The organism is Cupriavidus sp. a3, from assembly GCF_051015765.1.
GTDB classification, from domain to species: domain Bacteria; phylum Pseudomonadota; class Gammaproteobacteria; order Burkholderiales; family Burkholderiaceae; genus Cupriavidus; species Cupriavidus oxalaticus_A.
This window is the reverse complement of record NZ_CP170644.1, coordinates 1,574,669-1,798,095: the sequence shown is the minus strand read 5'-3', so window position 1 is coordinate 1,798,095 and position 223,427 is coordinate 1,574,669. Positions and strand designations below refer to the sequence as shown.

Sequence of the window (223,427 nt, the reverse complement as noted above, 5' to 3'; positions counted from 1 at the left end):
GCGCGCGCATCTTGTCCGCCACCGCGGGGCCCTCGACGGTCTTGGCGGCTTCCACGGCCTTCAGGTAGTGCAGCACGCCGGAATAGACGCCGATCTGGCCGTGCGTGGGATACGCCTTGTGGCGCTTGTAGTAGCGCTCGACGAAGTCCTTCGACTTCGCGTCGAGGTCGAGCCTGAACGGATCGACATAGGTCAGGCCCTGCGCGGCGGGCAGGCCCAGGCTCTTGATATCGGTGATGAAGGTGGACGGCGTGATGACCGTCTGGCCCGCCTTGATCAGGCCGAACTCGCCGGCGGCCTTGACGCCGTTGATCATGTCATTGCCGGCATTGGCCAGCACCACTACCTTGGCCCTGGACGCCGAGGCCGCGACCACCGGGCTGCTGAAGTCGCTGGCATTGAGCGGATGGCGCGTGCTGCCCACGTTCTTGCCGCCGCCGGCATCCACCGCCTTGCGGAAATCGGCTTCCAGCGACTGGCCAAAGGCGTAGTCCACCGTGATGTAGTACCAGCTGTTGCGGCCCTGGTCGATCAGGCGCCGGACCAGCGGATACGACACCGAGTAAGTGTCCCAGGCCCAGTGGAACCCCGTGGGCGAGCAGTTCTGGTTGGTCAGCGCCATGGCGCCGCCGGTGGAGACGATGTCGATCTTCTGCTTCTGGCGCGCGACTTCCTGCACCGCCAGCGCCGTCGATGAGTTGGGGAAGTCGATCACCATGTCGACGCCGTCGGTATCGAACCATCGACGCGCCAGCGACGAGGCGATATCGGCCTTGTTCTGGTGATCGGCGGACAGCACCGTGACGGGCTTGCCCAGCGCCTTGCCGCCGAACTCCTCGACGGCCATCTGGGCGGCGACGACCGAGCCCTTGCCGGACAGGTCGGCATAGGAGCCGGACATATCGGTGATGACGCCGATCTTCACGCCGCTGGCGTCGGCCAGGGCGGGCGTGGCCTGCGCCAGGCCGAGCAGGGCGGATGACGCGGCAAGGGTGCGGAGGATGCGAGAGGTGGACATGGGGGCTCCAGGTTGTCTGCGCGAAGGGATGGAAGTTGGCGACGGCTGCATTCGCCCGACGCGGGCGCCATCGCCGTGCTCGCTCGGGAAACAAGTCAGCATGCTGAATATGTGCCGATGAAAAGGGCGGATTTCTCCGCCCTGCAATTGCGCCGGGAAGCAGCTCAGGTGGACAGGTCACGGCCTCGCGTCTCTGGCACGAACACCATGCCGATGACGAAGGCGAGTCCGGCGATGACCACCGGATACCACAGGCCAAAGTACACGTCGCCGCTGGACACGTTCATCGCCGTGACCACGAACGACAGCATGCCGCCGACCCAGCCCGCACCAAGGTGGAAGGGCAGCGACAGCGAGGTGTAGCGCACCCTGGCCGGGAACAGCTCGACCATGAAGGCGGCCATCGGACCATAGACCATGGCCAGGAACAGGATCGGCACCAGCAGCAGCATGAACACCATCGGCGTATTCATGCTGGCGGGATCGGCGCGCTCCGGCCAGCCGGCCTCGATCAGCGCGCCCTTGATGCCGGCGCGGTCGAAGCCCTGCAGCGTGCGCTCGCCGATCCGCACTTCCGCCTGTGCCGGATCGCTGGCAGGCACGAAGGTGTAGCCCACGCCCAGGTCGGTCAGGTAGCCGCGGATCTTGTCGCAGGCCGACACCGGCTCGCCGAACAGGCGCGCCTTGCAGTCGCCGGCGGTCACCTGCACCGTGCCTTGCCGCTGGAACTGCTCCAGCGCCGGATTGGCGTAGTGAGTCAGTCCCTTGAACACCGGCTGGGTGCACAGCGCAGCCAGCAGGCATGCCGCCATCATGATGTACTTGCGGCCGATGCGGTCCGACAGCCAGCCGAAGAACAGGTAGCAGGGCGTGGCCACCACCAGTGCGATCGCGATCAGCTTGTGCACGGTTTCGATGGGCACGTGCAGCGTCTTGTTGAGGAAGAACATGCTGTAGAAGTGGCCGGTGCCGAAGATCGCGCCGAGCCCGGCGGCTACCACGAACAGCAGCAGCACCGACTTCAGGTTCTGCCACTGTGTGAAACTTTCGCGGATCGGTGACTTCGAGGTGGCGTTGCCCGCCTTCATGCGCGCGAACACAGGCGATTCATGCAGCTTGCCGCGGATATAGACCGAGATCACCAGCATCACCAGCGACACGATAAACGGGATACGCCAGCCCCATGCGCGGAACTCCGCCTCGGTCAGGAAGGTCTTGAGCAGGTAGACCACGAAAAGCGAGGACAGCAGCCCCAGCGTGGCGGTGGTCTGCAGCGAGCTGGTGTAGAGGCCCCGCTTGCTTGTTGGCGAGTGCTCGGCGACGTAGGTGACCGCTCCGCCCACTTCCCCGCCAAGCGCCAGGCCCTGCAGCAAGCGCAGCAGTACCAGCAGCACCGTGGCAGTGATGCCGATCTGCCCGTACGTCGGCAGCACGCCCACGCCCACCGTGGCCACGCCCATCAGCAGGATGGTGACCAGGAAGGTGTACTTGCGGCCGATCAGGTCGCCCAGGCGGCCGAACAGCAGCGCCCCCACCGGCCGGATCAGGAAGCCGGCGCCGAAGGTGGCCAGGCTGGCCAGGAAGGCGGCCGTTTCATTGCCCGGCGGAAAGAACAGTGCGCCGAAGTACACCGCCAGCGCCGCGTAGATGTAAAAGTCGTACCACTCCATCAGGGCGCCGAAGGATGAGGCAAGGATGACCTTGCGTTCTTCGGCGGTCATGCCGGAGGCGGGGGCGCGCGTTTCGGCGCGTGTTTTGGCGCGGGTCAGGCTGATCGTCATGGCGGGGGCTCCTTGGTCAGGCCGTTGTCTCTATTGTTTGTTTGCTTCCCGGAGGTGCCGGCGCCGGTGGTGAGGGTCATCCATGACCCGCCAATGTGCAGCGCCGCATCCTGCCGGTGCATCAGTCAGTATGCTGATGAGATACGCAGTATGCTGAGCAAAATGCGGGCCAACACCGGCGCCGCGTGGTGTCTAGCGAAGGCGCCGGAAAGCCCGAATTAAATGGCTATTTCATATTGTCAGCATACTGAGCATCTGGAATCAGTGTACTGAGCGCCCCCGGCCATCGTTATAGGTGTTAACCCTCCGCGCGGCGTCTGGACTTTTGAAAATCCGCTGACTAGAATCCGAAACTAATCAGTGTACTGAGCAATTAACGAGGCAACGCGTTTGCGCACGTGGGACAAGCTCGGCACGCAGCGATTCCACTCATCAGGAGCCCCCACCAGCATGACCAACGTGAAGAAGATCGCCCTGGAAGAGCATTTCATGACCCCCGGCTTCCAGGCTTATTCCAAAGGGTTCACACAGCATATCGATCCGGCGGTGTTCGCCGGGCTTGGCCGCCGCCTTGCCGATTTCGACGAGGAGCGGCTTGCCGAGATGGACCGGTGCGGCATCGACATCACCGTGCTGTCGCAAACCGGACCCGGCGTGCAGGGCGAAGCCGATACCGGACTGGCGCTGGCACGGGCGCGCGAAAGCAATGACTTCCTGGCGGCGCAGATCGCCCGCCATCCGACGCGCTATGCCGGCTTTGCCGCGCTGCCGATGCAGGATCCCGGACAGGCAGCGGCCGAGCTGGAGCGCGCCGTGCTGCAGCTCGGCTTCAAGGGCTCGCTGGTGAACGGCCATACGCATGGCCGCTATTACGACGACCCGGCGTATGACGCGTTCTGGGAACGCATGCAGGCGCTGGACGTGCCGATGTACCTGCATCCGACCGATGCCTTCGTGTCGCCGCAAGTGCTCGCCGGCCATCCGGAGCTGGCCGGGGCCGCGTGGGGGTGGGGTGTGGAAACCGCCTCGCACGCGCTGCGGCTGTTGTTCAGCGGCGTGTTCGACCGGTTCCCGCGCCTCAAGCTGATCCTCGGCCATATGGGCGAGGGCCTGCCTTACCAGCGCTGGCGTTTCGACAGCCGCTTCGCGGTCTATTCACACGGCGTCAAGCTGGAGCGCGCGCCGTCCGAGTACATCGGCCGCAATATCGTCATCACCACCTCGGGTGTGTGCTCGCACGGCGCGCTGATGGGCGCCATCGCCGAACTGGGACCCGAGGCGGTGATGTTCTCGGTCGACTATCCCTATGAATCCACCGAAGTGGCTGCGCGGTTCATCGACAGCGCGCCGCTCGACGGCACCACGCGCGCACTGGTCTGCCACGGCAACGCGCAACGCCTGCTCAAGCTCTGATCGCACAACCTGGAAACCCCATGCAAAAAGTCTTTCGTATCGGCCAGATCGTCCCCAGCTCGAACACGACGATGGAAACCGAAATCCCCGCCATGCTGATGGCGCGCCAGCAGATCCGCCCGGAACGCTTCACCTTCCATTCAAGCCGCATGCGGATGAAGAAGGTGGTCAAGGAAGAACTGGCGGCAATGGATGCCGAATCCGACCGCTGCGCGGTGGAACTGAGCGATGCCCGCGTTGACGTGCTCGGCTACGCCTGCCTGGTCGCGATCATGGCGATGGGCCGTGGCTACCACCGGCAATCCGAACAGCGACTGAAGGCACATACCACCGCGAACGGCGGCGACGCGCCAGTCATCACCAGTGCCGGCGCGCTGGTGGATGCGCTGAAGGTGATGGGCGCGAAGCGCATTGCGGTGGTCGCGCCCTACATGAAGCCGCTGACCGAACTGGTCGTGGACTACATCCGCAACGAGGGTTATGAAGTCGTGGACTATCGCGCGCTGGAAATCCCCGACAACCTGGAAGTCGCCCGGCACGATCCCGCGCGGCTGCCGGGCATCGTCGCGCAGATGAACGCGCGGGATGCCGACGTGATCGTGCTGTCTGCCTGCGTGCAGATGCCGTCGCTGCCGGCCGTGGCGAAGGTCGAGGCGATGACCGGCAAGCCGGTGCTGACCGCCGCCATTGCCACCACCTACGCGATGCTGCGTGCGCTCGACCTCGAGCCGGTCGTGCCGGGCGCGGGTGCGCTGCTGTCCGGCGCATACTGAGGAGCGGCCATGAGTACCTTCCAGTACGGAGGCCAGGTTCATGCCAATGGCATCCGCCAGCATTACCTGCGCTACGGCGGCAATGAGGGCGGGCGTGCCGAGCGCGACGCGGTCGTTATCGTGCCGGGGATCACCAGCCCCGCGATCACGTGGGGCTTTGTCGGCGAGCAGTTCGGCACGCGCTTTGACACCTACATCCTCGACGTGCGCGGCCGCGGGCTGTCGTCGGCGGAGCCGGGGCTCGACTATGGCCTCGATGCGCAGGCGCGCGACGTCGTCGCCTTTGCCGAAGCGCTGGGCCTGCGACGCTACAGCGTGGTCGGCCATTCGATGGGCGCTCGGATCGGCCTGCGTGCCGCGGCGGGAAAGCCGCACGGGCTGGCGCGGCTGGTGATGGTCGACCCGCCTGTCTCGGGCCCCGGGCGTCGCCCATATCCTTCGCAACTGCCGTGGTACGTCGATTCGATCCGGCTGTCCCGGGAAGGCACCGATCTGGAAGGCATGCGCCGCTTCTGCCCGACCTGGACCGACGCGCAACTGCGCCTGCGCGCCGAATGGCTGCACACCTGCAACGCAGACGCGGTGGTGCGCAGCTTCGAGGACTTCCACCGTGACGACATCCACGCCGACATGCCGCGGGTCGGGGTGCCCACGCTGTTGATGACCGCGGGCCGTGGCGACGTGGTGCGGCCCGAAGACGTCGCGGAAATCCGCACCCTGCTGCCCGGCGTGCTGGTGAGCCACGTCGCCAATGCCGGCCACATGATCCCGTGGGACGACGAAGCGGGCTTTTACGCGGCGCTAGATGATTTTCTCGGCGCGCCGCTGGCGCAATCAGCGAGCAAGGAGCCGACATGCCGGTAAGTGACCACCAGATGATCGAGGCCTGGCGCAAGGTGCTGCGGCTGTCCCGGCTGGAGCCGGGACAGACCGTCACCATCCTGACCAGCGCCGCCACCTACCCGCAGACGCTGTCCACGGCGCTTACCGCCACGCAGTCGATGGGCGCCATCGTCAACCGGCTTGACTTGCCGCCCGTCAACGGCGAAAAGGCGCTGAGCCGCGATGCGCTCGCCTACCTCGGCACCACGCCTTTGACCGGCAACCCGGCCGCCATCGCCGCGCTGAAGGCGAGCGACCTGGTGCTGGACCTGATGACGCTGCTGTTCTCGCCCGAGCAGCACGAGATCCTGCAGGGCGGCACCAAAATCCTGCTGGCCGTCGAGCCGCCCGAGGTGCTGGCCCGCATGGTGCCCTGCGAGGCCGATCGCGAACGGGTGAAGGCGGCCTCGCAGCGGCTGGCAAGCGCGCAGGAAATGCACGTCGTCTCGCCCGCCGGCACCGACCTGCGCTGCCCGCTGGGTGAATTCCCTGCCATCAGCGAGTACGGCTTTGTCGACGAGCCCGGACGCTGGGACCATTGGCCCAGCGGCTTCGCGCTCACCTGGCCGAACGAAGGCGCCGCCCACGGCACCATCGTGCTGGACAAAGGCGACATCCTGCTGCCGCAGAAGACCTACGTCACCGAACCGATCCGCCTGACGGTCGAAGCGGGCTTTGCGACGCGCATCGAAGGCGGGCTCCATGCCGAGCTGCTGAGCGAGTACATGGCGTCGTTCAATGACCCGGAAGCGTACGCGATCTCGCATATCGGCTGGGGGCTGCAGCCGCGCGCGCACTGGTCGACGCTGGGCCTCTACGACCGCGAGGCCACCATCGGCATGGATGCGCGCGCGTTCGAGGGCAACTTCCTGTTCTCGCTCGGCCCGAACAACGAGGCCGGCGGCCATCGCACCACGGCCTGCCATATCGACATCCCGGTGCGGCGCTGCACCGTGCGCCTGGACGGCGTCGACGTGGTGACGGCGGGCAAGGTGACCGACGGTTTCCGCTACCCGGAGGACAAGTCGTGATGCACAAGGAAATCGGCGCGTACCAGCGCCAGGGCTTCGGCAATGCGCTGGAGATGGATGGGCCCTTCGGGCTGCTGATCGTGGACTTCGTCAATGGCTTTGCCGATCCGGCGGTCTTCGGCGGCGGCAATATCCGCGACGCCATCGCCAGCACCGTGCCGCTGCTCGCGGTGGCGCGGCGCGAAGGCTGGCCGGTCGCGCACAGCCGCATCGTCTATGCCGACGATGGTGCCGACCACAACGTCTTCTCGATGAAGGTGCCGAACATGCTGACGCTGAAGGAGCGTGCCTTCAACAGCGCCATCGTGGCGGAACTGGCGCCGCAGCCGGGCGAACTGGTGGTGCGCAAGACTGTGCCGTCGGCGTTCTTCGGCACGTCGCTGGCGGCGTGGCTGACGCAGCGCGGCGTGCGCACGCTGGTGGTGGCCGGCGCCGTGACCAGCGGGTGCGTGCGCGCCAGCGTGGTCGATGCGATGCAGTACGGCTTCCGCCCGCTCGTGCTGTCCGACTGCGTGGGCGACCGCGCGCTGGGGCCGCATGAGGCCAACCTGTTCGACATGGCGCAGAAGTACGCAACCGTCGCCACGCGTGCCGAGGGGCTTGCCGCCATCGGCGTGCGGGAATAGCCGCCTGAATGGCGCTGGGCGGCCGCCGGGATGCGGTAAAGCCGCAATTGACAGGGCCGCCCGCATTTCCATAGGATTTTGGTCAGTATGCTGAATAAACCACGCTTATCATCGGAACGGACAGGGCAATGACATCGTCGATGGAACCGGATTACCCGGAAAGCCCGCGCGGCCAGGGGGTCGGCGCCCGCGTGGCGCGCAAGGAGGACGCGCGGCACCTGCACGGCAAGGGCCGCTTCGTCGCGGATATCGCCATGCCGGACCTGCAGGAAGTGGCGTTCCTGCGCAGCCCGGTGGCGCACGCCCGGCTGCTGTCGGTGACCAAGCCGTCCAATCACGCCGCCGCGGTGATCGTGCGTGAAGACATGGCGGCGGCCAGCGACATCGTTGCCGACTCGGCCTTTCCGTCCTACCAGCCCTCGGCGCAGCCACCGCTGGCCAGCGGCAAGGTGCGCTTCGTCGGCGAGCCGGTGGCGATGGCGTTCGCACCTACGCGCGCCGAGGCCGAAGACATTGCCGAGCAGGTTGCCGTGTCGTTCGACGAACTGCCCGCGCTGGCCGACGTGACCCAGGCGCGCCAGCTCGCCGGCGAGGTGCGCGTGCACGAGCACTGGCGCGACAACACCTTCCTGACGCTGACCGCCGACAAGAACTTCGAGGCGCGCCAGCACGAGGCCACGGTCGTGGTGCGCCGCAAGATCGACCTGGCGCGCCAGTGCATGGTGCCGATGGAAGGCAAGGCGGTGCTGGCCTACTGGGACCACCAGTTCGACCAGTTGGTGGTCTATAGCGCGACGCAGGTGCCGCACATGATCCGCACGATCCTGGCGCATTGCCTGGGACTGGAGCAGGAGCGCGTGCGGGTGATCTCGCCCGACGTGGGCGGCGCCTTCGGCTACAAGTGCGTGCTGCAGCAGGAAGAGCTGTGCGTCGCGTGGCTGGCGCTGACGTACAAGCGCCCGTTCCGCTTTATCGAGGACCGGCGCGAGCACCTGACCGCCGGCGCGAACTCGCGCGAGCATCACTACGACCTGACCGCGTATGCCGATGCGAGCGGCCGCCTGCTGGCCCTCGATGCGAAGATCGTGATCGATGGCGGCGCCTATTCGGTGTGGCCGTTCACCATCGGGCTGGAGCCCGGGCAGGCGATTGGCAACCTGCCGGGGCCGTACGCCTTTGACGGCTACCGTTGCGAGACCACTTGCGTGGCGACGAACAAGCCGGGCTTCGTGCCCTATCGCGGCGTGGCGCGCACCGGCGTCTGCTTTGCGATGGAACTGATGATCGACGCCATCGCCCGCGAAGTGGGACGCGAACCGTGGGAGGTGCGCTGCGAAAACCTGGTGCCGCCCGAAGCGATGCCCTATGTCAACGTCACCAACAAGCATTTCGACGGCGGCGATTACCCGGCCAGCGTACGCAAGGCCATGGAGATGATCGGCCTGCCCGCGATCCGCGCGCGCAAGCAGGCGGGGCCGCAGGGCAGCACCTATGTCGGCGTGGGTTTTGGCACCTACACCGAGCAATCGGCGCACGGCACCTCGGTGTTTGCCGCGTGGGGCACGCCGGTGATCCCGGGCTTCGATTCGGCGACGGTACGCATCACGCCGGACGGCGGGCTGGAGGTGCGCGTGGGCGTGCATTCGCACGGGCAGGGCATGGAGACCACCTTCGCGCAGATCGCCAACGAGATCCTTGGCATCGATATCGCGCGGATCAAGGTGGTGCACGGCGATACCGGCCTGACGCCATTCTCGACGGGCACATATGCGTCGCGCTCGCTGGTGATGTCGGGCGGTGCGGTGTCGCGCGCATGCAAGGCGCTGCTGCCCCGCCTGCTGAAGATCGGCGCGCACATGCTCGGCCAGCCGCAGGATGCCGTGGCGTTCCGTGATGGCGCCGTGGCGTCCGGGAACGCGGGCACCGCAGCCGATATCGCGCGCATCGCCAACGCCTGGTACATCAACCCGCATTTGCTGCCGCCGGACGTCGACGCACAAGGTCTTGAAGTGACGATGGGCTTCAAGCCGGCCGTCGATACCGGCAGCTTCACCTACGCCACGCATGCCGTGGCGGTAGAGGTCGATATCGATTCCGGCCATGTCGGGATCCTCGACTACGTCGTGGTGGAGGACTGCGGCACCATGATCAACCCGATGGTGGTGGAAGGGCAGACCTACGGCGGCGTGGCGCAGGGCATCGGCACCGCGATGTTCGAAGCCATGCACTACGACGGCAACGGCCAGCCGCTGGCATCGACGCTGGCCGACTACATGCTGCCGGGGCCGACCGAGATCCCGTCGATCCGCATCCATCATTTCGAGACGCCGTCGCCGCATACGGAGTTCGGCGCCAAGGGCATGGGCGAGGGCGGGGCGATCGCGCCGCCGGCGGCCATCTTCAATGCCGTCAACGACGCGCTGCGCGATTTCGGCGTCGAGCTGAAGGAGACGCCGCTGACGCCGCGCAAGATCCTGGAAGCGCTGGAAGCGGCCGAGGCCGATGCGCATAACCGGAAGGCAGCCTGACCGATGAAAGCCGTTGCATTCTCCTACCACGCACCCGGCTCGCTGCCGGAGGCGCTGTCCCGGCTGGGCGCGGGCACCGATGTATCCAAGGCCATGGGCGGCGGGCAATCGCTCGGGCCGATGCTGAACCTGCGCCTGACCCGGCCCGATACGGTGGTCGACGTGTCGGCGCTGCGCGAACTCCGCGACGTGACCGCAACCGCCGACGGCATCCGCATCGGCGCCTGCGTGACCCACGCGCAGATCGAGGACGGCGTGTTCGAGCCGCTGCGCGGCACCATGCTGCAGGCCGTTGCCGGCGGCATCGCCTATCGGGCGATCCGCAACCGCGGCACCGTTGGCGGCAGCCTCGCGCATGCGGACCCTGCAGCCGACTGGGTCGTGGCCATGACCGCGCTGGGCGCGCATATCGAGATCGCGTCCGCCGCCGGCACGCGCGAAGTGCCGATGGAGTCGTTCATGCTCGGCGCCTACACCACGGTGCTGGCCGACGGCGAACTGATCGCCGCGGTGCGGGTGCCGCCGAAGACCGCGCACAGCCGCTGGGGCTACCAGAAGCTGTGCCGCAAGACCGGCGAATTCGCCGAGGCCAGCTGCGCCGCGTACTTCGACGCCAGCCGCCGCTTTGCCCGCATCGTGCTCGGCGCGCTGGACGGCCCGCCCATGGTGCTGCCCGGCCTGACGCGCGCCGTTGCGGCGCAGGGCGCGGCCGCCCTGACGGCTGACGCCGTGGCCGAAGCCGTCGCGCAAGCCGCGCCGGGCAAGGACGCCATCGACCGCAAGCTGTACCGAACCGTCGTGACGCGCTGCGTCGCGCAACTGCTGAACTGAGGAGCACCCCGTGCAGACCATCGAATTCACCGTCAACGGCCGCCGGGTGTCCGGCGCGTGCGCGGACCGGACGCACCTGGGCGACTACCTGCGCGACACGCATCGTCTGACCGGCACGCACCTTGGCTGCGAGCATGGCGTGTGCGGCGCCTGCACCGTGCTGGTGGATGGCAAGCCGGTGCGCTCGTGCATCACCTTTGCCGCCGCCTGCCAGGGCGCCGACATCGTCACGGTGGAGGGCTACGAGGACGACGCGGTCATGGCCGACCTGCGCGCCGCCTTCAACCGGCACCACGCCCTGCAATGCGGCTACTGCACGCCCGGCATGCTGGCCACCGCACGCGATATCGTGCTGCGCCTGCCCGATGCCGACGAAGCCACCATCCGGCATGAGTTGTCGGGCAACCTGTGCCGCTGCACCGGCTATATGGGCATCGTCGCCGCGATCCGTTCGGTGCTGGACGCGCGCCGCGCGGCCGCCGGCGTGATCGCGCGGCATGCAGGCGCGGCCGCCGCACCGCTGGCGTTTGCGGGCTTCACGGTCGCGGACGAGGCGCTCGGCACGCAGCCGCACCTGGCTGCGGCGGGCAGCGCCGAGCCCGAGCGCTCGGCCGACCGCAAGGGCTGGTCGCGCATCGAAGGCGGCTTTAACGTGCCCTATGCGCTGGACGAGGTATGGACCTTCATGGCGGATTTGCCGGCCGTGGCCGGCTGCCTGCCCGGCGCGGTGCTGACGGAAGTGGCCGGGGAGAAGGTAAGGGGCCATATCGCGATCAAGTTCGGCCCTATGTCGGCAAGGTTCGAGGGGGCCGCGCGCCTGCAGCGCGATGATGCGAACAAGCGCGGCGTGCTGAAGGGTGCGGGACAGGACTCGCTCAGCAATTCCAAGGCCGCGGGCGATATCGCTTACCAGCTCAGGGCCTTGTCCGCCGGCGGGACCGAAGTCGCGGTCGATCTGCAGTATTCGCTGCAAGGGCCGCTGGCCCAGTTCTCGCGCTCGGGGCTGGTGCGGGACTTCGTGCGGCGGATGATCGCCGACTTCGGCAAATCGGTATCGCGCAGGATGGACCCGACGCTCTCCGACGCCGAACGGAACCAGGCCGTGCGCCTGAATCCGGTGGCAGTGTTCTTCGGCGTACTGTGGGAGCGTGTGAAGCGCTTGTTCGGCGCCCGCTGAACAACGCTGGCCGGGTTGGGGGAAGGTAGGGGCGTGGCCTCCCTTGCCCGCCTTACCCCGGATGCACTACAACCAGTAGTGCGGTGGCAGTGGTCTTGCCGCCATTGGAGATCGCATGTGCGACATCAGCCGCATAGCGCGCGGTCTCGCCGTGCCGCAGCTTCTTCTCGTCGGCGCCGGCGCGCACCGTCATCGACCCGCCCAATACCGTCAGGTGTTCCTGCGTGCCGGCCTCGTGCGGCTCGGAGGCCAGCACGCCGCCGGCCTGGATGGTCAGTTCATACCACTCGAAGCGCCCGGCCAGTTCGATCGGGCCAAGGATGCGCAGGTCGCAGCGGGTATCGGGGCTTTTCAGCGACGGGATCGCGTGCGGCTGCAGCACGGTGATACCGGCGCCGGGACGCTCGGCGGCGCCGCCAGCGAGGAAGTCGGCCAGGCTCACGCCCAGCGCATTGGCCAGCCGCCACAGCACCGCAACGGTCGGGTTGGCCAGGTTGCGTTCGATCTGCGACAGCATCGACTTGGATACGCCGGCGCGGCGGGACAGTTCGTCGAGCGACAGCCGCTGCTGCTGGCGCAATGCCTGCAGCGCCAGGCCGACTGCCGGCGGGCCTTCGACTTGCGGAGTCTGGACCGGGGCTTGCGTCATGGATGAATGTTCGTTATATTGCGCAAAATGTTCGATATACAGAACACGTTCGATTTATCGATCGAATCGTAGCATATCCCCAGCACACCACTGCACCTCACCGGGAGCCAGCCATGTCGAATGCCGAGGCATTCTACGCATCCATCCGCACCGAACTCGACGCGATCCGCGAGGCCGGGCTGTTCAAGCAGGAGCGCGTGATCGCCACGCCGCAGGGCGCGCGGGTGCGCACCACCGACGGCCGCGAGGTGATCAATTTGTGCGCCAACAACTACCTTGGGTTGTCGTCGCACCCTCGCGTGATCGAGGCCGCGCACGAGGCGCTGCGCACGCATGGCTTCGGGCTGAGTTCGGTGCGCTTTATCTGCGGCACGCAAGACCTGCACAAGACGCTGGAAGCGCGGCTGTCGGCGTTCCTGGGCACCGAGGACACCATCCTTTATGGTTCGGCGTTCGATGCCAACGGCGGGCTGTTCGAGACGCTGCTGGGAGCCGAGGATGCAGTCATCAGCGATGCGCTCAACCATGCCTCGATCATCGACGGCATCCGCCTGAGCAAGGCGCGCCGCTACCGCTACCAGCACAACGACCTCGACGACCTGCGCGTGCAGCTGGCGCAGGCGCGCGCGGACGGCGCGCGCTTCGTGCTGGTATTTACCGACGGCGCGTTTTCGATGGACGGCACCATCGCGCGGCTGGACGAGATGCGCGCGATCTGCGACGAGCATGGCGCGCTGCTTGGCATCGACGAATGCCACGCCACTGGCTTCCTGGGCGCGCGCGGGCGCGGCACGCATGAGTTGCGCGGCGTGTTCGGCAAGATCGACATCATCACCGGCACGCTGGGCAAGGCGCTGGGCGGCGCGTCCGGCGGCTTTACCAGCGCGCGCCAGGAAGTGGTGGCGCTGCTGCGCCAGCGCTCGCGGCCGTACCTGTTCTCCAATACCGTGGCGCCGGCCATCGTCGGGGCATCGATCGCGGTGCTCGATATCCTGGAAGGCAGCACCGAGCTGCGCGACCGGCTGGAGCGCAACACGAAGTTCTTCCGCGCGGGGCTGGACAAGCTGGGCTTCGACGTCAAGGCGGGCGAGCATCCCATCATTCCGATCATGGTCTACGACGCGGAGAAGGCGCAGCAGCTCGCGCAGCGGCTGCTGGAACTGGGCGTGTACGTGGTGGGCTTCTTCTACCCCGTGGTGCCCAAGGGCCAGGCCCGCATCCGCGTGCAGATGAGCGCGCTGCATGACGAGGCCGCGCTGCAGGCGGCGCTGGATGCGTTCGGCGCGGCCGGCCGCGAACTGGGGCTGATCTGATGGCCGACAGCACTCCCAGGATCCTGATCGTCGGCGCCAACGGCCAGATCGGCTCCGAGCTGGCACTGGCGCTGGCCGAGCGCTACGGCCGTACCAGCGTCATCACCTCCGACGTAGTGCCGACCGGCCGCCACGTGCACATCACGCACGAGATGCTCAACGCCACCGACCGCGGCGAACTCGCGACCGTGGTCGAGCGCCATGGCATCACGCAGGTCTACCTGCTGGCGGCGGCGCTGTCGGCCACCGGCGAAAAGGCGCCGCAGTGGGCATGGAACCTGAACATGACGAGCCTGCTCAACGTGCTGGAGCTGGCGCGGCAGACCGGGCTGGAGCGCGTGTTCTGGCCCAGCTCGATCGCTGCGTTCGGACCGACCACGCCAGCCGTGGATACGCCGCAGAAGACCGTGATGGAGCCGACCACCGTCTATGGCATTTCCAAGCAGGCGGGCGAGGGCTGGTGCCGCTGGTACCACGCCAACCACGGCGTCGACGTGCGCAGCGTGCGCTATCCGGGACTGATCTCGCACAAGACGCCGCCGGGCGGCGGCACCACGGACTATGCGGTCGACATCTTCCATGCAGCCGTGAAGGGCGAGCCCTACACGTGCTTCCTGAAGGAAGACGAGGCCCTGCCGATGATGTACATGCCCGACGCGCTGCGCGCGACCATCGAACTAATGGAGGCGCCGGCGGAACGGCTGGGCGAGCGCGGCAGCTACAACATCGCCGGCACCACCTTCACGCCCGCGCAGATCGCCGCGGCGATCCGCAAGCATGTGCCGGACTTCGAGATCCGCTACGAACCCGACTACCGCCAGGCGATCGCGCAAGGCTGGCCGGATTCGATCGACGATTCGGTGGCGCGCGCTGACTGGGGGTGGAAGGCGCAGTACGGCCTGGAGGAAATGGTCGCGGACATGCTGGCCAACCTGAGGACGGCGCTGGCCGCCTGAGTGCTATGGCACGGCGGCGTCGATGGCGATCCGCACGCCTTCGCTGCCGACTGCCAGCGGAACGCTGCGCCCGACCAGGTCGCCCGACTGCGGCATGGCATTCCCGCTCGCGGAAATGCGCGCCTCCACCACCACCTGCGTGTGTGCCGACAGCTTGCGGTCGGGCCGCATCGCCATCGCGTCGTCCAGCGTGAACGTCAGCGGCAGGTCGCGCGCCTGCCGGCGCAGCACCGCCAGAGGCATGCGCGAGCCGTCGGCGGGCAGGGCGTAGACGAAGAGGGTGTCGCCTGGCTGCGGCGTGCGCCCGGCCTTTTCGCTGAGCGTGACCATGCCGGTAATCTGCGCCGGCTGCGCGGCGGACGTGCCGCGCGCCGCGGCGAGGTTGGCGGCCACGCGCGCCGCGGTCTGCGAGTCCGGGGGCAGCAGCCGGTGCAGGTGCTCCCAGTAGCCGATCGCCGCCTGCTTGTCGCCGCGCTCCACCGCAGCGCTGGCCGCCAGCGCCAGGGCCTTGGGGTCATCCGGATCCAGCGCCAGTGCCCGGCTGATCTCCGCCATGGGCGCGCCTTGCAGCGAGCCGTTGTTGAGGCTGGCCAGCACGTCGGCGTAATCGGCGCGCAGCGATGCCACCTCGGGCGCCAGCTCGACTGCGCGGGCGTAGGCCGCGGCCGCGTCGGCATACCGCTCCAGCACGCTGTAGGAGCGCGCCAGCATGGCCCAGCCTGCGGGATCGGCCGGCGCTTCGTGAAGCCGCTGCGCCAGCTGGTTGACCATGCCTTCTACCTGCGCGCCGCTGAGCTGGTGCTGGCTGCCGCCGGCCTCAGGCATGTCGCCGGCGCGCCAGAGAGCGACGGGGTTGCCCAGGTGCAGATAGAGCAGGATGGCGGCACTCGGCAACGCCGCCAGCAACGCCGCGGCGAGCAGTGCAGACGTGCTCGCGCGGGGTGTGCCGGTGGCGGTGTCCGCGGCTTCATCCAGCAGCCGGCGGCCGAGTTCGTCGCGGGCTTCGGCATGCCGGGCCGCGCTCAGCGTGCCGGTGCGCAGGTCGGCGTCGAGTTCGCGCAACTGGTCGCGGTACAGGTCGACCAGCAGCGTGCGCTCCGGTGTGCCAGGGTCGGTAATGGCGTGGCGGCGCAGCAGCGGCCACAGCAGTCCGGCCATGGCGGCGGCGATCAGCGCGGCGGCGAGCAGCCAGAAGGTCGTCATGGTTGTCTGGGGCGGGCAGGATCGGCGGAGGCGTTGAGCAGGCTTTCGAGGTCGCGCCGCGCGCTGTCGTCAAGTGCAGCGCCCGTGCCGCAGTGACGCGCGCGAGCCCGCACGATTGCCCATGCGACGCCGGCAACCAGCAGCAGCGGACCAAACCACAACAGCCACGTCAGCGGCCGCAGCGGCGGCTTGTACAGCACGAAGTCGCCATAGCGCTGCACCAGGTAGTCCTTGACCGCCTGGTCGCTGGCGCCGCCGCGCAGCTGCTCGCGGATCTGGCGGCGCAGGTCGACGGCCAGGTCGGCGTTGGAATCGGCCAGCGTCTGGTTCTGGCACACCAGGCAGCGCAGTTCATTGGACAGCGCATGCACGCGCGCATCGAGCTCGGCCTCGGTCGGCGCGGCAGCCGCCAGCAGCGGCAGGCAGCATAGCCACAGGGCAAGCGCAGCGCGCAGCCTACGCATGGCCGCCTCCCTGGCGCTGCAGCCGCTCGATCAGCGGGATCAGCTTCTGCTCCAGCACCTCGCGGGTGACCGGGCCGACCTGGCGGTAGCGCACCACGCCCTGCTGGTCGATGACAAAGGTCTCGGGCACGCCATAGACGCCGTAGTCGATGCCCACGCGCCCGTCGGCGTCGACCAGCGATGCGGTGTAGGGGTTGCCGAGCCGCTGCAGCCAGTCGCGTGCGGCGCCGGCCTCGTCCTTGTAGTTCAGGCCGTACAGCGGCACCGGCGCGTGCGCGGCGAAGTCGACCAGCACCGGATGTTCGGTGCGGCAGGCCGCGCACCACGAGGCCCACACGTTCAGCAGCCACACCTTGCCGCGCATGTCGGCGGACGCCAGCGTGCGGCCTTCCGGTTCCAGCAGCGGCAGCGTGAAGGCCGGCGCGGCCTTGCCTACCAGCGGCGAGGGCAGCTCGCGCGGATCGTGGCGCAGCCCCGCCGCCAGCGCAACGGCGAGCGCGAGGAAGGCGGCGAGCGGCAGCAGGAAGCGGGTCATGCCGGCGTCTCCTCGCGCGTGGAGGCCAGTGCGGGCGCGGCAGGTTCAGTCACCGGTGCGGGCGCGGCTTCGGCCGCGACGCGGCGGCGCAGCCGGTAGCGCTTGTCGCACGCGGCCACCAATCCGCCCAGCGCCATCAGCACGCAGCCGGCCCAGATCCAGTCGACAAAGGGCTTGACGTGGATGCGCACGGCCCAGGCGCTGCCATCGACGCTGTTGGCCACGTTCTCGCCCAGCGCCACATACAGGTCGCGCGTCAGGCCGCTGTCGATCGCGGCCTCGGTGGTCGGCATGTCCTGGCTGCGGTAGATGCGGCGCTCGGGATGGAGCACCGCCACGCGCTTGCCGTCGCGCGATGCGGACAGCGTGCCGCGCAGCGCGTCGTAGTTGGGACCGGCGACCTGCCTCACGCCGGCGAAGCGGAAGTCGTAGCCGCCGACGCTGACGGTATCGCCCGCGCGCATCGGCAGTTCGCGCAGGCTTTCCTGCCCGGTGACCAGCGTCACGCCCGCGATGAAGATGCCGACGCCGGCATGCGCCAGCAGCATGCCCCAGTAGCTGGGCGCGAGCTGGCGCAGCGCGCTGAACCTGCGCCCCTGCTGGTGGCGCAGCCGGGCCGCCAGGCTCGCCACCGCGCTCAGCACGCACCATGCCGCCAGCAGCAGCCCCAGCCCGGTCATGGCGGAGGCGTTGCGCAGCACCAGCAGCAGCCCCAGGCCGATGGCCACGCTGGCGATGCCGGCCCAGCGCAGCCGCCGTGCCATGTCGGGCAGGCTGCCATGGCGCCAGCGCGCCAGCGGCGCCGCGCCCATCAGCAGCACCGCCGGAGCCATCAGCGGCACGAACACCTGTTCGAAGTAGGCAGGGCCGACCGAGATCTTGCCCAGTCCCAGCACATCGACCAGCAACGGGTAGAGCGTGCCGAGCAGCACCGTCGCCGCCGCCACCGCCAGCAGCACGTTGTTGGCCAGCAGCAGCGATTCGCGCGAGACCGCGGCAAACTCGGCCCGCCGCGACACGCACGACAAGCGCGGGGCGCGCCATGCGTACAGCGCCAGCGCGATGCCGGTGAGCAGGCCGAGCAGCGCCAGGATGAAGATGCCGCGCCTGGGATCGACCGCGAACGCATGCACCGAGGTCAGCACGCCGGAGCGGACCAGGAAGGTGCCGAGCAGGCTCAGCGAGAACGTGAAGATGGCGAGCAGCACGGTCCACGCGCGGAACGCGCCGCGCTTCTCCGTGACCGCCAGCGAATGCATCAGTGCGGTCCCCGCCAGCCATGGCATGAACGAGGCGTTCTCGACCGGATCCCAGAACCACCAGCCGCCCCAGCCCAGCTCGTAATATGCCCACGCGCTGCCCAGCATGATGCCCAGCGTCAGGAACGCCCACGCCACCGTGGTCCACGGCCGCGACCAGCGCGCCCAGGCGGCGTCGACGCGCCCGGCCAGCAGCGCCGCCACGGCAAAGGCAAAGGTCACCGAGAAACCGACATAGCCCATGTAGAGCAGCGGCGGGTGGAAGACCATGCCGGGATCCTGCAGCAATGGATTGAGGTCGCGCCCCGCCATCGCCGGCGGCAGCAACCGTATGAAGGGGTTGGAGGCAAACAGCAGGAACAGCAGGAAGCCCGCGCTGATCGCCCCCATCACGCCCAGCACGCGCGCCACCGCCGCAAGTGGCAGTTGCCGGCTGTAGCGCGCCACCGCCAGCGACCACAGCGCCAGCATCAGCGTCCACAGCAGCATCGAGCCTTCATGCCCGCCCCATACCGCTGCAATGCGGTAGGCAAGCGGCAGGGCGCTGTTGGAGTTGGCGGCGACATAGCGCACGCTGAAGTCGCTGGCGGCGAAGCTCCATGCCAGCGCCGCGAACGACAATGCCACCAGCACGCATTGCACGCGCGCCGCCGGCCGCGCCACCGCCATCCACGCCAGCCTGCCGCTTGCCGCGCCGGCCAGCGGCACTGCCGCCTGCACCAGTGCGACCAGCAGCGCGACGATCAGCGCGAAGTGCCCCAGTTCGGCAATCATTGACGCGCTCCCTGCGTCGGCGCCCCGGCCATGCGGCGGTTCACCTGTTCAGCCTGCCTGAGAGCATCGGCGGCTTCGGGCGGCATGTAGTTCTCGTCGTGCTTGGCCAGCACCTCGCTGGCGACGAAGGTGCCGTCGGCTTCCAGCTTGCCGCGCGCGACCACGCCCTTGCCCTCGCGGAACAGGTCGGGCAGCAGGCCGCGGTAGCGCACCGGCACCTGCCGCGCGGTGTCGGTGACGACGAAGCGCACGGTCATGCCGTCGCCTTCGCGCCGGATCGAGCCGGGTTCGACCAGTCCGCCAAGCCGGAAGCTGCGCGCCACCGGCGCTTCCTGCGCGGCCACCTGGCTGGGGCTGAAGAAGAACACCAGGTTGGAGCGGAAGGCATTGAGCACCAGCGCCAGCGCGATGCCGCCGCAGGCCAGGGCCGCGGCGAGCATGCCGAAGCGGCGCTGGCGCGGCGTCATTGGCGCGTGCTGGCCTGTCGCGCGCTGGCGCGGCAGCGGCGCGCCAGCAGCACCAGTTCCAGCGCCAGCAGCAGCGCGCTCATGCCGAACGCGCCGGCGATGAAAAGGCCATGGTGCCCGTATGGCAGCACCTGCGGGAGCAGCGAATGGGTCATGATGTCTCTCCGGTAACCGGCACTTCGCCGCGCTCGCGCAGGATGCAGCGCACGCGCACCAGCGCCACGGCGATGGTGTACATCCAGCACGCCAGCGTCATCAGCAGCATGCCCGCCAGCATGGTGGCCGCCATCGACGGCGCCGCCGTCAGGCTGACCGAAGCGCCCTGGTGCAGCGTGTTCCACCACTGCACCGAGAAGTAGATCACCGGGATATTGGCCACGCCCACCAGCGCCAGCACCGCGCAGGCGCGCTCGGCGCGGCGCGGCTCGTCGATGGCAGATTCCAGTGCGATAAAGCCGAGGTACAGGAACAGCAGGATCAGCTCGGAGGTCAGCCGCGCATCCCAGACCCACCACGTGCCCCAGGTCGGCTGGCCCCACAGCGCACCGGTCCAGAGCGCCAGCGCCGTGAACAGCGCGCCGGTGGGCGCCAGCGCCGAGGCCATCATCGACGACAGCCGTGTGCGCAGCACCAGCGCCAGCGCGCAGTAGCCGGCCATGACCAGGTAGATGAACATCGACATCCATGCCGCCGGCACGTGGATGAAGATGATGCGGTAGACCTCGCCCTGCTGCGCGTCGGTGGGCGCCAGGGCAAAGCCGACATACAAGCCGGCGAGGGCGAACACCGCCGCCGCGGCGAAGAACCACGGCGCCATGCGTCCGGCCAGCGGATAGAACCGTACTGGCGCCGCGTATGCCGTCCAGGCAAAACGCGCCCGCGGCGCCCCGGCAGTGGGCAGCGATGGCAGCGGCTGGCTCATGCCGGTGTCTCCATGGCGATGCGTAGCCCCGCGGCAGTGGCCAGCGGGCACAGGAACAGCGACAGCGCCAGGCACGCGCCCAGCAACGAGAACTGCGGCACCACGTCGAGCCCGGCGTCGGCCGCGGCCGCGGCGCTGGCGCCGAACACCAGCACCGGCACGCACAGCGGCAGCACCAGGATGCACAGCAGCACCGCGCCGCCGCGCACGCCCAGCGTCAGCGCGGCGCCCACCGCGCCGATCAGGGAGAGCGCCGGCGTGCCAACCAGCAGCGAGGCCGACAGCAGCAGCGATGCACCCCATGGCAGCCCGTACTGCTGCGCCAGCAACGGTGTCAGCAGCAACAGCGGCAGCCCGCTGGTCAGCCAGTGCGCCGCGATCTTCGCCAGCACCAGCAGCGCCAGCGGATGCGGCGACAGCAGCAGCTGGTCGAGGCTGCCATCGGCGTGCTCCTGCGCGAACAGCCGCGACAGCGACAGCATCGACGCCAGCAGCGCCGTGACCCACAGGATCCCGGGCGCCAGCGCGCGCAGCTGCTGCGGCTCGGGACCGATCGCCAGCGGGAACAGGCTCGCCGCGATGACAAAGAACACCACGCTGCCGAACAGGCTGGCGCGCCGGCGCCAGGACAGCGACACGTCGTGCGCGACGATGGCGGCCAGGGTGCGGGTCATGCCATCGCCTCCAGCCGCAGCACCGTGCCGCCGGCGCGCAGCAGCTGGTGGGTGGCGATCACGGCCATGCCGCCCGCTGCCAGGTGCGCGTCGAGCTGCGCGTCGAAGCGCGCGCAGGCGTCGGCATCCAGCGCTGCCACCGGTTCGTCGAGCAGCCACAGCGCGCGCCGCGCCAGCGACAGGCGCGCCAGCGCCACGCGCCGCCGCTGCCCTTGCGACAGCGCGCGCACCGGCGTGTGCGCGACACGCTCCAGCGCCTGCGCGGCCAGGGCACTCGCGACCGTGCCGGCCGCGTCGGTGCCGGCCATGCGCGCGGCAAAGCGCAGGTTTTCAGCCGGGCTCAGGTCCGGGTCGATGCCATTGGCATGGCCGACATAGGCCAGCGCCTGCAGGTAGGCAGGATCGCCGGCGCGCAGCGGCCGGCCGTGCCAGTGCAGCGTGCCTTGGTCCGGCACGGCGAGGCCGCACAGCACGCGCAGCAGGCTGGTCTTGCCGCTGCCATTGGCGCCCAGTACCTGCAGCAGGCAGCCGGGCGACAGCGCCAGGTCGATGCCGCGCAGCACCGGGCGGCCGGCGCGCGACAGCCCGAGCCCTTCACCGCTCAGCGCGGGAGGGATCGAACCGGGCCGGGCGGCGGGTGGCAGCACGCGTCATTTCTCCTCGGCCTTGGATACGTCCGGCAGGTGGTGCGCGATCCCCTTGTGGCAGTCGATGCAGGTCTTTTCCTTGTTGGCCAGGTAGGTCGAGTGCATGGCTTGCGCGCGCGGGCTCTGCCGCGTGAAATCCATCGACTGGTAGTCATGGCAGTTGCGGCATTCCAGCGAATCGTTGGCCTTGAAGCGGGCCCATTCGTGCTGCGCCAGCGTGAGACGGTGCGCCTGGAACTTCTCGCGCGTGTCGACGGTGCCGAAGATCTTGGCCCAGACCTCCTTGGACGCCTGCATCTTGCGCGCCATCTTGTCGGTCCAGTTGTGCGGCACGTGGCAGTCCGAGCATTTGGCGCGCACGCCGCTGCGGTTGGTGAAGTGGATGGTGCCCTGCAGCTCCTGGTAGACGTTATCGCGCATCTCGTGGCAGCCGGTGCAGAACTGCTCGGTGTTGGTCAGTTCCAGCGCGGTATTGAACGCGCCCCAGAACACCAGGCCGGCAATAAAGCCGCCCAGCGTCAGGAAGCCCAGGCTGAAATACGCGCTGGGCCGGTTGATGGTCCGCCAGTAGCGCTTGAGCAGGTCGAGCATGGCGCGCATCCGCAATGAGGTTGAGGTCGGGGCCGGGCGCTGCTATCTGGTTGCTCCCTTATTTGGCCGCTCCCTTGGTGTCGGCTGCTCCTTTGGCGCCGAGCTTGCGCTTGAGCATCTGCTCGACATCGATGAAGCTATTGCCCACCAGCGGCTTGGCGTCCGCCTGCGGCACGTGGCACTGCGTGCAGAAATAGCGGCGTGGCGACACCTCGGCCAGCACGTTGTTGTCGCGGTCCATGTAGTGCGTGATGCTGACCGGGATCGCCTGGGTTTCTTCGGTGCGGGTGCGCGCGTGGCAGAACATGCAGCGGTTGAAGTCCTTGTCGAGCTGGTAGCCGTCGATCTTGTGCGGGATCGTCGGCGGCTGCATGGTGTAGTTGCGGTTGCGGCGGATGTCCTTGTTCTCGGTCGGGTACAGGATCGGCGCCTTGCTTTCGTTGGCGATGGGGGTGGGCCCGCGCATGGCATCGACCACCCCCTGCTGCTGTTGCTGCTGCGCGCGCGCCGGCAGCGGCAACGCCGCCAGCACCGCCAGCAGCAGCGTGAGCAAGGCCAGCAGTGGCAGCCAGGATCGACTCGGTTTCATGGCGTCTCCCTGTGGTATCGGCCGCGCTAGACCTTGACGATCTTGACCGCGCACTTCTTGAAGTCGGTCTGCAGCGAGATCGGACAGGTCGCATCCAGCGTTACCTTGTTGATCAGCTGGCTGGCGTCGAACCACGGCACGAACACCAGCCCGCGCGGCGGCGCGTCGCGCCCGCGGGTCTCCAGGCGCGAGCGCATGCGCCCGCGCCGCGACACCACTTCCACTTCCACGCCGCGGCGCAGGCCCATGGCCTTGGCGTCCTCGGGATGCATGAACACCACCGCGTTGGGGAAGGCGCGATACAGCTCGGGCACGCGGCGCGTCATCGAGCCGGAATGCCAGTGCTCCAGCACGCGCCCCGTGACCAGCCAGTACGGATACTCCTGATCGGGCGATTCGGCGGGCGGCTCGTAGGGCAGGGCGAAGATCACCGCCTTGCCGTCGGGGTTGCCATAGAACTGGTAGCCGGTGCCGGCCTTCACGTAGGGATCGCTGCCTTCGCGGTAGCGCCAGCGCGTTTCCTTGCCGTTGACCACCGGCCAGCGCAGGCCGCGCGCCTCATGGTAGGCGTCGAACGGCGCCAGGTCGTGGCCATGGCCGCGGCCAAAGGTGGCGTATTCCTCGAACAGCCCCTTCTGCACGTAGAAGCCGAAGGCCTTGGCCTCGGCGTTGTGGTACTCGGTGCTGACTTCCTTGAGCGGGAACTTGTCGACCTGCCCGTTGCGGTAGAGCACGTCGAACAGGGTCTTGCCACGGTATTCCGGCTTCTTAGCGATCAGGTCGGCGGGCCAGACGTCCTCGACCTTGAAGCGCTTGGAAAACTCCATCAGCTGCCACAGGTCGGAGCGCGCCTCGCCCGGCGCATCGACCAGCTGGTGCCAGAACTGCGTGCGGCGTTCGGCATTGCCGTAGGCGCCTTCCTTCTCGACCCACATCGCGCTGGGCAGGATCAGGTCCGCCGCCAGCGCGGTGACGGTGGGATAGGCGTCAGACACCACGATGAAGTTGGCGGGATTGCGGTAGCCCGGCAAGCCCTCTTCCATCAGGTTTGCCGCCGCCTGCATGTTGTTGTTGACCTGCACCCAGTACGCATTGAGCTTGCCGTCCTTGAGCATGCGGTTCTGCAGCACGGCGTGGTAGCCCGGCTTGTCGGGAATGGTGCCCGCCGGCAGCTTCCAGATGCGCTCGGCTTCTTCGCGGTGCTTGGGATTGGTCACCACCATGTCCGCCGGCAGCCGGTGCGAGAAGGTGCCCACCTCGCGCGCGGTGCCGCACGCGGACGGCTGTCCGGTCAGCGAGAACGGGCTGTTGCCCGGCGTGGCGATCTTGCCGGTCAGCAGGTGCAGGTTGTAGACCATGTTGTTGGCCCAGCTGCCGCGCGTATGCTGGTTGAAGCCCATGGTCCACAGCGACATCACCTTGATGTTGGGATCGGCATAGAGCTCGGCCAGCTGGTCGAGCTTGGCCTTGGGCACGCCCGACAGCTTGCTGACGGTATCGGCGTCGTACTTGGCCACGAAGCGCGCGAAGTCGTCGAACGTGATCGGGCGCGAGGCGCCGGGATCGGCCGCGTTCTTGGCCGCCTTCTGCAGCGGATGCTCGGGACGCAGCCCATAGCCGATGTTGGTCACGCCTTCCTTGAACACCGTGTGCTTGTTGACGAAGTCCTTGTTGACCTTGTTGTTCTTGATGATGTAGTGGGCGATGTAGTTCATCATCGCCAGGTCGGTCTGAGGCTTGAAGATGACCGGGATGTCGGCCAGGTCGAACGAACGGTGGGTGAAGGTCGACAGTACCGCCACGCGGGTCTTGGGATGGCTCAGGCGCCGGTCGGTGATGCGGGTCCACAGGATGGGATGCATCTCGGCCATGTTCGAGCCCCACAGCACGAAGGCATCGGCCGCCTCGAAATCGTCATAGCAGCCCATCGGCTCGTCCATGCCGAAGGTGCGCATGAAGCCCTGCACCGCAGATGCCATGCAGTGGCGTGCATTGGGATCGATATTGTTGGAGCGGAAGCCGGCCTTGTACAGCTTGGACGCAGCATAGCCTTCCCATACGGTCCACTGGCCCGAGCCGAACATGCCCACCGCGGTCGGGCCTTTCTCTTTCAGCACGCGCTTGAACTGGCGCTCCATCTCGTCGAAGGCGCGTTCCCAAGTGACCGGCGCGAATTCGCCGTTCTTGTCGTACTGGCCGTTCTTCATGCGCAGCAGCGGCCTGGTCAGCCGGTCCTGGCCGTACATGATCTTCGACAGGAAATAGCCCTTGACGCAGTTCAGCCCCTTGTTGACCTCGGCCTGCGGGTCGCCGTTCGTGGCAACCACCTTGTTGTCCTTGACCGCCACCGTGACCCCGCAGCCGGTGCCGCAGAAGCGGCACGGCGCCTTGGACCATTTCAGCTTTGTCACCTCGCTGTCCGTGACAAAGTTGGCGGCTCCGGCCGGCAGCGTGACGCCGGCCACCGATGCCGTTGCGGCGACGGCGGTCTGCCTGATGAAATCGCGGCGGGAGATGTTCATCTGGCGCCCTCCTCGTAGATGGTCTCGCTCATGGCATCGGCGTCTTCGTTGTGCTGGTAGACAAGCGCGGCCGACAGCACGCCGGGGAGCTGGTGGAGGTAGGTGAGGTGCGCGGCAATGGCGCGCGAAGTGGGCGCTTCGATGGTGACCACGAGCTTGCCGGCATCGCTGGCGGCGTGGACCTCTGCGCCGGTGAGGGATTCGATGGCGCTGCGCACTTGCGCCACGCTGGCCGGATGCGCATGCACGACGATACCGGCAATATGCCACTCGTCGCTGGCTGGCAGCGGCTGGATGGGGATCGCACATCTGGCTGCGGGCATGCGGAAGCTCCGGTTCAATGCCGTTTCAGTCTGTGCTGCAGCTTGTTCTTATCTAACATCAATGGCGCCAAAGGCGCGCCACGCGTTCAGTGCGTTGGGGGGCCGCTGACCAGCTGGGTCATCCAGACAATGAACCCATAGCCTGCCACGACGATGACGGAAAGCACCGGCACCATCACGGCGGTCAGGAACAGGAAGCTGCGCAGTTCTTCTTTCTTGCGCTGCGGATCGTGGACTTCCCCGGTTTCCATCATGACTTGAAGTAATCGGTGAAAGTGGTCAGGCAATGCACCTGATGCGTAACACCATTAAAGGAAGCGCGGTCGAAGGTGTCAAGACTGCACTCGTGCGGCGTTCTGGCGGCTTTTGCAAGATTTGGTGCGATGGCTCACGCAAGCAGCCCGCGCGCCCGCGCCAGCGCGACGGCCTCGGTGCGGCTCTGCGCGCCCAGCTTGGCATGGATGCGGCGCAGATGCGACTTGACCGTCAGTTCCGAGACAAACAGTTTCTGCGCGATAACCCGATTGCGGTATCCGGCCGACAGCATATGCAGGACTTCGAGTTCGCGCGCGGTCAGCGGATCGGCCGATCCAGCCCTGGCCGTGGGCGATTCAACCGCGGGCGGGCTTGCCTGCGTGCCGGCATCACGGCCTTGCTGCAGCCGTGCCAGCAGCCCGGCCACGAACGGCGCCGCCACACCCAGCGCCGCAGCCTGCGGCAGGTGCGTGGCAGCCCAGCCGCATAGCAGCGCGGCCACGCGCTCGCCTTCGTCCAGGAAGCTGCGCACAAAGCCTTCATGGCTCGCCAGCCGCAATGCCTCGGTGATATCCTGCAGTGCCGCATCGCGCTGGCCCAGGCCGTCGAGCGCGGCGGCGCGCAGCAGGCGCAGGCGGATCAGGCGCCAGTAGCGCTGGTGTGCCAGCGCGGTGGCGATGGCAGGTTCGAGCAGGTCGCGAGCGTGGGCGAATTCGCCTTGCGCGATGGCGAGGCGGCAACGCGCCACGCTCGGCCGCTCGATATCGTTGGCGTGGCCGGCGGCGTCGCCGGCTTCCCAGGCGCCGTACAGCTGCGCGGCGCGCACGGCTTGGGCGGCGGCTTCGAGCCGGCCTTCCAGCGTGGCGACGCGCGCGCGCTCCAGCCACGCCGAGCACACCGCGCGCGCGGCACCGGCCTGCTGGCCGAGCTGCTCGAGTTCGGCAAGGCGCTGCAGCCACTGGCCGCGGTCGCCGCGCAACAGCGCCACGCGGGCGCTCAGCACGTGGCAGGCGATCAGTGCGTCGGGCGGGCCATTGCCCTTGCTGTAGGGCAGCGCGCCGGCGAGAAGCCGCTCGGCATGGTCGATGGCATCGTGCTCGTACAGTGCCTGCGCCCAGCAGATGTCGCTGGAAGGCTTGCCGCCGGTGACTTCGCCGGGCGTCGCGCTCCAGCCGCCCCAGCTGCCGCCGGAGGCCGCGCGCAAGCGTGCCAGCGCATTGCCGAGCCGGCCCTGTACCAGATCGATCACGCCTTCCAGGCTGTCGGTGATGCCGCGCATCGGCAGCGGGCGCGGCGCGCGCTGCATGGCGCGCGACAGCACGCTGCGGGCCTCGTCGTAGCGGTGCGTGCAGATCAGCGCATAGGCCAGCGAATTGGCGAGGATGCAGTACTGGAAGCTGTCGTCCGGCGCGAGCCGGTGCAGGTGGGCCGTGGCGGCGTCGCGGCAGGCCTGGACCCGGTCGGCCATGGCCAGCACCACGCAGTGCAGCGTCTGCGCCTCCACGGCCACGCTGGTGTCGGCAACCGCTGCCTGCGCCAGGAAGGGCTCGACCGCGGCCATGGCCTCGCCGTGGCGGCGGTTGAGCAGCAGCGCCCAGGCGCGCGTCAGCGCAAGCGTGGGCAACCGGCCCAGCGCCGCCGGTGCAACCTGGTCGAACCAGCGCAGCAGCAGCCGCACGCGGCCGGTGGCCAGCAGCGCGCCCGATTCGCTGGCGATTGCGGCCAGCGCTTCGTCGTGGCGGCCTGCCTGCAGCAGGTGGTCAACAGCCGGTACCGGGTAGCCGTTGGCCAGGTACCAGCGCGCGGCGGCAAGATGCAGCTGCGGCGCGCGGCCCGGTGCCTGCGCGGCCAGCCGGTGCTGCAGGAAGCTGGCGAAGAGGCGGTGGTAGCGGAACCAGTTGCGCTCGGCGTCGAGCGGGAACAGCAGCAGGTTGGCGCGCTCGAGGTGGTCGAGCATCTGGCGCGCGTCGTCGCGGCCGGTGAGGGCATCGCACAGCGGTGCGCTGAGCTGGCCGAGCACGCTGGTGTCTAGCAGGAAGGCGCGGCAGGCGTCGGACTGCCGCGCGAGGATGTCTTCGGCAAGGAACTCGCCCAGTTCCAGGTGTGTGCCGGAGAACGACGCGACAAAGGCCGCGTGGTCGCTGCGCTGCTGCAGCGACAGCGCCGCGAGGTAGATCGCCGTGGCCCAGCCCTCGGTGCCGCGGTGCAGCGTGGCGATGTCGGGGTCGCGCAGCGGCAGGGCGCAGCGGCCGCGCAGCAGCTCGGAGGTCTCCTGCAGAGAAAAGCGCAGCGCCGCCGGCGCGATCTCCAGCAGCTGGCCGCGCGCGCGCAGGCGCCCCAGGCCCAGTTCCGGCGTGGCCCTGGACCCGGCCACCAGCGTGCCGCACTGTGGCAGAGCCGCGATCAGCTGCTGCAGGAAGTCGAGCGCTGGTGCGCCATGCAGCGTTTCGAGATCGTCCAGCACGATCGCGAACGGCTGTGACGCGCTGCCCACCCGCTCGAGCAGGGCGTGCGCCAGCCGCGGGCCGCTGTCACCTGTCTCGGCCGACGCCCCACGTTTGCCGCGCAATGGCGCCAGGCCCGCTTCCAGGTGCACCAGCAGGCGCTCCAGGTCGTTGTCGCCGGCGTCCAGGCGCAGCCAGGCGACCGCATGGTGCTGCGCCAGGCAATGCGCGGCGTATTGCTGCATCAGCGTGGTCTTGCCGAAGCCGGCGGCGGCGCGCAGCACGATCACGCGTGCCGCGCGCGCTTCGGCCATCTGCGCCACCAGGTGCGGGCGGTGCAACATGGCCGCATGCGCCACCGGCGGGGCGAGCTTGGAGGCAAGGACGGCGGGCCGGGGCCGGACGGCCCCGGCGGTGGCGTGAAGGGCAGGCGGGTGCAAGACGTTCCTGGGGCGCCATGGCGCGGGCGGGGCTTGAGTGCGGCCGATTCTTCCACGTGCCTCAGGGTTGCGTCCTAGTTCGTTTGGACGATTTTGGCGGCCGGTGGGATATTGCTCCTTTCGATGGACGACACCGCCGCGTGCCGCGCCTAAAGTGGCCCGCACGCGCCGCTGGGCGCGCAGCAGGGAGCCATACCGGCACCTGCCCGGAACGGCACGCAGAGGCCGGCCGGCAGCGTGGCGCAGTACAGGCCGGCACGGGCGCTGCCCGGATGCCACCGGCCCCATGACAGGAAACCAAGGAGACAAGCAATGCAGCAAGGCAGGCGCAGGGTACTGCGGCAACTGGGTCTTGGCGCCGCGGGCGCGGCCCTGGCGGGCACCGGCTGGACGGCACGAGCGCAAGGCGCGGCCTATCCGGCACGCACGGTGCGCATCGTGATGCCGTACGCGGCGGGCGGCACCGGCGACGTGGTCGCGCGCGCCATCGCCGACGGCCTGGCCAAGGCCTGGGGCAAGGCCGTGGTGGTCGGCAACCGGCCCGGCGCCGGCGGCATGATCGGTGCCGACATGGTGGCCAAGGCCGAGCCCGACGGCTATACGCTGCTGTTCGCGCTGACCGGGCTGGTGCAGGCGCCCAGCCTCTATACCAAGGCGACCTTCAACCCGGTGCGGGACTTTGCGCCGATCTCCGAACTGGCAACGTCGCACCTCGCGCTGGTGGTGCAGCCCGACGTGCCCGCCGCCAGCATCAGGCAGCTGGTCGACTACATTCGCAAGCTCGGCAAGCCGCTGCCGTACGGTTCGTACGGGCTGGGCTCGAGCGGACACCTTTACATGGAGATCTTCGGCCGCAACGCGGGCGTGCCGCTGACCCACGTGCCGTACAAGGGCGAGGGCCCGATGCTCAATGACCTGCTCGGCGGCCAGCTGCCTGCCGCCATGGTGGCCGCGGTGTCGGCGCGCCAGCATGCGCGTACCGGCAAGCTCAAGGTGATCGCCGTTGCCGGGCAGGCACGCTCGCCGCTGCTGCCCGACGTGCCGACGTTCCAGGAGGGCGGCGTGCCGGGATTGGAGCGGCAGGGATGGATCGGCCTGTTCGCGCCAACGGGAACGCCACGCGCCATCGTCGACAAGGTGTCGGTCGACGTCAATCGCGTGCTGACCAACGCCGACCTGCGCGCGCGCATGGTTGACCTCGGCATCTTGCTGAAGGGTTCATCGCCGGCGGCGTTCACCGACGTAGTGAAGCAGGAGCAGGCCTATTGGGCCGAGGCGATCCGCGCCTCGGATATCCGGCTCGATTGAACGAAAGCACGGGCGGCCGCGCCGCCCGTGTGCCACGCCTACTGGTAAGTCACTACCATCATGTAGCCGTCCGGCCTGCCGCGCCGCCCGCCGAGCAGGCTGCGGAACACCGGCTCCACGCGCATCGTCGCCGTGGCGACACGCGCGTGCGCGCCGGCGCGCACCGGCGGCATCGGCACTGGTGCCGAGACCGTCCGTCCCGTAGCATCGACGCAGCGCGCGTGCACTTGTACCGCCGTGGGCGTGAAGCCGCATGACGGATTGACGATGGCCCCGCGAAACGTGATCGTGCCCGTTTGCGCCACCGCGATGCCGGCCAGGGCCAGCGCCAGGACTCCACCCACTATCAGCTGCCCGGTGATGCCGGGAACTGCCCCGCTTCGTTTCATTGATCTCATGTCATCACTCCGCTGTCGGTGTGGTGCGGATGCAAGCCCCGAGCGATGCGGTGCTGCCACTGCGCGAACGGTAGGGGCAGAACATGCGCCACTTGATGATAGTGGCCGCAATAGTGATTTCTTGGGACTTGGAACAATGCTGTGACCATTGCTCCGGCAAGCGGGGCGCAGGGCGCCCTGCAACAGCATCAGCCAGCCTGGCCAGTGCCTTCCCGCAGGATCAGGCGCGAGCGCGCGAAACCGGCGTGCGTGCGCAGCGCCTGCATCAGCTGGTCCGACGGCACGCGGTCGAGATCGGTCACCACATAACCGGTGGTGCCGCGCGTCTGCAGGTGCTGGCCGGTGATGTTGACCCCTTCCTGCGCCAGCAGCGTATTGAGCGCTGCCAGCGCACCCGGCGCGTTGCCATGCACGTTGAGCAGCCGCGCCGGTGCCTGCAGGGGACCTGGATCGACCTCGGGAAAGTTCACCGCGCCGATGGTGCCGCCGGTCGCCAGGAAGTGCGCCAGCTTGGCCGCGACCTCGGCGCCGATATTCTCCTGCGCCTCTTCGGTGCTGCCGCCGACGTGCGGGGTCAGCAGCACGTTGGACAGGTTCTGCAGTTCGCTGATGAACGGATCGTTGTTGGTCTTGGGCTCTTGCGGAAACACGTCGATGGCGGCGCCGCCCAGGCGTTTTTCGCGCAGCGCCGCGGCCAGCGCGCCAATGTCGACCACGCTGCCGCGCGAGGCATTGATCAGGATCGCGCCAGGCTTGAACGCGGCCAGCACGCTCGCATCGATCATGTTCCTGGTGCGCGGCGTGGCCGGGACATGCAGCGTCACCACCTCGGCCTGCGACACCGCTTCTTCGAGCGAGCCCGCGGCACGCGCCGAGCCGTGCGACAGCCGCGCCAGCACGTCGTAGTAGACCACGCGCATGCCCATCGATTCAGCCAGCACGCCGACCTGCGAGCCGATATTGCCGTAGCCGACGATGGCGATGGTCTTGCCGCGCGCCTCGAAGGCGCCGCTGGCCCCCTTGGCCCACTTGCCGGCATGCGCGAGCGTGTTTTTCTCGGGGATCCGGCGCAGCAGCATCACCGCTTCGGACACGACCAGTTCGGCCACCGAGCGCGTGTTGGAAAAGGGCGCGTTGAATACCGGAATGCCCGCATGCGTGGCGGCCTCCAGGTCGACCTGCGAGGTGCCGATGCAAAAGCAGCCGATCGACAGCAGCCCCGGGGCGCTGCGGATATCGTCGCCGCGCAGGTGCGTGGCCGAGCGGATGCCGACTATGTCATGGCTGGCCAGTACTTCGCGCAATTCAGGACCGGCCAGTGCACCGGTCCGGCGTTCGACCTGCAAGCCGGCTTCGGCCAGCCGTGCGGTGGCGCTCTGGTGAATGTTCTCGAGCAGGATCGCAGTGGTCACGTTCGTTTTCCGCGTGGAGGGATGGGTCTACCCTCCATTCTGCGCGCAAAACGGCACGGGACCCCGGGAGTCCCTGCTGCCGGCAATGACACCGGCATGCCTGGGACAACGCGCCCGTGCGTTGCCCCGTGCCGGTTCAGCGCGAGCGGCGCGAGTCGCCGCCGAGCGGGTCGACGATGATCATGGTCTGGCGCAGCACTCCGCCGTCATCGAAGTAAGCGCTGAAATGCGCGCTCTGCAGGCCGTCCTTGTACATCCGCCACGACCACGCCTCGCGCTTCATCAGGGGATAGTACTGGATGGGTTCGCGGGGCAGGCCGAAATGCTCCTGCATGTCTTTCTTGGTCCAGACATTGACCTGGGCACGATAGACCTCCATTTCGGTCAGCATCTGGCGGTAGCTGGTGAGCCTGCCGCCGGCATCGAAATCGGCGGCGTAGACCTCATGGCCGAAGGGCTGGCGCGACCACAGCCAGCGCGTGGTGCCGTCAGCCAGGCGGAAAGTCTCGGTGGGTGGCCCGAAGGTCTGGCGCACGGCACTTTCCGGGCTGCCGATCAACTTCTGTCCGGTCTGTACGGGCTGCAGCGTGGCGCAGCCCCCGAGCGTGCCGGCCAGCCATGCGGCCGCGCACAGGCGGCCGGCGAGCCGAAGTTGCATGCGAAGCTGCATGGCGTTCTCCTGCGGGCGTCATGCCCGCATCCGCCATTCTCTGACCAGTGCGATGCCCGGCGCAACAGGTGCCCGACGTGCCGGGGCGCCGGGCGCCGCCGGGACGATCAGCAGCGGCCCTTCTTGGCCTGGCCCGGCGGACAGAAGGATTCGTTGCCGTACGGGTCGACGCGGCAATTGCCCTTCTTGGCCTGGCCCGGGGGGCAGCCGGGACCCCCGCCGCCATACGTGTCATACGGGGCAACCACGCAGCCGCCGAGCAGGGCGCTACAGGCAACGAGCAATGCCAGGACGGATTTCATCGATTTCTCCTTGTTGTGGGGGATCCGAATGCGCAGCAGGATAGTGCGTCGGCCTGTCGTCAATTGTAAGGAATAGTGAATAGACGAGCCGCGCCCGGCGCCGGGGATGGCGCCCCGGATGCGTGCTGGAATATTCGAGCCGCGACGTTACGGCAGGTGCCGGCCGGGCAGCCGGGATGCCGGTGCGCCGGTGGGGCGGGCGGCGTGGCCCGCGGTGCCTTGCCGGCGTGCCGGGCCGGCCTTGGCCTGCCCGGTACCGCGAGGCGCCGTCAGCCGGCGGTCGCCGTCGATGCGCTCCGCCGGCGCGGAAAATGCCCCGATCCTGACGGGCTCGCCCATGCCGCCGGTAACGTGCTGCGCATGGGCGATGCCGGAAGCCGCGGCCAGCAGCGCGGCGGCAACAAGGGGAGGGCAGGAAGTCGAGGCATGGAAGGTTCCGGTCGTCGGTGCCGTACGGCACGTGGCAGACGGATATGTCGCGGCTTCGTGCGGGCGACGGGAGCATAGCCGAGCTTGCTAGCCGTGGGTGTAATAGATTGTTACTCGGTCGCCACCTAGCCATCATCAGTCATCATATAACATTGAGCAATTCGACGCCTTGGCGGATTCTGGCGGACTCAAAGTTTTAAACCGCCGAAATTTGCAACTTTATAGGCCAATATATGGCACATTGTTCCGACTGAAGTACCAAGTATACCGGGTAATCCCCAGCACAATCTTTGTCGTATCCTCATAAAATGTTGTACGACAACGTATTACGAATGCCAAGGGAGACCCAGATGCGCGAGAACCGGATCCGGAAGATGTGGGCGGCGGGCCAGGCCGTGGTGAATGGCTGGCTGTCCATCCCCAGCGCCTTTGCCGCCGAGACCATGGCCCACCAGGGCTGGGACTCGCTCACGATCGACCTGCAGCATGGCGCGCTTGACTACGCCGATGCACTGGCGCTGCTGACAGCGATCTCGACCACGGACACCGTGCCGGTCGTGCGCGTGCCGTGGAACGAGCCCGGCATCCTGATGAAGGTGCTCGATGCCGGCGCGTATGGCGTGATCTGCCCGATGGTCAATACCCGCGCCGACGCCGAGCGCCTGGTGGCCGCCACGCGCTACCCGCCGCTGGGCGCGCGCAGCTTCGGTCCGATCCGCGGGCTGCTGTACGGCGGCGCCGACTACGCCCAGCACGCCAACGACACCGTGGTGGTGCTGGCGATGATCGAGACCCGGCAAGGGCTGGAGAACCTGGACGAGATCCTGTCGGTCGACGGGCTCGACGGCGTCTATATCGGCCCGTCCGACCTGTCGCTCGCGCTGGGCTGCCGGCCGACCTTCGACGACGTCGACCCGCCCGTGGCACAGGCCATCGAGCACGTGGTTGCCCGAGCCAGGGCGCACGGGCGTCTCGCGGGCGTCCATAACGGCGCGCCGGCGGCCGCGTTGCGCCGCATCGGGCAAGGCTTCGGCTTCGTCACGGTCAGTTCCGATGCGCGGCTGATGGCTGCAGGCGCGCAGCAGGTCATGGCCGAGATGCGCGCCGGACAGCCACGGCAGACCGCGGCCCCGGCGCCCGGCAGCAGCGGCTACTAGGCCCGCCTGGCCACAAACAACACCGAACCGTACCGAACGCAAGGAGAGCAAAACGTGAAACTCGGATTCATTGGCCTTGGCATCATGGGCAGCCCGATGGCGCAGAACCTGATCGCCGGCGGGCATGAAGTCAGGCTGTCGAGCCGCAGCGGTGCGCCGCGGGCGCTGGTCGACCTGGGCGGCATCGCCTGCGCGTCGGGCCGCGAAGTGGCGCAGGGCGCCGACATCATCTTCCTGATGGTGCCCGACACCCCGCACGTCGAAGCGGCGCTGTTCGGTGAAGACGGCGTGGCCGCCGGCCTGAGCGAGGGCAAGATCGTGGTCGACATGAGCTCGATCTCGCCGATCGCCACCAAGGGCTTCGCCAGCCGCATCAACGCGCTGGGCTGCCGGTACCTCGATGCGCCGGTGTCCGGCGGCGAGGTCGGCGCGCGCAACGGCACGCTTTCGATCATGGTGGGCGGGCCCGAAGCAACCTTCGCGACCGTGCGGCCCCTGTTCGAGCTGATGGGCAAGAACATCACGCTGGTCGGCGACAACGGCGCCGGCCAGACCGCCAAGGTCGCCAACCAGATCATCGTCGCGCTGAACATCGAGGCCGTGGCCGAGGCGCTGCTGTTCGCCGCCAAGGCCGGCGCCGACCCCGCGCGCGTGCGCCAGGCGCTGATGGGCGGCTTTGCCTCGTCCAAGGTGCTGGAGGTGCATGGCGAGCGCATGATCAAGCGCACCTTCGAGCCCGGCTTCCGCATCGGGCTGCACCAGAAAGACCTGAACCTCGCGCTGTCCAACGCGCGCGAAATGGGCGTGTCGCTGCCCAGCACGGCGACCTGCCAGGAGCTGTTCAACGCCTGCGTGAGCCACGGCGGTGCTGGCTGGGACCATTCCGCGCTGGTGCGCGCGCTGGAGCTGCTGGCCAACCACGAAATCGGATCCTGAACATGACTGCAACCACATCGTCCACCCAACCCGCCGACAGCATCGCCTGGATCCGGCTGTCTTCCAGCTACCTGCCGCTGGCCACGCCGATCAGCGACGCCAAGGTGCTGACCGGCCGGCAGAAGCCGATGACCGAGGTGGCGATCCTGTTTGCCGAGATCCGCACCGCCAACGGCCATGAGGGGCTGGGCTTCAGCTACAGCAAGCGCGCGGGCGGCCCCGGCCAATTCGCGCACGCGGCCGAGATCGCGCCGGCGCTGATCGGCGAAGACCCGAGCGATATCGCGCGCCTGTGGGACAAGCTGTGCTGGGCGGGCGCGTCGGTCGGCCGCAGCGGCCTGTCGACGCAGGCCATCGGCGCCTTCGACGTGGCGCTGTGGGACCTCAAGGCCCGCCGCGCCGGCCTGTCGCTGGCCAAGCTGCTGGGCGCGCATCGCGACGCGGTGCGCTGCTACAACACCTCGGGCGGTTTCCTGCATACGCCGCTGGACCAGCTGAAGGTCAATGCCGCGGCTTCGGTCGAGCGCGGCATCGGCGGCATCAAGCTCAAGGTGGGCCAGCCCGACGGCGCGCTCGACATCAAGCGCGTGGCCGCGGTGCGCGAGCACCTGGGCGACGCGGTGCCGATCATGGTCGACGCCAACCAGCAATGGGACCGCCCGACCGCGCAGCGCATGTGCCGCACCTTCGAGTCGTTCAACCTGGTGTGGATCGAAGAGCCGCTCGACGCCTACGATCACGAAGGCCACGCCGCGCTGGCGACGCAGTTCGACACCCCGATCGCCACCGGCGAAATGCTGACCAGCGCCGCCGAGCACTGGGACCTGATCCGCCACCGCGCCGCGGACTACCTGATGCCCGATGCGCCGCGCGTCGGTGGCATCACGCCTTTCCTCAAGGTGGCGGCACTGGCCGAGCATGCGGGGCTGATGCTCGCGCCGCATTTTGCGATGGAACTGCACGTGCACCTTGCCGCCGCGTATCCGCGCGAGCCGTGGGTCGAGCATTTCGACTGGCTCGAGCCACTCTTCAACGAGCGCCTGCAGATCCGCAACGGCCGCATCCAGGTGCCGACCGCGCCGGGATTGGGCCTGAGCCTGAGCGAGCAGGCAAGGGCCTGGACGCGCCAGCAGGCGGAATTCGGCCAGCAGCCGTAACCCCGAACAACCCATATACAAGACACACAGCAAACAGGAGACAACCCATGAAAAAGCTGATCGCATCCCTGCTGCTCGGCGCAGCCATGGCCACCGCGCACGCCGCCTGGCCGGAAAAGCCCGTCACGCTGCTGGTGCCGTTCCCCGCGGGCGGCTCCAGCGACAACGTCGCCCGCATCCTGGGCGCCAAGATGCAGTCGCAGTTCGGCGGCAGCTTCGTGGTCGACAACAAGCCGGGCGCGGCCGGCATGATCGGCGCCGCCATGGTCAAGCGTGCGCCGGCCGACGGCTACACGGTGTTCGTGTCGTCGCTGGGCCCGTTCGTGATCGGGCCGCACCTGACCCGGAACGCCGGCTACGATCCTCTCAAGGACTTCGACTACATCAGCGTGGCGGTGCAGGCGCCCAATGTGCTGGCCGTTCCCGCTAACTCGCCGCACAAGAGCCTGCAGGACGTGATTGCCTACGAGAAGGCCCATCCCAGCAAGATGACCTTCGCCTCTGCCGGCAACGGCACCAGCGACCACCTGACCGCCGAGCTGTTCTGGCAGCAGACCGGCACCGCCGGCCTGCACGTGCCGTACAAGGGCGGCGCGCCCGCGCTGAACGATCTGCTGGGCGGGCAGGTTGATGCCACCTTCATGAACATCAACACCGCGATCCCGCATATCAAGGCGGGCAAGCTGCGCGCGCTGGCCATCACCGGCAGCAAGCGCTCGCCGATCCTGCCTGACGTGCCGACCATGGATGAAGCCGGGGTGAAGGGCGTGACGGTCTACTCGTGGCAGGCCGTGGCGGCGCCGAAGGGGCTGGCGCCGGAGATCAAGGCGAAGCTGCATTCGGCCGTGGTGGCGGCGCTCAACGATCCCGCGGTCAAGCCCAAGCTGCTCGACCTGGGCTTCGAGATCGTCGCCAATACGCCGGAGCAGTTCACGGCGTTCCAGGCGTCGGAGTATGCGCGCTGGAAGAAGGTGATCGAGGTGGGCAAGATCACGGCCGACTGAGCTGAGCTATCCCGGGGCGTGCTCAGCGCCGCGCCAGCCGCTTGAGCGCGCCCGGCTCCAGCAATTCGATCTGCCGGTACTGGCGCCGGATCCAGCCGGCGTCTTCCCATGCCTGCAGGTACTTGGCTACCGTCTGGCGCGAGCGGTTGACCATGTCGCCCAGGTCTTCGGCGCTGATCTGCACGACATGGTCGGTGCGGTCGGCCAGTTCCAGCAGCCGCGCCGCCATGCGCGCATCGACCGGCGCCTGCGCCGCGCTCTCGGCGTGGTCGAAGGCCACGCGCAGCCGCGCGCAGATCTGCTGCACGATCAGGTGCATCCCCTCCGGATGCTGCGCCAGGATCCGGTCGAATGCGCGCCGGTCCAGCACCAGCAACTCGGTATTGCCGACCGCGAAGGCGTCATGCGTGCGCGGCTTGCCGTCGAGCAGCGAGATCTCGCCGAACCAGCGTCCGCGCCCGATCACCGAATACACCGACTCGCGCCCGCCGCTGCTGACGCGGCTCATGCGCACGCGCCCCGACACCACCATGCAGAAGTAAGTCGGCGGATCGCCGCGCGCGAACACCATCTCGCCATCGGCAAAGCGCAGCCGGCGTGCGGCGCCGGCCACGGCGTCGAGCACGCGGGGCGGCGCATTGCGCAGCCAGCCGCTGGCCAGCACGCTGCGCGGCAGCGCCCGCACGGGTTCGATGCGCTTCACTTTGCTGGCCACCTGCTTTCTCATTGCCGTTCCGGTTGAGCCGAGATTGTCCAATACTTAACAGACTTTGGCACGGTGCGCCGCGACAATGCCTGCGTCCAGTCACACACCTCACCCCCGGGAGACCATGCAGATGGCGCAGATCCAGCTCGTCGATTCAGTAAGAGACCGCGTTTCCGACGCGGAATGGCAAATGCGCGTCGACCTTGCCGCGGCCTACCGGCTGGTGGCCCACTTCGGCTGGGACGACCTGATCTTCACGCATATCTCGGCGCGCGTGCCCGATGCGCCGGACCAGTTCCTGATCAATCCGTACGGCATGATGTTCGACGAGATCACGGCGTCGAGCCTGGTCAAGGTCGACCACGAGGGCCAGCCCGTGCTGGAGACGCCGTACGACGTCAACCCGGCCGGCTTCATCATCCACAGCGCCGTTCACGAAGCACGCCCCGAGGTCGGCTGCGTGATGCACACGCATACCTCGCACGGCGTCGCCGTCTCGGCGCAGCAGGCGGGCCTGCTGCCGATCTCGCAGCAATCGATGTTCGCGCTGACCGGGCTGGCCTACCACGACTATGAAGGCGTGGCGCTGCGCGAGGACGAGAAGGCGCGGCTGGTGGCCGACCTCGGCCGCTGCAAGCAGATGATCCTGCGCAACCACGGACTGCTGACGTGCGGGCGCACCGTGTCCGATGCCTTCCTGACCATGTACACGCTGGAGTCGGCCTGCCGCATCCAGATCCTGGCGCAGAGCGGCGGCACGCCGCTGACCATGGTGCCCGAAGCCGCCAGCGCCAACATGGGCCAGCAGGCGCGCCAGGCGACCAAGGGCAAGGGCTCTAACCTGGCCTGGCCCGGCTTGCTGCGCCGCCTGGATCGCATCAACCCCGACTATCGCAACTGAGCCGGCAACTGAGCCGCAACTGAGCCACACCTGACCATGGCCATTCTTGTTCACCTGCCGTCGTTCATGGCGGTCCCCATCACGGCCTTGCTGCGCGAGCAAGCGCCGGACATCACCATCTGGAACGGCCGCGAAGCCGCCGTGCCGGAAGAGGTCGAGGCCATCATCGCCTGGGGCCTGAAGCCGGGCGTGCTGCCCGCCTACCCGAAGCTGCGGCTGGTCTGCGCCGCCACCGCCGGCGTCGACAAGCTGCTGGCCGCGCCGGACCTGCCGCAGGACATGCCGGTCACGCGCATCGTCGATCCCGGCCAGCAGACCGGCATCGCCCACTTCGTGCTGGCCATGGCGCTGCGCCATACCCGCGAACTGGGAGTGTATGCCGAGCAGCGGGGCCGCGGCGAATGGAAACGCCATCGCGGGCGCGCGCTGTCGCGCTGCCGCGTGGGCGTGCTTGGGCTGGGCGAGATCGGCAGCGAGGTGGCGCGCATGTTCGCGGCCATCGGCTTCCCGGTGGCGGGCTGGAGCCGCAGCCCCAAGCACCTGCCCGGCGTGGCGGACTTTACCGGCGACGACGGGCTGGACGCCATGCTGGCGCAGACCGATATCCTGGTCTGCACGCTGCCACTGACGCCGCAGACCAACGGCATGCTCGACCGCAAGACGCTGTCGCGGCTGCCGCAGGGCGCTTACTTCATCAACGTGGGGCGCGGCGAGCATGTGGTCGAAGCCGACCTGCTCGCGCTGATCGACGAAGGCCACCTTACCGGCGCGGCGCTGGATGTGTTCGCCAAGGAGCCGCCGGCGGCCGACGACCCGATCTGGACCCACCCGCGCATCGAGGCGACGCCGCATATCGCCGCCGATCCGTCGTACGAGCTGGTCGCGCAGCAGTGCATCGAAAACCTGCGCCGCGCGCGCGACGGGCGGCCGCTGCTGAACCAGGTCGACCGGCGGGCCGGCTACTGAGCGGAGCGCCCGCGTTGCATTACAGCGGCGCGGGCTGCGGCGCTGCCGGCGCTGCCGGTGCAGCCGCAGCGGCCGCAGCGGCCGGCTTGCTGCCGGCACCGCTGTAGGAGAAGTACTTTGCCTTGGCGTTGCGGGCCCAGTAGGCCACGGTGAAGTGCTTGCCGTCACGGCCGTACAGCAGTTCCAGGCTGCCATTGGCCGCGGCCCACTCCGCATAGCCGTTCTCCGCCGAGGCTTCGGTCTTGCGCAGCGACGCGTAGCGCGCATCGAGCTTGCCCCGCACGTCTTCCAGCGCCGCACGGTCGAAGGTCATCGTGATCAGCGCCACCGTATCCTGCGCGTCGCAGTTCAGCGTCACGCGTGTCAGGCCGGCGAGGTGGAAGCGCTCCAGGCGCTTGAGCTCAACCGTATCGCCGCCGGCCCATTCGGACTTGCCGGTGCGGGCATGGTTTTCCGCCGGGGCGAGCCGTGCGCATTTCGACTTACCAAGCTCCAAGCCCAGTGGTGCCGCGGTATTGGAGGCGGCAGCGGTGGTGGTGACGGTAGTCGTGGGGGCGGTGGCCGCTGCCTGCGGGGCGGCATGCGCGGCCAATGCTGCAAACGCGGCCATCAGGGCGGCGCAGTGGGGGAAAGCTTTCTTCATCTTCAGGGTGCTGGACGGATTTGCGTGGCGGGATCGATAGGTCACCGCGGATTCTACGGCTTTCCCGAGCGCGCCTGTAGGCCGGCGGCCTGCAATTAATAGCGCTGTGCGCCCGCCGGCTCGGGCCGCGACAGGCGATGGCGGTGACGGGTATCGATGTGAGGCCCTGGGCAAGCCGCCAGGGCAATCTTCACGCAGCCGCCTACCGCCGCTGCGCCAGCCAGATCCCCGCCCCGATCGCCGCCAGCCCCACCCCGTGATACCAGCGCGGCCAGTCGCCCAGCAGCAGCGTGGACAGCAGCGCCGCGAACACCGGTGTCAGCGTGATGAAAAACACCGGCAGTTGCGCGCCAGCCCGGGCAATGGCGCGGTCCCAGGCGAAGTAGGCGAGCAGCGAAGGAATCGTCGCCACGTAGAGCAGGATCGCGGCGACCTTGCCGTTCCAGGGCAGGGGCTGGTCCTGGGCCATCAGTTCCCATGCCGTCACCGGCGCGCTCGCCAGTACGCCGGCGACGATCTGGGCAAACAGCAGGACCGGCAGCGGTACGTCGGGCCGTTGCTTGCGCAGCAGCCAGGTATAGGCGCTCCAGGCAATGGTGGCGGCCAGCATGTAGAGGTCGCCGGGCACGAGGTCGAGCTGGGCCAACCGTGCCGGCTCGCCGCGCACCAGCACGAAGGACACGCCGACCAGGCACAGCAGCGCGCCCGCCACTTGCAGTGGCTTGACCCGCTCGCGGAAGCACAGGGCGCCAATCACGATCAGGAACAGCGGCGTGGACGCACCGATCAGCGTCACGTTGATCGGCGTCGACGTGGTCAGTGCCAGGTACTGCAGCGCGTTATAGCTGCCGATGGACAGCACGCCCATGGCCATGATGACGCCGGCGTGCCGGCGCAGCGCCGCGCGATGCTCCAGCACACCGCGCCAGGCGAATGGCGCGAGCAGCAGGCCGGCCAGCACCCAGCGTACGGAATTCAGCGTGATCGGCGGCACCGTGCCCGCTGCAAGGCGGCCGACGATGGCGTTGCCCGCCCAGCTTAGCGGCGGGAAAGTCAGCAGGAACAGGGTGGTCCAGTCGATGCGTCCGGAGCCGGCGCGGCTTGCTTGCATGGCGAAGGCGGTGTTGGCGAATCGCGCATTATCCGCCAACACCGGCATGGTCCGCAGCGGCGGGACCGCAAATCAGGCGTTGGTCTTGCGCCCCACGCTGCGGATCAGCTGCGTGACCCGCGTCATGTACTGGTCGAACGCCTGGTTCGCCTGCGCCTGGCTGTCGATGGGCTTGGCGACGGTGCGACCTTCCGCCTCCAGCTTGCCCAGGATATCCGGCTTGACCAGCGCTTCGCCGATCGCCTTGCGCAGCACCGTGACGCGGTCCGCCGGCGTGCGGGCCTTGACGAAATAGCCGCCGCCGATGGTGTATTCGAAGTCGGGGATCTGCTTGCTTTGCGAAATCAGCGGGACGTGCTTCAGCGCCGGCGGCAGCGCCCTGGAGAAGCTGGTCAGGATCCGCAGCCGGCCCTGCTGCTGCATCGCGTCGAAGCTCGACTGGTAGGGCAGGATGGCGAAGTCGACTTCGCCGCCCGCCAGGCCCTGCAGCGCCGGCGCGCCGCCCTTGTACGGCACGTGTAGCAGCGGTGCGCCGAGCCTGGCGGCGAGCGCGTCGCCCATCAGGTGATAGATCGAGTCGATGCCGACGGTCGCATAGGTCAGCGGCTTGGCCTTGCTCTGCTTCGCCAGGTCGAGGAACTTGTCCAGGCTGTCGGCGGCCAGGCCGTTCCTGGCCATCAGCACGATATTGGCATCGCTGATCGGCGCGACCAGCATGAAGTCCTGCGGCTTGTAGCGCGCGGCCGGGTTCAGCAGCGGGGCCAGGAACACTTCATTGATCGAACCGTGGAAGAAGGTGTAGCCATCGGCCGGTGCGGCCAGTACCTTGTTGGCGCCGATCAGGCCGGTGCCGCCGCCGTAGTTCTCGACCACGACCTGCTGTTTGACGCTCTTGCCGATCGATTCGCCGAAGATCCGGGCCGAGGTATCGCTGGCCCCGCCGGCCGGATACGGCACCACCAGCGCCAGCGGTCGGGCGGGAAAGCTTTCAGCGGCAAGCGCGGGTAGTGTGCCCAGTGCCGAGCTGCCGGCGGCACAGCCGGCCAGTTGCAGGAAGCGGCGGCGGTTCAGTGAATGCATGAAGACTCCCGAAAATAGCGATGCTCAAACCAGGTAGCCCTGCGCCAGGTGCGCCCAGAATGCGGCGCCCACGGGCAGGGCCTTGTCATTGAAGTCGTACAGGGGGTTGTGAACCATGCAGCCGCCGTCCTCGCCCAGGCCGTTGCCGAGCCTGATATAGGCGCCGGGCCGCTGTTCCAGCATGTAGGCGAAGTCTTCGCTGCCCATGACCGGCGGGCGCTCGACCACGTTGTCAGCGCCCACCAGCCGGATGGCGGCCTCGCGCGCGTATTCAGTCTGCGCGGCATGGTTGACCAGCACCGGGTACTTGCGTTCGTAGACCACATCGGACTGGAGCTGGTAGCTTTGCGCCTGGGTCGTGACGAATTCGCGGATGCGCGTTTCCACCAGCGTGCGTACCTTGGGATCGAGCGTGCGCACGCCGATCTTGATCGTCGCGCTTTCCGGCACGACGTTGTAGGTGCTGCCGGCCTGGATCGAGCCCACTGTGATGACCGCCGACTTCAGCGCATCGATCTCGCGGCTGACAATCGACTGCAGGCCCAGCACGATGCTGGCCGCGCATTGCATCGGGTCGATGCCGTAGTGCGGCATGGCGCCATGCGCGCCGCGGCCGCGCAGCGTGACCGTGGTGCGGTCGAACGATGCCATCGCCGGGCCGGCGATCACGCCGATCTGGCCGACCGGCATTCCCGGCGAGTTATGCAGCGCATAGACCTCGTCGCACGGGAAGCGCTCGAACAGGCCATCCTCCAGCATGCGCAGCGCGCCGCCTTCGTTTTCCTCGGCCGGCTGGAAGATCAGGTTCAGCGTGCCGTTGAAATCGACCGACTCGGCCAGGTATTTCGCCGCGCACAGCAGGATCGCCGTATGCCCGTCATGGCCGCACGCGTGCATCTTGCCGGCGATGGTGCTGGCGTAGGCCAGGCCGGTCTGCTCCTGGATCGGCAGTGCGTCCATGTCGGCGCGGATACCGATGGCCTTGCTGCCGTCGCCCTTGCGCAGGGTGCCGACCACCCCGGTCGTACCCAGGCCCCGATGCACCGCGTAGCCCCACGCCGCCAGTTGTTCAGCGACCAGGTCGCTGGTGCGTCGCTCCTCGAAGGCGAGTTCGGGATGGGCGTGGATCTGGTGGCGGATCCGGACAAACTCGGGCGCGATGGCCTGGACGGCCTGCCGCAGGCTGGCGGTGGGGGACTGGGTCATGGTTGTCGGCGTACGTGGTCTTTGGCCTATTCTCTCCGCCCTTGGCCGCGGCATCCATGACAATGCTGTGGCAGAAACGTTGTATAAATAGCAACAATCCAAAAACGGCCCGGCATGACCGGGCATGACCACGCAAAGGGGAGCAAAGATGGATGACGTGCTGGACCGCAAGCGGGCGATGTGCCTGCTGCAGATCATTGAAACCGGCACGGTGCGCGGCGCGGCCGAGGTCCTCGAGCTGGACCCCTCGGTGGTAAGCCGCGCCGTGGCCAAGCTGGAGCAGGACACCGGCCTGACGCTGCTGGAGCGGCGCGGGCGCGGCGTGGTCGCCACCGACGCGGGGCGCCTGCTGGCGCTGTTCGCGCGGCGCCAGCAGGATCTGAACGATACCTTCCTGGCCGAGGTCAACAACCTGAAGAACGCCCAGCGCGGCCATGTCGAGCTGGTATTCGGCGAGGGCTTCGTGGACCTCGTGCTGGAGCCGGTGCTGCAAGGCTTCCTGAGCAAGCACCCGGACGTCACCTGCAGCATCCAGGTGGCTGGCACCGACGAAACCGTCCGCCATATTCTGGAAGACCTGGCGCATATCGGCTTCGCCTTCCAACCGCCCGACGACGTGCGGCTGCGCTCGCACTATTCGCGGCTGTCGCCGATCCGCGTGCATGTGCGCAAGGACCATCCGCTCGCGCGGCGCCGGCGCGCGCTGACCCTGGCGGACCTGGCCGCGCACCAGGGCGCGGCGCTGGCGGAATCGTTTGGCGTGCGCAAGCACGTGCAGGCGGCCGAGTTGGACGAGCACATCACGCTGAAGCCGATGCTGGTGACCAACTCATTCAAGGTGCTTTGGGAGTTTGCCGCGATGGGGCTCGGCTACATCCTGACGCCGCGCTCGGTGCCGCTGAAGGGCGCGCAGTTCAGGCAACTGGTGTCGCTGCCGCTGGCCAACCCGATTTTGAACAATAGCCGCATCCATATCATCACGCGGGCGGGCAGGCATCTTTCGCCGGTGGCCGGCAGCATGCTGCGGCACGTGATGAAGGCGTTCCCGCAGATCTGAAGGGGCAGGGCAGGCATCGTTGCATCGGATGCAACGGATAGCCTGCCCTCAGTCATGCACTGGATGTGCGCGCGGCGCATGCCGCGCCCTCACGCGTGCGCACCGTCCAGGTAGGGATCGATCGAGCGCGCCGGATCGGCGGACGGACCGGTGCGGTCCAGGCCAGCAAGGGTGCGTGCGCCGTCGCTGTACGGATCGACGATGCGTGCCCCATCGGCAAACGGGCTGCGAGCGTCTTGCACGCCGCGTGCGCCATCGGTGAACGGGCTGCGAGCGTCCTGCACGCTGCGCGCGCCATCGGCAAACGGGCTGCGTGCATCCTGGACGGCGCGTGCGCCTTCGCTGAACGGGTCGCGTGCGCCCGGTGCGGCTTGTGCGCCGGCGGCGGCAGCGGCCAGGGCGATGGCGAAGATGATGCGTTGGGTGAATTGGGTAGCCATGATCGGTTTCCTTTATGTCAGTGGATCTGCCTGGGTTTGCGTATCTGCGCGGCCGGGGCTTTGTCTTTGCCGCCGGCCACGAGAAGCATTAAAGAAGACCGGTGTATCTGCCCTGTAGCGGGTCAAAGGCGATTCTGTCAGGACTCGTATCGATGCTGGCGGCGGATACAAAGCGGTACAAACACGTGCCCGGGATGCCGTTTGCGGGCGGCATTCAGCCGCGTCCACGCCACGCGAGAGTCCGCCGGAAGTGCGCTGCGCGCGGCTTCGAATGGCTGGCAGTCCTGAATTCAGTCGAGAGCGGCGGACCGCCGCGCGCCATCCCGTGATCCGGGGCACAATGGCGTGGCATCAAAACTGAATGTGCCACCTTTCCTGCCACTCAAGGACGCCGATCATGCATCACGTAGCGCTCGCCCTGTACCCTGGTTTCCAGGCGATGAACCTGGCAGTGACAACGGTGCTGGAGTTCACCAACCGGACCCTCGGCACCCCGCTGTACCAGGTCCATCTGCTCTCGGAGCAGGGCGGAGCGGTGATGTGCTCCGGAGGCTTCGCCGTCAGCACCGAGCCATTCGGCAGGCGCCGCTTCGACACCGTGCTGGTGGTCGGCGACAACGACATCACGCCCACGCCGCCGGCGCTGGTCAGGTTCCTGCAGCGTGCGGCGCGTACCTCGCGGCGCATCGGCGCCACCTGCACCGGTGCCTTCAACCTGGCGGAGGCCGGGCTGCTGGATGGCCGCCGTGCCACCACGCACTGGTACTACGCGGAACAGCTGCGGCGGCGCTTTCCCAACGTGGGCGTGGAAGAGGACCGGATCTTCATCATCGACGGCCCGGTGTGGACGTCGGCCGGCATGTCGGCCTGCATCGACCTGGCGCTGGCGCTGGTGGAAAAAGACGCCGGCGGCGCGGTCGCGCGCGACGTGGCGAAAAAGCTGGTTGTGTACCACCGCCGTGCCGGCGGGCAATCGCAATTCTCGGCATTGCTCGACCTCGAGCCGCGCTCCGACCGCATCCGTGCCGCACTGGACTTTGCGCGGCAGAACCTGCAAAGCGAACTCTCAGTGGAGCAACTGGCGGAGGCGGCGCACCTGAGCCCGCGGCAGTTCGCGCGCGCTTTCCGGGACGAGACCGGCCAGACGCCGGCGAAGGCGGTCGAGCACCTGCGCGTCGAGGCAGCAAGGCTGATGATGGAGAGCGGGCGCCATGCCATCGATGTGGTGGCGCGGGATACCGGATTCAACGACCGCGAGCGCATGCGGCGAGCCTTCCTGCGGGCCTATGGCCAGCCGCCGCAGGCGATCCGGCGCCTGGCGCGCGGCGTCGAGCCGCAGGCGGCATAGCGCTCGGGCCAGTCAGGCCGGGCGCGTTGACAACTGCGGCCACGGGTGGCTCATGAGCCCGCGCCGCATCCGTCACGCCGGTTGAAACGATTTTGTAATAAGCGCCTCACGCCATTGCACTGGCCCCTGGCGCGCTGGCGGCGCGTCCCCCACGCCGGGGCAGCATACTGCCCGCGCAACGTGAAATAGTGCTTGCGCAGCTACGGCACGCTTGTTGCTGGACAAGGGCAGGTGAGCCATCCGGCCCGTCACCTCGTCCACGTCCCTACGGACATCACCAAGGAGCCGCCATGAATATCGTCTGGCTAGTTGGCGCGGTTGTCATCATCCTCGCGGTGCTCAGCTTCTTCGGCCTGCGCTGATCCAGAGCTGGCAATCGCATGGCGCTGCCGCGGTTAGTTTCACCGCGTGCGCAGCGCCAACGTCTTCATTTCTTTTTCTTCCTTTTGTCCAGATGGGCGCGTACCGGGCGCGTTCCCTTACAGCTCCGGCGTCCCCAGCGCCCGGCTGATGCGCAGTGCCGCAAGCGTGCTGATCACGCCAGACAGCAGGTACAGGCTGACCGCCACCAGCCCGAACAGCGACGACAGCCCCAGCGCCACCAGCGGCGCAAACGCCGCGCCGAACAACCAGCCGAAATCCGTGGTCAGAGCGGCCCCCGTGTAGCGGAAGCGGGGTTCGAAGTTGGAAGTCACCACGCCCGCCGCCTGCCCGTACGACAGCCCCAGCAGGCCGAATCCGACCAGGATGAAAATATTCTGGCCAGTGGCGCCGCCACCCAGCAGCCACGGCGTGACCAGGCTGAAAACACCGATCAGCACCGCCATCGTCGCCAGCGTCGTGCGGCGGCCGATGCGGTCCGCCAGCCAGCCCGAGATCAGCGTGCCGATAAACGCGATAAAGCCGCCCGCGATCTGCACCGCCAGCACCGCGGAAATCGTCTGCTCCTGGTGCAGCACCGCCCACGACAGCGGGAACACCGTGACCAGGTGGAACAGCGCATAGCTGGCCAGCGCCGCGAACGCGCCCAGGAAGATGTTGAAGCCCTGGGCATTGACCATCTGCAGCGTGCTGATCGGCTCCAGTTCGTCTTCTTCCAGCAAACGCGTGTATTCGTGCGTGACCACCAGCCGCAGCCGCGCGAACAGCGCCACCACATTGATGGCGAAGGCCACGTAGAACGGATAGCGCCAGCCCCATTCGATAAACTCCTGCGGGGTCAGGCTGGTATGCAGGAACAGGAACAGCGCGCCGGCGATGATAAAGCCGGAGGGCGCGCCAAGCTGGCCCACCATTGCATACCAGCCGCGCTTGTCTTCCGGCGCGTTCAGCGCCAGCAGCGACGGCAGGCCGTCCCATGAACCGCCGAAGGCGATGCCCTGCAGGAAGCGGAACAGTGCCAGCAGGTAGATCGACGCGGCCCCGATCGATGCGTACGACGGCAGGAACGCAATGCCCACCGTGGCGGTGCCAAGCAGGAACAGCGATGCGGTCAGCTTGATGCCGCGCCCCCAGCGCCGCTGGATGCGCATGAACAGGGCAGTGCCGAACGGCCGCCCGATGAACGCGAAGGAAAAGATCGTGAAGCTGTACAGCAGCCCGGCCAGCTCGCTCGCGAACGGAAAGTAGACCGCCGGGAAGACAAGCACGGAAGCAATGCCGTAGACGAAGAAATCGAAGTACTCCGACGCCCGCCCGATCACCACGCCAGTGGCGATTTCGGCAGGTGCCACATCATGGTGGCCGGGGGCCGGAGGTGCAGTCGGCGACGCTCGGTGCTGGTGGGTCAGGCTGGCCATCGTCAGTCTCCTCTCGACAGGAGTGCTTCGATACTGCACTTAAACTCGCACAGTCACAAGAATAGCGCCTAAACTGCCATAGAAAATCGAAAGGTGGATTCATCGGTGCATGCCGATATTCCTCAGACGCCACTTCTGTGACTATGGGCCACTTCGACACTGCAGTCCCGCATTCCCGTGTACCGAGAAGACTACTGCAAGGATGTGGCGCGGTAGTCATCATGGCGTGCTTGTCCGGCTGTGATGCAGTGCTGCTTTCGCCATCCGGCGACATGGCCTTGCGGCAGCGCGACCTGATCATCATCGCCACCTGCCTGATGCTGCTGATCATCGTGCCGGTGATCATCCTCACGCTGGCATTCGCGTGGCGCTACCGTGAAAGCGCGACCGACGCGCCCTACAACCCGGACTGGGACCATTCCACGGTATTGGAACTGGCGATCTGGGCCGCGCCGCTGCTGATCATCATCGCGCTCGGCGCGGTGACCTGGGTCAGCACCCACCAGCTCGATCCCTACCGACCGCTCACGCGCATCGACGCCAACCGGCCCGTGACCGCAGACGTCAAGCCGCTGCCGGTGCAGGTGGTGGCGATGGACTGGAAATGGCTGTTCCTGTATCCGGAGCAGGGCATCGCCACGGTCAACGAGGTCGCGGCACCGGTGGACCGGCCCATTGCCTTCCACATCACCGCCACCTCGGTGATGAATGCATTCTTCGTGCCGTCGCTGGCCGGCATGGTCTACGCCATGCCCGGCATGGAAACCAAGCTGCACGCCGTGATCAACAAGCCCGGCGAATACGAGGGCATGTCGGCCAACTACAGCGGCGAGGGTTTCACCAACATGCGCTTCAAGTTCCACGGGCTGTCGAACGAAGATTTCGACCGCTGGATCCAGCAGGTCAAGTCCTCGGGCCAGGGCTTGTCGACAGATGCCTACCTGCAGCTCGCGCAGCCCAGCGAGCGCGTGCCAGTGCAGCGCTACGCCAGCGTGGCGCCCGGCCTCTATGACCTGATCCTGAACCGCTGCGTGAGCGGCGGCCGGTGCTTGGCCGACACCATGGCACTCGACCGCAGCCGCGGCAAGTTCGACCCGTCACGCGAGATCTGCACCGCGAGCAACACCCAGGCGGTTGCGCCTGCGTTCGCGGACGGCACTGCACGCAACGAGGGCCGGCTGCTGCTGCAGTAAGGCGCGGATCCCCTTTTCTCCCAGCGGTACTGGCCAGCTACCATCGGCCACGGTTGGTTACTTCAGGCCCCAGGTGACAAACATGCCCGAGCGCTCGGAACTCGCCAATTTGATCTTCGGACGGCTGACGTGGGAAGCCATCCCGCTGCATGAGCCCATCCTGATCGGCACCTTTGCTGTGGTGGTGCTGGGCGGGCTGGTGCTGGTCGGCGCGGTGACCAAGTACGGCCTGTGGGGCTATCTCTGGCGCGAGTGGTTCACCAGCATCGACCACAAGAAGATCGGGATCATGTACGTGATCCTGGGCATCATCATGCTGCTGCGGGGGTTTGCCGACGCGGTCATGATGCGCATCCAGCAGGCCATCGCCTTCGGCGACAACGCGGGCTACCTGCCGCCGCACCACTACGACCAGATCTTTACCGCGCACGGCGTGATCATGATCTTCTTCGTGGCCATGCCGCTGGTCACGGGGCTGATGAATTTTGTCATGCCGCTGCAGATCGGCGCGCGCGACGTCGCGTTTCCGTTCCTCAACAACTTCAGCTTCTGGATGACCACGGGCGGCGCCATCCTGGTGATGATGTCGCTGTTCCTCGGCGAGTTCGCGCGCACCGGCTGGCTGGCGTATCCGCCGCTGTCCGGCATCATCCACAGTCCGGATGTCGGCGTCGACTACTACATATGGTCGTTGCAGGTGGCCGGGGTCGGGACATTGCTATCCGGCATCAACCTGCTGGTGACTATCGTCAAGATGCGCGCGCCAGGCATGACGCTGATGCGCATGCCGATCTTCACCTGGACCGCGCTGTGCACCAACGTGCTGATCATCGCCGCTTTCCCGGTGCTGACCGCCGCGCTGGCGCTGCTGTCGCTCGACCGCTACGTCGGCACCAACTTCTTCACCGCCGACCAGGGCGGCAGCGCGATGCTGTACGTCAACCTGATCTGGATCTGGGGCCACCCCGAGGTCTACATCCTGGTGCTGCCGGTGTTCGGCATCTTCTCCGAAGTGGTCGCCACGTTCTGCCGCAAGCGCCTGTTCGGCTATGCGTCGATGGTCTACGCCACGGTGGTGATCACGGTGCTGTCCTACCTGGTGTGGCTGCACCACTTCTTTACCATGGGGTCGGGCGCGAGCGTCAATTCGTTCTTCGGGATCACGACGATGATCATCTCGATCCCGACCGGCGCCAAGATCTTCAACTGGCTGTTCACGATGTACCACGGCAAGATCCGCTTCGAGGCGCCGATGCTGTGGACCATCGGCTTCATGGTCACCTTTGTCATTGGCGGCATGACCGGGGTCTTGCTGGCGGTGCCGCCGGCGGACTTCTCGCTGCACAACAGCCTGTTCCTGATCGCCCACTTTCACAACGTGATCATCGGCGGCGTGGTGTTCGGGCTGATGGCCGGCATCCACTACTGGTTCCCCAAGGCATTCGGCTATCGCCTGGTCTCGTCCTGGGGCAAGGCCTCGTTCTGGTTCTGGCTGACCGGCTTCTACTTTGCCTTCATGCCGCTGTACTGGCTGGGGCTGCTTGGCGTGACGCGCCGGATGAACCGTTTCGACGATCCGTCGCTGCAGATCTGGTTCCAGATCGCCGCCTTCGGCGCCGCGCTGGTTGCCATCGGCATCGCCTGCTTCATCATCCAGCTGGTGGTCAGCTTCGTGCGCCGCGAGGAGCTGCGCGACCTGACCGGCGACCCGTGGAACGGCCGCACGCTGGAGTGGTCCACCTCGTCGCCGCCGCCGCAATACAACTTTGCCTTCACGCCGGTGGTGCACGATACCGATGCCTGGTGGCACATGAAGCAGAACGGCTACCAGCGGCCGCTGCAGGGCTTCAATCCCATCCACATGCCGAAGAACACCGCGGCCGGCATCGTGCTGGCGGGGCTGTCCACGCTGTGCGGCTTCGCGCTGATCTGGCACATCTGGTGGCTGGTGGTGGCGTCGTTCGCGGCGATCATCATCGGCGCGATCATCCATACCTTCAACTACAAGCGCGACTACTACATTCCGGCCGAGCAGGTGGTCGGGACCGAATCGGCGCGCACACAACTGATGGCTGGCCATGGCTGAGACCACCTATCCCCAGTACGTGAGCGGCACCTCCGCGGCGGATGACATGCCACCGGGGGGCTTCACCTTCCACCTGACCGAAGAGCACCACCCGCAGAACGGCACGCTGCTCGGGTTCTGGCTCTACCTGATGAGCGACTGCCTGGTCTTTGCGTGCCTGTTCGCGGGGTATGGCGTGCTGGGCCGCGAATACGCGGGCGGGCCGACCGGGGCCGAGCTGTTCGAGCTGCCGCTGGTGGCGCTGAACACCACCTTCCTGCTGTTGTCGTCGATCACCTATGGCTTTGCCATGCTGCAGGTGCAGCAGAACCGGATCGCCGGCACGCAGATCTGGCTGGCGATCACCGGCGTCTTCGGCGCGGCCTTCCTGGCGGTCGAGCTGTATGAGTTCGCGCACCTGATCCACCAGGGCGCCGGCCCGCAGCGCAGTGCGTTCCTGACCTCGTTCTTCGCGCTGGTCGGCACGCACGGGCTGCACGTGACCTTCGGCATCATCTGGCTGGTCGTGCTGATGACGCAGGTGGCGCGGCACGGGCTGATCACCGCCAACAAGCGCAGGCTGATGTGCCTGTCGATGTTCTGGCACTTCCTGGACGTCGTGTGGATCGGCGTCTTTACCTTCGTCTACCTGATGGGGGCCCTGCCATGAGCGCGCATGACGAGACGCTGGACGGCCACGGGCATGGCCACGAGCACGAGGAAGACGTGGGGCCGCACGCCACGCTGGGCGGCTACCTGACCGGCTTCGTGCTGTCGGTTTTCCTGACCGCGATACCGTTCTGGCTGGTGATGGGCGGGGTGTTCGAAAAATCCCGCACCACGGCCATCGTCATCCTGTTGATCGGTGCGGTGCAGATCGTGGTCCACATGATCTACTTCCTGCACATGAACGCCAAATCGGAAGGCGGATGGAACATGCTGTCGCTGATGTTCACGCTGACGCTGGTGGTGATCACGCTGACCGGGTCACTGTGGGTGATGTTCCACCTGAACAGCAACATGATGCCAAAGATGCATCACGAGCGCACCGTGGAGCCCGGTGCGACCATCGTGCCGCCCAAGACCCCGTAGCCCCGTAGTCCCGCTTGCAAGCTAATGGGCCGCTGCCTTCTGTGCGCGGCCTTGCGTACGCGGCTTCGCCGCGTGGGCTCCCGCTGCCCCGACCAGCAGCCAGCAGCACAGCTGCACCGAACGCTCCATCAGCCGGCGGCGCCCGGCGCTGTCGGCTTCGATGTAGTCGACGCACTGGTGGAACAGGTGGGGCACGACATAGGCGCAGAATTCATCGACGAGCGGTCGCGAGAGCTGCGGACAGAGTTCGAGCCGCTCGATGTCGTCGGCCATCTCGGCGGCGATGTCGTGCAGCACCGCGCGGATTGCCGCACGTAGCGCCGGCTGCGGGCCGGTGATGCCGCAGACGCCAACCACGAACGCATCGGGGTGACGCCGGGCATACAGGAACAGCGCCTCGCACGCGCGGCTGGCCACCTCGTTGGGGTTGTCGCGCGCAGCGGCCCAGCGCACCGAGCGCAGCATCGGGCGCAACTCGGCGCTGGCCTCGGCCACTGCAGTCAGCGCCAGGTCTTCCATGTCGTGGAAATGCCGGTAGAAGGTATTGGGGTTGAGGTCGGCTTCGCGCGCGATTTCGCGCAGCTTCATGGCCGCGAAGCTGCGCTTGGCGGCGGCCAGCTTCAGCGCGGCGTCGATCAGGCGGCGTTTGCCGTCGGCAATGGCTTCCATGCGGATTAGTAGTGATGCTCGGTTTTTGGTCGACACGCTGCGTTGACACGGTGTCTACGCTTGTCTACCCTTCGCCGGGTGTAGACAGTTGTCTACGTTAGACGAAGTGGCGGCAGATGGCAATCGCCCCGCCGGCCCCCGGACCTCACTACAAATAGCGCAGATCGCCCCCGAGTCATGCCGCAGCCTACCGTGTCACCGGGCACCGAAGCCCTTGCCCAGCCAGCGCATCCCGCCGCCCCGACCGCGCCCGAGCCGATCCCGCGCGATCCCGGCTGGCCCCTGGTCGGCAACCTGCTGCAGATCAAGCCGGGCACGGTGGGGCAGCACCTGCTGGCGCGCAGCCGCCACCATGACGGCATCTTCGAACTGGACTTCGCCGGACGGTGCGTGCCGTTCGTGACGTCGGTCGCGCTGGCGGCCGAGGTGTGCGATGCGGCGCGTTTCCGCAAATACATCGGCCCGCCGCTGTCCTACCTGCGCGGCATGGCCGGCGACGGCCTGTTCACCGCGCACACCGACGAGGCCAACTGGGGCAAGGCGCACCGCATCCTGATGCCGGCGTTCAGCCAGCGCGCGATGAAGGGGTATTTCGAGGTGATGCTGCGCGTGGCCAACCGGCTGGTCGACAAATGGGACCGGCAGGGTCCCGACGCTGATATCGCCGTGGCCGACGACATGACGCGGCTGACGCTCGACACCATCGCGCTGTCCGGCTTCGGCTATGACTTCGACTCGTTCGCCAGTGCGCAGCTGCACCCGTTTATCGAGGCCATGGTCGGCGCGCTGGGAGAGGCGATGTCCAGGCTCACGCGCCTTGGCCTGCAGGACCGCTTCATGCACGCGGCGCACCGCAAGTTCGACGAAGACACGCGCTTCATGCGCGAACTGGTCGACGACGTGATCAGGCGCCGCCGCGCCGCCGACGAAGGCGGGCGGCAGGGCACCGCCATGGACCTGCTCGGGCTGATGCTCGAAGCACGCGATCCCGACACCGACCAGCGCCTGGACGACGAGAACATCCGCAACCAGGTCATCACCTTCCTGATCGCCGGCCATGAGACCACCAGCGGGCTGCTGACTTTCGCGCTGTACGAGCTGCTGCGCAATCCCGGCGTGATGGCGCAGGCGTATGCCGAGGTGGATGCGGTATTGCCCGGCGACGCTGCGCCGGTGTATGCCGACCTGGCGCGGTTGCCGGTGCTCGACCGCGTGCTCAAGGAAACGCTGCGCCTGTGGCCCACCGCGCCCGCCTTCGCCGTCGCGCCGTACGCGGACACGCTGCTCGGCGGCCGCTACCTGATCCGCAAGGACCGCCGCGTGTCCGTCGTGCTGACCGCGCTGCACCGCGACCCCAGGGTCTGGGCCGATCCCGAACGCTTCGACATCGACCGCTTCCTGCCCGATAACGAAGCCAGGCTGCCGCGCCACGCCTACATGCCGTTCGGCAATGGCGAGCGCGCCTGCATCGGCCGCCAGTTCGCGCTGACCGAGGCCAAGCTGGCGCTGGCGCTGATGCTGCGCAATTTCCAGTTCACCGATGCGCACGACTACCAGTTCCGCATCAAGGAAACGCTGACGATCAAGCCTGACGGCTTCACCGTGCGCGCGCGACGGCGCCGGCCGCACGAGCGCATCGTCGGGATGCCGGTCGCCGGGGCAGAGCAGGCGCCGCCGGCTGGCGCGGAAGTGCGAGGCGCGGGACGGGCGCTTGCGGTGCTGTGCGGATCCAGCCTGGGCACCGCGCGCGAACTGGCCGAGCAGGTCCACGCCGGCGCGCTTGCAGCGGGCTTCGACGCCACCTTGCGCGACCTCGACGAGATTGCCGATGCGTTGCCGGCCAGCGGCCTGGCCGTCATCGTTGCCGCCACCTACAACGGCCGTGCGCCGGACTCGGCGCGCCGCTTCGAGGACCTGCTCAACAGCGGCGCAGCCAGCGACTACCGCGCACCGGACCTGCGCGTTGCGGTGCTGGGCTGCGGCAATTCGCAATGGCCTACGTACCAGGCCTTCCCGCGCCGGGTATTCGAATTCTTCGCCAGCGCCGGCGCCACGCCACTGCTGCCGCGTGGCGAGGCCGATGGCAACGGCGACTTCGATCAGGCCGCGGAACGCTGGCTGGCGTTGCTGTGGCAGGCGCTGCAGGGCGGCGACGCCGCCAGCGCCTTGCCGCAAGTGCCAGCAGTGCAGGTACAGCTGCGCGGCGTGGCTGAGATCCGCGCGACGACGCTGCCGCCCAATGCGCAGGGCTTCACTGTGCTATCGAACACCGAACTGGTGAACGATCCCGACGGCCTGTGGGACTTCGCGCGCGAGGCGCCGCGGACATCCACGCGCGACATCCGGCTGCGCTTGCCGGAAGGCGTGCGCTACCACACCGGCGACCACCTGGCCGTCTATCCGCAGAACCAGCCTGAAACTGTCACGGCGATTTGCGAGCGGATCGATGTCGACCCGGACGCCATCGTCACCTTGTCCGCCGCGCCAGGGGCGGCGCGCGGGCTGCCGGTTGGCGAGGCGCTCTCCGCGCGGCAGCTGCTGACGCATTTCGTGGAGCTGCAGGACGTGGTGTCGCGCCAGACGCTGCGCAGCCTCGCCCAGGCAACGCCTTGCCCGTTCACGCGGCAGTCGCTGCAGCAGCTTGCCTCGGACGATGAAGCGGCTGGCTATGCCGCACAGGTGGTGCAGCGCAGGCTGGGCCTGGGCGACATCCTCGACCGGTTCCCTGCGATCGGACTGGACTTGGCCGGCCTGCTCGCCTGCACGGTGCCGATGCGGCCACGGTTCTACTCCATCGCGTCGTCGCCGCTGGTCTCGCCGGATGTGGCCACCATCACCGTCGGCACGGTCTGCGCGCCGGCGCTGTCTGGCCGTGGCCTGTTCCGTGGCGTCGCGTCCACCTGGTTGCAGGGCCTGGCGCCGGGCGCGGTGGTAGCGGGCGCGATCCGCACGCCCCATCCGCCGTTCGCACCCGAAGCGCCGGACGTACCGATGATCCTGGTCGGGCCCGGGACGGGCATCGCGCCGTTCCGTGGCTTCCTGGAGGAACGCGCGGCGCAGCAGGCCGCGGGGGAGGCGGTGAGGCCGGTGCAGCTGTACTACGGCTGCCGGCACCCTGCGCACGACTGGCTGTACCGTGACGACGTCGCGCGCTGGCAAGAGCAGGGCGTGGCCGAAGTCCATGCGGCGTATTCGGTCGTCGATGGCGCACCGTGCTTCGTGCAGGATTTGCTCTGGCAGCGGCAGGCGGACGTCTGGGCGCAGCTGAACGCAGGCGCTGTGTTCTATGTTTGCGGCGACGGCCGGCACATGGCGCCGGCGGTCAGGCAAACGCTGATCCGGATCGCCGCGGAGCAGGGCGGGATGACGGAAGCGGCGGCTTCGGACTGGCTCGCGGCGCTGGTTGCGGCGGGGCGTTATCGGCAGGACGTGTTCAACTGACCAGCGTACGTACCCGCCCCCGGGCGAAAGCCGTCAGATCACAGGGACATGCAACTGGCCATCGGTGCCAAGCACACGGCCATCCGGCGTCGCCGGCAGATGGGTGAGCTCGAACGCCAGGATCTGCGGCGGCGTGCGATAGATGCCGCCGTGAATCGAAGACATGGCGCTGGTGTCGAGGGTGCGGTAACCGGCAAGGTCGCGGATGATCAGGGTACTCATGGCAGTTCTCCCAAGGATTGGCGAGCGGGGCGCTCTGACCGGGAATCGCAATCATCGTGCCTGTCGGGGGTTGGCGCAGCTTTCAACATGCCAGCGGCTCGGGGGTGATGCTGACGGCGCGCGCATCCCATGCGGTGTTGGGTGGCGCCGTACACTGGTGCGATCAGGGATGGGCGGAGTACCAACACCGGCGTGTTCGCTCCCCGTCTCCGGCACGGCCAGCAAGCGGGCGCCCTGGCCGGCACTGAGTCCCTGGATGGAAGGGTTAGAATCCTCGCGCAGGCCTACAGACCTCAGGAGAACTCATGTTTGACCACGTCAAGTTCGGCGTCAGCGACTATGCAGCGAGCAAGGCGTTCTTCCTCAAGGCACTAGAACCGCTCGGTGTTGCTGTGGTCTCGGAGGGGGTGCCAACGTATGGTGTCGAGCTTAGCTCGAAGCGCAAGGCCTCATTGTGCCTGTTCCAGACCGAGGAGAAGCCCGCGCATCTTCACCTGGCATTCACGGCCGAGAATCGCCAGCAGGTCGATGCTTTCTATCGCGCGGCGCTGGAGGCGGGCGGCAAGGACAATGGAGCGCCTGGTCTGCGCCCGCACTACCACGCGAACTACTATGCAGCGTTTGTCATTGGCCCGGACGGGCACAACATCGAAGTGGTTTGCCAGGAGCCCGGAGCGCTGACGTAGCTTATCCCGCAGAGCCCGCGGGATGAGCAGGACTGCGATGGGTGAGAAGCCCGCTTCCGCTCTGTCGAAACTTCTGCCCGATCACCCGCGCATCCGCAACAGGTCGCCGTAGGAGACCAGCTTGCGTTTCTCATTGGAAAGCGTCTTTCGCTTGTTCGTCGGGCGGGCTGGCTGGCCGCGCTCGAACTTGGCGGCGGCACGCGCGTCCTCGCGCGCGAACGCCTGCGCGGTCCTGGTTTCCGCCTTCAGGCGTTCGGCTTCCAGCCGCGCGGCTGCGCGCTCTTCGCGGGCAATATCCTGCACGGCCGACATGATTTCGGCTCTCAGCAGTTCGCGCCTCTTCCTTGCGGCGGCGCGGGCAGCCTGCAATTGCTCTTTCCTCTGGCGCAGCCAGTCCCTCCGGTTGACCGGCGCGGGCCTGGCCTCTGGCGGCACGCTCAGGCGCAAGGCCCTGCTGGTTGAAACCTTCTCGGCCAGCGTGCGTTGCGTTTCCCGCTTCGCATCACTCACGCTGCATCACTCTCCCGGCACCAAACAAATGCGCCCCATACATCACCAGTCGAAGTCCGTGAAATCATGCTGCCAACCTTACCATAGGACTCCATCCCGGGCCTGATGGCTGCCAGAAGCCAGTCCGTGCCGGGACAGTCACAGGCTGCATAAATGCAGTACAGGACCAGTTCACGACACGGCCTATCCCGATCTATTGGGCTGTCTGGCGCAACGGCCGGAATGCCGACCTGACCTCCGCACTGAACAACTCCGGCTCTTCCCAGGCCGCAAAGTGACCGCCCCTGGCGACCTGGTTGTAATAGACCAGGTTGGGATACGCCCGCGCCAGCCAGGCCTTCGGTGGCCGGTAGACCTCGCCGGGAAAGACTGTCACTGCCGCCGGAACGGTAACGGGGCCGGTCCTTGCCGGTGTGTTGCTCGTTTCCCAGTAGATCCGTGCGCTGGATTCGCCGGTGTTCGTCAGCCAGTAGAGCGAGATATTGTCGAGGATCGCGTCACGGCCCAGCGCCCGTTCGGGATCGCCGCGCGTGTAGACCCAGTCGGCCAGCTTGTCATAGATCCAGGCCGCCAGCCCCACCGGCGAATCGGCCAGGCCAATGCCGATGGTCTGCGGACGCGTCTGCATCAGGGCGGCGTAGCCGAATCCCTTGTTCAGGAAATCCCTGGCCTCGTCGAACACCTGCTTTTCCCCGGCGCTCAGGTTAGAGGGTGCGGGCTCGCCGGTCTTCAGCGCCATGGCGAGCGCGGGCGGCAGCGTCGTGCCGCGTTCGATTCGGTTGACGTGGATGCCGAGCAGCCCTTCGGGCGCGGCGCGGCCAAGTGCGTCGGAGATGATCGCGCCCCAGTCGCCGCCTTGCGACAAGTAACGCGCATAGCCAAGCCGCTTCATCAGCACGTCCCACGCGCGGGCGATGCGGTCCGCATTCCAGCCGGTGTCCTTGGGCTTCTGTGAAAAGCCGAAGCCCGGCAGCGATGGGATCACGAGATGGAACGCATCGGCCGCGCTGCCGCCGTAAGCGGTCGGATCCGTCAACGGGCGGATGCTGTCGAGCAGTTCGAACACGGAGCCGGGCCAGCCGTGCGTCATGACCAGAGGCAGCGCGTTCTCATGGCGCGAGCGAACATGGATGAAGTGGATGTCCACACCGTCTATGTTCGTCACGAACTGGGGCCAGGCATTCAGCCTTGCCTCGGCCTTGCGCCAGTCATGCCCCGTGGCCCAGTAGCGCACGAGCGGCCGCAGCTTGTCGACTTGCACGCCCTGGGACCGGTCCGCGACGGTTTCCGGATCGGACCACCGCGTCGCCATCAGGCGGCGGCGCAGATCGTCCAGCGCCGGCTGCGGAATGCGTGCGCGGAACGGGCGGATCGCATCCGACGCCACGGCGCGCGCTGGCGCGGGCTGCGCGGCGAAAGCCAGGCGTGACGAAAACAGCGAGAGCGCCGCACTTGCCACGCCGCCCAGCAATAGGGACCGGCGCGACAGGTCGGTGGCGTTATTCGACGATTTGGCGTTCATGGAATGCTCTTTCATTGCGCGTTCGTCGGGCGGGACGGCTTGGCGGGTACCAGCAGCGCTCGATATCGGTATGGGGCTGCGTGTTCAGCATGGGCAGGCTGCCGCCGGCAATTGGCAGGGCGGAAAAGTCGGGACATGTTCATGAGGCAGGTTTGGAACAGGATGGTCCAGAGTGAGAGTTGGTTTGCCACGCGGAGTCGAGCGTCGCCGGGGTGGCCGTACCGGCGGCGCGATGCAGGCGGACTGGATCGGACTGCTGACGTGTGCCGCCTGCTGATGCGATTCAACGAAATGCGGCGCGAACGTCTGCCTCGGTTCGACGGGGATCCTGCAGATGCGGGTAGTGCCCGATGCCTGGCAGAACGGTGAATTCCGCATGCGCCTTCTGCGCGAATTCGATGCCCATTTCTTTCCGGATATAGAGGTCCTTCTCGCCCCAGACCACCTTGACCGGTGTCTTGAGCCGGTGCAGGTTCGCCTCCAGGTACGCCTGGTCCCGCGTGAAGTGCGAGTAGTAGTAATAGAAGGCGTCGGCAGACGTCATCGCGCCGTGGCTCCATCCGCGCGCCATGTCGTCCTGGAGCTCTGGCGGGATGTCGAACTGCTCGTGTGCCGGCAGGCCGCGCCGGTAGGCGTTCCTGAGGACATCGTCGCGGTTCTTGTTCAGCTGGACGCGAGCCAGTTCGGCCGACGGCTGCGATTTCAGGCTTTGCAGGCTTTCGTACATGTACTGCGGCCTGTCGAACGGGGCGAAGTCGCCGACGATGATCGCTCTTGCAATGTCCGGCGCCTCGAGCGCGAGCAGCAATGCCGGCAGCGCGCCGATATCGGTGGCGTAGATGACCAGCTGCGACGTGTCGATGCCAGCCTTGCGGATGTATGCCTGCAGGACACGGGCATAGTCCCGGGGCGCATAGGAGAACCTGTCGGCAGTTGGACGCGATGAGAGCCCGTAGCCAGGCCAGTCGATGGCATGCACTTCGAATTCGTCGCCCAGCGACTGGGCGATGTCCTTCCATGCGTACAGCGTTTCCGGGAATCCATGCAGGAACAGGACGGTTCCCTTGGCGCCGGGCTGGTGCACGACCATCCGTCTCAGCGAAATGTCCGCGTCAATTTCGATCCATCCGATTTCGGGCTGTGGTGCAGGCATCCTGGCACCGGGGGCGGCATGGGCGATGGCCGACGCCATGGCAGCGCCAAGGATGAACACGAAGGCAAGCAGCCGCTGCAGCAGGGGTCTGGGCATGTCAGTAGTTCGTGGAAACGGCATGCGGCATCAATGGACCCAGCGCTCGACCTGCGCTTGCAGGCGCGGCCCGACCAGCAGGATCGCGGGGATCACGATCACATAGCCGATGCCCCACGAGCGCAGCCAGGTCAGCGCAAAGCCTTCCGAGAATCCCATGTTGAGGGCAAGCAGGGCGAACGAGATGATCCCCGTCGTCACGACACCCATCGACAGCGCGAAGGCGACTTTCCGTTTCAGTTGCACGTTCATGGCTACTTCCTTTCCGTAAAAAATACCGATTGGTATATTTTTGCTCAAAAAAATCAGGTGAGATCGATGACGGTCTTCTTCACCGCCGACATGACGGCCAGGTTGTAGGCCGGGTTGTCGGTGAGCCGGGAGATCATGATCGCGCCTTCGATCAATGCGATCAGCGTGATGGCAGTCTCCTCGGGGTTGACGTCCTTCCGGAACTCGCTGGAGGCAATGCCCGCCTTGATGACCGAGACGAGATTCGCCTTCCAGCCCCGGAACGCTTCCATGGCTTTGTCGCGCAGGGCAGGGTGGGTGTCGTCGGCTTCAATCGCAGTGTTGAGCAGCGGGCATCCTCCCTTCGGGAAGCACGCAGGAAGATTCCCCAACACGCCAGTCAGGGCAAGCAGCTTTTCCTTGCTGGTGCTTTTGGTGGCCATCTGGTCCCGAACCGCGGCTTGCGCCTGCTTCCAATTGTGGTCGAATGCCGCCAGCGCTACCTCTTCCTTGTTGGCAAAGTTGCCATAGACACTGCCCTTGGTCAGGCCGGTGGCCGCGGTCATGTCTGCCAGCGATGTTCCGGCATAGCCCTTCGTGTTGAAAATGGGCGCTGTCTTCTCGACGATCAGCTGGCGGGTGCGTTCGGCTTTGTTCATGCAGGCCAGAATATACCAATCGGTATTTTTGTCAAGGACAGGCGCCAATGTGAAGGCGGGTACATGCCGCATGAGGCTTTTCCGACACACGCGCAGTCCAGTCTCATTTCCCGCTCCCTTCCTCCTTCGCCGTTTCAGTGGATCGTTCGCAAAAGCGCAAGCCCGGCGCGCGGGTTCGCTTTGCGTCACCGGCGAAAAAAGATCTTGCGCATTTAAACTACGACTCATATGATCGTAGTTAAGGGTCGTCGCTTCTCGCACCGGCCCTGTTACATGAAACCGAGGTTTGATTCAGGAGCTTGAGGATGTCGAAACGTATTCTTGTCATTGGCGCCGGCTTTGCCGGCATGTGGAGCGCACTGGCTTCGGCCCGTCTGCTTGACCAGGTCGGGCGCACCGACGTGGAAATCGCGCTGGTCGCACCGGAACCCGAACTGCACGTCCGCCCGCGTCTCTATGAGCAGAACCCGAACGGGATGAAGGCGCCGCTGCAGGAGATCTTCAAGGCCGTGGGCGTGCGGTTTATCCGGGGCAAGGTGGAACACATCGACGTCGCGAGCCGCGAAGTGAGCATTGCGGCCGCCGGTGGGGATGGCTCGTGCCAGCGCGTCGGCTATGACCGCCTGGTGCTCGCTGCGGGAAGCCGGTTGTTCCGTCCGCAGATTCCCGGCCTGGACCAGCATGCGTTCAATGTCGACCAGATCGCCGACGCCGCGGAGCTCGAATCGCATCTGCATGGGCTGGCCAGCCGCCCGGAGCGCGCCGGTCGCAATACCGTGGTGATCGCGGGTGCCGGCTTCACCGGCATCGAGACTGCCGCGGAAATGCCGGCCCGCCTGCGTGAAGTCCTGGGCAAGGACGCTGCCGTGAACGTGATCATGGTGGAGCGCAATGCCGAGGTCGGACCTGACCTGGGCGCGGGGCCGCGGCCGGTGATCACGCAGGCGCTGACCGAACTGGGCGTGACCTGGAAGCTCGGCTCCGGCGTCGCGGCCGTCGATGCGACCGGCGTCACCCTCGAGAACGGCGAGCGCATCGAGGCGGATACGGTGATCTGGACCGCCGGCGCCCGCGCCAGCGAGCTCACCGCGCAGATTCCGGCCGAGCGCGATGGCCTTGGCCGGCTGCACGTCGACCGCGATCTCAGGGTAAAGGGTGTCGAGTCGGTGTTCGCCACCGGCGATTGCGCCTACGCCGCGACCGATGACGAAGGCAACTTTGCAGCAATGTCCTGCCAGCATGCGATGAACCTCGGCCGTTCGGCAGGGCATAACGTGGCGGCGGACCTCGTGGGTGAGACGCTGATCCCGTATAGCCAGCCGAAGTATGTGACCTGCCTGGACCTGGGGCCGTGGGGTGCTGTCTACACGGAAGGCTGGAACCGGCAAGTCAAGCTGACCGGAGGCGTCGCCAAGGCGCTGAAGACGCGGATCAATTCCGAGTGGATCTACCCGCCGAGCGCGGACCGCGCCGAAGCGCTGGCGCTGGCTGACCCGCGCCGGATCGTTGTCGCCTGACGGGGCGCAGGAAGAGAAGAGGGCGATCCGGTGGGTCGCCCTCTTTGCATTGGTTCAGCCCTTGTTCGACCGGCTGGACTGAGCGGTGACACCGGCCAGGACAGCCGCGTGTGCCGCCGGGCGCATAGCGGAACGCGATCCGGCGAGCGCCGTCCGGCCTATACTTCGCCGTGGATGATGTAATACGTATCCAAGCCGTTACCTCGCGCAAAGGTCGGCCTGTGCCCGACTTGCAGCGGGGAACCACGACACGACGCGGGCTATCGCCCCGTCATCTCCTCGGGAGGGGAATGTGGAACAACTGCTGGTTGACGCGGTAATCTTCCTCGCCGCGGCGCTGATCGCCGTGCCGCTGTCGGTGCGCTTCGGCTTTGGCTCCGTGCTGGGCTACCTGGTTGCGGGCGCGGTGATCGGCCCCTGGGGGCTGAGGCTGGTCACGGACGTCAACTCGATCCTGGACGTGTCCGAGCTGGGCATCGTGCTGATGATGTTCATCATCGGCATTGAAATGGACTTCGAGAAGCTGTGGGCAATGCGCCGCTCCATCTTCGGCTACGGCGGGATCCAGGTTGCGCTGTGCGCGGCGCTGCTGGCGGTAATCTTCATTGTCTTCGGCGTGCAGTGGCGCGTGGGCGTGGCGGCCGGCTTCGCGCTGTCGCTGTCTTCCACGGCGATGGTGATCGCGATCCTGGAGCAGAACCGGCTGATGGAGGCGCCGGTCGGGCAATCCAGCTTCGGCATCCTGCTGTTCCAGGACATCGCCGCGATCCCGATGATCGCGCTGTTGCCACTGCTTGCGCCGGTTGCGGCGGGCGACGGCATGTCGGGCGGGTGGGTTTCGGCGGCAAAGGCGCTGGCCATGATCGCGGCGGTCGTCCTCGTTGGGCGCTTCGTGCTCAAGTACGTGTTGCGCATGATCCAGCGCAGCGGCACCCGCGAGATCTTTACCATCTTTGCGTTGGCGTGGGTCATCGGCATCGCGCTGCTGATGCATGTGGTCCACCTGTCGATGTCGCTTGGCGCCTTCCTGGCCGGCCTGTTGCTGGCCGGGTCCGAATGCCGCCACGAGATCGAATCAGACATGGCCCCGTTCAAGGGCATCCTGCTCGGCCTGTTCTTTATCGCAGTCGGCATGTCGATCGATTTCTCGGTGCTGGCCAACAGGCCCCTCCTGGTGGCGGTGCTGGTAGTCGCGCTGGTAGTGGGCAAGTTCCTCGCGCTGATGTACCTGGCGAACCAGATCGGCATGCCGCGCCAGCATCGCGTCTACTTCGCCATCCTGCTGTCGCAGGGCGGTGAGTTCGCCTTTGTCGTGATGGGCGCCGCGCAGGCGGCGAACCTGATCGATGCCGAGCAGCTCTCCGTCGTCACGGTCGTCGTGGCGCTGTCGATGGCGACGACACCGCTGCTGTTGCTCGCCCACCGCAAGCTGCCGCGCACTCGCGCGGCACCGCGGCAGGCCGAAGCGGATGGCCAGTAGCCTGCCGGGCTTGCCTGCGCCGCAAGCCAACCGATCGCGCCATGGAGGTGCCATGCGATGACTGTCCTCAACTGGCTGCGCCGTCGCGGCAAGCATTCTGACGGAGCGCGCGATGCGGAGCGCGCCGCGCTGGCGGAGCGCGTGACCCGGCTCTGTCCTTACGTGCGGCTGGTCGGCGGCTATCGCAAGCGGCTTGCCCCGGCGCTGGCCATCGCAGACCGGTACGTGCGCGATGTCGTGGCGGGTTTGCCGCCGGCTTCGCCAGCAAGCGAAGCCACCTGGAACAGCGATCCGTACATTCATGCCTTCTTTGCCACGGCCCAGGAGGTCATGCCGGTATTCAGCCGGTCATCGGACCTGCGCGACTATTTCAGCGGCTCGGCGTCCGCCACCGAGGCCTATTGCGTGCTCGGGATGGAAAAGCAGGAACGCCGCACGCTGGGCGTGGCGCTGGAAGGCGATGTGATGCGCACGGAGGTGCCCCAGACCACGGTCAGCTTCGTCGATCACCGGGTCAGGATCTGCGCAGCGACCGAAGCGGCGCTGCGCGAGGAAATCGCCTGCCGCATGCTGGACCAGTTCGCGCTGCAGGCACTGGCCGAGGTCGCCGGCGGCACGACCCGCCGCGACCGCATCGAGCGCGAACAGGCGTTGCTGACCACGCGGCTGCACCTGCTGGAGAAGCAGGGCGTCGGCATGCGCAGCGTGCTTGGCGAAAGCGCCGACACGCAAGCCGACGAGTCGGAGCGGCTGCGCGAGCAGGTGGCACAGAACGAGGCCGCGCTCGCCGCCCTTAGTGAAACTGAAGCGCCTGACGCACCGGGCGGCCGGGCCGGCATGCCGGACAGGCAGCTGCAGGCGCTGGTCGACGTGCTGACGCATGCCGAAGCCAGCTTCGTGGTGGAGCGGGAGGCGGTGCGGCTGAGCCCCATGAACATCGTCGTGCCGCCGGGCAGTGCCGGGCCCGGCGCGGACCTCCAGTTGATGACCGCGCGGGTTCCGGGGAATCCGCCGCTGGTTCGCACTTTCTCGCTGGTGTGCGTGGCCCGCGCCGGGATGCTGTCGCCGATGCAGCTGCTCGATGAGGCTGCGCGCATGCTGTGACGCTAAAATCGCCTCGATCATGGTTTCATCACAGAAGGCCTAAGCGTGGCACTCCAGCAGGGTTTCATCCTTACCCGGCATTGGCGCGATACCCCGGCCGGCACCGAGGTCGAGGTCTGGCTGGCCACCGACGAGGGGCCGCGCCGGCTGCGCCTGCCGTATCAGCCGTCGATCGCATTCATCCCCGAGGCACAGCGCGAACGTGCCGAGGCGCTGCTACGCCGCGAGCGCGAGGTCGAGTTGCGCCCGCTGAAGCTGCAGGACTTTCGGGGCAGGACGGTCATGGGCCTGTATTGCCAGCAGCACCGGCAACTGATCCAGCTCGGCCGTTCGCTGCGCGACGCCGGCATCGACGTTTATGAAGCCGATATCCGCCCGCCCGAGCGCTACCTGATGGAGCGCTTCATCACGGCGCCGGTTTGGTTCGAGGGCGAACCGGACAGCGACGGCGTGCTGTGCAGCGCCCAGCTGAAACCCGCGGCGGACTACCGGCCCACGCTGCGGCTGGTGTCGCTCGATATCGAAACCAATGCATTTGGCGAGCTTTATTCGATTGCGCTCGAAGGCTGCGGCCAGCGCGAGGTCTACATGCTGGGCGCTGCGCCGCAGGAGCCGGCCGCTGCCGGTTTCTCCCTTGAATACTGCGCGACACGGCCAGAGTTGCTGGAGAAGCTAAACCAGTGGCTGGCCCGGCACGACCCCGACGCGATCATCGGCTGGAACCTGGTCCAGTTCGACCTGCGCGTGCTGGTCGAGCATGCGCGGCGGTTCCAGCTACCGCTGCGCCTCGGCCGCGGCGGCGCGGAGATGGAATGGCGCGAGCACAACGCGCAGCAGCACTATTTCGCCAGCGCGCCGGGCCGGCTGATCATCGATGGCATCGAGGCGCTGCGGTCGGCCACGTGGAGCTTCCCGTCGTTCAGCCTGGAATCGGTGGCGCAGGCCCTGCTCGGCGAGGGTAAGGCGATCGACAATCCGTACGACCGCATGGATGCCATCGACCGCATGTTCGAGCAGGACAAGCCGGCGCTGGCGCGCTATAACCTGCGCGATTGCGAGCTGGTGACGCGCATCTTCGAGAAGACGGAGCTGTTGTCGTTCCTGCTGGAGCGCGCCACGGTCACGGGGCTGGCGGCGGACCGCAGTGGCGGTTCGGTGGCGGCCTTCACGCATCTCTACATGCCGCTGATGCACCGCCAGGGCTATGTCGCGCCCAACCTCGGCGAGCTGGCGCCGGAGGCAAGCCCCGGCGGCTTCGTCATGGATTCGCGCCCCGGACTCTATGAATCGGTGCTGGTGCTGGACTACAAGAGCCTCTATCCGTCGATCATCCGCACCTTTCTGATCGATCCCATCGGCCTGGTCGAGGGACTGGCGCATCCGGACGATGCCGACTCGGTGCCCGGCTTTCGCGGCGCCCGCTTCTCGCGCACGAAGCACTGCCTGCCGGCGATCGTCGCGCGGGTCTGGCAGGGACGCGAGGCGGCCAAGCGCGACCGCAACAAGCCGCTGGCGCAGGCGCTCAAGATCATCATGAATGCGTTCTACGGCGTGCTGGGGTCAAGCGGGTGCCGTTTCTTCGATCCGCGACTGGCCTCGTCGATCACCATGCGCGGGCACGAGATCATGCGGCAGACGCGCGCGCTGGTCGAGGCACGCGGCTACGAGGTGATCTATGGCGACACCGATTCCACGTTCGTGTGGCTGCGCCGCGCGCGCACCGAAGCCGATGCGCAGCAGATCGGCCGCAGCCTGGTGGCCTACGTCAACGACTGGTGGCGCGACCACCTGTGGCAGACCTATGGCCTGGAAAGCGCGCTTGAACTGCAGTTCGAGACCCACTTCCGCCGCTTCCTGATGCCGACCATCCGCGGCACCGACCTTGGCAGCAAGAAGCGCTACGCCGGCCAGGTGGAGCGGCCAGACGGCACGGTCGAGATGGTGTTCAAGGGGCTCGAGACGGTGCGCACCGACTGGTCGCCGCTCGCGCAGCAGTTCCAGCAGACGCTTTATGAAAAGGTCTTCAACCGCGAGCCGTACCAGGACTATGTGCGCGACATCGTGCGCCGCACGCTGGCGGGGGAGCTCGACGCGCAGCTGGTCTATCGCAAGCGGCTGCGGCGCAAGCTGGAGGAGTACCAGCGCAACGTGCCGCCGCACGTGCGGGCCGCCCGCATCGCCGATGATTACAACCAGCGCCACGGGCGCCCGCGCCAGTACCAGCAGGGCGGCTGGATCAGCTATGTGATGACCATGGCAGGGCCGGAGCCGCTCGAGTGCCGTTCGGCCCCGATTGACTACGACCACTACGTCGGCAAGCAGCTGCAGCCGATTGCCGACGCGATCCTGCCGTTCCTGGACGATGATTTCGAGCGGCTGCTGACGGGGCAGATGACGTTGTTTGCGCAGTAGGGCAGCGTTGCCGCCCCGGGCACGTCAGTCGCGGATACTGTTTATCGCGGCCATCAGGTCATCAGGATGGACCATCAGTTCGCGCACTTGCCACAGCGTGGGATACTGGTTGAGCACGCTGTGCCAGCGGGGCGATTCCAATAGCTGGTGCCAGACCGGCTCAAGTACGGCCATATCCGCGGTATCCGCGGTATCCGAGGTTTGCGCCGTTTGCGCGAGCGCCAGCGCGCTGGCGAATTCAAGGCTGGCGTGCGCCGACAGCAGCTGCATCCGGCTGGCGGCGCCGAGCAGGCGCGGTCCGGCTTCGGCTGGCGCATCGCAGCAATACAGCACCGTGCCGGCAACGCCGGCCGCGTCGGCGCGCAGCGCGCTCAGCGAGGCACCATGGAGGCGTACCGTTCCTTGCCGCGTCTCGAACGCATAGACCGCGTCCTTGTCGGCATGCGCCAGCAAGCGCAAGCCGCGCAGCAGCTTGGGCAGGTCGGTAGTGGCGGCATCGACGGAGGCCTTGGCCTCCGCGAGCAGGCAGATCTCCCAAACCGGTATTTCCTCGATCGGCGGCAGCTGCCTGAGCAGGACCGCATCCCATTCGGTCTTGGCGCGTTCATGCTCGGCGGGGATCGAAGCCGGTACGCGCATCGAGGTCACGACGCGGTATGACGCGCTCGCTCGCTCGGCCTCATTGAGTCGCTGCGCCAGTGCCTCCAGTGCCTGTGCGGTCTGTGCTTCGGTGGCAGCGCCCCGCTGGCGGGCGGCGACGCCTTGCGCACTGGCGCCGGCGCTGCCGGAGCGGGGGCCATGCCGTTCCCACAGCAGCTGGTACTGGCGCACCTGGTCATCGGACGCCAGCGCATCAAGACGCTGCAAGCGCTTCAGCGCGGGACTGTCGAGCAGCCTGGCGAGGCCCGGGGCCCCGTTCGCGATCTCCGGCAGATCGGCCAGGCTGCGCACGGCATCGTGCAGCGCGGACCACGATGACGCGGCGGCGCAGGCGTGGAGCCGGGCCAATGCCTCGCGCCACGGACCTGGCACGAGGCGTTGCTGCCGGCCCGGATGGGCGATCGCATTGACGGCGGCCCGGATTTCGCGGCGGTCCTGGTCGGCGCCCGCGGACAGCGAGGCGTACTCGCGCACGTGCGGCGCCCGGTGCCGCATGACCATGGCCAGGAACACCGGGTCGCCCGCATCCGCGCGCAGCGCTTCGCGGATCAGTTGCGCGAGCGCGTCGATGAAGCGTTCCTTCAGTGCCGCAGCGGGTGCTTCGCCTCGTGCCACGGTGGCGCGCGCCTGTTCGATCGCGAGCGCGAGCGTGGTGGCCGGGCTGGGTGACTGCAGTCCGGAAATTGCAGCGGCACTGGCCGGCAGGCGGTAGCGGCGCGCGACGGTGCGAAGCGTTGCATCGAGTAGGGAAGGTGCGGGCAACGGTGGCATGGCAGAGGACGGCACAGGGGTAATCAAGGGCGACGCACGCGGACCTGGTCAAGTCTCGGCAATCCACAACGGTTTGTCCATCGCCGGGACGGCTCACTGTACGTTAGATCCGGTTTTTCGGCATACGGCGCGTTGCCGGCAATCCGGCCGCGAGCGCCGCTGGCCGCATGGGCGTCGCGGCGTTTCCACAGCCCGGCTCGTGTGCTTCCTTATTCGCCTTGCGCCGTAATAGAATCGGGCCTTCACAAAATACCGTGCGGGGTACCGACAGGCTTGACGCGCCCTGTCGTCAAGGTCCCGGCATGACAACGATTCCCGGCGACAGCGTGGCCGGGCAGGGCGGGTCGATTCACCGTATGCACGCATTCACGTATGACGCCGTCCTGGCGAATGACGAAGCGGAATGGGCCCGCGACGACGAGGCGGATCGCGCGCCGCCATCCCCCGCCGGGCGGCACGGTTGGGCCTTGCTGGAAGCGTCGGAAGGACTGGCCCTGCATGTCAGCGCGACCGGCCAGATCCTGCACGCCACGCGTGCGTCGGGGGCGCTGCTGGGCCTTCCGTACGAGTACCTGGCCCGTGCGGCCATGCGCGACATTCTTCCCCTGGGCGAATACGAACGCACCGCCGCGCTGTGGCAGGCCTGCCTGCTGGATGGCCAGGCCCGCCGGACCACCGTCCGGTTCACGGATGCCTCGGCGGGAAGCCGCTATTTCGATATGCGGATCCGCCGCGACACCGACGAGGCGGGGCAGGCGTCGCTGCTGCTGTTCGGGACCGATGTCACGGCGTGGACGCAGAAGCTGCAGCAGCTGACGGAACAGTCGCAGAACGATCCGTTGACCGGGATCGGCAACCGCGACCTCATTCGCGGCCGGATTGAACAGTACCTGGACGGGCAGCATCCGGCGGGACACCGGCTCGCTGTCGCGCTGATGGACCTGGACGGGTTCAAGAAGATCAACGATTCCCTCGGGCATGGCGCCGGCGATGCCTTGCTGAAGGAAATGGCGGCCCGTTTGCGCGGCGTGCTGCGCGGGACGGACACCGTGGCGCGGCTGGGCGGCGATGAATTCGTCCTGCTGCTGGAAGACATCGCAACCGACGAGGCCGCCGCAGACATCCTGGACCAGGTCATGCGGATTTGCCGGCAGCCCTTCCAGCTATCGGCGCGCCAGATCCGCGTCACCACCAGCATCGGGCTGGCCTTCGCCACCGGCGGCGAGGATTCCGACGCCGAGTTGCTGCGACGCGCCGACCGGGCCATGTACGAGGCGAAGGCGCTGGGCGGCAATCGCTGTTTCCGCTATTCGCCGGAGTTCGACGAGAAGCTGAACGAGCAGTTCCGCATCGAGCAAGACCTGTTCGAGGCCGTGCATCACGGCGAATTGTCGCTGCAGTACCAGCCCATCGTCAGCCTCGACGGCAGCAACCTGTGCGCGGTCGAGGCGCTGATGCGATGGGAGCGGGCCGGCCGCGCCGTGTCTCCCGAGGTTTTCGTGCCGGTCGCGGAAAACAACGGCCTGATCCATCATCTCGGCGCCTGGGTGCTGCGTTGCGCCTGCGCCCAGCTTGCCATGTGGGATGCGAAGGGTGCGCAGGTCGGCTACGTGTCGGTCAACGTGTCGCCGGTACAGTTCAGCCATCCCGGCTTCGCCGACCAGGTGCGCAGCGCGATCCGCGATACCGGTGTCAGCGCCGGCCGGCTGGTGCTGGAAATTACCGAAGGCGCGCTGATGATCGATCCCGAAGCGGCGGGCAGCGTGCTGACCGAATTGCGGGCGCTGGGCATCCGCTTTGCCGTGGACGATTTCGGCACCGGCTACTCCAGCCTGTCGTATCTGCGCCGGTTTCCGTTGTCGGCACTGAAGATCGACCGCAGCTTCGTCGCCGACATGGCCGACTCGCCGCACGCGCAGACCATCGTCTATGCGGTGCTCTCGCTGGCGCGCGAGCTTGGGCTGGCGGCAATCGCCGAAGGCGTCGAGACGGCATGCCAGCGCGAGTTGCTGGCCGCGCAGGGCTGCGAGATGGCGCAAGGCTGGCACTATGGGCGCGCGATGAGTCCCGCCGACCTCGAGGCGGCTTTCGCCGCGGGCAGGTGGCGCCTGGACGCCCCGACCTTGCTGCCGCGGTGAGGCATGGCCATGGATAAGCAGGCATTCCTCGACCAGCTATGGGCCAGGCTCGCCGAGCAGGGCGATTTCCCGACGCTGCAGTATTGCATCGATCATGTCTTCAGTTCGCTCGATGCGGAGCGGAACGTCGGCGAAATGGCCAGCAGCATCCTGTCGGACTTCAGCCTGTCGCAGAAGATCATCCGGCTGTCCAATTCCGCCATGTACCGGTCGTTCGGCGGCGAGGTCACCACCGTTTCGCGCGCGATCATGGTGCTGGGGGTGGATACGGTCATCCACCTGACGCTGGGCGTGCGCGTGCTCGACTTTTTCCAGACCATGCCGGAAAACCGGCCACGGGCCGCGCAAGCGCTCAAGCAGGCCATGGTGGCGGCGGAATTCACCCGGACACTGGCCGAAGCGCGCGGCATCGCCGACGGGGAAGAGGCCGTGGTCTGCACGCTGATGCACCATGTGAGCCGGCTGCTGCTGGTCCTGTATGTGCCGGAGGCGTGGGACCGCATTGCCGCCGTGTGCGAGGCCGGCGAGCAGATCGGCGAGGACGATGCCTGCCGCGAAGTCCTGGGCGTGTCGCTGGGCGAGATCGCCCGGGCGGCTGCCGTCAAATGGCGCCTACCCCCGCTGATCGCCGGCGCCATGAGCGCGCCCCCGTTACCGGAAGGCGCCATGCCGGAGACGCATGCCGGCTGGCTGGGCGCCGTTGCCCGGCTGTCGTCGCAGGCGGCCGCTTCGATCCTGGCGGGGCAGGATGATCCATTGGCCGAAAGCCCTGTTCGGGCCAACAGTTCCCTACGCGCCGACAGTCCGCTGCAGGCCGCCAATCCGTTGTTGGCCGCGGCGCAACGGCTCGGCCTGGAGCCGGCGCATCTCGGGCAGGCGCTGGCACAGGCCAGGGCGCTGACGACCTCGATGGCAGCCACGGACGCCGCCAGCCAGGCCGGCGACGACGCCGGCCAGCAAGGCAGCAAGCCCGCCGATGCGCTGGCCAGGCTGCAGCGCGCCGTCGCGGAAGTCCGGCAGGAGGGCGGGGCGATGTCCATTGCCGAGCTGGCGCCCTTTGCGCTGGAGTCGGCAATGCGCGCGCTGAACTTCTCGCGCTGCTTCCTGATGCTGCTCAACCCATCGGCCAGGCGCTTCGGCGCGCGGCTCGGCTTTGGCGAGGGCATGCGCGAGAAGCTCGACCAGCTGTCCTTCGAAGAGGGCTTCGTTCCGGACGTGTTCCACTTCGCCACGCTGGCGGACCGGCCTTTGCTGATCGAGGACACCTTTGACAGGGAGGCCGCGCACCGCGTGCCGCGCTGGTATCGCGAAGCCATGCCCGATGCCCGCGCGCTGCTGCTGATCCCGGTGCGGGTGCGCAATCGCTGCGTGGCCCTGATCTGCGGCGACTGGGGCGACGCGCGCTTCACCGGTGCGCTGAGCGCGGAGGAGGCCGACGCGATCGTCCAGCTGGCGGCGGAGATTTCGGCCGGCTTCCTGCGGTCGGCGCCGGCGCGATAGGCGGGCAGGGCAGGCGCGGCTGGCGGCGCCGCGCTCACGCGGGAAATGGCATGGAACAGCCCGTTCCAGGCGGCGTCGCCCCACGGCGTGCCATAGACGGAATGCAGCCGCCACGCCAGCCAGGCGGCCAGGCCGCGGCGCCGGGTCCAGTGCCCTTGCCCTACGAAAACTTGCGGATCAGGTGTTGCAAGCGATCGCAGGCGGCCGGGACCTGGTGTTCAATCGCTGTCGCGACACCAAGAAGCAGGCCAGACCGCTGCGTGGAGGCAGAGCAGTACCAGCCCGATAACGGTGCGGGCGCCAGCCCGTAGGCATAGGCTTCCCGGGCGATCCTCTTGTCGTCGGCGCCGTCCGGCAGCCTCACCACTACGGCAAGGCCTGCCGGATAGGCCTGGAATCCCCTGGCACTGAGCGCCGCCAGAAGCGCATCGCTGCGGGCTGCGTAAATGCGTTTCATACGACGCAGATGCCGCATATAGTGCCCATCGCGCATAAACTCGGCCGTCGCCATCTGCACCGCCGGCCCGGGCGCGGAAGCAAGGCAGGCGACGACTTCATCGAAGCGCGATACCAGGCCGGGCGGCACGACGACGAAGCCGAGCCGCAGCGTCGGGCTGAGCGTCTTGCTGAAAGACCCGATATGGATGACCCGTCCCGCCCGATCCTGCGATGCCAGTGCGGGAGCCGCCCGGCGCCTGAGCTGGAGTTCGCCAAGGTAGTCGTCCTCGATGATCCAGGCACCCGCGCGGCTTGCCCATTCGAGCAGTTGCACGCGACGACCGAGCGACAGTGTCGGGCCCAGAGGCGCCTGTTGCCCTGCGGTGACCAGGGCCACCGCGGCATCCGGTGCATGCTCTTCGCCATAGCTGACGTCGATGCCATCTTCGTCCACAGGAACGGGAACGGTCGTGAGCCGGGAAAGTGACATGGCCCTGCGACTGGGCATAAATCCGGGGTTCTCGACCCAGGCTTTTCGGCCCTCGGCCTGAATCACCCGCAGCGTTACACCGAGCGCCCCCGAAAAGCCTGTGGTAATGAAGATCTGCGAGAGCTGACATTCAATACCTCGCGACAAGGCCAGGTGTGCGGCGATTTCTCGCCGGAGTTCATGCTCGCCGCGCGGATCCGGGTAGGCCGCCGGCGCCTCCACCTCGTCACGTGCCGCACGCGATCGCAGCCGCGCGAACAAGGTGGCAGGGAAGCAATCCGATGCCGGCACGCCCATCTGAAAGACCGCGGGACCGGGCAGGAAGTGCTGGTACAGCTCCGAGCGCAGATCCGACTCGACCGAGCGCGCCTGTTCCGCGACAGGCCTTGCGACCGCGGTATGGTCGGAAACCCTGGTCCCGCCGGCGCGCGACGAGACCACCAGTTGCGCATCGGTCAGCCGCTCGTACGCTGTCTTGACGGTGCCTCGAGCCACTCCAAGCTGGGCAGCGAGGTCCATCCACGAAGGCAATCTGGCGCCCGGAACGAGTACGCCACTCTCGATGGCAGCGGTGATACCCAGCCGTATCTGTTCCGCCAGTGAAGTCCTGGACGCACGGTCCAGCTTCAGCGCCAGGATCTTCGTCATCGCTTCTGGTGCATTCAGAAATTGCGTTTTTGGTTCTTTTTTGTGAACCAGGTGGAGCGCATGATTCTAGCCTCCAAGGAGCCAAACATGAAACTGCAACGCTTTCTTCTCTCGCTGGTGGCGGCTACGGGCATGGCCTTTACCGGGGTCGCTTCGGCCCACGGCGCGGGCGACACGGTCAAGCCCAACTTCTCGAAAGAGATTCCCAATATCCCAGGCAAGTCGCTCATTGCCGTGGAGGTTTTCTATCCGCCCGGTGGCGCTTCGCTGCCGCATAGCCATGCCAAATCGTCGTTCATCTATGCATACGTCGTTTCGGGCAGCATCGCGAGCAAGGTGAATGACGAACCGGAACGTGTGTACAAGGCGGGGGAGAGCTTCTTCGAGGAGCCTGGCTCCCGCCATCCGGTGAGCCGCAACGCGAGCAAGACAAAGCCGGCAAAGCTGCTGGCCGTGTTCGTGGTCGACTCGGCCGACAAGGAACTGACGATCAACGACAACTAGGAGTTTGAAATGAGACTGGATTACACCAAAGCATCGCCGGGCGGTGTCAAGGCATTTGGCGGCGTGTACGGCTATGTCATGCAATCGGGCCTTGAAGACGTGCTAGTCGAACTGGTCTATCTGCGCGTGAGCCAGATCAACGGGTGCGCTTATTGCCTCGACATGCATACCCGTGACCTGATCAAGAAGGGCATCACCCCTGCAAAGCTCGCGCTCGTGCAAGCCTGGCATGAAGCAGGGCCGTTGTTCAGCGACCGCGAGAAGGCCGCACTCGCATGGGCTGAGTCGGTCACGCTGGTGGCGGACACACATGTGCCCGAGGAGGACTTCAAGGCCGCGGCCGCGGTGTTCAGCGAGAAAGAACTCGCTGACCTCACGATGGCGATCAGCCTGATGAATGCCTATAACCGGCTTGCCATCAGCTTTCGCCGCGCACCGGATTCCGCGCTGGCTGCGCAAGAGTGAGGCCTGTCGTCCCTCTGTATCGAGCGGAGCCGGTTGAGAGAAAACGCGCCTGTTCTGGCGCGTTTTTCCTGTTTGCGGCCAGTAGTTCCTTCGGCGACTTCTTGGTCAGCAGCAACAGCCCCGGCACACAAGAATTTCGCTTTTCTTGACCGCCTCCTCGTTCCTGGGGTGAATCCGAAATGACTTGCACGGCATTCCGGTCTGGCTCGGCTTCCATCCGCCCGCCGGTACGACCCACTGCACCCCCACTACAACACGGCTTACCGCTCCCACAAAAAGATTCACTTCACTTCCCACCTTCCGTCATAGAAGATTCCCCAGCATCTCCATCTCCGGCCTGAAGCCGCATGCGGCCGGGCGATTGTCCAGTCAATTGGGAGTTCACCATGGCACGCATACCGGCCCTGACCCTGCTTGTCATCGCGCTGGCGGCCTGCAGCAGTACGCCGCCCGCGCCGCCACCCGCAACGCCCGCGTCATCGGCCGCATCCGCCGCGGGACCGGCCGGTAACGTGCAGGCACAGGCGCAACCCCAGCCGAACGCAGTCGACCCTGCAGCGATCCAGGCGCTCAACGACATGGGCAAGTACCTGCAATCCCTGCGCCAGTTCGAGGTCTTTATCGACCTGTCTGGTGAACGGGTGCTGCAGGACGGCCAGAAACTGCAGCACACCGCCATGGCGGACCTGGATGTGCAGCGGCCGGACCGGCTGCGCGCGCTGATGCGCAGCGCGCGCTCGCAGCGCGACCTGATCTATGACGGCAAGCAGGTCACGCTGTATTCGCCCGCGCAGAAGTCGTACTCGCAGGTCAACTTCAGCGACAACCTGGGCGTGCTGGCGCAGCGGCTGCGCGAACGCTTCGGCGTGGAGATTCCGTCGGCCGACCTGTTCCTGTGGGGCACGCCCGCGGCGCCGCTGGACAGCATGGAATCGGCGATGAACGCCGGCCAGGACATCGTCGGCGGCGAGTTGTGCGACCACTATGCATTCCGCCAGGGGCAGCTCGACTGGCAGATATGGATCGCCAGCGGCAACCGTCCGCTGCCGCGCAAGCTCGTCATCACCAACCGGGCCGACGAGGCCAGGCCGCAATCGGTCACGCTGTACAAGTGGAACCTCAATCCGAAGTTCGGCAATTCGGCGTTCGCCTTCACGCCGCCCAAGGACGCCAGGAAGGCGGAGTTTGTTCCGCTGAAGGCCACCCGGTAACGGGACCATGGACAAAAGGAGCATTGCCATGACCTACACATTCGCAAAGCCGCTCGCAGTGTGCACGGCCGCGCTCGTGCTGGTGGCCTCCGGCTGGACACCGGTGGCCGAGGCCGCCCGCGGTGGCGGCGGGCATGGCGGCGGTGGCGGACCTGCCGCGGGCGGTGGACACGCTGCCGGCGGCCAGCGCGCCGCTGCCGGCGGCGCCAACCGCGAAGCGCGACAGGTGAACAACCAGCGTGCCGACGCGCGCACCAACAACGTCCGCAACACCAGCGTCAACAACGTCAACGCCAACCGCAACGTCAACGTCAATACGAGCCGTAACGTCAACGTGAACGTCGACAGTCATGGCGGCTGCTGCGGCTGGGACAACGATTACCACCCGGTGGCGACGGCCGCTGCGGTCACGGCCACTGTCGCCGTGACGTCGGCGGTGGTGGGTTCCATGGTGCGCTCGGTCCCGCCGAGCTGCGTGCCGGTCAACTACGGCGGCATGGTCTACCAGCAGTGCGGCAGTACCTGGTACATGCCGCAGGGCGCGCAGTACGTCGTGGTCAATCCGCCGTACTGACGACAGGCCTGGGCGCGCCGGCGGGCTACCTCGCCGGCCCGGCGGGCTTACCCATGGCGCCGCTGCAAGTCATGGAATGACACCAGCTCGCCGGCCATCGCACTGGCAGCCACGGTGGGCGGGCTGGCCAGCCACACCTGCCCGGGACCCGAGCGCCCGGGGAAATTCCGGTTGATCGAACTCACTGTCACTTGCCCGGCCCGTTCCGACGAACCCGGGCCGCAGTTGGCGCACGCCCCGCACGATGGCTGCAGGATGCGCGCGCCGACCGCATGGAACGTTTCCATGTAGCCCTGGCGGATGCAGTAGTCCCGGACGTCGGTGGTGCCGAACTGCAGGTAGAGCGTGACATGCGGCGGCAGCCGCAGGCCGCGCTGCACCGCCCAGTGCAGCACCTCGTGGTACAGGTCGAAGTCCTCGCGCTTGCCGGCAGTGCAGGAGCCGCCGTAGGCGATATCCACGCGCACGCGCCCGTCCAGCGCGGCCAGCGGCAAGCCGTTGCCGGGGTCGCCGGGGCGGGCCACCATCGGGCCGAGCGTGCTGCAGTCCAGTTCGATGGTGGCTGCGAAGGCGGCATCGTCATCGCTGCGCATCCACGGCTCGATCACGAAATCGATGCCCCGGCGCTCCCTGAGGAAGCGCACCGTCTGCGCATCCGGCGCGACGATGCCGGTGAAACCGCCCAACTCGGCGCACATATTGGTCAGCGTGGCGCGTTCGTCGATGGACATCGCGCGCACGACGGGACCGGTGAACTCGAACACCTTGCCGACCCCGGCGCCTGCCTTGATCCCGGCCTGCGCCAGCAGGTGCAGCACCACATCCTTGGCCGTGACGCCAGGCGCAAGTGCCCCGTGGAGCGCGACGCGGATGCCCTCGGGCATGGTCATGCGCACCGCACCCGTCACGAACGCATTGGCCATGTCGGTCGTGCCGACGCCGAAGGCCACGCAGCCCAGCGCGCCGCTATGGGGGGTGTGCGAGTCGGTGCCCACCACGACCTGTCCCGGCAGTGCATAGCGCTCGGCCATCATCGCGTGCGAGATGCCGGCGGCGTGGCTGCCGTCGTCGGTGCGGGACGCTTCCTCTGTGAGCGTGCGGTGGCAACGCAGCTGGTAGGCGTCGACGAACTCCCGCTGTGCCGCGCACATCCGGGCAATGTTGTCGACCAGCCCGCCACGCACATGCGCGGGGCTTTCATTGACGTAGGAGGTATGGTCCTCGAATACCACGATGCGCTCGGGATCCTCAAGCCGCAGCGGCCTGCCAAACGTGGCGTGCAGCATGTGGGCGCACATGCCGGTGTAGTACTCGTGGATAAAGCGCCAGTCCGCGCGCACGAAGATGCCGTCGCCCGGTTGCGGGCCCGCCAGGGATATCGGCATCACGGGCGTCGCCAGCAGGTGGCGGTGGACGATCTTCTCAAAGAGGGTTTGCGGTGCCGCGGGCGGCGTCGCGGCGGCCGGTTCGACCTTGCCCAGGTATTGCCGGCCGAACTTCAGCAGCCCGCCGCTCAGCAGGATGGCGGCGGCCAGCGCGTCGCGCCCGGCCACCAGCGCTTGCGCGGCGATCGGCTCGCCGGCCTGCAGGCGCGCTAGCAGGCCGAAGTCGGTCGAGGTGAACAGGCCGATGTTGTCGGCGTTCTGTCGGTAGATGCGCTCGAAGCTGCGCGCGATCACCAGCCGGATGCCGGCGAGCTTTTCTGCCGCCGGGCTATGCTCGCGCGACGATCCCTTGCCGTAGCGGTTGCCCGCGACCGTCACCGAGAAGCCGCCCTCGCGGATCGCGCCGGGCGCGACCGGGCAGGTGCCGCCGACCTTGTAGCCGGTATAGGGGTAGCGGCCGAGCTTGTCGTCATAGTGCGTCAGGATCGGCACCGGCGTGATCTCGTCGGTGGACACGTCGTCGCGCAGGGGCCCGGCTTGCTCAGGCGTGAGGGCCTCGCCTTGCAGCTGGCGCGCCATGGCGTCCGCCGAGTCGGCGAGGAACAGGATGCGGCCTGCGAAATCTTGGGCGCTCATGCGGGTCTCCAGTGGCATATTGGCGGCACTTTACTGGCTGCATCGCGCCGGCACGAAGCGCTGATCCGGCATGTCTGCTATCTGCGGGTGGCATATCAGGGTTAACCCATGTGTTCGGCGTGGTGCATGCGGCAGGCCTGTGCGCAGGCGTTAGTATTCGGCGACACGCGGCTCGCCGCCGGCATCCTGAAGACCATGCACCGCATCGACCCCGTCAATATCCAGCTGTTCCTGGCCGCGGCACGCGAAGGCTCGATCAAGCGCGCGGCGGAGACCGAACACATTGCGCAGTCGGCGCTAGCCGGCGCATCGCCGAACTGGAGCGCAGCCTTGGGGTGGTGCTGTTCGTGCGTTCGCCCGCCGGCGTGGTGCTGACCGATGCTGGCGCCCGCGCGCTCGAACTGGGCCGCAAGCTCAATGAGGACATCGCCAGCTTCGCGCGCGAAGTGCAGGATCTCGGCGACCAGGTGGCCGGCGTGGTGCGCGTGTCGGCCAGTCCGTCGGCCATCATCGGCTTCCTGCCGGAGCGGCTGCATGCGTTCAAGGCGGCGCATCCGCTGGTCGAGATCGCGCTGTACGAACGTTCCACTGCCGAATCGATCCGCGCCTGCCTCGATGACCGCGTCGACATCGGCATCGGCGTCGCGGCCAAGACGCCTGCTGGGCTGGAGTCGTGGCCGTTCGCCAGCGATCCGCTCAATGTCGTGCTGCCGTCGTCGCACCGGCTGGCGCGGCGCAAGCGCATCCGCTATGCCGAAGTGCTGGAGCATCCGCTGGTGGTGGTGCAGCCCGGCGGCGCGCTCGACCAGGAGCTGCGCGAACAGGCGGCGAACCTGCGCCTGCCGTTCAACCAGAGCGTGACGGTGTCAAGCTTCGAAGCCGCATGCCGCATGGTCGAGGCCGGCCTGGGCATCGCCGTGCTGCCGGCCAGTGCCGGCGCTGCCTATGCCGGCACGCGCGGCTTTGTGCGCGTGCCGCTCGACGAGCCGTGGCGCGAGCGGCAGCTGCTGATCTACGCGCCCTACAAGCAGCCGCGGCTGCGCGCGATCGCGGCCATGATCCGCGCGCTCCAGCCAGGCACCACGGAGGCTATGCCGGGCTGAGATAGCCGGTCCAGCGGATTAGCACTCTGCCGCGCAGCGACGCAGCCCTACACTCCGACCCAAGGCCACCGCCCACGGTGCGATTTCAATAAACGGAGACAAGGAATGCGGACAACGCTGTTTCGGCGGGCGTGCCATGCGCTTGCGGGTATCACCACACTGGCCATGCTGGGCGGCCTGCCTGGCGCGGTCAACGCCCAGGAAACCAGGCCGGTCAGGCTGATCGTGCCAACCCAGCCGGGATCGCAGGCCGACGCCGTGGCGCGTGCGCTGAGCCAGCCGCTGGGCAAGCACCTGGGCCAGTCGGTGGTGATCGAGAATATTGCCGGTGCCGGCGGCGTGCCGGGTACGCAGCAGATCGTCAGGGCGCCGAAAGACGGCTCGACGCTGGGCCTGATCTCGTCGAACCACGTGATCAACCCGTTTATCTACAAGAACCTGCCCTATGACTCGCTCAAGGACATCACGCCGATCACGGTGATCGGCACGCTGCCGCTGGTGCTGGTCGTCAATCCTGCCGTCAACGCGCAAACCACCCGCGAACTGGTCGCGCTGCTCAAGTCGAAGCCGGGCGAGCTCAACTATGGCTCGTCGGGCAACGGCACGGTGCTGCATCTGGCCGGGCAACTGTTTGCCAGCGAAGCGAAGGTCGATATCCGGCATGTACCTTACAAGGGCGCGGGTAACTACACTACGGACCTTGTCGGCGGCCAGGTGCAGGTCGGCTTCCTGACGGTGCAGGCGGTGCTGCCGCTGCTGAAGGCCGGCAAGCTGAAGGCCATCGCCGTGTCGACCGCCCAGCGCGTGCCGGCTCTGCCGGACGTGCCGACGCTGGCGGAGTCGGGCCTGCCGCGCTACAGCTTCGATGCCTGGCTGGCGATCGTGGGCCCGGCGGGCCTGTCGAAGGCGAACGTGTCGGCGTTGCAGTCGAAGATCCAGGCCACGCTGCAGGAGCGCGACGTGCAGGAGCATCTGGCGGGGCAGGGCGTGGTCGTGGCGGCCACCGGTGCCGACGCGGCCGTGCCGTTCTTTCGCAGCGAGCTGGACAAGCATGCGAGGATCGTCAGGCAGGCGGGCGCGACGCTGAACTAAGGCAACGTGCCTGACACCGGGGACCCGCCGCTTGCGGCGGGTCCTTTTCCTTTTGCACTCCCTACAGCGCGGCGCAGTCTTCCGGATCCGCGACAGCCGCACGCGGCACCGGCTTGGTTGTGCTTGCCACGGGCTTCGGTGCCGGTTGCCCAGGGCCGGGAGCCAGGGCCTGTCCCAGACGCGCACCGCGTTGCAGCGCCACATGGACGGCTTCGCCCTTGCTGCGGACGCCGAGCGCCTTGTAAAGGGCGTTGCAATGGCACTTGACCGTCGCCACTGAAACGTTCAGCTGCCGGCTGATGGTCTTGGCGGGATAGCCGCGTGCGAGCAGTACGAGGATTCCGTACTGGCGCGGCGTGAGGCCGAGCGCGTGGGCCTCGCCGGGCGAACGGACGTCGGCCACCGTGTCGTCGTTTGCAGTAAAGGCGCCTTTGGCGCGGCGCTCCGCGTTTCGTCCGGCGCTGCCTTGGCGCATGCCATCGTGCGATGCCGGCGCAGTATCCGGTGCCATATCCGGTTCCAGCGCCGCCCGCCGGCTGAACGGCCTCAGGCTGACCTGGTAGCCGCTGCCGACCAGCCGGATCGCTGCTTCCAGCACATCGGGCTGCACCGATTTCGGCAGGCAACCCACGACGCCCGCCGTGACCTTGTCATCGACCCAGTTCCGGGGCGCGATGTCGCAAAGTACCAGCAGCCGCGCCGCGGGCCACATCCTGCCGACCTGGCACAGCAGCTGCCATGCAGCCTCCGGATCGTCCGGCAGCCCCAGCACGACCAATGTGATGCCTTCGCCGGCAGCGCAGTGCCCCGCGAGTTCAGCCGGGTCGGCGGTAACGAGTTCGCCGACGGCGTCGACGTTTTCCAGTGTCCTGCGCAACGCCACCCGCAGCAAAGCGTGGGATTCAATCAACAGCACCTTCATTGCACATGTCTCTCTTGCGCGCGGACGCGGCGCCGCGGCCGCGGCAGGGAGCGGCATGCGGCATCGTACGTCCGGCGGCCGTGATTTATGCGGCGGCTCGCGTTGCGACTGGCGACATGGTGGCGTGGCTCAGCCTGGATTGCGCAAGCTCGACCGCTTGCTGGAAGCGGGCCTGCGCTAGCTGGGCAAGCCCGGCCTGCGTTTCGGACGCGATTTCATACAGCTGCCGCGTGTAGGCGCAGGCCTTGTCTGCGGCAACGGGCGTCAGGCCGTTCTGCATGTCGAGGACCTTGCGCAGGTCCCTGCTGGCCAGCAGCGCCTGCATCCGCTGCTGGCTTTCGTCGAAGGCTGCCTGCGCGGTCTGCAGGTTCAGCTCGGCGATCCGCTGGAAGCCGGCAAACAGGATGCTGGAGTAGGCGAAGCAGTCAGCGAAGCCGCTGCCGTGACTGGCAGGGAACTGATCGGGCGCGAAATCGGGCATGCAATGGTTTCCTTGGATCCGCCGGGGCATGGTGCCCGACGACAGGTTTGCGGGTGAACGCACGACCGGAGGAGTGCGTCGGAGGAGACGCCCGGCGTGCTGCGTTGCATCATTCGCGCCCAATTTTAGAGTAAGCACTCTAAACAATGTGATCCGCAGGCCTAGGGGGATTCCCCGATGGCTTCAGCGTTTCTGTACGATTTTGTTTTTTTCGTTTTCGTTTGGCATTTCGGCCGGCGCGTTCCGGAACACAGCCGCAATGCGCGACGAATGACGGAGGAGATCGGCATAGCGGCAAGTAGAATCGCTGCGACTCCATCCCCTCGACATGCCATGCGGATTCCCCCGGTAAAGGCCATCATCGCTTTCGAAAGCGTCGCCAGGACCAAGAGCGTCAGCCGCGCCGCTGATGAACTCGGCCTGACCGCTTCCGCCGTCAGCCACCAGCTCAGCAACCTGGAAGAGATCCTGGGCCAGCCGCTGTTCTTCCGGCAAGGGCGCGGGCTGGCGCTGACGTCGGTGGGCGAGCAGTACCTGCGCGATATCACCGGCGTGCTGGCCGATCTCAACCGCGCTACCGAACGCGCCTCGAGCCCGGCCAATATCGAGATCCTGCGCGTCCATTCGAGCCCGAGCTTCGGCCTGATGTGGCTGCTGCCACGGCTAGAATCGTTCCAGGCCGACAATGGCGATATCCAGCTCAACCTGTCGTGCTCGTATGAAGACGTATCGTTCACCAGCGGCTATTACGATGTCGATATCCGCCATGGCTACGCGCACTGGCGCGACCTGCAGGTGAAGACGCTGCGGCGCGAGACGATCGCGCCGCTGGCTTCTCCTGCCTATCTCGAAAAGCATCCGATCCGTACGCCCGAGGATCTGCTGGCGCAGCGGCTGATCTATTCCGAAACGCCGCTGGTGCAGTGGCAACAGTGGTTCGCGCGGTTCGGCGTGCGGGCTTCGCACAAGACCTTCGACTTCAGCTTCGACCGCTCCTACATGTCGCTGGAGACCGCCGCACTGGGCCTGGGCGTGGCGCTGGAAAGCACGCTGCTGGCATCGGTGCAGATCCGCAAGGGCGCACTGATGCCCGTGTTCGACGACAGCCACGCGCTGGAGGTGGGCAGCCACCACGTGGTCTGCCCGGCGCAGAACGCCGGCTTGCCGCGTGTGGCGCGCTTCCTGGCCTGGCTCGACCGCCAGTTGCCGGCGCCGCGCTGAACGCGCGATGCCACATGCGCGGCCGATGAAGTGAACGAGACGGCGCGCTTCGAGGCGACCGTCTGCCGATGTTTGAAAATTTCTCAGCAATAGCTGAGGCAGACCGCGTTGATCGTCAGGCCGCCAGCGACAAAACTCGACACATCCCAAGTCCAATTGCAAGGAGACAAAGATGCTGGTCGAGAACAACGTAGTCATCATCACCGGCGCCGCCTCGCCGCGCGGCATCGGCAGGGCCACCGCCAGGGCCTTCGCCGCGCAGGGTGCCACCGTGGTGATCCTGGACCTGCGCCTCGAAGACGCGCAGGCTGCCGCCGGTGAGCTGGGTGACCGCCACCTGGGCCTGGCCTGCGACGTGACCGACAAGGCCGCCTGCGAACGCGCGGCGCAGACCGTGCTGCAGCGCTACGGTCGCATCGACGCGCTCGTCAATAACGCCGGCATCACCCAGCCGGTGCGCACGCTCGATATCCAGGCGACCGACTACGACGCCGTGCTTGACGTGAACCTGCGCGGCACGCTGTACATGTCGCAGGCGGTGCTGCCGCAGATGCGCGAGCAGAAGCGCGGCAGCATCGTGTGCATGTCGTCAGTGTCGGCGCAGCGTGGCGGCGGCATCTTCGGCGGGCCGCACTACAGCGCCGCCAAGGCCGGCGTGCTGGGCCTGGCGCGCGCCATGGCGCGCGAGTTCGGGCCCGACAGCATCCGCGTCAATTCGATCACGCCGGGCCTGATCCAGACCGACATCACCGGCGACAAGCTCACTCCCGAGATGCGCGCCGACATCATCAAGGGCATCCCGCTGGGCCGGCTGGGCAACGCGGCCGACGTGGCCAACGCCTGCGTGTTCCTGGCGAGCGACATGTCCGCCTACCTGACCGGCATCACGCTGGACGTCAACGGCGGCATGCTGATCCACTAAATTCAAGTGAAGCCGCCCGACAGAGGCGCAGCCTTCAACAGCCGGGGCACCGCAGCGCGGCGCCACCAGGCAGGAGACAACCGATGAAGACCAAATACGCGGCTTCGCCCATCGGCGGCGAAGCGACGCTGCACGCCGATTCCGCCACCTTCGAGACCCGCACCTACGCCAAGGTGGTGAAGCGGCTGATCCCGTTCCTGATGCTCTGCTATCTGGGCGCCTACCTGGACCGGGTCAATGTCGGCTTTGCCAAGCTGCAGATGCTGAGCGACCTGCAGTTCAGCGAAACCATCTACGGCCTTGGCGCCGGCATCTTCTTCCTCGGCTACTTCCTCTTCGAAGTGCCGAGCAACGTGATCCTGCACCGGGTCGGCGCCAAGCGCTGGCTGGCGCGCATCATGCTGACCTGGGCGGTGATCTCGGCGTGCTTCGCCTTTGTCACCACGCCAACCCAGTTCTACGTGCTGCGCTTTCTGCTGGGCGTGGCGGAGGCCGGCTTCGCGCCGGGCGTGATCCTGTACATGACGTACTGGTTCCCCTCCGAGCGGCGTGCCAAGGCATTGTCGATGTTCTTCATGGCGATCCCGCTGGCCGGCATCGTGGGCGGGCCGCTGTCGGGCTGGATCATGCATGCCTTCCACGGCGTGGGCGACCTGGCCGGCTGGAAGTGGCTGTTCCTGATCGAAGCGCTGCCTTCGCTGTGCCTGGGCGTGGCCATCCTGTTCTACCTCGACAACGGCATCGACCACGCGCACTGGCTGACTGACGCCGAGAAGGCCCTGCTCAAGCGCAATATCGAGGGCGACAACGTGCACAAGATGGAACACATGTCGATCCGCTCGTTCATGGCGGACCGCCGCCTGTGGCTGATGGCAGCGATCTACTTCTGCGTGGTGCTGGGCCAGTACGGGCTGACCTTCTGGCTGCCGACCATCATCCGCAAGGCCGGCGTCGCCGATCCGCTGTGGGTGGGCATCTACACCGCGCTGCCGTATCTGTGCGCGATCGTGGCGCTGCCGCTGGTGGGCATGAGCGCCGACCGCCGCCGCGAGCGCCGCTTCCACCTGATCGTGCCGATGGTGGTCGCCGCCACCGGGTTTGCCACCTTGCCGCTGCTGGGCAGTGTCAGTGCATCGCTGGTATGCCTGTGCATCGCCGCCGCCGGCATCCTGGCCTCGTCGTCGCAGTTCTGGGCGTTGCCTACCGCGCTGCTGGGCGGCATGTCGGCCGCAGCGGGCATCGCCGCGGTCAACTGCGTGGCCAACCTGGCTGGCTTCTTCTCGCCCGCCATCGTGGGCTGGCTGAACGACCTGACCGGGAAGTCCACCGCCGGCCTGATGTTCATCTCGGGCACGGTTGTCTTCGGCGCGATGCTGGTGCTCCTGGTCCCCGCCAGGTCCGTGAACCGCTGACACCCCCTCTTTGCCGAATTTCTGAAACTCTGATCGAACCGATTGCTGGAGACACCATGCAACAAGCAACCACCGACAAGGCAGTGTCCTTGCGGGAACGCGCCTACCGCATCCGCCGCAACGCCTTGCTGATGGGCGAAGTCCAGGGCCAGGGCTATATCGGCCAGGCGCTCGATATCGCCGACGTGCTCGCCGTGGCCTACTTCGACGCCATGCGCTACCGCCCCGAAGATCCCGAATGGGAAGGGCGCGACCGCTTCCTGCTGTCCAACGGCCACTACGCCATCGCGCTGTACGCGGCGCTGCTTGAGGCCGGCATCCTGCCCGCCGAAGAGCTGGAGACCTATGGCAGCGACGACAGCCGCCTGCCGATGTCAGGCATGGCCAGCTACACGCCCGGCATGGAAATGTCCGGCGGCTCGCTGGGGCAGGGCCTGACCATCGCCGTGGGCCGCTGCCTCGGCCTCAGGCGCAAGGGCTCCGGCAACTTCATCTACACGCTGTTCTCCGACGGCGAGCTGGACGAGGGCGCGATCTGGGAGGGCATCCTGTCCGCCGCGCACTGGAAGCTGGATAACCTGATCGCGATCGTCGACGTCAACAACCAGCAGGCCGACGGCCCGTCCACGCAGGTCATGGCGTTCGAGCCGCTGGTGCCGAAGCTGGAAGCATTCGGCTGGTTCACGCAGCGCGTCGACGGCAACGACATCGACGCCGTGGCTGCCGCCTTCCGTGCGGCGCGCGAACATAGCGGCGCGCAGCCGCGCATGATCATCTGCGATACGCGCATGGGGTGCGGCGTGCCGTTCCTCGAGCAGCGCGAGAAGAACCACTTTATCCGCGTGGATGCCCACGAATGGCAACTCGCACTGCAGGCCCTGGAAGCCGGGAGACAAGCATGAGCAATACCATCGCCACCGCCAGCACCAACACCAACACCAACACCAACACCAAGCCTAAGCTGAAGACCTCGGCCATGATCGCCTCCATCGCCGGCGAAGGACAGGCCACCCGATCCGCGCCATTCGGCCACGCGCTGGTGGAACTGGGGCGCCAGAAGCAGGACGTGATCGGCATGACCGCCGACCTGGGCAAGTACACCGACCTGCATATCTTTGCGCAGGCGTTCCCCGAGCGCTACTACCAGATGGGCATGGCCGAACAGTTGCTGATGGGTGCCGCCGCCGGCTTCGCGCATGAAGGGGCACAGCCCTTCGTCACCACCTACGCGGTATTCGCCACGCGCCGCGCCTACGACTTCATGCACCAGACCATCGCCGAGGACAACCTCGACGTGAAGATCGTCTGTGCGCTGCCCGGGCTGACCACCGGCTACGGCCCCAGCCACCAGGCCGCCGAGGACCTGGCGCTGATGCGCGCCATGCCCAACATGACCGTGATCGACCCGTGCGACGCGATCGACATCGAGCAGATGGTGCCGGCCATTGCCGCGCACAACGGCCCGGTGTACGCGCGCCTGCTGCGCGGCAACGTGCCGGTGGTGCTGGACGAGTACGACTACAAGTTCGAGCTCGGCAAGGCAAAGCTGCTGCGCGATGGCGCCGAGGTGCTGGTGATCTCGTCGGGCATCATGACCATGCGAGCGCTGGAGGTGGCCAAGGCGCTGGAGAAGGACCGCATCGGCGTGGCGGTGCTGCACGTGCCGACCATCAAGCCGCTCGATACCGAAACCATCGTGCGCGAAGCGAAGCGGCAAGGGCGCCTGGTGGTGGTGGCCGAGAACCACACGGTGATCGGCGGCCTGGGCGAGGCGGTCGCGGCCACGCTGATGCAGGCGGGCACCATGGTGCCGTTCCGGCAGGTCGGGTTGCCCGACGCATTCCTCGATGCCGGCGCACTGCCCACGCTGCACGACCGCTATGGCATCTCGGCGGGCGTGATGGCGCAATCGATCCGCGACTGGATCGCCTGACGGCCGTCTTTCGCATCCCCCATGGTCATTTCCGCTGCCGCGGGAATGACCTTCAGACTCCAGCAACGGCGTGATGCAGCAACAGTGCCGACAGCACGAACATCGTCACGCCGATCAACCCGTCCAGCACGCGCCAGGCCAACGGCCGGGCGAACCACGGCGCCAGCCAGCGCGCCCCGAATCCCAGCAGCCCGAACCAGAACAGGCTGGCCGAACTCGCGCCCGCCACGAACCAGCCGCGCAGCGCCGCCGGCTGCTGCGCGCCGATGCTGCCGACCAGCAGCACCGTGTCGAGATAGACATGGGGATTGAGCAGCGTGAACGCAGCCGCCTGCGCCAGCGCGGCGCCGCGGCTGAGGCCCTCCTGTCCTGCCCCCGCCCGCAGCTGGTGCGACTGGCGCGCGCGCTGCAGGGCTCGCCAACCGTATAGCGCCAGGAACGCGGCGCCGGCCAGCGCCAGCGCGCGCGCCAGGCCGGGGTTCTCGCCCAGCGCCCGGGCCATGCCCATGACCCCCGCTGCGATCAGCAGGGCATCCGCGACGGCGCAGAACAGCACCACGCTGCCGACATGCTCGCGGCGCAGGCCCTGGCGCAGCACGAAGGCGTTCTGGGCGCCGATCGCGACGATCAGGCCCAGGCTGAGGGCCATACCCTGGAGCCAGACAGACAAGGAGAGGGAGGAAGTGGCGAGCGGCGTCATCATGGGGGCAGCTTGCCTGGCCGCGCAGATGAAGACAAACTATCTTTCCTTTATCTGGTTTAGGAAAACTTAAGGCGATGCTGGACTATTCGGCCCTCTCCGCACTGGCCGCCGTGATACGCGAAGGCAGCTTCGAGCGTGCCGCGCGCGCGCTTCATGTCACGCCGTCGGCCATTTCCCAGCGCGTCCGGCTGCTGGAGGAGCGGCTGGGTTGCGCGCTGGTGGTGCGCGACCAGCCTTGCCGCGCGACGGAGACGGGCCGCAGGCTGTGCCAGCACGTCGACCGCGTGCGGCTGCTCGAGCAGGATCTGCAGGGGGCGCTGCCGGCGCTGGCGCCGGAGGGCATCGCACGCGTCGCGCTGCCGATCGCGGTGAATGCCGACAGCCTTGCGACCTGGGCCGCGCCGGCCATTGCGGCCTTCGCCGCGGCCAGCCCCGTACTGATGGAAGTCGCCGTGGACGACCAGGATCACACCACCGAGTGGCTGCGCAGCGGCGCCGTGCTGGCCGCCGTGACCGCGACGGCGCGCCCGGCGGCAGGCTGCAACAGCCAGCCGCTGGGGGCCATGCGCTACCTGGCGGCAGCCAGCCCGGCCTTCGTGCGGCAGCATTTTGCCGGCGGCGTGGGAGCCGGCACGCTGGCGAAGGCCCCCAGCCTGCTGTTCAACACCAAGGATGAACTGCAGGTGCGCTGGGCGCGGCGGCTGTGCCATCGGCATGTTGATGTGCCCAGGCACATGCTGCCTTCCTCGCAGGCCTTCGTGACTGCGGCGCTGGCCGGCATGGGCTGGGGGCTGCATCCGCAGTCGCTGATCGCGCAGCATCTCGGCGACGGCTCGCTGGTCGAGCTGGTGCCGGGCACGCCGCTGGATGTGCCGTTGCACTGGCAATACGCGCGCGCCGCGTCCGGCCTGCTCGACGGCCTGAGCCGCGAGGTGCTGGCGGCCGGCCGCGCCGCGTTGCTGGCGCCCTGACTTGGCAGCGGTAAGCCACCGGCGGCGTGCCGGGGTCAGTCGTGCAGGTGCTCGTCCACGAAACGCCGGAACAGCGCCATGCTCGGCGCCTCGGTCCGGCCCGCCAGCGTGAAGAAAGCGTAGCGGGGGCCGTCGTCGACCGCGGGCGTGGTCGCCAGTTCGCACAGCTTCCCCTCGGCGATTTCCGTCCGCACGGCCGCGACGATGCTGAACAGGATCGCGTCCGAGACCAGCACGGCCTCGACCAGGCTGCGCACGTTCTCGCAGCGCAGGCTCAGGCAATGCTCGGGATCGGCGCGCGGGCCGAAGCGCTTGACCAGCCCGCGCGCGACTTCCGGGCTCAGCGGTGCCGACGCCAGCGGATAGCGCATGACATCGTCGAAGGTCACGGCCTCGCCGGCGGCGGCCTGCAGCAGCAGCGGATGGCCCGCGCGGCAGATGAAGCGGCCCTGCAGCTGCGCCAGCAATTCGTGGCGCAGGTCGGTGGCCGGCGCCACGCTGGTGACCTCCACGATGACCGCGTCCAGCGTGCGCTGGCGCAGCTGGATCATCAGCGCGTCGGAAGTGCCGAGCGACACCGCCACCTGTATGCCGGGGTGGTGCATGGCCATGTGGCGCAGGAACGGCGTCATCAGCACCGCGCCGGGGCCAGCGCCCAGCCCGACGCGGATGGCGCCGAGGTGATGGCGGTGGAACAGTTCGACGCTGCGGTGCAGCTCGGCTTCCTCGAACAGCATGCGCCGGGCCCGCTCGGCGATCAGTTCGCCCAGCGGGGTCAGCACATTGCGCCGGCCATGGCGGTCAATGAGCTTGCCGCCAAGCTCGTCCTCCAGCGCCTGGATGCTGCGGCTCAGCGCCGACTGGGTCAGGTGCAGCCGTTGCGCGGCGCGGCTGAACGATTCCACGTCCGCGACCATGAGCAGGTGCCGCAGGTGTTTGAGGTGCATCGATGCCTTGTGGATGAGTTTTATGAATAAATTTTAGACGAGTAATGCATTGGACACATAGCGGGCTGGCCGATACGATCCGTCGCACAACACCCACACGAAGCGACGCAAGGCGCCGAGGAGACTGCCATGACCCGAATCCGATTCCAGAACATTGCCCGCCGGCTGCTGCGCGGCGCGGTGGCCGGCCTGCTGTGCGTGGGCCTGGCGCCGGCCCACGCCTACCCCGACCGGCCCGTCACGCTGCTGGTGCCGTTCCCGGCGGGAGGGCTGTCGGACGTGGTCGCCCGCAACCTCAATGCGCCGCTGGGGCGGCAGTTCGGCCAGCCGGTCATCGTCGAGAACCTGGGCGGCGCCGGCGGCGCGATCGCCGCGCAGAAGGTCCTGCATGCGCCGGCCGACGGGCACCTGTTGCTGCAGGCCGGCCCCGGCGAACTGATCACGACGCCGCTGGCGAACGCGGCAATCAAGTACAAGAGCGAGGACTTCCGGCTGGTCCACATGGTCGGCGCGGTCGACCTGGCCATCCTGGCGCGCAAGGACCTGCCGGTGAAGGATGTCGATGAGCTCGCGGCCCATGCCGCGCAGGCAGCACGGGCGGGCAAGCCGCTGACGTATGCCAGCGTCGGCATCGGGTCGCTCTACCACCTGCTCGGGGCGCACCTGTCGCAGACCATCGGCGCGCCGATGACGCACGTGCCTTACAAGGGTGGCGCGCCCGTGATCCAGGACCTGGTGGGCGGCATCGTCGATATCTTTATCTCGCCGTTCGGCAAGCCCGACATCGAGCGCATGCGCACCGGCCAGGTCAGGATGCTGGCGGTGCTGTCGCCGACGCGGCTCGACGCGGTCAGGTCCGTGCCGAGCGTCAATGAAAGCAAGGCGCTGCGCGGCTTCAACTACTCGACCTGGGCCGGTGTCTTCGTGAAGAAGGACACCGCCGAGCCGGTCGTGCAGGCCCTGCACAAGGCGCTGGCGCAGACGCTGGCCGACCCGGCGGTGCGTGCCAGCCTGGATGCCGCGAACCTGCCCGCATCCCGTCCGGCATCGCTGGCGGAAAGCCAGAAGGCGTACCAGCAGAGCATCGACCAGTACCGCGGCATCGCGCGTGCCATCGGCCTGCAGCCGCAATGAAGGACGCCATGCATCCCCTCCTGGAAACGCTGCAAGACAGTGCGGAAGCCTTCGTCGCCATCCGCCGCGATATCCATCGCCATCCGGAACTCGGCTTCGAGGAACACCGCACCAGCGACATCGTGGCCAGCCTGCTCGCCGAATGGGGCTACGAGGTGGAACGCGGGCTCGGCACTACCGGCGTCGTTGGCCGGCTGCGGCGGGGCAGCGGCAGGCGCAGTCTCGGCATCCGCGCCGACATGGACGCGCTGCCGCTGGCCGAAGCCACCGGGCTGCCCTATGCCAGCTGCCATCCCGGCGTGATGCACGCCTGCGGACACGACGGGCATACCGCCATGCTGCTCTGCGCCGCCAGACATCTGGCGCGGCACGGCAGTTTCAGCGGCACGCTGAACCTGATCTTCCAGCCGGCGGAGGAAGGGCTGGGCGGGGCAAAGCGGATGATGGAAGCGGGGTTGTTCGACAAGTACCCGTGCGATGCCGTCTTCGCCATGCACAATGTCCCCGGCACGGCGCCGGGCCGGTTGCTGCTGCGCCAGGGCGCCGCGCAGGCCTCGGCCGACAGCGTGACCATCACGCTCGCCGGCATCGGCGGCCATGCGGCGTTCCCGCACAACGCGGCCGATCCGGTCGTGGCCGGCGCTTCGATCGTGATGGCGTTGCAGACCATCGTGGCGCGCAATGTCGACCCGCTGCAAACGGCGGTGGTCACGGTGGGCGCGTTCCAGGCCGGCACCGTCTCCAACATCATTCCCGCGCAGGCCGTGCTCCGCCTGAGCGTGCGCGCGCTGGACCGCCGCGTGCGCGACCAGCTCGAGCAGCGCATCCGCGCACTGGTCTCCGCGCAGGCGCAAAGCTATGGCGTGACGGCGCGGATCGACTACGCGCGCGGCTACCCGGTGCTGGTCAACACGCCGGCGGAAACGGCGCTTGCCGGCCAGGTTGCGCTGGAGCTGCTGGGGCCCGGCCACGTCGACTGCCAGGCGCCGCCGATCGCGGCGAGCGAGGACTTCGCCTTCATGCTGGATGAGGTGCCCGGCTGCTACCTGTGGATCGGCAACGGCGAGGGGGCCGAGGGGGGCTGCATGGTGCACAACCCCGGCTACGACTTCAACGACGGCAATATACCGGTTGGCGCGGCGTATTGGGCGCTGCTATGCGAGCGCTTCCTGGTGGACCAGCCGTGGCCGGAGCACGTGGAGCACATGGAGAACGCGGCGAACGCGGCGAACGCCTAGGCCGGCCTGCCGCTCTGCTGCACCAGCCATTGCCGGAAGGTGCGCGCGACCGAGGTCTCCACCCGGTCGCGGTGCCATAGCGCGTAGTAGCCGCCGCCGAGCGTGGCGGTGGCCTCGCACGCGCGTACCAGCCGGCCGTCCTTCAGGCAGCCGTCGATCATGTGGCGCCAGCCCAGCACGATGCCGTGGCCTTCGATCGCCAGCTGCACCAGGATCGGGTAGGCGTTCGACACCACCGTATTCTGCACGCGCGCCTTGCCCAGCCCGTTCTGCGCCAGCCACGCCGGCCACGACATCCACTGGCGCTGCGCGTCTTCCAGCACCAGCAGCGTCTCGGCCGGCAGGTCGGCCACGGCCAGCCGCCGGCCGCGCAGGTAGCCGGGCGCGCATACCGGTATCACTTCCTCGTCGTAGAGCCGCTGCGCGGCCAGCCCTTGCGGCGGGCCTTCGCGCAGGTAGTACAGCGCCACGTCGAAACTGGTGTCGACCAGCGACGCCAGCCCGTCGCTGACGAACAACCGCACCTGCACGTCCGGATGCTCGGCGCGGAACTGCGCCAGCCGCGGCGCAACCCACAGCGTGGACACGCCCGACGACGCCGCCACCGTCAGCTCGGTGCTGCCCTTGCGCCGCATCACGCTTTCGGTGGCTTCGGCGCAGTCGACCAGCAGGCGCTGGATCTGCTCGGCGTATTGCTGGCCGCTGACGGTCAGGCTCAGCGCGCGCGGCCTGCGCTCGAACAGTTTCTTGCCGAGGAAGCGTTCCAGCTGCGCCACCTGCCGGCTGATCGCGCTCTGGGTCAGGTGCAGTTCCGCGGCCGCGCGGGTGAAGTTGCCGTGCCGCATGGCCGCCTCGAAGGCGACCAGGCAGGGAAGGGGAGGAAGCGGGGAGATGCGCATGGGGGCGGCCGGAGGTCGGGGAACCAGCCGCCCATCTTAAGGGAAAGCCGGAAGGCTCACCCCTGCCGCGCGTGGATGCGCCCGGCCTGCATGACCAGCGAGATATGCTCGCCCTGGCCGCACAGCAGGCCGATGTCCTGCAGCGGGTCGCCGTCGACCACCAGCAGGTCGGCCAGCGCGCCGGCCCTGACCGTGCCCAGCTCGTCCTCGCGCTGCAGCACCGCGGCGGCGATCGAGGTGGCCGAGCGGATGGTCTCGAGCGCGCCGAGCAGCTCGGCGCGGATGCGGAACTCGTCGGACTGGTAGTGGTGCATCTCGCCCAGCAGGTCGGAGCCGAAGGCCATCGGCACGCCAGCCTCGGCGTAGATCGCCAGCGAGTTGCGGCCGGCCTCGCGCACGGTCTCGATCTTGGCGACCGACTCCGGCGGCAGGCCCAGGCGCGCGCCGTCGCGGGCCAGCGCGTCGTAGGTGACCAGCGTCGGCACCACGAAGGCGCCGTGCTCGCGCATCACGCGCGCCGCCGCGGCATCGACCAGGTTGCCATGCTCGATGGTGCGCACGCCGCAGCGGATCGCCCGCGTGACGGCGCGGCCGGTGTAGGCGTGCGCCATCACGTAGGTCTGCGCGGCTTCGGCCTCGGCCACGATCGCGCGGATCTCGTCCTCGCTGTACTGGGTGTTGCCGATCGGGTCGGTCGGCGAAGCCACGCCGCCCGACGCCATGATCTTGATCTGCGTGGCGCCCTTCTGGATCTCTTCGCGTACGGCCAGGCGCACCGCGTCGACACCGTCGGCGACGCGCGCGATGGCGCCGGCACGGAAGGCGCACGAGCAGGGCTCGAGCACGTCGGCGCGCGGGCGGAAATCGCCATGCCCGCCGGTCTGCGACAGCGCCTTGCCGGACGGGAAGATACGCGGCCCGGGGATCAGCCCGGTGGCGACCGCCTGCGACAGGCCCCAGTCGGCGCCGCCGGCGTCGCGCACGGTGGTGAAGCCACGCTCCAGCATCGCCTTCATGACCGGCATGGCGCGGAAGGCCACCAGCACGTTGGGCTGCACCGCGTTCAGGCCCAGGTTGGCCAGCGACGCCAGCACGTGCACGTGGCAGTCGATCAGGCCGGGCATCACGGTCTTGCCGGCGACATCGATCTGCCGCGCATGCGGCGCCACGATGCCTTGCGCGGAGACTTCGACGATGCGCTCGCCTTCGATCAGCACATCGGCGCGCGGCAGCGCGGTGCCGCGGGCGGGATCCAGGACGTTGCCGCCCTTCAGCAGGATCTGGTTCATGGTCATTGCTTGCGGAGATAGGCCGGTTCGCGCACCAGCAGCGTGCCGGCGAAGCTGATGGCGGCGGCGATCATCACGTAGAACGCGGGCGCCATGGTGCTGCCCGTGGTGGCGATCAGCCAGGTGATGATGAAGGAGGCAAAGCCGCCGAAGATGGTGACCGCCAGGTTATAGGCGACCGACAGGCCGGTCGACAGCACCTTGGCCGGGAACAGTTCGGAGAAGGCCGCCAGGATCGGGCCGGTGTAGCCGGCGATCAGCACGCCGAAGACTAGCTGGAACACCAGCAGCGAGAACAGGCCCGGGACCTGGTTGATGTACACGTACATCGGCCAGGCCAGCACGAAGATCAGCGCGGCCGAGCCCGACAGCAGGATGCGGCGGCCGAAGCGGTCGGCCAGGCGGCCCACCAGCGGCGCGAACACCAGGATCGCCATGCCGCCGACCATGCCGGCCACGAAGCCGGACGACTGCGGCACCTTCAGCACCTTGACGGCGTAGGTCGGCATGTAGAACAGCAGCACGTAGGTGCACACCGTCCACAGGATCACCATCGAGAAGCTGGCGGCGGTCTGGCGCGGGTAGTCGCGCAGCACTTCCTTCAGCGGCGAATCGGTCTTGTCCTTGGTCTGCTGGAACGTGGGCGTCTCATCGAGGTGATGGCGGATGTAGTAGCCCACCGGGCCGATCAGCATGCCGATCAGGAAGGGCAGGCGCCAGCCCCAGCTGTTCAGCGCCTCGGGCGGCAGCGACGAGGTGACGAAGGTGCCGACCGCCGCGCCCAGCAGCACGGCCACGCCGATGCTGGCCTGGATCCAGCTGGAATAGTAGGCACGCTCGCGCTCGGGTGCGTACTCGGTCAGGAAGGCGGTGGCGCCGCCCATCTCGCCGCCGGCGGAGAAGCCCTGCAGCAGGCGCGCGAGCACGATCAGCATCGGCGCGAATGGGCCCACCTGATCGTAGGTCGGCGCGATGCCGATCAGTGTGGTGCCCACGGCCATCAGCAGGATGGTCAGCGACAGCGCCGCCTTGCGGCCGACGCGGTCGGCATAGATGCCGATGATGATGCCGCCCACCGGCCGCATGAAGAAGCCGACGCCGAAGGTGGCGACGGCCAGCAGCAGCGACGACAGTTCGTCGCCGGTGGGAAAGAACAGCCGGGCGATGATGACCGCGAAGAAGCTGTAGACGGTGAAATCGAACCATTCGAGACCGTTGCCGATCACGGTGGCAACGATGGCGCGGCGCCGCTGGCTGGCGCCGATCGGCGCGCTCACGCGGTCAAGGGTTGGGTTGGCTTGCATGTCACTCCACTCCAGGCGACAGATCGGGGGCTAGGGGCTACGGGGATGCCGGGGCGCATCGGTAGGCAAGCCGATGATAGGTGTCGGCCCGATGATAAAAAAAACGATATCTGCGCATGGAGGCATGCGCGCAGCGCATGGCGGGGCGGGCGAAGCGGGCGGGGGATCACGGCAAAGCCGCGCCGGGCCAAGGCTGGCGGGCAGCGGGGCGCAAAGCCTTGTGCCGCGCCGCCGGCAAGGGCAAGGCATCGGATATCAGGGTTTGCCCTGATGCCGGCAACAGGGCATGCGCTCCGCGCATGCCTCGGCCCGGGGCGCCGCATCAAACGCTGGCGCGATATCTGGAGCGCGGGGCACTCGGTGTCGGGTGTCGCGCAGGTGGAGTCGGTGGCAGAACTGGTGGCGCGCACGCGGCAGGAATTCGACGCGGCGCGCGCGGCGGCATGCCGGGCGCTGGCGCCGGAGGCTCCTGATTCAGCGCCTGACACAGCGCCCGGCGCGCAACGCCTGGCCTAAGCCGCGGCACTACATCACCCGGCCAAACCACCACAGCGACAGCAGCCCCGCCATCGCCGCCAGCAGCGCGCCCAGCGCGGTGAAGAACGCGGTGACCTCCACCTGGTCGCGCTTGTCGAAGGCCAGCTTGGCGTTGAGCGCGCTGTACACCTTCTTCAGCTGGGCCGTGTCTTCCAGCCGGAAGTACTCGGCGCCGGTTGCGTTGGCGACCTGCTTCAGGACCTTCTCGTCCAGCCTGACGCGGGACGACATGCCGTCGACCGACAGCACCACGCCCTCGGGGGTGCCGACGCCCACGGTATAGACGCGCACGCCGTAGTTGGCGGCCAGCTCCGCGGCCTGCAGCGCGCCCGGGCCGGCGTTGCTCTCGCCGTCGGAGAACACCACGATCGCGCCCGCGCCGTACGAGCCGGGCGAGACCGGCTCCGTGTCGCTGTCGGGGGACGAGGAGGCGCTGCCCGGGACCGCCGGCTTCTTCGGCTGCGGGCTGTCGTCGTTCATCAGGCGTTCGGCCTCGTTGGTGGCCTGCGGCAGCAGCTCAGTCAGCGCGATCAGCAGGCCATTGCCCAGCGCCGTGCCGCCCTGCGGCTTCAGGCGCTCGATGGCGGCAGCCACGTCGTCCTTGCTGCGGCTTGGGGCCTGCGCCACGGCCGCGGTGCCGGCCATCGCCACCACGCCGACGCTGACGCTCGCGGGCTGGTCTTCCAGCAAGACCCGGGCGGCCTGCTGCGCCGCGCGGATGCGGGTGGGCTTGATGTCCTTCGCGCGCATGCTTCCGGACAGGTCGATGACCAGGATCACGGTCTTGATGCGCGAGGGCAGCGTCAGCAGGGCCTGGGGCCGGGCGATGGCGACGATCAGCGCGGTCAGCGCCAGCAGCGTCAGGGCTGGTGCCACATGGCGGCGCCAGCCCGCGCCGCCGCGGACGGGCACGCCGACAGACTTCAGCGCGGGGTAGTGCACGGTCGCGCGCCGGCGGCGCGCATCCAGCCACAGGTAGCCGCCCGCCAGCACCAGCACGGTGGCGAGCCCCCACAGCATGCTCGGCCACAGGAAGCTGAAGACGGGCAGGCGGGTTATCGCTTCGGTCATGCCGCACCCCTGGCGGTTCCTTGCCGGTGGCGCCGCTGGCGCGTGAAACTCAGCAGCGCCAGGTCCAGCCGGGCGTAGGTCGACAGCGTCAGGCACTGCACGCCGGCCCGCGCGAAGGCATTGTGCAGCTCGGCCTCGCGCGCCTCGGCCGCGGCGGCGAAGCGCTTGCGGAAGGCCGGGTCATGCGTGTCGACGAAGATCTGCTCGGCGGTCTCGGCATCCTGCAGCACCACCAGGCCCAGGTCGGGCAGGGCCAGTTCGAGCGGATCGACCAGCCGCACCGCCACCACTTCATGGCGCCGCGCCAGCATGCCGAGCGACGCCTGCCAGCCGGTCGCGCTGATGAAGTCGGACACGACGAACACCACCGAGCGCCGCCTGGCAACCAGGCGTGCCTGCTCCAGCAGGTCGCGCAGTCGGGTCTCGCCAGGGCAGGCCGCCGGCGTGGCATGCATGCGGTCGAGCACGTGCAGCAGCTGGCGCCGGCCCGAGCGCGCGGGGATCACGGTCGCGGCCTTTTCGGTGGCGCCGCCATAGAGCACGGCGCCGACGCGGTTGCCGTAGCGCGTCAGCAGCAGCGCCATCACCGTGGTGAAGTCGGTGAGCAGGTCGCGCTTGCGCACCGCGCCCGAGCCGAACTCGACCGATCCGCTCAGGTCCAGCACGAACCACGCCGAGACGTCGCGGTCTTCCTGGAACTCGCGCACGTGCGGGGTCTGCAGCCGCGCGGTCACGTTCCAGTCGATATGGCGCACGTCGTCGCCGGGGCGGTATTCGCGCAGGTCGGCCAGGTCCAGCCCGAAGCCGCGGAACAGCGTGCGGTAGTCGCCCTGCAGCAGCCCGTCGAGGCGGCGCACCACGGTCCATTCGAGCCGTCGCAGCAGCGCCTCGGTCTGCTTGGACCCGACCGCGGCCACTGCCGCGTTGGCGGCAGCGGAGACCTGCGCCGCGGCCTCCGCCTCCCGGCGGCGCCTAGCGCTCAGCCGCCCGAACATGGGATTCCAGCGGCCGCTCGGGGACCGGCTGCGCCTGCAGGATGCGGCCGACCAGATGGTCGGCCGTGACGCCATCGGACATGGCCTCGTAAGACAGCGCCAGGCGGTGGCGCAGGACGTCGGGCACCAGGTCGGCAACGTCTTCCGGCAGCGCATAGTGCCGGCCGCGCAGGAAGGCCAGTGCGCGCGCACCCTCGATCAGGCCGATGGTGGCGCGCGGGCTGGCGCCGAAGGCAATATAGCGGTCCATGTCCTCCACGCCGTAGCTGCCGGGCTTGCGCGTGGCCGCCACCACGCGCACCGCGTACTGGATCAGCGCGGGATCGACATAGACCCTGCGGCACGCCTCCTGCAGCTCGGCCAGGTGCTCGGGCGTGGCGACCGCGCCCACGTTGATGCGCGGGCCGGTGACGCGGTTGACGATCACGACCTCTTCTTCCTCGCTCGGGTAGCCCACCAGCACCTTCATCATGAAGCGGTCGACCTGCGCCTCGGGCAGCGGATAGGTGCCCTCGGTCTCGATCGGGTTCTGCGTGGCCATCACCAGGAAGGGCGACGGCACGCGGTGGGTCTCGCCGGCGATGGTGACCTGCTTCTCCTGCATGACCTCGAGCAGCGCGCTCTGCACCTTGGCCGGCGCGCGGTTGATCTCGTCAGCCAGCAGCAGGTTGGCGAACACCGGGCCGCGCACGGTGGAGAACTCGCCGGTGCCCTGGTTATACATGCGCGTGCCGATCAGGTCGGCGGGCAGCAGGTCGGGCGTGAACTGGATGCGCTTGAACGTGCCGCTCATGGTCCGCGCCAGCGTGTTGACCGTCAGCGTCTTGGCCAGCCCCGGCACCCCTTCGACCAGCAGGTGCCCGCCGGCAAGCATCGCCACCAGCACACGTTCGAGAAAGTGGTCTTGGCCCACGACCACGCGCTTCACCTCGTACAGCAGGCGTTCCATCAAGTCTGCGCTGTCGGCAGCGTCCCTGGCTTGGTCGTTCATAGGCCCCCACGTTTCAGAAAGGAGAAGATCCGATGGCAACGCCGGCGCTCTCGATGGTGACGGCAAAGCCGATCCCGAGGAAAGTGCCGCTCTGGTTAGGGTTGAGGATGGCAGTGACGATGCCGACCACTTCCCCGTCCATGTTCACCAGCGGCCCGCCCGAGTTGCCCGGGTTGGCGGCCGCGTCGAACTGGATGAGCTTGTCCAGGCTCTGCTTGCGGTCGGGCGAGACGAAATGGCGGTCGAGCCCGGAGACCACGCCGGCCGACACCGACGGGCCGATGCCGAACGGGAAGCCGACCGCCACGACTTCGCTGCCGGGCGCCAGATCACGGCTGGAGCCGAGTGTCGCCGCCGGCAGGTCGTCGGGAATGGATTTGGGCCGGAGCACGGCGAGGTCTTTCTCGGGGATGGCCTGCACCACGGTGGCTTCGGCCATGTGGCCGTCGTGGAACCTGACCTCCAGCCGCTTGGCATCGGCGACGACGTGGTAGCTGGTCAGCACCATGCCGGTTTCGGTCACGACCACGCCCGAGCCGATGTGGCGCGCTTCGCGCTTGCCGCCGGCCGGGTCCTTGCCGTCGGGCGGTTCGCGTTTGGCCAGCTCGTCCTGTGGCGCAGGTTGCGAGGCTGGTGACGACTTGCGGCGTGTGGCAGGGGGATCACGCTTCGCCTTCGGCACGGAGGCCGCTTCCACGGGATCCTCCGCCGGCGTATAGCTGCGGATCTCGACCACCGATTCGCGCACCGCCTCTGCTGCCCTGGCGGTGCGCGACGGCAGGCTTTTGGTCCGCAGCGTGTGCAGCACCGCGGCGTCGATATCTGCCTGCTTGAGCACGCGGGGTGGCGGCTGCGACCACCAGGCGATGGCCGCGCCCGCCGCGATGACCACGACCACCGCCGCCGAGGCCAGCCCGTAGATCGTCACCCGTTTCATCGCTGCCCCCGAGGTCCCGTCCCGCCTTAAAAAATACAGTACCATCCTCTTAACCACGCGCCAAGGAGCAGGGCATGCAGTTTCTCTGGCCGCAGATGCTCTGGTTGCTGCTGGCGCTCCCGGTGCTGGCAGCTGCCTACCTGTACCTGCTCGCGCGGCGCAAGAAATCCGCCCTGCTGTATGCCAGCCTTGCGCTGCCCCGCGCCGCGCTGGGCCGGCGCCAACGGCTGCGGCGTCACATCCCCCCAATGCTGTTCCTGGTCGCGCTGGGCGCGGCGCTGCTGGCGTGCGCGCGGCCCACCGCGACCGTCACCCTGCCGTCCGACACGATCACGCTGGTGCTGGCCATGGACATCTCGCGCAGCATGGAGGCCACCGATGTGCCGCCCACGCGCATCGCCGCGGCGCAGCAGGCCGCGCGTGACCTGGTCGTGGGACTTCCGGCCAGCGTGCGGCTCGGCATCGTGTCCTTTGCCGCCACCGCGACCGTGGTGCTGCCGCCGACCAGCAATCGCCAGGATATGCTCGACGCGCTCGATCGGGTCCAGCTGCAACGCGGCACCGCCACCGGCAGCGGGCTGATCCAGGCGCTGGCGGTGCTGTTTCCCGATGACGGCATCGACCTGGAGGCGATACTCTTCAGCGACAGCGCAACCCCGTTCGGCCGCCCGCCGTCGCTCGACGAGGCCGCCGCCGCGGAGGCCGCGCGCAAGCGCGGGCAGGAACGCCAGCCGATGCAGCCCGGCGCATACCGGCATGGCGCGGTGATCCTGCTCAGCGACGGCCGCCGCACCACCGGGCCGGACCCGATCGATGCCGCGCGCATGGCGGCCGAGCGCGGCGTGCGCGTCTATACCGTGGGCTTCGGCTCGCCCCAGGGCGGCGGCGTGCCGGAGTCGAGCCTGGCGTACTTCATGCAGCTCGACGAACCGGCGCTGCGCGCGGTGGCGACGCTGACTGGCGGCGAGTACTTCCAGGCAGGATCGGCCGCCGACCTGACCAGGGTCTATCGCCAGCTCAGCGCCCGTTTCGCGCTGGAGCGCCGGGAAACCGAGCTGAGTGCGCTGTTGTCGGCGGCAGCGGTGCTGCTGCTGGTGCTGGCATCCGGGCTGTCGCTGCTGTGGTTCCGGCGCTGACCGGCGCCGGCAGGCGCAGGCCGCGTCACGCGGTGACGGGCGTACCGGTCACTTCATAGCCTGCGGAATCAGCGGCGCTTCTCTGCACGAGCCGGTGTGGTGCGCTGGGGCAGTACAATGCCGGACGCTTGTTTTACCGGATCTGCCGGATCTGCCTTTCCCGCCACCCGACCGCATCGCCCATGTCCAATCTCATCGTCCACGGTGGCACGCCCCTGCGCGGCCGCATCATCCCTTCGGCCAACAAGAATGCAGTGCTGCCGGTGCTTTGCGCCACGCTGCTGACCGACCAGCCGCTGCGCCTGCACGGCGTGCCGGACATCACCGATGTCCGCAAGATCCTCGATATTTTCCGCATGCTGGGCAGCGATGTCCGTCTCGATGAAGCCACCGGTACGCTCGACCTGCACCACCGCGACACCACTTTCGACGCAGCCACGCACCGGCTCCCGGAAGAAATGCGCTCGTCTATCATGCTGGTGCCGCCGCTGCTGGCCCGCTTCGGCGTGGCGCGGCTGGAAGACAACGTCAAGGGCTGCACGCTGGGCGTGCGCGAGATCGACCCGCACGTCGACATCTTCCGCTCGTTCGGCGGCGCGGTGGAGCGCGCCAGCGGCTCGCTGCTGGTGCGCAGCGGCGAGCCGCTGAAGCCCACGCACCACTGGCTCGACTATGCCTCGGTGACCACCACCGAGAACTTCGTGCTGTGCGCGGCCGCTGCCGAAGGCGAATCGACGCTGACCAATGCCGCGTCCGAGCCGCACGTGCAGGAGTTCTGCCGCTTCATGCAGATGATTGGCGCCGACATCGACGGCATCGGCACCTCGCGGCTGACCGTGCGCGGCGGCGGCCGGCTGCGCGGGGGCGAGTTCACCTTCGAGGAAGATTTCCACGAGATCACCACTTTCCTCGCGCTGGGCGCGATCACCGGCGGCGACGTGGTGGTGCGCAACAGCACGCCGGGCAACTTCCCGCTGATCGACCGCACCTTCGCCAAGTTCGGCGTGCAGGTAGTGCACGAGGACGGCTGGTCGCGCGCGCTGCTGCAGGGACCGCTGAAGGTGCAGACGCCTTTTACCAGCAATGTGCTGACCAAGGTCGAGGCCGCGCCGTGGCCGTATTTCCCGGTCGACCTGCTGCCGATCTTTATCGCGCTGGGCGTGCGTGCGCAGGGCAATGCGATGTTCTGGAACAAGATCTACGACGGCGCGCTCGGCTGGACCGGCGAGCTGTCGAAGTTCGGCGCGCATGTGTTCCAGTCGGACCCGCACCGGCTGATCACCTTCGGCGGCAATCCGCTGACGCCGGCGGTGGTGGAAAGCCCGTACATCATCCGCGTCGCGATCGCGCTGTTCATGGTCGCGGCCAGCATCGAAGGCCGCTCGGAAATCCGCAACGCCACGCCGATCCGGCGCGCGCATCCGCGCTTTGTCGAGAACCTGCGCAGCCTCGGCGTCCATGTCGAGTGGACCAGCGAGGAATGATCGTCGTGCGCGCGCGCTTTTACCTGCCGTGCTTTTACCCACCGCGCTATTACCCGCTATTCCCGGCTGGGAACCCGCGTCGTAGATTCGCCGAAGATCCAGGTCAGTGCCACGCCGGCCGCGAACGCGTCCTTGCGCCGGACCAGCGGGCTGTCCTCGAAGGTGGCGCCGTCCAGCCGGTCATAGCGCATGAAGGCACCCAGCCAGACATGGCGGAAGCGGCGCGACAGCGTCGCCATCGCCATGCTGCCGGCGTAGCCGCCATGGGCCGCGTAGGCCGGCCGCGTAGCGGTCGCGAACTGCGCCTCGACGGCATAGAAGTACTGGTTGTAGCGTGCGGTGGCGAACAGCGGCCCGGCCGTGACGCCCAGGTTCCAGCCCGCGAAGCCGCCCAGGTCGGCGATGTCGAGATGCAGGTTTGGCGAGAAGATCCAGCCGATTGAGCGGGGCGAGGATTCCACTGTCAGGGCCAGCCGCACCGGCAGCCGCAGGTCGAGGCGGGTGCGGTCCGAGTCGGAATGCCATAGCGTCAGGTTCAGCGAGGGGCCGATTTCCACCGCTGTCTTCAGGTCGGGCATGCCGCGGCGCGCTTCGTCGTCGCCGCTTTCCACCGGCAGCGAAAGTCCCAGGCTGACGTTGAGTTCGACGCGGTCGCTGTCGAACAGCTTGCCGCGCACGCCATTGCGGTCGGCGCGCAGGTGCTCGCCACGGTAGATGAAATAGGGCACGGGAAACAGCAGGCTGGCGCGTTGGTCCGAGCCACGGTAGTGCGGCACGGTGATGCCGCCGAGGCCGAGCCCGACTTCCCAAAGCGGTCGTTCTACCTCATCGAGATCCTGTGCCGCGCAGGTCGTGCCAAATGCCGCGGCGGCGAGCGCCAGCGCGCCGCAACGCCTGCATCGCCGCATATCGTCCCGGGGAGATTGCACGCCGTGCAAAATTTACACGCCTGCCAGGCCGTGCGGCCCTTTTCAGCGCACCGGGTCGGGAGGCGTCACCACGCTGACGCCATGCACATGCACCATCTTCCCGCCCCGCCATCCTGGAATCGGGTGTTTGGCAATACTGGCAGGTGTGCGCACGGCAACTCTCCTCTGCGGGCCCGATGTGCCAGCGCAGGCGCAAGAGCCGTACCCACTCGCGCGGCGGCGTGAGGGCTTCATACCCTACACACTGTCAGTGGCATGAGCAAAATCACAAAGGGCCGCCCACCGGCGGCCCGTCACGAGCGGTCGTCTTTCCGGCCGTTCCAGCCGGGCGGATAGAGCGGATGACGCAACGCGGCATACACCAGAACCACGGTTGCCACGGCGGTGATCCAGTCGAGCAGGTCCATAACCCTCCTTGCGGCCCCCGGTGACTGGCATGCCCGGGGGAACGCTTCCACCATAGTCGAGCCATGGCTGCAGGGGAATGAAGGTGTACGCAGAACCATATGCAAGCGGCGATGGCCAGCCAAGGTCGGTGCAACGTGGCAGCGGGGCCAGCGGCATCAGTGCTCCGGTGGCGGCACGGTCACGCCACATTCCTGCGCCACGGCCAGCAGCTTGTCGAAATCCGGTGCGCCGGGCGCGATTTCCTCATCCAGCCGCGTGAACAGGCGCGAGGCGTTGCCGTTGTGGCTGGTGACCGAAACCATTTCGCCGCCCCCGGCGCCGAAACGGAAGTAGTGGACCGTGCCCGCCGGCACATGGACAAAGGTGCCGGCGACCGCCTGGAAGGCCTGCCCGCCATAGCCGATCTCGATCGTCCCGCGGGTCACGAAGAACGATTCGTCCCAGTCATGGCAATGCGGCGGTGGGCCGGTGCCTTCGTCGCCCTGCTGCAGGAAGACCTCGTAGCCCTGCGTGGCGGCGTTGGAGGCGAGCACGGTGATCTTCTCTCCAACTACGTTGAGCGCGCGCGCATAGGCGTCCGGCGTTACCACAAAGGGTTCTGGCTTCATGATGCGCGCCTCCGTTTGTCGGGACCTGGATCCGGGAATGGCAGCGGCGCCCCGCGCCGGGGTGCCGTGGTGTCAGCCTATTCTAGGCGCGGGAAACGGGCTGTCCTAGTGGATCTCCATGCGCATCGGTGCCGGCCTGGGTCGGCATGCACTGGCGGCGGCCATGCCAGCCAACTACGCTTTGTTGCAGGCGCCGCCGAGGCGCCGCAGTCCCCATCCAGCAGGAGATACCATGCCGCAGCGCATCCACAACATCAAGCAATCGCACGAGCTGTTCAACGGCATGAAGCGCGCCAGACCATACGGCATCGTCGCGCTGGTGCTCAGCGGACTGCTGGCCCTGCAGCCGGCGGTGGCGGCACCCCCGGAAGCCAAGGTCACGCTGCTGACGACCGAGCCCTTGCCGCAATACCCGGGCAAGGAAGTGCAGATCATCATGGTGGAATATCCGCCCGGCGGTGCCGACCCGGTACATCGCCACGATGCGCATGGATTTATCTATGTGCTGGAAGGGACCATCGTGATGGGCGTCAGGGGCGGCAAGGAAGTTACGCTGACCGCCGGCCAGACCTGGCACGAAGGCCCTGACGATATCCACTCGGTGGGGCACAACGCCAGCAAGACGCAGCCGGCGAAGTTCCTGGTAATGCTGCTGAAGAACAAGGGGGCGCCGATACTGACGCCGGTGAAGTAGGGCGCAACCGTGAGGACGACCGGCCCGGCGAGCCCTCAGCTGCCGCACGCGTGGATCAGGAACTCCCGCAGCGCGTCGGCCGGCTTGCCCAGCTTGCGTCCCGGCTGCCACAGCATGCCGACCTCCATGTCCGGCACCGCGTTGGCGATGGGCCGGGCTTCGATCTGCTTGCCTTCCAGCGACCACGGCCGGTATACCATGTCGGACAGCACGGTGACGCCGAAGCCGTGCGCGACCAGCCCGCGCAGTGCCTCCATCGACCCGGTGCGGAAGGCGATATTGGGCGAGAGCCGCAGGCTGCGCCAGTAGCGCATGGTCGATTCCTCGGCCTCGTCGACCGTGATCAGGATGTACGGGTAAGCCGCGACGTCGCGCAGCGACGGCCGCTCGATGTCCAGCAGCGGATGGCTGGCCGAGGTCCACAGCTGGCGGCGCGAGCGCATCAGCGTGTGGCGCTTGAAGCGCTGCGGCCGTTCCAGGTTGGACAGCAGCGCGATCCCCAGCTCGATCTCGCCCGCCAGCACGGCGCGCTCGATATCCGGCCGGTCCATGTCAAGCAGGTCCAGCTCGATGTCCGGGTAGTTGGTGCGAAAGCGCGCCAGCAAGCCCGGCAGGAAGTAGCCGAGCACGGTATAGGAGGCGGCCAGGCGCACGCTGCCTTGCAGGCCGTGCACCTGGAAGCGCGGCTCGCGCAGCGCATCCTCGACCGAATCCAGGATCTGGCGCGCATGCTGGTAGAACAGGTGGCCTTCCGCCGTCAGCGTCACGCCGTGCGGGCGCCGCTCGAACAGCCGCACGGCCAGCCGCTGCTCCAGCGCCAGCACGGCGTTGGTCACCGCCGACTGCGACACATGCTCGGCCGTGGCCGCCATCGAGAACTGCCCGGTTTCCGCCGCCGCGACAAAGTAGCGGAACTGCCGCAATGTGATTTCCTTGGCAAGTCTCTCCGAGCTCTCGCGCGCCTTGGCCATGTATGTCTCCGGGGATATCCGTTTTGCAGATATCAGGTGTGGGAATTCTTGATTTTACGATAACCAGCGGGATTCCTACACTGCTCCGGACACCAGAATAAGCACGGAGACATCGTGAACGCACCGCTACCCCACACCCTCCTCGACACCCTCGCCAGCGCCAGCCTGGACGACAAGTACACCCTGGACAAAGGCCGCGTCTACATGAGCGGGGTCCAGGCGCTGGTCCGCCTGCCGATGCTGCAGAAGGCGCGCGACCGCGCCGCCGGCCTGAACACGGCCGGCTTTATCTCCGGCTACCGCGGCTCGCCGCTGGGCGGTGTCGACCAGGCGCTGTGGAAGGCCAAGAAACACCTGGCGGACAACGATGTTGTGTTCCAGCCCGGCGTCAACGAAGACCTTGCCGCCACCGCGGTGTGGGGGTCGCAGCAAGTCAACCTGTTCCCCAACGCCTCGCGCGATGGCGTGTTCTCGATGTGGTATGGCAAGGGTCCGGGCGTGGACCGGTCCATCGACGTGCTCAAGCACGCCAATTCGGCCGGCTCGTCGCGCCATGGCGGCGTGCTGCTGCTGGCCGGCGACGACCATGCCGCCAAGTCCTCCACCGTCGCGCACCAGTCCGAGCACGTGCTGCAGGCCGCCGGCATCCCGGTGCTGTATCCGGCCAACGTGCAGGAATACCTCGACTACGGCCTGCACGGCTGGGCCATGAGCCGCTATTCCGGCCTGTGGGTGTCGATGAAGTGCGTCACCGATGTGGTCGAGTCGACCGCCTCGGTCGAGATCGACCCCGACCGCGTGCAGGTGGTGCTGCCGCAAGACTTTGCCATGCCGGCCGGCGGCCTCAATATCCGCTGGCCCGATACCCCGCTGGAACAGGAAGCGCGCCTGCTCGACCACAAGTGGTATGCGGCGCTCGCCTATGTCCGCGCGAACCGCCTGAACCGCGTGGTGCTCGATTCGCCCAATGCGCGCTTCGGCATCATGACCGCCGGCAAGGCTTACCTGGACGTGCGCCAGGCGCTGGCCGACCTTGGCCTCGACGACGAGACCTGCGCCCGCATCGGCATTCGCGTCTACAAGGTAGGCTGCGTGTGGCCGCTGGAGGCGCATGGCGCGCGCGAGTTCGCCACCGGCCTGGAAGAAATCCTGGTGGTGGAAGAGAAGCGCCAGATCCTGGAATACGCGCTCAAGGAAGAGCTGTACAACTGGCGTGAGGACGTGCGGCCCAAGGTGTTCGGCAAGTTCGACCAGCGCGGCAACGACGGCGGCGAATGGTCGGTGCCGCGCGGCAACTGGCTGCTGCCGGCGCACTACGAGCTGTCGCCGGCGCTGATCGCCAAGGCTATCGCCCGGCGCCTGGAGCGCTTCGACCTGCCGGAAGCCGTGCGCGCCCGCATCGCCGCGCGCGTCGCGGTGATCGAGGCCAAGGAGCGCGAGGCCGCGCAGCCGCGCATCTCGGCCGAGCGCAAGCCCTGGTTCTGCTCGGGCTGCCCGCACAACACCTCCACGCGCGTGCCGGAAGGCTCGCGCGCGCTGGCCGGCATCGGCTGCCACTACATGACCTTGTGGATGGACCGCAATACCGACACCTTCAGCCAGATGGGCGGTGAAGGGGTGGCGTGGACCGGCCAGATGCATTTCACCGGCGACAAGCACGTGTTCGCCAACCTGGGCGACGGCACCTATTTCCACTCGGGCCTGCTGGCGATCCGCGCCTCGATTGCGGCGAAGGCCAATATCACCTACAAGATCCTGTTCAATGACGCGGTGGCGATGACCGGCGGCCAGCCGATCGACGGCGTGCTGACCGTGCCGCAGATTGCCCACCAGGTGCTGGCCGAGGGCGCCAAGAAGCTGGTCGTCGTCACCGACGAGCCGCAGAAGTACGGCGACGGCAGCATGCTGCCGTCCGGCGTGACGGTGTTCCATCGCGACCAGCTCGATGCCGTGCAGCTGGAGCTGCGCGACACCGAGGGCGTCACCATCCTGATCTACGACCAGACCTGCGCCACCGAGAAGCGCCGCCGCCGCAAGCGCGGCACGTATCCCGATCCGGCCAGGCGCGCCTTTATCAACGACGCTGTGTGCGAAGGCTGCGGCGACTGCTCGGCCAAGTCCAACTGCCTGTCGGTGGAACCGCTGGGGACCGAACTGGGCACCAAGCGCCGGATCAACCAGTCGTCGTGCAACAAGGATTTCTCCTGCGTCAACGGCTTCTGCCCCAGCTTCGTCACCGCCGAGGGCGCGCAGGTGCGCAAGCCCGCGGCGGCGGGCGGCAAGGGCGCCGGCGCCGATTTCGAGGCGCTGCCGATGCCAACGCTTCCCGCGCTGGAACGGCCGTATGGCGTGCTGGTGACGGGCGTGGGCGGCACCGGCGTGGTGACCATCGGCGGCTTGCTCGGCATGGCCGCGCACCTGGAGCGCAAGGGCGTCACCGTGCTCGACATGGCAGGCCTGGCGCAGAAGGGCGGGGCGGTGATCAGCCACGTGCAGATCGCACCGGCGCCGCATGACCTGCATGCCACGCGTATCGCCACCGGCGACGCGCGGCTGGTGATCGGCGGCGACGCCATCGTCTCGGCCTCGGCCGAGGTGCTGTCCAAGACCCGGCACGGCGTGACCGCTGCGGTGGTCAACAGCGCCAACACCCCGACCGCCGAGTTCATCAAGAACCCGAAGTGGAAGTTCCCCGGCGCCAGCGCCGAGCAGGACCTGCGCAACAGCGTGGGCGAGGCCAGCGCGTTTATCGACGCCAGCGCCTGGGCCGTGACGCTGCTGGCCGATGCCATCTACTCCAACCCGCTGCTGCTCGGCTTTGCCTGGCAGAAAGGCTGGATCCCGCTGCAGCATGCCAGCCTGCTGCGCGCGATCGAACTCAACGGCGTGTCGGTCGACAAGAACCGCCAGGCGTTCGAATGGGGCCGGTATCTCGCGCACCACGGCGAGGCTGCCGTGAAGGCGCTGCTGCCGGATGCGCCGGCGCAGACGGCCCACGTGGTGGCGTTGCCGCAGACGCTCGACACGCTGATCCGCAAGCGCGAGTCGATGCTGACCGACTACCAGAACGCCGCGTACGCCAGCCGCTACCGTGAAGCGGTCGAGCGTATCCGCGCCGCCGAGCAGAAGCTGGGCGCCGACCGCAAGCTGCCGCTGACCGAAGCGGTGGCGCGCAACCTGGCCAAGCTGATGGCGTACAAGGACGAGTACGAGGTGGCGCGCCTGTACGCCGACCCGGCCTTCCTCGACAAGCTGCGCGCGCAGTTCGAAGGCGAGCCCGGCCGCGACTACCAGCTCAACTTCTGGCTGGCCCCGCCCACGCTGACGAATGCGGGCAAGACCGACAGCAAGGGCCATCCGGTGAAGCGCCGCTTCGGCCCGCGCACGCTGACCGCCTTCCGCCTGCTGGCCCGCCTGAAAGGCCTGCGCGGCACAGCGTTCGACGTGTTCGGCAAGACCGCGGAGCGTCGCGCCGAGCGCGCGCTGGTGGCCGACTACCTGGCCATGGTCGACGAGTTCGCCGCCTCGCTGGGCGCCGACAAGCTCGACACCGCGCTGGCGCTGGCCACGTTGCCCGACGACATCCGCGGCTACGGCCATGTCAAGGAAGCCAGCATGCAGGCAGCGGCCGCGCGCCGCGAAGCACTGCTGGCGGAGTATCGCGGGGCGGCGCGCCGGGCCGCGGCCTGAGCGCCGGCGTGCAACCGGGAAAAGCCCGGGCTGGCCGGACCTGGCATGGTCCGGCCACAATCGGCTATCCTCCCGGCTGCACCCGGAGACTCCCTTGACGCAAGACCCCGCCTTCCACCGCAAGACCGCCACGGACGATGACCTGACGCTGCGCCGCGAGACCATCCGCTGGATGGCCGAGCTGCCCGACGCGGTCCGTCCGGTAGAACTGGGGCGGGCTTTCCCCCGCATCGTCAATACCGTCGCCGCCAAGTGGTTCGATGCGGTCGGATGCCGGCACTACCTGAACGGCCTGCAGTTCGACGACCGCGGCGGCCGCCAGGGCTTTTCGTTCGCGATCGTGCAGGAGATCGCCGCGCTGCGCGAGCATTTCGACGCGGTCTATCCGCCAGACCACGATGTCTGGCAGAAGGCCTTCGATGCCGGCCAGCGCTGACCCGGCTATCGGGTTTTAAGAACCATCGGCATGAATAGCGCAGCGATCACTGCCGGGGGAGAAATGCCGGCGAGTTGCGCATCGTTATCTTTCGGCGGGAAAGTTATCGCCGGCGATTCCAACCTTGCCTTCAATCCTTTCCTGTATCCGAAGCTGCCGTACAACCCGTCGAAGGACCTGACCGGCGTGGCGATGCTGGCCAACTGCAAGTCATGCGCGAGCTGGGCGCACTGACCGACTGGGTGCAGGACCGCTACCGCGAGAGCATCCGCCCCGGCCGCCTGGTGCAGGAACTCGATCACGCCATGGCGGCGCTGATGGTCGAGGAAGCCGCCCGGCGCTTTCCCGGCGAGGACTTCGACATCCTCAAGTGCTGGACGCTCACCGGCCCGGCCTCGGCCTCGCCGCATGGCGACGGCGCCGCGTGCGGATCGCGCATCGCCGAAGGCGACACCATCGTCAATCTCATACTGCCGCGGCTGAACGGCCTCTATGTCGAGAACGAGCGCACATGGTTCTGCGGCCGGCCCGGAGACGAGCAGGCGCGGCTCTACCAGGTCGCGGCCCGCGCGACCGATGCCGCCGTCGCCTCCGCGGTGCCCGGCCGGCGCGTCTGCGACATGGACGCCGCCGCACAAGCGGTGATCGAAGCGGCCGGCTGCGGACAGTACGTGTTCCACCGCACCGGGCATGCGGTCGGGCTGATGCTGCACGAGTATCCCGAAGACATGGCCTTCAACACGCGCGCGCTGCTGGCGGGAGAGGTGTATTCGTCGGAGCCGGGGCTGTACGTCTACGGGCTGGGCGGATTCCGGCTCGATGACACGGTCATCGTCGGGAAGTGCCCGAGGTGATCGTGAAGACGCCGAAGACGCTGGAGTACGCGACGGTGTTGTAGGGGCCGACAAGGCAGGGCGGCGCCGGAAGCCGCAAACGCACAGACCAGACCCGGGACCACCCGCGCCTTCATTTTCCGACACTGTCATTGCGGCGTGATAACGTCGCGCGAGGCAAATTCCATGTGAAGGGAGCAGGCATGCAAGCGGGCATTGTCGAGGCGGGCTATGGATCGGACCCGGTCGGCCTGGTCAGCGGTTTCCTGTTCGCGCCCGGCGGGGCCATGCGCGAGATCGATTCGCGGGGCGCGGCGGCTTGGCTGCAGCAGGCGCCGCCGGCTGCCGCGCACGAGCGCTGCTTCGTCTGGCTGCATTTCAACCTGTCCCACAGCGCCTGCGAACGCTGGATGAAGGGGCACCTGGGGCTGCCGGACGAATACTTCGAGGCGCTGCGCCAGGGCTCGCGCTCGACGCGGATCGAGCGTCTGGACACCGCGCTGCTGGCCGTGGTCAACGATGTGATCTACAACTTCGGCGTCTCATCGACGGACATTTCGACCATGTGGGCCCACGCTGACCACCGCCTGCTGGTCACGGCCCGGGCGCGGCCGCTGCGCTCGGTGGACCGGCTGCGCGAGGCGGTGCGGCACGGCGAGGCGTTCCGCTCGCCGGCGGACCTGATGGTGCACCTGCTGCGCGACCAGGCCGACGTGCTGGTGCAGATCGTGCGCGAGACCGGCGTGAACGTCGACCAGATCGAGGACCAGCTGCTGTCGCAGCGGCTGCAGGGCAACCGCGCCGATCTGGGCGCGATGCGGCGCGGCCTGGTGCGGCTGCAACGGCTGCTGGCGCCCGAGCCGGGCGCGCTGTTCCGGCTGCTGAACCGGCCGCCGGCGTGGCTGCAGGAAACCGACCTGCAGGAGCTGCGCGAATCGACCGAAGAGTTCTCGCTGGTGCTCAACGACCTTGCCGCGCTGGTCGAACGCATCAAGCTGCTGCAGGAAGAGATCGCCGCCAAGCTCAACGAGCAGACCAACCGCACGCTGTTCACGCTGACGCTGGTGACCGTGCTGGCGCTGCCGATCAATATCGTGGCCGGCTTCTTTGGCATGAACGTGGGCGGCATCCCGCTGGCCGAGCATCCGCACGGCTTCTGGGTGCTGGTGGCACTGGTGGCCAGCTTCACTGTGCTGGCGGGGCGCTGGGCGTTTCGCAAGCAGGCAGGTTAGCGACGTTGGCGAGGTTGGCGGCGTGCCGGCCAGGCTGGCATGCCGCCAGCGTCTGCCGGATGCCCTCGGCGTAGGGCGTCTTGCGGATCGGCCCGATCAGCCGCTGCAGCGCGGCATCGTCCAGGATCAGCGGATCGGTCATCAGGTAGTGCATCTCGACCAGTTCGCGCATGAACGGGTTGAACAGCCCGAGCAGGCGCAGCATGCCCTTGCCGGCGATGCGCAGCCTGAGCCGGCGGCCGGTCTGCCTTTCCATCTCCAATACCAGTTCGCGCTGTGTCGTGGCGCCGGCGCCGGCCAGGTGCCAGATCCTGCCGAAGGCCGCGGGCGTATCCGCCAGCCGCGCCACCACCGGCCCCACGTCCGGCACATAGACGAACTCGTGCGGCGCATCGATCGGCCCGATCATGTCCGCGGTGCCGCCGGATACGGCAGCCTGCGCGGCGCGGTGCAGCAGGCTGGCCTGCACGCCCGGGCCGTAGAAGTCGGGCAGCCGCAGCACCGTGGCGCGGATGCGCCCGGCGGCGTCGGCCTGCATCAGCAGGTCTTCCTGCGCCTTGCGCATGCGGCCCTTGAAGGTATGCGGCGCGCGCGGGTGATCCTCGCTGACCGGATTGCCGCCCTGGACGCGTCCGTAGGGGTAGACGGTGCCGATCAGGATGAATTGCCTGACGCCCGCTGCGAGCGCGCCATCCAGTGTCTTGCGCAGCAGTTCCGGGTGCAGGTCGAAGCGCCAGTAGTCGACGCCGACCATGTAGACCAGCGTGTCGATGCCGCTCGCCGCGGCCTGGACGGAGGCCGGCGAATCGGGGTCCCACGCGACGATCTCGGCGAGCGGGTCGGCCCCGAAGGCCTGGTGGAGGCGCGCCGCATCGCGGCCGACTACGCGATACGGCTCGCCCCGGCCTGCCAGTGCGGCGGCGATGCTGTGGCCAATGGCGCCGGCGGCGCCAAACAGCGCGATCCTGGACATGGGATTCTCCTTGGCATGGGTGCTGTCGTGGTCTGATGCAGGCCAGTTTGCGGGCATCTCGGCAAAAAGAAAATTGCCTATAATCGGCTGGTTGCTAAACAAAAATGCATAGGCATGGCCGGCGAACCGAACTGGGAGTGGTACCGCACCTTCCTCCACGTGCTGGAAACCGGCTCGCTGTCGGCTGCCGGCCGCGCCATGGGCCTGACGCAGCCGACCGTCGGCCGCCATATCGACAGTCTTGAGGCCGCGCTGGGCCTGAAGCTCTTCACGCGCTCCTTCGACGGCTTCGCCCCGACCGACGCCGCACACACGCTGCGGCCCTATGCCGCCGGACTCGCCGCCACGGCCGCGGCCATGCGGCGCGCGGCCAGCGGGCACGGCGCCGGCGTGCGCGGCACGGTGCGGCTGTCGGCGAGCGAGGTCGTCGGCGTCGAAGTGCTGCCGCCGATCCTGGCCGCACTGCGCGAAGCCCACCCGGCGCTGGAGATCGAACTGGTGCTGTCGAACCGCGTCGACGACCTGCTGCATCGCGAAGCCGATATCGCCGTGCGCATGTTCCGGCCCGAGCAGGATGCGCTCGTGGCCCAGCGCGTCGGCGGCATCGAACTGGGGCTGCATGCGCATGAGCGCTACCTGGCCGCGCACGGCGTGCCGCAGTCGCTGGAGGAACTGCCGGGGTTTGCCATGATCGGCTTCGACCGGGAGACGCTGTTCATCCGCCGCTTGCTGGAGCGCTTTCCGGCGTTTTCGCGCCAGCGCCTGGCCTTTCGCGCCGACAGCGACCTGGCCCAGCTGGGCGCGATCCGCGCCGGGTTCGGCATCGGCGTGTGCCATGCCGCGCTCGCGGGCCGCGACCCGGGGCTGGTCAGGGTGTTGCGCAGCGAGTTTTCGGTGGCGATGGATACCTGGGTAGCGATGCACGAGGACTTGCGCGGCAGCGCGCGCTGCGCGGTGACGTTTGCCGCGCTGGTCGCAGGACTTCGCGACTACGCCGGAACGGCGACGATGGGGCCTTAGTCCGGCATCACGCCGGTGGCCTTGCTACCTGAGCGCGCGTGGCGAGATAGGGCAGGTTTGCCGCGACGAAGAACGCCAGCAGCAGCGCCCCCGCGCTCCATGCGAGCGCCGGCATCCACGGCATCAGGCTGGCCAGTATCGCGCCCTTGGCGGCGCCGGAGGCCACCGCGGCGATGCGCAGGAAAGCGGCGATGGCCAGCACGGCAAACACCAGTCCGGTGAGCCTGCCTTCGCGGCCCACACGCCCGGCATCGAGCGCGGCATTGGCCGCCGCGCCAAACATGATTCCCCACATGCCGCCGGCCAGGCATTGCGCGGCCAGCACCGCCTGCAGCGAAGCGGCGGCAATGAACCCGGACAAGGCCAGCGCGCCCAGCACCGACGCGGCGAGCAGCAGCACGCAGGCGGGAAAGCGCCGCAGCCATGGTGTCTCGGGCAGCAGCACGCACAGCGCGAAGCCGATCCAGAACGCCGGCATCACCCGCACCAGCTCGGCGCTGGCAACGAAGCGAAGGTAGGCCGGTCCGGAGTTGATCGCGGTGTGGACCTGGAAGCCCAGCGCGAGCAGCCAGACCGCCGCGAACAGCAGCCACAGGCGCCGCGGGCCGGCACTGGCAATCGGCGCCGCGTCAGCCCGTTGGCTTGCCGGCGGCAATTCAACCCAGCGCAGCGCGACCACGGCCACCACCAGTGCCGCGCTGGCCGCGGCAAAGGGGATCAACGGCGAAGCCTCGCGCAGCCGCGCCGTCAGCACCGGTGCCACCGCGCCGGCCAGGCCGATGCCGAGCAGCGACGCCAACACCAGGAACGACGAAGCCGATCCCTGCAGCCGCCGCGCGATGATCACCATGGGCGGCGCGCGCAGGGCCGAAGAGGTGGCGGCCCACAACGCGGTCAGGGCAAGCAGCAGCACCGGCGAGGAAGCCGAAGGCAGCAGCACGAACGCCAGCGCGGAAACCACCGACAGCGCCAGGATCCAGCCGCCGAGCCGGCGCATGCCGTTGGCGACACGGTCGGCGGCGATGCCCAGCGCCAGGTCCATGGCTACGAAGATCACCTGGTCCATCACCAGGATCCACGCAACCTGCGCGCGCGGGATGCCTGCCTGCGTGGCGAGCTGCGGCAGGAACGCCACGTAGAGGGTCCACGTGACCGCCAGCAGGAACTGCACGGAGCAGAAGATCAATGCGCGCATGCGGCCCACCTTGCCCGGTGTATTCCCTGGAAGGATAGGGCAAGGACGGGGGGAGGGCCGGGAGTAGGGCCGGGAGCGGGGCTCAGTAGTCGCGGAGCTTCTCGCCGTTGACCTCGACGAGCTGGTCCAGCCGCAGCGCCTCGCCCGTGCCGAGCGAGACAAACTCCACCCGCTCGCGGCTGAAGATATCGGTGATCGTCGCCGTCACTTGCCGCGCCGCGCCATCCTGGTCGCGATAGCGGATCACGGCGGGCCGGCGCACGGTGGCCAGCGCTTCGAGCAGGTCGTGGAATTCGCAGCTGATCGGGCTGTACGGGGTGGATGCCTGGTTCATGTCAGTAGCTCGTAATGCAGGGCGGTGGCCGGCTTCAGTCGCCGGACCTGACCGACCGGATCAGGTTGTTGCGCAGCGTCGCCACCGCCTTCTGCAGGCGTGCGAATTCGTCCGGCGCCAGGCCGGTGGCTTCGGCCAGGCTGCCTTCGAGGCGCTTTTCGCGCAGGCGGCGGCCAGTGCGGGTCAGGCTGACCCGCACCTGGCGCTCGTCCTCGGGATCGCGCTGCCGTTCCACGTATCCCATGGCTTCGAGCTTCTTCAGGATCGGCGTCAGCGTGTTCGATTCCAGGAAAAGCTTCTCGCCCAGGCTGCCCACGGTCTGGTTGTCTTCCTCCCACAACGCCACGATGGTGATGTATTGCGTGTAGGTCAGCCCCAGTTGTTCGAGGACGGGCTTGTACGCCTTGCCGAACGCCAGGTTGGCGGAATAGACGGCGAAGCAGAGGAAATCGGACAGCTTGGGGTCCGCGGCGGCGGCCTTGTCGGTGGCTTTCATGGTCTGGCTCCCGTGTCTGGATGACGCTGCGGGAAATTATAGGTCGTATGCGATTGTATCGGGGATGCGATAACCGGATGCGACCCATGGGCCCCGGTCCGTGCCTTTTAGGCACGGACCGGGCCGCGCGGCTGCGTCAGCCGGTGATGACGTTGATCGCCACGTCGATGTTGCCGCGCGTGGCCTTGGAGTACGGGCAGATTTCGTCAGCGGCATGGGCCACCGCCGTCGCCACGTCATGCGGCACGCCGGGCATGCGCACGTTCAGGCGGGCCTGCAGCAGGTACTCGCGGCCGGTCTGGCCCAGGTCCACCTCGATCTCGACGGCCAGGTCGGACGGCAGGGTCAGCTTGTGCGTCTTGGCCGCCAGGCCTACCGCGCTGATGTAGCACGCCGACCACGCGGCCGCGAACAGGCGCTCGGCGGTGGGATGCGCATCGCTGCCATCGAAGACATGGTTGGGGTTGGCTTCGCTGCCGGGCGACGACAGCCGCATGTCGACGGTGCCGTCATGCCCGCGGGGCGTGTTGCCGGCGGCGCTGAGGGTGGTGTAGGTCTTGCCGGTGGCCAGGACTTTGTCGATCTTGCTCATGGCGGGGGTTCCTTTCGGTCAGGTGGTATTTATATCTTGTGCGATTGCATCGCATGCGATATGTATGGGGAAAAACAATCAGCTGTCGCTGATCTATCGCAAACGCTTCAATCGCATGCGATGGAAAGCATGATGGGATACGGACCGGCTGAAGTCAAGGAGAATTTCCACGCCACCGTGCAACTGTGCGGGAGCCGCCTCAGTCTTCCTCGACAAAGAACTCGATCGCCTCCTGGCCGGCATCGCCGGGTGCGGAGAACGTGATCCAGCCGTGGCCCCGCAGCGTGATCTCGTCACGGCGCAGCATCAGGCTGTCTTCGCCGTCGATGCGGACATGGGTGCCGTTGGAACTGCGGTCGATCAGCACGAAGCGGCCGCCGCGCGGCTCGACAGTCGCCTGGAAGCGCGACACCTGCCGGTCGAGGATGACGATGCTCATGGTGCTGTCGCGGCCGATGGTCAGCGGCGCCGAGGTGGCGTCCATCTCGAACAGCGTGTCGCGGTAGCGCAGCGACAGGAACAGCGAGCGGCGCGCCGCGACATCAACCGGGGCGACCAGGGTCAGCTCGGTGTTCTGCTGCCAGATCGCCTCGTACAGCTCGATCAGCTGCAGCTTGCCGCGCACCTGGATCGGATACAGCGCGCGCGTCATCTGCCGCAGCGGTGCCGATAGCTGCTCCACGGCATGCTTGCTGGTGATGATCTGTCCGCGCGAGGCCAGCTTGACCAGCCGCGCGGCCAGGTTGACCGTGTCGCCGAACACGTCGCCGCCTTCGTCCGACAGGATCGGGCCATGGTGGAAACCGATATGGATCGACAAGGCTATGCCGGCGATCGGTGCCAGCCCGGCCACACCCTCCTGCATGTCGAGTGCGGCCTGCATCGCGTGATCGGCGGCGGGGAACAGCACCATGATTTCGTCGCCGATGGTCTTGACCACGCGCCCTTGCGCGAGCGCGGCGCGCGCCTTCATCAGCGCCAGGCATTGGCGGATGGCGGCGAGTGCCACCGCGTCGCCGGCCTTGTCGTAAAGCCGCGTGCTGTCGCAGATGTCCGCGAACATCACGGCGCCGTCGCATTGGTCGGCTGGCGAACCTGGATCCTTTTGCATCACCGGCGAAGTTGTCAGTTTTCCGGGCGGGCAGCGCGGGCTGCTGCGGGCACGCGCCACGTCTGCATGATAGGAATTCCACTGGCGGATTGCTGGCCCGCACGCGCTCGCCGCCGGTGCGCAAAGCCTCAGGTGTGGCGTGGCGCCGACTAGAATGAATCAGCCTGTGTTTGTCCCTCTGTTTTGTCTCTGCATCGCGGGAGGAAGATGCCATGGCGGAAATCGAGAAAGACAAGGTCGTCGGGGTGCTGAACCAGATACTGGAAGCCGAACTCGCCGGGGTTGTGCGCTATACGCACTATTCCTTTCTGGTGTTCGGCTTCGGCCGCATTCCCGTAGTGTCCTGGCTGCGCGAACAGGCCAACGAATCGTTGCTCCATGCGCAGCAGGCCGGGGAGTGGATCACCACGCTGGGCGCGTATCCCTCGCTCGGCATCGCGGCGCTGCTGGACAGCCACACCACCGACATCGGCACCATCCTGCGCGAATCGCTGGCGACCGAGCGGCAGGCGCTGGACCTGTACCGCCAGCTGCTGACCCTGGTCGAGGGCCGCTCGGTGGCGCTGGAAGAATATGCGCGCGAGTCGATCCAGCTGGAGGAACTGCATGCCGGCGAGGTCGACAAGATGCTGCGCAAGCCCGGACAGCCCTAGGTTGATGGGCGGGTTTGTGGCCCGGGTGACGAAAAGGTTGCCCGAGCCCCCGGGCTCGCCTAGACTGGATTTCGGCCGGCGCTGAGTACAAGCCTGGCGTACCGATGTGAACCTTTGCGGCTTTCACCGCGGGGAGACGCTCGATGTTGCCCACGCCCATTTCCGAGAAGGCGCTGTCCCGCGGGTTGCTTGACGTCCTGATCCGCGCCGGGCTGATCGCCGTGCTGGCGGTTTTCTGCTTCCAGATCTTCCACCCGTTTGTCGACCTGCTGCTGTGGTCGGTGATACTGGCGGTCACCATGTACCCGCTGCAGGTTCGGCTGCGCACGCGGCTGGGCGGCCATGACGGGCGCGTTGCCACGCTGATCGTGGTGCTAGTCCTCGCCATCATCCTGGTGCCGACCTACCTGCTGGGCGAGGCGCTGGTCGAGTCCGTGGAGAACGCCATCGCCATGGTCAGGGAGGACCGCGTGCATATCCCGATGCCGGCGGAGTCGGTCGCCGCGTGGCCGTTCGTCGGGCAGCGCCTCTACGACTTCTGGCTGCAGGCCGCCACCGACATGACAGCGGTGATGGAAAAGCTGATGCCGCAACTCAAGGGCGTCAGCCTGGCGCTGCTGGGCAAGCTCGCCGGCGTCGGCGTGGCCCTGCTGGTCCTGCTGTTCGCGCTGATCATCGCCGGCATCATCATGGCCTATGGCGAGGAAGGGACGCACAGCGCCAGGCAGATCGCCTCGCGCGTGTTCGGCCCGGAGCGCGGCCCGCGGCTGGCTATGCTGTGCACCGCCACCATCCGCGCGGTGGCGCAGGGCGTGGTAGGCATCGCCTTCATTCAGATGCTGCTGATCGGCGTTGCCTTCGTGATCAAGGGTATTCCCGGCGCCGGCCTGCTGGCGCTGGCGGTGCTGCTGCTCGGCATCATGCAGTTGCCGGCGACGCTGATCACCATCCCGGTGATCATCCTTGTCTTTGCCGCCGAGGGTGCCACCGGGGGGACCGTGATCTTTGCCGTCTACACCTTTATCGCGGGACTGGCCGACAACGTGCTCAAGCCGCTGATGCTCGGCCGCGGCGTGGACGTGCCGATGCCGGTGGTGCTGATCGGCGCGCTGGGCGGGATGGTGACAGGCGGCGTCATCGGGCTGTTTATCGGTCCCGTGATGCTGGCCGTGGCCTACCGGCTGTTCTGGCAGTGGGTCGAAGACCAGCCGCCTCCGCAGCCTGCGCAGCCGGTGCCCGAATCGATCGAGCAGACCGCGGAATAGTGCAGGCCGGTTCGCCTCATGCCCGTGCGCAACCGGCCGAACGGAATGCTGCTGGCCGGCGTGCTGTGCCTGGGCGCATGCGCGCGGGTGGGCCCCGACTTCCAGCCGCAGCGCGAGGCGTGGACGGCCTCATGGGACAGCCCGGCGCTGCAGGGCGCGATTGAGCAGCGCCCGGCGCCCGACCTGGGGCAGTGGTGGCAGGTATTCGGCGACCCGACGCTGGAGCGCCTGATCGCCGAGGCCGATGCCAACAACGCCGGACTGCGCATCGCCGGCCTGCGCGTGATGGAAGCGCGCGCGCAGCTCGGCATCGCCCAGAGCGGCCGCTACCCGCAGCTGCAGCAGGTGAGCACCGATGCGCTGTACACCTCCAGCCGCCAGGCCGGCGGGCGCAACCCGCAGAACAGCCGCTTCTGGCAGTTCAGCGCGGGCTTCGACATCGGCTGGGAGCTGGATTTCTGGGGGCGCTTCAGCCGCGCCATCGAATCGGCCGATGCCGCGTACTTTGCCGCGCGCGCCAACCACGAGGATGTGCTGGTGCTGCTGCGCGCCCAGGTGGCCGAGACCTACTTCGCGCTGCGCACCGCCGAGGCGCGGCTGCGCATCGCCCGCGACAATGCCCGGCTGCAGCAGCGCAGCTTTGAAATCACCGAGCGGCTGTTCCGCAGCGGCGAGACCGACGAGCTCGACCTGCAGCAAGCCAAGACGCAGTACCTGGGCACGCTCAGCAGCATCCCCGAGTTCGAGGGCCAGATCCTGCGCACGCGCAATGCGCTGGCGGTGCTGGCGGGCCACCCTCCCGGCGCGCTGCCGGAGCTGCCCGAACTCGCGGAGCGGGAAGGGGCCCTCCCGCTGCTCGACCGCGCCGTGGTGCAGGACGTGCCCGCCAGCCTGCTGGTGCGCCGTCCGGATGTGCGCGCCGCCGAGCTGCAGATCGCGGCACAGTCCGCGCTGATCGGCGTGGCCGAGGCCGATCTCTACCCGTCGCTGTCGCTGCTGGGCAGCATCGTCTGGTCCGCCAGCACGCTGGCCGGCACGCCCAACACGCTGGCGCTGGTGGGCGGGCCCAGCCTGCGCTGGAATGTCTTCGACTATGGCCGCATCCGCAATAACGTGCGGGTGCAGGACGCGCGCCTGCAGCAGCTGATCGTGGCCTACCAGGACGCGGTGCGGCAGGCCGCGCGCGAAGCCGACGATGCCGCCAGCGGCCTGCTCAAGTCGCTGGAGCGCGAAGAGATCCTGCGCGAAGGCACGGTCGCCGCCAACCGTTCGCTGTCGCTGGCCAACTCGCTCTACCGCGAGGGCTATTCCGACTTCCAGCGCGTGCTGGACGCGCAGCGGGCGCTGGCGGCCCAGCAGGATGCCTACGTGCTCAACCGCAGCAGCGCCGTGAGCAACCTGATCGCGCTGTACAAGGCGCTGGGCGGCGGCTGGCACAGCGAACTGCCTCTGGTCGACCCGGCGACGCGCCAGCAGATGCAGCAGCGCACCAACTGGGGCGACCTGTTCGAAGAAGCCGCGCGGCCGGCCGTGCCTGCGGGGGCGGGCGTTCCGGCGACACCACGGCAGGTATCCAACGCGGAGGCCCGATGAGCGACACGCCACAGCCCGCAGCAGTCCCGCCGGAGCCAGCATCGCCACCGCCGCCGCCGCCGCCGCCGCCGCCCGCCGCGGCAGCGACCGCCGATCCGGCCAGGAAAGGCATTCGCTGGGTGCTCGTGCTGATCGCCGTGAGCCTGGTGTGGTACCTGCTGGCCGACCGGCTCACGCCCTATACCCAGCAGGCGCGCGTGCAGGCCTTCGTGGTGCCGGTGGCGTCGGAGGTGGCGGGGCGCGTGACCCGCGTCCATGTGCGCAACAACCAGGACGTGGCGGCCGGCACGGTGCTGTTCGAGGTCGACCCGCAGCACTACCGGATCGCCGCCGACCGCGCGCGCGCCGACCTGGAGTCGACGCGCCGGCAGATCGGCGCCAGCACCGCCGGCATCGAATCGGCGCAGGCGGCGCTGCGCGCAGCGCGCGCCAACGAGGTCAAGGCGCGCCAGGACAGCGAACGCCTGGAGCGCCTGTACCGCGAGGACCAGGGCACCATATCGCTGCGCCGGCTGGAGATCGCGCGTGCCAGCCTGGAAGCAGCCACCGCGCAGGTGGCCGCGGCCCGCGCCGAGGTCCAGCGCGCGCGCGAGCAGGAGGGCGGCAGCGCCGAAGACAACGCCAAGCTGCGCAGCGCCGCCGCCGCGCTGGAAAAGGCCGAGCTGGACCTGGCCAATACCAGCGTGCGCGCGCGCTCGGCCGGGCTGGTCACCGATCTGCGCACCGAGACCGGCCAGTTTGCCGCTGCGGGCAATCCGGTGATGACGCTGATCACCATCCACGACGTATGGATCAACGCGGAGATGACCGAGAACAACCTTGGCCACGTGGTGCCCGGCACGCCGGTGGCGATCGTGCTGGATTCGCTGCCGGGGCGGGTCTTCACCGGGCGCGTGCGCAGTGTCGGCTATGGTGTCAGTGTCGGCGGCCCCCCCACGCAGCCCGGCAGCCTGCCGACGGTGCAGAACAGCCGCGACTGGCTGCGCCCGGCCCAGCGTTTCCCGGTGACGGTGGAATTCGATCCCGGCCAGTTGTCGTCGCTGCGCGGCGTGCGCGTGGGCGGGCAGGCGGAGGTCATGGCGTTTCCGACGGAAGGCAATCCGCTCAACCCGCTCGGCCGCGCCTTCCTGTACCTGATGAGCTGGCTGTCCTATGTCTACTGACAGCCCGGCGACGGTACCGGCGGCATCGCGGCCGCCGCCCTCGCCGCGCGCACGGCGCGCGCTGCGCCTGGCCGGCGGCACCGCGTGGTGCCTGGCGGCCAGCTTCGGCCTGGGCCTGCCGATCCCGATGCTCGCGCCAGTGCTGGCCATATTCCTGCTCGCCAGCATGAACCGTCCGCTGGCGTTCAAGACCGGCGTGGGCCTGGCGCTGGTGGTGATGCTGACCACCGGCAGCGGCCTGCTGCTGATTCCCTTGCTGCGCCACTACCCGGTCAGCGGCGTGCTGCTGACCGGCCTGTGCCTGTTCCTGGCATTCCGCTACGGCTTGCGCGGCGGCAACAACCTGGTGTCGACCTTCCTGGTGGTCGGCCTGACCATGATCTCGTCGGCCGGCACCTTCGACTTCGGCCTGGCCGTGACGGTCATTGCCGCGCTGGTCAAGGGGCTGCTGCTGGCGGTGCTGGCGCTGGCGCTCGGGCATTGGCTTTTTCCCGAGCCCGCGGGCACACCGGCGGCGCCCCCGGCCAGCGCGCTGCCGGACGACCTGGCGGCGTGGGTCGCACTGCGCGCGGCGCTGGTGGTGATGCCAGCCTTCCTGCTCACGATGACCGATCCCACCACCTACATGCCGATCATCATGAAGGCGGTCAGCCTGGGCCGGCAGAGCTGCACCACTTCTGCGCGCAACGCGGGCCGCGAGCTGCTGGGCTCGACGCTGCTCGGCGGCCTGCTGGCGATCGCATTCTGGGGCGCGCTCAGCCTGTTCGTGCACCTGTGGATGTATTTCCTGTGGATGCTGCTGTTTGCGCTGCTGGTGGCGCGCAAGCTCTATGGGCTCAGCCCCTCGCGCCAGGCGCCCGGCTTCTGGCTCAATACGCTGGTGACGCTGGTCATCCTGCTGGGGCAGTCGGTGCAGGACAGCGCGGCCGGCAAGGACGTCTATACCGCCTTTGTCGTGCGCATGGGGCTGTTTATCGGCGTCACGCTGTACGCGTGGCTGATGATCGAGCTGCTGGACCAGCCGCGCGCGATGCGCAGAGGGCAACCGCAGTCGTCGCAATAGATGCCCGGCATCAATCCACCCAGGGGTTGGCCAAAACGATCCCGGTCCCATCGAAGTCCTTTCCGTTGCGCGTGGCGAGCGTGGCGCCGTTATGCCTGCAAATGGCAGCAATCTGCGCATCTGCCATGCTGATCGGACGACCATTGCGCTCTCGCTGTGAAACGAGCGCGGCATAGTGCACGGCGGCGTTCTCGTCGAACGGAAGCACCCGCTCGGCAAACTCCTCGTCGAGCATCTTCAGTGCGGCATCACGTAGAAAGTCTTATCCCAGCGCCAGCCCGCCATGCGCCAGCAACTGGCGGAAGACCGCCAGCTGGGTTTCGCCGGTCTCGGCCAGCCGGTGGCACACGTGCACGTGGGCATCCATGTCGCTGTGGCCGCGCAGCGCGTCCTTGCACTCGCGCTCGGAAATCTCCACGTGGACCCCCGTCAGGATGGCGCGCCCGTAGCCCACGCGCGCGGACACGATCGCAGGCGGGGAGCCGGCCATGCCGGTGTAGACCGCCAGCACCTGCGTACCCGGGCCGGGCTCACCCCCGAAATCGAACATGCAGCCGCCGTGGTAGTGCATGTAGAGAGAGACCGGTGTCGGTGTCAGGTAATCGGTGGTGCGGATCTCCACGGCCGCGGCGGTGCGCGGCGTGCCGTCGTACAAGCGTCCGCCGGTGAGGTCGGGCAGCGAGCCGACCGCCACCGCGTCGACAAAGCGCAACTCGCGGGCGCCGCAGATCGCGCCCGAGGTGCCGGCGTGAAAAGCAAGCTCCCGGCACGCGTAGTAGGCGCCGGCGCAGATGCCCAGGTAGACGCCGCCCCGTTCGATAAAGCTGCGGATGCGCGCGTTGGGTGCGCCATTGAGCGCCGCGCAGTAGGGCAGGTCGGCGCCGCCCGGCATCACGAACATCACCGCATCGTCGAACAGCGTAGGGTCGTGGCGGATATCGTCGGCCATGACCGCGCGGATTTCGTAGGCGCCGGCCTGCAGCTGGTGGCCGATGGTGCGCATCAGGCAGGCGGTCCAGTCGGAGGCGCCGGCGTCGACATACGTCAGGATCTTGTGCTTGGACATGCTGGTCGTGGCGGTTGGGGGCGGGGGGCACAGGCAACGCTTATCGCTTGCTTTCTACCCTAGTTTTCGCGACGGCGCAGTACCGGCTTTCCTGGGGCCGCGCGCCGCCATCGTATCGCGTACGGCTTCGCGCACGCATTCCGCCAGCAGCGCCGCCGCGCGCGTCTGGCCGGTACCCGCCTGCGCGATCACCAGCGGCTGGCGCACGGTTTCCTCGAGGATTGGCTTTTCCACGACGCTGGCCGACTGGCCGGAGGCCGGCGCCTGCGTGATCAGCAACGCGGAACCCAGCCCGTTCGCCACCATGCTGCGCGCCAGTTCCAGCGACGTGGCGCGGTAGCGCACCTCCGGCTGCAGGCCGAATTGCCAGAACGGCGCCATCAGGAATTCGCGGCTGTGCGGCAGGTCGATCAGGATCAGCGGCTCGCGCGCCAGCGCGTGCAGCGAGATCGCGGCCTTGCCGCGGGCCAGCTTCGAGCCGGCCGGCACCAGCCCGTAGGGCCGCAGTTCCGCCAGCACTTCGCGGCCGATCTCGGCAGGCAGCCCCACGTCGTAGGTCAGCGCCAGCTCGATCTGGCCGCCGTGCAGCCAGTCTTCGAGCTGGGCCAGGTCGCCTTCGACAAAACGCACCGCGAGCCGGGGATAGCGCTCGCGTGCCACGCGCAGCACCGCCGGCAGGTAGGCCGGCGCCAGCGTGCGGAACACGCCGATGCGCACCTCGCCGGCGTCGCCGTCGCCGCGCTGGTCGATCTCGAATGCCGTTGCCGCGCCCAGGATCCGGCGCGCTTCCGCCAGCTTGCGTGCCCCGAAGCGGGTCAGCGCCAGCCTGGTGCCCGCATCGCGGGCGAACAGGGCTTCGTCGAACAAGGCTTCCAGCTCGCGGATGGCGACCGAGATGGAAGGCTGCGAGACATTGAGCAGCCGCGCGGCGGCGGCGGTGCTGCCGGTTTCCGCCGTGGCGGCGAAGTAGCGCAACAGGCGCAGCGAGATGCGCGAAGGAGATGGCTGCGATGCCATTAAATAATCCTATAGGTGCTACTAAGAATCAATATTTTACTTGATAGCCTGCGCTGCGCAGAATCGGCCCACCAGCCCTTGAGGAGCAAGACCATGACGCATTCCAACCTGCCTGATGTGCCCGATCTCCCGCTAGCCGGCCTGCGCGTGATCGATTTCTCGCGCGTGCTCGCCGGCCCGTATTGCACCGCGTTGCTCGGCGACCTCGGCGCCGAAGTCATCAAGGTAGAGCCGCCCGGCGGCGACGACTATCGCGCGGTCGGTCCCTTCTCCGACGGCAAGAGCGGCCTGTTCTCGGCGATGAACCGCAACAAGCAGAGCATCGTGATCGACCTGAAGACGGACGACGGCCTGGCTGTCGCCCGCGCGCTGTGCCGCGGTGCCGACGTGGTGGTGGAAAACTTCCGCCCCGGCGTGGCGGACAAGCTCGGCATCGGTTACGCCGCGCTGCGCGAACTGAACCCGCCGCTGGTCTATGCCAGCGTGTCGGGCTTTGGCCAGACCGGCCCGGAATCGCACCGCCCGGCCTACGACATCATCCTGCAGGCGATGTGCGGGCTGATGGACGCCACCGGTGCGCCCGACGGCGCGCCGACCATGCTCGGCGAGGCCGTGTCCGACGCCGTCAGCGGCCTGTTCGCCTCGTGGGGCGTGCTGGCCGCGCTGCTGGCGCGCGAGAAGACGGGGCGCGGCACGCATGTCGATGTGTCGATGTTCGATGCCACGCTCAGCCTCAGCGCCACGCTGGTCGCGCGCTACGCCGCCACCGGGCTGGCGCCGCGGCGCGTGGGCAACCGCCATCCGTCGTCGGCGCCGTTCGGTGCGTATCGCGCCGCGGATGGCTTCTACGTGGTGGCGGTGCTGAACAACAAGCTGTTCCAGGCGCTGGCCGACACCATCGGCCAGCCCGCGATGGCGCACGACCCGCGCTTTGCCGATGACGAGACGCGGTGCCGCTTCGAGTCCGACCTGCGCGCCATGCTGGAGAACTGGTCGGCGACGCGCACGGTGGCGGAGGTGAACGCCGTGCTCGGCGCCGCCGGCATCCCGGTCGCGCCGATCCGCAATGTCAAGGAAGCGCTGGAAAGCGAGCACGCGGCGCATCGCCGCCTGCTGACCGAGGTGCCCGGCACGGACGGCGGCACGGTGCGCCTGCCGTCGCAGCCGGTCAAGTTCTCTGCCTACGGCGCCAACCGCGTGAAGCCCGCGCCGGCGCTGGGCCAGCACACCGGGGCCATCCTGGCCGCGCACGATTTCAGTAATTTCAATAAGGAGAAGCAACATGCATAAGCGAATGGGCGTCGAAGCGGAAGACCTGGAGATCGCCGACGCGATCGGCCGCTTCGCGCAGAGCGAGCTGGCCCCGAACGCCGCCGCGGTGGATCGCGACGAAACCTCCACCACGCGCTACGTGCCGCAGCTTGCCGAGCTCGGCCTGATGGGCATGAACCTGCCCGAACGCTGGGGCGGCACCGAGACCTCGCCGGTCGCGCTGATCCTGTCGCTGGCCGAAGTCGCGAAGGCCTGCGCGTCGACCTCGTCGATGATCGGCGCGCACTACCTGGCCACCGACTCCATCCTGATCGGCGGCGACGACAGCCTGCGCGCACGCTACCTGCCCGACGCCGCCGCCGGCCGCAAGCTTGGCGCGTTCGCGCTGACCGAGCCGCGCGCCGGTTCCAACCCCGCCGACATGGCCACGCGCGCCACCCCCGAAAGCGACGGCTACCGCCTGCGCGGCGTCAAGCACTTCATCTCCAACGCCGACGCCGCGGACTTTATCGTCGTCTACGCCAAGACCGATCCCGCGGCCGGCACGCGCGGCATCAGCGCCTTCGTGGTGGACCGGCACAGCGCCGGCGTGGAGGTCGCGCCCGCCGAGAAGCTGATGGGCATCCGCGGCGCGCCGGCGCACGAGGTGGCGTTGGACTGCTTCGTTCCCGCGGCAAACCGGCTGGGAGCGGAAGGCAGCGGCTTCCGCACGGCGATGAAGGTGCTCGACAACAGCCGCCTCGACGTGGCCGCCACCAGCCTCGGCATCAGCGAAGCGGCGCTGGCGTGCGCGGTCGACTGGGCCAGGCAGCGCCAGGTCGGCGGCGAGCCGCTGGCGCGCAAGCAGGGCCTGCAGTGGATGTTCGCGGACATGCGCACGCGGCTCGAAGCCGCCTGGCTGCTGACGCTGCAGGCCGCGGTGCGGCGCCGTGACGGCGAGCCCTTCACCGAGCATGCATCGATGGCCAAGCTCTATGCCTCGGAGACGGTCGCCTTCGTCACCGATACCGCCTTGCAGATCCACGGCGGCTACGGCTTCACGCGCGAGATGCCGCTGGAGCGGCTGGTGCGCGATGCGCGCATCCTGCGCATCTACGAAGGCTCGTCGGAGATCCAGCGCGCGGTGATTGCGCGCGCGGTGCTGGCGTAGGGCGTGCGCCGCAAGACGCCCCGACTGCATCCGTTGCTCTCGCCCATTCAGGAAAACGACAAGGGCGCAGCCGCCCGCCGCTGGCTATAGTCTGCGAGGGCCGGGGCTTGCCAGCGCGCCGATTGCGCAATTTATGCGCAATTGGCATGAATGCATGCGCGTCCCGAATCAATCCGAAGGACCGGAGTGGCAGGGCGGAGGGCTGCCTTGCAAAGGGGGAGGCATGGATGTCGAACTGCAGCGCGCCATATTGAACAACATCCCGGACCAGGCCTGGCTGAAGGATGCCGGCTCGCGCTACGTGCTGGTCAATGACGCGTTCATGGCCGCATGCGGACGGACCGAGGCCGAGATCGTGGGCAGCACGCCGGACCAGGTCTGGTCGGCGGAATGGGGCCAGGTCTACCTCGATACCGACAAGGCGGTGGTCGACAGCGGCGTGCGCCGCCGCTACGAAGAAAGCCGGCATGGCAAGGACGGCAGCGTGCGCTGGTTCGACACCATCAAGATGCCGATCCACAACCCGGGCGGCGAGGTCATCGGCACGGTGGGGATCTCGCGCGATATCACCGACCGCAAGCGCTCCGAGCAGGAACTGCTGGCCTCGCGCGCGCAGCTGCGCGAGCTGTCCGCGCACCTGCAATCCGTGCGCGAGGCGGAACGCACCCGCATCTCGCGCGAGCTGCACGATGAGCTGGGGCAGTCGCTGACGGCGCTGCGCCTGGGGCTTAGTTACATCGAGGCGCAGCAGGGCCCGGCTGCCGACGACGCGTACCGCAAGCATGTGCAGATGCTCAAGGAGATCGCCGATTCGACCGTGGAAGCCGTGCAGCGCATTGCGGCCGACCTGCGCCCGCCGGTGCTGGACGAACTGGGGCTGGCCTCGGCGATCGAGTGGCTGGTCGAGTCATTGTCGGAGCGCACTGGCATTGCCTGCGAGAAGGCGCTCCAGCCGGTGGCGGACCTCGGTGCGGAAGTCAGCACCGCGGTCTTCCGGATCGCGCAGGAAGCGCTGACCAATGCCTGCCGCCATGGCCAGGCCGATCGCGTGCGCGTCGAGCTGGCCGAGGCGGGCGGCATGCTGCGGCTGGTGGTCGCCGACAATGGCTGCGGCATCGATACTTCCGTCACCGGCCGCCGCCGCAGCCTGGGTTTGCTCGGCATGCGCGAGCGCGCGCTGATGCTGGGCGGCAAGCTGGTGGTGAGCAGCGAGAAAGGCCACGGCACACGCATCGAGGCGCTGGTTCCGCGCGATGCCGGTATTGCGAGCGGAGACAGCAGATGATCCGCATCCTGCTGGCCGATGACCACACCATCATCCGCGACGGGCTGAAGAAGATCCTGTCCACCGTGCCGGACATGCAGGTGGTGGCCGAGGCCGCCGACGGCAATGAACTGCTCGCGCTGCTGCGCGCCGGCCTGCCGGACGTGCTGCTGCTGGATATGTCGATGCCGGGCCGCAGCGGCATCGTGCTGATCCAGCAGTTGCAGGCCAGCTATCCGGCGCTGCCCGTGCTGGTGCTGAGCATGTACCGCGAGTCGCAGTACGCGGTGCAGGCGATCCGCGCCGGCGCCGCCGGCTATCTCACCAAGAATGTCGAATCGGACCAGCTGATCGGCGCGATCCGCAAGGTGGCGCGCGGCGGCACCGCGGTGTCGGCCGCGATCGCCGACAAGCTGATCGGGCAGGCGCGCCAGCCGCTGGCGGCCTTGCCGCATGCCCGGCTGACCGCGCGCGAACTGCAGGTGTTCCAGATGCTGGCCGAAGGGCAGGGCATCAACGAGATCGCGCTGACGCTGTCGCTCAGCGGCAAGACGGTCAGTACGCACAAGGCCAACATCCTGGCCAAGCTGGAGCTTTCGTCGACCGCCGGGCTGGTGCACTACGCCATCCGGCACGGTCTGCTGGCGGAAGCGGGCGAGCCCGGGGAGGCGAGCGTTATCCCATAGCATTGCTGCGGCGCAGCTAGGCCGATCCTTAGGTCGAATTCAGCCGATCCTGATGCAGCCGGCGCGCGCCGGCACCTACGCTTCAGGTCACGGGGCAGCGGCTCCGGCAGAACGACAAGACCTGAGGAGACACGCCATGCAGCTGGACCTGCTGATCCGGGATGCGTGCGTCCGCGACGACGCGCCCCTGACCGACATCGCCATCCGCGACGGGCGCATTGCCGCCATCGAACCCGGCATCGACGCGCCGGCGCACGAAGTGATCGAAGCCGGCGGGCGCGCCGCCATCCCTGGCCTGGTGGAACCGCACCTGCACCTGGACAAGGCGCTGCTGCATCGCCGGCTGCCCGCGCGGCTGGGCACGCTGGACGAGGCCATCCGCGTCACCGGCATCCTGAAAAGCAAGCAGCAGCGGCACGACGTGCTCGACCGCTCGCGCCAGGTGCTGGACATGGCGGTCCGGCATGGCACCGTCGCAATCCGCGCCCATCCCGACGTCGACCTGATACAGGGACTGATCGGGGTGGAGACGCTGCTGGAGCTCAAGGCGGAATACCACGACCTGCTCGACCTGCAGATCGTGGCCTTCCCCCAGGAGGGCATCCTGAAGTCGCAGGGCACGCGCGAGCTGATGATCGCGGCCATGGACATGGGCGCCGACGTGGTCGGCGGCTGCCCTTACAACGAGCTGAGCTGGGCCGACACCATGCGCCATATCGACATGGTGTTCGAGCTGGCGCAACGCTATGACGCGCCGGTCGACATGCATGCCGACTTTGCCGACGACACCGCCGACCAGCGCTTTGCCGCCGTCGAGTACATCGCGCGGAAGACCATCGAATGCGGCTACCAGGGCCGCGTCTCGCTCGGCCATGTGACCAGCCTGGGCGCGCTCGACACGGCGCAGCTGGAGCCGCTGGTGGCGCAATTGCGCGAGGCCGGCATCAGCATCGTGACCCTGCCCGCGACCGACCTGTACCTGGGCGGGCGCAAGGACGCGCAGAACCAGCGCCGCGGGCTGGCGCCGGTGAAGGCGCTGCATCACGGCGGGGTCAACGTCGCGTATTCGTCCAACAACATCCGCAATGCCTTCACGCCGTTCGGCAAGGCCGACATGCTGCAGATCGGCAACATGCTCGCGCACGTGGCGCAGTTCGGCGTGCCGGAGCACCAGCTCGCGGTGCTCGGCATGGGCACGCACAACGCCGCGCGCGCGATCGGGCTGCAGGACAGCTATGGCCTCGAAGTGGGCCGGCAGGCTGATATCGTGATCCTCGACACCTTCAAGGTGGCGGACGCGCTGATCGACATTCCGCCGCGCCTGTGGGTGGTCAAGCGCGGGCGGATCACGGTGGTGACGCAGCACCGCTGCGACATCCGCCGGCACCGTTGCTGCGCGCACTGAACCGCCCCAACCCTTTCAAGGCTTTCCAGGAGACGATCATGAAGAAGCTGCCTGCCGAAGTCGTGGCCTCGCTGCTGGCCATCACCACCGTTCCCATTGCCGCGCATGCCTCGCACCTGCCGCCGTGGGCCATCTTTATCAGCTGGGCCGCGACCTTTGCCATGGGCGGGCCCACGCCGGAGAATTTGAAGAAGATCTGGCCGACCTTGCCGGTGGGATCGCTGTTCGCGTTCGTGATCGTACTGTGCTTCCGGCAGGCCGCGGAGCAGTACTCGGGGCCGGCGCTGATCGCGGCGGAGATGATGATCCTGTTCATGCTCAACGCCGGCATGATGTTCCTGGCGCGCGTGTTCTACACGCTGCGTTTCATTCCCGGCATGTTCTTCGGCTTTGCCTCCTACTTCGCCACGCTGTTCGGGGGCTTCGGGCCCACGCCGGGCGATCCCGTCGCCGCGCTGGGTGCCGTCATTGCCATGAATGCAATGGGCCCGGCCTATGCCTGGATCAAGGCGCGCTACTCGGCGCCGGAAAGCCTGGTCGAGCGGTCGTGGCAGGCGCACAAGCGCGAAGCCTGAACCGCCATCGCATCGTCATCATCGCGGCTGCCCGCGCGGCGACAGCACGGGGCAGCCGGTCTTTCCGGGGGAACGGGCATGGAACACAAGGGCATGGAACACAGCGGCATGGAAAACAGCGGCATGGAAAACAGCGGCATGAAACATACGATTGAAGTCGACCCCTGCGGCGGCACCTCGCGCAGGGCTTTCCTGGCAAGTTCAGCAGCGCTGGCGGGCAGCACGATCCTGGCGCCCGCAAGCGCCGAGGCGGCGCAGGACGCCGCGCCCGCGGCGCGCGGCGTCCTGGCGCATTCGGATGCGGGCATGGTCACCAGCCCGCATGGGCTCGCCAGCCAGGCGGGACTGGAAGTGCTGAAGGCAGGCGGCAATGCGATCGAGGCAGCGATTGCGATCGGCGCGGTGCTGAGCGTGACCTATCCGCATTTCACCGGTCTGGGCGGCGATGCCTTCCTGGTGACCAGCGACCGCGACGGCAACGTGCGCTCGTTCTCCGGGATCGGGCAGGCCGCCGCCGAAACGCCGGGCTACAGCGGCGCCATCCCGTTGCGCGGGCCGGGCGCCGCGCTGACCGCGGCCGCGACGGTCGCGATCTGGGACCGCGCCTTTGCCTTCGGCAAGAGCCAGTGGGGCGGTACCCAGTCATGGTCGACGCTGCTGGGGCGCGCCACCGAGTACGCCGCCAACGGCTTCCCGGTCACGCCGTCGCAATGCTTCTGGCAGGAGTTCCGCGCCGCGGACCTGCCGGCCTGGGGCGGCTTCGGCCGCGTGTTCGCCCCCGACGGGCGCATGCCGAAGCCGGGCGAAATGTTCCGCCAGCCCGAACTGGCGCGCACGCTGGAGCGGCTGGCGACGCAGGGCGGGCGGGAGTTCTATGAGGGCGACATCGCCGGCCGGCTTGCGGCAGGGCTGGCGCAGGCCGGCTCGCCGTTGCGCGCCAATGACCTGGCGCGCTGCCAGGCACGCGAGGAAGTGCCGCTGCGCGTGGCCTACCGTGGCGGCGAACTGCTGGGCCTGCGTCCGCCCACGCAGGGCGTGACGACGCTGGAGATCATGGGGATCCTCGACCGCTTCGACCTGTCGGCCGTGCCCGAGGGCAGCGCCGACTACTACCACCTGCTGGTCGAAGCCGTGAAGCTGGCGTTCCTGGATCGCAATCGCTACGTCGCCGATCCCGATTTCGTCGACGTGCCGGTGGACCGGCTGCTGTCGCGCCGGCACCTCGATGCGCAGGCGCAACGCATCCGCATGGCACGGGCCATGCCGTGGCCGCATGTGTACCAGCCCGGCGATACGGTGTACATCGGCGCGGCCGACCGCGAGGGCCGCTGCGTCAGCATGCTGCAGACGGTGTATTTCGACTGGGGCAGCGGCGTGGTGGTGGGCGACACGGGCGTACTCTGGCACAACCGCGGCGCATCGTTCAGCCTCGATCCCGCCAGCCCCAACGTATTGCAGGGCGGCAAGCGGCCCTTCCACACGCTGAACCCGGGCATCTACCTCAAGGACGGCCGCCCCCGGCTGCTATATGGCACGCAGGGCGCCGACGGACAGCCGCAGACGCTGGCGGCGGTGCTGACGCGGATGATCGACTACGGCATGGACCCGCTGACCGCGCTCGGCCGGCCGCGCTTCCTGCTGGGCAAGACCTTCTCCGACAGCCGCGACAGCCTCAAGCTGGAGCAGGACGCCGGCAGGCAGGTGTTCAGTGAACTGGCGGCGCGCGGCCACCAGCTGAGCCCGATCCCGGCGCAGAGCCAGCTGGCCGGGCATCCGGGCGCGATCCGGATCGGACCGAAAGGGCAGCTTGCCGGCGCGCACGACCCGCGCAGCGACGGACGCGCGCTGGGGCTGTAGCCGGCGCGGTGCTAGCCGCGCCCGCGCAACGGCTTGAGCAGGTGCGACAGGCCGTTGTGGTCGAGCTCGTGCATCAGCGCCAGCAGCCCGCCAATCTCCCCTGGCGGGAAGCCTTCGCGGGCGAACCAGTTCAGGTAGTTGCCCGGCAGGTCGGCAATCACCGTGCCCTTGTGCTTGCCATAGGGCATGGCGACGCTGACCAGCCGCTTCAGTGCGTCGGAATCGAACGGAGTCATGGTGGCGTCAAATCGGCAGGGCGCTACGCTACCACAGCTTGCGCCCGCCGGTCCGCCACCGGTCCGCGCGTTAGCGCGCGGGGACTGGCGTCAGGCGCCGTCGAGGAAGCCGCTGCGCTGGCCCAGGCGGGTGCCGAGCGCATCGGGGGCCAGGCTCATGCTGGCGGGATCGACGGCGCCGGCAGGTGCGGCTGCCTGCATCGGGTCGACCGGGGCCGGCGCCATGCCCGGTTGCGCGGGCTGGCCTGCGGGTGCGTACGGGCTGGCTGCGCCCGGGGCCTGTGCGACCTGGGCGGATGGTGCGGACGGTGCGGACGGTGCGGACGGTGCGGGGGCCGGCATGGCTTGCATCGGTTGCGCGGACGGCGCCGGCTGGGTGGCTTGCATCGGTTGCGTGGCTTGCATCGGCTGGGCCGGTTGAAGGGGCTGGGCCTGCTGTGCGAACAGCGGGTAGGACGCGACCATCGCGCCAGCCATCAACAGGGATTTCGCCAGATGTTGCTTCATGCGTGTACCTCCAAATTAGCCTTCAGGCATGGGAAAGACCACTTTAGCGCCGAGGCACCTGACATTCTGTTTGTTTTTGCAACGGTGATTTACCAGCCTTGCCAGGCACGCGTGAGCGGGTTAATTACGCGCGCGATGCCAGCGCCACCGCTTGCCCCTCCACCCTGAGCCCGAAGTGCGCGTGCTGGCCGACGGGGAGTGCGACAGCGCGCCGGGGCGCCACCAGCGCCGCAAAAGCGCCGGTGCGGTTACACGTTGCTACGTGCCTAACCTTCTGCGAACACCTGCCGCCGCGGCGCACCGTTACATTGCCGGCCAGGAGGACATCACCATGCGAAGCATCCTGGCCGCCTGCGCTCTGGCAGGCATCGCAGTCATGGGCCCGGGCACCGCCCAGGCCCGCGTCAACGTCGATATCGGCATCGGCATTCCCGGCTATGCCGTGGCGCCGCCCCCGGTCTACTACGAGCCGGCGCCGGTCTACGTGGCGCCGCCGCAGCCGGTGGTCGTGGCGCCGGCCTATTACGACGACTGGCGCGAACAACGATGGCGGGAGCGCAAGTGGCGCGAGCGCGAATGGCGCGAACAAAGGCGGCGCGAGCGTGAATGGCGCCGCTGGCACGAAGACCACGACGACTGAGTGATGCTGGTGGCAGATGGCGCCTGCCGTCCGTTTCTTGTCGCTTTCCGTGCCGGCCGGATTAAGCGCGGGTTCCGGCCGCCTTGACTCGGGTCAAGGCCCAATCGGTCTTGCGGCCTAGACTGGATGCAAGCAAGACCGAAGCGAGGGCATCATGGCCTACGACAGCATCCTGGTCCACCTGGACGGCAATCCACAGTCCTCCCGCCGCCTGCACCTTGCCGGCCGCCTCGCCAGCGCCGCCGGCTGCCCGCTGATCGGCTTGCTGGCCGGGCGCGTGCCCGACCCCGGCTGGTCCTACCGCATGGACAATGCCCAGCGCTGTCTGGCCGAAGACCAGGAACGCCGCCGGCTGCAGCGCGAAGACATGCACTGCGCCTTCGAGGCCGCCACCCGCGAACTGGGGGTCGTGGCCGATTGGCGCGCGGTCGATCGCGACCCCGTCACGCTGGCGCTGCGCGAAGCGCGCGAGGCCGGGCTGATCGTGTCCGGCCAGTACGATGGCGACAACGTCGAAGGCCCGGTGGCCCGGCAGCTGCTGGAAGCGCTGCTGCTGGAATCCGGCCGGCCCACGCTGGTGGTCCCGTGCGCCGGCGAGTTCAGCACCATCGGCACGCGCGTGCTGCTGGCCTGGAACGGCAGCCGCGAGGCCGCGCGCGCCCTGCACGACGCGCTACCACTGCTGGCTGGCGCGCAAGTCCGCATGCTCGGCGCCCATACCCCCGCCAAGGAGCTGCGTGCCGATGCCACGCCGGTCAGCCACGCGCAGCGGGTGCTGGAGCGGCAGGGCGCCTCGGTCGAAGTCGAGCACGGCCCCGGCGGCGCTGACCTGACCATTGGCGAGCTGATCCTGTCGCGCGCCGCGGACTTTGGCGCCGACCTGATCGTGATGGGCGCCTACGGCCATGGCCGGCTGCGCGAACTGGTCCTCGGCGGCGTGACCCGCGTGCTGCTGCAGTCGATGACCGTGCCGGTGCTGTTCTCGCACTGAAGCGCGCGCCGCCGCGCGCCTGCGGCAACCTCCTTGCCGGCTCACTTCAGCTGCGCAGCAAATTCTTCCAGCTGCGTGAAGCAGGTATTCCAGCCCTCGTGGAAGCCCAGCTCTTCATGCTGCTTGCGCGTGGCTTCGTCCGGATGCATCACGCGCGCGGTGTAGCGCGTGCCATCGTCTTCGTGGCGACGGCGCGTCTGGCAAGGAGAAAAATGCAAACGCCCCGGCAATGGCCGGGGCGCGAGTTGGCAGGTGGAAATTTATTGCTGGCGCACGTATGCCGCCAGCGCGCGCACTTCTTCCGGCTTCAGGCTGGCAAACGGCGGCATCGGCACCGCACCCCACTTGCCGCTGCTGCCGCCGCGGATGCTGGTTTCGAGCTTCGCCTGGGCCTGCGCATCGTTCTTGTAGCGCACGGCGACCTCATGGTAGGCCGGTCCGACCACCTTCTGCGTCACGCTGTGGCAGCTCAGGCAGGCATTCTTTGCCAGCAGCCCCTGCACGTCGACGCTCGCGGCCGCGGCGCCGGGAGCAGGCGCCGCTGCAGCCGGCTTGCCGGCCTTCTGCGCGATCGCCACGATCTCGGGATCCTTCGCCTTGGCCGAGCCATAGGCCACGGCCAGGTAGGCGCCGAGCTGCTCGACTTCGGCATCGTCGATCGGCGCGCCGTAGGCCTGCTGCATCTTCTTCATCTCGGCGGTCCACTGCGCCAGGCTTAGCCCGGGCGGCTGGTAGGAGACGTAGTCGGCCGAATGGCAGATCGCGCATTTCTGCATGGCGATGCCGTAGCCCGGCAGCCTGGCGGGCTTGAGCTTGACGTTTTCCGCCGGCAGCTTGATGTCCTGCGGCGCGGCGCCGGCATGGCCGGCACCGAGCAAGGCGAGCGCCAGCAGCGCGGGGGCGATGGTTGCTTTCATGGCGCGTTCCTCAGGCGATGGTGACCGGCGTGGCTTCGATGACATTGCGGCGGTAGCCGGCGGGGTTCCAGTTGGCCTTGGCCGGCTGGGTCTCGCCCTTGTTGCTGGTGGCGCGCACCATCAGCACCGCGGGGCCCTTGCGGGCGAACTTCACCGGCAAGTGCCACGCGCGGAACGAGAAGCGGCCCAGGTCCTCGCCGAGCTTCGCCGCCTGCCAGTTCTGCCCGCCATCGACGGAAACCTCGACCGTGCGGATGCCCGAGCCGCCGTCGAAGGCAATGCCCTTCAGCTCGACGGTACGGCCGGCCGGCAGCCTGCCGCCGTTTTCGACGCTGGTGATAAAGCTGCGCACGGCCAGCGTCGAGATCGGCCGCGTCTTGGCGGCCGGCGTACCGGGGGCCACGCACTGGCAATCGTTGTCCGGCACGCGGTAGCCCTTGGTCATGAAGAACGCGTCATGGCCCTCGAACGGGTGGTCAAGGACTTCGATCTCGGACAGGTGCTTGATCCAGTAGGTGCCGAAATACCCCGGCACCACCAGCTTGAGCGGATAGCCGTTGAGCAGCGGCAGGTCTTCGCCGTTCATGCCCCAGGCCAGCAGCGGCTCGCCGTTCATCGCATGCGCGATATCGAGCGACTTGCGGAAGTCCGGCGTGCTCGGCAGCACCGGCGTATCCATGCCGTTGAAGGTCACCACCTTGGCGCCAGCCTTGATGCCCGCATGCTCCAGCACCTTGCGCAGCGGCACGCCGGTCCAGCGCGCATTGCCCATCGCGCCGTTGGCCAGCTGCGCCCCGAACACGCGCGGCTCGCTGAAGCCGCGGCTGTTGCCCGAGCACTGGTTCACCGCCACCACCTCGACGGGATCGGCCAGCTTCTTGAGCTCGTCCAGCGACAGCCGCAACGGCTTGCCGACATGGCCGCCCACGCTCAGCCGGTAAGTGTTCAGGTCTACCGACAGCGGGATGTTGGCCAGGTGATAGCGCACAAAGAAGGCGTCGTTGGCCGTGATCGGCCCCTCGTTGAACGTGGAGAAGGGCGTTTCCAGGTGCGGCGGGCGGGTGCTGACGCGCACCAGCGGGCGCTTGCCCGGATAGCGCACCAGCGGACGCGGGCCGTCGGCGAGCGTGACGCCGTCGGTCGCCTTTGCGGCAAGGGCGCCGAGCGGCGAGGCGAGCAGCGCGAGCCCGCCAGCATGGCGGACGAAGCGGCGGCGGGTGGGGCCAGGCTGGGGGGCGCCGGCAAGGCCGGCGGGCGTGTTCTTGTCTCGCATGGGGGCGTCTCCTTGGCGCTCGCGGGGGCGTGCGCGATGCGTTGTGGCGCTCACTTTGCCCTCACGGCAGTTAGCTTGTGAAACGGGTTTTCCTGCTAGGGCTTATCGATTAAGTCGATATAGGGGAAATACCGCTGCGACGGCCGGAGAAACCGCTTGCAACGCAGATTCCGTTTCCCTACACTAACAAAAACGTTTTTGTTAGCGGAAATCCATGCTATTCGAGGCGAACTGCGCACAGACGCAGCGGCTGGCCGCCGGCCACCGCATAACGCCCGTACACCAAACGAGGAGCCTATTCATGTCCCACGCCGCCCCCGCGCCGGTGGACGAACTGCTGCCATGGCGGCGCCTGTTCGTCTTCGGCCTCCAGCATGTCCTTGTCATGGCCGCGTCGCCGATCGCGTCCGTGTTCCTGATGAGCAAGGCGCTCAACTTCCCGCCGGCGCTGGCGGTGCAACTGCTCAGCGCCACCTTCGTGATCTGCGGCCTGGGCACGCTGCTGCAGTCGCTCGGCAAGCGCGGCATCGGCGCCAGGCTGCCGTTCGTGATGCTGCCCGGCGGCGCGCCGATCGTGCTGTTCATCCTGATCGCACAGCAGACCGACGTCCAGACCGCGGCCGGCGCGGTGATCCTGACCGGCGTCTTCTACTTCTGCGTGCTGCCGGTGTTCCGGCGCTGCCTGCGCTATTTCCCGCCGGTGGTGGTGGGAACGATGCTGCTGCTGGTGGCGATCAACCTGGCGCAGGTATCGGGACGGCTGATCGCGGGCCATCCGGCAGCGGGCACCACGGTCGATCCGCTCAACCTGCTGCTGGCGTTTGCCACCATCGCCTGCACGGTCGCCGCGTCGCGGCTGCTGACGGGCATGCTCGCGCAGCTGGCGATCCTGCTCGGATTGCTGGGCGGCGCGCTGGTGGCGGTGCTGACGGGTGCCTTCCAAGTCGGCCATGTGTCGATGACGCCGGTGATCGCGCTGCCCACGCCGTTCCCCTTCGGCATGCCGACCTTCGACGTGGTGGCCGCGATCCCGCTGATGGTGTTCGCGGTGATCTCGATGGTGGAGGCCACCGGCCAGACGCTGGCGATCAGCGACGCGGTCGGCAAGCCGGTGGACCAGCAGCGCGACGTGCCGCGCACCATCCGTGCGGATGCGCTGACCTCGCTGGTGGGCGGGATGTTCGGCACCTCGCTGATCATCACCAGCGGCGAGAACATCGGCATCGTGCGCGCCACCGGCGTGCGCTCGCGCTTCGTCACCGCGGTGTCGGGCGCGATCCTGGTGGTGTTCGGGCTGCTGGTGCCGGTGTCGTCGCTGATCAGCGCGATCCCCGAGGCGGTGGTGGGCGGCACCGGGCTGGTGGTGTTCTGCATCGTCGGCACCATGGGCATCGACATGCTGCGCAAGGTCGACCTGCGCCATCACGCCAACATGTATGTCGTCGCGGTGGCGCTGGCCGTGGGCCTGCTGCCGATCCTGGTGCCCGGCATCTACGGCGGGCTGCCGGCCAACCTGCGCATCCTGGTCGGCAACGGCGTGGCCATGGGCGCCATCACCGCAGCGCTGCTCAATTTCCTGTTTTTCCACACGGGCCTGCGTGCCACGGCCCCGGCCCCCGCGGTCGGCGACGATGCCGCCGCCACGCACTGATCCCGCTTCCTCGATTGCAATGACTCGATACGATGCAACCCTGCCGGCCTGGCCCGGCGAAAATGCGCCGGCCCTGCAGCCGGACCTGTTCAGGCAACCCCGCATCCTGCTGCCGGAATGGACGCTGCTGCGCCAGGGCGCAGTGCGCGGGCAAGCGGTGGTGGTGGAGGAGGGCCGCTTCACGGCCGTGGGCAGCGCCGATGAGGTCAAGGCGCGCTTCCCGGAACTGGAAACCCTGCCGCTGCCGCGCATGCTGCTGATGCCGGGCATGATCGACACGCACCATCACCTGACCCAGTCCTTTGGCAAGTCGCTGGTGTTCGGCGAGCCGTCGGAGATTTTCCGCCGGGTGTGGGTACCGCTGGAGGGCAGCCTGACGACGGAGCACCTGTACCTGTCGTCCAAGCTGGCCGCACTGGAATCGCTGCGCGGCGGCTTTACCACCGTGGTCGATGCCGGCACGCGCAGCGACGCGGGGCTGGATGCGATCGCGCGCGCGGTCACCGATGCCGGCGTGCGCTGCGTGCTGGGCCTGATCTGCAACGACAAGCCGGGCGCCGAAACGCTCGACGCCGCGCCGATCCTGCGCCGCGCCGCCGCGCACCTCGACAAGTACGCCGGCGACCCGCTGGTGGCGCCGTCGCTGGCAATCTCGATCCCCGAGGTGGCCTCCGACGCGATGCTGCACCACGTCTACCAGCTCTGCGCCGAGTCCGGCCGGATCTTCCAGACCCACGCCAACGAGCACCTGGCGGCGGTGGAGCGCTCGCTCAACGCCTGCGGCCGCCGGCCCATCGAACACCTGGCCGCGGTCGGCGCGCTGGGCCCGGCGGCGCTGCTGGCGCATGCCACGCTGGTGACGCCGCACGAGATCCGGCTGCTCGCCGATACCGGCGCGGCGGTGGCCTACAACCCCGTGGCCAGCGCCTGGAAGGGCAACGCGGTAGCGCCCGCCGAAACCATGGCGACCTTCGGCGTGCGCCTGGGCCTCGGCACCGACGGCACCCGCAGCGACGCTTTCCGCCTGCTCGACTACGCCGAAGCGGCGCAGCGCTTTGCCTTCGGCATCGGCGTGGGAGATTCGTCGTGCGGCGCCGGCTGGCGCTGGGTCGACATGGCCACGCACGATGCTGCCGAGGTCGCGGGACTGGGCGCGCTGACCGGCGAGATCGCGGCGGGCAAGCGCGCCGACTTCCTGCTGGTCGACCTGGACGTGCCCGAGCTGGCGCCGTCGTGGGACCTGACCTGGGAACTGGTGCGGCTGGCCAACCGCGACCAGATCCGCGCGGTCTTTGTCGATGGCAGCCTGCGCCTGTGGCAAGGCTGGCCCACCGACTGGGATGCGCGCGCGCTGATGCAGGCCATCCACGCAATGGCCGCGGATACCGTCGCCAACGCGCCGATCCGCAAGCTGCACGAAGCGGCCGACGTGCACCGCGCGCGCCATGCCGCCGGCGTCGCAACCGGCGAGGCAGCGTGACGATGGACATGACGTGGTTCAGCGTCGGCGTGGCGGTCTTTACCGGCGCGCTGATCCAGGGCGCGACCGGCATGGGTTTCGCGCTGATCGTGGTGCCGGTGCTGGCGCTGGCCGCGCCGGCGATGCTGCCCGGGGCATTGCTGCTGGCGATGCTGCCGCTCAACGCCTACGTGGCCTGGCGCGAGCGCCATGCCATCGACCTGCGCGGCGCGGGCTGGATCAGCGCCGGGCGGCTGGCGGGCACCTTCGGCGGCTTGTGGGTGCTGGTGGCGATGCCGATGGCGTGGCTCAACGCGCTGGTCGGCGGCAGCACCATCGCCGCCGCGCTGGCATCGCTGCTGGCGCCGGCCTTTACGCCTGGGCGGCTGACCTTTGCCTCGACCGGGCTGATCACCGGCGTGACCGAGACCGCAACCGGCGTGGGCGGGCCGCCGCTGGCGCTGGCCTACCAGCACGCGCCCGTGGCAACGCTGCGCGCGACCGTGGCGCTGTGCTTCCTGGTGGGGGAGGTGATTTCGCTGGTGGTGCTGGCGCTGAGCGGCAAGCTCGGCATGGAGCAGGTGTTCTACGCCGCTGGCCTGCTGCCGGTACTGGGCGTGGGCATGGTGGCCAGCCACCTGGTGCACCGGCGCATCAACCAGCGCATGCTGCGCATCGGCGTGCTGGTGTTCGCGCTGGTGTCGGGCGCGGTGGTGCTGCTGCGCGGCTAGATGGTCAGGCAGCCGGCGTAGACGAGGCCCGTATCACCAGTTCAGGAGCGGGCCCGGCGATCACCGTGCGGCTGCGGTCGCCGGACAGGTGGGCAAACAACAGCTCCACCGCCAGCGACGCCACCCTTTCCAGATGCAGGTTGACCGCGGTGAGCGGCGGCTGCGCGCCGCGGGCGCGGATGCCGTCGTAGCGCGTGGCCACCAGCACGTCGTCGGGCACGCGCTTGCCCAGGCTTTGCAGGTGGGCCATCGCGCCCACCGCGAACGCATCCACCGGCGCGCACAGCGCATCGAGCTGCGGCATCTGCGCCAGCAGCTGCGCGCAGGCATCGGCACCGCCGGCTTCGCCGCGTTCCTCGGGCGCCTTGACGATATGGCAGGGCAGGCCGGCGGCCTGCGTGAACTCGCGATAGGCGCGCTCGGTTTCCACATATGACTGCCGCGGCGCGGCGCCGATCATCAGGCCGATATGGCGGCGGCCGCGGCCGTGCAGGTGTTCCAGCAGCAGGCGCGCGGTTTCGGCCGATTGCAGGTCGACGCAGGGCACCGGCGTCTCGGTCAGCGGCTCGCGTCCGATCGACACGATACTGACGCCGCGCTCGCGCAGCCGCGCGATATGCGGATCGGCGGCAATCGGCTCGATCACGATGGCGCCGTCGATATCGAGCGTATCGAGCAATCCGGTGGCGCCTTCCAGCGGCGGCACCAGCACCACGCCAAGCCCGCGGCCCATCGCCGCTTCCGCCGCGATCGCCGCCACTTCCATCATGAAGCCCAGCCGCGACGTCCCGCCCGCCACCGCGAACGGCATCGACGACAGCAGCGCGATGCAGTTGGCGCGGCCCGACTGCAGCCGCTGCGCGCGCACGCTGGGCCGGTAGCCCAGTTCCGCCGCGATGCGCTTGACCCGCGCGCGCGTGGCGGGATCCAGCACGCCGCGGTCGTTCAGCGCGTGCGAGACCGTGGTCAGCGACACGCCGGCGGCGCGGGCGACGTCGTGGATGGTGAGGCGGCGGGGGCGGTCTGGCGTGGAATCGGTCATGCCGGGTTTGAGCTGGGAATCAGCGGGAGCATACATCAGCGGTGACGGGCAGGTCAGCGGCGCGCGCCCTGCCTGGCCGGCGCCGACGACAATTCCTTCCAGTGCTCGCGCGTGAAGGCGTAAAGCGTCTCCAGCGCCGGCGACAGCGAGCGCGCGGCCATGCGCGCGATGCCGTAGCGGCCGCAGCGGCGCGGGTCGGGGGGCATCGGCACTTCCGCCATCAGGCCCGCGGCGCGTTCCTGCCGCGTGATCGACAGCACGCCGAACAGCAGCGTATCGGTGGCCAGTGTCACGCTGCGCAGCATGTCGAGGTTGTCGCAGTGCAGGGTGAAGAGCTTGTCGGGCGCGGCCTCGGGCCCCCATAGCTCGGCCAGCTGGCGGCTGACGATGGTGCTGAGCGTGGTGGTCGCCACCGGGTAGGCCCGGATCGCCTCGATATCGATGCGGCGCTTGCGCAGGATCGGATGGCCGGCGCGGCACACGAGGCCGGCTGGCAACTCGCCCAGAGGTTCAATGTCGACATCGTCGGCGGCGCGCAGTACATAAGCGTCGCCGACGATGGCGTCGATGGTCTCGCGCCGCAGCGCGTCGAGCAGCGCGCTGGTGGCGCCGGTTTCGGTGCGCACCTTGATGCGCGGGTGCGCCTGCGCCATGTGTATCAGGAACGGCGTTAGCAGCAACGCGGCAGGCGCGGGCGCCACGCCGATCGTCAGCGAGCCTTCCTCGCCCCCGCGCAGCAACTCCAGGTCGCGGCGCAGCTGGCGTTCTTCCAGCCGCATCCGGCGCGCGCGGTCGGCCACCAGTTCGCCGAACACGGTCAGGCGCGCGCGCCGAGCGCCGCGGTCGAACAGCGGCGCCTTCAGCTCGTGCTCCAGCGCGCGGATGCTGCGGCTCAGCGCCGGCTGGGTCAGGTGGACCGCGCGCGCGGCCTCGGAGAAGGTGCCGTGCTCGACGATGGCGAGCAGGTGCAGAAGTTTCTGGGTGTCCATGCGGAATCCCATGCGTGTCAGTTATGGGAGCGGTTCGATATTTGCATTTGAATCATACATCGGCGCTCCCTATGATGACCGGAACACAAGAGCGGGCCGGTGACAGCACACACGGCGCCCGCCATCCACCGTCCATCGGAAACCGGAGACATCATGCTCAAGCTGTTTATCGGCCTCGGCCTGCCATTCATCGGCGTCATCGGGCTGCTGCCCTGGGTGGCGACCGTCGAGCGCTTCGTGCTCGGCGTGCCCTTTATCTATGCCTGGATCTTCGCCTGGTTCGTGCTGACGTCGGGCTGCATGCTAGCGTGCTGGCTGCTGTACGACCGCCATGCCGCCGACGCGGCCCATGAAGCGTGAGGGAGAGCAGCGATGACCACAGCGGTATTCCTCGGCTTTATAGTCTTCTCGCTCTATCTCGCCATCCGCTCGAAGCAGGGCCACGGCGCACAGAGCGTGCATGACTTCTTCGTCGCCTCGCGGCAGTTCGGCGCCTACCTGGTGTTCTTCCTGGCGGCCGGCGAGATCTACAGCATCGGCACCATGGTGGGCTTTCCCGGCGGCATCTATGCCAAGGGCCCGACGTATGGCGTCTGGTTCCTCGGGTACATCCTGCTGGCTTACCCGCTCGGCTATTTCCTCGGGCCGAAGATCTGGCAAGCCGGCGCGCGCTACAACGCGATCACGCTGCCTGACCTGTTCAAGGGCCACTACGGCAGCCGCGCGCTCGAGCTGATCGTCGCCGGATCTTCCATCCTGTTCCTGCTGCCGTGGGGCCAGCTGCAGTTCACCGGTCTGGTGGCGGCGCTCAAGGGGCTGGGCTGGGAGTTCGATCCCGTATACCTGGTGCTGATCTCGGCGGCGCTGGCCTTCACCTATATCGCCATCTCCGGCGTGCGTGCGTCGGCCTACATCGCCATCCTGAAAGACATCCTGATGGTGGTGGCGATCGTCGCCACCGGCGTTGCGGTCGGCTGGAAGGCCGGCGTGGGCGATGTCTTCCATGCCGCCAGCCTGCAGGTCAGCAACCAGATGAACGACACGCAGCTGCGTTTCTCGATGAGCACCATGCTGTTCCAGGCGCTGGGCTTCTACGTGATGCCGTTCGCGGTGCAGAACTTCTTCACCGCCAAGAGCGCCAACACCATCCGCCGCACGCAGGTGGCGATGCCGCTGTACATGCTGATGTACCCGTTCCTGGTGCTCGCGTCGTACTACGCGATCAGCCAGAACCTGCAGCTGGCCTCGCCCAATGAAGCCTTCTTCGCGGCGGCGGTGCGACTGCTGCCGGACTGGCTGCTCGGGCTGGTGACGGCCGGCGCCGCGCTGTCGGGGCTGCTGGTGCTGGCCGGCATCTGCCTGGCGATTGGCCCGATCGTTACGCGCAACCTGCTGCCGGGCATGCCCGAGCAGCGCCAGAAACAGGGCGCCAAAGTAGTGATCGTGGTGTACCTGGTGCTGTCGATCGCGATGACGCTGGCCACGCCCAACCTGATGCTGACGCTGATCAACACCACCTACTACGGCGTGACGCAGTTCTTCCCCGGCGTCATCGTGATCCTGTTCTCGCTGAAGGTGCGGCCGATGGCGATTGCGCTCGGGATCCTTAGCGGGCAGGGGCTGGCGATCGCGCTGTACGCGCAGCAGGCCGATTTCGGCGGCATCAACCTCGGCCTGGTCAGCCTTGCGGTCAACCTGCTGGTGACCGTGGTGGCGAACTATACGCCGCGCCTGGCGCGCGTGCAGCCGGCCTGATCCTTACGACTCATGCAACCAGTGATGACCCACAACGACACGGCGCGCACGCAGGTATTCGTCGCGCGCAAGATCCTCACGATGGAAGTGGCTCAGCCGGAAGCGACCCATGTCGCGGTACGCGACGGGCAGATCCTTGCGGTCGGCGGCGCGGCGGAGATGACGCCATGGCCTGACGCGGTGGTGCTCGACACTTTCCGCGACAAGGTACTGATGCCCGGCATGATCGAAGGCCACTGCCACCTGATGGAAGGCGCGATGTGGGACGCGGTCTATGTCGGCTACTTCGACCGCCGCGATCCCGATGGCAGGCTTTGGCGTGGGCTGCGCACGCTGGACGAAGTCATCGAACGCCTCGCCGATGCCGCCGGCAGGCTGCAAGACCCCGACACGCCGCTGCTGGCGTGGGGTTTCGATCCCATCTACTTCGGCACCGCGCGGCTGTCGGTGCGCGAGCTGGATCGCATATCGGCGACGCGGCCAGTCGTGGTGATGCATGCCAGCGTGCACCTGATGAATGTCAATTCGGCGATGCTGGCATTGGCCGGCATCGATGAAGACACCGACATCGACGGCGTGCACAAGGACGCGGGCGGCAAGCCCACCGGCGAGCTGCAGGAGTTCGCGGCGATGTTCCCGGTGCAGCGCGTGATCGGGCGCGGCCTGTCGCTGGCTGCGGCGGAGGACGCGGAGGCGGTGCGCCGCTTCGGGCGTGTGGCGCAACTGGCCGGCGTGACCACGGCGACAGACCTGGTCAACGAGCTCTCGGCCAGGGGCCTGGAAACGCTGCATGCGGTGACGTCGGATGACGGCTTTCCGCTGCGCATCGTGCCCGCGTTCGCGCCGCAGCGCGACGCGCGGGGCGGGCCGGCACGCGTTCAGCAGGCCGCCGCCGCCGGCTCCGACAAGCTCCACTTCGGCCCGGTCAAGTTCATCGTCGATGGCTCGATCCAGGGCTTTACCGCGCGGCTGCGCGCACCCGGCTACGCCGGCGGCCAGCCCAACGGCCTGTGGCTGATCCCGCCCGAGCAGCTGCTGGACGCGTTCGCGCCGTTCCACCTGGCCGGGCTGCCGCTGCACATCCATACCAACGGCGACGAAGCCACCGAGGTCGTGCTCGACACCTTGGAAGCGCTGCTGTCGCGCCATCCGCGCGCCGACCATCGCCATACGCTGCAGCACTGCCAGCTTGCCGATGCGGCGCAGCTGGCGCGGGCGAAGCGCCTGGGGCTGTGCATCAACTTCTTCGCCAACCACCTGTACTACTGGGGCGATGCCCATGCCACGCAGACCGTGGGCCCGGAGCGCGCTGCGCGCATGAACCCTGCGGGCACCGCGCGGCGCCTCGGCATTCCGTTCGCGATCCATTCCGATGCGCCGATCACGCCTTTGAACCCGCTCTTCACCGCCTGGTGCGCGGTGCAGCGCCATAGCGCCTCGGGCCGCGACATGGGCGAGGCCGAGCGGCTGACGGTGGCGGACGCACTCCATGCGGTCACAATGGGCGCGGCCTACACGCTCGGGCTCGACCATCGCATCGGCAGCATCGCGCCTGGCAAGCTGGCCGACTTTGCCGTGCTGGAGGACGATCCCGCCACTGTGGATCCTGCGCAACTCAAGGATGTGCGCGTGTGGGGCACGGTGCTGGGCGGCCGCGTGTTCCAGGCGCCTGCGCGATGAACGCCCGGCCTCCGATCCCGCTGGTCGTCGTCGGCGGCTACCTGGGCGCGGGCAAGACCACGCTGCTGAACCGGTTGCTGGCCAATGCGCAAGGGCTGCGCATTGCCGTGCTGGTGAACGACTTCGGCGAGATCAATATCGACGCCGCGCTGATCCGAACGCGCAGCGACGATGTGATCCAACTGGAGAATGGTTGCGTGTGCTGTTCCATCGGTGGCCGGCTGGCTGAGGCCTTGCTGGCAATCGCCGACCGCGACGTGCGGCCCGACCTGCTGGTGATCGAGGCCAGCGGTGTGTCGGACCCGCAGCGCATCGCACAGATCGGCCTGCTCGATCCGGCGTTCCGGCTCAACGCGGTGCTGGTGGCGGTGGATGCCGCCGCCGTGCATGACAGCCTGCGCGACCCGCTGGTCGGCGAGATGGTGCGGCAGCAGATCGCGGGCGCATCGGTGGTGGCGCTGACCAAGACCGACCTGTGCGCTGCCGGCAGTGCAGCGGCAACGGTCGGGACCATCAGTACGCTTGCGCCGCGCGCCACGGTGCTGGAAGCCAGCGATGGCGAGCTGCCTTTGTCAGTCTTTGTCGACGCAGCCATGACGACGCCGGCTAGCACCGGCGTGCTGCAGGCGCACGCCGGCTGGCCCCGGCCCGCGCCACATGCCGGCATCCGCAGCTTCGCCTACCAGACCGGCCGCAGCTTCGACAAGGCGCGGCTACGCCAGGCGCTGTTGAGTCTGCCCGTGCGCCTGCTGCGCGCGAAGGGCCTGGTCAGGCTGGCGGCCGATCCGCGGTTGCACGAGGTTCACGTGGTCGGGGGCAGGATGCGGATGCGGTCCATGCCGCACGGCGATGCTGGCGAATTCGGTGAATTCGCGCTGGTCTTCATCGGCGCCTTCGATGCCGCGGGAGCGGATGCCATTTCCGCCAGCATGGAGTCTGCACTGGCCTGAGACAGAAGGCGTCAGGCATGGAACTCACACTATCCAAACGTCTCCGCATAAAGAGCCACCAGCCAGTCGACGAACACACGCACGCGCGGAGACAGTTGCCTGTGATGCGGATACAGTGCCGACACCGGCAGGTCCGGGCTGGGCCAGTCGCTCAGGACCTCCACGAGCCGCCCTTCGCGCAAGGCGTCGTCGACGTGGAAACGCGGCACCTGGATCAGCCCGCAGCCGCGCAAGGCGGCCACGACATAGTTCTCGGCATCGTTGACGGACATCCATCCGGCCAGTGAATACGACTGGAGTTGCCCGTTGACGTGCAGCTCCACCGGATAGCCGGGCGCGCCGCTACGCGAGAAGAATTTCACGACTTCGTGCCGGGAGAGCTGGTCGGGATGTTGCGGGGTGCCAAACGCCTTCAGGTACGCCGGACTGGCGCACACGACCTGCGGCATGAGCGCCAGGCGCCGCGCAATCAGTGAAGAGTCTCGTGGCGTACCCGCGCGGATGACGCAATCGACGCCTTCCCGTACAAGATCCACCAGACGGTCGCCGCCGGATACCACCAGATCGATGCGCGGATAGCGTGCGCGGAATTCGTCGATGCGCGCCAGCACGATCTGCGTGGCGTGGGTACCGTGCATGTCGACACGCAAGACGCCACGCGGATTCGCCGCCACATGCTGCAGAGCCGACTCGGCGTCGTCGAGTTCAGCCAGCAGGTGGACGCAGCGCTCGTAGAACGCCTGGCCGTCGAGCGTCGGCCTGACCTGCCGCGTCGTGCGTTCGAGCAACCGGACCCCGAGCCGCGTCTCGAGCGCCTTGATGGCATGGGTGGCGGTGGCGCGCGGCATATCGAGAGCCGCCGCAGCGTGGCTGAAACTGCCCAATTCGACAATGCGGGTGAACAGTTGCAGGGAATCGAAGCGGTCCACGGGAAGGCAATTGTTGAGGCTGGTTGAATTGATATGGCGATTCTGCACCATTTATCTAGCAGAGGCGAACAACCACAATTGGCTTCAACGGCATGTCGCCTTGTCCCTCCTGGAGCCTTCCCATGAACACCCTGACTACGAACACCAACAAAGCGGCCATTGTCACCGGCGGATCGCGCGGCATAGGCCGGGCCGTGGCCCTGCGTCTCGCGGCCGACGGCTTTGCCGTTGCGGTCGGCTATGCCGGCAACGTGGCGCACGCCCGGGACACCGTCGCGGCGATCGAAGCGGCCGGCGGCCGGGCCATCGCGATCCGGGGCGATGTCGGAAGCCCCGATGATGTAGCCCGGCTTTTTGCGGAAACAAAGGCGGCATTCGGCGGCATCGACGTGGTCGCCAACTGCGCCGGCGTGATGCCGCTGGCACCGATTGCGCCCGGCAGCCTGGCCGACTTTGACAAGGTCATTGCGACCAACCTGCGCGGCACGTTCCTGGTGCTGGCTCAGGCGGCCGAAAACGTCGGCGCGGGTGGACGGATCATTGCGGTATCAACCAGCGTCATCGCCAGGTCATTCCCGTCCTATGGGCCGTACATTGCGTCCAAGGCCGGCGTGGAAGGGCTGGTCCGCGTACTGGCCAACGAGCTGCGCGGGCGCGGCATCACCGTCAATGCCGTTGCGCCGGGACCGGTGGCCACCGAGCTGTTTCTCGATGGCAAGAGTGCGCAGCAGATCGACCAGATCGCGCGGCTCGCTCCGCTCGAACGGCTCGGGACGCCCGAGGATATCGGTCGCGTCGTATCGTTCCTTGCTGGCGAGGATGGTGGCTGGATCAACGGGCAGGTGCTGCGCGCAAACGGGGGATTCGCATAAGCCGCCGCGCCGCACCCCTGCAATCCTCGTGGCGCACGTCAGGTATGGAACTCGCCGGTGGGAGCATCCGAAGCAGGCGGCCGCTCCCAGCCGCTGCGCTCGAATTCCGCGATCACCTGCGCGCCGAGCAACAGCAGCGTCGCCGCGATCTCCAGGCTCAGCAGCACCACGATCGCCGTGGTCAGCGAGCCGTAGACCCGCCCCACCTGCGACAGCGTGGTGAAGTACCACACCAGCGCATGGCGCGAGATCTCCCACAGCACCGCGGCAAGCACCGCGCCGCACAGCGCATGCCGCAGGGACAGCCGGCCGACCGGCATCACCATGTAGATCGACGTCAGCATCAGGATCTCGCCCAGGAAACCGAGCAGGTAAAGGAGCGTGGTGGAAAGCCGGTCGAGCGACCATTCATGGCCCAGTACTTCCACATGCCGTTCGCCGATGGCGATCAGCCCGCCCGAGACGACCGTCACCAGCAGCAGCCCCAGGCTCAGCACCGCGATATAGCAGTAAGGCAGCACCGCCGAGATCAGGAAATGCCGGCGCCGGATCGCGACGCGATGGACGAAGATCACCGACATGGCGTTTTCCAGCACGGTGAACGCCAGCGAACTGAAGAACAGCATCGTGCCGAGCAAGACCCAGCCGACCGTGGCGCGGGTGCGCAGGAACGACGCCAGTTCGGGCACCAGCGCGCGGGACTGTCCGGGCACGACCCACTCGAGGTAGCGTGCCAGCGTCGACAGCAACAGCTGCGGGTCGATCACATGCGACAGCGCGATCACCATCAGGATCAGCAACGGCACGATCGACAGCAACGCGTAGTAGGCCACCGCCCCGGCCAGCAACAGGCCCTGGTTCGCACGAAACTGGACCAGCGTGCGCCACATGAAGCGCCCCGGATGACGGAGCAGGTCGCGGACGCGGGCGTCGAGAAGCTGCATGGCGGGCACCGAGAGAGCAGGTGCCGACATTATGCGTCGGCGGGCGCCCGAGTGCCCGGCCCGCGGTGCCGGCGGCGCCCGCGCCGTGCCGGCTTGCGCCGCGCGGAATCAGACCTTGATGTCGATCGTCTGGCCCAGATGCGGCGGGTTGCTGGCCGCGACCGGCTGGGGCATGGCCTGCAGCAGTGCAGTCACGCCTTGTGCCTGCATGTCCAGCGACTTGCGCAGCATCAGCAGGCTGACCGGATTGGCGCCCGGATCGCCAGCCAGGCCGGCGGTAACGTTGGAGATTTCCATGAAGAGGGTTTCCTTGGCGAAGGTGGGGAGAGACGGCGGGATGACCGCCAACACCCAATGACGGCCGCGGCCGCCCAACCTTGAGCGCCGCGGGCACGGGCGACATTCCTATGGGTTATCCATGGGTTATCGCCCCTACGCCAGCGGCGCCTCCGCCGGCACCTGCTGTGCCCCCGCCGCCCGCCGCAGGCAGTCCAGCATCGCCGCCACCGCCGCGCGCGACTCGCCATCCGCGCGCCAGTACATCGACACCGAGCCGAACCCCGCCAGCCGTAGCGGCACGATGCGCAGCGCGCCCAGTTCTTCCAGCCGGCGCGCGGTGCGGTGCGAAGCCAGCCCGACCATGTCGCTGTTGTTGAACAGGGTCAGGTTCAGCACGGTGGAATTGCTCTCGACGCAGTCCGCCGGCAGCGCGCGCCCGGCGCTGGCGAGCGCGCCTTCCAGCGCATTGCGGATCGGCGTGCCGCGCGGCCAGACCACCCAGCGGTGGCGGTACAGGTCTTCCCACGCCACCTTGCCGCCCTGCAGCAGGGGGTGCCGTGGCCGGGCGACGAAGTGGATGGGCTCCATGTAGAGCGATTCGGTCCGCATCTGCGCATCCTGCAACTCCGGCGCCGAACGGCCCACGACGATGTCCAGCTCGCTGCGCGCGAGCTGCCCCATCAGCCGGTCCATGGTGGTTTCCAGCAGCCGCACGCTGGCGCGCGGCATCTGCTGCAGCAATTGCAGCGCGGCCAGCGGCACCGTGTCTGCCGCCGAGGCCCCGGACGTGCCCACCACCACCAGCCCGCTGCCGCCGTCGCGCATGGCCTGCAGGTCGTCGCGGGCGGTGTCGAGCTGAGCCTCGATCCGGCGCGCGTGCTCGATCAGCGACTCGCCATATGGCGTGGGCCGCAGCCCGCGCGCCTGGCGCTCGAACAGCGGCAGGCCGATATCGTCCTCCAGGTCTTTCAGCCACTTGGAAAGCCCGGGCTGGGTGGTGTTCAGCATGGCCGCGGACTGGCTCATATTGCCGGTCTCGGCCAGGCTCAGCAGCATCTGCAGGTTGCGCAGGCGCAGTCTCTGGGTCCAATCCATGGGTGTGACCTATACGGTAAATCGTATCGATAAGATGAAAACTTCATTTCAAATCTTATAGGGCGCGGCGTATAACGACAACACACAGACGGTGCGCAGTGATACAGGCACCCACCTAAAGCGCTCCCAAAACGCCCTGTACGAAGTTACGGAGACAGCATGTCCGAGCACACCCCAGACCCGGCCCGCGTGGCCTACTACGAAGAAATCGGCCGCAGCCACATGACCCCGCTGTGGGAGTCGCTGCACGCCCTGGTGCCGCCGCAGCCGCGCCCGCAGATCGTCCCCGCCATCTGGAAGTACGCGCAGATCCGCCCGCTGGTAATGCAGGCCGGCGGCGTCATCAGCGCCGAGGAAGCGGTGCGCCGCGTGCTGGTGCTGGAGAACCCTGGCATCCCCGGCAAGTCCGGCATCACCTCCACGCTCTACGCCGGCCTGCAGCTGATCCTGCCGGGCGAGATTGCCCCCAGCCACCGCCATACGCAGTCGGCGCTTCGCTTTATCGTCGAAGGCAAGGGCGCCTGGACCGCCGTCAACGGCGAGCGCACCACCATGCATCCCGGCGATTTCATCATCACGCCGTCGTGGACCTGGCATGACCATGGCAACCCCAGCGTGGAAGACGGCGGCGAGCCGGTAGTGTGGCTCGATGGCCTGGACATTCCGCTGGTGCAGCAGTTCGACGCCGGCTTTGCCGAGAACTACCCCGAGTCGCAGCAGCCCGTGACCCGCGCCGAAGGCGACAGCTTTGCCCGCTTCGGCCACAACATGGTGCCGGTGCGGCACCGCGTGACCGATCCCACTTCGCCTGTCTTCAGCTACCCGTATGCCCGTTCGCGCGAAGCGCTGGACCAGCTCTACCGCAACGGCGAACTCGATCCCTGGGACGGCGTCAAGCTGCGCTATGTCAACCCGGCCACCGGCGGCTGGCCGATGCCGACCATCGCCACCTTCATGCAATACCTGCCCGCGGGCTTCCAGGGCAAGACCTACCGCAGCACCGACGCCACCGTGTACAGCGTGGTGGAAGGGCGCGGCACGGTGCGCATCGGCGATGCGCAGTTCCAGTTCGAGCCGCGCGACGTGTTCGTGGCGCCGTCGTGGGCGCCGGTGCAGCTCGGCGCGCTGGAAGACGCAGTGCTGTTCAGCTATTCCGACCGGCCGGTGCTGTCCGCGCTGAACCTGCTGCGCGAATCGCGCACCTGAACCCGACCACCCCGACTACCCTGACCAATGCCGCCGCGCGCGGTGCCGGCCGGCACCGCCGTGCCGGCGCTCACCCGACAGATCCCTGGAAGCCTTGAACATGTCCTACGTCTTCACGCCCCCCGCCACCGTTGCCATCCCCGTTGCCGGCAGCGATGACCAGTTCGCCGTGCGCCGCGTCTACTGCGTGGGCCGCAACTATGCCGCCCACGCCCGCGAAATGGGCTTCGATCCCGACCGCGAGCCGCCGTTCTTCTTCTGCAAGCCGGCCGACGCCATCGTCCCGGTGCAGGCCGGCACCACGCTCGACCTGCCGTACCCCGCGCAGACGCAGAACTATCACTACGAGGCCGAGCTGGTGGCCGTGATCGGCAAGGGCGGCTCGGATATCCCCGTCGAGCAGGCGCTCGATCACGTGTGGGGCTACGCCGTCGGCCTCGACATGACCCGCCGCGACCTGCAGATGAAGATGCGCGAGATGGGCCGCCCGTGGGAAATCGGCAAGGCCTTCGACGCCTCGGCGCCGGTCGGCCCGATCCACCGCGCCAGCGACATCGGCCACCCGCAGCAGGCCGGCCTGTGGCTGACGGTCAACGGCGAGACCAAACAGCGCAGCACCGTCGCCCACCTGATCTGGTCGGTGGCCGAGACCGTGGCCTACCTGTCGCAATTCTTCCGCCTGGAACCGGGCGACGTCATCTTCACCGGCACGCCCGAAGGCGTGGGCGCGGTCAAGGCCGGCGACACCATGGTCACCGGCGTCGACGGGCTGGGCGAATTGACCGTGCGCGTGGTCTGACTTCACGCCACGCACAGCACACAGGCAATCCGATCATGCAGCTCTACAGTTTCTTCAACAGCTCGACGTCCTATCGCGTACGCATCGCGCTGGCCCTCAAGGGCCTGCCGTACGACTACCTCGGCGTCAATATCCGCGCCGGCCAGCACTGTGAGGCGGAGTATGTCGATGGTATCAACCCGTCCGCTTCCGTGCCCGCGTTGGTCGATGGCGAATTCACGCTGGGCCAGTCGTTCGCGATCATCGACTACCTGGACGCGCGCCATCCCGAGCCGCGCCTGCTGCCTCAGGATCCTGGGCAACGCGCACGCGTGCTGGAGCTGTCGATGCTGATCGGCTGCGATATCCACCCGGTCAACAACCTGCGCGTGCTGCGCTACCTGCAGGACACGCTGAAGGTCACGCCCGGGCAGAAGGACGCCTGGTACCGCCACTGGATCGACGAAGGCATGGCCGGCGTCGAGCGGCTGCTGGCACGCCACGGCCACGGCAGCTGGTGTTTCGGCGATGCGCCCACACTGGCCGACGTCTCGCTGGTGCCGCAGGTGGCCAACGCGCTGCGCATGGGCTGCGACCTCGGCCGCTACGAGCGCGCGATGGCCGTCTACGCCCATGCCAGCGTCCATCCCGCCTTTGCCCAGGCCGCGCCCGCGCGCCAGCCCGATTACACCGCCTAAGCACCGCCTGACGCCAGCGGCGCAGGCCAGGAGACAGACATGAGCAACACCCTCAACGCGACCAATAACGCGACCGGCAAGGTCCTCATCATCGGCGGCGGCATCGGCGGCCTGGCCGCGGCGCTGGCGCTGGCACGCCAGGGCATCCGCATCGAACTGCTGGAGCAGGCCGAGCAGATCGGCGAGATCGGCGCCGGCATCCAGCTGGCCGCCAACGCCTTCGCCGCGCTCGATGCGCTCGGCGTGGGCGAGGCCGCGCGCGGCCGCGCGGTCTTTACCGACTACCTCAGCCTGCGCGACGCCATCGACACCAGCGTCATCGCGCAGGTCGATGTCGGACAGGCGTACCGCGAGCGCTTCGGCAACCCGTATGCGGTGATCCATCGCGCCGACATCCACCTGTCGATCCTGGAAGCGGTGCAGGACCACCCGCTGATCACCTTCCGCACCAGCACGCGGGTCGAGCAACTGCTGCAGGACGATCACGGCGTCACCGTGATCGACCAGCATGGCGAGCACCACCGCGGCGACGCGGTGATCGGCTGCGACGGCGTCAAGTCCGCGATCCGCCAGGCACTGATCGGCGACGAGGCGCGCGTGACCGGGCACGTGGTCTACCGCGCGGTGGTCGACGTGGCCAACATGCCGCAGGACCTGCAGGTCAACGCCCCGGTGGTGTGGGCCGGCCCGCACTGCCACCTGGTGCACTACCCGCTGCGCGGCGGCCAGCAATACAACCTGGTGGTGACCTTCCACAGCCGCGAACAGGAAAGCTGGGGCGTGCGCGACGGCAGCAAGGAAGAAGTGCTGTCGTACTTCGAGGGCATCCACCCGCTGCCGCACCAGATGCTGGACCGCCCGACTTCATGGAAGCGCTGGGCCACCGCCGACCGCGACCCGGTCGAGCGCTGGAGCTTCGGCCGCGCCACCATCCTTGGCGATGCCGCGCATCCGATGACGCAGTACGTGGCGCAGGGCGCCTGCCAGGCGCTGGAAGATGCCGTGACGCTGGGCGCCGCGGTGAAAGCCGCGGATGGCGATTACGCCGGGGCCTTCAAGTTATACGAGCAGGCCCGCATCCCGCGCACCGCGCGCGTGCTCTATGCCGCGCGCGACATGGGCCGCGTCTACCACGCCAAGGGCGTCGACCGCCTGGTGCGCAACAGCCTGTGGACGGGCCGTACGCAGGCGCAGTTCTACGACGCGCTGCAATGGCTGCACGGCTGGCGCGCCGACAAATGCCTGAGCCCCACACCCTGGCTGTAAAGCACTGAACGCGGCCTTCTTTCCGCGCTGAAAACCCTGATAGCGAGCTGGCCGCCGACGAAGCCGCCGGCCCTCTCTCGCCCTGAATCTGGCAACAAGGAGGAGACACCATGCCTGCCAGCCAACCGCTCAACGTCACCGCGTTCATCGACCGCCAGCCGCTGTCGGCGTTCCAGGTGACCATCGTCGTACTGTGCTTCCTGATCGTTGCCGTCGACGGCTTCGATACCGCCGCGATCGGCTTTATCGCGCCCGCCATCCGCGCGGAATGGCAGCTGACGCCGGCACAGCTCGCGCCGCTGTTCGGCGCCGGGCTGGGCGGCCTGATGGCCGGCGCTTTCCTGTTCGGTCCGCTCGCCGATCGGTTCGGCCGCAAGGGCGTGCTGGTGCTGTCGGTGCTGTTCTTCGGCGCGGCCAGCCTGGCTTCGGCGTGGTCGCAAGACCTGTGGACGCTGGTGCTGCTGCGTTTCCTGACCGGGCTTGGCCTCGGTGGCGCCATGCCCAACGCGATCACGCTGACCTCCGAGTTCTGCCCGGACAAACGCCGCTCCTTCCTGGTCACCACCATGTTCTGCGGCTTCACGCTGGGCTCCGCCTTCGGCGGCCTGGCCTCGGCCGGGCTGATCGACGCCTTCGGCTGGCGCTCGGTGCTGGTCGCCGGCGGCGTGCTGCCGCTGCTGCTGGCGGTGGCGCTGGTCTGGATGCTGCCGGAATCGGTGCGCTACCTGGTGATGACCGGCAAGTCGCGCGAGCGCATCGTCGCCACGCTGCAGAAGATCGCCCCGCTTGAAGACCTGCGCAGCGCCACCTTCGCAATCAGCGAGCAGCGCGCCACCACCTCGCCGGTGCGGCACCTGTTCCGCCCCGAGCTGCTGCGCGGCACGCTGCTGTTCTGGCTGACGTTCTTCATGAGCCTGCTGGTGATCTACCTGCTGTCGAGCTGGCTGCCGACGCTGCTGCGCGGCACCGGGCATTCGCTGCGCACCGCGGCACTGGTCACTACCATGTTCCAGGTCGGCGGCACCGTGGGCGCGATCGCGCTGGGCTGGCTGATGGACCGGATCAATCCGCACTATGTGCTCGCTTCCAGCTATTCGCTGGCAGCGGTGTGCATCGCGGCGGTGGGCAGCTTTGCGTCCGAGCCGGTTGCCGCGGGCATTGCGGTGTTCCTGGCGGGGTTCTGCATCTCCGGGTCGCAGGTGGGTGCCAATGCGCTGTCGGCCAGTTTCTATCCGACGGATTGTCGCGCGACCGGTGTGAGCTGGGCCAACGGGGTCGGGCGCATTGGCTCCGTGGTGGGTTCCGTGGGCGGCGCGACGATGTTGTCTATGGGGCTGGGGATGCCGGCGCTGTTCGTGCTGGTCGGGGTGCCGGCGCTGGTGGCAGGGATGTCGATGTTCTCGCTGGGGGTGGTCAGGCGGGAAAGGGCGGCGGAGAGGAAGCTGGCGGTCTGACCTGGCTGCTGTCCTTAAATATAGTGCCGGGGCATGTCTGGCGGGACGGACTGTGGCATTGCAGACCTCGTCGCCGGCGAAAGGAAGCGTGCTTGTGCATGGTTAGTTCGTGCCGATGCCAATGACGGCAGGGGTTCCAGCCGCGCCAGCAGATGCTGGCAGACGCGCATTCAATTCCCGGACTTGCTGCTGGACTCCCGGCGCTCCTCCACATACTCCTGGCAGCCCTCAACAAAGGTTTGGGAGTCGCCGGTGCAGTCGTTGGGATCTGAGATATCGTTGTCCGCCGCCCAGTAGTAGCCGGCTTCATGCCCAGAGCAGTCCTGCGCGCAGCGGGAACCTGAGAAACTTTCACCGCCGGCTTCGGCCTGCGTCGGGCGGGGCACGTGAGTGTCGAACCGGCGTTTCATTTCAGCGACGGCCACGCCTTGGTCGGCCGCAATGGCTGGCAAGAACTGGTCTCGGTAAGTTTCCCAGATAAGAACTTGCTCTTCGGGAGTGGCCTTTTCAAATCCAGCCTTGGCTTTGAACTTATTCCAGTCAAGCACAGCAGGGGAACGTGCCTCGGCTGACGCTGCCGCCGCTGATGCTGCGGAGCCTGTTGCGCTGGATCGCGCTGGATCAGCGGGCCGGTGGTCACATGCAGCGAGGCAAATCAGACTCACGGCCAACAGCCAAGCGTTCATTTTTCCCCTCGTCCTCAATCTTCGATCCTGGCCGGGATCGCAGCGACCCAGCCGAAATAGCGATCCGCAGCAACAGTAGCGGAACTCAAGGCCAAGACCGCAGACAACTTTTCGCATGCCGGCGGCAATGTTCCAGATAGGCGATCTGATGAATTGCCAGCAGCTCAATCACACTCTTCCACAGCCAGTTCGGAATATTCGTGGATCGCGACCGGGCGGAATGCATCGCTTTTCGCCACGCACGCCTGTCGTCTGCCCCTAGCTGGCGTGCGTGGGCCTTTCCAACGACCGCGCCCAGATAACGCGAGATTTCCATGGCCTCCCGGCGTGCGAGCTGCTCCATGTCGAGCTTCAGGTCCTGAGGCAATAGCTCCCGTACAACGACCGAACGTTCCAGGAGCCGTGCCGGGCACATGCGTGTACCAAGGAATGGCGAAAGATGAACGGCGCCGGCAACAACACGTTCAGCGTTGTCGCGAGGCATCTCTGCATTTCTGACCCGAGGCGCGGCGGCTGAAACGCCTTCCTTTATATCTATAAGGCACAGATCGTCCCCATCAAGCATCTCACCGTCGACGTCCAGCAATACGGCATATCGCAGCCGTCCAAGGGAACTGCAGCCTTTCACCCAGTAGGCGGCGTCCAGGACAGACACGTCGCATCCATTGAGACGACTTTTCAGGCACGTGGCCAGCGCGGCCAGCTTGCTTTGCTCAAACAACGCCTTCAGTGCCTTGCGCTCCGCACTGCCAAGGGGCCAGAATCGCCTGCCTAGCGGTATTGCCGGAGTGGTATCCCGGATTCGCTCCCGGGCAAGTTGCTGCGATGTCCGGTGCAAGGCTTTTCTTACCGTAACCTTGAGCGAAGGGGGCATTTCGCTAATGTCCTGGCGCTGCGCACCAGGGCCGAAGGCACTCTCATAGCCCTCGGCCAGCGCCTCCATCATCTGCAGTATGGTGATGCCCGGCAGATCGGAGCCGCGCGCCGCCGTGGCGAGAGACAAAGCCAGTCTCAGCACGTCATGGATGGGATTGCCAATGACAGTCTGGTCGAGATCGCGGATCTGGATCTCCACTTTGCCGTCAGCAGCGGCCACTGGGCCGAGATTTCCGGTGTGGCAATCTCCGCAAATCCAGACAGAAGGGCCCTCGGGCAGGTTGGAGGCAGCGGTTTCATTCACCCATTCATAGAAGCGTGCGGTGCTGCCACGGACATAGGCGTGCGCTGAGGCGGCCATCTTACGGTGACGCCTCGAAGTGAGAAGGGCTGTCCTTCTCCGAGCCGTCTTGGGCGGGACGAAAGTTGGCAATTTAGCCCCCATGAATATATGAGCGGTCTGTCGCGGCCCCAATTTGCCTTCGTTGCTTTCGTCCTCTGAGACCATCGTCGCCAACTGGCAGACCACCGGACAACGCTGGCTATGAATGGTGGCATCTCCTGATGCCTAAATGTGTTCTAGGCGAGCGTGGGTGATCTGTCTGTCGGACAACCTCTCACCTTCGCGTCGGCGCCTCGCTCAGCGAAAAGGCGCCACGCGTCTCGCCTGCCCAGCTCCCCGGAACTCTTAGCCATGGCGGCAGGAAACGCTGGTGCGTGGCAAGCCTGATTCGGTGTCAGCCCACGTCAATCACCCGCCCCGGGCACAGGATCAGGTTCGGATCCAGCGACCGCTTGAGCAGCCGCATCAACCCGAGCGCCTCAGGTGTGCGCGAATGCCCGAGGAATGGCTTCTTGTGCGTGCCGATGCCATGCTCGGCGGAAATGCTGCCGTCGAACTCGCGCACCGTGGGGTAGAGCACCTCGCTGATCTCATGCTCGGGAAAGTCCTCGGCCGTCGCGCCGGGAAGATAAACGCTGACATGCAGGTTGCTGTCGCCCACATGGCCGAAGTTGACCAGTTCGGCGTGCGGCCAGCGCGCCAGCACAGCCCCGCGCAGGCTCTCGGCGAAGCGGCCGATCTGGCCGATCGGCAGGCTCACGTCGTAGGCGGCATTGGGCGCCCACATCACCGGGAACTCGGCGACCGCGTCGCGCAGCTTCCAGAAGCTCTCGGCCTCCTTCTCGCTGGAGGCCACCGCGGCGTCGCTGATCAGGCCGGCTTCCATCGCCGTTTCCAGCATGGATTCGAAGGCCGCGCCATCCTGTTCGGCATCGTTGCCCTGCAGGTCCACGAGCACATAGAACGGCGAGCCTGCCGGCAGCGGCGCGCGCACGCCGGGCACGCGTGTCGTCACCAGTTCATAGAAATCGGCCCACATCGCCTCGAATGCCGAGACGCGGCCGGACAGGCGGCGTTGCGCATGGCGCAGCAGCGCCACCACGTCTTCGTAGCTGCGCAGCGCGCACACGGCGGTCTGCGTGCAGTTCGGTAGTGGTGCCAGGCGCAGCACGGCGCGCGTAATCACGCCAAGCGTGCCTTCGCTGCCGACAAATAGCTGGCGCAGGTCGTAGCCGGCGTTGTTCTTCTGCATCTTGTTGAGCGAGCTGACCACGGTGCCGTCGGCCAGCACCGCCTCCAGCCCGAGCACCTGCTCGCGCATCATGCCGTAGCGGATCACGCGGTTGCCGCCCGCATTGGTGGCGATATTGCCGCCGATCTGGCAGCTGCCGCGCGCGCCCAGGTCCACCGGAAAGAGCCAGTCCGCCGCGCGCGCGGCATCCTGCGCGGCCTGCAGCGTGGTGCCGGCCAGCACGGTCATGGTGCCGGCCTGCGCATCGATCTCTTCCACGCCGCGCATGCGCTCGAGCGACAGCACCAGTTCGCCGCCGGCAGGCGTGGCGGCGCCCGCCAGGCCGGTCAGCCCACCTTGCGGCACCACCGGCTGCCGGTGGCGGTTGCAGATGGCCAGCACCGCCGACACCTCGGCCGTGCTGCGCGGCCGCGCCACCGCGAGCGGCGGCTGCGGGTCCAGCGGCGCGTACCAGTCCTTGCGGAAGCGGGTTTCGATGGCATCGCCAATTTGGAGGCCGGCGGGATCGAGGACGCCGGCCAGTTCGGCCAGCAGGGCGGAGGGGTCTTGCACGGGTGCCATCGGGGTCTTTCCGGTTAAGGGAGTCGGTAGAGTTGCGAGAGCGGGGAAGAGGGCTCAGGGGCAGCGGAGAATGCTAGGGCAAGGCCGCGCACGATGATAAGAGCCAATCGGCGCCGGCACGGTGGCACCACGCCTCGCGCCCCGGCTTCACGTGCTTATCTTATGCACCGCTCCATGCTTCGTTGTTGATGCGCGCGCTGAACTCGCGCGGCGGCTGGCGCGTGCGGGCCAGGTGCTCCAGGGCAGGCTCGATGACTTCGGCAAGCTTGTGGAAGGCGGGGCCGATGTCACCCTCCGGCACGCAGGCGTAGCCCAGCAGCAGCCCCTGCCGTGCCCGCTGCTCGTCGCTGTAGTAGCGCGACAGCGGACGTGCCGACAGGCCCTGCGTGCGCGCCGCCATGCTGATGCCGAGATCGTCGGCGCCCGGCGGCAGGTGCATCACCAGGTGCAGCCCGGCCTCGTGCGTGGAAGTAGGCCAGTCCTGGCCGAAGCGCTTGGCGATGGCCTCGCGCAGCAGGCCCTGGCGCTGCGCATAGCGCTGGCGCATGCGGCGCAGGTGCGTGGCGTAATGGCCTTCCTCGATAAAGTCGGCGAGCACCGCCTGCTGCATCAGCTGCCCCTCGCGGAACAGTTCCGACAGGCCGGTGGCGAAGTGCGGCGCCAGCGGCTTGGGCAGCACCATGAAGCCCATGCGCAGCCCGGGAAAGAGTGTCTTGGAGAAGGTGCCCATGTAGATCACCCGGTCGTGCTCGTCCAGGCCCTGCAGCGAAGCCAGCGGCCGCCCCTCGAAGCGGAACTCGCTGTCATAGTCGTCTTCGACGATCCACGCGCCGCGCTGCCGCGCGTATTCCAGCAGCATGCGCCGCCGGGTCAGGCTCATCACGGTGCCGAGCGGGTACTGGTGCGAGGGCGTCGCAAAGATAAAGCGCGGCGGATCCTGCAGCGTGGCGGCGTCGGGCGCGATGCCCTCGTCATCCACCGGCACGGGAATCACGTCGACGCCCGCGTTGGTCAGCAGGCTGCGCGTGCCCCAGTAGCCCGGGTCCTCCATCCACGCCTTGTCGCCCGGATCCGCCAGCAGGCGCGCGATCAGGTCGATGGCCTGGTGGATGCCGGTGGTCAGGATGATCTGCTCGGGCTCGCAGCGCACCGCGCGCGCCAGCCGCAGGTGCTCGGCCAGCACGCGCCGCAGCGGCATATAGCCGCCGTGGTGGGCGTAAGTCAGCAATTCCGGACGCGGATTGCGCCAGTGCTTGTTCAGCAGCCGGGCCCAGGTCGCATGCGGAAACAGCGAAACATCGGGCACTCCCGCCATGAAGGCGCCCCATTGCCGGTCCGACGCACCGGCATTGGACACGAGATGCATCCCGCGCCGCGACAGATCGAAGCGGTTCGAGTTTTGCTGCACTGCAGGCACAGTCGTGGTGCCAATCCCGGCACCGGCCTTGTGCAATGCACTATGGTCGGGAAAAGTCTGCGAGACAAAGGTGCCACGTCCGGTCGATGCGGTGACATAGCCTTCCGCCAGCAACTGCTCATACGCGTACAAAACGGTATTGCGGGAAACACCTATCTCCGTCGCCAGCAGCCGCGACGCGGGCAGCTTGCTGCCCGCGGAGATAGAGCCAGCAAGGATTTCCTGCCGAATCAGCTCATACAGCTGGCGGTTCATATGCGTCCCGTTGCGCTCCGCCTGCGTCCCCGCCGGACGTTCCAGCCGCTGCAGCAACAACTCGGACAGAATCGTTTCCTTCAAAGTGGCTCCAGCAAATATCGTGAATATGGACCTACCTATGGTACCAACGATCGTTTAATTTTCCATCCGTGGTCGGCGTCATCGCGAAGTTTTTGTCAGTGGCGCCCGATGCGTTGGCATTGCGTCCCCTTCATGCGTCCCCATCGCCAGGAGAGTTTTCATGTCAGGTCCCGATTCCCTCACGGTCAGTCCGGCCTCCGTACCGGCCGCGGTACCCACCACCGCTGAACTCTCGCAGGCCGTGCGCGAACTCCTGCCCTATATGGTCGAGACGCTGTCCGGCTTCGTGGCGGCCAAAAGCCCGTCTGGCGAAGAGCAGCCCGCGGCGGACTTCATCGAAGGCGCGCTGGCCGAACTGGGCCTGGCTTCCGAGCGCATCGCGCTGCGCACCGAGGACATCCGCCACCTGCCGATGTATTCGCCCGCTTGCTGCCCGGATGGCGGCCGCTACAACCTGCTGGCGACGCACCGGCCCAGCCGCAGGGGTGGGCGCTCGGTGCTGTTCAACGGCCATCTCGACGTGGTGCCGACCGGTCCGGAATCGATGTGGAGCCAGTCGCCGTTCGCGCCGGTGGTGAAGGACGGCTGGCTCTACGGCCGCGGCGCCGGCGACATGAAGGGCGGCATCGTGTGCGCGCTGGCCGCGTTCAAGGCGCTTGCCAGGCTGGGCCTGCAGCCGGCCGGCGCGGTCGGCTTCAATGCCGTGCTGGAAGAAGAGAACACCGGCAACGGCGCGCTGGCCACGGTAGCGGCGCTGCGCAGCGCGGTCGGTGCCGGCAAGCTGGCGTCCTTCGACACCGTGATCATTCCCGAGCCGCTGGGCGAAAGCCTGATGAGCGCGCAGGTCGGCGTGTTCTGGATGTTCATCGAGCTGACCGGCAAGCCGGCGCACGCGGCCTATATGACCAGTGGCGTGAACCCGGTCGAGGCCGGCATCGCGGTGATGGAAGACCTGCGCCAGCTGGAGGCGGAATGGAACCGCCCGGAACACCGGCCGGCCGCATATCGCGACCACGCCCACCCGATCAACTTCAATCTCGGCCAGATCCAGGGCGGCGAGTGGAACTCTTCGGTGCCGTGCACCTGCACGCTGGGCGTGCGCATCGGCTTCTTCCCGAATATGAATATCGACGAGGCCAAGGCCACGGTGGCAGCGCGCATCCGCGCCACGGTGGAACGCCTGGCCAGCAATCTCGAGCTGCGCATCCGCTATGAAGGCTTCCACGCCCCCGGCTGCGAATTCGATCTCGACGTGCCCAGCATGCAGGCGCTGGGCGAAGCGCACCGCAAGGTCAACGGCACGCCGATCCGCCGCGAGGCGACCACGGCGACCACCGATGCCCGGCATTTCCGCATCGGCCTGGAAACGCCGGTGACCTGCTACGGGCCCGAGGCCCGCAATATCCACGGCATCGACGAATCGGTGTCGCTGGAAAGCATGGTGCGAGTGACCACGACGCTGGCCCAGTTCCTGGTGGACTGGTGCGGCGTGGAACCGGCCGGCGACGCGGCCTGAAGAAGCCGCGCGCAAGCACAACCGGCGCTGCCATCCCGAAGCCATCACCAAAAACGAGCCAAACTGAGGAACTGCCCGATGAACCGATTCACGATGCGACTGACCAAGAGCGTGCTGTCGATGGCCTTTGCCGCCGCCGGCCTCTCGCTGCTGCCGCTGGCATTGCCTGCGGGCCATGCCATCGCCCAGACCAAGGGCGGCACGCTGTCCGGTATCGTCCAGCCCGAGCCGCCGATCCTGGTGAGCGCGATGAACTCGCAGGCGCCGACCCAGTACGTCGCCGGCAAGATCTACCAGGGCCTGCTGACCTACAGCCCCGACCTGAAGCCGCAGCCGGAACTGGCGAAGTCGTGGACCATCTCGCCGGACGGCCTGACCTACACCTTCGAGCTGCAGAAGGGCGTGAAGTGGCATGACGGCAAGCCCTTCACCTCGGCCGACGTGGTGTTCTCGATCGACAAGATGCTGCGCGACGTGCACGTGCGCACGCGCGCGGTCATCAACAAGTACATGGCCTCGATCCGCGCGGTGAACGACAGCACCGTCGAGATCAAGCTCAAGGAGCCGTTCCCGCCGTTTATCTCGATGTTCGAGACCGGCACCATGCCGATGATGCCCAGGCACATCTACGACGGCACCGACTACCGCAACAACCCGGCCAACCAGAAGCCGGTCGGCACCGGCCCCTTCATGTTCAAGGAGTGGAAGAAAGGCGCCTATATCAAGCTGGCGAAGAACCCCAACTACTGGAAGCCGGGCAAGCCTTACCTGGATGAGCTGGTGTTCTACGTGATCCCGGATTCCGCCTCGCGCGCCGTGGCCTTCGAGAAGGGCGACGTGCAGGTGCTGCGCGGCGGCGATATCGACAACGTCGACGTCAAGCGCCTGCGCGCACTGCCCAACGTGGAGTACACCACCAAGGGCTGGGAAATGTTCTCGCCGATGGCCAGCATGCTGCTCAACGAGCGCAAGCCGCCGTTCGACAACGTGAAGGTGCGCCAGGCGGTGATGCACGTGCTCAACCGCAAGATGATCGTCAACAACATCTTCTTCGGCATGGGCAAGCCGGCGGTCAGCCCGTTCTCGTCGACCACGCTGTTCTTCGACAAGAACATGCCCGAGTACGACTTCAACCTGAAGAAGGCGCGCGAGCTGGTCAAGGCATCGGGCGTGGACGTGGGCAAGTACCCGGTCAAGATCCTGTCGACCTCGTATGGCGCCAACTGGGACCGCCTGGACGAGTACGTCAAGCAGATGCTCGAGCAGCTCGGCTTCAAGGTCAGCATCGAGTCGGCCGATGCCGGCACCTGGTCGGCGCGCGTCAGCAACTGGGAGTTCGACCTGACCACCACCTACACCTACCAGTACGGCGACCCCGCGCTGGGCGTGGAGCGGCTCTACGTGACGCGCAATATTGTCAAGGGCACGCCGTTCGCCAACGTGCAGGGCTACAGCAATCCGAAGGCTGACGAATTGTGGGCCAAGGCCGGCTCGACCATGGACATCGCGGAGCGCCAGAAGCTGTACAGCGAGCTGCAGAAGATCCTGGTGACCGACGTGGCCAACGCCAACCTGTTCGAGGTGGAGTTCCCCACGCTGTACCGCAAGCACGTCAAGAACCTCGTGACCACCGCCATCGGCCTGAACGAGTCCTTCGACAACGTCTCGATCGAGAAGAACTGAGCGAGACCGGAGCCACTGCCCGCGCCTGAGGCGGCGCGGGCAGCCAGACCTGAAGCCTGAAATCCGTTGCCATCGCCGCGCCCCGCATGGGAACGGCGAGGGCCAGCTGCATCCCAGTGCCGCGGTGGTCAGCCCGGCCGCCAGCGTGGAGCAAGCCGTGAACTTTCTATCCTTTCTTGGCGCCCGTCTCGGAAAGGCCGTCGTGGTCGTCCTTGGCGTGGTCGTCATCAACTTCTTCCTGATCCGGATGGCGCCGGGCGACCCGGCCACCGTGATGGCGGGCGAAGCCGGCGCCGGCGACGCCGCCTTCGTCAACCAGCTGCGCGAGCAGTTCGGGCTGGACAAGCCCGTGCTGACCCAGCTCGGCATCTATCTGAAGGGCGTGGCGCAGCTCGACCTGGGCTACTCCTACCGCAACCACCTGCCGGTGCTGGACCTGATCCTCGACCGACTGCCCGCGACCTTCCTGCTGATGAGCGGGGCGTTTCTCTTTTCCATCGTGCTGGGCGTGCTGCTCGGCGTGATCGCGGCGCGCACCCGCTACGAAAACCGCCGCCGCTGGATCGACAGCGCGGTGATGTCAGGCGCGCTGCTGCTGTACGCGACGCCGCTGTTCTGGCTGTCGCTGATGGCCATCATCCTGTTCTCGGTGGTGCTGGGCTGGCTGCCGGCTTTCGGCATGGAGACCATCGGCGCCGGCTACACCGGCCTGGCCCGCGTCAAGGACGTGGCGCTGCACATGATCCTGCCGACGGTGTCGCTGGGCTGCTTTTTCATGGCCGTGTACGTGCGCCTGACGCGCGCTTCCATGCTGGAGGTGATGGGCATGGACTATGTGAAGACCGCGCGCGCCAAGGGCGTCCCGGCCGGCCGCGTGATCCGCGTGCATGTGCTGCGCAACGCGCTGCTGCCGGTGATCACGTTTGCAGGCATCCAGCTGGGCCAGATGGCCGGCGGCGCGGTGCTGACCGAAACCGTGTTCTCGTGGCCGGGCATCGGCCGGCTGATGTTCGATGCGCTGCTGCAGCGCGACTACCAGCTGCTGCTCGGCATTTTCTTCGTGACCTCGGCGATGGTGGTGTTCTTCAACCTGGTGACCGACGTGATCTACCGCTTTATCGACCCGCGCATCGCCGCGGGCGGCAAGGGAGCCACCGCATGAAAGCCTTCCTGCAACGTTATTGCCGCAACTATGGCGCGGTGATCGGCCTGCTGGTGCTGCTGTCAGTGCTGGCGCTGGCACTGCTCGCGCCCGTGTTCTACGAAGAGTCGCCGTGGCTGATGGTGGCCGAGCCGCTGGTGCAGCCGTTCACCGACCCGGCGCTGCCGTTCGGCACCGACATGCTGGGCCGCGACATCACCGCCGGCATGCTGTACGGCGCGCGGGTCTCGCTGCTGGTCGGCGTGATCTCCACCGCGGTGGCGCTCGCCGTCGGCATCGCCGTGGGCGCGGTCGCGGGCTATTGCGGCGGCCGTGTCGACGATGCGCTGATGCGCATCACCGAGTTCTTCCAGACCATTCCGCAGCTGGCGATGGCTGTCGTGATCGTCGCCATCTTCAATCCGTCGATCTATTCCATCGTTGCCGCCATCTCGGTGGTGTCGTGGCCGCCGGTGGCGCGCCTGGTGCGCGGCGAGTTCCTGTCGCTCAAGCAGCGCGAGTTCGTGCAGGCCGCGGTGGTGATCGGGCAGAAGCCGGTGCGCATCATCGCCACGCAGATCCTGCCCAATGCCATGTCGCCGATCATCGTGTCGGCCTCGTTCATGGTTGCCACCGCGATCCTGACCGAATCGGCGCTGGCCTTCCTGGGGCTGGGCGACCGCAACATGATGAGCTGGGGCTTCATGATCGGCGCGGCCCGAACCATGATCCGCGAAGCGTGGTGGATGAGCGTATGGCCCGGCGTGGCGATCCTGCTGACGGTGCTGTCGATCAACCTGATCGGCGAGGGCCTGAACGACGCCATGAACCCGCAGCTGCGCCGCCGCGGCGAATGAGCGCCCGCCTGGACTAGCAAAGGACCAAAGTGATGAAGACCAGCGACCAAGCGCCCCTGCTGTCGATCCGCGATCTTTCGATCGCGCTGCCCGCGGGCGGCGACCGGCCCTACGCGGTGCGCGATATTTCCTATGACCTGCATGCCGGCGAGATCCTCTGCATCGTCGGCGAATCGGGCTCGGGCAAGTCGATGAGCGCCAACGCCATCATGGGCCTGCTACCTGCTTACCTGAAGCCGGAGCAGGGCCGGATCCTGTTCAAGGGCCGCGACCTGCTGACTCAGGACGAAGCCACGCTGCTCGGCATGCGTGGCAAGGACATGGCCATGGTGTTCCAGGAGCCGCTGTCTGCGCTGAACCCCGTGATGACCGTGGGCGACCAGATCGGCGAGGTCATGCGCGTGCACAACGCCTACCCGGGCGAGGCGCGTGCGCGCCGCGTGCTCGAACTGCTGGAGTTCGTCGGCCTGCCCGATCCGGCCACGCTGATGCATGCCTATCCGTTCCGCCTGTCTGGCGGCCAGCGCCAGCGTGTGGTGATTGCGATGGCGCTGGCGCTCGAACCGGCGCTGCTGATCGCCGACGAGCCGACCACCGCGCTCGATGTCACCACGCAGGCGCAGATCCTGGACCTGATCCGCCGCATCCAGGCCGAGAAGGGCATGGGCGTGATGTTCGTCACCCATGACTTCGGCGTAGTGGCCGAGATCGCGGATCGCGTGGCGGTGATGGAGAAGGGCGTGCTGGTGGAGATGGGCAGCGCCGACCAGGTGTTGAACCGCCCGCAACATGCCTATACCAAGCGCCTGATCGGCGCGGTGCCGCATGGCCGTGCCGGAGAGCGCGGGCGCAACGAGAGCGAGACCGTGCTGGAAGTGCGGGACCTGCGCAAGACCTACGTGACCGGCGGTGGTCTCTTCACCAGGAAGCGCGTGGTGCATGCGGTGGATGGCGTCAGCTTCACGGTACGCCGCGGCGAGACGCTGGGAATCGTCGGCGAGTCGGGCTCGGGCAAGTCGACCATCGGCAAATGCCTGCTGCGCCTGATGGATATCGATGGCGGCGCGCTGATGTTCGATGGGCAGGACATCGCCCGCCTTTCCGAGCGCCAGTTCCGTCCGCTGCGCCGCGACGTGCAGATGATTTTCCAGGATCCGTTTGCCTCGCTCAATCCGCGTCATACCGTCGGTCGCATCATCACCGATGGTCCGGTCGCCAACGGCGTGCCGCTGGCCGCCGCGCAGGCGCGCGCGCGCGAACTGCTGCAGTTGGTGGGGCTGGAGGCCTCCGCGTTCGACCGCTATCCCAACCAGTTCTCCGGCGGCCAGCGCCAGCGCATCGGCATCGCGCGGGCACTGGCGCTGGAACCCAAGCTGCTGGTGGCCGACGAATCGGTCTCCGCGCTCGATGTCTCGGTGCAGGCGCAGGTGCTGGAGCTGCTGGCCGACCTGCAGAAGCGCCTGAACATCGGCCTGATCTTCATTACCCATGACCTGCGCGTGGCCGCGCAGATCTGCCACCACGTGATCGTGATGCACAAGGGCCGCGTGGTCGAGTCCGGCCCGCCGGGGCAGATCTTCGACGCGCCGCAGCACGCCTATACCCAGCGCCTGATCGGCGCGATTCCCGGCAAGGCATGGGACCCCACACTGATCCGCGCCGCCGCCTGAGCGGCACGGGCACCAACCACGTCGCAACTACAAAGATAACTGGAGAGAAGTATGAAGAACGCCGAACTGGTTCGCCGCAAGGACGCCGCCACCCCGCGCGGCGTGGGCGTGATGTGCAACTTCTACGCCGAGCGCGCGCTGAATTCGGAGATCTGGGATGTCGAGGGCAAGCGCTATATCGACTTCGCCGCAGGTATCGCCGTGCTCAACACGGGCCACCGCCATCCGCGCCTGGTCGAAGCCGTCGAGCAGCAGCTGGGGCGCTTCACGCACACTGCCTACCAGATCGTTCCCTACGCCAGCTATATCGAGCTGGCCGAGAAGATCAACCGCCGTGCGCCGGGCCGCTCCGCCAAGAAGACCGCATTCTTCACCACCGGCGCCGAGGCGGTGGAAAACGCCATCAAGATCGCCCGCGCGGCCACTGGCCGGCCTGGCGTGATCGCGTTTTCCGGCGGCTTCCACGGCCGCACCATGATGGGCATGGCGCTGACCGGCAAGGTCGCGCCGTACAAGATCGGCTTCGGGCCGTTCCCGGGCGAGGTCTACCACGCTCCGTATCCGTGCGCGCTGCACGGCGTCGGCACCGAGGACTCGCTCAAGGCGCTGCAGCACCTGTTCAAGGCGGACATCGATCCCAAGCGCGTCGCCGCGATCATCTTCGAACCCGTGCAGGGCGAGGGCGGCTTCAACGTCGCGCCGGCGGAGTTCGTGCGAGCGCTGCGCGCGGTCTGCGACGAGCACGGCATCCTGCTCGTCGCCGATGAAGTGCAGACCGGCTTCGGCCGCACCGGCAAGCTGTTCGCGATGGAGCACTACGACGTGGCGCCGGACCTGACTACCATGGCCAAGAGCCTGGCCGGCGGCATGCCGCTGTCGGCAGTGTGCGGCCGCGCCGAGGTGATGGACGCGCCGGCGCCCGGCGGGCTGGGCGGCACATATGCCGGGAACCCGCTGGCGGTGGCGTCGGCGCTGGCGGTGCTTGACGTGCTCGAAAGCGAAAAGCTGATCGAACGCGGCGCCGAGCTGGGCCAGCGTTTGATGACGCGCCTGGAAAGCCTGCGCCCGCGCGTGCCGCAGATCGCCGAAGTGCGCGGCGTCGGCGCAATGGTGGCGGTGGAATTCCGCCAGGCCGACGGCAGCCCCGATCCCGACTTTACGCGCACGGTGCAGAACCGCGCGCTGGAAAAGGGCCTGCTGCTGCTGTCGTGCGGCGTGTACGGCAACGTGATCCGCTTCCTGTTCCCGCTGACGATCCAGGACGAAGTGATGAACGAGGGCCTGGACATCCTGGCCGAGGCACTGACGCGCTGACCTGTCCCCTTCCATTGATCCCACAGAGACTACCCATGCAACTCAAGGACACCGGCCTGCTGCGCACGCAGGCCTATATCGCCGGCAACTGGCAGGACGCCGACAGCGGCGCGACCTTCACCGTCACGGATCCCGCCAGCGGCGCCCTGATCGGCACCGTGCCCGGTATGGGCGCGGCCGAAACCCGCCGCGCCATCGACGCCGCGCAGGCGGCACAGGCCGGCTGGCGCCGCAAGACCGCGCGCGAGCGTGCCGCGGTGCTGCGTACCTGGTACGAACTGATGCTGGCCAATGCCGACGACCTCGCGCTGCTGATGACCACCGAGCAAGGCAAGCCGCTGGCGGAAGCGAAGGGCGAAGTCATCTATGCCGCTTCCTTCCTCGAATGGTTCGCAGAGGAAGCCAAGCGCGTCAGCGGCGACGTGCTGGCCACGCCCGCCAACGACAAGCGGCTGGTCGTGGTCAAGGAGCCGGTCGGGGTGTGCGCGGCGATCACGCCGTGGAATTTCCCGCTCGCGATGATTACGCGCAAGGCCGGCCCGGCGCTGGCCGCGGGCTGCGCCATGGTGCTGAAGCCGGCTGAAGACACGCCGTTGTCGGCGCTGGCGCTGGCCGTGCTGGCCGAGCGCGCGGGGCTGCCGGCGGGCCTGTTCAGCGTAATCACGGGCGACGCCATCGCAATCGGCGCCGAGCTCACTGCCAACCCCGTGGTGCGCAAGCTCAGCTTTACCGGCTCGACCGAGGTGGGCCGCATCCTGATGCGACAGTCCGCCGACACCATCAAGAAGCTCTCGCTGGAACTCGGCGGCAACGCACCGTTCATCGTGTTCGACGATGCCGATCTGGACGCGGCGGTGGAGGGCGCCATTGCCTCCAAGTACCGCAACGCCGGCCAGACCTGCGTCTGCGCCAACCGGCTATATGTGCACGACAAGGTCTATGACGCGTTCGCTGAGAAGTTGGTGGCTGCGGTGGCAAAGCTGAAGGTCGGTCAGGGGGTTGAGCCGGGCGTGCTGCAAGGCCCGCTGATCAACGAGGACGCAGTGGCCAAGGTTGAGTCGCATATCGCCGACGCGCTCGGCAAGGGCGCGCGCCTGCTGACCGGCGGCAAGCGCCATGCGCTGGGCGGCACATTCTTCGAACCGACGGTGCTGGCCGACGTGACCCCCGCCATGCGCGTGGCCCGGGAAGAAACTTTTGGCCCGCTGGCGCCGCTGTTCCGCTTCTCCACCGACGAGGAAGCGATCGCGATGGCCAACGATACCGAATTCGGCCTGGCCTCCTATTTCTTCAGCCGCGATATCGGCCGCGTCTGGCGCGTGGCCGAGGCGCTGGAGTACGGCATGGTCGGCATCAACACCGGCCTGATCTCCAACGAGGTGGCGCCGTTCGGCGGCGTCAAGCAGTCGGGCCTGGGCCGCGAGGGCTCGAAGTACGGCCTCGACGAATACCTGGAGACTAAGTACCTGTGCATGGGCGGGGTGGACCGGTGAGCGCGCCGCAAGACCGGCCCAAGGCCGTCGGCACCGTGCAGGTCGACAACGAACGCGTGATCGTGACGGAGTGGCGCTTCGCGCCCGGCGCCGAGACCGGGCAGCATCGCCATGGCTACGACTACGTGGTGGTGCCGATGACCACCGGGGCGCTGCGCCTGCAGACGCCGGCTGGCGAGGCCACCAGCCAGCTCGTTGCCGGCCAGGCCTATTACCGCCCAGCCGGGGTCGAGCACAACGTCATCAATGCCCACGAAGGCGAATGCGTGTTCGTGGAAATCGAGATCAAGCCGGCGGCCGGCGCCGCGGGCGGAGGAGGTTGCCAATGAGCCAAGCCAACCACAACCTGCGCGAGCGCAATGGCGGGCAGATCCTTGTCGAGCAGTTGCGCATCCAGGGCGTGCGGCGCGTGTTCCTGGTGCCGGGCGAAAGCTACCTGCCGTGCATCGATGCGCTGTACGACCACCAGGACGCGATCACGCCGATTGTCTGCCGCCAGGAAAGCGGTGCCGGCTACATGGCCGAAGCCCACGGCAAGCTGACCGGAGAGCCCGGCGTTTGCTTCGTCACGCGCGGCCCCGGCGCCACCAATGCCAGCATCGCCGTGCATACCGCGTTCCAGGACTCCACGCCGATGATCCTGTTCGTGGGGCAGGTGGGCAACGACTTCTACGAGCGCGAAGCCTTCCAGGAAATCGACTACCGCCGCATGTTCGGCCAGATGTCCAAGTGGGTCGCGCAGATCGACCGCACCGACCGCATTCCCGAGTTCATCGCACGTGCCTTCGCGGTAGCGACCAGCGGCCGGCCCGGCCCGGTGGTGCTGGCGCTGCCGGAGGACACGCTGTGGGGCAAGGCCACCGTGGCCGACATGCCGCGCTACGTGCGCAGCCACTCGGCTCCGGCGCCGCACGCGCTGGCGTCGCTGGCCGCGATGCTGGAACAGGCCGAGCGCCCCTTCCTGATGATCGGCGGCTCCGGCTGGACCCCCGAGGCGATGCGGCAGATGGAAGGCTTTGCCGAACGCTTCGGCCTGCCGGTGGGGCTGGCGTGGCGCCGGCTGGAGTGCTTCGACAACCACCATCCCAACTATGCCGGCCATGTCGGCTGGGGCATGGGCGAGGCACTGCGCGCGCGCATCCGCGGGTCGGACCTGCTGATCGCCGTCGGCACCCGCATGGGCGAGGCCACCACCGAGGGCTATACCGTGGTGGAAAGCCCGCTGCCGCGCCAGCGGCTGGTGCATGTGTATCCCGATCCGGAGGAGCTGGGCCGCGTGTTCCGCGCGGAGGTGCCTGTCGTTGCTGACGTCGTCTCGTTCGCGGCCGCGGTGGACGGCCTGCGCCCGGCGCGCGAACACAACCGCGCGGCATTGGTGGAGCGCGCGCGGCGCGACTACCTCGACAGCCAGAAGGCGCTGCCCGCGCCAGGTCCGCTGAATCTGAACCAGGCCGCCTGTCTTGTGCGCGAGCGCCTGCCCGAGGATGCCTGCATTACCGTCGGCGCCGGCAACTACGCGGTCTTTCCGCACACCTATTACCGCTACAAGGGCGTCGGCACCAGCCTGGCGCCGACTGTCGGCTCGATGGGCTATGGCCTGCCGGCGGCGATCTCGGCCAAGCTGGAGCATCCGGAACGCACCGTGGTCTGCTATGCGGGCGACGGCTGCTTCCAGATGAACCTGCAGGAGCTGGGCGTGGCCATGCAGTACCGCCTGGGCATCGTGGTGCTGGTGTTCAACAACGGCATCTGGGGCACGATCCGCGCCCACCAGGAACGCGAATTCCCCGGCCGGACCATCGCGCTGGGCTTCGAGAACCCGGAGTTCGCCGAACTGGCGCGCGCCTACCGCGGCTACGGTGAGGTGGTGTCGAGCGACGCCGAATTCGGCCCCGCGCTGGATCGCGCGCTCGACTTTGCCAGTACGCACAGCATGCCGGCGCTGCTGGAGCTGCGTTACGACCCCGACGGCATCGCGCCCGGCATGACCCTGTCCGGCATCCGCGCGGCGGCACTGGCGCGCCAGGCGGCAGGCTGAGCCGGCGCTTCCTTTTACAACCTACCTACACCATGCGTGCCTTCTTCTCGGATGATCAGTTGCTGCACGAACCCCGCCAGTTCATGCGCGCGGGGCGGTTGTGCGCGCCGACCGACGTGCCGGCCCGCGCGGCGGCACTGCAGCGCGCGCTCGCCGCGCGCGGCATCGAACTGGCGGCGCCACCCGATTGCGGGCGCGCGCCGCTGGAAGCGGTGCACAGTCCGGCCTATCTCGACTTCCTCGCCAGCGCCTGGGCGCGCTGGCAGGAACTGGCGCGACCCGGCTTCGAGCCCGGCATCGAAGTCCTGCCCAATCTATCGCCGTATCACAACGGCAAGGTCGGCGAGCCGCGCCGTCCCGTGTGTCCCAACGATTCGGTGATCGCCCAGGCCGGCTACTACCTGGGCGACCTCAGCTGCCCGCTCGGGCCGGACAGCTGGCGCGCGATCCTGCGCGGCGCGCACAGCGCGGTCGCGGCGGCCCGCCATGTGTGCGAGCGGCAGGACGGCGCCGGCATGGCCTATGCGCTGTGCCGCCCCTCCGGCCACCACGCCCACAGCGACCGCGCGGCCGGCTTCTGCTATGTCAACAACTCGGCCATCGCGGCGCAAACGCTGCTGGCCCGCTTCGGCAAGGTGGCGGTGCTCGACGTCGATGCGCATCACGGTGACGGCACCCAGCAGATTTTCTATCACCGCTCAGATGTGATGACGATTTCGCTGCATGCCGATCCGGCCGATTACTACCCGTTCTACACCGGCTATGCGAACGAGCGCGGCTATGGCGCGGGCTATGGCTACAACCTCAACTTCCCGCTGCCGCATGGCAGCGGCGACGCCGAGTTCCTGTCGGCACTGGACGGCGCACTGGACGCGCTGCGCGACTATCGCCCGCAGGCGGTGGTGCTGGCGCTGGGCTTCGATACCTACGAGAACGATCCCATCAGCGTCCTGAAGGTCAGCATGGATGGCTACCGCGGCATCGGCGAGCGCATCCATGCGCTGGGCCTGCCGACGGTGGTGGTGCAGGAGGGCGGCTACGAGGTCGAGGCGATCGGCCGCGGGCTGGATGCATTCCTGGCGGGTTTCGCACCTGCGACCGCATAAGGCTGAATGGTGCAATCACCAATACCAGGAGAACTGCAATGACTAGCAAGATCGCCATCAACGGCCAGCGCCTGTGGCAATCGCTGATGGACCTGTCGCAGATCGGCGCCACGCCGAAGGGCGGCAACGCGCGCCTGGCACTGACCGCGCTCGACGGCCAGGGCCGCGACCTGGTGTGCGGCTGGATGCGCGACGCGGGCCTGACCGTGACGGTGGACCGCGTCGGCAATATCTTTGGCCGCCGCGCCGGGCGCAACGATGCGCTGCCGCCGGTGATGACCGGCAGCCATATCGATACGCAGCCGACCGGCGGCAAGTTCGACGGCTGCTTCGGCGTGCTGGCCGGGCTGGAAGTCATGCGCACGCTCAATGACTATGGCGTGACCACCGAAGCGCCGCTCGAACTGGCCATCTGGACCAATGAGGAAGGCACGCGCTTCGTGCCGGTGATGATGGGCTCGGGCGTGTTCGCCGGGATTTTCCCGCTGCAGACCGCGCTGGACGCCACCGATACCGAAGGCAAGCGCGTGGCCGACGAACTGCAGGCGATCGGCTACGCAGGTCCTGAAGAGGTGGGCGGGCGGCCGGTGGGGGCGTATTTCGAGGCGCATATCGAACAGGGCCCGGTGCTGGAAGCGGCGGACAACGTAATCGGCGTGGTCACGGGATCGCTGGGGCTGCGCTGGTACGACGTGACCGTAACCGGCATGGAAGCGCACGCCGGCCCCACGCCGATGCCGCTGCGCCGCGACGCGCTCTATGGCGCCACCCACGTGATGCAGGAAGTGGTTCGCATCGCGCATGACTTCGCGCCGCACGGCCGCGGTACGGTGGGCGTGGTCGATCTCCACCCCGGCTCGCGCAACGTGATCCCCGGCGCGGTCAAATTCACGGTCGACCTGCGCCATGAAGACGCCGGCAAGCTGGCCGAGATGGACGCCCGCTTCCGCGCCGCATGCGAGGCGCTGGCGCAGGGCCAGACCACTGGTGCCACGTTCGACGTGAAGGTCGAAGACGTGCAGTACTTCCCGCCGACGCCGTTCGCGCCGGAACTGGTCGACCATGTGCGCCGCGAGGCCGTGGCGCGCGGCTACAGCCAGCAGAACATCGTCACCGGTGCTGGTCATGACGCGGTGTACATGGCCAGCGTCACCCCGACCGCGATGATCTTCGTGCCCTGCAAGGACGGCATCAGCCACAACGAAGTGGAAGATGCCCGGCCCGAGCACCTGGAAGCCGGCGCCAACGTGCTGCTCGGCGCGATGGTCGCGCAGGCGGGCGCATGACCGCCGCGGCGCACGGCGCGCCCGACTGGTGGCGTGGCGGGCTGCTGTTCCTGTGCGTGGTGACGCTGTTCGCTACCGTGGACGCAACCGCCAAGCACCTGGTCGGCCGCTATCCCGCGCCGTTTCTCAACGCGGTGCGCTACGGCGCCACGCTGGCGGTAGCAGTGGCCATGCTCGCTATGTCCGGCCAACTGCGCGGACAGATCCGCTTCTGGCGCACCCCGCACCGCGGCCTGCTGTTGCTGCGCGGGTTGATGCTCGCGGTGGTCGGCACCTGCTTCATGACCGCGCTGCTGTGGATGCCGCTGGCCGAAGCCACCGCCATCTATTTCATGGCGCCGCTGATGGTGGTGGGCCTGTCGTCGTGGATGCTGGGCGAGAAGGTCGGCCCGCGCCAGTGGCTGGCGGTAGGCGCAGGCTTCTGCGGGATGCTGCTGATCGTACGCCCCGGCGGCGCGGTGTCGTGGCTTGGTACCGTGCTGATGCTGGCCGCCACGCTGGCCTACGCCATGCTGCAACTGCTGACCCGGCGCATGGCGGGGCAGGTCGATGCGCGCGTGCAATACGGTTTTGCCGCGCTGATCTGCATGGTCGCCACCGGCGTGCCGGCACCGTTCTTCCCGCCCCCGGTTTGGCCCGACCTGGCCGATTGGCTGGCGATCCTGGCCATGGGCCTGATGAGCGCGGCGGCGCAGGTGCTGCTGATCCTGGCGCTGCAGCGCGCCCCGGCATCGCGGCTGGCGCCGCTGAACTATTTCCACCTGCTGCTGGCGCTGGTCTACAGCGCGCTGTGGTTCGGCCGTTGGCCCGACGCGCTGGCGCTGGCCGGCATCGCCCTGATCGTGGTCGCTGGCCTGACGCAGACGCTGCCGTCGCCTGCAGCCCTGTCAACCAAACGAGGAACCCCATGAGCGAAACACGCGACCTGTCTTACTGGCAGGCCCGGGCAGCCGCACTGCGCCCGCAAAGCCGTGCCTGCATCGGCGGCGCATGGACCGATGCCGCCGACGGTGCCACCTTCGACACCATCAACCCCGCCACCGGCGCGGTGCTGGCCAAGGTGGCGGCATGCGGCGCGGCCGACGTCGACCGTGCCGTCGCGGCGGCGCGCCAGGCCTTCGAACAAGGCGTCTGGTCCGGACTGTCACCGCGCGAGCGCAAGGCCGTGCTGCTGCGGCTGGCCGCGCTGATCGAAACCCACCACGAGGAACTGGCCCTGCTGGAAACGCTGGACATGGGCAAGCCCATCGGCGATACGCTGGCCTACGACATTCCGGAAGCGGCGCGCACCTTCGCGTGGTACGCCGAAGCCATCGACAAGATTTACGATGAGATCGCCCCCACCGGCGGCAACGTGCTCGCCACCATCACGCGCGAGCCGCTCGGCGTGGTGGCGGCCGTGGTGCCGTGGAACTATCCGTTGCTGATGGGGAGCTGGAAGGTCGCGCCTGCGCTGGCTGCGGGTAACAGCGTCATCCTCAAGCCTGCCGAACAGTCGCCACTTACCGCGCTGCGGCTCGCCGAGCTGGCCGCGGAAGCTGGCATTCCCCCCGGTGTCTTCAACGTCGTGCCCGGACTGGGCGCACAGGCCGGGCAGGCGCTCGGCCTGCATCCGGACGTGGATTGCATCGCCTTCACCGGCTCCACGGCCACCGGCAAGCGCTTCATGGAATATTCCGGCCAGTCCAACCTGAAGCGTGTCTGGCTCGAATGCGGCGGCAAGTCGCCGCACATTGTGTTTGACGACTGCCCCGACCTCGACCGTGCCGCGCAGGCGGCCGCCATCGGCATCTTCAACAACCAGGGTGAAATCTGCATTGCCGGCTCGCGGCTCTATGTCCAGCGCGCCATCTATGAGCCGTTCATGGAGAAGCTGGAGGCGTATGCCCGAGCAACGCAGCCAGGCGATCCACTCGACCCGGCATCCGCCATGGGTGCCATCGTCGATGCGCGCCAGCTCGACCGCGTGATGTCCTACGTGGACGGCGGCCAACGCGAAGGCGCGCGGCTGCGCCTGGGCGGCGAACGCGTCCGCACGGACACCGGCGGCTACTTCCTGCAGCCCACCATCTTCGAATGCCCGAGCCAGTCGCTCAGCATCGTGCGCGAAGAAATCTTCGGTCCGGTGCTGGCCGTGACTGTGTTCGACACGGAGGACGAAGTCGTGCGCATGGCCAACGATTCGCCTTATGGGCTGGGCTCTGGGTTGTGGACCGCCAACCTGTCGCGTGCGCACCGGGTCTCGCGGCGGCTGCGGGCTGGACTGGTGTGGGTCAACTGCTATATGGATGGGGATATCACGGTGCCGTTCGGCGGGGTCAAGCAATCGGGGTCGGGTCGGGACAAGTCGCTGCATGCGCTGGACAAGTACACCGATTTGAAGACTACGTGGATAAGCCTGGAGTAGCTACGGACGGAGGGGTCCCATGGTCAGGAGGCTGCGGTCTTCTCTATCCTGCTGACGCTATGCTGGGCTTCCAGCTCGCGTCTCGTCTGATCCAGCTTCTCGGCAAGTAATCGTTCATCGGGTAGTACAGTCCGATACTCGGCGGCCAACACTGTGTTGGACAGACCTTCGATTGAGTAGCGCGCTTCCGAGGCACCCAGTTCCGTGCACAGAATCAGACCAACCGGGGGATTCTCCCCCGGCTTCATCCAATTCTCGCGCGCATAGTTCAGGTAAAGGTGCATTTGGCCTGCGTCGGCATAGCTGAACTTACCAACCTTGAGATCCACAAGCCACAGCGTAATGCCTCGGTTTCGTAGAAGTCCCGCGTAGTGGCTCTTGACTGAGATCAGGCGCACATAGGCGGACCAGGGCAGACGGAAGGCCTGCGAAGGACGGTAAGGTGAAGTGGCTTTTCGTGCACACATTTGCCAGGCAGTGTCTGGCAAATCTTCTCTGCCGGCCAAAATTGGTAGAAGGTGCGCATCTGCTGCAGGTTTTGCCTACTGAAGCCTCGGCCGAACCGGGAGGAAAGGTCGGATGCCAGACGTCCGAGCAATGCGTCGCCATACCCGGCGCGTTCTTGTCCTGCCTGTTCGAACTCGGTGATGCGTCGGCCGATTTCCCAGTATGTAGCGGTCATGAGGGCGTTCACGCTTCTTGCGGCTGCACCTCGCGCGGATTCCAGCAATGCCACGACTTCTCGCTGGATGAGCGCGTATGCCTGGCTGTCGGGGAGTGCGCTGGTCGTGGTCATGTTGTTGTCGTCAAGCGTGAGGTTATGCGCTGGCGGATGCCGAAGCGCCGCCAACGCATGCGCCGCTACGCTGTGAGCGGGTCCGCGTCCATCAACTCGGCCAGCTTAGCCTGCACCATCCCCAGCAGGCATAGCGCGCTGAAGCACTCTTCGGAACGTACGCTCAGCTGTTCCAAAAGCGCGAGCACGCCTTCAATGCCGGCGCGGATTTGATGCAGGGAAACACTGGTTTCGACTGGTTCGATCGTCATGGATGACACCTCACTAAGTGGTTGCGCCACCCAAGTCAGTGAGGGCGGCGGGTCAAAAGCGAGGGTGGAAATACCGGAAGAACGCGAAAAACCGGCCCAGCCTTGCGGCTGCCCCGCTCGACCCGCCATGGAACCAATCGGTCCGTGCGAGTACACAGACGTTGCCCATTGGTGCGGCAACGTCTGTTCGCGTCAATTGCTCGGGTTTCCACGCCCGGTCACCGGCAATCCGATGACGCAACCAGTATTTCGTGGATGCGCCACGAAGGCGATAAGAGATGTCGCATTCCCATTGGGAAAGCGAAGCTTGCAGGAACGCGGCTCGCTAGGAAATCGCTGAGTCCTGAAACCGGTGCAGGCGATGGAGAAGGGCAGAAAGGCGATACTTGGCGCAGCAGGCGTGCTGGGATCACGCCGGCCAGCACCTCAGAAATCGCTCAAGATAGGGCAGGGCCGCTTAGCCGAGCGCCAGCGTCACCGCAGCCTGCGCATGCAGCGCCGTGGTATCAAACACCGGCAACGCCACGTCATCCTGCCTGAGCAGCAGCGTGATTTCCGTGCAGCCGAGGATCACGCCTTCGGCGCCCTGCGCCGCGAGCGAGGGCGACGATGCGTTGGTATTCGGCCCTTGACTCATCTCGCACGATGCCGTGGCATAACTCTTCATAGATGACATCGTGCACGCGTTCGCGATCGGCCTGCTCCGGCACCAAGACGTCGATGCCATGCAGCTCGCGCATCCGCCCGCGGTAGAAATCCTGCTCCATCGTGAAGCGGGTTCCGAGCAAGCCGACGCGCCGGATGCCGGCCTGACGCAACGCGTGCGCCGTCGGGTCGACGATATGGATGAAGGGCACGTTTAGCACTGACTCGATTGCCGGCGCCACGCGATGCATGGTGTTGGTACACAACAGCACGAAGTCCGCGCCACCGGCCTCGACCTGCCGCGCGGCCTGCTGCATGAACCGGCCAAGCTCATCCCATTGCTCCGCGTGCTGCAGTGCCTTGATTTCTTCGAAGCAGACGGTGGCCATGAGGCTGCGGGCATTGTTGTGCCCGCCCAGCCGCGTTTTCATGTCCTGGTTGATCAGCCGGTAGTACTCGGCGGACGACTCCCAGCTCATGCCGCCGATCAGTCCGATGGTCTTCATGCTCTGACTCCCCTTGGCACAATCGGCCCCTTTGACTTTGAGAAAAGTAGCAAGGAAGGGCAGTAGCGGACAGGGACAATTCTGCTGGTTTCCACCCGGCCAGTGCCGGCACGAATTGCGATGAAGGCGAGCTGTGAAAGGCGACGGCTATCTTGCTTCCCGCTACAGCTTGCCTTCAAGCGACTTGCGCTCCAGCCAGATCTCCTGCACGAACGGGTCAGTCACGCCATAGATCCCGTGCCCTTTGCGCATGATCAGGTTCGTCGCCATCATCTCGTTGACCACAGGCTGTGCTTCCTCGATTCGGACTTCACGTCCCAGGGCAGCGGAGTATGCCGCGGCGGACTCGGCCGAGAACAAGCCGCGGGCGTCACCATCTGCGCAGGCGATGCGATCGAAAATCGCGGTAGCCAGTCCACCCAGCTGTTCGAGCTTCATCAGTTCAAGGTCGGCAGCGGTCGAGCGGAGCGTGTTGGCGATGACCGGCAGGTGCTCGTCCGGATTGCTGCCTGGGGGCAAGTGGAAATGCAGTTGCCGCAAGGCTTTGATCATCTCTTCCGGCCGGTTGCCCAGTGCGCGGAACGCCTGGACGGCAACGTCCAGCGATGGACGCGCGCTGAATCCCTCTGCCGACAAGCGTTCCAGCAGATGTGCGATGTAGTCTTCACCAAGCACGGGGTAGGAGACCGAGGTAGCCCCTGCAAAGGCCTGGTTGCGGCGCGCTGTCAGTTCGCCAACCAGCGCCCGGTGCGAGCCAGTGCCTACAAAGATGAAGTAGCCAGGCGTATTGGGGCGTGGATTGACGGCATCGCGGGCTGCCTTGAGTGCCAGTAGCATACGATTGCCCTCGTCGGAGGTGATGGCGTGCTGGACCTCGTCCACGATCAGGACCAAGTTGGTCTTGGCCTTGTCGACGACTTCGGCAAGGGCGTGGGCCAGCGTGGCACCGCCGGGCTCGCCAACGCTTTCAAGCTTGAACCCGAATTTGAGGCCAAAGGCGCCAAGGTCGGCCCCCGACACGCGCTTGAGCTGCCTGAGGGCGGCGGAGCCCGGCTGCTCCAGTTCGGCAAGCGTCTTCTTTACCGCGGCAAGGATGAGGGACGCAGGGCTGCGTTGAGTGTCGCTCCAGAGGTCAACGTAGATAACGATCGCACCGTCGGCCTCGAGGGCTGGAACGAGGTCGTTGATAAGAAACGTCGTTTTTCCGGTGCGCCGTAAGCCCGACAGGAATAAGCCTGACCGCAGCCCTTCGTCCAGCACGCCGGGGTGGAGCAACTGCTTCGACATCTGGCTTGCAAGGGCCGGGCGACGATAGATGTTTGTCATGGCGCACTTATTGGAAATTATTGGATTCCAATAATTATAGCCGAGCAATAATTCTCGCTAATCCGTTAGGGCTCAGCGCTTCGTATCGGTGTAAAGTGACGAAAAGAATTCTTTTGAGCCGTTTAGCGCGCCGTTCCCTTTCCGAGACCGGCCACAAAGTCGTCCCCCTCTGGCAACCCTAAGGAGAACCCGACCGGGAAGTTCACCGCAATCCCGTCTTCTCCTGCTGGGCGCCGCACCACCCCTCGCGCCCGTATGTGCGCATCCTCAAACAATTCCCCCGCCCCCAGCACCGGCGAGAACGGTATATCCAGCGGTCCGAAGAAAGCCTCCCAATCGTCAAGGTCGCGCGTCCGGAACACCGCCGCAAGCAGGTCATTGACCGCCAGCTTGTGCCCATAGCGCCCGGCCCGCGTGGCATATCGCGGATCGCGCAGCGCAGGAAATTCCTCCCCAAGCGCCTCGCCCAGGTTGACCCAGAACTTGTTCTCCAGAATCCCCATCGCCAGATGCCTGCCGTCGCGCGTCTCGAACAGGTCGTTCTCCGGCATCACAGTCGGCGATTCCTGCGGCGCCGCCTCATGGCCGCGCGCTGCCCAGGCGCCGTGGGCGGTCCATGACAGGATGGCGTCGTGGATCGATACGTCCAGATGCTGCCCGCGTCCGTGCTGCCGCGCGCTCATGATGGCCACGGCCAGCGACAGCGCGGCATAGCCTGACGCGGCATAGTCCGACACGCGCACGCGCGGGCGCGAGACCTTGTCGTGCACCTGCACCGGCGTCGCCCAGTAGCCGGCCAGCGCCAGGTAGTTGAGGTCATGCCCCGCGTGGCTGGCGTACGGTCCGGTCTGGCCGAAGCCCGACACCGAGCACAGCACGATGGCCGGATTGACGGCGGCCAATGCCGCATAGTCGAGTCCCAGCCGCTTCATGACGCCGGGGCGGAAGCCTTCCACCACGGCGTCGGCATTGCGCGCCAGTTCAAGGAAGGCCTCGCGGCCGGCGTCGGTCTTCAGGTCCAGCGCGATGGACTTCTTGCCGCGGTTGAACTGCGCATACGCCGCCGGACTGAGCTGGCGGATGGAGTCGCCGCTGCCGGGCTGTTCCACCTTGATCACATCGGCGCCGAGTTGCCGCAGCAGGTTGCACGCATGCGGGCCGGGCAGCAGCTGGCTGGCGTCGATGATGGTGACGTCCTTCAGGCAGGACCATTCTGGTTTCATTTGCAATCCCGGTTTGAAAGCAGGGCGCTCAGCCCAGGTCGCCGACCATGCCGATCGACTTCATCAGCTCGCCATAGCGCGAGTTGTCCGCGGCCACGACCGTGCCGAACTGGGCCGGGGTTGCGCTGCGGCGCAGTTCGCCCGCGTTGGCCTTGAGCTGCGCGTCGAACACGCCGGCATTCTGCAGCGCGGCGACGGCGGCATGGAGCTTCTGGGTTAGCTCGGCCGGGAAGTTGGCTGGTGCAAACAGCCCGCTCCAGTTGTCGATGACAAAGCCGGGCGGCAGCGCTTCGGCCATGGTCGGCACGTCCGGGAAGAACGGCGAGCGCGCGGCGGCGGTGACGGCCAGCACGCGCACCTGCTGGTTGCGCACATACTGGGTCGCCGTGCCAAGCACCGGCATGCCGAACTGGGTCTGCCCGGTCAGCATGGCGGTGATGATTTCCGGCGCGCCCTTGTACGGGATGTGCACTGCGTCGCAGCCGGCTTGGTGGAGCATGGTTTCCACCGCCAGATGCGCGATGCTGCCCTTGCCGCCGGAGCCGTAGTTGAACTTGCCCGGCGCTTTCTTCATGGCGGCGACCAGCTCGGCCGCGGTCTTGTACGGCGACGATGTGGGCACGACGAGCGCGGTCGGCCCGCCGGAAAGCGCGGTGATCGGCGTGAAATCGCGCGCCGGGTCGTACGGCATCTTGCGGTACATATGCACGTTGATCACGTGCGTGTTGGCGAGGATGCCCAGCGTGTAGCCGTCGGGCACGGCACGCCGCAGCGCGGTGGCGCCGATGATGCCGCCGGCGCCGGGCATGTTCTCGACCACCAGCGGCTGGCCGAGCTTCTGGCCAAGCTCCGCCGACAGCGTGCGGGCAGTATTGTCCGGCGTGCTGCCGGCGATGAACGGGACGATCAGCCGGATCGGCCGGTTGGGATAGTTGGCAGGGGCCGCGGCGCGGGCGGGCAGAAAGACGCTTCCCAGTGCGGCGGCGCCAGCGGTGGCGAGCCATTCTCGGCGGTTCATGCTAGGTCTCCGTGGTCTTGTTGTAGTGTCCTGATGCCGGCGGCGACCGTGCCGCCGGCACGGTCATGCCTGTTGCTGTTTCGGCGGCTGCGCCTGCTGCTGCAGCGGCTCCAGTATCGCGCGCGCGATGGTGTTGCGCTGGATCTCGCTCGTGCCGGTGAAGATGCGGAACATGCGCAGCTTGCGGAAGGTCTGCTCGACCGGATGCCCGCGCGTGACGCCTACGTTGCCGTGGATCTGTACCGCCTTGTCGGCCACTTCGAAACAGCGTTCCGAGACAAAGAGCTTGCACGCCGCGGCTTTCATGCGCAGATCGGCGCCGGCGTCTGCCAGTGCCGCGGTGTGCGCGATCATGCTTTCGCAGGCCCACAGCGCCGCGGCCATATCGGCGAGCATGTGCTGGATTGCCTGGAAGCGCGCGATCGGGCCGCCGAACTGGCGCCGCTTGCCGGCGTATTCCACCGACGACTCATAGGCTCGCATGGCCAGCCCCAGCATCGACGGGCAGTGCAGCAAGCGGTTCACGTTGATGCGCGACATGCCGAGCTTGAAGCCGTTGCCCTCGCCGCCAAAGATATTGGCGCGCGGCACGCGCACGTTGTCGAAGCGGATATCGCCGTCGATATGCTGGCCCGACATCGGCACGTACTCGTTGGTCACGGTCACGCCCGGCAGGTTCAGGTCGACCAGGACCGCGCTGATCGCCGGCGGCGTCGTGGTGGCATCCGTCACGCACATGACGATGGCGAAGTCCGCGAACGGCGCGCCGCTGATGTAGTGCTTGCCGCCGTTGATCACCAGCTCGTCGCCGTCGGCGGCCGCGGTGGTCTTGATGCTTTGCGCGTCGGATCCGGAATGCGTTTCCGTCAGCGCGAAGCAGGTCGACTTCTCTCCGCGGATGACCGGCTCGAAGTACTGCTTCAGCTGCGCCGGCGTGGCGTACTTGAGCATGTTGCCCACGCGCGGCGGGCCGCCCAGGTCGCCCAGCACATGCGCGGCCAGCGTCGAGCCGCTGGCGGCAAGATCGGCCTTGAGCGCGCATTGCTCCTGGATATTCAGCCCTTTGCCGCCGAGCGATTCCGGCAGGCAGGCGGCATAGAAACCCAGTTCGTACGAGCGGCGCCAGACCTTGCGCAGCACTTCGCGCGGCCACGGGTCTTCGGAGCCGAGCCCCAGCTCCTGCTCCAGCGGGCGCAGTTCCTCGTCGATAAAGCGGCGGATGCCGGCGCGGGTTTCCACCAGCACGGGGTTGGTCAGGTGATCGAACATGACAGGCGGGCTCCTTAGTTGACGCGGCGCGCCACGCCTTGCCAGTAGCGTTCGCGCACGATCTTGCGGGCCAGCTTGCCGCTGGCGTTCTTGGGCAGTTCGGCGACAAAGTCGACCGAACGCGGCGATTTGTAGTCGGCGATGCGCTCGCGGCAGTGCGCGATCAGCTGCTGCGCGCTGGCCTCGCGGCCCGGGCGCAGCGTGACCACGGCCTTGACGCTCTCGCCCCAGGTGTCGTCGGGCACGCTGATGACGCAGGCTTCAAGCACGTCGGGGTGCTGGTACAGCGTGGCTTCGACCTCGGTCGGGTACACATTGAAGCCGCCGGAGATGATCATGTCCTTCTTGCGGTCGACCAGGTACAGGTAGCCGGCGTCGTCCACGCGTGCCATGTCGCCGGTGTGCAGCCAGCCGTCGACGATGGTCTCGGCGGTCAGCGCGGGCTCGCCCCAGTAGCCCTGGAACACGTCTTCGCCGCGGATCACCAGTTCGCCGATCTCGCCGGCCGCGACCTCGCGGCCATGTTCGTCGACCACGCGTACTTCGGTCTCGCCCAGCGCGCGGCCACACGAGGCCAGGCGCTCGGGGTGGTTCGCGATCGCGTCGGCGTGGTCGGCGGTCGACAGGCGCGTGACGCCGGAGGTCGATTCGCTGGCGCCATAGCCTTGCGACAGGACCGGGCCAATGCGCTCCCACGCCTCGCGGATACGCGCCGGCGCCATGGGCGCGGCGCCGTAGGCCAGCGTCTTCAGGCTGGACAGGTCGGCCTGCGCCAGCGAGGGCTCGGCCATCAGCATGTTGATCATCGCCGGCACCATGAACACGTGCGTGATGCGCAGCCGCGCCACTTCTGCCAGGAAGTGCGCGGGCTCGAACTTGTCGAACAGCACCAGCGTCGCGCCCAGGTACAGGTAGGGCTGCATCAGCATGCCGGAGGCGTGCGTGACCGGGCCGATCAGCGCCAGCCGGTCGCCGGGGCGAGCGGGGCGGTCCATGCCGGCCACCATCTTGCGTAGCGCCGCCATGCGGTTGCCGTAGGTCTGCATCGCCGCCTTGATTTTGCCGGTGGAGCCGGACGAGAAGTGCAGCACCGCGAGATCGCTGGCAGCGGGCGCGATGTCCGGCGGCGTGGTGCCGGCGTTGGCCAGCAGTGATTCGTAGCCGACATAGCCTGCTGGTGCTTCACCGATGGCGATAAACGTCTCCACGCTGCCAAAACCCGGCGTGGCGCGCGAGTAGCCGGTGTAGCCGGGGCCGGCGATCAGCACGCGCGGCGTGCAGTTTTCGACCACATCACTGGCTTCCGTGGCGGTAAAGCGCGGATTCAGCGCCGCCTTGACCAGGCCGGCTTTGTACAGCGCGCACTCCAGTTCCACCAGCTCGGGCCGGTTGCGCGCCTGCACCGCGACGCGGTCGCCGCGCTGCAGCCCGAGCGCCAGCAGCGCGTTGGCCAGGCGGCTGGAGCGCTCTTCCAGCTGGCGGTAGGTCACCACCTGGTCCTGGTAGAGGATGGCGGGCTGGTCGCCCCAATAGCGCGCGGCGCGGCGCAGGAAGTACGCGAAACTCATGCTGTCTCCGTGATGCGAATGGTGTTGTGCTACGGCTCTGCGCCTAAGTCTGTAAGATGACGCCCATCACCACAATGCGGCGCTGGATATAAAGCCATAACCATCAGGAATGTGAGGCAATGGAGACGCGGGACCTGGAATACATCCTCGCCGTGGCCACGCACGGCGGCATCGGCAGGGCGGCGGAGGCCCTCGGGATCAGCCAGCCGGCCCTGACCAAGGCGGTGCAGCGAGTGGAGGCGCAGGCCGGGCTGCCACTGTTCGAGCGGACCGCCAACGGCATGACCGCCACTTACGCCGGCGCGCGTTTCCTGGAGCGGGCGCAGCGCATCCGGCTGGAATACGAGGACGGCATCAAGGAAATGCTCGGCATCCGCACCGGCGAGCAGGGCGTGCTGCGGGTGGGCTATTCGCCGTCGATTCCGGGCGGCGTGATCCTGGGCGCGTGCCAGCAGCTGATGCGCGAGCGCCCGGTGGCGCGGCTGCGCCTGCGGCGCCGGCTGGCGCGGGACGTGCTGGACCTGCTGGCTGCGGGCGAACTCGATCTCGCGGTAGCGCCGGTGCAGGCTTCAACGGACTTTGCGGTGGAACCGCTGTTCGACGACCGGCTGGTGGTGGTAGCGGACCAGGGCCACGCGTTGTTGCGCCGGCGCAAGCTGCGGCTGGCGGACCTGGCCGACCAGGAATGGCTGCTGCCGGAGGGGCATATCACGCTGCGGCAGCAGGTCGACGCCGCCTTCCGCCAGCGCGGCCTGCCGGCGCCGCAGCCGCGCGTCGAGATCGATTTCGGCAGCCCCTCGCTGTTCGCGCTGATGCAGGGCACGCAGATGCTGAGCATCGCCAACGAGGGCGGCGACGCCATGCAGCACGGCCTGCGCCCGCTGCCGCTGGAAGTCGAAGAGCTGGACCTGCGCCGGCAAATCGGCGTGCTGACCCGCGCCGGCGCGTACCTGTCGCCGCTGGCGCAGCGCCTGACGACGCTGCTGCGCGAGCACAGCTGCTGAGCGCCCTGAAGGTTATTGCAGCGGAATCTTGGCCACCGTCGCCAGCCGCTTCCAGCGCACGATCTCATCCTTCTGGTACTGCAGCATTTCCGCCGGCGAAGACAGGATCAGCCTGGTCGACTGGCGCGTGTAGTACTCGCGCACGTCGGGCGCGTTGCCGGCCTGCGTGAACAGGTCCTGCAGGCGCTTCACCACCGCCGGCGGGGTTTTGGCGGAAATCGCGGCGGCCACCCAGTTGTAGGCCAGGAAATCGGGCAGGCCGGCCTCGACGATCGACGGCACGTCCGGCAACAGCGGCGAGCGCTGCGGCGCGGTATAGGCCAGCGCCCGGATCTTGCCGCCGCGCACCAGTTCGATCGCGCCGGTGGCATCGACCACGGCAAAGTCCACGTTGGCCGCCATCACGCCGTTGATCGCATCGCCAGCGCCCTTGTACGGCACCGGCGTGGTCTTGATCCTGGCCAGCTCGTTGAGCCATTCGCTGTACAGCGTGTACGAGATCGAGCCCGTGCCGTAGTTGAGCGCGCCGGGCCGCTTGCGCGCGTCTTCCAGCAGTTCCGCCAGCGTGCGGTAGGGGGAACCGGCCGGCACGATGACCACGCACGGCCCGCGCGACAGCAGCGTGATCGGCGCGAAATCCGTCAGCGGGTCATACGGCAGCTTGCGGAACGTGGCGGCATTGGTCGACAGCGTGGAATTGCTGCCGATGAACACCGTGTAGCCGTCCGCCGGCGCGTTCAGCGCGGTCTGCACGCCGATAAAGCCGTTGCCGCCGGGCTTGTTCTCGACCACCACGCCCTGTCCGGTCAGCTCGCCGATCTTCCTGGCGAACAGGCGCGCGGTGGTGTCGGTGCCGCTGCCCGCCGGGAACGGCACGATAAAGCGCATCGCGCGCGAGGGAAAGGCATCGTCGGCAGCAAACGCCGGCAGCGGTGCGATGCCTGCCAGCGCTGCGGCGACGAGGCCCAGGAAGCGGCGGCGCGAACGGTAAGGCTGTTGCATGGTGTCTCCTTTCGGTCGAAAAAGCCCGGCGTGTTCCCGCCGGTGCAAAGTGGTCAGTAGATCAGCGGCGCAGGCCGAGCAGGTCGCGCGCGATCACCCAGCGGTGCACTTCGCTGGGCCCTTCGTAGATCCGCATCAGCCGGGTCTCGTTGGCCATCTGCTGCAGCGGCAGCTCCTTGGTCATGCCCATCGCGCCAAAGGTCTGCATCGCCTGGTCGATCACTTCCCACGCCATTTCGGTGGCGAAGACCTTGATCATCGAGACCTGCGTGCGCGCCTCTTCGCCGGCGTCGATGCGGCTGGCGGCTTCGTAGGTCATCAGGCGGCAGGCGTGGATGCGCGTGGCGGCGTCCGCCACCCACCACTGGATCGCCTGGCGCTGTGCCAGCGGCGCGCCGAACGTCTGCCGCTGCGGCGCGTATTCGCAGATCATGTCGAGGGCGCGCTGCGCCCGGCCGATGCACCATGCGGCCATCTGCACGCGGCGCGTGGACAGGCGTGCCTGCATCGGCGCAAAGCCCTGGCCTTCGGTGCCAAGCAGCTGCGTGGCGGGGACGCGGCAGTCTTCCAGAACGACTTCATAGGTGGAATGGCCGCCGATCATCGGGATGCGGCGCTCCACGCGCAGGCCGGGCGTGCCGCGCTCGACGATGAAGGCCGAAATGCCGCCGCGCGCGCCCGAGGCCTTGTCGGTCACGGCCATCACGATGGTCCAGTCGGCGCGCGCCGCGCGGCTGATCCAGATCTTGCGGCCGTTCAGCACCCAGTGGTCGCCGTCGCGTTCGGCGCGTGTGGTCATCATGGCCGGGTCGCCGCCGGCGCCGGGCTCGGAAATGGCGATGGCCGATACCGTTTCGCCGCGCGCATACGGGTCCAGGTAGCGCTCGCGCTGGGCGTCGTTCGCGGTCAGCATCAGCATGCGCAGGTTGGGCGAATCCGGCGGCAGGTCATAGGGCGTGATGGTCTTGCCGAGTTCCTCGTTGACGCCGACCATCGCTACCACGGGCAGGTCGGCGCCGCCCATCTCGGCGGGCGCGTCCAGTCCCCACAGGCCCAGCTCGCGCGACAGGCCATCGAGCCGCGCCTGTTCTTCCGGCAGCAGAGCGTGCTGCCCGCCCCCGGCCTCGCGGGCCAGCACCGCCGGCTCCAGCGGGATTAGCTGCTCGCGCACAAAGCGCGCGACCAGGTCCTTGAGCATGCGGTGTTCTTCGTCGAGCTGGAAATTCATGCGTGTCTCCTTGTTATTCCTGAGCGCCGGCGGGTGTGCCGGCATGCGCGGCGGGTAGGGTGATGCCGGCTTCCTGCAAGACCTCGGCGGTGTGTTCGCCCAGTGCCGGCGCATGCCGGCGCAACGACAGCGGCGTGGCCGAGAAGCGCGCGGCCGGGCGCACTTCGCGCAACGCGCCTTCGGTTGGGTGCTGCGTGGCCTGGAACAGGCCCACGGCTTGCAGGTGCGGATGGTCGACCAGCGCATCGAGCCCGTAGATCGGCGTGGCGGGGATGTCGAGCGACTCGAACAGCGCCATCCATTCGTCGGTGCTGCGCTCGGGCGTCAGTTCGGCCAGGTGGCCATACAGCGCGCGGATATTGGCATTGCGCTGCGCGCGGTCGCCGACTTCGTAGCGGTCGGCAAGATCGTCGCGGCCGACCGCACGGAAGAAGGCTTGCCAGTGGCGTTCGGTATAGGGCAGCGCGCAGATCCAGCCGTCGCGCGTCGGCGCGGGGCGGCGGCCGCCTTGCAGCAGCCGCGCATAGCCCGCGCCGGCGGGAGCGGGCTCGAAGGTCAGGCCGCCCAGGTGCTCGGTCATCACGAAGGCGGCCATGGTCTCCAGCATCGGCACTTCGACCGACTGGCCCACGCCATGGCGCTCGCGGTGCAGCAGCGCGGCCAGCACCGCGTTGGCCAGCGCCAGCCCGGTGGTCTTGTCGGCGATCAGGCTGGGCACGTATTCCGGACGCTCGCCATTGCCCGCGCCCAGCGCCACGAGTCCGCAGCCGGCCTGGATGATGTCGTCGAAGGCGGGCTTGTCGCGGTGCGGGCCGTCCTGGCCGAAGCCGGTTGCGACGCAGTACACGATGCGCGGGTTGATGCGGGCGACTGCCTCGTAGCCAAAGCCCAGCCGCTCGATCGCCGCCACGCGCATGTTGTGCACCAGCACGTCGGCACCGGCGATCAGCGCGCGCAGCGCTTCGGCGCCCTCGGGGGTCTTCAGGTCGAGCACGACCGAGCGCTTGTTGCGGTTCAGCGCCAGGTAGATCGAACTCATGCCGGCGTGCTGCGACACGCCGTTGGCGCGCATCAGGTCGCCTTCCGGCCCTTCGATCTTGATCACGTCGGCGCCAAAGTCGGCCAGCACCTGCGTGGCCAGCGGACCGAGCACGACCGCGGTCAGGTCCAGCACGCGGATGCCGTCGAGCGGGCCGGCGGGCGTGGCAGGGGTGTGTTGTCCAGGCACGGTTGGCTCCTTAGCGGCGGTGGAACACCGGCGTGCGGCGCTCGGCCATCGCGGCCACGCCTTCGCGGAAATCCTCGCTGCGGAACTGCCCGCGCTGGACGGCCAGTTCGCGCTGGTTGACCTCGGCGATGCGGTCGGCCAGGCCCTCGCGCAGCGTGGCGCGCGTGGTTTCCACCGCCAGCGGCGCCGAGGCGGCGATTTCCTGCGCCAGCGCCATGGCGCGGTCGTTGACTTCGGCCTTGGCCACCAGTTCGTCGGCCAGGCCGATGGCGACGGCGTCGGTGCCGGAGATGCGGCGGCCGGTGTAGAACAGCAGCGCGGCCTGCTGCTCGCCGACCAGCCGCGGCAGCGTCACGCTGAGGCCGAAGCCGGGATGGAAGCCCAGCCGGTTGAAGTTGGCGCTGAAGCGTGCCTCGGCGCAGGTTACGCGGAAGTCGGCCACCAGTGCCAGGCCCAGGCCGGCGCCGACGGCGGCGCCTTCCACCGCGGCGACGATGGGCTTGCGGTTGCGGTAGAGCTTCATCGCTTGTACATAGAAGCCGGCCGGGTCGTTGGCGATCTCGCCCTGGCCGGCGCCGCTGAAGTCGGCGCCCGCGCAGAAGGCGCTGACGCCGGAGGCCAGCACGATGGCGCGGCAACTGGCGTCGTCGTCCAGTGCCAGCAGCGTGTCCGCGAGCCGGCGCATCACGTCGGCATCGACAAAATTGTGCGGCGGACGGGACAGAACGATGCGGGCGACGTGGCCGTCGCGGCTGAGCTGGATATCGGCGGCGGATGACATGCGGGGCGCTCCTCTGTGTTGTGGGCCGGTGCAAGAGCCGGCGGAGCCCACAGTATTCGCGCTGCGGCGCGTCGCCGCTATACTCGGATTTCGCTTACTGAAATTATGCGGAGATGGCCCGGACAGCACCCGAAGCACCCGAAGCGGTGTCGACGCGCCGCGTGACCCACCAGACCGGCCGCTTTACCCGCGATACCGCCGGCAGCCAGTCACTGGAACGGGGGCTGGTGCTGCTGCGCGCTTTCCGCGTCGGGACCACCAGCCTGACCAATGCGGAACTGGCGGCGCGCACCGGCCTGCCGCGGCCGACCGTCAGCCGGCTGACGCGCTCGCTGGTGGACGCCAGCTTCCTGCGCTACGACGTCAACGAACGCGCCTACCGGCTCGCGCCGGTGGTGCTGAGCCTGGCCGATGCCTTCCGCCATGCGAACCGCGCCGCGGAAATCGCGCTGCCGCTGATGCGCAAGGTGGCCGAGGCCGACAAGGTCAACGTGGGACTGGCGGTGGGCGACAAGCTCGACATGGTGTACCTGGCCTCGATCCGGCATAGCCTGGACAGCGTTTCGCGCACGCGGCGCGTGGTGCCGGGCACGCGCGTGCCGATGGAGCTGACATCGATCGGGCTGGCATGGCTGGGGGCACAGCCGGACGGCGTGCGCGAGGACATGCTTGAAGGCATCGCGGCGCGGCAGGGCGAGGCCTGGCCGGCCATGCGGGCGCGCGTGCTGCGGGCGATCGGGCAGTCGCAGCAACGCGGCTTTTGCACCGCCGCCTACCAGCAGGGGCATTTGCTGGCGGTGGGCGCGGCGTTCCGTGGCCCCGACCAGCAGCTCTATGGCCTGAACATCAGCTTCCCGTATTCAGCCAGCGAGCGCAGGCGCGACAACGCCCGCTATGCGGCAAAGCTGGCGCGGCTGATGGACGATATCCAGTCCGCGTGGCAGCGCGCCGGCGGCGGCTAGCGCCGGCTCAGTACACCGGCGCCATGCCGGCGGGCCGGTTCTTGAAACGGCGGTGGACCCAGTAGTACTGCTCGGGCATGGTCGCGATCTGCTTTTCCAGGAAGGCATTCATGCGGCGCGAATCCTCCTCCACGGAGCCGGACGGAAAGCCCTCCAGCGGGTCGAACACGCGCAGGCGATAGCCGCGGTAGTCGGGCAGCACTTCGGTAGTGAACGGGACCACGCGCGCGCCCGTCATGCTGGCCAGCCGCGAGGCCGACGTCAGCGTGCAGGCCGGCACGCCAAAGAACGGTACGAACACCGAATCGGTCAGGCCGAAGTCCATGTCAGCCGCCAGCATCACCGGGCAGCCGGCACGCAGCGTGCGCACCACCTGCTTGCCGCTGCCGCTGCGCGGAATCATCTCGGCGCCAAAGCGCCCGCGCTGCGCGCGCGCGATCTCTTCCAGCATCGGGCTCGACATCCTGGTGTACAGCGATGCGACCGGGTGGCGGATCGAATAGAACATGCAGCCGGCTTCGATGCCGACGAAGTGGAAACCCAGGAAGATGGTCGGTTGCCCGGTGCAGGTGGCCAGGTCGATGCGGCTGTCCAGTTCGATCAGCTTGTCCAGCTGCTGCGCATCGCCGAACCATTGCACGCCGCGCTCCAGGTAGCTGCGCATGACATGGCCGAAATGACGCCGTGCCAGCCGATGCCGGGCGGCTTCATCCATGTCCGGGAAACACAGCGCCAGGTTGGTCAGCACGATCCGGCGCCGGCGGCTGGGGATCTGGTACAGCAGCTTGCCGATGCCGTCTCCCAGGCGCGCGGTCACGCCGTAAGGCAGCGCGGCAAAGAATTTGAAGACAGCGACGACAAGTGCGGCCCGGAGCCGATGGGTCATGAGGATCCTGTGGAGCGATGGCGGCAGCGCGGCGTTCCGGCGCGCGGCTGCACAGCGATGATTGGGCGCCACGGCAGGTGGCGGACGAGGGCGGGCGGGGCGCGCGCGGTCGGCAAGAGCGAATGGCTGGCGGCCCGGCACGTCGATTGGGCAACGCCTGGCGCGCACGGTGTGCGCGCCGGAAATGTCGGAACGGGGACAAAGGCACACAGTTGCGCTGGCCCGGTGCGAAGGGCGCACTGTAGCACGTTGCGCCAAGCTGGCTTGTACCGAGGTGTTACAACGTCGACAAAGTGTCCGCCACGCACCGGTGGCGGGGCATAGTCTTGGCGGCTGCGTTGTCGCACCGCTGAAGCGCTGCGCCCTCAGTGCTTCAGTTCGCCCAGGTAGTAGTTGATTTCAGCCAGCAGGGTGTCGTGGAATTCCGCCGGCAGGCCCCGGTCGTCGGTCAGCGCCAGCAACTGGTCGACGCGCACGCGGAAGCGCCGTTCCACCCCGGCCTGGGCTGCCGGCGGCAGCCCGGCGGCCAGGGCGGCGAGCAGTTCCCGTATCACCAGCAGGCGCGCGCCATACTGCACCATGGCATCGCCCTGGGTCTTGAGGTTGGTGGCCAGCAGGTCCGGGTTGGCCGGCGCCGCGGGCGCGGTGACGGCAGGCGCGGGCGGCACGGCAGGCGCTGGCGCCAGGTTGTGGGCATCGTTGGCGGCCTGGGAGGGCGCAGCGGCGCCGAGTATGCGGGACAGCAGGTTGATCCTGAACATCGGCGGGGCTCCCGAGGCAATCGTGAAGACCGCGTGCATGCGCGCGGCTGGCCGGTCTGGCTGGCTTGCCTATCTTGGGAGGGCGCGGCGGCGCTGACAGTGCGGCAGGAGACAATGCCTGCCACCGGCGCGCTCAGGCCACCGTGCTCGCGGCCGCCTTGCGGCCCTTGCCGGCCCGCGCGGGCGGCATGCACATGCCGCAAACGTAGTGCCGGCGCGGGCCATTCGCCTGGACCACGTAGTCGCCTGCGCAGCGCCGGCAGCGTGCCAGCTGCAGCATGCCGTTCTCGTGGAAGCGCACCAGCGTCCAGGCGCGCGTGAAGCTGAGTTCCGCGGTTTCCCCGGTGACGGAGAGCTGCTCCCGGTAGACGCGGTAGCCCGACAGTAGCGCGCGGATACCCGCCAGCCCGCCGGCGTCGCGCATGAAGCGGTAGGCATTGAGCAGCATCGACGCATGCGCATTGGGCCGCCACGTCACGAACCAGTCGGTCGAAAAGGGCAGCATGCCCTTTGGCGGCGATGTCCCGCGCAATTCCCTGTACAACCGGACCAGCCGCCCGCGCGGCAACGACAGCGCCGATTCCAGCACCTGCAGGCGCGCGCCCAGCCCGATCAGTTCGATGGCCAGCTGGGTCTGCTCCACGTCATGCAGCACGCTCCTGGCGGCGGACGGCGGGGTTGTGGCAGTGCGCAAATCCATCGTCTCCCGGGTTTGTTTTCGCTGAATTGCGATGGATTTTATGGACCTCCGTTTAGTTATGACTCTGATATGAATCAAGAGGCGCTTTCATGCCGGGCGTGTAGGAGGAGTGCCCACACGCTATAGGACGGACGCCGATTTTGCCGTGGCACCCATGCGCTACCCTTCAAGAACACGTAAACGACTCGGGAGCGACCCATGGCTGCGAACTTCCTCATCAGGCAGACGCCCCAAGGCTGGGAACTGACGGTCGAAAGTGCACGCAAGGGCCTGGTTCATTGCGAGGATCGGGACGTCGCCGTCAATATCGGCAAAGCCGCGGCAAAGCGGCGTGGCGTCGGGCTGATCATGCAGGAAGACCAGGACGGCAGCGGATCCGCGCTGGACTTTGCGGAGTCACTCGCCGCCTGAGGCGATGCATCATCGGGATCCAGGCCGGGTCCCTTGCAGGAACATCCGGGGTTTCTCCGGCATCGCAAGGATGCCTTACAAAGGCGGGCGCTTTTTACAGGGCGCCCGCCTTTGCGTTGGCTTGCGCCGGCGTGAACTGCAAGCCGCGCGCGGCCGCGCGACATGCCTGCCGCAGTGGAACGGAACTTGCGCCCTCAGGCAAGCGGTGCGGCGCCGCTGCATGCCGGCGCCGCAGTTTCCATTCCGCAGTTCCGATCGGCAGGAGACGAACCATGCATCCATTCCGGAATCAAGGCAGCAGCTCTTGGTGGCGCGACGAAGAGGCGCCGCACCGCGCAGGCGCGGACGACCCGCGCGGCTATGGCGAAGGCCGCTACGGGCAGTCTGGCGGGCCGGCCCGCGACTATGGCGAAGGGCGCTACGAAGGCCGCCAGCGCCATGGCGACGATGTGCGTGGGCAGGGCTATTACGGCAGCCGCCAGGGTGGCCGCGAAGACTGGCAGCGTTCCGGCCAGCGCGCGCCGTGGGACGAAGATGAAGCGTGGCGCGCCAGCGGCCCGGACCAGGGCGGAAACGTGCGCGACGAGTGGGGCGAAAGCCGCCGCGGCGGCCAGGCCATGACCGGGCGCCAGGGCGGCATGGCCTCGCACCGAAGCGAGTATGACCGGGGCGAAGGCAGATTTGGCCAGCCGTTGCGTGGGCGCGACCGCGTCGGCCCGAAGGGCTACCAGCGCAGCGACGAGCGTATTCGTGAAGAAATCTGCGAACGGCTGGCCCATGCGCGCCATGTCGACGTGCAGGACGTCGAGGTCGACGTGGAGGGCGGCGTGGTGCGGTTGAGCGGGAATGTCCGCGATCGCCACCAGAAATACTGCATCGAAGACATCGCCGACGACGTATTCGGCGTGCGCGAGGTCCATAACGGGATCCGGATGGGCGCGGCCGGGCCGTTCGGCGTCTCGGGGATTTCAGAGGGTGTCAGGGAGGCTGCAGGGGATATGCGCCGCACCGGGTCCGCCGCAGGCGGGCGCGGCCATGTCAGCGGTGTCAGCAGTTCGGGCAGCGCGACCGGGTCGAGCGCCAGCAGCTATGGCGGCGGCATGGAGGCGGGCAGCGGCGGCCCGGGTGCCGGCCGGGACAGCACCGGCGGCACGACGCGCATCTGATCTGCCACGTTATCTGCGATATGCGATGAGAAGGGGCGCGCCGCTGGCGCGGCCCCTCTGCCGTCTGGCTCAAGCGTCGCGGCGCGCTCCTCCTGCTGCCCCTTTAAGTGGTTCCTCCGGCGGCAAGCGATCGTCTGCCTCGCTGCGCGGCTGCGCCATGCGGCGATGCCGCTCGGCCAGCACGTCGGCCGGCGTGACCATGGCAATCGCCGCACGCAGCTTGTTCTGCCACCCGGTGATGACCTCGCCTTCGCCGCGCATCATCGCATCGAAGCCGCTGCGTGCCACATCGGCCGGGTCGGCCTTCTTCTGCTGGGCGATCCTGGTGTCGAGCAGGTCGGCCCGCTCGAAGAACTCGGTCTCGGTCGCGCCGGGCATCAGGCAGGTCACGGTTACGCCGCTGCCCTGCAATTCGTGCCGCAGCGCGTATGAAATCCAGGAACGCCTTGGTGGCGTTGTACACCGCCTGGTAAGTGCCGGGCGTGAAGCCGGCGATCGATCCCGTGATCAGGATGCGTCCGCTGCGCTGCTCGCGCATGCGCTGGCCCATGCGGTGCAACAGGTGGACCGTGCCCGTCACATTGGTTTCCAGCACGCGCTGGATGTCGGCAAAGTCCTGGTCCAGGAACGCGTGGCCGAGGCCGCGGCCGGCATTGGCGCAGAGCACGTCGACCCGGCGGTTATCGACGGCCGCGCACAGCTGCTCCACGCCCGCCGGCGTGGAGAGGTCCGCCACCAGCGCCTCCACCTGGGCACCCTCGTCGCGCAGTTGCGCGGCGGCCACTTCGATTTGCGGCTCATCGGCGGCGATGACGAGGTCATAGCCGTGCTGCACGCAGCAGCGCGCCAGTTCGTAGCCGATGCCTGACGAGGCACCGGTGACCACGGCAAGCAGGCCGGCGCGGGCCGGGGATGGGGAATTAGAGGGAGTATCAGCCACGATGGCCTCCGGGGACGGGCAGCGGAGGGCATTCTTACCGCCGCGTTGTAAGGTTTAGCCACACGTGGCGCCAGCCTGCAGTTGCCTCAGCCCACGCGCCGCCAGGCATGTATGCCGAACCAGACGCCCAGCAGTGCCACGATCGTCGCCAGCAGCGCCAGCGCCGCGCATGCCGCCGGGGCGAGCGAGCCGAACCAGGCAAAGGCATCGGTACGCCGCCACAGCACCCAGGCGAGCGTGGCGGCCATCAATACCAGGGCGGTCTGCGTCAGCGCCTCGACCACGCGCATGGGGCCGCGGGCGGTGCTGTCCAGGGGATCGCGGCGGGCTTCGGCCGCAGTGACTTCGGGATCTTCCATGGCGCTGCGCGCAGGTGCGCCCAGGGGGCGGATGACATGGCGGTGCAAATCCCGTTCCCGGACGGGAGTCACGCTGGCCAAGGCTCCAGGCCGGTCAGAACACGCCCAGCGCCACCCCTGCCGCCAGGCCCTCGCCCAGCGCCGCGCAGCGCGCCAGGTCGTCCGCTTCGATCTGCTTGGGGGCCAGGATGCGCTCCGGCGTCTGCGCGTGCGTGCAGACGATCAGGCCGGGCGCAACGGGGTTGAGGCGCCAGCCGGTGGCAATGCGCTCGACCTGGCGCAGTGCGTTCTGGCCATCGCTGCCGGCGCAGATCATGGTGGCGTAGGGGCGGCCGTTGATGCGGTCCAGCGCGGGGTAATAACAGCGGTCGAAGAAGTCCTTCATCATCCCCGCGATGGCGGCGAGGTTTTCCGGCGTGGCGAACAGGTAGCCGTCGGCGGCCAGCACATCGTCCGGGCCGGCTTCGGCCGCACGCTTGAGCACCACGGCGACGCCTTCCTGCGTGCGCGCGGCCGCGGCGGCGGCCTCGGCCATCTGGCGGGTGCCGCCGGTCATGGTGTGATAGACGATCAACAGCGTTTTCATGCTTGCGGGCAGGTCGGGGTGCGCGGATCACTGTAGCACGCCGGGCACCAGTGGCGACCTGGGAACTTTTACAACGCGCCGGCGGACTGACCGGCATGGGTGTCGGCGTTAAAATGTGGCGCCCGTGCAGTTTTAGCCCCCCGGTCCAGGAGTCTCCAAGATGCTTTCGCCGCGCTCGTCGCTTTCCCCGCGTTCCCTGTCCGCCGCGCTCGTGCTGTTGCTGTCGCTTGGCTGCGCGGCAACCGTGCAGGCCGCGCAGACTGGGGATGAAGCGCCAAAGCCGCGCGGGCGCGACGAGGCCCCCGAAGCCCCGATCGCCTGCATGAAGGCCGTCAAGGCCGCGCTGCCCAACCCCGGCAGCTTCAAGTGGGTCGGCGCCAAGACCCGCAAGGTCGCGGAAGACGCGTACAGCGTAGTGGGCGACGTCGAGTACCTCGCGCAGGACGGCGCGGTGCGCAAGGCCAAGGTCCAGTGCGACGTCATGCGCGCGCCGGGCAACCAGTTTGTGGTGCCCAAGGTGCGGCTGCCGCAGTAAATCCGGCCGACAGCCCAGGCAGTGCCGCCTTTCGCGGTGTGCCGCAAAGAAATGTGGATGCTGTCCATTTCCTTTGCTAGTCTATGTGTACGGCATCCACAAATGCCGGTGCCGGGGATGGTGGCCGCAAACGCTAGGAGACCCTGAATGAAGACCGAAGCACAGAAGGAACACCGCTGGCTGCAACGGCTGGCGGGCGAATGGATGGCCGAAGGCGAGGCCGTGATGGGACCGGACCAGCCTGCGCAGAAGTGGCAGATCCCCGAGAGCGTGACCGGTATCGGCGAGCTTTGGGTGCAGGGCACGGCGCAGGGCGACATGCCGGGCTGCGGCCCCGCCACTACCGTGATGACGCTGGGCTACGATCCGGCCCGCAAGCATTTCGTCGGCACCTTTATCGGCTCGATGATGACCCACCTTTGGGTCTACGAGGGCGACCTCGATGCGGGCGGCCAGCAACTGACGCTGCGTGCCGAGGGACCGGACTGCTCGGGCAATGGCCGCACGGTCCAGTACCGCGATGTAATTGCCTTCAAGGATGACAACGAACGGACGCTGACGTCGTTCATGCAGGGCGAGAACGGCGAGTGGACCGAGATCATGAAGGCCACTTACCGTCGCAAGCGCTAGCGCGGCGCCCGCTCCTGACGCTCAGGTGCGCTCACCCGCGGCGTGGGCGACGCGCGCCATCCGGCGCCCGGGACCGCCTGGCCCGCGATGCTGGTCGTCATGCTGGCTGTCCTGATCGCCGTCCTGCTGGCTGTTCTGCTGGTTGCCCGGTTGGCTGTCCTGCTGATTCACTGGCCGGTGCCGTTCCGCCTTGTTGCGTTCGGCATTGCGCCGCCGCCGGCGCCGCAGCACCAGCAGCAGCGATGCCGGCAGCAACAGCACCAGCGCCAGCAGGGCAAAAGTCGCCAGCCCCGGGTTGCGCGCCGCGGCGGCAACGCGGTCGACCAGGAAGGCCGAGATCACGATGCCCGGCAGCATCCCCAGCGCCGTGCCCACCAGGCAGTCGCGCAGGCCGATGCGCGAGGCGCCGACCACCAGGTTGACCAGCGAGAACGGTGCGATCGGCACCAGCCGCAGCACCACCATCGCCAGCACGCCATGCCTGCCCAACTGGTGGCTGACCCGGTTCAGCCGCCGGCCGCCGAAGCGCCGCACGGTATTGCGGCCGAGCAGGCGGCCCGCCAGGTAGCCCGCGCCGGTGCTCAGCATGGTGCCGCCCAGCGCCAGCGCGGCGCCGTAGAGCGGCCCGAACACCACCACGGTCACGAGGATCAGCAGCGTCACCGGCAGCATGGTCACGGCACCGGCGACGTATATCCCCATCATCGCCAGCGGCGCCATGGGCATATCGTCCAGGCGCTCGACCACGGCCAGCAGCGCGCGGAAATCCGCCCATTCGCGCAGCGGCGTATAGCGCCAGGCGAAGGCGAGTCCCGCCAGCACCAGCGCCAGCGCCACCATCACGCCGACCCGGCCCATCACGCGCGGGCGCGCTTCGTGGCTGACGAACTCCGCCAGCACCTGGTCGCTGTCGATGGGCTCGATCGGGTCGAGCAGGTGGTCGGCCGGCGACGCGGCATCGAGGTCGTCCGGCAGCGGCGGCGCATAGTCCTCGAGCGTGCGGCCATCTTTTTGCTGCAGCGCGCGGATGGCCGCCAGCAGGCTGCGCGTTTCGGCCACCTTGGCCTGGAATGCCTCGGGCGTGACGTCCAGGTGCTCGCCCAGCAGCCGCGCCCGCATCGCCGCGATGGCCTCGCGCACGCGCGGGTCGCCGCCCGAGGTCACCACCACATTGCACTCGGTGTCCAGTCCCAGCGAACGGTTGCTGAGGTTGGACGAGCCGATGGTCAGGAAATCATCGTCGATCACCGTGACCTTGCTGTGGATGTTGACGCATTCCGGCAGCAGCCCGGGGATCGTCGGGCAGTACAGGTGGAAGCGGTCCCAGCTGTCCGCCGCGCGCAGGCGCCGGTACAGGCGCGCGCGCAGCACGCCCATGCTGTGCGCCTCCAGCCAGCCGCTTTCGTTGCGCCGCGACACCAGCACGATATCCGGGCCGTCCTCGCGCCCCAGCCGTCCGGCCAGCGCCTTGGCGATCTCGCCAGAGCTGAAGTACTGGTTCTCCATGTAGATGCTGTGCCGGGCCGAGGCGATGGCATCGCGCATCAGCATGCGGATCTCGCTCACGCCTGGCTCGTCCTCGCACACCGGCATGGTGCGGGCGATGCCGACGCGCACATCGGTCAGTTCCGGCGCCAGGCTGGGCGGCCAGGGGTCCGAGGAGGTTGCCGCCGGCGGGCGCGGCCTGCGGCCCGTCGCGCGCAGCCAGCGCGCCGCGCACAGCGTGGCTAGCGCGGCGGCGGCCTGGCCATCGAGCGCGCACTGGACGTCGTGGAAGGGCGGATAGGGCTTGCCTTCGGCAACGCGCAGCGGCGCGCCTGGCGCGTGGCTGTTGTCGTCCCAGCGGCGCAGCGTCAGGTCCAGCCCGCCGACGAAGGCGACCTTGCTGTCGATCACCACTACCTTCTGGTGGTGCGACGCGCCCGGGGGATGGTTGCCGTCGAGGCGGAACGACAGGTGCCGGTGCGCCTGCCAGTGCGCGCTGGCCGACGGCAGCCATTCGCGCTCCATCGCCATCACCATGGCGTAGTCCCAGCTCAGGATGTAGATGCGCAGTTCGGGACGGCGGTCGGCCAGCGCGCAGAGGAAGTCGCGCAGCCCGTCGGGCAGGCCGTCCTGCGCGCCTTCGGGCACGAGTTCCATGCGGCTGTCGATGTCCCAGCCGAGGATGAAGATGGTGTGCTCGGCGCGCGGCAACGCTTCGCGCAGCGCGCGGAAATAGGCATCCCCGTCGACGAGCATGGCAAAGCGCCGGCAAGGTTCGACGCACCAGCAGTTGCGTCCCGGTTCCAGCGTGAACGGGGGTGGTTCCTGCAATGCATGCGAAGTGTCCGGCGGTGGCTGCGTGGCCGTGCCAGGCGGATTCGGTGGCGACATTTCGAACGCTCAGGGGGATAAGCCTCAAGCGTCGCGCAAGTTCCATACCGGAGGGCGGGCCGGGGGACCGGGGAGCCTTGCCGCGATGGAAAACGGCGCACACCGCTACGGGAATGACGGTGAGGCGGGCGCGCTGCGTGGACGATGCATCCGCGACATGTGTGCGCCGATTGTTCAACGCTTGGCCGCAGGTGTCCGCTTTACCTGCTTTTGTAAGAAGCGCACTGCCGGCGCATGGGGCGCAGGCAATTCTTACGGTGCCTGGCGGCGCCCCGGGCGGGCAATGCCCCAGGCGTCAAGCAGCGGCTGGAAGTGCGGCGAGTTGTCGCGTGCGGCCGGCGTGACCTTGCGCGGCGGCGGCAGCGGCCTGCCGGTCAGTACCAGCAAGCTGTCGGCCTGCGCGGCCATGTCCGGCTCCCCCGCATAAGCGACGACGCCCATCTGGCGGGCCGATTTCAGGGCGCGGGTCAGTTCCGCGGCACTCAGGCGGCTGGCGGCGGCAAGCCGGTGCCGGGGCATGGGCCCCTTGGCACGCAGGCTGTTCATCAGCGCCAGCACGCATTCCCGGGTGGTTCGATCCATGTCGCTGCGTCAGAGGATTGGGCATCCGCCTGACCCGTTGGGGCCATAAGGATGCGGGAATCCATTCTTCCGCAAGGGTCATAGCTTTGCCAACCCGATATGACACTTGTTCACATTCTGTGGCGTGTCCAGGGAAGGCTTTCAAAGCATGGGGAGGCCTTCAGTGCCGGGTTTGCGGATTGCCATATGGAAGCCGGTGTTCCGCGCCGCCGGCCACCCCGGCGGCCGCGTTCTGGCGGCGCCATCGGCGGGCCTGCCTGGCATGCACATCGGTAGCCATTTCGTGTAATTCGGCGATCCTGGCCTCGAGCGGGTCGGGATAGATGTCGAGCGGGCGGAACCTGAGGATTCGGGACATGACGGGTCTCTGTAAGTGCCTGGTCTTAGTATTGGCACTGAACCCGTCAATTGCATGCTGCAATTTCTGCGCCGTTGATCTAATTCAATGTTGACCGCGCAATGAACTATTGCCGGCGATGGCGAGAAATGCCGGGAGCGAATGCCGGGAGCGGGCTGGGCGTTTCCAGCCCCACCGTACCGGATTCAATGCCCCAGGCGGGAGATGGCCCTGGGGTCGCGGCAGTAGATCTTGCGCTCGCGCACCAGGCCGTCGCGCCCATGGATGCACAGCGACACGCCCTCCTGGCGCGCCCGCATCCAGCCCGCGGCGATGGCGGCTTCCTGGGTCGGAAAATGCAGCGCCGTGGCTTCCTCGTCAGCGCCCATGCCATCCATGCCATCCATGCCTTCAATGGTCAGGGCCCATTCGCCGTCGCGGGCGGCATTGTCATTGTCGGTTGCGGCAGGAAGCACGTGGATGCTGCGTGACGTCATGGCGGTCTCCCGGGAAGTGGACAGGTGTGGACCTACATTTCTAAGCGAAGCCGCGGCGCGCGGGTATCGGTCGCTGTCCTACACCGCGTGGACATGTCGCGCCGTCGGCTGACATCGGGGTAGGACGAAAGCCGACTTTTCGCGCGGTTGGCGGTTGCTACGATCCAATTGCCGGTTGGGCATGAAGCTGCCCGGTCAAGCCATCCCGAGCTATTCCATCCTGGCGGCGCATGCCGCTTCCACACGAAGCAAGGAGATCGTCATGAGAAAGCTGTTCGCAATGTTTGCCCTCGCTGGCGTGATGCTGGTTACGGGCTGCAACACCATGGCCGGTGCAGGCAAGGATATCGAACGCGGCGGCGAGAAGGTGCAAGGCGCGGCGGAAAGCACCAAGCAGAAAATGTAATCGCCTGCCGATCGCAGGCGCAGAGGACAACGGCCCGTGCTCCAGGCACGGGCCGTTTTCGTTCGCGGGAATTTCCGAGCGCGGATCTAGTGCGCGGCCGTGACCGCCACGCGTTCTTCGTCGGTGCGGCTGCGGCGCCAGCTTGCCGGCGGCAGGCCGAACTCGCGCTTGAAGGCGCGGCTGAAAGCCGCCTCGGAGTCATAGCCGACCGCGCCGGCGATCTCGCCGATCGAGCGGTTGCCGCTGCGCAGTTCCGCCGCTGCGGTGCGCAGGCGCCAGTGCGCCAGGTACTGCATCGGCGGCTGTCCGAGCAGGTCGGTAAAGCGCTGCGCCAGCGCCGAGCGAGACAGGCCGACGTTGCCGGCCAGTTCGTCCACTGTCCACGGGTAGGCCGGGCGCGCATGCATGCGCGACAGCGCACGCCCCACGTAGCGGTCGCGCAGCGCGGCGAGCCAGCCGCTTTCGTTGTCCGGCAGCGTGTCGATGCAGCGCCGTACCGCCTGCACGAACAGCAGTTCCGACAGCTTGGCCAGCACCGTGGCGGTGCCCGCTCGCGGCTCGGCGGCTTCCGAGGTGGCGAAGGCCAGCGCGGTGGCAAGCCATGCCGATTCGATGCCGTTGTCGAGCCCCACTTTGAACAGGCGCGGCAGCGAGGTCAGCAGCGGGTTGCCCATGGTGTCGTCGAATCCGAGGAAGCCGCACACCATGCGCGTGGTCTCGCCACCGCCGCCGTACGACACGCGCATGACTTCGCCCGGGCTGTTGCGCAGCATGTCCGCGACCAGCGGCGCGGACTGCACCGGCTGCAGGTGCAGGTCGCTGCCCAGCACGTGCGGCTCGCCCTGCGGCACCACCAGCAGTTCGCCGCTCTCGACGCGCACGCCCGGCCCCGTGCTTCCGACCAGACGGGCCCAGCAGACGCCTTCGGTAATCAGGTGGTAGGAGACGACGCGATCGGTGCCGGGCAGGAAGGCGGCGCGCAATTCAGCATCCGCTTCAGACACCAGGCACCACGGCGACTTGAATTCGCCGTTGAGGAAGACCGCGCCGCTCAGTTGCACGGCGCGCAGCAGGTCGGACAAGGCATCCATGGTCACTTTCCTCCAGATCCGGTGTTTCGCGCAAGAAAGCCGGACGCCCGATCATACGGGCAAGGGGACCAGGCTCCGATACTAGCACCGTGCTACGGGCCGGACAACGGCAGCCGGGCACGGATCAGACAAGCCGGAGACAACACCATGGAAACAGTTACCGCCCCCGATGCCAGCGCAGGTGCGCAGGCCGACTGGCTCGCACTTGCCGCGGCGCTGGGCCGCACCTTCGACACCCGCGCCCCCGAGATCGACGCGAGCGGGCAGTTCGTCAGCGCGAACTACGACGACCTGCGCGCGCACCGGTTCTTTGCCGCCGCCGTGCCGCAGGAACTGGGCGGTGCCGGCCTGTCGCACCAGGAGCTGGGCAGCGTGCTGCGCGAGCTGGGCAAGTACTGCGGATCGACCGCGCTGGCTTTTGCCATGCACACGCACCCGGTAGCCACCGCGGCATGGCGCTGGCGCAACCAGAAGGCGCCGGTGGAAGGACTGCTCAAGCGCGTGGCGGGCGAGCAGATGGTGCTGCTGGGCAGCGGTGGCTCGGACTGGCTGCAGGGCAGCGGCAAGGCCACGCGCGTCGATGGCGGCTTCCGCGTGGACGGGCGCAAGATCTTCGCCAGCGGCGCGCCGGTAGCTGACCTGTTCATGACCTGCGCGGTGTATGACGATCCCGAATCCGGCCCAACGGTGCTGCATTTCGCATTGCCCATGAAGACCCCCGGTGTGAGCGTGATGTCGAACTGGCACACGCTCGGCATGCGCGGCACCGGCTCGCACGATGTGATGCTCGAAGGCGTGCTGGTGCCCGACACCGCCATCGCCGCGCGCCGCCCGCAAGGTGTTTGGCATCCGATGATGCATACGGTCTCGATGATCGCGTTGCCGCTGATCTATGCGGTCTACGTCGGCATTGCCGAGGCAGCGCGCGACATTGCGCTGCAACTGGCGCGGCAGCGGCGCCTGAACGCGCATGCGGTGGAAGCGGCCGGCCGCCTTTGCAACGAAGCGGAAGCCGCGCGCATGGCGCTGGATACGATGTTCGACGCCGCGGCGGGCCAGGCGCCGGGTGCGGTGACCACCAACCGCATCATGTGCGGGCGTACGCTGGCGGCGCGCGCGGTGCTGGCGACAGTGGAAGCGGCCATGGACCTGGCCGGCGGTGCCGGCTTCTATCGCGACGCCGGGCTGGAGCGCCGCTTCCGCGATGCGCAGGGCGCGCGCTTCCATCCGTTGCAGGCCGGTGCCCAGCAGGAGTATGCGGGGCGCATGGCGCTGGGCTTGGATATCGATGCGCCTCCCGGCGAGGTGCGGCAGGCCGCGCAATGATGCCCGCACCAGCCCCGCTGCCGTTTGCCACCGAGGCCTGCAACGACAGCGGCTGCGATGACCTGGGCGGGGCCTCCGGCGGCATGGGCCACGACGTCCGGGCACGGCGCGCGCTGCGCGACGCGCTCGGGCAGTTCGCCACCGGCGTGACGGTGGTGACCGCCGCGGATGCGCAGGGCCTGCCGGTGGGCGTGACGATCAACGCCTTCACTTCCGTATCGCTCGCGCCGCCGCTGCTGCTGTGGTGCCTGGCGCGCGCTTCCGGCAGCCTGCCGGCGCTGCGCGCCGCGCCCTGCCATGCGATCAACGTGCTCGGCAGCGGGCAACTGGCCTTGTGCCGGCGCTTTGCGGACCGTGATGTCGACCGCTTTGCCGGCGTCGACTGCCGCCCCGGGCCGTGCGGCACGGTACTGCTCGCCGGCGCGCTGGCGACGTTCATCTGCCGGCACCGCTCGGTACGCTCGCTCGGCGACCACGTGGTGTTCGTGGTCGAGGTGGTGGCCTATGGCACAGCGCCAGGTGCGCCGCTGGTGTTCCATGGCGGCGGTTTCGGCGAAGGGGTGGCGCGCATCGACGCCGGCGCGGCCTAGCGCGGCCTAGCGCAGCACCCGTGCTCCGCGGGCCTTGCCGGCGATCACCAGCGCAATGCCGCCGAGCACGGCTACCGCGCTGACGGCGAGCCGCAGCGTCAGCCTTTCACCCAGCAGCACGATGCCGCCCGCCGCGGCGATGACCGGCACGCTCAGCTGCACCGTCGCGGCGGTGGCCGCGCGCAGGCGCGGCACCACCGCATACCAGACCACGTAGCCAAGCCCGGACGTCACTGCGCCGGACAGCAGCGCGTACACCAGGCCCGCACGATCCAGCGAACGCTGCGCCTGCATCACCGCGGACAGCGCCAGCGCCAGCGGTACCGCGCGCAGGAAATTGCCGGCCGTGGTCGTTACCGGATCGGCATTGCGCCTGCCGTGCAGCGAATAGATGCCCCACGCGACGCCAGCCAGGATCATCTGCAGCGACGACAACAGCGGCGGCGTGGCCAGTCCCGGCAGCAGCAGCCATACCAGCCCGGCAAGCGCGAGCGCCAGGCCGATCCATTGCTGCATGCGCAGCGGCTCGCCGGCCGCCAGCCCGTAGCCCGTCATGGTGGCCTGCACGGCAGCGAACAGCAGCAGCGCGCCGGTGCCGGCGCCCAGGCGCAGGTAGGCAAACGAAAACGCCGCGGCGTAGCAGAACAGCGCCAGCGCCGAGACCCAGTTGCCGGCCAGCGGCGGAAACCTTGCTGCCGTGTCCGCTCGCAGCACGCGGTGCTGCACCACCACGATGACCCACAGCACCGCTGCCGCTGCGGCGACGCGCGCCAGCGTAAAGCTGGCCGCGTCGATGGTGGTGCCTTCCAGCGCCACCCGGCATAGCAGGGAATTGCCGGCGAAGGCCAGCATGGCCAGGGTGGTCAGCAGGATGGTGTTCGCACTCGGCATGCGCGCCAGGGGTGTATGCACGCTAGACAGAGCGGCTTGGGCTTAGGCCGCGGGCGGCGTGTCGCCGATGGCGAACGACGACAGGTGCTCGATCGCCCGCACTAGCGCGGAATGGTCCCAGCCGCTACCGCCCAGGCCGCCGCAGACATTGAACAGCTGCTGGCACGAGGCAGTGTTCGGCAGTCCCACGCCCAGCTGGCGTGCGGTGGACAGCGCCAGTTCCAGGTCCTTCTGGTGCAAGGCGATGCGGAAGCCCGGGTCGAAGGTCCGCTTGATCATGCGTTCGCCATGGACCTCGAGGATGCGCGAACTGGCAAAGCCACCCATCAGTGCCTCGCGCACGCGCGCGGGATCGGCGCCGGCGCGCGCGGCCAGCACCAGCGCCTCGCCGACGGCCTCGATGGTCAGGGCCACGATCACCTGGTTGGCCACCTTGGCCACCTGGCCCGCGCCGACTTCGCCTACGCGCACGATGTTCTTGCCCATCAGCTGCAGCAGCGGCAGCACGCGGTCGAACACTTCCTGCTTGCCGCCAGCCATGATCGACAGCGTGCCGGCCTTGGCGCCGACCTCGCCGCCGGACACCGGCGCATCGACATAGTCAACGCCCAGCGCCTCGATGCAGCGCGCGAACTCGCGCGTGGCGATCGGCGAGATCGAGCTCATGTCGATCACCGTGACGCCGCCCGCGGTCTCGGCAAGGCCGTCGGCCACGCCTTCCTTGCCAAACAGCACCTGCTCCACATCCGGCGTGTCGGGCAGCATCAGGATGATGGTGTCCGATTGCCGCGCCAGATCCTCGGCGCTGCTGCAGGCATGCACGCCAGCATCCAGCAGGTCCTGCGGCACGCCGCTGCGGGTATGGGCGAATACGGTATGCCCGCCGTCGACGATGTGCTGCGCCATGGGCTTGCCCATCACGCCAAGCCCGATAAAGCCGATCTTGCTCATGACAGTGTCCGGTGGTTGTGTCGGAGCGCCGCGCAAGGGCGGTCGCATAACTCTGATCATAGTCAGTCGCACGCCGGCAAGGCTGCGGATAGTGCGCTGGCCGGACCAAAAGAATAAGCCCCGCGCCACATTGGCAGCGGGGCTGGTCGCGCGCCGGCGAGACTTAGCGGCAAGCGGCATCCCTGGCCGAATCGCCCGGACGCTGGCCCAGGATCTCGCGGATGCGGGCCAGGTACTGGTCGCCAACGGTCCGGTGCATGCGCGCGGCCTCGGCGGCGAACTGGCGCCGGCCGGGCGGGCGGATGCCCAGGCTGCGGCAGACCGTCGACAGGTAGGGCTTGCGCTCGCGGCCCAGGCGCAGCGCCACGGTCTGCAGCGCGGCATCGCCGATGCGCCCGCGCAGCCAGGCGAGCACCTGGCGGTCGTAGTCGTTTTGCACGCGGATCAGGTGTTCCATGGCCAGACTCCTACTGTTCATCCATACAGTTACTGTAAATATATACAGTATCCGGACGGATGCAAGAAAAGTCTGCGTCGATTTAGCGCCGCGCCGGCGATCCTTGCGGCCAAGCCACCCCGGGCATGCGGAATACCGCGAGGCCCGTTACTCCCCTTGGTCGCAGGGAAGCCGATCCTCTAGCATTGATACGCCGGCCAGGCGAGCAACTGCCTGAAGTAGCGGCCACCAGTCAAGTGACGGTTACGAAGCTCCAGGAGGTATCGGATATGTCTGCCACAAGGATAGAGATGTGCGACCAGGATGGCGACGGGGTATTGACCATTCGGGACGACGGCGCCGAATTTTCAGGAGTCGCGCTTGAGCTTTCGAATCTCTTCGGTGAAGACGTAGTCGCGGATCTCGACAAGCACCAGTTGCTCAATTGGTGCGAGACGGTCGCCGCCCACCTTCGCAACCAAGGCGTTATGCCGAGCGAGTGCGCTCCGGAGGGCAGCGTCAACAAGACCAGTCAGAGCCGGACGAAAGAACAGCCTGGCGTCGACGAGCTTGTGCAGACGGCGGCATCCTGATTTGATTCAGTGGCCGGGCGCGGCAAAACTGCCGTAGGTGGCCTTGCGTGGCCTTAATTTTGCGAGCGCCTCTGCCTGCACGGCGGCACAAGCGATGCCGTCCAGGAGCGGCACGTCTGCCTGCGCGGCAACCGCCGGGACATAGCCGCACAATGCGGCAGCCACGGTGACGACCACGTCCGCGCCGTCGTCCCGGCTGAGCGAAGTGATGGCATCGCGCATCATTGCGCCGACTTCTTGCGCAAGTCCGGCGCCGTATGGCGCTGCCGTTTCGATGCCGCGGATGCCGGCCACGCGCCCGGCATAGCCGTATGAGGCCGCAAGTTCTCCGTACAACGGCGTCAAGGCGCGGCCGACGGTCAACAGTCCGATCCTGCCGCCCATCATGCTTGCCGTTGCCAGGGCCGCTTCGGTCGTTCCGACAACAGGGACCTCAAGCATCTGCCGCAATGCATGAAGGGCAGTGTCCATCGAAACCCCCAGAATCACGGCCTCGACATTGGCATCCAGCGTCCGGGCCATTTTCAGCAAGCCATCGATTGCAGCGGCATTGTCCACGCGCGACCGGATAACCGCGGGACCTGCGGCGTTGGTCAGGCCGAAAATCTCGCACGCGTCGCCGGTGGCCCGCCTGGCTTCTGCAAGCATGCGGTCGGTGATGTGCTGGCTGGAATTGGGATTCAGGAGGGCGATACGCATGGGCCTGGACTTGTCAGTAGCCGTCGATGATGCCGGCAAGTTCAATGCTGTGTCTCGTGGGAGAGGAGGCGAGCCGCCAAACGACGGCGCCTGATCTTCGCCTTGGTACTAGGCCTGCGGCATGCCGCTGGCCGCGCCCGCCTGGATCAGCAGCACGGCATCGCGCTTGTCTAGCAGGTGCTGGCGCAGGATTGCGGCAAGCCGCTTGCCATCGCGGGCTTCCAGGGCCACCAGCATCTCTTCGTGGTCATGGATGGCGCTGTCCCATTTCGGCTTCTGGTAGTTTGAACGGAAGCGCAGTGCCTGCAGCTTCCGGTTCACTGACAGATAGGTCTGGCGCAGTGCCATATTGCGTGCCGCAAGGTTGATGCGGTCGTGGATCTGGTGATTCAGGTTGTAGTAGCCGGGCAGGTCTTCGTTTGCCCTGCACGCCAGCATCGCGTAGTGAAGCGCCTTGATTTCCGCCAGTTCGACAGCGGTGATGCGCGCGCAGGCCAGTTCGCCCGACAAGGCTTCCAACCCGCTCATCAGCTCGAAGGTATCCAGTATTTCGTCCGTCGACAGCCGGGATACGGTCGCGCCGCGATTGGGAGAGATATCGATCAGCCCTTCGGCGGCGAGCACCTTCAGTGCCTCTCTGAGCGGCGTGCGCGAGATGCCGAGGGTCTCGCACAATTCCCGTTCATTGAGCTTGCGGCCTGGCTCCAGCACCCCCTCGACGATAAATGTCCGCAGGTGCGCCACCACCATGTCATGAAGGCGCTGGCGTTCGAGCTTGGGCAGGACCGGGGCTGGCGAATCCAGGCCGCGGGCGTCTTCTTTTGGCATTCAAAATTCCTTACGCGCGTTTGGATGCGATTCTAGCAGACACATCACGGAAACTCAAAAATCCGCGTAATTCCCGCGTAAACCCTTGTACTACCGGGTTTATGGCGGGTAAACGCTAGCTCGGACAGGCCGATTTCTCACGATTTCCTCTGCTAAAGTATTTTGCATTCAAAACTCAATCGGAGGAGTCAAATGCTCAATCTCAACTTCCATCCCGCTGGCCGCCACTTCCTGCAGATCCCTGGGCCGAGCCCGGTGCCCGATCGCATCCTGCGCGCCATCAGCTACCCGACCATCGATCATCGTGGGCCGGAATTCGGCGCGCTAGGCCTGAAGGTGCTGGATGGCATCAAGAAGATCTTCAAGACCGAACATCCGGTGGTGATCTATCCGGCTTCGGGCACCGGGGCCTGGGAAGCGGCGTTGTCTAACACCCTGAGCCCCGGCGACACCGTGTTGATGTTCGAGACCGGCCATTTCGCCACGCTGTGGAAGAAGATGGCCGAGAACCTCGGCATCCGGCCCGAGTTCCTTGGCTTGCCAGGCGTGGAGGGCTGGCGCCATGGGGTGCAGGCCGACATGATCGAAGCCCGGCTGCGCGCCGATAGCGCGCATGCGATCAAGGCCGTGTGCGTGGTGCACAACGAAACCTCGACCGGCGTGACGTCGGATATCGCCGCCGTGCGCCGCGCCATCGACGCTGCCGGACATCCCGCGCTGCTGCTGGTCGACACCATCTCGGGGCTCGCGTCGGCCGACTACCGCCATGACGAGTGGGGCGTGGACGTGACCGTATCGGGCTCGCAGAAGGGCCTGATGCTGCCGCCGGGCATCAGCTTCAATGCGGTGTCGCCCAAGGCCATCGAAGCGTCTCGCACGGCCCGGCTGCCGCGCAGCTTCTGGGGCTGGGACGAGATCATCGAGATGAACCGCACCGGCTACTGGCCCTATACGCCCAGCACGAACCTGCTCTATGGCCTGTCCGAAGCCCTCGACATGATCCTGGAAGAGGGGCTGGACAACGTCTTTGCCCGCCATCAGCGCCTGGGCGAAGCCTGCCGCCGCGCAGTCAAGGCTTGGGGCCTGCAGATCCAGTGCGCGGACCCCGCCGTCTACAGCCCGGTGCTGACCGGCGTGATGATGCCCGACGGCATCGATGCCGACGTGGTGCGCAGGAACATCTACGAGCGCTTCAACATGTCGCTCGGCGCCGGCCTGGGCAAGGTCAAGGGCCGCATGTTCCGCATCGGCCATCTGGGCGACTGCAACGACCTGACGCTGATGGCGACACTGGCCGGCTGCGAAATGGGCCTGAAGATCTCTGGTGTGCCGGTTGTCGCTAGCGGCACGGCTGCCGCCATGGACTATCTCGCCGCGCACACCACGCCGCTGTCGCTCCAGGCTGCTGCCTGACGCAGCCACCTCCATCCGGGGCGGGGGCGGGCGCAGCGCATGCGCAGCGCCCCCCCGCCAGGCTGATCGCAACGGATCAGCGCAGCACTGCCGTACCTGACAAAAAAAGAGAGGAGACGCTGTGGATACAACCCTGCAGGCAGGAGAAAGGATCAGGTCGTTCGAGGATGCGACCTATCGCAAGGTGAGCTGGCGGCTGGTGCCATTCCTGATGGTCTGCTTCCTGATCGCTTATCTCGATCGTGTCAACGTAGGTTTTGCCAAGCTCCAGATGTCGCAGCAGCTGGGCTTCAGCGAAACCATCTACGGGCTGGGCGCCGGTATCTTCTTTATCGGCTACTTCCTGTTCGAGGTGCCCAGCAACCTGGCCCTGCACAAGTTCGGCGCCAAGGTTTGGATCGGCCGGATCATGATCACGTGGGGGATCCTTTCCGCGTGTTTCGCCTTCGTGCAGACGCCAGCCCAGTTCTACACGCTGCGATTCCTGCTGGGGTTGGCCGAAGCGGGCTTCACGCCAGGCATCGTGTACTACCTGTCCTGCTGGTACCCGTCGCACCGGCGCGCCAAGATCATGGCCATCTACTGCATGGGATCGCCGCTGTCAGGCATCATCGGCAACCCGCTCTCCGGCTACCTGATGGGAAGCATGGCCGGCGTGGCCGGCTGGGGCGGCTGGCAATGGATGTTCTTTATCGAGGCGGTGCCGGCGGTGTTGCTGGGATGCTTCTGCTTCTACTACCTGGACAACTCCATTGCCAAGGCCAAGTGGCTGACCGGCGAGGAGAAGCAGGTCCTCGAGCTGGCCAAGACCGAGGATGTCAAGGCGGCGGACCCGCAGGCACGCGTCGGCAAGGTCTTCACCGATCCGCGCGTCTGGCTGATCAGCCTGATCTGCTTCTGCTATGTCACGGGGCAGTATGGCATCACGCTCTGGTTGCCCACCTTCATCAAGTCCACCGGGGTCAGCGACCCGTTCCATATCGGCTTGCTGAGCGCGATTCCTTACATGGCGGCGATCGTCTCGATGTATTTCTTCGGGCGCAGTGCCGACAAGCATCGCGAGCGCCGCTGGCACCTGATCATCCCGTGCATGATGGGTGCGATCGGCTTCCTGGCCTTGCCCTGGGTGATGCACAACACCGCGCTGTCGCTGGTGTTCCTGTCGATCGCGGCAGCCGGCATCCTGACCTGCACGCCGCTGTTCTGGTCGCTGCCGACGGCCTTCCTCAGCGGCGCGGCGGCAGCCACGGCCATCGCCATGAGCAACTCGATCGGCAACCTCGCGGGCTTTACCAGCGGCTACATGATCGGCTACCTGCGCGACGTGACCCAGAGCGGCAACAGCGCGTACTACATGATCGCCGGGATGCTGCTGCTGGGCGCCTTCTGCATCTGGACAATACCCGCCCGGCTGGTCAACCGATAGCCAGGCAAAGCGGGGCGCCGGCACCGTGCCGCAGCCCCGCCTCTCGCTCACTTCGCCAACCTTTCGCGCCCTTGCCGGCGCATGGATCCCCTCATGACAAACTCGTATGAACCGGTGCCGGACGGGCCGGGCCAGCACGCGCCGTTCAGCGTGGTGGAAGCCACCGTTGCCGATGCGCATGCCGCGATGCGCGACGGCAGGCTGACGGCGCGCCAGCTGCTCAGCGCATGCCTGGACCGCATCGCGGCCTATGACCAGCACGGTCCCGCCCTGCGCAGCATCCTGCAATGCAATCCGCACGCGCTGGACGAGGCCGGACGGATCGACGCCCAGGCCGGGCGCAATCCGGCGCAGGCGCTGGCGCCGCTGCACGGCATCCCGGTGCTGGTGAAGGACAACATCGAGTGTGCCGGCATGGCAACCACTGCCGGTGCCGCCTGCCTGCGCGACAATTTCTCCACCGACGATGCCTTTGTCATCCGCCGCCTGCGCGAAGCGGGCGCGATCGTACTGGCCAAGACCAACCTGCACGAGTTGGCGTCCGGTGGCGAGACCGTCAGCACCTTGTCCGGCCAGACCCTGAACCCCTATGACCTGACACGCACGCCCGGCGGCTCCAGCGGAGGCACCGCCGCCGGCATTGCCGCCAGCTTCGGCTTGCTCGGCATCGGCACCGACGGCGTCAACTCGATCCGCTCGCCGGCGTCGGCAAATGGCCTTGTCGGCCTGCGTCCGACCATGGGACTGACCAGCAGGGCGGGGCTGGTCCCGTGCGGGCTGACGCAGGACACCATTGGCCCGATCACCCGCACCGTCGCCGACACGGCGCGGCTGCTCGATGTCATTGCCGGCCATGACCCGGCCGACCCTGTCACCAGTGCCGGCGCGCCCCACATTCCGGCGAGCTATGCCGCCAGCCTTGACCGCGACGGACTCAAAGGCGCGCGGATCGGCGTATTGCGCCACTTCTTTGGCGACCAGGCGGTGCACCGTCCTGTCAACGCAGTCATGCAGGCGGCGCTTGCCGTTATCGCTGCCCAGGGGGCCGGGCTAGTCGCAATCGAAGACGCCATCAGCCCGGACGAGTTGCTGGCCACCACGCTGGTGCACCACTACGAAATGGAGCGCGATCTCGACGCTTACCTGCAGCGCACTTCATCAAGAGTGCCGGTTCGTTCCATGAAGGACATTATCGCCGCGGGCAATGTCCATCCGAGCGTGGCGGGCACGCTGGATACCGCTGCCGCGCTAAGCGGGCGGGAAGGGGAGTACCGCGAGCGCCTGCAGCGCCAGCAGGCATTGCGGGAGAGACTGCTGGACCTGATGGCGCGTCATCGGCTTGACGCGCTGGTGTTTCCGCACCAGCGCCGCCTGGTCGTGCCGGTTGGCGAGACCCAGGCAGAGCGCAATGGCGTGCTCGCGTCGGCCACCGGATTTCCGGCCATTGTCATTCCGGCCGGGTATTCGCCGCCGGACGGCAATGCACCCCAGGGGGTGCCGGTCGGGCTGGAATTCTTTGGCCGCCCCTACACGGAACCCGTGCTGATACGGCTCGCCTATGCCGCGGAGCAGGCCTTGCGCGCCCGCCGGCCGCCGCAATCGACACCCGCCCTGGAATAGCGGCACGCGTCGGAACGAAGTTTTATCGCTGCTCTGCAAACGCCGGCCAGACATGGCGTCGACCAGGTCGCGGGCACACCGCGACGACTACCTCGATACGAGGAGGAGACAAAGATGGGCGCAGAAACCGTAGTTCAATCGCCGAATTCCCCACAGCAGCACGAACTCGACCGGGCCATGGACGGCATCGGCGTAACGGCGTCGCACAAGAAGATCATTTTCCTGATCATGCTGGGGGTGATGTTCGACGTGTTTGAACAGAACGCCGTCGGCCTGATCGGGCCCATGTTGCGAGAGCAGTGGGGCATATCGGTCGCCGAAATCGGCTTCCTGAATACCCTGACCTTCAGTGCTGCCGCGCTCGGACGCATCGGCTCCGGCTATATCGCGGACCGCTACGGCAGGCGCACCATGCTCAGCGCCAACCTGCTTCTGTTCACGCTGGGCGCCATCATCTGCGCGCTGGCACCGAACTATGGCGTGCTGGCAGCGGGCCGCTTTATTGTCGGCATCGGCCTGGGCGGCGAGATATCCATTGCCGTGACCATGCTGGCCGAACTGTGCTCGACGCGATTCCGCGGCACCGCGGTGGGCATGGTCAGCGTTGGCAGCGGCGGGCTGGGCAATATGCTCGCACCGGCGTTCGGCCTGGCCGTATTCGCCATGTTCCCGGGGCCGGACAGCTGGCGCTGGCTGTTTGCCTGCCTGGTGCTGCCGGCGTTCTTCGTCGTGTTCTACCGGCGTTTTATCCCGGAAACGCCACGCTTCCTGCTGTCCAAGGGGCGCGTGGACGAAGCTAACCGGGTGCTCTCCGTCCTCGCATCCGGCCGCCTGGGCAAGCTGCGCGGCGAGCCGACATCCTATATCAAGGCTGCGGTGCACGATGACGCCCCGCGCACCAGGGTGGGCCTGAGCGATATCTTCAAGGGCCGGCTGGGGCGCCGCACGATCGCACTGGGCATCGCGGTATCGATGACCTATGGCGCGCAGATCTCGGTGCTGACGCTGATGCCGACCATCCTGATGTCGCAGGGCTACACCATCTCGAAGAGCTTTCTCTTTACGATGGTGATGCAGAGCGGCAGCCTGTTCGGGGCGCTGGCGGCGTCATACTGTGGCTACCATTTTCCGCGCAAGCGTGTGCTGACGTTCGGCGCAGGGCTGGCCTGCGCGGCGGGGCTGTGCTTCGGCTTCCTGACGTATAACGTAGCGCTGGTGCTGCTGTTCGGTGCTGCCTTTACGTTCTGCGTGGTGTTGCTGAATACCTCGATCTGGATTTTTGCGCCGGAGCAGTATCCGACCCACGTGCGTGCATTCGGCACTTCACTGATCCTGGCCCTCGGCACGCTGGCGGGAGCGCTGACGCCGCTGATCAGCGGCCGCGTGTTTGAAAGCTACGGCGTTGGCGGCATGTTCAGCATGCTCGCTGCGATGTATGCGGTGTTCGCGCTGAGCGTGCAGTTCGCGCCCGAGACTTTCGGGCGTGCGATGGGCGAGACGGCCGCCGATGATGAAACCGGCACGGCAGTCGGCGAGAGCGCAGCCAGTGCAAGCAGGTTGTAAGGGCGGTCCGTTCCCCCCAGCGTGCGCTGTGGGCACGCTGGGGCGAGCGGCTCCTCGTCCGATGTTTATCATTCTCAATGAGACCCTAAAAGGCATGAATTCATCCAACATTGACCGGGTTGCGCAGGCGCTGCTCTCCGCGCGACGCGAGGGCCGTTGCGCCGACGCGGAGCTTATCGCCACCGCGCTTGAAAATGCGGACCAGGCCTATGCCGTTCAGGCGATCGTGGCGCGAACGCTGGCCTGGGAAGACGCCGGCACCGCGTACTGGAAATCCGGAGGCGCCTCGCGTGACGCCACGCTGACGCATGCGCGGCTCCCGCCAGCCGGCGTCTGGGCCAGTCCCGCGCAGTCCGGCGACTGGCCATTCACATGGCGCGGCATCGAGGCCGAAATCGCGCTGCGGCTCGGGGCCAGTGTCGACGCGGCGCAAGCTGCCGGTCTTGACTACGCCGGCGCGGCGGCGCTGGTTGACGCAATGGCGGTGTCCATCGAGGTGGTCGATTCGCGCTGGCAGCAAGGCCTCGCGGCGCCGGCCCTGCTGAAGCTTGCCGACTTGCAGTCCCATGGCGCACTCGTGCTCGGGGAGTGGCAAGCCTATGCAGACCGGGACTGGGCAACGCAGCGTTGCCGGGTAAACATCGGCGCCGAAGCGATCGAGCGCCGCGGCACCCATTCAATGGGCGATCCGGCTTACGGACTGCTGGCGTGGCTGCGCCATGTCACGCGAGAGGGGCGGCGCGTGGAGGCTGGTACGGTTGTCACCACCGGCACGTGGGTCGGCATCCTTCCGGCGTCCGAGGGCGACCTCGTGACCGCCGAGTTCGAGGGC

213 protein-coding genes and 4 pseudogenes (2 of these 217 running past the window's edge) are annotated in these 223,427 nt (G+C 67.7%); 110 read left to right on the top strand and 107 right to left on the bottom strand.

Annotated features, from left to right (window positions below; genetic code table 11):
- Together ACAD63_RS30030 and ACAD63_RS30025 are read right to left on the bottom strand one after the other, a co-directional pair.
- Window positions 1–1,018, bottom strand: partial view of an ABC transporter substrate-binding protein gene (locus ACAD63_RS30030; protein ID WP_135703693.1) — the 5' portion only. The gene continues 200 nt to the left of window position 1, outside the view; only the first 1,018 of its 1,218 coding nucleotides appear in the window; the start codon lies at window positions 1,016–1,018; its stop codon lies beyond the left edge, outside the window.
- Window positions 1,019–1,182: 164 nt separating this feature from the next.
- Complete coding sequence (locus ACAD63_RS30025) at window positions 1,183–2,799, bottom strand: MFS transporter (RefSeq protein ID WP_135703694.1); 1,617 nt, start codon at window positions 2,797–2,799, stop codon at window positions 1,183–1,185.
- A gap of 450 nt (window positions 2,800–3,249) precedes the next feature.
- Here ACAD63_RS30025 and ACAD63_RS30020 point away from each other — a divergent pair, with 450 nt between their 5' ends.
- The 8 genes from ACAD63_RS30020 (at window position 3,250) to ACAD63_RS29985 (ending at window position 12,060) form a co-directional block, all read left to right on the top strand.
- A complete protein-coding gene (locus ACAD63_RS30020; RefSeq protein WP_135703695.1) occupies window positions 3,250–4,212 on the top strand; it encodes an amidohydrolase family protein in 963 nt (320 codons plus the stop codon).
- Between the two features lie 20 nt (window positions 4,213–4,232).
- Window positions 4,233–4,985 (top strand): maleate cis-trans isomerase family protein, encoded by a 753-nt coding sequence (locus ACAD63_RS30015; RefSeq protein WP_195431460.1) that lies wholly within the window; start codon window positions 4,233–4,235, stop codon window positions 4,983–4,985.
- Window positions 4,986–4,994: 9 nt separating this feature from the next.
- Complete coding sequence (locus ACAD63_RS30010) at window positions 4,995–5,849, top strand: alpha/beta fold hydrolase (RefSeq protein ID WP_195431462.1); 855 nt, start codon at window positions 4,995–4,997, stop codon at window positions 5,847–5,849.
- Window positions 5,840–6,898: a 2,5-dihydroxypyridine 5,6-dioxygenase gene (locus tag ACAD63_RS30005; protein ID WP_135703698.1), complete on the top strand. Its 1,059-nt coding sequence runs from the start codon at window positions 5,840–5,842 to the stop codon at window positions 6,896–6,898. Before ACAD63_RS30010 ends, ACAD63_RS30005 begins: the two co-directional genes overlap by 10 nt.
- Window positions 6,898–7,524: an N-carbamoylsarcosine amidohydrolase gene (locus tag ACAD63_RS30000; RefSeq protein WP_135704017.1), complete on the top strand. Its 627-nt coding sequence runs from the start codon at window positions 6,898–6,900 to the stop codon at window positions 7,522–7,524. The genes ACAD63_RS30005 and ACAD63_RS30000 overlap by 1 nt, the downstream gene beginning before the upstream one ends.
- 128 nt (window positions 7,525–7,652) lie before the next feature.
- A complete protein-coding gene (locus tag ACAD63_RS29995) occupies window positions 7,653–10,052 on the top strand; it encodes a xanthine dehydrogenase family protein molybdopterin-binding subunit (RefSeq protein WP_434034218.1) in 2,400 nt (799 codons plus the stop codon).
- A gap of 3 nt (window positions 10,053–10,055) precedes the next feature.
- Window positions 10,056–10,883: an FAD binding domain-containing protein gene (locus ACAD63_RS29990; protein ID WP_195431467.1), complete on the top strand. Its 828-nt coding sequence runs from the start codon at window positions 10,056–10,058 to the stop codon at window positions 10,881–10,883.
- A gap of 10 nt (window positions 10,884–10,893) precedes the next feature.
- Entirely contained in the window at window positions 10,894–12,060 is a 1,167-nt protein-coding gene (locus ACAD63_RS29985; RefSeq protein WP_135703701.1) for a xanthine dehydrogenase family Fe-S subunit, read from the top strand.
- A gap of 52 nt (window positions 12,061–12,112) precedes the next feature.
- Here the strand turns inward: ACAD63_RS29985 and ACAD63_RS29980 are convergent, their stop codons facing one another.
- Complete coding sequence (locus ACAD63_RS29980; RefSeq protein ID WP_434034217.1) at window positions 12,113–12,709, bottom strand: helix-turn-helix domain-containing protein; 597 nt, start codon at window positions 12,707–12,709, stop codon at window positions 12,113–12,115.
- Window positions 12,710–12,822: 113 nt separating this feature from the next.
- Between ACAD63_RS29980 and kbl the strand changes: the two genes are divergently transcribed.
- Together kbl and ACAD63_RS29970 are read left to right on the top strand one after the other, a co-directional pair.
- A complete protein-coding gene (gene kbl / locus ACAD63_RS29975; protein WP_135703702.1) occupies window positions 12,823–14,022 on the top strand; it encodes a glycine C-acetyltransferase in 1,200 nt (399 codons plus the stop codon).
- A complete protein-coding gene (locus ACAD63_RS29970; protein WP_135703703.1) occupies window positions 14,022–14,978 on the top strand; it encodes an L-threonine 3-dehydrogenase in 957 nt (318 codons plus the stop codon). Before kbl ends, ACAD63_RS29970 begins: the two co-directional genes overlap by 1 nt.
- 3 nt (window positions 14,979–14,981) lie before the next feature.
- On the opposite strand, the gene ccmI is transcribed toward ACAD63_RS29970, so the two are convergent.
- The 15 genes from ccmI to ACAD63_RS29895 form a co-directional block, all read right to left on the bottom strand.
- Window positions 14,982–16,181: a c-type cytochrome biogenesis protein CcmI gene (gene ccmI, locus ACAD63_RS29965; protein ID WP_434034216.1), complete on the bottom strand. Its 1,200-nt coding sequence runs from the start codon at window positions 16,179–16,181 to the stop codon at window positions 14,982–14,984.
- Window positions 16,178–16,645 carry a cytochrome c-type biogenesis protein gene (locus ACAD63_RS29960; RefSeq protein ID WP_135703705.1) on the bottom strand — a complete coding sequence of 156 codons (468 nt, stop codon included), beginning with the start codon at window positions 16,643–16,645 and terminating at the stop codon, window positions 16,178–16,180. Before ACAD63_RS29960 ends, ccmI begins: the two co-directional genes overlap by 4 nt.
- The gene (locus tag ACAD63_RS29955) at window positions 16,638–17,180 is read right to left on the bottom strand and encodes a DsbE family thiol:disulfide interchange protein (protein ID WP_133095347.1); all 543 of its coding nucleotides are present in this window, start codon (window positions 17,178–17,180) and stop codon (window positions 16,638–16,640) included. The genes ACAD63_RS29960 and ACAD63_RS29955 overlap by 8 nt, the downstream gene beginning before the upstream one ends.
- On the bottom strand, window positions 17,177–19,213 hold the full coding sequence (locus ACAD63_RS29950) for a heme lyase CcmF/NrfE family subunit (protein WP_434034215.1): 2,037 nt from the start codon (window positions 19,211–19,213) through the stop codon (window positions 17,177–17,179). Before ACAD63_RS29950 ends, ACAD63_RS29955 begins: the two co-directional genes overlap by 4 nt.
- Window positions 19,210–19,680 carry a cytochrome c maturation protein CcmE gene (gene ccmE / locus ACAD63_RS29945; RefSeq protein WP_133095345.1) on the bottom strand — a complete coding sequence of 157 codons (471 nt, stop codon included), beginning with the start codon at window positions 19,678–19,680 and terminating at the stop codon, window positions 19,210–19,212. The genes ACAD63_RS29950 and ccmE overlap by 4 nt, the downstream gene beginning before the upstream one ends.
- Window positions 19,677–19,835, bottom strand: coding sequence for a heme exporter protein CcmD (ccmD, locus tag ACAD63_RS29940; RefSeq protein ID WP_133095344.1), 159 nt, complete (start codon window positions 19,833–19,835; stop codon window positions 19,677–19,679). The genes ccmE and ccmD overlap by 4 nt, the downstream gene beginning before the upstream one ends.
- Window positions 19,832–20,602, bottom strand: coding sequence for a heme ABC transporter permease (locus ACAD63_RS29935; protein ID WP_135703708.1), 771 nt, complete (start codon window positions 20,600–20,602; stop codon window positions 19,832–19,834). The genes ccmD and ACAD63_RS29935 overlap by 4 nt, the downstream gene beginning before the upstream one ends.
- Window positions 20,599–21,276, bottom strand: coding sequence for a heme exporter protein CcmB (gene ccmB, locus ACAD63_RS29930; protein ID WP_135703709.1), 678 nt, complete (start codon window positions 21,274–21,276; stop codon window positions 20,599–20,601). The genes ACAD63_RS29935 and ccmB overlap by 4 nt, the downstream gene beginning before the upstream one ends.
- Window positions 21,273–21,923 (bottom strand): cytochrome c biogenesis heme-transporting ATPase CcmA, encoded by a 651-nt coding sequence (ccmA, locus tag ACAD63_RS29925; protein ID WP_431189857.1) that lies wholly within the window; start codon window positions 21,921–21,923, stop codon window positions 21,273–21,275. Before ccmA ends, ccmB begins: the two co-directional genes overlap by 4 nt.
- Before the next feature lie 3 nt (window positions 21,924–21,926).
- The gene (locus ACAD63_RS29920; protein ID WP_116319902.1) at window positions 21,927–22,514 is read right to left on the bottom strand and encodes a cytochrome c3 family protein; all 588 of its coding nucleotides are present in this window, start codon (window positions 22,512–22,514) and stop codon (window positions 21,927–21,929) included.
- A 58-nt stretch (window positions 22,515–22,572) separates the two neighbouring features.
- On the bottom strand, window positions 22,573–23,103 hold the full coding sequence (locus tag ACAD63_RS29915) for a nitrate reductase cytochrome c-type subunit (protein ID WP_195431472.1): 531 nt from the start codon (window positions 23,101–23,103) through the stop codon (window positions 22,573–22,575).
- Window positions 23,104–23,129: 26 nt separating this feature from the next.
- Window positions 23,130–25,625, bottom strand: coding sequence for a periplasmic nitrate reductase subunit alpha (napA, locus tag ACAD63_RS29910; RefSeq protein WP_135703710.1), 2,496 nt, complete (start codon window positions 25,623–25,625; stop codon window positions 23,130–23,132).
- Entirely contained in the window at window positions 25,622–25,948 is a 327-nt protein-coding gene (locus ACAD63_RS29905) for a chaperone NapD (RefSeq protein WP_133095339.1), read from the bottom strand. The genes napA and ACAD63_RS29905 overlap by 4 nt, the downstream gene beginning before the upstream one ends.
- A gap of 86 nt (window positions 25,949–26,034) precedes the next feature.
- The gene (gene napE, locus ACAD63_RS29900; protein ID WP_029044694.1) at window positions 26,035–26,199 is read right to left on the bottom strand and encodes a periplasmic nitrate reductase, NapE protein; all 165 of its coding nucleotides are present in this window, start codon (window positions 26,197–26,199) and stop codon (window positions 26,035–26,037) included.
- Between the two features lie 137 nt (window positions 26,200–26,336).
- Entirely contained in the window at window positions 26,337–28,991 is a 2,655-nt protein-coding gene (locus ACAD63_RS29895; protein ID WP_304524028.1) for a LuxR C-terminal-related transcriptional regulator, read from the bottom strand.
- Window positions 28,992–29,399: 408 nt separating this feature from the next.
- On the opposite strand from ACAD63_RS29895, the gene ACAD63_RS29890 reads away from it, so the two are divergent.
- Window positions 29,400–30,395 (top strand): tripartite tricarboxylate transporter substrate binding protein, encoded by a 996-nt coding sequence (locus ACAD63_RS29890; RefSeq protein WP_434034214.1) that lies wholly within the window; start codon window positions 29,400–29,402, stop codon window positions 30,393–30,395.
- A 38-nt stretch (window positions 30,396–30,433) separates the two neighbouring features.
- Here ACAD63_RS29890 and ACAD63_RS29885 read toward each other — a convergent pair whose 3' ends face one another.
- The 5 genes from ACAD63_RS29885 to ACAD63_RS29865 all read right to left on the bottom strand — a co-directional run bounded on the left by ACAD63_RS29885 (window position 30,434) and on the right by ACAD63_RS29865 (window position 33,516).
- On the bottom strand, window positions 30,434–30,793 hold the full coding sequence (locus tag ACAD63_RS29885) for a hypothetical protein (protein ID WP_434034213.1): 360 nt from the start codon (window positions 30,791–30,793) through the stop codon (window positions 30,434–30,436).
- A gap of 188 nt (window positions 30,794–30,981) precedes the next feature.
- On the bottom strand, window positions 30,982–32,205 hold the full coding sequence (serA, locus tag ACAD63_RS29880) for a phosphoglycerate dehydrogenase (protein ID WP_434034212.1): 1,224 nt from the start codon (window positions 32,203–32,205) through the stop codon (window positions 30,982–30,984).
- A gap of 136 nt (window positions 32,206–32,341) precedes the next feature.
- Window positions 32,342–32,863 carry a hypothetical protein gene (locus ACAD63_RS29875; protein ID WP_133095404.1) on the bottom strand — a complete coding sequence of 174 codons (522 nt, stop codon included), beginning with the start codon at window positions 32,861–32,863 and terminating at the stop codon, window positions 32,342–32,344.
- Window positions 32,864–32,982: 119 nt separating this feature from the next.
- A complete protein-coding gene (locus ACAD63_RS29870) occupies window positions 32,983–33,177 on the bottom strand; it encodes a hypothetical protein (protein WP_133095334.1) in 195 nt (64 codons plus the stop codon).
- 147 nt (window positions 33,178–33,324) lie between these two features.
- Window positions 33,325–33,516 (bottom strand): hypothetical protein, encoded by a 192-nt coding sequence (locus ACAD63_RS29865; protein ID WP_434034211.1) that lies wholly within the window; start codon window positions 33,514–33,516, stop codon window positions 33,325–33,327.
- Window positions 33,517–33,956: 440 nt separating this feature from the next.
- Between ACAD63_RS29865 and ACAD63_RS29860 the strand changes: the two genes are divergently transcribed.
- From ACAD63_RS29860 to ACAD63_RS29845, 4 genes are read left to right on the top strand one after another with little or no spacing between them, the layout of a single operon-like run.
- A complete protein-coding gene (locus ACAD63_RS29860) occupies window positions 33,957–34,763 on the top strand; it encodes an HpcH/HpaI aldolase family protein (protein ID WP_133095332.1) in 807 nt (268 codons plus the stop codon).
- A gap of 54 nt (window positions 34,764–34,817) precedes the next feature.
- Window positions 34,818–35,699 carry a 2-hydroxy-3-oxopropionate reductase gene (gene glxR / locus ACAD63_RS29855; protein ID WP_434034210.1) on the top strand — a complete coding sequence of 294 codons (882 nt, stop codon included), beginning with the start codon at window positions 34,818–34,820 and terminating at the stop codon, window positions 35,697–35,699.
- 2 nt (window positions 35,700–35,701) lie between these two features.
- Window positions 35,702–36,856 carry an L-talarate/galactarate dehydratase gene (locus tag ACAD63_RS29850; protein WP_133095330.1) on the top strand — a complete coding sequence of 385 codons (1,155 nt, stop codon included), beginning with the start codon at window positions 35,702–35,704 and terminating at the stop codon, window positions 36,854–36,856.
- Between the two features lie 47 nt (window positions 36,857–36,903).
- Window positions 36,904–37,860: a Bug family tripartite tricarboxylate transporter substrate binding protein gene (locus ACAD63_RS29845; RefSeq protein ID WP_434034209.1), complete on the top strand. Its 957-nt coding sequence runs from the start codon at window positions 36,904–36,906 to the stop codon at window positions 37,858–37,860.
- Window positions 37,861–37,882: 22 nt separating this feature from the next.
- On the opposite strand, the gene ACAD63_RS29840 is transcribed toward ACAD63_RS29845, so the two are convergent.
- On the bottom strand, window positions 37,883–38,575 hold the full coding sequence (locus ACAD63_RS29840; RefSeq protein WP_434034208.1) for a Crp/Fnr family transcriptional regulator: 693 nt from the start codon (window positions 38,573–38,575) through the stop codon (window positions 37,883–37,885).
- Between the two features lie 121 nt (window positions 38,576–38,696).
- Between ACAD63_RS29840 and ACAD63_RS29835 the strand changes: the two genes are divergently transcribed.
- Both ACAD63_RS29835 and ACAD63_RS29830 read left to right on the top strand, forming a co-directional pair.
- The gene (locus tag ACAD63_RS29835; RefSeq protein WP_133095327.1) at window positions 38,697–39,467 is read left to right on the top strand and encodes a class II aldolase/adducin family protein; all 771 of its coding nucleotides are present in this window, start codon (window positions 38,697–38,699) and stop codon (window positions 39,465–39,467) included.
- A gap of 36 nt (window positions 39,468–39,503) precedes the next feature.
- Complete coding sequence (locus ACAD63_RS29830; RefSeq protein ID WP_434034207.1) at window positions 39,504–40,433, top strand: 2-hydroxyacid dehydrogenase; 930 nt, start codon at window positions 39,504–39,506, stop codon at window positions 40,431–40,433.
- 19 nt (window positions 40,434–40,452) lie between these two features.
- On the opposite strand, the gene ACAD63_RS29825 is transcribed toward ACAD63_RS29830, so the two are convergent.
- The 4 genes from ACAD63_RS29825 to ACAD63_RS29810 form a co-directional block, all read right to left on the bottom strand.
- Window positions 40,453–41,076: a hypothetical protein gene (locus tag ACAD63_RS29825; RefSeq protein ID WP_135703719.1), complete on the bottom strand. Its 624-nt coding sequence runs from the start codon at window positions 41,074–41,076 to the stop codon at window positions 40,453–40,455.
- Between the two features lie 202 nt (window positions 41,077–41,278).
- Window positions 41,279–42,187 carry a DMT family transporter gene (locus ACAD63_RS29820; protein ID WP_135703720.1) on the bottom strand — a complete coding sequence of 303 codons (909 nt, stop codon included), beginning with the start codon at window positions 42,185–42,187 and terminating at the stop codon, window positions 41,279–41,281.
- Window positions 42,188–42,259: 72 nt separating this feature from the next.
- Window positions 42,260–43,267 (bottom strand): tripartite tricarboxylate transporter substrate binding protein, encoded by a 1,008-nt coding sequence (locus ACAD63_RS29815; RefSeq protein ID WP_434034206.1) that lies wholly within the window; start codon window positions 43,265–43,267, stop codon window positions 42,260–42,262.
- A gap of 24 nt (window positions 43,268–43,291) precedes the next feature.
- Window positions 43,292–44,473, bottom strand: a complete 1,182-nt coding sequence (locus ACAD63_RS29810) for a M20 aminoacylase family protein (RefSeq protein WP_434034205.1) — start codon at window positions 44,471–44,473, stop codon at window positions 43,292–43,294.
- Window positions 44,474–44,621: 148 nt separating this feature from the next.
- Between ACAD63_RS29810 and ACAD63_RS29805 the strand changes: the two genes are divergently transcribed.
- Window positions 44,622–45,530, top strand: coding sequence for a LysR family transcriptional regulator (locus ACAD63_RS29805; protein WP_133095403.1), 909 nt, complete (start codon window positions 44,622–44,624; stop codon window positions 45,528–45,530).
- An 89-nt stretch (window positions 45,531–45,619) separates the two neighbouring features.
- Here ACAD63_RS29805 and ACAD63_RS29800 read toward each other — a convergent pair whose 3' ends face one another.
- Window positions 45,620–45,970, bottom strand: a complete 351-nt coding sequence (locus ACAD63_RS29800; RefSeq protein WP_133095321.1) for a hydroxyquinol 1,2-dioxygenase — start codon at window positions 45,968–45,970, stop codon at window positions 45,620–45,622.
- Window positions 45,971–46,367: 397 nt separating this feature from the next.
- Here ACAD63_RS29800 and ACAD63_RS29795 point away from each other — a divergent pair, with 397 nt between their 5' ends.
- A complete protein-coding gene (locus ACAD63_RS29795) occupies window positions 46,368–47,318 on the top strand; it encodes a GlxA family transcriptional regulator (RefSeq protein ID WP_434034204.1) in 951 nt (316 codons plus the stop codon).
- A 479-nt stretch (window positions 47,319–47,797) separates the two neighbouring features.
- Here the strand turns inward: ACAD63_RS29795 and ACAD63_RS29790 are convergent, their stop codons facing one another.
- On the bottom strand, window positions 47,798–49,117 hold the full coding sequence (locus ACAD63_RS29790; RefSeq protein WP_133095319.1) for an MFS transporter: 1,320 nt from the start codon (window positions 49,115–49,117) through the stop codon (window positions 47,798–47,800).
- 221 nt (window positions 49,118–49,338) lie between these two features.
- Here ACAD63_RS29790 and cyoA point away from each other — a divergent pair, with 221 nt between their 5' ends.
- From cyoA to cyoD, 4 genes are all read left to right on the top strand, one after another.
- Complete coding sequence (gene cyoA, locus ACAD63_RS29785; RefSeq protein WP_434034203.1) at window positions 49,339–50,310, top strand: ubiquinol oxidase subunit II; 972 nt, start codon at window positions 49,339–49,341, stop codon at window positions 50,308–50,310.
- An 82-nt stretch (window positions 50,311–50,392) separates the two neighbouring features.
- Window positions 50,393–52,396: a cytochrome o ubiquinol oxidase subunit I gene (gene cyoB / locus ACAD63_RS29780; protein ID WP_434034202.1), complete on the top strand. Its 2,004-nt coding sequence runs from the start codon at window positions 50,393–50,395 to the stop codon at window positions 52,394–52,396.
- Complete coding sequence (gene cyoC / locus ACAD63_RS29775; RefSeq protein ID WP_133095317.1) at window positions 52,389–53,045, top strand: cytochrome o ubiquinol oxidase subunit III; 657 nt, start codon at window positions 52,389–52,391, stop codon at window positions 53,043–53,045. The genes cyoB and cyoC overlap by 8 nt, the downstream gene beginning before the upstream one ends.
- Window positions 53,042–53,467: a cytochrome o ubiquinol oxidase subunit IV gene (gene cyoD / locus ACAD63_RS29770; RefSeq protein ID WP_133095316.1), complete on the top strand. Its 426-nt coding sequence runs from the start codon at window positions 53,042–53,044 to the stop codon at window positions 53,465–53,467. Before cyoC ends, cyoD begins: the two co-directional genes overlap by 4 nt.
- A gap of 21 nt (window positions 53,468–53,488) precedes the next feature.
- On the opposite strand, the gene ACAD63_RS29765 is transcribed toward cyoD, so the two are convergent.
- A complete protein-coding gene (locus ACAD63_RS29765; RefSeq protein ID WP_434034201.1) occupies window positions 53,489–54,136 on the bottom strand; it encodes a TetR family transcriptional regulator in 648 nt (215 codons plus the stop codon).
- A 177-nt stretch (window positions 54,137–54,313) separates the two neighbouring features.
- Between ACAD63_RS29765 and ACAD63_RS29760 the strand changes: the two genes are divergently transcribed.
- A complete protein-coding gene (locus tag ACAD63_RS29760) occupies window positions 54,314–57,577 on the top strand; it encodes a bifunctional cytochrome P450/NADPH--P450 reductase (RefSeq protein ID WP_434034200.1) in 3,264 nt (1,087 codons plus the stop codon).
- A 33-nt stretch (window positions 57,578–57,610) separates the two neighbouring features.
- On the opposite strand, the gene ACAD63_RS29755 is transcribed toward ACAD63_RS29760, so the two are convergent.
- Complete coding sequence (locus ACAD63_RS29755; protein ID WP_133095313.1) at window positions 57,611–57,799, bottom strand: hypothetical protein; 189 nt, start codon at window positions 57,797–57,799, stop codon at window positions 57,611–57,613.
- Between the two features lie 305 nt (window positions 57,800–58,104).
- Here ACAD63_RS29755 and ACAD63_RS29750 point away from each other — a divergent pair, with 305 nt between their 5' ends.
- The gene (locus tag ACAD63_RS29750; RefSeq protein WP_133095312.1) at window positions 58,105–58,485 is read left to right on the top strand and encodes a VOC family protein; all 381 of its coding nucleotides are present in this window, start codon (window positions 58,105–58,107) and stop codon (window positions 58,483–58,485) included.
- 81 nt (window positions 58,486–58,566) lie between these two features.
- On the opposite strand, the gene ACAD63_RS29745 is transcribed toward ACAD63_RS29750, so the two are convergent.
- From ACAD63_RS29745 to ACAD63_RS29725, 5 genes are all read right to left on the bottom strand, one after another.
- A complete protein-coding gene (locus tag ACAD63_RS29745) occupies window positions 58,567–58,995 on the bottom strand; it encodes a hypothetical protein (protein ID WP_133095311.1) in 429 nt (142 codons plus the stop codon).
- Window positions 58,996–59,188: 193 nt separating this feature from the next.
- Entirely contained in the window at window positions 59,189–60,517 is a 1,329-nt protein-coding gene (locus ACAD63_RS29740; protein ID WP_434034199.1) for an epoxide hydrolase family protein, read from the bottom strand.
- A 283-nt stretch (window positions 60,518–60,800) separates the two neighbouring features.
- A complete protein-coding gene (locus ACAD63_RS29735) occupies window positions 60,801–61,766 on the bottom strand; it encodes an alpha/beta fold hydrolase (protein ID WP_195431484.1) in 966 nt (321 codons plus the stop codon).
- A 30-nt stretch (window positions 61,767–61,796) separates the two neighbouring features.
- Window positions 61,797–62,018 (bottom strand): DUF2798 domain-containing protein, encoded by a 222-nt coding sequence (locus ACAD63_RS29730; RefSeq protein WP_133095308.1) that lies wholly within the window; start codon window positions 62,016–62,018, stop codon window positions 61,797–61,799.
- Between the two features lie 53 nt (window positions 62,019–62,071).
- Window positions 62,072–62,728 (bottom strand): TetR/AcrR family transcriptional regulator, encoded by a 657-nt coding sequence (locus ACAD63_RS29725; protein ID WP_434034198.1) that lies wholly within the window; start codon window positions 62,726–62,728, stop codon window positions 62,072–62,074.
- A 233-nt stretch (window positions 62,729–62,961) separates the two neighbouring features.
- Here ACAD63_RS29725 and ACAD63_RS29720 point away from each other — a divergent pair, with 233 nt between their 5' ends.
- The 4 genes from ACAD63_RS29720 (at window position 62,962) to ACAD63_RS29705 (ending at window position 69,169) form a co-directional block, all read left to right on the top strand.
- Complete coding sequence (locus tag ACAD63_RS29720; RefSeq protein ID WP_434034197.1) at window positions 62,962–64,173, top strand: NAD(P)/FAD-dependent oxidoreductase; 1,212 nt, start codon at window positions 62,962–62,964, stop codon at window positions 64,171–64,173.
- A 292-nt stretch (window positions 64,174–64,465) separates the two neighbouring features.
- Complete coding sequence (locus ACAD63_RS29715) at window positions 64,466–65,653, top strand: monovalent cation:proton antiporter-2 (CPA2) family protein (RefSeq protein ID WP_133095305.1); 1,188 nt, start codon at window positions 64,466–64,468, stop codon at window positions 65,651–65,653.
- Between the two features lie 57 nt (window positions 65,654–65,710).
- Complete coding sequence (locus ACAD63_RS29710; RefSeq protein WP_434034196.1) at window positions 65,711–66,757, top strand: hypothetical protein; 1,047 nt, start codon at window positions 65,711–65,713, stop codon at window positions 66,755–66,757.
- Window positions 66,758–66,802: 45 nt separating this feature from the next.
- Window positions 66,803–69,169 (top strand): DNA polymerase II, encoded by a 2,367-nt coding sequence (locus ACAD63_RS29705; RefSeq protein WP_434034195.1) that lies wholly within the window; start codon window positions 66,803–66,805, stop codon window positions 69,167–69,169.
- Between the two features lie 24 nt (window positions 69,170–69,193).
- On the opposite strand, the gene ACAD63_RS29700 is transcribed toward ACAD63_RS29705, so the two are convergent.
- Complete coding sequence (locus tag ACAD63_RS29700) at window positions 69,194–70,600, bottom strand: 3-deoxy-D-arabino-heptulosonate 7-phosphate synthase (protein WP_434034194.1); 1,407 nt, start codon at window positions 70,598–70,600, stop codon at window positions 69,194–69,196.
- 302 nt (window positions 70,601–70,902) lie between these two features.
- Here ACAD63_RS29700 and ACAD63_RS29695 point away from each other — a divergent pair, with 302 nt between their 5' ends.
- Together ACAD63_RS29695 and ACAD63_RS29690 are read left to right on the top strand one after the other, a co-directional pair.
- The gene (locus ACAD63_RS29695) at window positions 70,903–72,738 is read left to right on the top strand and encodes a putative bifunctional diguanylate cyclase/phosphodiesterase (protein ID WP_434034193.1); all 1,836 of its coding nucleotides are present in this window, start codon (window positions 70,903–70,905) and stop codon (window positions 72,736–72,738) included.
- Between the two features lie 9 nt (window positions 72,739–72,747).
- A complete protein-coding gene (locus tag ACAD63_RS29690; RefSeq protein ID WP_135703734.1) occupies window positions 72,748–74,238 on the top strand; it encodes an HDOD domain-containing protein in 1,491 nt (496 codons plus the stop codon).
- A gap of 160 nt (window positions 74,239–74,398) precedes the next feature.
- On the opposite strand, the gene ACAD63_RS29685 is transcribed toward ACAD63_RS29690, so the two are convergent.
- Entirely contained in the window at window positions 74,399–75,814 is a 1,416-nt protein-coding gene (locus ACAD63_RS29685) for a PLP-dependent aminotransferase family protein (protein WP_135703735.1), read from the bottom strand.
- Window positions 75,815–75,901: 87 nt separating this feature from the next.
- Between ACAD63_RS29685 and ACAD63_RS29680 the strand changes: the two genes are divergently transcribed.
- From ACAD63_RS29680 to ACAD63_RS29665, 4 genes are all read left to right on the top strand, one after another.
- Window positions 75,902–76,318: a cupin domain-containing protein gene (locus ACAD63_RS29680; protein WP_133095299.1), complete on the top strand. Its 417-nt coding sequence runs from the start codon at window positions 75,902–75,904 to the stop codon at window positions 76,316–76,318.
- Between the two features lie 9 nt (window positions 76,319–76,327).
- Entirely contained in the window at window positions 76,328–76,783 is a 456-nt protein-coding gene (locus tag ACAD63_RS29675) for a carboxymuconolactone decarboxylase family protein (protein ID WP_434034192.1), read from the top strand.
- A 386-nt stretch (window positions 76,784–77,169) separates the two neighbouring features.
- Window positions 77,170–77,994 carry a DUF2092 domain-containing protein gene (locus ACAD63_RS29670; protein WP_434034191.1) on the top strand — a complete coding sequence of 275 codons (825 nt, stop codon included), beginning with the start codon at window positions 77,170–77,172 and terminating at the stop codon, window positions 77,992–77,994.
- A gap of 28 nt (window positions 77,995–78,022) precedes the next feature.
- On the top strand, window positions 78,023–78,568 hold the full coding sequence (locus tag ACAD63_RS29665) for a hypothetical protein (protein WP_135703738.1): 546 nt from the start codon (window positions 78,023–78,025) through the stop codon (window positions 78,566–78,568).
- Window positions 78,569–78,615: 47 nt separating this feature from the next.
- On the opposite strand, the gene ACAD63_RS29660 is transcribed toward ACAD63_RS29665, so the two are convergent.
- Window positions 78,616–80,589 carry an aconitase family protein gene (locus ACAD63_RS29660; protein ID WP_434034190.1) on the bottom strand — a complete coding sequence of 658 codons (1,974 nt, stop codon included), beginning with the start codon at window positions 80,587–80,589 and terminating at the stop codon, window positions 78,616–78,618.
- 195 nt (window positions 80,590–80,784) lie between these two features.
- Between ACAD63_RS29660 and ACAD63_RS29655 the strand changes: the two are divergent.
- Both ACAD63_RS29655 and ACAD63_RS29650 read left to right on the top strand, forming a co-directional pair.
- Window positions 80,785–81,692, top strand: a pseudogene (locus ACAD63_RS29655) (LysR family transcriptional regulator).
- 105 nt (window positions 81,693–81,797) lie between these two features.
- Window positions 81,798–82,784, top strand: coding sequence for a Bug family tripartite tricarboxylate transporter substrate binding protein (locus ACAD63_RS29650; RefSeq protein WP_434034189.1), 987 nt, complete (start codon window positions 81,798–81,800; stop codon window positions 82,782–82,784).
- Window positions 82,785–82,845: 61 nt separating this feature from the next.
- Here the strand turns inward: ACAD63_RS29650 and ACAD63_RS29645 are convergent, their stop codons facing one another.
- Complete coding sequence (locus ACAD63_RS29645) at window positions 82,846–83,706, bottom strand: response regulator transcription factor (RefSeq protein ID WP_434034188.1); 861 nt, start codon at window positions 83,704–83,706, stop codon at window positions 82,846–82,848.
- 85 nt (window positions 83,707–83,791) lie between these two features.
- Window positions 83,792–84,187, bottom strand: coding sequence for a TIGR01841 family phasin (gene phaP / locus ACAD63_RS29640; RefSeq protein ID WP_167884564.1), 396 nt, complete (start codon window positions 84,185–84,187; stop codon window positions 83,792–83,794).
- Window positions 84,188–84,520: 333 nt separating this feature from the next.
- On the opposite strand from phaP, the gene ACAD63_RS29635 reads away from it, so the two are divergent.
- The 5 genes from ACAD63_RS29635 (at window position 84,521) to ACAD63_RS29615 (ending at window position 89,675) form a co-directional block, all read left to right on the top strand.
- Complete coding sequence (locus tag ACAD63_RS29635) at window positions 84,521–85,408, top strand: LysR substrate-binding domain-containing protein (protein WP_195431496.1); 888 nt, start codon at window positions 84,521–84,523, stop codon at window positions 85,406–85,408.
- A gap of 172 nt (window positions 85,409–85,580) precedes the next feature.
- Window positions 85,581–86,330, top strand: coding sequence for an SDR family NAD(P)-dependent oxidoreductase (locus ACAD63_RS29630; protein WP_133095290.1), 750 nt, complete (start codon window positions 85,581–85,583; stop codon window positions 86,328–86,330).
- Window positions 86,331–86,413: 83 nt separating this feature from the next.
- Window positions 86,414–87,742, top strand: a complete 1,329-nt coding sequence (locus tag ACAD63_RS29625; protein ID WP_135703743.1) for an MFS transporter — start codon at window positions 86,414–86,416, stop codon at window positions 87,740–87,742.
- A 56-nt stretch (window positions 87,743–87,798) separates the two neighbouring features.
- The gene (locus ACAD63_RS29620) at window positions 87,799–88,644 is read left to right on the top strand and encodes a transketolase (RefSeq protein WP_135703744.1); all 846 of its coding nucleotides are present in this window, start codon (window positions 87,799–87,801) and stop codon (window positions 88,642–88,644) included.
- A complete protein-coding gene (locus ACAD63_RS29615; protein WP_434034187.1) occupies window positions 88,641–89,675 on the top strand; it encodes a transketolase family protein in 1,035 nt (344 codons plus the stop codon). Before ACAD63_RS29620 ends, ACAD63_RS29615 begins: the two co-directional genes overlap by 4 nt.
- Before the next feature lie 52 nt (window positions 89,676–89,727).
- Here the strand turns inward: ACAD63_RS29615 and ACAD63_RS29610 are convergent, their stop codons facing one another.
- On the bottom strand, window positions 89,728–90,378 hold the full coding sequence (locus ACAD63_RS29610) for a LysE/ArgO family amino acid transporter (protein WP_135703746.1): 651 nt from the start codon (window positions 90,376–90,378) through the stop codon (window positions 89,728–89,730).
- A gap of 74 nt (window positions 90,379–90,452) precedes the next feature.
- On the opposite strand from ACAD63_RS29610, the gene ACAD63_RS29605 reads away from it, so the two are divergent.
- Window positions 90,453–91,349 (top strand): LysR family transcriptional regulator ArgP, encoded by an 897-nt coding sequence (locus tag ACAD63_RS29605; RefSeq protein WP_434034186.1) that lies wholly within the window; start codon window positions 90,453–90,455, stop codon window positions 91,347–91,349.
- Between the two features lie 35 nt (window positions 91,350–91,384).
- Here the strand turns inward: ACAD63_RS29605 and ACAD63_RS29600 are convergent, their stop codons facing one another.
- Window positions 91,385–92,296, bottom strand: a complete 912-nt coding sequence (locus ACAD63_RS29600; protein ID WP_133095284.1) for a LysR family transcriptional regulator — start codon at window positions 92,294–92,296, stop codon at window positions 91,385–91,387.
- A 129-nt stretch (window positions 92,297–92,425) separates the two neighbouring features.
- Between ACAD63_RS29600 and ACAD63_RS29595 the strand changes: the two genes are divergently transcribed.
- Together ACAD63_RS29595 and ACAD63_RS29590 are read left to right on the top strand one after the other, a co-directional pair.
- Window positions 92,426–93,430: a Bug family tripartite tricarboxylate transporter substrate binding protein gene (locus ACAD63_RS29595; RefSeq protein WP_135703748.1), complete on the top strand. Its 1,005-nt coding sequence runs from the start codon at window positions 92,426–92,428 to the stop codon at window positions 93,428–93,430.
- A gap of 8 nt (window positions 93,431–93,438) precedes the next feature.
- Window positions 93,439–94,668 carry a M20 aminoacylase family protein gene (locus tag ACAD63_RS29590; RefSeq protein ID WP_135703749.1) on the top strand — a complete coding sequence of 410 codons (1,230 nt, stop codon included), beginning with the start codon at window positions 93,439–93,441 and terminating at the stop codon, window positions 94,666–94,668.
- Here the strand turns inward: ACAD63_RS29590 and ACAD63_RS29585 are convergent.
- Genes ACAD63_RS29585 through ACAD63_RS29575 form a run of 3 tightly spaced genes read right to left on the bottom strand, consistent with a single transcriptional unit; the run spans window position 94,665 to window position 98,160 of the window.
- The gene (locus ACAD63_RS29585; protein WP_434034185.1) at window positions 94,665–95,567 is read right to left on the bottom strand and encodes a LysR substrate-binding domain-containing protein; all 903 of its coding nucleotides are present in this window, start codon (window positions 95,565–95,567) and stop codon (window positions 94,665–94,667) included. The two genes, ACAD63_RS29590 and ACAD63_RS29585, sit on opposite strands and share 4 nt — an antisense overlap.
- A 56-nt stretch (window positions 95,568–95,623) precedes the next feature.
- Entirely contained in the window at window positions 95,624–96,856 is a 1,233-nt protein-coding gene (locus ACAD63_RS29580) for a metal-dependent hydrolase family protein (RefSeq protein ID WP_135703750.1), read from the bottom strand.
- 2 nt (window positions 96,857–96,858) lie between these two features.
- Entirely contained in the window at window positions 96,859–98,160 is a 1,302-nt protein-coding gene (locus ACAD63_RS29575) for an MFS transporter (protein WP_195431504.1), read from the bottom strand.
- Window positions 98,161–98,430: 270 nt separating this feature from the next.
- On the opposite strand from ACAD63_RS29575, the gene ACAD63_RS29570 reads away from it, so the two are divergent.
- Window positions 98,431–98,676: a hypothetical protein gene (locus tag ACAD63_RS29570; RefSeq protein ID WP_205751606.1), complete on the top strand. Its 246-nt coding sequence runs from the start codon at window positions 98,431–98,433 to the stop codon at window positions 98,674–98,676.
- Window positions 98,677–98,685: 9 nt separating this feature from the next.
- Here the strand turns inward: ACAD63_RS29570 and ACAD63_RS29565 are convergent, their stop codons facing one another.
- The 4 genes from ACAD63_RS29565 to ACAD63_RS29550 are packed head-to-tail and all read right to left on the bottom strand — an operon-like array spanning window position 98,686 to window position 102,691.
- Window positions 98,686–99,768, bottom strand: a complete 1,083-nt coding sequence (locus tag ACAD63_RS29565) for a vWA domain-containing protein (RefSeq protein WP_135703752.1) — start codon at window positions 99,766–99,768, stop codon at window positions 98,686–98,688.
- Window positions 99,765–100,763, bottom strand: coding sequence for a DUF58 domain-containing protein (locus ACAD63_RS29560; protein ID WP_133095277.1), 999 nt, complete (start codon window positions 100,761–100,763; stop codon window positions 99,765–99,767). The genes ACAD63_RS29565 and ACAD63_RS29560 overlap by 4 nt, the downstream gene beginning before the upstream one ends.
- Window positions 100,741–101,754, bottom strand: a complete 1,014-nt coding sequence (locus ACAD63_RS29555) for an AAA family ATPase (RefSeq protein WP_133095276.1) — start codon at window positions 101,752–101,754, stop codon at window positions 100,741–100,743. Before ACAD63_RS29555 ends, ACAD63_RS29560 begins: the two co-directional genes overlap by 23 nt.
- A 13-nt stretch (window positions 101,755–101,767) precedes the next feature.
- The gene (locus ACAD63_RS29550) at window positions 101,768–102,691 is read right to left on the bottom strand and encodes a S1C family serine protease (protein WP_133095275.1); all 924 of its coding nucleotides are present in this window, start codon (window positions 102,689–102,691) and stop codon (window positions 101,768–101,770) included.
- 74 nt (window positions 102,692–102,765) lie between these two features.
- On the opposite strand from ACAD63_RS29550, the gene ACAD63_RS29545 reads away from it, so the two are divergent.
- Together ACAD63_RS29545 and ACAD63_RS29540 are read left to right on the top strand one after the other, a co-directional pair.
- Complete coding sequence (locus ACAD63_RS29545; protein ID WP_133095274.1) at window positions 102,766–103,827, top strand: VWA domain-containing protein; 1,062 nt, start codon at window positions 102,766–102,768, stop codon at window positions 103,825–103,827.
- Window positions 103,828–104,009: 182 nt separating this feature from the next.
- On the top strand, window positions 104,010–105,311 hold the full coding sequence (locus ACAD63_RS29540; protein ID WP_133095273.1) for a UDP-N-acetylglucosamine 1-carboxyvinyltransferase: 1,302 nt from the start codon (window positions 104,010–104,012) through the stop codon (window positions 105,309–105,311).
- Between the two features lie 56 nt (window positions 105,312–105,367).
- Here the strand turns inward: ACAD63_RS29540 and ACAD63_RS29535 are convergent, their stop codons facing one another.
- Window positions 105,368–106,219, bottom strand: coding sequence for a MipA/OmpV family protein (locus ACAD63_RS29535; protein WP_133095272.1), 852 nt, complete (start codon window positions 106,217–106,219; stop codon window positions 105,368–105,370).
- A 584-nt stretch (window positions 106,220–106,803) separates the two neighbouring features.
- The gene (locus ACAD63_RS29530; RefSeq protein ID WP_133095271.1) at window positions 106,804–107,256 is read right to left on the bottom strand and encodes a cupin domain-containing protein; all 453 of its coding nucleotides are present in this window, start codon (window positions 107,254–107,256) and stop codon (window positions 106,804–106,806) included.
- Between the two features lie 283 nt (window positions 107,257–107,539).
- Between ACAD63_RS29530 and ACAD63_RS29525 the strand changes: the two genes are divergently transcribed.
- On the top strand, window positions 107,540–107,950 hold the full coding sequence (locus tag ACAD63_RS29525) for a cupin domain-containing protein (RefSeq protein ID WP_133095399.1): 411 nt from the start codon (window positions 107,540–107,542) through the stop codon (window positions 107,948–107,950).
- Between the two features lie 35 nt (window positions 107,951–107,985).
- Here the strand turns inward: ACAD63_RS29525 and ACAD63_RS29520 are convergent, their stop codons facing one another.
- The gene (locus ACAD63_RS29520) at window positions 107,986–108,921 is read right to left on the bottom strand and encodes a LysR substrate-binding domain-containing protein (RefSeq protein ID WP_133095270.1); all 936 of its coding nucleotides are present in this window, start codon (window positions 108,919–108,921) and stop codon (window positions 107,986–107,988) included.
- 114 nt (window positions 108,922–109,035) lie between these two features.
- Here ACAD63_RS29520 and ACAD63_RS29515 point away from each other — a divergent pair, with 114 nt between their 5' ends.
- From ACAD63_RS29515 to ACAD63_RS29495, 5 genes and pseudogenes are all read left to right on the top strand, one after another.
- Window positions 109,036–112,611 (top strand): indolepyruvate ferredoxin oxidoreductase family protein, encoded by a 3,576-nt coding sequence (locus ACAD63_RS29515; RefSeq protein WP_434034184.1) that lies wholly within the window; start codon window positions 109,036–109,038, stop codon window positions 112,609–112,611.
- Between the two features lie 94 nt (window positions 112,612–112,705).
- Entirely contained in the window at window positions 112,706–113,047 is a 342-nt protein-coding gene (locus ACAD63_RS29510) for a hypothetical protein (RefSeq protein WP_135703755.1), read from the top strand.
- Between the two features lie 30 nt (window positions 113,048–113,077).
- Window positions 113,078–113,281: a tripartite tricarboxylate transporter substrate-binding protein gene (locus tag ACAD63_RS29505; protein WP_240745867.1), complete on the top strand. Its 204-nt coding sequence runs from the start codon at window positions 113,078–113,080 to the stop codon at window positions 113,279–113,281.
- Window positions 113,242–113,945: pseudogene (locus tag ACAD63_RS29500) on the top strand (M24 family metallopeptidase); the annotation flags it as partial. The gene ACAD63_RS29505 and the pseudogene ACAD63_RS29500, both read left to right, overlap by 40 nt.
- 138 nt (window positions 113,946–114,083) lie before the next feature.
- On the top strand, window positions 114,084–115,112 hold the full coding sequence (locus ACAD63_RS29495) for a transporter (RefSeq protein WP_135703756.1): 1,029 nt from the start codon (window positions 114,084–114,086) through the stop codon (window positions 115,110–115,112).
- On the opposite strand, the gene ACAD63_RS29490 is transcribed toward ACAD63_RS29495, so the two are convergent.
- Window positions 115,066–116,085 carry an NAD-dependent epimerase/dehydratase family protein gene (locus ACAD63_RS29490; protein WP_195431508.1) on the bottom strand — a complete coding sequence of 340 codons (1,020 nt, stop codon included), beginning with the start codon at window positions 116,083–116,085 and terminating at the stop codon, window positions 115,066–115,068. The genes ACAD63_RS29495 and ACAD63_RS29490 overlap by 47 nt on opposite strands.
- Window positions 116,086–116,199: 114 nt before the next feature.
- Between ACAD63_RS29490 and ACAD63_RS29485 the strand changes: the two genes are divergently transcribed.
- Complete coding sequence (locus ACAD63_RS29485) at window positions 116,200–117,105, top strand: LysR family transcriptional regulator (protein ID WP_135703758.1); 906 nt, start codon at window positions 116,200–116,202, stop codon at window positions 117,103–117,105.
- 7 nt (window positions 117,106–117,112) lie between these two features.
- Here the strand turns inward: ACAD63_RS29485 and ACAD63_RS29480 are convergent, their stop codons facing one another.
- From ACAD63_RS29480 to ACAD63_RS29460, 5 genes are all read right to left on the bottom strand, one after another.
- A complete protein-coding gene (locus ACAD63_RS29480; RefSeq protein ID WP_135703759.1) occupies window positions 117,113–118,300 on the bottom strand; it encodes an MFS transporter in 1,188 nt (395 codons plus the stop codon).
- Window positions 118,301–118,382: 82 nt separating this feature from the next.
- Window positions 118,383–118,634 (bottom strand): hypothetical protein, encoded by a 252-nt coding sequence (locus ACAD63_RS29475; RefSeq protein ID WP_133095263.1) that lies wholly within the window; start codon window positions 118,632–118,634, stop codon window positions 118,383–118,385.
- Between the two features lie 34 nt (window positions 118,635–118,668).
- Complete coding sequence (locus ACAD63_RS29470; RefSeq protein WP_135703760.1) at window positions 118,669–119,130, bottom strand: MarR family winged helix-turn-helix transcriptional regulator; 462 nt, start codon at window positions 119,128–119,130, stop codon at window positions 118,669–118,671.
- 136 nt (window positions 119,131–119,266) lie between these two features.
- Complete coding sequence (locus tag ACAD63_RS29465; protein ID WP_133095261.1) at window positions 119,267–119,722, bottom strand: Ohr family peroxiredoxin; 456 nt, start codon at window positions 119,720–119,722, stop codon at window positions 119,267–119,269.
- A gap of 199 nt (window positions 119,723–119,921) precedes the next feature.
- Complete coding sequence (locus tag ACAD63_RS29460) at window positions 119,922–120,785, bottom strand: adenylate/guanylate cyclase domain-containing protein (RefSeq protein ID WP_133095260.1); 864 nt, start codon at window positions 120,783–120,785, stop codon at window positions 119,922–119,924.
- Window positions 120,786–121,045: 260 nt separating this feature from the next.
- On the opposite strand from ACAD63_RS29460, the gene ACAD63_RS29455 reads away from it, so the two are divergent.
- From ACAD63_RS29455 to ACAD63_RS29435, 5 genes are all read left to right on the top strand, one after another.
- Window positions 121,046–121,486, top strand: a complete 441-nt coding sequence (locus ACAD63_RS29455; protein WP_133095259.1) for a ferritin-like domain-containing protein — start codon at window positions 121,046–121,048, stop codon at window positions 121,484–121,486.
- Window positions 121,487–121,629: 143 nt separating this feature from the next.
- Window positions 121,630–122,751, top strand: coding sequence for an AI-2E family transporter (locus ACAD63_RS29450; RefSeq protein WP_195431512.1), 1,122 nt, complete (start codon window positions 121,630–121,632; stop codon window positions 122,749–122,751).
- 18 nt (window positions 122,752–122,769) lie between these two features.
- Window positions 122,770–124,344: an efflux transporter outer membrane subunit gene (locus ACAD63_RS29445; RefSeq protein ID WP_434034183.1), complete on the top strand. Its 1,575-nt coding sequence runs from the start codon at window positions 122,770–122,772 to the stop codon at window positions 124,342–124,344.
- Window positions 124,341–125,507, top strand: coding sequence for an HlyD family secretion protein (locus ACAD63_RS29440; RefSeq protein WP_135703763.1), 1,167 nt, complete (start codon window positions 124,341–124,343; stop codon window positions 125,505–125,507). The genes ACAD63_RS29445 and ACAD63_RS29440 overlap by 4 nt, the downstream gene beginning before the upstream one ends.
- On the top strand, window positions 125,497–126,570 hold the full coding sequence (locus tag ACAD63_RS29435; RefSeq protein WP_135703764.1) for a DUF2955 domain-containing protein: 1,074 nt from the start codon (window positions 125,497–125,499) through the stop codon (window positions 126,568–126,570). Before ACAD63_RS29440 ends, ACAD63_RS29435 begins: the two co-directional genes overlap by 11 nt.
- Before the next feature lie 10 nt (window positions 126,571–126,580).
- Here the strand turns inward: ACAD63_RS29435 and ACAD63_RS29430 are convergent, their stop codons facing one another.
- Genes ACAD63_RS29430 through ACAD63_RS29420 form a run of 3 tightly spaced genes read right to left on the bottom strand, consistent with a single transcriptional unit; the run spans window position 126,581 to window position 128,653 of the window.
- Window positions 126,581–126,805: a PIN domain-containing protein gene (locus ACAD63_RS29430; protein WP_135703765.1), complete on the bottom strand. Its 225-nt coding sequence runs from the start codon at window positions 126,803–126,805 to the stop codon at window positions 126,581–126,583.
- Between the two features lie 27 nt (window positions 126,806–126,832).
- The gene (locus tag ACAD63_RS29425; protein WP_434034182.1) at window positions 126,833–127,636 is read right to left on the bottom strand and encodes a BPL-N domain-containing protein; all 804 of its coding nucleotides are present in this window, start codon (window positions 127,634–127,636) and stop codon (window positions 126,833–126,835) included.
- 54 nt (window positions 127,637–127,690) lie between these two features.
- Window positions 127,691–128,653: a LysR substrate-binding domain-containing protein gene (locus tag ACAD63_RS29420; RefSeq protein WP_434034181.1), complete on the bottom strand. Its 963-nt coding sequence runs from the start codon at window positions 128,651–128,653 to the stop codon at window positions 127,691–127,693.
- 93 nt (window positions 128,654–128,746) lie between these two features.
- Between ACAD63_RS29420 and ACAD63_RS29415 the strand changes: the two genes are divergently transcribed.
- The 7 genes from ACAD63_RS29415 (at window position 128,747) to ggt (ending at window position 136,862) form a co-directional block, all read left to right on the top strand.
- Entirely contained in the window at window positions 128,747–129,943 is a 1,197-nt protein-coding gene (locus tag ACAD63_RS29415) for a CaiB/BaiF CoA transferase family protein (RefSeq protein ID WP_434034180.1), read from the top strand.
- Window positions 129,936–131,075 carry an acyl-CoA dehydrogenase family protein gene (locus ACAD63_RS29410; RefSeq protein WP_195431520.1) on the top strand — a complete coding sequence of 380 codons (1,140 nt, stop codon included), beginning with the start codon at window positions 129,936–129,938 and terminating at the stop codon, window positions 131,073–131,075. Before ACAD63_RS29415 ends, ACAD63_RS29410 begins: the two co-directional genes overlap by 8 nt.
- A gap of 223 nt (window positions 131,076–131,298) precedes the next feature.
- Window positions 131,299–132,360, top strand: coding sequence for a PAS domain-containing sensor histidine kinase (locus tag ACAD63_RS29405; protein ID WP_135703770.1), 1,062 nt, complete (start codon window positions 131,299–131,301; stop codon window positions 132,358–132,360).
- Window positions 132,357–133,025, top strand: a complete 669-nt coding sequence (locus tag ACAD63_RS29400) for a response regulator (protein ID WP_434034179.1) — start codon at window positions 132,357–132,359, stop codon at window positions 133,023–133,025. Before ACAD63_RS29405 ends, ACAD63_RS29400 begins: the two co-directional genes overlap by 4 nt.
- Window positions 133,026–133,161: 136 nt before the next feature.
- Window positions 133,162–134,430, top strand: a complete 1,269-nt coding sequence (locus ACAD63_RS29395) for an amidohydrolase family protein (protein WP_434034178.1) — start codon at window positions 133,162–133,164, stop codon at window positions 134,428–134,430.
- Window positions 134,431–134,468: 38 nt separating this feature from the next.
- The gene (locus ACAD63_RS29390; protein WP_195431523.1) at window positions 134,469–135,005 is read left to right on the top strand and encodes a DUF1097 domain-containing protein; all 537 of its coding nucleotides are present in this window, start codon (window positions 134,469–134,471) and stop codon (window positions 135,003–135,005) included.
- A gap of 138 nt (window positions 135,006–135,143) precedes the next feature.
- Window positions 135,144–136,862, top strand: coding sequence for a gamma-glutamyltransferase (gene ggt / locus ACAD63_RS29385; RefSeq protein WP_133095398.1), 1,719 nt, complete (start codon window positions 135,144–135,146; stop codon window positions 136,860–136,862).
- 11 nt (window positions 136,863–136,873) lie between these two features.
- Here ggt and ACAD63_RS29380 read toward each other — a convergent pair whose 3' ends face one another.
- Both ACAD63_RS29380 and ACAD63_RS29375 read right to left on the bottom strand, forming a co-directional pair.
- Window positions 136,874–137,098, bottom strand: a complete 225-nt coding sequence (locus ACAD63_RS29380; RefSeq protein WP_133095245.1) for a DUF3820 family protein — start codon at window positions 137,096–137,098, stop codon at window positions 136,874–136,876.
- A 90-nt stretch (window positions 137,099–137,188) separates the two neighbouring features.
- Window positions 137,189–137,605: a hypothetical protein gene (locus ACAD63_RS29375; RefSeq protein WP_434034177.1), complete on the bottom strand. Its 417-nt coding sequence runs from the start codon at window positions 137,603–137,605 to the stop codon at window positions 137,189–137,191.
- 331 nt (window positions 137,606–137,936) lie between these two features.
- On the opposite strand from ACAD63_RS29375, the gene ACAD63_RS29370 reads away from it, so the two are divergent.
- Both ACAD63_RS29370 and ACAD63_RS29365 read left to right on the top strand, forming a co-directional pair.
- Window positions 137,937–138,245: a hypothetical protein gene (locus tag ACAD63_RS29370; RefSeq protein WP_135703774.1), complete on the top strand. Its 309-nt coding sequence runs from the start codon at window positions 137,937–137,939 to the stop codon at window positions 138,243–138,245.
- A 154-nt stretch (window positions 138,246–138,399) separates the two neighbouring features.
- Window positions 138,400–139,236 carry a universal stress protein gene (locus ACAD63_RS29365; protein WP_133095242.1) on the top strand — a complete coding sequence of 279 codons (837 nt, stop codon included), beginning with the start codon at window positions 138,400–138,402 and terminating at the stop codon, window positions 139,234–139,236.
- Window positions 139,237–139,277: 41 nt separating this feature from the next.
- Here ACAD63_RS29365 and ACAD63_RS29360 read toward each other — a convergent pair whose 3' ends face one another.
- From ACAD63_RS29360 to ACAD63_RS29350, 3 genes are read right to left on the bottom strand one after another with little or no spacing between them, the layout of a single operon-like run.
- Complete coding sequence (locus tag ACAD63_RS29360) at window positions 139,278–139,454, bottom strand: SRPBCC domain-containing protein (protein ID WP_431189858.1); 177 nt, start codon at window positions 139,452–139,454, stop codon at window positions 139,278–139,280.
- 42 nt (window positions 139,455–139,496) lie between these two features.
- The gene (locus ACAD63_RS29355) at window positions 139,497–140,153 is read right to left on the bottom strand and encodes a c-type cytochrome (RefSeq protein ID WP_133095241.1); all 657 of its coding nucleotides are present in this window, start codon (window positions 140,151–140,153) and stop codon (window positions 139,497–139,499) included.
- A gap of 10 nt (window positions 140,154–140,163) precedes the next feature.
- Window positions 140,164–141,426, bottom strand: a complete 1,263-nt coding sequence (locus tag ACAD63_RS29350; protein ID WP_133095240.1) for a molybdopterin-dependent oxidoreductase — start codon at window positions 141,424–141,426, stop codon at window positions 140,164–140,166.
- A gap of 301 nt (window positions 141,427–141,727) precedes the next feature.
- On the opposite strand from ACAD63_RS29350, the gene ACAD63_RS29345 reads away from it, so the two are divergent.
- Genes ACAD63_RS29345 through ACAD63_RS29335 form a run of 3 tightly spaced genes read left to right on the top strand, consistent with a single transcriptional unit; the run spans window position 141,728 to window position 145,267 of the window.
- A complete protein-coding gene (locus tag ACAD63_RS29345) occupies window positions 141,728–143,077 on the top strand; it encodes a uracil-xanthine permease family protein (protein WP_135703775.1) in 1,350 nt (449 codons plus the stop codon).
- Between the two features lie 19 nt (window positions 143,078–143,096).
- Window positions 143,097–144,557, top strand: coding sequence for an amidohydrolase family protein (locus tag ACAD63_RS29340; RefSeq protein WP_434034176.1), 1,461 nt, complete (start codon window positions 143,097–143,099; stop codon window positions 144,555–144,557).
- A gap of 2 nt (window positions 144,558–144,559) precedes the next feature.
- Window positions 144,560–145,267 carry a sulfite exporter TauE/SafE family protein gene (locus ACAD63_RS29335; protein WP_116319688.1) on the top strand — a complete coding sequence of 236 codons (708 nt, stop codon included), beginning with the start codon at window positions 144,560–144,562 and terminating at the stop codon, window positions 145,265–145,267.
- 4 nt (window positions 145,268–145,271) lie between these two features.
- On the opposite strand, the gene ACAD63_RS29330 is transcribed toward ACAD63_RS29335, so the two are convergent.
- A complete protein-coding gene (locus ACAD63_RS29330; RefSeq protein WP_434034175.1) occupies window positions 145,272–146,309 on the bottom strand; it encodes a LacI family DNA-binding transcriptional regulator in 1,038 nt (345 codons plus the stop codon).
- A gap of 53 nt (window positions 146,310–146,362) precedes the next feature.
- On the bottom strand, window positions 146,363–147,298 hold the full coding sequence (locus ACAD63_RS29325; protein ID WP_195431543.1) for a LysR family transcriptional regulator: 936 nt from the start codon (window positions 147,296–147,298) through the stop codon (window positions 146,363–146,365).
- 153 nt (window positions 147,299–147,451) lie between these two features.
- Here ACAD63_RS29325 and ACAD63_RS29320 point away from each other — a divergent pair, with 153 nt between their 5' ends.
- Genes ACAD63_RS29320 through ACAD63_RS29305 form a run of 4 tightly spaced genes read left to right on the top strand, consistent with a single transcriptional unit; the run spans window position 147,452 to window position 151,683 of the window.
- Window positions 147,452–147,658 (top strand): DUF3311 domain-containing protein, encoded by a 207-nt coding sequence (locus ACAD63_RS29320; protein ID WP_133095235.1) that lies wholly within the window; start codon window positions 147,452–147,454, stop codon window positions 147,656–147,658.
- Window positions 147,659–147,670: 12 nt separating this feature from the next.
- On the top strand, window positions 147,671–149,053 hold the full coding sequence (locus tag ACAD63_RS29315) for a sodium:solute symporter family protein (protein ID WP_434034174.1): 1,383 nt from the start codon (window positions 147,671–147,673) through the stop codon (window positions 149,051–149,053).
- 24 nt (window positions 149,054–149,077) lie between these two features.
- A complete protein-coding gene (locus ACAD63_RS29310; RefSeq protein WP_343657277.1) occupies window positions 149,078–150,733 on the top strand; it encodes an amidohydrolase in 1,656 nt (551 codons plus the stop codon).
- On the top strand, window positions 150,730–151,683 hold the full coding sequence (locus tag ACAD63_RS29305; protein WP_434034173.1) for a CobW family GTP-binding protein: 954 nt from the start codon (window positions 150,730–150,732) through the stop codon (window positions 151,681–151,683). Before ACAD63_RS29310 ends, ACAD63_RS29305 begins: the two co-directional genes overlap by 4 nt.
- A 29-nt stretch (window positions 151,684–151,712) precedes the next feature.
- Here ACAD63_RS29305 and ACAD63_RS29300 read toward each other — a convergent pair whose 3' ends face one another.
- Complete coding sequence (locus ACAD63_RS29300; protein WP_133095397.1) at window positions 151,713–152,612, bottom strand: LysR family transcriptional regulator; 900 nt, start codon at window positions 152,610–152,612, stop codon at window positions 151,713–151,715.
- A 122-nt stretch (window positions 152,613–152,734) separates the two neighbouring features.
- Between ACAD63_RS29300 and ACAD63_RS29295 the strand changes: the two genes are divergently transcribed.
- Window positions 152,735–153,484 carry an SDR family oxidoreductase gene (locus tag ACAD63_RS29295; protein ID WP_434034172.1) on the top strand — a complete coding sequence of 250 codons (750 nt, stop codon included), beginning with the start codon at window positions 152,735–152,737 and terminating at the stop codon, window positions 153,482–153,484.
- A 38-nt stretch (window positions 153,485–153,522) separates the two neighbouring features.
- Here ACAD63_RS29295 and ACAD63_RS29290 read toward each other — a convergent pair whose 3' ends face one another.
- The 3 genes from ACAD63_RS29290 to ACAD63_RS29280 all read right to left on the bottom strand — a co-directional run bounded on the left by ACAD63_RS29290 (window position 153,523) and on the right by ACAD63_RS29280 (window position 155,802).
- The gene (locus ACAD63_RS29290; protein WP_135703779.1) at window positions 153,523–154,428 is read right to left on the bottom strand and encodes a YihY/virulence factor BrkB family protein; all 906 of its coding nucleotides are present in this window, start codon (window positions 154,426–154,428) and stop codon (window positions 153,523–153,525) included.
- A gap of 108 nt (window positions 154,429–154,536) precedes the next feature.
- Window positions 154,537–154,725 (bottom strand): YjfB family protein, encoded by a 189-nt coding sequence (locus ACAD63_RS29285; RefSeq protein WP_133095229.1) that lies wholly within the window; start codon window positions 154,723–154,725, stop codon window positions 154,537–154,539.
- Between the two features lie 135 nt (window positions 154,726–154,860).
- Window positions 154,861–155,802: a LysR family transcriptional regulator gene (locus ACAD63_RS29280; RefSeq protein WP_133095228.1), complete on the bottom strand. Its 942-nt coding sequence runs from the start codon at window positions 155,800–155,802 to the stop codon at window positions 154,861–154,863.
- A gap of 159 nt (window positions 155,803–155,961) precedes the next feature.
- Between ACAD63_RS29280 and gtdA the strand changes: the two genes are divergently transcribed.
- The 5 genes from gtdA to ACAD63_RS29255 all read left to right on the top strand — a co-directional run bounded on the left by gtdA (window position 155,962) and on the right by ACAD63_RS29255 (window position 161,204).
- Entirely contained in the window at window positions 155,962–157,008 is a 1,047-nt protein-coding gene (gene gtdA, locus ACAD63_RS29275) for a gentisate 1,2-dioxygenase (protein WP_135703780.1), read from the top strand.
- Window positions 157,009–157,108: 100 nt separating this feature from the next.
- Window positions 157,109–157,807 carry a fumarylacetoacetate hydrolase family protein gene (locus ACAD63_RS29270; protein ID WP_133095226.1) on the top strand — a complete coding sequence of 233 codons (699 nt, stop codon included), beginning with the start codon at window positions 157,109–157,111 and terminating at the stop codon, window positions 157,805–157,807.
- Window positions 157,808–157,842: 35 nt separating this feature from the next.
- Window positions 157,843–158,484 carry a maleylacetoacetate isomerase gene (maiA, locus tag ACAD63_RS29265; protein WP_135703781.1) on the top strand — a complete coding sequence of 214 codons (642 nt, stop codon included), beginning with the start codon at window positions 157,843–157,845 and terminating at the stop codon, window positions 158,482–158,484.
- A gap of 39 nt (window positions 158,485–158,523) precedes the next feature.
- Window positions 158,524–159,750 (top strand): 3-hydroxybenzoate 6-monooxygenase, encoded by a 1,227-nt coding sequence (locus ACAD63_RS29260; RefSeq protein ID WP_434034171.1) that lies wholly within the window; start codon window positions 158,524–158,526, stop codon window positions 159,748–159,750.
- 110 nt (window positions 159,751–159,860) lie between these two features.
- On the top strand, window positions 159,861–161,204 hold the full coding sequence (locus tag ACAD63_RS29255) for an MFS transporter (protein WP_195431552.1): 1,344 nt from the start codon (window positions 159,861–159,863) through the stop codon (window positions 161,202–161,204).
- A gap of 170 nt (window positions 161,205–161,374) precedes the next feature.
- Here ACAD63_RS29255 and ACAD63_RS29250 read toward each other — a convergent pair whose 3' ends face one another.
- From ACAD63_RS29250 to ACAD63_RS29235, 4 genes are all read right to left on the bottom strand, one after another.
- Window positions 161,375–161,752, bottom strand: a complete 378-nt coding sequence (locus ACAD63_RS29250) for a hypothetical protein (RefSeq protein WP_205751607.1) — start codon at window positions 161,750–161,752, stop codon at window positions 161,375–161,377.
- A 223-nt stretch (window positions 161,753–161,975) separates the two neighbouring features.
- On the bottom strand, window positions 161,976–163,211 hold the full coding sequence (locus ACAD63_RS29245; protein WP_434034671.1) for a DUF2252 family protein: 1,236 nt from the start codon (window positions 163,209–163,211) through the stop codon (window positions 161,976–161,978).
- A 292-nt stretch (window positions 163,212–163,503) separates the two neighbouring features.
- Window positions 163,504–164,922 carry an FAD-binding oxidoreductase gene (locus ACAD63_RS29240; RefSeq protein ID WP_133095222.1) on the bottom strand — a complete coding sequence of 473 codons (1,419 nt, stop codon included), beginning with the start codon at window positions 164,920–164,922 and terminating at the stop codon, window positions 163,504–163,506.
- A 160-nt stretch (window positions 164,923–165,082) separates the two neighbouring features.
- On the bottom strand, window positions 165,083–166,678 hold the full coding sequence (locus tag ACAD63_RS29235) for a PLP-dependent aminotransferase family protein (protein WP_434034170.1): 1,596 nt from the start codon (window positions 166,676–166,678) through the stop codon (window positions 165,083–165,085).
- 160 nt (window positions 166,679–166,838) lie between these two features.
- Here ACAD63_RS29235 and ACAD63_RS29230 point away from each other — a divergent pair, with 160 nt between their 5' ends.
- From ACAD63_RS29230 to ACAD63_RS29170, 13 genes are all read left to right on the top strand, one after another.
- Window positions 166,839–168,194, top strand: a complete 1,356-nt coding sequence (locus ACAD63_RS29230; RefSeq protein ID WP_133095221.1) for an ArgE/DapE family deacylase — start codon at window positions 166,839–166,841, stop codon at window positions 168,192–168,194.
- A gap of 78 nt (window positions 168,195–168,272) precedes the next feature.
- Complete coding sequence (locus ACAD63_RS29225; protein ID WP_434034169.1) at window positions 168,273–169,877, top strand: ABC transporter substrate-binding protein; 1,605 nt, start codon at window positions 168,273–168,275, stop codon at window positions 169,875–169,877.
- 157 nt (window positions 169,878–170,034) lie between these two features.
- On the top strand, window positions 170,035–171,039 hold the full coding sequence (locus ACAD63_RS29220) for an ABC transporter permease (RefSeq protein ID WP_135703785.1): 1,005 nt from the start codon (window positions 170,035–170,037) through the stop codon (window positions 171,037–171,039).
- The gene (locus tag ACAD63_RS29215) at window positions 171,036–171,875 is read left to right on the top strand and encodes an ABC transporter permease (protein ID WP_116345782.1); all 840 of its coding nucleotides are present in this window, start codon (window positions 171,036–171,038) and stop codon (window positions 171,873–171,875) included. Before ACAD63_RS29220 ends, ACAD63_RS29215 begins: the two co-directional genes overlap by 4 nt.
- A gap of 32 nt (window positions 171,876–171,907) precedes the next feature.
- A complete protein-coding gene (locus ACAD63_RS29210; RefSeq protein ID WP_135703786.1) occupies window positions 171,908–173,545 on the top strand; it encodes an ABC transporter ATP-binding protein in 1,638 nt (545 codons plus the stop codon).
- A gap of 51 nt (window positions 173,546–173,596) precedes the next feature.
- Entirely contained in the window at window positions 173,597–174,859 is a 1,263-nt protein-coding gene (gene gabT, locus ACAD63_RS29205) for a 4-aminobutyrate--2-oxoglutarate transaminase (RefSeq protein WP_434034168.1), read from the top strand.
- Between the two features lie 35 nt (window positions 174,860–174,894).
- The gene (gene gabD / locus ACAD63_RS29200) at window positions 174,895–176,352 is read left to right on the top strand and encodes an NADP-dependent succinate-semialdehyde dehydrogenase (protein WP_434034167.1); all 1,458 of its coding nucleotides are present in this window, start codon (window positions 174,895–174,897) and stop codon (window positions 176,350–176,352) included.
- Window positions 176,349–176,681 (top strand): cupin domain-containing protein, encoded by a 333-nt coding sequence (locus ACAD63_RS29195; protein WP_135703789.1) that lies wholly within the window; start codon window positions 176,349–176,351, stop codon window positions 176,679–176,681. The genes gabD and ACAD63_RS29195 overlap by 4 nt, the downstream gene beginning before the upstream one ends.
- Window positions 176,678–178,390 carry a thiamine pyrophosphate-binding protein gene (locus ACAD63_RS29190; RefSeq protein WP_195431566.1) on the top strand — a complete coding sequence of 571 codons (1,713 nt, stop codon included), beginning with the start codon at window positions 176,678–176,680 and terminating at the stop codon, window positions 178,388–178,390. Before ACAD63_RS29195 ends, ACAD63_RS29190 begins: the two co-directional genes overlap by 4 nt.
- A gap of 32 nt (window positions 178,391–178,422) precedes the next feature.
- The gene (locus tag ACAD63_RS29185) at window positions 178,423–179,496 is read left to right on the top strand and encodes a histone deacetylase family protein (protein ID WP_135703791.1); all 1,074 of its coding nucleotides are present in this window, start codon (window positions 178,423–178,425) and stop codon (window positions 179,494–179,496) included.
- Between the two features lie 38 nt (window positions 179,497–179,534).
- Window positions 179,535–180,782: a Zn-dependent hydrolase gene (locus ACAD63_RS29180; protein WP_434034166.1), complete on the top strand. Its 1,248-nt coding sequence runs from the start codon at window positions 179,535–179,537 to the stop codon at window positions 180,780–180,782.
- Window positions 180,779–181,693, top strand: a complete 915-nt coding sequence (locus ACAD63_RS29175) for a DMT family transporter (RefSeq protein ID WP_434034165.1) — start codon at window positions 180,779–180,781, stop codon at window positions 181,691–181,693. Before ACAD63_RS29180 ends, ACAD63_RS29175 begins: the two co-directional genes overlap by 4 nt.
- Window positions 181,690–183,189, top strand: a complete 1,500-nt coding sequence (locus ACAD63_RS29170) for an aldehyde dehydrogenase (RefSeq protein ID WP_434034164.1) — start codon at window positions 181,690–181,692, stop codon at window positions 183,187–183,189. Before ACAD63_RS29175 ends, ACAD63_RS29170 begins: the two co-directional genes overlap by 4 nt.
- A gap of 23 nt (window positions 183,190–183,212) precedes the next feature.
- Here ACAD63_RS29170 and ACAD63_RS29165 read toward each other — a convergent pair whose 3' ends face one another.
- The 9 genes and pseudogenes from ACAD63_RS29165 to ACAD63_RS29125 form a co-directional block, all read right to left on the bottom strand.
- Window positions 183,213–183,518, bottom strand: a complete 306-nt coding sequence (locus ACAD63_RS29165; RefSeq protein ID WP_434034163.1) for a PDDEXK nuclease domain-containing protein — start codon at window positions 183,516–183,518, stop codon at window positions 183,213–183,215.
- A gap of 59 nt (window positions 183,519–183,577) precedes the next feature.
- Entirely contained in the window at window positions 183,578–183,985 is a 408-nt protein-coding gene (locus ACAD63_RS29160) for a DUF1016 N-terminal domain-containing protein (RefSeq protein WP_255519919.1), read from the bottom strand.
- 65 nt (window positions 183,986–184,050) lie between these two features.
- Entirely contained in the window at window positions 184,051–184,236 is a 186-nt protein-coding gene (locus ACAD63_RS29155; protein WP_116319659.1) for a hypothetical protein, read from the bottom strand.
- Between the two features lie 457 nt (window positions 184,237–184,693).
- Window positions 184,694–185,387, bottom strand: a pseudogene (locus ACAD63_RS29150) (aspartate/glutamate racemase family protein).
- A 162-nt stretch (window positions 185,388–185,549) separates the two neighbouring features.
- A complete protein-coding gene (locus tag ACAD63_RS29145) occupies window positions 185,550–186,713 on the bottom strand; it encodes an AAA family ATPase (RefSeq protein ID WP_434034162.1) in 1,164 nt (387 codons plus the stop codon).
- A 122-nt stretch (window positions 186,714–186,835) separates the two neighbouring features.
- Window positions 186,836–187,936 (bottom strand): CaiB/BaiF CoA transferase family protein, encoded by a 1,101-nt coding sequence (locus tag ACAD63_RS29140; protein ID WP_434034161.1) that lies wholly within the window; start codon window positions 187,934–187,936, stop codon window positions 186,836–186,838.
- Window positions 187,937–187,964: 28 nt separating this feature from the next.
- Window positions 187,965–188,954, bottom strand: coding sequence for a tripartite tricarboxylate transporter substrate binding protein (locus ACAD63_RS29135; protein WP_133095207.1), 990 nt, complete (start codon window positions 188,952–188,954; stop codon window positions 187,965–187,967).
- 63 nt (window positions 188,955–189,017) lie between these two features.
- A complete protein-coding gene (locus tag ACAD63_RS29130) occupies window positions 189,018–190,223 on the bottom strand; it encodes an acyl-CoA dehydrogenase family protein (RefSeq protein WP_135703798.1) in 1,206 nt (401 codons plus the stop codon).
- Window positions 190,224–190,237: 14 nt separating this feature from the next.
- Entirely contained in the window at window positions 190,238–191,791 is a 1,554-nt protein-coding gene (locus ACAD63_RS29125; RefSeq protein WP_133095205.1) for an AMP-binding protein, read from the bottom strand.
- Between the two features lie 119 nt (window positions 191,792–191,910).
- Here ACAD63_RS29125 and ACAD63_RS29120 point away from each other — a divergent pair, with 119 nt between their 5' ends.
- Complete coding sequence (locus ACAD63_RS29120; protein WP_195431581.1) at window positions 191,911–192,795, top strand: LysR family transcriptional regulator; 885 nt, start codon at window positions 191,911–191,913, stop codon at window positions 192,793–192,795.
- 12 nt (window positions 192,796–192,807) lie between these two features.
- On the opposite strand, the gene ACAD63_RS29115 is transcribed toward ACAD63_RS29120, so the two are convergent.
- The 4 genes from ACAD63_RS29115 to ACAD63_RS29100 all read right to left on the bottom strand — a co-directional run bounded on the left by ACAD63_RS29115 (window position 192,808) and on the right by ACAD63_RS29100 (window position 197,034).
- On the bottom strand, window positions 192,808–193,797 hold the full coding sequence (locus ACAD63_RS29115; RefSeq protein WP_195431582.1) for a Bug family tripartite tricarboxylate transporter substrate binding protein: 990 nt from the start codon (window positions 193,795–193,797) through the stop codon (window positions 192,808–192,810).
- A 61-nt stretch (window positions 193,798–193,858) separates the two neighbouring features.
- Window positions 193,859–195,025, bottom strand: coding sequence for an acyl-CoA dehydrogenase family protein (locus tag ACAD63_RS29110; protein ID WP_135703802.1), 1,167 nt, complete (start codon window positions 195,023–195,025; stop codon window positions 193,859–193,861).
- Between the two features lie 13 nt (window positions 195,026–195,038).
- Window positions 195,039–196,253 carry a CaiB/BaiF CoA transferase family protein gene (locus ACAD63_RS29105; protein WP_434034160.1) on the bottom strand — a complete coding sequence of 405 codons (1,215 nt, stop codon included), beginning with the start codon at window positions 196,251–196,253 and terminating at the stop codon, window positions 195,039–195,041.
- A gap of 10 nt (window positions 196,254–196,263) precedes the next feature.
- Window positions 196,264–197,034 (bottom strand): enoyl-CoA hydratase/isomerase family protein, encoded by a 771-nt coding sequence (locus tag ACAD63_RS29100; RefSeq protein WP_133095200.1) that lies wholly within the window; start codon window positions 197,032–197,034, stop codon window positions 196,264–196,266.
- A 113-nt stretch (window positions 197,035–197,147) separates the two neighbouring features.
- Between ACAD63_RS29100 and ACAD63_RS29095 the strand changes: the two genes are divergently transcribed.
- Window positions 197,148–197,996: an IclR family transcriptional regulator gene (locus ACAD63_RS29095; protein WP_133095199.1), complete on the top strand. Its 849-nt coding sequence runs from the start codon at window positions 197,148–197,150 to the stop codon at window positions 197,994–197,996.
- Between the two features lie 7 nt (window positions 197,997–198,003).
- Here ACAD63_RS29095 and ACAD63_RS29090 read toward each other — a convergent pair whose 3' ends face one another.
- The 3 genes from ACAD63_RS29090 to flhC form a co-directional block, all read right to left on the bottom strand.
- On the bottom strand, window positions 198,004–198,882 hold the full coding sequence (locus tag ACAD63_RS29090; RefSeq protein WP_133095198.1) for a lipid A biosynthesis lauroyl acyltransferase: 879 nt from the start codon (window positions 198,880–198,882) through the stop codon (window positions 198,004–198,006).
- Window positions 198,883–199,247: 365 nt separating this feature from the next.
- A complete protein-coding gene (locus ACAD63_RS29085) occupies window positions 199,248–199,643 on the bottom strand; it encodes a hypothetical protein (RefSeq protein ID WP_135703805.1) in 396 nt (131 codons plus the stop codon).
- Between the two features lie 133 nt (window positions 199,644–199,776).
- Entirely contained in the window at window positions 199,777–200,343 is a 567-nt protein-coding gene (gene flhC / locus ACAD63_RS29080; RefSeq protein ID WP_133095196.1) for a flagellar transcriptional regulator FlhC, read from the bottom strand.
- 198 nt (window positions 200,344–200,541) lie between these two features.
- On the opposite strand from flhC, the gene ACAD63_RS29075 reads away from it, so the two are divergent.
- Window positions 200,542–200,754, top strand: coding sequence for a hypothetical protein (locus ACAD63_RS29075; protein ID WP_135703806.1), 213 nt, complete (start codon window positions 200,542–200,544; stop codon window positions 200,752–200,754).
- A 272-nt stretch (window positions 200,755–201,026) separates the two neighbouring features.
- On the top strand, window positions 201,027–201,920 hold the full coding sequence (locus ACAD63_RS29070) for a BON domain-containing protein (RefSeq protein WP_434034159.1): 894 nt from the start codon (window positions 201,027–201,029) through the stop codon (window positions 201,918–201,920).
- Between the two features lie 69 nt (window positions 201,921–201,989).
- Here ACAD63_RS29070 and ACAD63_RS29065 read toward each other — a convergent pair.
- The 3 genes and pseudogenes from ACAD63_RS29065 to ACAD63_RS29055 all read right to left on the bottom strand — a co-directional run bounded on the left by ACAD63_RS29065 (window position 201,990) and on the right by ACAD63_RS29055 (window position 203,805).
- A pseudogene (locus ACAD63_RS29065) lies at window positions 201,990–202,860 on the bottom strand (SDR family NAD(P)-dependent oxidoreductase).
- A gap of 86 nt (window positions 202,861–202,946) precedes the next feature.
- Window positions 202,947–203,219, bottom strand: coding sequence for a hypothetical protein (locus ACAD63_RS29060; RefSeq protein ID WP_063240779.1), 273 nt, complete (start codon window positions 203,217–203,219; stop codon window positions 202,947–202,949).
- 94 nt (window positions 203,220–203,313) lie between these two features.
- Window positions 203,314–203,805, bottom strand: coding sequence for a flavodoxin family protein (locus tag ACAD63_RS29055; RefSeq protein ID WP_434034158.1), 492 nt, complete (start codon window positions 203,803–203,805; stop codon window positions 203,314–203,316).
- Between the two features lie 160 nt (window positions 203,806–203,965).
- Between ACAD63_RS29055 and ACAD63_RS29050 the strand changes: the two genes are divergently transcribed.
- Together ACAD63_RS29050 and ACAD63_RS29045 are read left to right on the top strand one after the other, a co-directional pair.
- Complete coding sequence (locus ACAD63_RS29050) at window positions 203,966–204,340, top strand: DUF2880 domain-containing protein (protein ID WP_434034157.1); 375 nt, start codon at window positions 203,966–203,968, stop codon at window positions 204,338–204,340.
- A 147-nt stretch (window positions 204,341–204,487) separates the two neighbouring features.
- Window positions 204,488–204,970 (top strand): DUF1579 domain-containing protein, encoded by a 483-nt coding sequence (locus ACAD63_RS29045; protein ID WP_135703810.1) that lies wholly within the window; start codon window positions 204,488–204,490, stop codon window positions 204,968–204,970.
- A 21-nt stretch (window positions 204,971–204,991) separates the two neighbouring features.
- Here ACAD63_RS29045 and ACAD63_RS29040 read toward each other — a convergent pair whose 3' ends face one another.
- The 4 genes from ACAD63_RS29040 to ACAD63_RS29025 form a co-directional block, all read right to left on the bottom strand.
- Entirely contained in the window at window positions 204,992–207,346 is a 2,355-nt protein-coding gene (locus tag ACAD63_RS29040) for a VTT domain-containing protein (protein ID WP_434034156.1), read from the bottom strand.
- Window positions 207,347–207,598: 252 nt separating this feature from the next.
- Window positions 207,599–207,928: a hypothetical protein gene (locus ACAD63_RS29035; RefSeq protein WP_371704286.1), complete on the bottom strand. Its 330-nt coding sequence runs from the start codon at window positions 207,926–207,928 to the stop codon at window positions 207,599–207,601.
- 160 nt (window positions 207,929–208,088) lie between these two features.
- Complete coding sequence (locus ACAD63_RS29030) at window positions 208,089–208,286, bottom strand: hypothetical protein (RefSeq protein ID WP_133095189.1); 198 nt, start codon at window positions 208,284–208,286, stop codon at window positions 208,089–208,091.
- A gap of 185 nt (window positions 208,287–208,471) precedes the next feature.
- Window positions 208,472–208,762, bottom strand: coding sequence for a DUF2188 domain-containing protein (locus tag ACAD63_RS29025; RefSeq protein ID WP_135703812.1), 291 nt, complete (start codon window positions 208,760–208,762; stop codon window positions 208,472–208,474).
- 262 nt (window positions 208,763–209,024) lie between these two features.
- Here ACAD63_RS29025 and ACAD63_RS29020 point away from each other — a divergent pair, with 262 nt between their 5' ends.
- Window positions 209,025–209,168, top strand: coding sequence for an entericidin A/B family lipoprotein (locus ACAD63_RS29020; protein ID WP_434034670.1), 144 nt, complete (start codon window positions 209,025–209,027; stop codon window positions 209,166–209,168).
- An 86-nt stretch (window positions 209,169–209,254) separates the two neighbouring features.
- On the opposite strand, the gene ACAD63_RS29015 is transcribed toward ACAD63_RS29020, so the two are convergent.
- On the bottom strand, window positions 209,255–210,259 hold the full coding sequence (locus ACAD63_RS29015) for an AraC family transcriptional regulator (protein ID WP_133095187.1): 1,005 nt from the start codon (window positions 210,257–210,259) through the stop codon (window positions 209,255–209,257).
- Window positions 210,260–210,406: 147 nt separating this feature from the next.
- Between ACAD63_RS29015 and ACAD63_RS29010 the strand changes: the two genes are divergently transcribed.
- Both ACAD63_RS29010 and ACAD63_RS29005 read left to right on the top strand, forming a co-directional pair.
- Window positions 210,407–211,585, top strand: coding sequence for an acyl-CoA dehydrogenase family protein (locus tag ACAD63_RS29010; RefSeq protein ID WP_135703813.1), 1,179 nt, complete (start codon window positions 210,407–210,409; stop codon window positions 211,583–211,585).
- Window positions 211,582–212,175, top strand: a complete 594-nt coding sequence (locus tag ACAD63_RS29005) for a flavin reductase family protein (protein ID WP_133095185.1) — start codon at window positions 211,582–211,584, stop codon at window positions 212,173–212,175. Before ACAD63_RS29010 ends, ACAD63_RS29005 begins: the two co-directional genes overlap by 4 nt.
- Before the next feature lie 6 nt (window positions 212,176–212,181).
- On the opposite strand, the gene ACAD63_RS29000 is transcribed toward ACAD63_RS29005, so the two are convergent.
- The 3 genes from ACAD63_RS29000 to ACAD63_RS28990 all read right to left on the bottom strand — a co-directional run bounded on the left by ACAD63_RS29000 (window position 212,182) and on the right by ACAD63_RS28990 (window position 214,474).
- Window positions 212,182–213,066: a DMT family transporter gene (locus ACAD63_RS29000; RefSeq protein WP_133095184.1), complete on the bottom strand. Its 885-nt coding sequence runs from the start codon at window positions 213,064–213,066 to the stop codon at window positions 212,182–212,184.
- Between the two features lie 42 nt (window positions 213,067–213,108).
- Entirely contained in the window at window positions 213,109–214,017 is a 909-nt protein-coding gene (locus ACAD63_RS28995) for a 2-hydroxy-3-oxopropionate reductase (RefSeq protein ID WP_434034155.1), read from the bottom strand.
- Between the two features lie 163 nt (window positions 214,018–214,180).
- Window positions 214,181–214,474, bottom strand: a complete 294-nt coding sequence (locus ACAD63_RS28990; protein WP_133095182.1) for a hypothetical protein — start codon at window positions 214,472–214,474, stop codon at window positions 214,181–214,183.
- A 290-nt stretch (window positions 214,475–214,764) separates the two neighbouring features.
- Here ACAD63_RS28990 and ACAD63_RS28985 point away from each other — a divergent pair, with 290 nt between their 5' ends.
- Window positions 214,765–215,046 carry a hypothetical protein gene (locus ACAD63_RS28985; RefSeq protein WP_133095181.1) on the top strand — a complete coding sequence of 94 codons (282 nt, stop codon included), beginning with the start codon at window positions 214,765–214,767 and terminating at the stop codon, window positions 215,044–215,046.
- A gap of 6 nt (window positions 215,047–215,052) precedes the next feature.
- Here the strand turns inward: ACAD63_RS28985 and ACAD63_RS28980 are convergent, their stop codons facing one another.
- Together ACAD63_RS28980 and ACAD63_RS28975 are read right to left on the bottom strand one after the other, a co-directional pair.
- Window positions 215,053–215,745 (bottom strand): aspartate/glutamate racemase family protein, encoded by a 693-nt coding sequence (locus ACAD63_RS28980; RefSeq protein ID WP_133095180.1) that lies wholly within the window; start codon window positions 215,743–215,745, stop codon window positions 215,053–215,055.
- A gap of 108 nt (window positions 215,746–215,853) precedes the next feature.
- A complete protein-coding gene (locus ACAD63_RS28975) occupies window positions 215,854–216,573 on the bottom strand; it encodes a GntR family transcriptional regulator (RefSeq protein ID WP_133095179.1) in 720 nt (239 codons plus the stop codon).
- Window positions 216,574–216,765: 192 nt separating this feature from the next.
- Between ACAD63_RS28975 and ACAD63_RS28970 the strand changes: the two genes are divergently transcribed.
- The 5 genes from ACAD63_RS28970 to ACAD63_RS28950 all read left to right on the top strand — a co-directional run.
- On the top strand, window positions 216,766–217,986 hold the full coding sequence (locus tag ACAD63_RS28970; protein WP_135703814.1) for a pyridoxal-phosphate-dependent aminotransferase family protein: 1,221 nt from the start codon (window positions 216,766–216,768) through the stop codon (window positions 217,984–217,986).
- A 121-nt stretch (window positions 217,987–218,107) separates the two neighbouring features.
- Window positions 218,108–219,412: an MFS transporter gene (locus ACAD63_RS28965; RefSeq protein ID WP_133095177.1), complete on the top strand. Its 1,305-nt coding sequence runs from the start codon at window positions 218,108–218,110 to the stop codon at window positions 219,410–219,412.
- A gap of 93 nt (window positions 219,413–219,505) precedes the next feature.
- The gene (locus ACAD63_RS28960) at window positions 219,506–221,032 is read left to right on the top strand and encodes an amidase family protein (protein ID WP_135703815.1); all 1,527 of its coding nucleotides are present in this window, start codon (window positions 219,506–219,508) and stop codon (window positions 221,030–221,032) included.
- 114 nt (window positions 221,033–221,146) lie between these two features.
- A complete protein-coding gene (locus ACAD63_RS28955) occupies window positions 221,147–222,595 on the top strand; it encodes an MFS transporter (protein WP_133095175.1) in 1,449 nt (482 codons plus the stop codon).
- A gap of 94 nt (window positions 222,596–222,689) precedes the next feature.
- Window positions 222,690–223,427, top strand: partial view of a fumarylacetoacetate hydrolase family protein gene (locus ACAD63_RS28950; protein ID WP_434034669.1) — the 5' portion only. 27 nt of this gene lie beyond the right edge of the window; the window shows 738 of its 765 coding nt (coding positions 1–738); its start codon is at window positions 222,690–222,692; its stop codon lies off the right edge, out of view.

Coding starts and splice junctions, on each gene's coding strand:
- ACAD63_RS29570 (WP_205751606.1), top strand. CDS start 98,431: ATGCCGGCAACAGGGCATGCGCTCCGCGCATGCCTCGGCCCGGGGCGC.
- ACAD63_RS29755 (WP_133095313.1), bottom strand. CDS start 57,799: ATGAGTACCCTGATCATCCGCGACCTTGCCGGTTACCGCACCCTCGAC.
- ggt (WP_133095398.1), top strand. CDS start 135,144: ATGAAACATACGATTGAAGTCGACCCCTGCGGCGGCACCTCGCGCAGG.
- ACAD63_RS29690 (WP_135703734.1), top strand. CDS start 72,748: ATGGATAAGCAGGCATTCCTCGACCAGCTATGGGCCAGGCTCGCCGAG.
- ACAD63_RS29675 (WP_434034192.1), top strand. CDS start 76,328: ATGAGACTGGATTACACCAAAGCATCGCCGGGCGGTGTCAAGGCATTT.
- ACAD63_RS29450 (WP_195431512.1), top strand. CDS start 121,630: ATGTTGCCCACGCCCATTTCCGAGAAGGCGCTGTCCCGCGGGTTGCTT.
- cyoA (WP_434034203.1), top strand. CDS start 49,339: ATGGCGTGCTTGTCCGGCTGTGATGCAGTGCTGCTTTCGCCATCCGGC.
- ACAD63_RS29490 (WP_195431508.1), bottom strand. CDS start 116,085: ATGTCCAGGATCGCGCTGTTTGGCGCCGCCGGCGCCATTGGCCACAGC.
- ACAD63_RS29320 (WP_133095235.1), top strand. CDS start 147,452: ATGCTCAAGCTGTTTATCGGCCTCGGCCTGCCATTCATCGGCGTCATC.
- ACAD63_RS29030 (WP_133095189.1), bottom strand. CDS start 208,286: ATGTCCCGAATCCTCAGGTTCCGCCCGCTCGACATCTATCCCGACCCG.
- ACAD63_RS29335 (WP_116319688.1), top strand. CDS start 144,560: ATGGACATGACGTGGTTCAGCGTCGGCGTGGCGGTCTTTACCGGCGCG.
- ACAD63_RS29295 (WP_434034172.1), top strand. CDS start 152,735: ATGAACACCCTGACTACGAACACCAACAAAGCGGCCATTGTCACCGGC.
- ACAD63_RS29435 (WP_135703764.1), top strand. CDS start 125,497: ATGTCTACTGACAGCCCGGCGACGGTACCGGCGGCATCGCGGCCGCCG.
- ACAD63_RS29355 (WP_133095241.1), bottom strand. CDS start 140,153: ATGAAAGCAACCATCGCCCCCGCGCTGCTGGCGCTCGCCTTGCTCGGT.
- ACAD63_RS29160 (WP_255519919.1), bottom strand. CDS start 183,985: ATGACCACGACCAGCGCACTCCCCGACAGCCAGGCATACGCGCTCATC.
- ACAD63_RS28985 (WP_133095181.1), top strand. CDS start 214,765: ATGTGCGACCAGGATGGCGACGGGGTATTGACCATTCGGGACGACGGC.
- ACAD63_RS29995 (WP_434034218.1), top strand. CDS start 7,653: ATGACATCGTCGATGGAACCGGATTACCCGGAAAGCCCGCGCGGCCAG.
- ACAD63_RS29605 (WP_434034186.1), top strand. CDS start 90,453: ATGCTGGACTATTCGGCCCTCTCCGCACTGGCCGCCGTGATACGCGAA.
- ACAD63_RS29825 (WP_135703719.1), bottom strand. CDS start 41,076: ATGAAGAAAGCTTTCCCCCACTGCGCCGCCCTGATGGCCGCGTTTGCA.
- ACAD63_RS29185 (WP_135703791.1), top strand. CDS start 178,423: ATGCGTGCCTTCTTCTCGGATGATCAGTTGCTGCACGAACCCCGCCAG.
- ACAD63_RS29055 (WP_434034158.1), bottom strand. CDS start 203,805: ATGAAAACGCTGTTGATCGTCTATCACACCATGACCGGCGGCACCCGC.
- ACAD63_RS29270 (WP_133095226.1), top strand. CDS start 157,109: ATGTCCTACGTCTTCACGCCCCCCGCCACCGTTGCCATCCCCGTTGCC.
- ACAD63_RS29700 (WP_434034194.1), bottom strand. CDS start 70,600: ATGCCACCGTTGCCCGCACCTTCCCTACTCGATGCAACGCTTCGCACC.
- gabT (WP_434034168.1), top strand. CDS start 173,597: ATGAAGAACGCCGAACTGGTTCGCCGCAAGGACGCCGCCACCCCGCGC.
- ACAD63_RS29480 (WP_135703759.1), bottom strand. CDS start 118,300: ATGCGCGCATTGATCTTCTGCTCCGTGCAGTTCCTGCTGGCGGTCACG.
- ACAD63_RS29145 (WP_434034162.1), bottom strand. CDS start 186,713: ATGACAAACATCTATCGTCGCCCGGCCCTTGCAAGCCAGATGTCGAAG.
- ACAD63_RS29590 (WP_135703749.1), top strand. CDS start 93,439: ATGCATCCCCTCCTGGAAACGCTGCAAGACAGTGCGGAAGCCTTCGTC.
- ACAD63_RS29485 (WP_135703758.1), top strand. CDS start 116,200: ATGGCCGGCGAACCGAACTGGGAGTGGTACCGCACCTTCCTCCACGTG.
- ACAD63_RS29820 (WP_135703720.1), bottom strand. CDS start 42,187: ATGCAAGCAAGCCGCGCCGGCTCCGGACGCATCGACTGGACCACCCTG.
- ACAD63_RS29725 (WP_434034198.1), bottom strand. CDS start 62,728: ATGCGGCATGTACCCGCCTTCACATTGGCGCCTGTCCTTGACAAAAAT.
- ACAD63_RS29410 (WP_195431520.1), top strand. CDS start 129,936: ATGCATAAGCGAATGGGCGTCGAAGCGGAAGACCTGGAGATCGCCGAC.
- ACAD63_RS29710 (WP_434034196.1), top strand. CDS start 65,711: ATGACTGTCCTCAACTGGCTGCGCCGTCGCGGCAAGCATTCTGACGGA.
- ACAD63_RS29135 (WP_133095207.1), bottom strand. CDS start 188,954: ATGAACCGCCGAGAATGGCTCGCCACCGCTGGCGCCGCCGCACTGGGA.
- ACAD63_RS29980 (WP_434034217.1), bottom strand. CDS start 12,709: ATGACGCAAGCCCCGGTCCAGACTCCGCAAGTCGAAGGCCCGCCGGCA.
- ACAD63_RS29815 (WP_434034206.1), bottom strand. CDS start 43,267: ATGCATTCACTGAACCGCCGCCGCTTCCTGCAACTGGCCGGCTGTGCC.
- ACAD63_RS29430 (WP_135703765.1), bottom strand. CDS start 126,805: ATGCTCGACGAGGAGTTTGCCGAGCGGGTGCTTCCGTTCGACGAGAAC.
- ACAD63_RS28955 (WP_133095175.1), top strand. CDS start 221,147: ATGGGCGCAGAAACCGTAGTTCAATCGCCGAATTCCCCACAGCAGCAC.
- ACAD63_RS29730 (WP_133095308.1), bottom strand. CDS start 62,018: ATGAACGTGCAACTGAAACGGAAAGTCGCCTTCGCGCTGTCGATGGGT.
- ACAD63_RS29565 (WP_135703752.1), bottom strand. CDS start 99,768: ATGACCGAAGCGATAACCCGCCTGCCCGTCTTCAGCTTCCTGTGGCCG.
- ACAD63_RS29395 (WP_434034178.1), top strand. CDS start 133,162: ATGCAGCTGGACCTGCTGATCCGGGATGCGTGCGTCCGCGACGACGCG.
- ACAD63_RS29290 (WP_135703779.1), bottom strand. CDS start 154,428: ATGCAGCTTCTCGACGCCCGCGTCCGCGACCTGCTCCGTCATCCGGGG.
- ACAD63_RS29765 (WP_434034201.1), bottom strand. CDS start 54,136: ATGGAAGCCATTGCCGACGGCAAACGCCGCCTGATCGACGCCGCGCTG.
- ACAD63_RS30025 (WP_135703694.1), bottom strand. CDS start 2,799: ATGACGATCAGCCTGACCCGCGCCAAAACACGCGCCGAAACGCGCGCC.
- ACAD63_RS29125 (WP_133095205.1), bottom strand. CDS start 191,791: ATGAGTTTCGCGTACTTCCTGCGCCGCGCCGCGCGCTATTGGGGCGAC.
- ACAD63_RS29585 (WP_434034185.1), bottom strand. CDS start 95,567: ATGCGCATCTCCCCGCTTCCTCCCCTTCCCTGCCTGGTCGCCTTCGAG.
- gabD (WP_434034167.1), top strand. CDS start 174,895: ATGCAACTCAAGGACACCGGCCTGCTGCGCACGCAGGCCTATATCGCC.
- ACAD63_RS29455 (WP_133095259.1), top strand. CDS start 121,046: ATGGCGGAAATCGAGAAAGACAAGGTCGTCGGGGTGCTGAACCAGATA.
- ACAD63_RS29325 (WP_195431543.1), bottom strand. CDS start 147,298: ATGGACACCCAGAAACTTCTGCACCTGCTCGCCATCGTCGAGCACGGC.
- ACAD63_RS29935 (WP_135703708.1), bottom strand. CDS start 20,602: ATGAGCCAGCCGCTGCCATCGCTGCCCACTGCCGGGGCGCCGCGGGCG.
- cyoB (WP_434034202.1), top strand. CDS start 50,393: ATGCCCGAGCGCTCGGAACTCGCCAATTTGATCTTCGGACGGCTGACG.
- ACAD63_RS29955 (WP_133095347.1), bottom strand. CDS start 17,180: ATGACCCGCTTCCTGCTGCCGCTCGCCGCCTTCCTCGCGCTCGCCGTT.
- ACAD63_RS29280 (WP_133095228.1), bottom strand. CDS start 155,802: ATGGATTGGACCCAGAGACTGCGCCTGCGCAACCTGCAGATGCTGCTG.
- ACAD63_RS29895 (WP_304524028.1), bottom strand. CDS start 28,991: ATGTTGCACCGCCCGCACCTGGTGGCGCAGATGGCCGAAGCGCGCGCG.
- ACAD63_RS29400 (WP_434034179.1), top strand. CDS start 132,357: ATGATCCGCATCCTGCTGGCCGATGACCACACCATCATCCGCGACGGG.
- ACAD63_RS29120 (WP_195431581.1), top strand. CDS start 191,911: ATGGAGACGCGGGACCTGGAATACATCCTCGCCGTGGCCACGCACGGC.
- ACAD63_RS29680 (WP_133095299.1), top strand. CDS start 75,902: ATGAAACTGCAACGCTTTCTTCTCTCGCTGGTGGCGGCTACGGGCATG.
- ACAD63_RS29020 (WP_434034670.1), top strand. CDS start 209,025: ATGAGAAAGCTGTTCGCAATGTTTGCCCTCGCTGGCGTGATGCTGGTT.
- ACAD63_RS29140 (WP_434034161.1), bottom strand. CDS start 187,936: ATGAAACCAGAATGGTCCTGCCTGAAGGACGTCACCATCATCGACGCC.
- ACAD63_RS30005 (WP_135703698.1), top strand. CDS start 5,840: ATGCCGGTAAGTGACCACCAGATGATCGAGGCCTGGCGCAAGGTGCTG.
- ACAD63_RS29740 (WP_434034199.1), bottom strand. CDS start 60,517: ATGAACGCCAAATCGTCGAATAACGCCACCGACCTGTCGCGCCGGTCC.
- ACAD63_RS28970 (WP_135703814.1), top strand. CDS start 216,766: ATGCTCAATCTCAACTTCCATCCCGCTGGCCGCCACTTCCTGCAGATC.
- ACAD63_RS29005 (WP_133095185.1), top strand. CDS start 211,582: ATGATGCCCGCACCAGCCCCGCTGCCGTTTGCCACCGAGGCCTGCAAC.
- ACAD63_RS29460 (WP_133095260.1), bottom strand. CDS start 120,785: ATGTTCGCGGACATCTGCGACAGCACGCGGCTTTACGACAAGGCCGGC.
- ACAD63_RS29810 (WP_434034205.1), bottom strand. CDS start 44,473: ATGACCCAGTCCCCCACCGCCAGCCTGCGGCAGGCCGTCCAGGCCATC.
- ACAD63_RS29835 (WP_133095327.1), top strand. CDS start 38,697: ATGGCGCAGATCCAGCTCGTCGATTCAGTAAGAGACCGCGTTTCCGAC.
- kbl (WP_135703702.1), top strand. CDS start 12,823: ATGTCGAATGCCGAGGCATTCTACGCATCCATCCGCACCGAACTCGAC.
- ACAD63_RS29670 (WP_434034191.1), top strand. CDS start 77,170: ATGGCACGCATACCGGCCCTGACCCTGCTTGTCATCGCGCTGGCGGCC.
- ACAD63_RS29970 (WP_135703703.1), top strand. CDS start 14,022: ATGGCCGACAGCACTCCCAGGATCCTGATCGTCGGCGCCAACGGCCAG.
- ACAD63_RS29960 (WP_135703705.1), bottom strand. CDS start 16,645: ATGCGTAGGCTGCGCGCTGCGCTTGCCCTGTGGCTATGCTGCCTGCCG.
- ACAD63_RS29245 (WP_434034671.1), bottom strand. CDS start 163,211: ATGGGGGCTAAATTGCCAACTTTCGTCCCGCCCAAGACGGCTCGGAGA.
- ACAD63_RS29090 (WP_133095198.1), bottom strand. CDS start 198,882: ATGACCCATCGGCTCCGGGCCGCACTTGTCGTCGCTGTCTTCAAATTC.
- ACAD63_RS29060 (WP_063240779.1), bottom strand. CDS start 203,219: ATGGAAGATCCCGAAGTCACTGCGGCCGAAGCCCGCCGCGATCCCCTG.
- ACAD63_RS29495 (WP_135703756.1), top strand. CDS start 114,084: ATGCAAGCGGGCATTGTCGAGGCGGGCTATGGATCGGACCCGGTCGGC.
- ACAD63_RS29365 (WP_133095242.1), top strand. CDS start 138,400: ATGGCCTACGACAGCATCCTGGTCCACCTGGACGGCAATCCACAGTCC.
- ACAD63_RS29630 (WP_133095290.1), top strand. CDS start 85,581: ATGCTGGTCGAGAACAACGTAGTCATCATCACCGGCGCCGCCTCGCCG.
- ACAD63_RS29865 (WP_434034211.1), bottom strand. CDS start 33,516: ATGGGCGAGCCCGTCAGGATCGGGGCATTTTCCGCGCCGGCGGAGCGC.
- ACAD63_RS28995 (WP_434034155.1), bottom strand. CDS start 214,017: ATGAGCAAGATCGGCTTTATCGGGCTTGGCGTGATGGGCAAGCCCATG.
- ACAD63_RS30010 (WP_195431462.1), top strand. CDS start 4,995: ATGAGTACCTTCCAGTACGGAGGCCAGGTTCATGCCAATGGCATCCGC.
- ccmE (WP_133095345.1), bottom strand. CDS start 19,680: ATGACGCCGCGCCAGCGCCGCTTCGGCATGCTCGCCGCGGCCCTGGCC.
- ACAD63_RS29285 (WP_133095229.1), bottom strand. CDS start 154,725: ATGGAAATCTCCAACGTTACCGCCGGCCTGGCTGGCGATCCGGGCGCC.
- ACAD63_RS29260 (WP_434034171.1), top strand. CDS start 158,524: ATGAGCAACACCCTCAACGCGACCAATAACGCGACCGGCAAGGTCCTC.
- ACAD63_RS29375 (WP_434034177.1), bottom strand. CDS start 137,605: ATGAAGCAACATCTGGCGAAATCCCTGTTGATGGCTGGCGCGATGGTC.
- ACAD63_RS29610 (WP_135703746.1), bottom strand. CDS start 90,378: ATGATGACGCCGCTCGCCACTTCCTCCCTCTCCTTGTCTGTCTGGCTC.
- ACAD63_RS29190 (WP_195431566.1), top strand. CDS start 176,678: ATGAGCCAAGCCAACCACAACCTGCGCGAGCGCAATGGCGGGCAGATC.
- ACAD63_RS29230 (WP_133095221.1), top strand. CDS start 166,839: ATGTCAGGTCCCGATTCCCTCACGGTCAGTCCGGCCTCCGTACCGGCC.
- ACAD63_RS28960 (WP_135703815.1), top strand. CDS start 219,506: ATGACAAACTCGTATGAACCGGTGCCGGACGGGCCGGGCCAGCACGCG.
- phaP (WP_167884564.1), bottom strand. CDS start 84,187: ATGCCCGATTTCGCGCCCGATCAGTTCCCTGCCAGTCACGGCAGCGGC.
- ACAD63_RS29075 (WP_135703806.1), top strand. CDS start 200,542: ATGGCTGCGAACTTCCTCATCAGGCAGACGCCCCAAGGCTGGGAACTG.
- ACAD63_RS29540 (WP_133095273.1), top strand. CDS start 104,010: ATGTCCAATCTCATCGTCCACGGTGGCACGCCCCTGCGCGGCCGCATC.
- ACAD63_RS29735 (WP_195431484.1), bottom strand. CDS start 61,766: ATGCCCAGACCCCTGCTGCAGCGGCTGCTTGCCTTCGTGTTCATCCTT.
- ACAD63_RS29720 (WP_434034197.1), top strand. CDS start 62,962: ATGTCGAAACGTATTCTTGTCATTGGCGCCGGCTTTGCCGGCATGTGG.
- ccmI (WP_434034216.1), bottom strand. CDS start 16,181: ATGACGACCTTCTGGCTGCTCGCCGCCGCGCTGATCGCCGCCGCCATG.
- ACAD63_RS29615 (WP_434034187.1), top strand. CDS start 88,641: ATGAGCAATACCATCGCCACCGCCAGCACCAACACCAACACCAACACC.
- ACAD63_RS29215 (WP_116345782.1), top strand. CDS start 171,036: ATGAAAGCCTTCCTGCAACGTTATTGCCGCAACTATGGCGCGGTGATC.
- ACAD63_RS29310 (WP_343657277.1), top strand. CDS start 149,078: ATGACCCACAACGACACGGCGCGCACGCAGGTATTCGTCGCGCGCAAG.
- ACAD63_RS29595 (WP_135703748.1), top strand. CDS start 92,426: ATGACCCGAATCCGATTCCAGAACATTGCCCGCCGGCTGCTGCGCGGC.
- napA (WP_135703710.1), bottom strand. CDS start 25,625: ATGAACATCTCCCGCCGCGATTTCATCAGGCAGACCGCCGTCGCCGCA.
- ACAD63_RS29340 (WP_434034176.1), top strand. CDS start 143,097: ATGACTCGATACGATGCAACCCTGCCGGCCTGGCCCGGCGAAAATGCG.
- ACAD63_RS29905 (WP_133095339.1), bottom strand. CDS start 25,948: ATGCCCGCAGCCAGATGTGCGATCCCCATCCAGCCGCTGCCAGCCAGC.
- ACAD63_RS29620 (WP_135703744.1), top strand. CDS start 87,799: ATGCAACAAGCAACCACCGACAAGGCAGTGTCCTTGCGGGAACGCGCC.
- ACAD63_RS29660 (WP_434034190.1), bottom strand. CDS start 80,589: ATGAGCGCCCAAGATTTCGCAGGCCGCATCCTGTTCCTCGCCGACTCG.
- flhC (WP_133095196.1), bottom strand. CDS start 200,343: ATGGATTTGCGCACTGCCACAACCCCGCCGTCCGCCGCCAGGAGCGTG.
- ACAD63_RS29645 (WP_434034188.1), bottom strand. CDS start 83,706: ATGAAGGTGCTGTTGATTGAATCCCACGCTTTGCTGCGGGTGGCGTTG.
- ACAD63_RS29405 (WP_135703770.1), top strand. CDS start 131,299: ATGGATGTCGAACTGCAGCGCGCCATATTGAACAACATCCCGGACCAG.
- ACAD63_RS29330 (WP_434034175.1), bottom strand. CDS start 146,309: ATGACCGATTCCACGCCAGACCGCCCCCGCCGCCTCACCATCCACGAC.
- ACAD63_RS29790 (WP_133095319.1), bottom strand. CDS start 49,117: ATGGCCAGCCTGACCCACCAGCACCGAGCGTCGCCGACTGCACCTCCG.
- ACAD63_RS29665 (WP_135703738.1), top strand. CDS start 78,023: ATGACCTACACATTCGCAAAGCCGCTCGCAGTGTGCACGGCCGCGCTC.
- ACAD63_RS29025 (WP_135703812.1), bottom strand. CDS start 208,762: ATGACGTCACGCAGCATCCACGTGCTTCCTGCCGCAACCGACAATGAC.
- ACAD63_RS29180 (WP_434034166.1), top strand. CDS start 179,535: ATGACTAGCAAGATCGCCATCAACGGCCAGCGCCTGTGGCAATCGCTG.
- ACAD63_RS29425 (WP_434034182.1), bottom strand. CDS start 127,636: ATGTCCAAGCACAAGATCCTGACGTATGTCGACGCCGGCGCCTCCGAC.
- ACAD63_RS29760 (WP_434034200.1), top strand. CDS start 54,314: ATGCCGCAGCCTACCGTGTCACCGGGCACCGAAGCCCTTGCCCAGCCA.
- ACAD63_RS28975 (WP_133095179.1), bottom strand. CDS start 216,573: ATGCCAAAAGAAGACGCCCGCGGCCTGGATTCGCCAGCCCCGGTCCTG.
- ACAD63_RS29015 (WP_133095187.1), bottom strand. CDS start 210,259: ATGGATGCCTTGTCCGACCTGCTGCGCGCCGTGCAACTGAGCGGCGCG.
- ACAD63_RS29045 (WP_135703810.1), top strand. CDS start 204,488: ATGAAGACCGAAGCACAGAAGGAACACCGCTGGCTGCAACGGCTGGCG.
- ACAD63_RS29535 (WP_133095272.1), bottom strand. CDS start 106,219: ATGCGGCGATGCAGGCGTTGCGGCGCGCTGGCGCTCGCCGCCGCGGCA.
- ACAD63_RS29305 (WP_434034173.1), top strand. CDS start 150,730: ATGAACGCCCGGCCTCCGATCCCGCTGGTCGTCGTCGGCGGCTACCTG.
- ACAD63_RS29345 (WP_135703775.1), top strand. CDS start 141,728: ATGTCCCACGCCGCCCCCGCGCCGGTGGACGAACTGCTGCCATGGCGG.
- ACAD63_RS29805 (WP_133095403.1), top strand. CDS start 44,622: ATGGATGACGTGCTGGACCGCAAGCGGGCGATGTGCCTGCTGCAGATC.
- ACAD63_RS29350 (WP_133095240.1), bottom strand. CDS start 141,426: ATGCGAGACAAGAACACGCCCGCCGGCCTTGCCGGCGCCCCCCAGCCT.
- ccmD (WP_133095344.1), bottom strand. CDS start 19,835: ATGACCCATTCGCTGCTCCCGCAGGTGCTGCCATACGGGCACCATGGC.
- ACAD63_RS29175 (WP_434034165.1), top strand. CDS start 180,779: ATGACCGCCGCGGCGCACGGCGCGCCCGACTGGTGGCGTGGCGGGCTG.
- ACAD63_RS29445 (WP_434034183.1), top strand. CDS start 122,770: ATGCCCGTGCGCAACCGGCCGAACGGAATGCTGCTGGCCGGCGTGCTG.
- ACAD63_RS29315 (WP_434034174.1), top strand. CDS start 147,671: ATGACCACAGCGGTATTCCTCGGCTTTATAGTCTTCTCGCTCTATCTC.
- ACAD63_RS29420 (WP_434034181.1), bottom strand. CDS start 128,653: ATGGCATCGCAGCCATCTCCTTCGCGCATCTCGCTGCGCCTGTTGCGC.
- ACAD63_RS29545 (WP_133095274.1), top strand. CDS start 102,766: ATGCAGTTTCTCTGGCCGCAGATGCTCTGGTTGCTGCTGGCGCTCCCG.
- ACAD63_RS29110 (WP_135703802.1), bottom strand. CDS start 195,025: ATGAATTTCCAGCTCGACGAAGAACACCGCATGCTCAAGGACCTGGTC.
- ACAD63_RS29380 (WP_133095245.1), bottom strand. CDS start 137,098: ATGACTCCGTTCGATTCCGACGCACTGAAGCGGCTGGTCAGCGTCGCC.
- ACAD63_RS29530 (WP_133095271.1), bottom strand. CDS start 107,256: ATGAAGCCAGAACCCTTTGTGGTAACGCCGGACGCCTATGCGCGCGCG.
- ACAD63_RS30015 (WP_195431460.1), top strand. CDS start 4,233: ATGCAAAAAGTCTTTCGTATCGGCCAGATCGTCCCCAGCTCGAACACG.
- ACAD63_RS29635 (WP_195431496.1), top strand. CDS start 84,521: ATGCGGATTCCCCCGGTAAAGGCCATCATCGCTTTCGAAAGCGTCGCC.
- ACAD63_RS29210 (WP_135703786.1), top strand. CDS start 171,908: ATGAAGACCAGCGACCAAGCGCCCCTGCTGTCGATCCGCGATCTTTCG.
- ACAD63_RS29085 (WP_135703805.1), bottom strand. CDS start 199,643: ATGTTCAGGATCAACCTGCTGTCCCGCATACTCGGCGCCGCTGCGCCC.
- ACAD63_RS29415 (WP_434034180.1), top strand. CDS start 128,747: ATGACGCATTCCAACCTGCCTGATGTGCCCGATCTCCCGCTAGCCGGC.
- ACAD63_RS29990 (WP_195431467.1), top strand. CDS start 10,056: ATGAAAGCCGTTGCATTCTCCTACCACGCACCCGGCTCGCTGCCGGAG.
- ACAD63_RS28990 (WP_133095182.1), bottom strand. CDS start 214,474: ATGGAACACCTGATCCGCGTGCAAAACGACTACGACCGCCAGGTGCTC.
- napE (WP_029044694.1), bottom strand. CDS start 26,199: ATGGAAACCGGGGAAGTCCACGATCCGCAGCGCAAGAAAGAAGAACTG.
- ACAD63_RS29920 (WP_116319902.1), bottom strand. CDS start 22,514: ATGCTCGACCTGCTCAAGCGCTACTGGCGGACCATCAACCGGCCCAGC.
- ACAD63_RS29525 (WP_133095399.1), top strand. CDS start 107,540: ATGAAGCGCGCCAGACCATACGGCATCGTCGCGCTGGTGCTCAGCGGA.
- ACAD63_RS29550 (WP_133095275.1), bottom strand. CDS start 102,691: ATGAAACGGGTGACGATCTACGGGCTGGCCTCGGCGGCGGTGGTCGTG.
- ACAD63_RS29650 (WP_434034189.1), top strand. CDS start 81,798: ATGCGGACAACGCTGTTTCGGCGGGCGTGCCATGCGCTTGCGGGTATC.
- ACAD63_RS29070 (WP_434034159.1), top strand. CDS start 201,027: ATGCATCCATTCCGGAATCAAGGCAGCAGCTCTTGGTGGCGCGACGAA.
- ACAD63_RS29520 (WP_133095270.1), bottom strand. CDS start 108,921: ATGGCCAAGGCGCGCGAGAGCTCGGAGAGACTTGCCAAGGAAATCACA.
- ACAD63_RS29225 (WP_434034169.1), top strand. CDS start 168,273: ATGAACCGATTCACGATGCGACTGACCAAGAGCGTGCTGTCGATGGCC.
- ACAD63_RS29095 (WP_133095199.1), top strand. CDS start 197,148: ATGGCCCGGACAGCACCCGAAGCACCCGAAGCGGTGTCGACGCGCCGC.
- ACAD63_RS29170 (WP_434034164.1), top strand. CDS start 181,690: ATGAGCGAAACACGCGACCTGTCTTACTGGCAGGCCCGGGCAGCCGCA.
- ACAD63_RS29370 (WP_135703774.1), top strand. CDS start 137,937: ATGCGAAGCATCCTGGCCGCCTGCGCTCTGGCAGGCATCGCAGTCATG.
- ACAD63_RS29115 (WP_195431582.1), bottom strand. CDS start 193,797: ATGCAACAGCCTTACCGTTCGCGCCGCCGCTTCCTGGGCCTCGTCGCC.
- ACAD63_RS29555 (WP_133095276.1), bottom strand. CDS start 101,754: ATGAACGACCAAGCCAGGGACGCTGCCGACAGCGCAGACTTGATGGAA.
- ACAD63_RS30020 (WP_135703695.1), top strand. CDS start 3,250: ATGACCAACGTGAAGAAGATCGCCCTGGAAGAGCATTTCATGACCCCC.
- ACAD63_RS29685 (WP_135703735.1), bottom strand. CDS start 75,814: ATGACGAAGATCCTGGCGCTGAAGCTGGACCGTGCGTCCAGGACTTCA.
- ACAD63_RS29130 (WP_135703798.1), bottom strand. CDS start 190,223: ATGTTCGATCACCTGACCAACCCCGTGCTGGTGGAAACCCGCGCCGGC.
- ACAD63_RS29800 (WP_133095321.1), bottom strand. CDS start 45,970: ATGGCTACCCAATTCACCCAACGCATCATCTTCGCCATCGCCCTGGCC.
- ACAD63_RS29040 (WP_434034156.1), bottom strand. CDS start 207,346: ATGTCGCCACCGAATCCGCCTGGCACGGCCACGCAGCCACCGCCGGAC.
- ACAD63_RS29010 (WP_135703813.1), top strand. CDS start 210,407: ATGGAAACAGTTACCGCCCCCGATGCCAGCGCAGGTGCGCAGGCCGAC.
- ACAD63_RS29875 (WP_133095404.1), bottom strand. CDS start 32,863: ATGCAACTTCGGCTCGCCGGCCGCCTGTGCGCGGCCGCATGGCTGGCC.
- gtdA (WP_135703780.1), top strand. CDS start 155,962: ATGTCCGAGCACACCCCAGACCCGGCCCGCGTGGCCTACTACGAAGAA.
- ACAD63_RS29750 (WP_133095312.1), top strand. CDS start 58,105: ATGTTTGACCACGTCAAGTTCGGCGTCAGCGACTATGCAGCGAGCAAG.
- ACAD63_RS29000 (WP_133095184.1), bottom strand. CDS start 213,066: ATGCCGAGTGCGAACACCATCCTGCTGACCACCCTGGCCATGCTGGCC.
- ACAD63_RS29155 (WP_116319659.1), bottom strand. CDS start 184,236: ATGACGATCGAACCAGTCGAAACCAGTGTTTCCCTGCATCAAATCCGC.
- ACAD63_RS29850 (WP_133095330.1), top strand. CDS start 35,702: ATGACTGCAACCACATCGTCCACCCAACCCGCCGACAGCATCGCCTGG.
- ACAD63_RS29830 (WP_434034207.1), top strand. CDS start 39,504: ATGGCCATTCTTGTTCACCTGCCGTCGTTCATGGCGGTCCCCATCACG.
- ACAD63_RS29100 (WP_133095200.1), bottom strand. CDS start 197,034: ATGTCATCCGCCGCCGATATCCAGCTCAGCCGCGACGGCCACGTCGCC.
- ACAD63_RS29580 (WP_135703750.1), bottom strand. CDS start 96,856: ATGAACCAGATCCTGCTGAAGGGCGGCAACGTCCTGGATCCCGCCCGC.
- ACAD63_RS29440 (WP_135703763.1), top strand. CDS start 124,341: ATGAGCGACACGCCACAGCCCGCAGCAGTCCCGCCGGAGCCAGCATCG.
- ACAD63_RS29035 (WP_371704286.1), bottom strand. CDS start 207,928: ATGGATCGAACCACCCGGGAATGCGTGCTGGCGCTGATGAACAGCCTG.
- ACAD63_RS29915 (WP_195431472.1), bottom strand. CDS start 23,103: ATGAAACCGAGTCGATCCTGGCTGCCACTGCTGGCCTTGCTCACGCTG.
- ACAD63_RS30000 (WP_135704017.1), top strand. CDS start 6,898: ATGCACAAGGAAATCGGCGCGTACCAGCGCCAGGGCTTCGGCAATGCG.
- ACAD63_RS29255 (WP_195431552.1), top strand. CDS start 159,861: ATGCCTGCCAGCCAACCGCTCAACGTCACCGCGTTCATCGACCGCCAG.
- ACAD63_RS29470 (WP_135703760.1), bottom strand. CDS start 119,130: ATGAAAGCCACCGACAAGGCCGCCGCCGCGGACCCCAAGCTGTCCGAT.
- cyoD (WP_133095316.1), top strand. CDS start 53,042: ATGAGCGCGCATGACGAGACGCTGGACGGCCACGGGCATGGCCACGAG.
- ACAD63_RS29885 (WP_434034213.1), bottom strand. CDS start 30,793: ATGAGATCAATGAAACGAAGCGGGGCAGTTCCCGGCATCACCGGGCAG.
- ACAD63_RS29465 (WP_133095261.1), bottom strand. CDS start 119,722: ATGAGCAAGATCGACAAAGTCCTGGCCACCGGCAAGACCTACACCACC.
- ccmB (WP_135703709.1), bottom strand. CDS start 21,276: ATGACCCGCACCCTGGCCGCCATCGTCGCGCACGACGTGTCGCTGTCC.
- ACAD63_RS29890 (WP_434034214.1), top strand. CDS start 29,400: ATGCAGCAAGGCAGGCGCAGGGTACTGCGGCAACTGGGTCTTGGCGCC.
- ACAD63_RS29695 (WP_434034193.1), top strand. CDS start 70,903: ATGACAACGATTCCCGGCGACAGCGTGGCCGGGCAGGGCGGGTCGATT.
- ACAD63_RS29795 (WP_434034204.1), top strand. CDS start 46,368: ATGCATCACGTAGCGCTCGCCCTGTACCCTGGTTTCCAGGCGATGAAC.
- ACAD63_RS29625 (WP_135703743.1), top strand. CDS start 86,414: ATGAAGACCAAATACGCGGCTTCGCCCATCGGCGGCGAAGCGACGCTG.
- ACAD63_RS29600 (WP_133095284.1), bottom strand. CDS start 92,296: ATGCACCTCAAACACCTGCGGCACCTGCTCATGGTCGCGGACGTGGAA.
- cyoC (WP_133095317.1), top strand. CDS start 52,389: ATGGCTGAGACCACCTATCCCCAGTACGTGAGCGGCACCTCCGCGGCG.
- ACAD63_RS29575 (WP_195431504.1), bottom strand. CDS start 98,160: ATGCAAGCCAACCCAACCCTTGACCGCGTGAGCGCGCCGATCGGCGCC.
- ACAD63_RS29950 (WP_434034215.1), bottom strand. CDS start 19,213: ATGATTGCCGAACTGGGGCACTTCGCGCTGATCGTCGCGCTGCTGGTC.
- ACAD63_RS29560 (WP_133095277.1), bottom strand. CDS start 100,763: ATGTTCGGGCGGCTGAGCGCTAGGCGCCGCCGGGAGGCGGAGGCCGCG.
- ACAD63_RS29505 (WP_240745867.1), top strand. CDS start 113,078: ATGAATAGCGCAGCGATCACTGCCGGGGGAGAAATGCCGGCGAGTTGC.
- ACAD63_RS29050 (WP_434034157.1), top strand. CDS start 203,966: ATGCTTTCGCCGCGCTCGTCGCTTTCCCCGCGTTCCCTGTCCGCCGCG.
- ACAD63_RS29390 (WP_195431523.1), top strand. CDS start 134,469: ATGAAGAAGCTGCCTGCCGAAGTCGTGGCCTCGCTGCTGGCCATCACC.
- ACAD63_RS28980 (WP_133095180.1), bottom strand. CDS start 215,745: ATGCGTATCGCCCTCCTGAATCCCAATTCCAGCCAGCACATCACCGAC.
- ACAD63_RS29475 (WP_133095263.1), bottom strand. CDS start 118,634: ATGAACCAGGCATCCACCCCGTACAGCCCGATCAGCTGCGAATTCCAC.
- ACAD63_RS29845 (WP_434034209.1), top strand. CDS start 36,904: ATGAAAAAGCTGATCGCATCCCTGCTGCTCGGCGCAGCCATGGCCACC.
- maiA (WP_135703781.1), top strand. CDS start 157,843: ATGCAGCTCTACAGTTTCTTCAACAGCTCGACGTCCTATCGCGTACGC.
- ACAD63_RS29860 (WP_133095332.1), top strand. CDS start 33,957: ATGCGCGAGAACCGGATCCGGAAGATGTGGGCGGCGGGCCAGGCCGTG.
- ACAD63_RS29240 (WP_133095222.1), bottom strand. CDS start 164,922: ATGGCACCCGTGCAAGACCCCTCCGCCCTGCTGGCCGAACTGGCCGGC.
- ACAD63_RS29870 (WP_133095334.1), bottom strand. CDS start 33,177: ATGAAATCCGTCCTGGCATTGCTCGTTGCCTGTAGCGCCCTGCTCGGC.